Origin of the sequence: Streptomyces acidiscabies (assembly GCF_020010905.1) — a bacterium.
In the GTDB taxonomy this organism is placed as follows: Bacteria; Actinomycetota; Actinomycetes; order Streptomycetales; family Streptomycetaceae; genus Streptomyces; species Streptomyces acidiscabies.
On sequence record NZ_JAGJBY010000002.1, the window covers coordinates 1956879 to 2187564 of the forward strand.

A 230686-nucleotide genomic window follows, 5' to 3' on the forward strand; every position below is an offset into this window, starting at 1 on the left:
CCCATCAAGGGGAACCGGGCCTCCGTCGTCGTACGCGCGTGCGCGCTCCGGCAGGGTCGATCACTCTGGGTTTTCAGGACCCATCCCAGAGTAAGGATTCTGCATGCGTCTTCCCCTGGTCCGGGCGCTCGCCCGGCCCCTGGTCCTGGCGGCGGCGGCCGTCGCCATACCGCTGATGAACGCCGCTCCGGCGGCCTCCGACAGCATCGTCGTGGGCGGCTTCCCGGTCGACGTCTCCCAGAGCCCCTGGACGGTCGCGCTGTCCAGCCGTGACCGGTTCGGCGGTACCCGGTCGGGGCAGTTCTGCGGCGGTGTGGCGGTCGCACCGACCATGGTCCTCACGGCGGCCCACTGCGTCGGCGAGGACGTGCTCGGCGCGCCCCCGGACCGGGCGCGGGACTTCAAGGTCGTCACCGGCCGCACCGACCTGTACACGAACGCGGGCCGGGAGATCGCCGTACGGGACACCTGGGTGAACCCGGAGTACGACCGCTCCAGCAACTCCGGCGACTTCGCCGTGCTCACCCTCGCCGAGCCGCTGCCCGAGACGTCGCTCATCGGGGCGGCCCCGGCGGGGGACGCGGCGTACGCGGCGGGGACGGAGGCCACGGTCTACGGCTGGGGCGACGTCTCCGGGTACGGCAAGTACCCGCACAGCCTGCGGGCCGCGCGGGTGCACGTCATGGCCGACGCGAGCTGTGAGCGGGCGTACCCCGGCGGGCCCGAGGGCGCCTACATCGCGCGGACGATGCTGTGCGCCGGGGAGGCCAGGGGCGGCCGGGACGCCTGTCAGGGCGACAGCGGCGGGCCGCTGGTGGCGCAGGGCAGGCTGGTCGGCCTGGTGTCCTGGGGGAGCGGCTGTGGGCGCCCGGGGAGTCCGGGGGTCTATACGCGCGTCTCCGACGTCCTGAGGGTGCTGAATGCCCCGGGGGTGTCGGCGGAGCCTGCCGGGCCGTCAGGCGGGCGCTGAGCGGCTTCAGCGGGTACGCGTACGGGCGGCGGTCCCTGTCTCCAGGGGCCGCCGCCCGTACGCCGGCCTATGCCGGTTCTGGCTCGTCGTGAGCGCCGAAGGTCAGCGCTCGTCCTCGGAGGCGGTCACGGGAACGGCCGTCAGTCGTTCCGTCTCATCCTGTATCTCGGCGGCGATCTTCTTGAGCTCCGGCTCGAACTTCCGGCCGTGGTGGGCGCAGAAGAGCAGTTCTCCGCCGCTCGCCAGGACAACGCGAAGGTAGGCCTGGGCGCCGCAGCGGTCGCAGCGATCGCCGGCCGTCAGCGGGCTCGCGGGGGTCAGAACAGTAGTCACGTCGCCTCTTCTCTAGCTCGACGAGCTGTCGTACCAGGGTCAACATCCAACCAGCCTCAAACGTTCCCGCTTGCGGCTTTCCCTCGAAAAAATCTTTCGAGGCGGCTGTCTGCTGCCGGTTTGGCGGCGAATGTGCCGTAGTGCGCTTCTTGTGTGCTTACGGTTTCGCGCTGTCGATCATGTGGTCGGTCCTCCCGGCTGGGTTGCCGGTTCGTTCTTGAGGACGTGCCCGGAGCCTAAATGGTTCATGCCTCGAAGGGAACGTGATATGTACTTCACTCCATCGAGCGATCGAACACGCATACGACTCTGCACTAGTCTGACTCCAGACGAGGGTGGCGTGACAACGGCTCTACCTGGCCTCGGTACCCTCTTGACGGCGACCGAAGCCGTGCCCTTACCCATAAGGGCCCCATCTGAAATTCAGCGAGGAGCGAACCGCGTGACCGCCGATACGTCCGTGCCGTCCACTGCGCTGCTGGCAGGAGCAGACCGGGACGGCTCCAACTACACCGCGCGGCACCTGCTCGTCCTCGAAGGACTTGAGGCTGTACGCAAGCGCCCGGGCATGTACATCGGATCGACCGACAGCCGTGGCCTGATGCACTGCCTGTGGGAGATCATCGACAACTCCGTCGACGAGGCGCTGGGCGGGTACTGCGACCACATCGACGTGGTGCTGCACGACGACGGCTCCGTGGAGGTCCGCGACAACGGTCGCGGCATCCCGGTCGACGTCGAGCCCAAGACCGGCCTGTCCGGCGTCGAGGTCGTCATGACCAAGCTCCACGCGGGCGGCAAGTTCGGCGGTGGCTCCTACGCCGCCTCCGGCGGTCTGCACGGCGTGGGCGCCTCCGTCGTCAACGCCCTCTCCGCGAGGCTGGACGTCGAGGTCGACCGCAACGGCAGCACGCACGCGATCAGCTTCCGCCGAGGCGTCCCCGGCGCCTTCGCGGCGGCCGGACCCGACGCCGGGTTCGAGTCGCAGAGCGGACTGCGCAAGACCAAGCGGGTCGCCAAGGCCCGCACCGGTACGCGCGTGCGCTACTGGGCCGACCGCCAGATCTTCCTCAAGGACGCCAAGCTCTCCCTGGAGCACCTCCACCAGCGCGCGCGCCAGACCGCGTTCCTGGTGCCCGGCCTGACCATCGTCGTCCGCGACGAACTCGGTCTCGGCGAGGGCGGCAGCAAGGGCGAGGAGTCCTTCCGCTTCGACGGCGGGATCAGCGAGTTCTGCGAGTACCTGGCCGGCGACAAGCCGGTCTGCGACATCCTCCGCTTCACCGGCCAGGGCACCTTCCGCGAGACCGTCCCCGTCCTCGACGAGCACGGCCAGATGACCCCCACCCAGGTCACCCGCGAACTCGGTGTGGACGTCGCGATGCGCTGGGGGACCGGTTACGACACGACCCTCAAGTCGTTCGTGAACATCATCGCCACCCCCAAGGGCGGCACCCACGTCGCCGGGTTCGAGCAGGCCATCGCGACCACGATGAACGAGGTGCTGCGCGCCAAGAAGCTCCTGCGCGTCGCCGAGGACGGCGTCCTCAAGGACGACGCCCTGGAGGGCCTCACCGCCGTCGTCACCGTCCGGCTCGCCGAACCGCAGTTCGAGGGCCAGACCAAGGAGGTCCTCGGCACCTCGGCGGCCCGCCGGATCGTGACCCAGGTCATCTCCAAGGAGCTCAAGGCGTTCCTGACCTCCACCAAGCGGGACGCCGGCGCGCAGGCGCGGGTCGTCATGGAGAAGGTCGTCGCCGCCGCGCGCACGCGTGTGGCCGCCCGCCAGCACAAGGACGCCCAGCGCAGGAAGACCGCCCTGGAGTCGTCCTCCCTGCCGGCCAAGCTCGCCGACTGCCGCAGTGACGACGTCGACCGCAGCGAACTGTTCATCGTCGAGGGCGACTCCGCGCTCGGCACCGCCAAGCTCGCCCGCAACTCCGAGTTCCAGGCGCTGCTGCCGATCCGCGGCAAGATCCTCAACGTCCAGAAGTCGTCCGTCACGGACATGCTGAAGAACGCCGAGTGTGGCGCGATCATCCAGGTCATAGGAGCGGGGTCCGGCCGGACCTTCGACCTCGAGACCGCCCGCTACGGCAAGATCATCATGATGACCGACGCCGATGTGGACGGCTCCCACATCCGCTGCCTGCTGCTGACCCTGTTCCAGCGGTACATGCGGCCCATGGTCGAGGCCGGGCGCGTCTTCGCCGCGGTGCCGCCGCTGCACCGCATCGAACTCGTCCAGCCCAAGAAGGGGCAGGACAAGTACGTCTACACGTACTCGGACCGCGAACTGCGCGACAAGCTCATGGAGTTCCAGACCAAGGGCGTGCGGTACAAGGACTCCATCCAGCGGTACAAGGGCCTCGGCGAGATGGACGCGGACCAGCTGGCGGAGACGACGATGGATCCCCGGCACCGCACCCTGCGCCGGATCAACCTGTCCGACCTGGAGGCCGCGGAGCAGGTCTTCGACCTTCTGATGGGCAACGACGTGGCGCCGCGCAAGGAGTTCATCTCCAGCTCGGCGGCTACGTTGGACAGGTCGCGGATCGACGCGTAGCCGCTGCGCTCGGCTTGGGCCGGGGCGGGTTGTCGTGCCGGGTTCGGGTGTCGTCGGGGTGCGGGTTGTCGGGGGTTGCTCGCACAGTTCCCCGCGCCCCTCAAGTGCCCCTGCGGGGCCCTGAGGGGCGTCTTCTCCACCCCTGGGTGGAGAAGATCGGGGCGGGATATCCACCCTTGATCCACCCTGGCTCCGATCTCCTGGGGCGCCGGGTTCCGTAGCTTCGGTGGTGTCGGTGGCAGTCGTCGCCGGCATCCTCGTTCCGCTCACGGAGGCAGTGATGGCCGGGCTCGTCAACGCGTTGGTGATCGTGGTGGTGGTCGCCCTGGTGCTGGCGCGGCAGTTCCGCGCGGCGCCGGTCGACGGGGAGCGGCGGTGGTGGCTGGTGCCCGGGATCCTCGCCGTCATGGCGCTGCGCGACCCGGATCTGCTGGACCCCGGTCACCGTGTCTTCTCGGGCGTGCTGCTCGCCGTGGAGGTGCTGATCGGGCTCGTGTCAGGCGCCGGCTGGGCCTGGACGACCCGGATGTGGGTCGAGGAGGACGGCGTCGTCTGGAGCAGGAGCACCAGGGCGAGCCTGGGCGTGTGGGTCGGCGGTGTCGTCCTCAGGGTGGGTCTGTTCGGACTCGGCGCGGCCCTCGGCGTCCACCTGCACAGCGCGGCCCTGATGCTGTCCCTCGCGGCGATGCTGCTGGTGCGCGCCGGGTTCGTCACACACCGCGCGCGGACGCTCGCCCGCATCCACGCGCCCTCGCCGTCGTACGGTGACCTGGGGTCCTGGAAGACGAGGGAGCGGGTGTGACGGAGAACCCATGGATGCGCTGGCCGTCCCAGGACGCGCTCGCCCGCAAAGGGAACTCCCCGGCTCGGAACTCGCTGGGCCGGGCCATCCGGCTGCTGCTGATCGGCATCATGCTGTGGAGCGCCTTCGACGACAACTCCCGTGCCCACGGCTGGAACCTGGCCGCGGGCGCGGGCATGGCCCTCGTCGCCGCCGGGGCCGCGAAGGCGTTCTTCGCGACGACGCTGGCGCACCGTCTGTGGCCCTCGATGCTGCTCCTGGCGCTGCTGCTGGGCATCGCGGTCGCGGCCGAGGCGATGGGGTTCGGCTCCCCGGCCCTCGTCCTGTGGTGCGGCTGCGCCGTCATCGGGCTCCAGCGGCTCCCCCTGGGCGCCGCGCTCCCGTTCGCCTCGGTCTCCCTGAGCGCGTTCGCGGTGGTCAACGAGGACATGTGGCTGACCACGGCCGCCACGCTCGGCGCGCTGGCCCTGGTCGGCTACACCCTGCGGCTGGACGCCGAGGCGCGTGGCAACGCCGCGCGGCTGCTGGCCCAGGAGCGGGCCGCGCGGGCGGCCGAGGCGCAGGCGGCGGCGCTGACGGAGCGCGCCCGTATCGCCCGGGAGATCCACGACGTGCTGGCGCACAGCCTCTCGGCCCAGCTCGTGCACCTGGAGGCGGCCCGCCTGCTGATCGAGCGCGGCGCCGACCGGCAGCAGATCCTGGAGCGGGTGGTGGCGGCGCGGGGGATGGCCAGGGACGGCCTCGACGAGACCCGCCAGGCCCTGTCCGCGCTGCGCGGGGACCTGACCCCGCTGGAGGACTTCCTGACCGGCCTGGTGCGGGCGACGGACGGTGCGCGGGTCACCGTGGAGGGTGAACGCAGACCGCTGTCGGTCGAGGCGTCCCAGACCGTGCGCAGGGTCGCGCAGGAGGCCCTGACGAACGTACGCAAGCACGCCCCGGGCGCCAAGGTCAGCCTCCGGCTCGCGTACGGCCCCGGCGAAGTGGCCCTGGACGTGCGGGACTCGGGCGGCTCGCCGGGTGAACTCGCGGGCGCGGGGGGCGGATACGGTCTCCTGGGCATGCGGGAGCGTGCCGAACTGCTGGGCGGCTCGCTGGAGGCGGGGCCGGACGAGGAAGGGTTCGCGGTGAGGCTGAGGGTGCCGGTATGACGCCGGAGGAGCGGGTCGGGCCCGCGCGGGTGCTGGTGGCGGACGATCAGACGGTCGTCCGGGAGGGCATCGTGATGCTGCTCGGGCTGCTGCCCGAGGTGGAGGTGGTGGGCGCGGCGGTGGACGGCGAGGACGCGGTGCGGCTGGTCGCCGAACTCGCCCCGGACGTCGTGCTGATGGACCTGCGCATGCCCCGCTGCGACGGGGTCGAGGCGACCCGCCGGATCAGGGACAGGCACCCCGGGACGCAGGTCGTGGTGCTCACGACGTTCGCGGACGACGAGTCGCTGTTCCCCGCGCTCAAGGCGGGCGCCCGGGGCTACCTGACGAAGGACGCCGGCGGCGAGGAGATCGTCCGGGCCGTGCACAGCGTCCTGTCCGGGGACGCGGGACTGTCGCCGAGCATCCAACGGCGGCTGCTGGAGCGGCTGTCGGAGCCCGAACCGGAGCCGGTGGAGCCGGCCGGGCCGCCCGACGGGTTGACGCTCAGAGAGACCGAGGTCTTGATCCTCATCGCCGACGGCCTCAGCAACCAGGAGATCTCCCGCCGGCTGCACGTGTCGACGACGACGGTGAAGACCCACATCAACAACCTGTTCGCCAAGACGGGCCTCAAGGACCGCGCGCAGGCGGTGAGTTACGCATACAGAAAGGGGTTGGTAAAACCACCAAAATCGGAAATGGGATAAGTCGGCCCATTGTCGCTTGATGGGGTGAAGAATGCGGGAAAGAGAGTAGGGGATCTTCCCGTTCTGTCCATCATTGGGTATGCAGTTGAGCAACGACCGAGCCCGCAGTGGCGGGGGCGGTCCCGAGAGAGCACGCGAGCACCGAGAGGTGCGGTCCCCGGGCCCCGAAGAGCCGGCAGGCGTGCGGTACGACGATCCTTGGTACGACGCCCTGGCCCCCGACTGGCCGGGAGCGCAGCCGGCGAGCGACCCCGTGCCGGCGGTCCCGGCCCCCCGTGACGAGGAGGCCGGCCGCGACGCGATGGCGGAGGTCTACCTCGCCGTCCAGCGCAGCGCCGCCTTCCAGGAAGTACGCAGCCGCTACCGGCGGTTCGTGGTTCCGGCGGGCATCGGCTTCTTCCTCTGGTACGTGGCGTACGTCATCGCGGCGACGGCCGCGCCCGGGTTCATGGCCCGGCCCGTCGTGGGCGCCGTCAACGTGGCACTGGTCGCCGGTCTGGGCCAGTTCCTCACCACCTTCCTGCTGGCCTGGGCCTACGCCAGGCACGCCCGGCTGCGCAGGGACCGGGCGGCCCTCGACCTGCGCTGGGACACCCAGGAACTGACACGCGGTGTGAAGGGAGGCAAGCCGTGAGCGGTACTCATCAGACCCTGGCCCTCGTGCTGTTCAGCGTGTTCATCGCGGTCACGCTGGGCATCACGACCTTGGTCAGCCGCAACCGCCACGGTTCGGCCGAGGAGTTCTACGCCGGAGGACGGCTCTTCTCCCCGATGGAGAACGGCTTCGCCATCGCGGGCGACTACATGTCGGCCGCCTCCTTCCTCGGCATCTCCGGCCTGATCGCCCTGTTCGGCTACGACGGCCTGCTCTACTCGGTCGGCTTCCTCGTCGCCTGGCTGGTCGTCCTGCTCCTCATCGCCGAACTCGTGCGCAACTGCGGGCGGTTCACGCTCGCGGACGTCGTCGCGGCGCGGATGAGCGAACGGCCGGTACGGATCGCGGCGGGCGCCTCCTCGGTCATCGTGTCCATTTTTTACCTGGTGGCACAGATGGTCGGCGCGGGCAGCCTGGTCGCCCTCCTGCTGGGCCGCAGCGGCGCCGCGACCCAGGTGTGGACCGTCATCGGGGTCGGCGCGCTCATGGTCATCTACGTGTCGCTGGGAGGCATGCGGGCCACCACCTGGATCCAGATCGTCAAGGCGGTCCTGCTGCTGGGCGGCACGATCGTGCTGACCGTCCTCGTCCTCGTCCGCTTCCACGGCGACTTCGACCGGCTGCTGCTCACCGCGGCCGAACGCAGCGGGCACGGCATCGACTTCCTGGCGCCCGGCCTGAAGTACGGCGCGGACTGGACGTCGCGCTTCGACTTCATGAGCCTCGGCCTCGCCCTCGTCCTGGGCACGGCCGGCCTGCCGCACATCCTGTCCCGCTTCTACACCGTGCCGACCGCGCGCGCGGCACGCCGCTCGGTGGTCTGGTCGATCGGCCTGATCGGCAGCTTCTACCTGATGACGATCGTCCTGGGCTTCGGCGCGGCGGCGATCGTCGGACCGGACGCCGTACGCCAGTCCAACGCGGCCGGCAACACGGCCGTCCCGCTGCTCGCCCTCGACCTCGGGGGCGGGGATCAGTCCATGGGCGGCGCGGTCCTGTTCGCGATCGTCGGCGCGGTCGCCTTCGCCACCATCCTCGCGGTGGTCGCCGGCATCACGCTCGCCTCCTCGGCGTCCGTGGCCCACGACCTGTACGCCTCACTGCGCCGCAAGCACGCCAAGCAGCGCAGCGAGGTCGCGGTCGCCCGGGTCGCGGCGGTCGGCATCGGCATCGTGGCGATCGCGCTCGGCATCCTGGCCCGCGAGCTCAACGTCGCGTTCCTGGTCGGCCTCGCCTTCGCCGTCGCCGCGTCCGCGAACCTGCCGGTGCTGCTCTACTCGCTGTTCTGGCGCAACTTCACCACGCGCGGCGCGGTGTGGGCGGTCTACGGCGGGCTGATCCCGGCGCTCGTGCTCGTCGTGCTGTCGCCGGTCGTCTCGGGCAGCCCCGAGTCGCTCATCCCTGGTGTCGACTTCCAGTTCTTCCCGCTCCAGAACCCCGGCATCGTCTCGATCCCGTTGGGCTTCCTCGCGGGCTGGCTGGGCACGGTCACCTCCTCCGAGGAGCCCGACGAGGCGCGGCACGCGGAGACGGAGGTGCGTTCGCTGACCGGAGCGGGAGCCGTTTAGCCACGGCGCCTTCACCGTCGTACGGCGCGGGACCCGGTCGTACGGCGGGCCGCGGGGCTTGGGTCATGGCGCGGCCCAGGCACGCGGTCCTGGCGGGTGAGTCGTCTGCACAGGTGGACGACGTTGATGGCCCGTCGGGAAGTTGGTCCATGCATCCATCAAGGGTGTACGGAACTCATCACGACATGCGGTACTCGTCAAGACGCTCAACGAAACCGTGCTCTCAGGCGCGGGTCGCCCACACGTAACGGTGTTCCGGGCGGCCCGCGTCGCCGTATTTGAGGGTCAGGCGCGCGCGGCCGGTGCGCTCCAGGAGCTTCAGGTAGCGCTGGGCGGTCTGGCGGCTCACACCCGTGCGGTCGGCGATCTCCTGCGCGGACAGAGGGCCGTCGGCGTGCATCAGGGACTGGCGCACCAGTTCGGCGGTGGTGGGGGAGTGCCCTTTGGGCAGGCCGGGCTCCGAAGGCGCCGACAGTGCGCCGAACATGCGGTCCACGTCGGCCTGTTCGGCCTCGCCGCCGACGTCCAGAGTGCGGCGCAGCTCGCCGTACGCCTCCAGCTTCGCGCGCAGGCCCGCGAAGGCGAACGGCTTGACCAGGTACTGGAGCGCGCCGTGCCGCATCGCCGAGCGGACCGTCGAGACGTCCCGCGCGGCCGTCACCATGATGACGTCCGCCTGGTGGCCGCGGCGGCGCATCTCCTGGACGGTGCCGATGCCGGTCCCGTCGGGCAGGTAGTGGTCCATCAGGACGAGGTCCACGCGGGGCAGCAGCTCCAGCAGGTGCAGCGCCTCGGCCGCGCTGTGCGCCTGCCCGGCGACCCGGAAGCCCGGCACCTTCTCGACGTAGGCGGCGTTGACCCGGGCGACCCGGGTGTCGTCGTCCACGACCAGGACCTCGATCACCGCGAACCCTCCTCGGCCTCGGCGCGACGCGTGGCGGCGGCCGGCACGGCCCTCGGGGCGCCCTCGGAGAGCGCGTCGGGCAGGACCACGGTGAACTCCGCGCCACCGCCCTCCGCCTCGCCCACGGAGGCCCTGCCGCCCTGCCGCTCGGCGAGCCTGCGCACCAGCGAGAGCCCGATGCCTCGGCGCCCGTGCGCGGGAGGCCTCTTGGTGGACCAGCCCTCCGTGAACACCACCTCGCGCTTGTCCGCCGGGATCCCCGGGCCGGTGTCCCGCACCCGCAGCACGGCCGTACGTCCCTCCGCGCGCAACTCGACCTCCACGCGCGCGTGCGTGGTGCCCGCGACGGCGTCCAGCGCGTTGTCGACCAGGTTGCCCACGATCGTCACCAGCCCCCTGGGGTCGACCAGCAGGTCCGGGAGCCGGGTCGCGTCGGACACCTTCAGGGCGACGCCGCGCTCCGCCGCCACCGTCGCCTTGCCGACCAGCAGCGCCGCCAGCAAGGGGTCGTGGATCCGCTCGGCGACCTCCTCGGCGGTGGCCCGGTGATCGCCGACCACTTCGCCCACGAACTCCACCGCCTCCTCGTACATCTCCAGCTCCAGCAGTCCCAGCAGGGTGTGCATCCGGTTGGCGTGCTCGTGGTCCAGCGCGCGCAGGGCGTCGATCAGCCCGCGCGTGGAGTCGAGCTCCCGGCCCAGCTGCTCCAGCTCGGTGCGGTCGCGCAGGGTGGCGACGGCGCCGCCGTCGTCCGTCGGCATCCGGTTGGTGACCAGCACGCGCGGGCCGCGCACGGTGAGCAGGTCCGTACCGGTCACCCGGCCGGCCAGGACGTCCGCCGTACGGCCCGCGCCGAGCGCGTCGTCGGGGGAGCGGCCCACCGCCTCGTCGCCGATGCCCAGCAGGCGCTGCGCCTCGTCGTTGAGGAGCCGTACGCGGCCCGCGCGGTCCAGCGCCACGACGCCCTCCCGGATGCCGTGCAGCATCGCCTCACGCTCCGCCAGCAGCGCCGAGATGTCCGAGAAGGCCAGATCACGCGTCTGCCGATGGACCCGGCGCGAGATCAGCCAGGCCGCCAGCGCGCCCACCGCGAGGGCGCCACCCGCGTACGCGAACAGCCCCGGGATCGCGTGGATCAGGCGGGCGCGGACGCTGTCGTACTCGATGCCGACCGACACCGCCCCGACGATGTGCCCCTCGGCGTCCCTCAAGGGCACCTTCCCGCGTGCGGAGCGGCCCAGTGTGCCCTCGTCGATCTCCATCACTGCCCGGCCCGCCAGCGCCTTGTGCGGGTCCGTGGAGACCACGCCACCGATCTGGTCCGGGTCCCGGTGCGACCAGCGGACGCCGGCCCTGTTCATCACGACGACGTACTCGGCTCCGCTCGCCCTGCGGATCCGCTCCGCCTCCCGCTGCACCGGGCCGTCCACCGACGGCGTGCTGGTCTTCAGGTCCTCCGCGAGCTGCGGCATCGCCGCTGTGGTCTGCGCGATCGCCAGCGCGCGGCGCATCGCCTGGTCGTCGAGCTGGTCGCTGAGCGGCGCGAGGAACAGGCCCGTCGCGAGCACCACCACGCCTGCCGCGATCGACAGCTGCATCAGCAGGATCTGCGAGAAGGCGCGCCGGGGGAGGCCGAGGCGCAGGCGACGGGCGGGGGGAGCGGGGCTCATGCATTGACGGTACGTGGACGGGGTGGGGGCGCTGTAGGGGTGTGGCGGGGATCTCTTGACCGGGGGTGGATGGGGTTGAGCGAGGGATGAGGGGAGGGGGTTAGGTGGATCAGGTGCATCGGCGGGTCAACTGTTGACGGAAACATTGACCATCTTGATGACCTTGACCAAGTTGATCGATATCTTGCCGCCGTGTCAGCTCGCCAGCGCCGCCCCCGCCGTCGTCCGCTCCCGCACCTCCACGACGTCCATCCGCGCCGGAGTCCCCAGAACGGACGCCCCGCAGCTCTCCGGCCGGGCCGGCAGCGGATTGCTCTGGGTGACGACGACCTGCCAGCGCCGGCCGTCGGTGTGGGCGACGGTGACCTCCCAGTGCGGCGCTTCGCCCGCCGTGCGGACGACGCCCAGTGCCTCGGCGGCGTACTCGCCGACGGCCGTACGGACGGCGAGTTCGGCCGCCTGGCCGGGCCGCTCCCAGGCGGAGCACCCCCGGCACCCGTCGACCACGATCCGGCCCTCCCGGGCGGCGTGGAGGACGTTCTTGACGGTGTGGGCCTCCGCGCGCCCGTACGCGTAGCCGTAGGGCAGGACGAGCACCGTGGGGGAGAAGCGATGTCCACCCAGATGGGTGACCTCCCAGACGCCCGGTACGTCGGAGGCGGTCAGCTCGGCGGCGAGGGGACGGCCGAGGAGGGCGCAGCAGCGGTCGCGCTTGCCGTTCGTGCACACCAGGGCGAGCGGGTCGCCCGTGTGGGGGCGACCGCCGAGGACGGTGTCGAACGTGCGGTGGTCGCCCCGGCCCAGGGCGGCGAGGTCGAGGTCCAGGAGCTGCCGGGGGTCCTGGGTGGCGGCGGTGCGCAGCCACACCCCGCCGGGCACGGTGTGGGCGGCGAAGACCCGGCGCAGGGGCGGGGCGCCGAAGTCGGCGTGGCGTCCGGGGCGGCGGATGAGCGCGACACGGACGCCGGTGCCCTTGGCGGCCCTCTCCAGGGCGCGGCCGAGCTGCCGGTCCAGGTGGCTCTCGGTGAGCGCCTTGGCGCCCCAGGGGCCGGGCTGTTCCAGCAGGAGCCAGGTCGTCGCCGTGGCCGCGGTCCCGGAGAAGGGCTCGTCGAGATCCCGCGCGACAGTCGTGCACGTACTCACAGAGGTGAGCCTAACCTGACTTGGCGCAGGGTGACTTGTCGACGGCGGTGTGTCCTGATCCATGCGGGTTTTCGGGGGTGCCCGGATCCGCCGTTTTACACAGAGTGGCCGTGCGGTGCGTGTCCGTGGTCCACGGGGAGCGGCTGGGGCGGCTTCGGGCCCACGTAGAGGCCGCTCGGGCGCATCCTGAGGGGGCGTTCGCCGTACTCCTCCAGCGCGTGCGCGATCCAGCCCGCCGTACGGGCCACGGCGAAGATCGCCTCGCCGGCCGTCGCGGGCATGCCGAAGGAGTGGGTCATGGCAGCGAGGGCGAGGTCGACGTTGGCGTGCAAGGGGGCGTGGCGCGCGGTGGTGGCCACGACGTCCCGGGCCGCCGCGAGGGCGGGGTACGCGTCCGGGATGTCCGCCAGGAGCGCGAACAGCGCACCCGCGCGCGGGTCCTCGCCGACGTAGAGGCGGTGGCCCAGGCCCGGGATGCGCCGTCCCGCGCGCAGTTCCTCGGCGATCACCGGTCCCGCGTCGCCCTGTTCCAGGACCTCGTCCAGCAGCCGGTGGGCGAGACCGCTGGCCGCGCCGTGCAACGGGCCCTCGACGACGCCCAGGCCCGCCGAGACGGCCGCGTACGGATGCGCGCGGGCCGACGCCGCGACCCGGACGGCGAGCGTCGAGGCGGCCAGGTCGTGGTCGGCCAGGAGACCGAGTGCCGTGTCCAGGGCGTTCAGTGACGCCTCGTCGGGCGTGCGCATGGTCAGTCGCGCCCACAGGCGCCGCACCAGAGGGCCCTCGTCCCGGTGGCCCGGGTGACGTGGGGGCAGGGCCGCGACCAGGGTCGGGATCAGGGTCCGGCCGGTGCCGACGACCGCCTGCGCGGACAGGTCGAAGCGCAGGGGGTCCACGACGGCCGCCGCGACGGCCGCGGCCCGCAACCGGTCGGCGGGGCCGGTGTGTTCGGGCAGCGCGCGGGCCGCTCGACGGGCCGCCTTCAGGGACTCCTCCGGCGCGGTGAACGTCGCTCCCGCGCGCAGTTCACCGGTCCACAGCCACTCCGCGACCTCTTCGTAGGAGTGCACGCCGGCCAGTTCGACCGCGTCCACGCCCCGGAAGAAGTACCGGTCGCCGTCGATGTACGTGAGACGCGTGCGTACGGCCGGTTCGCTCCCGGTGCCCGGGCTTCCGGCGCTCTCGCGTCTGTTGCGGCGCGCCAGGGCCTCCACCTCGGAGGGGTCGAAGGTGCTGCTCCGGCTGCCGGGGACGCGTCGGCTGCTGAGCTGGCCGCGGCTGACGTACGCGTACACCGTCTCGGGCTTCACGCCCAGCAGTTCGGAGGCCTCCTTCGTGGTCAGACGGCGTTCGGGGTGGCCGGGGGCGGGTTCCTGGTCGCGCATGGGGGTCACCGTATCCGGATGAAAGACATGTTGATTAGATCAATATTGACAGTGATTTAGTCAATGATGGACAGTCTAATCAAGTTCATCAAGCTCAAGGAGGGAAATCATGTCGGTCAACAGGTCCACCACGTCCTTCGTCGACGTCCCGCGCGGACTCGCCGGTGTCGTGGTCACCGACACCCGGGTCGGCGACGTGCGCGGCGTCGAGGGCTTCTACCACTACCGCCAGTACTCCGCCGTCGACCTCGCGCAGACCCGCTCCTTCGAGGACGTCTGGCACCTCCTGGTCCACGGCGAACTCCCCGACCCCGTACGGGCATCCGCCTTCGCCGCCGGGACGGCCGCGCTGCGGGCGCTGCCGGCCGAGGTGAGCGCGGTCCTGCCCGCCGTCGCCGCGTCGGGCGCGGGTGGTGTCGGGCCGCTCGCCGGGATGCGGACGGCGCTGTCGCTGCTGGGTGCGGTCAAGGGGTTCCGGCCGGTGTACGACATCGACGCCGGGCAGCGGCGCAGGGACACGCTGGTGGCAGCCGCCGCCGTGCCCACGCTGCTCACCGCGCTGTACCGGCTGGGGAAGGGGCTCGAACCGGTCGAGCCGAGGCAGGACCTGTCGTACGCGGCGAACTACCTGTACATGTTGACCGGCGTCGAGCCCGATCAACATAAAGCGCGGGCCGTCGAGCAATACTTGATCTCCACCATTGACCACGGCTTCAACGCGTCAACATTCACGGCGCGCGTCATCGCATCAACAGGTGCGGACGTCGCCGCCTGTCTCGTCGGTGCCGTCGGCGCGCTCTCCGGCCCCCTGCACGGCGGGGCGCCCAGCCGGGCCCTCGACACCCTGGACGCGATCGGCACCCCCGATCGCATTGATCCCTGGATCCGGGAGCATGTACTGGCCGGCGACCGGATCATGGGATTCGGTCACGCCGTCTACCGCACCGAGGACCCCCGCTCCCGGATGCTCCGCGAGATCGCCCAGCGCTTCGGCGGCCCGCGCGTCGCCTTCGCGGTCGAGGTCGAACGCCAGGTCGAGGCGATCCTGGCCGAACTGAAGCCCGGCCGCGAACTCCACACCAACGTGGAGTTCTACGCGGGCGTCGTCATGGAACTCTGCGGCCTCCCCCGCGAGATGTTCACCCCGACCTTCGCCGCGGCCCGCGCCATCGGCTGGAGCGCGAACATCCTGGAACAGTCCCAGGACTCGAAGATCATCCGTCCGGCGGCACGGTATGTTGGCCCCGAGGCGCCGGTCGCGGTGCCTCTCGCGAGCTGAGGGGCGCTCAAGTCCCCTTCTTCGCAAGGGACTTCGAGTTTTCGGTGCCGGCCGGACGGATCCGGTGAATTTCCCGGGTCCTGCGGAGTAGCCTGCGCGGCGGGGGCGGGCGGAGTGGGTATCTTGTCCTGGCCCAACCCTTCGGCGCTCACGCCTGCGCTCGGAGGGGCCATTCCAACCGCTACCGCGGCCGTTTCGGAGGGCACAGTCACCCCTCCAATCAGGTCATGAGAAGGCGGTACGTTTTCGTGAAGATCGTGCGACGTGTCGGGGCGTCCCCCAGGGAACGCGGCAGCACCACAGGGCAGACCTGCCCCGACATCTTCGAGCTCAGCAACGGCGACTTCGCCGTGATCGGGCGCGAAGCGACCGAGGAACTCGACCGCGAGCTGCCCTCGGACGCCGCACGAGCCGACTACGAGCGGATCGTCGTCATCACGCGCGAGACGCTCGTCCGCGCCAAGCACGACATCCCCGACGCCTGACGGGCGCCCCCTCGCCCAGTCCGAGCGTCCGAGGCCCGGAGCCGATGCGGGGCCGGGCCTTGTGGCGCCCCTCCGGCGGCCTCACGCCGCATCCTCCGGAGGCGGATCACCGACGACCCACCACTCGTCCGTGTCGGCGTCGTCGAGATCGTGGATCAGGTCGTCCAGCATCCGCCCGAGGATGTACTCCTCGGAGGAGTCCGGGAGGCTCTTGCGGTGGTGGCGGGTGGCCTCCCAGTACTCGCGGAAGACCTTGTTGCGGCACATCACGCGCAGATGCCCGTACAGCTCCGCGCGGGAGAGAGCGCCGATCCGGTAGAAGTACAGGTTGTTGACGTACAGGGCGTTGGCGAAGAGGAACTGCCGCTGTTTGTCGAGCGGTACGTCGGATTCGTAGGTGTCCAGGACGGCCGCGAGGGCGGGGTCGTCCATGGCCTTGCAGAGCAGGTCGAAGGAGAGTCGATGCTGTTCGGTGAGGGCGGCTCGCCTGCGATGGCCGGCACCCGGCACACCGAGGGAGTCGAGGGTGACCGAGAACTTCTGCTTCGCGGCCGAAACGATCCTGTGTATCCCTGCACTCTGTGTGGCCATGTCAACCCCCGGTCCAGGCGGCCGTGCGCCGGTCGTCGGGGTGCGGGTGTGGTGACGGGGACCGGCGAGCGGTGGGCGGCGCTTGCCGTCTCCCAGAGTGCCGAGCGGCTCTGATCGGCGGGGAGGCGGAGAGGAGGCGCACGGAAGGAAGCGAGGGTCGCACACCCCGGCGCCTTGCCTCACGTCTGCCCCGGACAGGGAGCTAACAATCGTTCACTTCGCGGCGATTATCCCGGCTCGTATCCTGAGGTGGCAGTCATTCCTCGGCCGTGCTCCGGAGTGTGAACCGGCGCACGCACAGGCGCGAAAGAGGTCGTACGTGGCGCAGGGCGGCACCCCGCAGCAGATCCCGGTCGTCGTGCTCGCCGGATTCCTCGGCTCCGGCAAGACGACGTTGCTCAACCACCTGCTGCACCGCAGCAGGGGCAGCAGGATCGGCGCGATCGTCAACGACTTCGGGGCGATCGAGATCGACGCCATGGCCGTCGCGGGCGCCCTCGGCGACTCCACGGTCTCCCTCGGCAACGGCTGCCTGTGCTGCGCGGTCGACGCGAGCGAACTGGACTCCTACCTGGAGCGCCTGGCCGCGCCCGCCGTCGGTGTCGACGTCATCGTCATCGAGGCGAGCGGCCTCGCCGAACCGGGTGAACTCGTCCGGATGATCCTCGCGAGCGAGCACCCCGCGATCGAGTACGGCGGACTCGTCGAGGTCGTCGACGCCGCCGAGTTCGACGGCACGCGCGTGAAGCACCCCGAGATCGACCGGCACATCGGCCTCGCGGACCTCGTCGTCGTCAACAAGCTGGACCGCGCGGACGACGGGGAACGTGTGCTCGGGCTCGTTCGTTCACTGGCCGGGAGCGCGGCCGTCGTACCCGCCCGCTACGGCCGCGTCGACCCGGAGTTCCTCTTCGACTGCCGGCCGAGCGAGGAGCGGATCGGGCAGCTCTCCTTCGACGACCTGCACCGGCACGAGGACCACGAGGACCACGAGGACGGGGACGGCGCAGGCCACGCCGAGCACCTGCACGCGGCGTACGACAGCCTCTCCTTCACCGCGGACGCGCCGCTGGACCCGCGGCGCCTGATGGCGTTCCTGGACGGCCGCTCCGAGGGCCTGTACCGGATCAAGGGGTACGTCGACTTCGGGCCGAGCGACCCCCTCAACCGGTATGCCGTGCACGCGGTCGGACGGTTCCTCAGGTTCGTCCCGGAGCCCTGGGAAGAGCGCGAGGAGCGCCGTACGCGGCTTGTCCTGATCGGCGCGGGGATCGACCGGGAGGCGCTCGGGAAAGAGCTGCACGCGTGCGTGCAGGACGCCCCACAGGCCGACGAGCGCGGCATGTGGGGCGTCCTGAGGTACGTACGCGACCCGGAGGCCGAGCGGGAAGCCCCCGAGGACGTCACCGACGACATCCCCGAGGACCTGCCCGACGAGGGCTAGAACGGCCCCGCGACCACCGCCACCGTCTTCGGCAGCGACACGCCCGAACCGTCCCGGCGCGGATCGATCTCCGGCAGCTCCGCGGGCATGCCGTTCTTCTGCGCGGCCCGCGCGGGGACGGCGCCCGCCCAGGCGACCGAGAGGCAGTCCTCGCCCTTCAGGAACCGCTGGCAGCGCACGCCGCCGGTCGCGCGCCCCTTGCGCGGGTACTGGTCGAACGGGGTCAGCTTGGCCGTCGTCTGGACGGAGTCGTCCAGCGTGCCGCGCGAGCCCGCGACGGTGAACACCATGGCGTCCACGGCGGGGTCGACCGCGGAGAACGAGATGACCTTCGCGCCGTCCGTCAGCTTGATGCCCGTCATACCGCCCGCAGGACGGCCCTGGGGGCGCACTTGGGACGCCTGGTAGCGCAGCAACTGGGCGTCGTCCGTGATGAAGACGAGGTCCTCCTCGCCCGTGCGCAGCTCGACCGCGCCGACGATCCGGTCACCGTCCTTGAGGGTGATGACCTCCAGCTCCTCCTTGTTGGCCGGGTAGTCCGGCACCACGCGCTTGACGACGCCCTGTTCCGTGCCGAGCGCGAGGCCTGGCGACGACTCGTCCAGCGTCATCAGGCACACGAGCGTCTCGCCGTCCGTCAGCGGCACGAACTCCGACACCGGCGCGCCGCCCGACAGGTTGGGCGCGGCGGCCGTGTCCGGGAGCTGCGGCAGGTCGACGACGTTGATCCGCAGCAGCCGGCCCTCGGAGGTCACCGCGCCGATCTCGCCCCGGGCCGTCGCGGGCACCGCGGAGACGATCACGTCGTGCTTCACGCGCGCGGCGTCCTCCTCGGCCGCGAACGGCTCGCCGTTCGCCGTACGCGCGAGCAGCCCTGTCGACGACAGCAGCACCCGGCACGGGTCGTCGGCCACTTGGAGCGGCACGGCGGACGCGGTCGCGCCGGACGACTCCAGCAGGACCGTACGCCGCTCCGTGCCGAACTTCTTGGCGACCGCGGCCAGTTCGCCCGAGACCAGCTTGCGCAGCTCGCTGTCCGACTCCAGGATCCGGGTCAGCTCGGCGATCTCCGCGTTGAGCCGCTCCTTCTCGGACTCCAGCTCGATCCGGTCGAACCGGGTGAGCCGGCGCAGCGGCGTGTCGAGGATGTACTGCGTCTGGATCTCCGACAGGGAGAAGCGCTCGATGAGGCGCTCCTTCGCCTGCGCGCTGTTGTCGCTGGAGCGGATCAGCCGGATGACCTCGTCGATGTCGACGAGCGCCGTCAGCAGGCCCTCCACCAGGTGCAGGCGGTCGCGGCGCTTGCCGCGCCGGAACTCGCTGCGCCGCCGTACGACGGTGAAGCGGTGGTCCAGGTAGACCTCGAGGAGCTCCTTGAGGCCCAGCGTGAGCGGCTGGCCGTCCACCAGGGCGACGTTGTTGATGCCGAAGGACTCCTCCAGCGGCGCGAGCTTGTAGAGCTGCTCCAGGACGGCCTCCGGGACGAAGCCGTTCTTGATCTCGATGACCAGCCGCAGCCCGTGCGAGCGGTCGGTGAGGTCCTTGACGTCGGCGATGCCCTGGATCTTCTTCGAGCCGACCAGGTCCTTGATCTTGGCGATGACCTTCTCGGGGCCGACGGTGAAGGGCAGTTCGGTGATGACCAGGCCCTTGCGGCGCGCCGTCACGGTGTCCACCGCGACCGTCGCCCGGATCTTGAACGTGCCCCGGCCCGTTTCGTACGCGTCCCTGATGCCGGACAGGCCGACGATCCGCCCGCCCGTCGGCAGGTCGGGGCCCGGGACGAACTTCATCAGCGCGTCCAGGTCCGCGTTCGGGAAGCGGATCAGGTGGCGGGCGGCGGCCACGACCTCGCCCAGGTTGTGCGGCGGCATGTTCGTCGCCATGCCGACCGCGATCCCGGACGAGCCGTTGACCAGGAGGTTCGGGAAGGCGGCGGGCAGTGCCACCGGCTCCTGCTCCTGGCCGTCGTAGTTGGGCGTGAAGTCGACCGTGTCCTCGTCGATCGACTCGGTCATCAGGCTCGTCGCCTCGGCCTGCCGGCACTCCGTGTACCGCATCGCGGCCGGCGGGTCGTCGTTGCCCAGGGAGCCGAAGTTGCCGTGCCCGTCGACGAGGGGCACGCGCATGGAGAACGGCTGCGCCATGCGCACGAGCGCGTCGTAGATCGACGCGTCGCCGTGCGGGTGCAGCTTGCCCATCACCTCGCCGACCACGCGCGCGCACTTGACGTAGCCCCGGTCGGGGCGCAGGCCCATCTCGTTCATCTGGTAGACGATGCGGCGGTGGACCGGCTTCAGGCCGTCGCGGGCGTCGGGCAGGGCGCGGGAGTAGATGACCGAGTAGGCGTACTCGAGGAAGGAGCCCTGCATCTCGTCGACGACGTCGATGTCGAGGATCCGCTCCTCGAACGAGTCGTCGGGCGGTGGGGTCTTCGTGCTGCGGCGGGCCATCGCTGCCGGCTCCTCTTTTCTGGTCGATTGCCTGCGGGCACTCAAGTCGGTGCCGAGCGGGCCGGGTTGCTCCCGGTTCGAAGAACCCGGGTCCGGACTCGCTCGTACGGGACGTGCTCAAGGGTCTGACGTCGACCATTGTGGACCGTGGCACTGACAACCCGGGCCAGGACCCGGCTCGGCGGGCCCGGCCGGACGAGCACGGCCCGTTCCCCCACGGCAGCCCGCACGTTACGCGATCCGCTCTCGGCGTACGTCCGCCGGGAACTTCGCCGACCGTCCGCACGCTTGCATACAGTGACAGGACCGGCAGGAAAGTCCGCGGTCCACGACCGCGTCCGCCATCGAAGGGACGTACATGCCCATGGGTCACACGGCCACAGCCCAGGCAGGCTCCGGGGGCCTGACAGCGACCGAGCACCGCCTGGCCAACGGCCTGCGCGTGGTGCTCTCCGAGGACCATCTGACCCCCGTCGCGGCGGTGTGTCTCTGGTACGACGTCGGCTCGCGCCACGAGGTCAAGGGCCGTACCGGCCTCGCCCACCTCTTCGAGCACCTGATGTTCCAGGGCTCCGCCCAGGTGAAGGGCAACGGCCACTTCGAGCTGGTGCAGGGCGCCGGCGGCTCCCTCAACGGCACCACCAGCTTCGAGCGCACCAACTACTTCGAGACCATGCCCACGCACCAGCTGGAGCTCGCGCTCTGGCTGGAGGCCGACCGCATGGGCTCCCTGCTGGCCGCCCTGGACGACGAGTCGATGGAGAACCAGCGCGACGTCGTCAAGAACGAGCGCCGCCAGCGCTACGACAACGTCCCCTACGGGACGGCGTTCGAGAAGCTGACCGCCCTCGTCTACCCGGACGGCCACCCCTACCACCACACGCCCATCGGGTCGATGACCGACCTGGACGCGGCGACCCTGGAGGACGCGCGCGCGTTCTTCCGGACGTACTACGCGCCCAACAACGCGGTCCTGTCGGTGGTCGGCGACATCGACCCGGAGCAGACGCTCGCCTGGGTCGAGAAGTACTTCGGCTCCATCGCGTCCCACGACGGCAAGCCCGAGCCGCGCGACGGCTCCCTGCCGGACGTCATCGGCGAGCAGCTGCGCGAGGTCGTCGTCGAGGAGGTCCCGGCGCGCGCGCTGATGGCCGCCTACCGGCTCCCCGAGGACGGCACGCGCGCGGGGGACGCCGCCGACCTGGCGCTCACCGTCCTCGGCGGCGGCGAGTCCTCCCGCCTGTACAACCGGCTCGTACGGCGCGACCGGACCGCCGTCGCGGCCGGCTTCGGCCTGCTGCGGCTGGCCGGGGCGCCCTCCCTGGGCTGGCTGGACGTCAAGACGTCCGGGGACGTCGAGGTGCCCGTCATCGAGGCCGCCATCGACGAGGAGCTCGCCCGGTTCGCCGAGGAGGGCCCGACGGCCGAGGAGATGGAGCGCGCGCAGGCGCAGCTGGAGCGCGAGTGGCTGGACCGGCTCGGCACGGTCGCCGGGCGCGCGGACGAACTGTGCCGGTTCGCCGTCCTGTTCGGCGACGCGCAGCTCGCCCTCACGGCCGTACAGCGCGTGCTGGAGATCACTCCGCAGGAGGTCCAGGAGGTCGCCAAGGCGCGGCTGCGGCCCGACAACCGCGCGGTGCTCGTCTACGAGCCCAAGCACTCGGACAGCGCCGAGGACACGGACGTGCCCGAGGACCCCACGCGTGAAGCGACCGTAGAGGCCGACGACAACGAGGAGACGGCCAAGTGACCGAGCTCGCCACGATGGACTTCCACCCGCAGCCCCAGGCGGGCGAGGCCAGGCCCTGGGCGTTCCCCGCACCCGAGCGCGCGGCCCTCGGCAACGGCCTGACCGTCCTGCGCTGCCACCGGCCCGGCCAGCAGGTCGTCGCCGTCGAGGTCCTCCTCGACGCGCCCCTGGAGGCCGAGCCGACCGGCCTGGACGGCGTCGCCACGATCATGGCGCGCGCCTTCTCCGAGGGCACCGACCGGCACTCCGCCGAGGAGTTCGCCGCCGAGCTGGAGCGCGCGGGCGCCACGCTCGACGCGCACGCCGACCACCCCGGCGTCCGGCTCAGCCTGGAGGTCCCCGCCTCCCGGCTCGCCAAGGGGCTCGGGCTGCTCGCCGACGCCCTGCGGGCGCCCGCGTTCGACGAGGGCGAGATCGACCGGCTGGTGCGCAACCGGCTCGACGAGATCCCGCACGAGCTGGCCAACCCCTCCCGGCGGGCCGCCAAGGAGCTGTCCAAGGAGCTGTTCCCGGCGACCGCGCGCATGTCGCGCCCGCGCCAGGGCACCGAGGACACCGTCGAGAAGATCGATGCCGCCGCCGTCCGCGCCTTCTACGACCGGCACGTGCGCCCCGCGACGGCCACCGCGGTCGTCGTCGGCGACCTGAACGGCATCGACCTCGACGCGCTGCTCGGCGAGACCCTGGGCGCCTGGACGGGGTCCACCGCGCAGCCCCGGCCCGTCCCGCCGGTCACCGCCGACGACGCCGGGCGTGTCGTCATCGTCGACCGGCCCGGCGCCGTGCAGACGCAGCTGCTGATCGGGCGCGTGGGCGCCGACCGGCACGACCGCGTGTGGGCCGCGCAGGTGCTCGGCACGTACTGCCTCGGCGGCACCCTGACGTCCCGTCTGGACGCCGTCCTGCGCGAGGAGAAGGGCTACACCTACGGCGTGCGCGCCTTCGGGCAGGTCCTGCGCTCCGCCCCCGACGGCTCGGGCGCCTCGATGCTCGCCATCAGCGGCTCCGTCGACACGCCCAACACCGGGCCCGCCCTCGCGGACCTGTGGACCGTCCTGCGCACCCTCGCCGCCGAGGGCCTCACGGACGCCGAGCGCGACTTCGCCGTGCAGAACCTCGTCGGCGTGGCGCCGCTCAAGTACGAGACCGCCGCGGCCGTCGCCGGGACCCTCGCCGACCAGGTCGAGCAGCACCTCCCCGACGACTTCCAGGCGACGCTCTACCGGCGGCTGGCCGCCACCGGCACCGTCGAGGCCACCGCCGCGGTCGTCAACGCCTTCCCCGTCGACCGCCTCGTCACCGTCCTCGTCGGCGACGCGAAGGAGATCCGCGGGCCGGTCGAGGCCCTCGGGATCGGCCCGGTGCGGGTCGTGACGGCGGAGTAGACGGCGGAGCACGGGCACGCGCGCGTGGGGTGGCTGGCGAGCCGCACGCGCGCGTGCACGCTGTCGAGGACTCTCGCGCGAGTTCGCTGTTCGCGAAGTCACACCCCGCCCGGAACGCACCCCCTCAGGGGTGACCGTTTTCGCCCGGAGGGTGCACCTCTGCCCTGTGGTGTGCGCTACAAAAGCCGCTGTGCGTTTGGGAATCGACGGCACGCCCTCTAGCGTCGTCCGGGCTGTTCGTCGGGCAGTGCGCCGCACACCGCGGCACCGGACAGCGATCGCCGAGTCCCCGTACGGCGCGAGCCAGGGGAGCCGGGGACCCACAGTCCCTGGGGTGAATCGGGCGCGTGCGCCCGTAGGAGACCTTCCTGCTCCGAACCCGTCAGCTAACCCGGTAGGCGAGAGGGAAGGAAAGGACGAACTCGACTCCATGGCGTTCACCTGCGCCACCGGCAGGCGCCGCAAGGCGACCCGGATGCAGCGTACGACCGCCCGCGCGGCGGGCATAGCGGCGCTGACGACCTCGGCGCTGGCCGCCGGATCACCCCCCGAACCGACCGCCGCGAACGCGATGACCCTCGCGGACGACACGGCCACCATGCGCCTCGACGTCACCGAGCACGTCGACGACCGCGCACACGCGCAGGAGCAGGCCGTCCAGCAGGCGGCCGTACGCGCGCGTACGGAGGCCCTGCGCATCCAGGCCGCCGAGGAGGCGAAGGCCGCGCGCGCCGCTGAGGCCCGCGCCGCGCGGGAGGCCGAACGCGCCCGCCTGAACGCCTTCGTCGCGCCGATCACCGGCTCGTACGTGTCCACGGGCTACCGCAGCGGCGGCTCCCTGTGGTCCTCCGGCAGCCACACGGGCATCGACTTCCACGCCGCCACCGGCACCCCCGTGCACGCCGTCGGCCTCGGCACGGTCGTGGAGGCCGGCTGGGGCGGTGCCTACGGCAACCAGATCGTCGTCCGGATGAACGACGGCACGTACACCCAGTACGGCCACCTGTCGTCGATCTCCGTCGCGGTGGGCCAGACGGTCACCCCGGGGGAGCGGATCGGCTACTCGGGCGCGACGGGCAACGTGACCGGCCCGCATCTGCACTTCGAGGCCCGTACGACACCGGAGTACGGCTCCGACATCGACCCTGTTGCCTACCTGCGCGCGCACGGCGTCGACGTCTGACCCGCGAGACGTCGTCCGAGAGATCGTCCAGCCCCGGCCCCCTCGGCCGGGGCTTTCGGTGTTTCGGACGGCCCCTTGTCCAAAAAATATCCCTGGATTCCGGCCCGCCATCGGAAATTCCCGCTCATTGCAATAGAGTCACGGAACACACGTCAATCGTCGACGTTTCACGGGGATTAAGGCGGAGGTCCGTCATGCGTATTCCGGCGCACTCGGTGTGCACGGCCGTCCGGGACGACATCGTCGCGGGTGTCTACGAGCGCGGCAGCCGCCTCACCGAGGAACTCCTCGCGCGCCGGTACGGCGTCAGCCGCGTCCCGGTCCGCGAGGCGCTGCGGACGCTGGAGGCCGAGGGCTTCGTCGTGACCCGGCGCCACGCGGGTGCGTGCGTGGCCGAGCCGACCGAGCAGGAGGCCGCCGACCTGCTGGAGATGCGGCTGCTCCTGGAGCCGCTCGGCGCCGCCCGGGCCGCCCAGCGGCGCACCGAGGCCCACCTGAAGGTGCTGCGCGGACTCGTCAGGCTGGGCCAGGAGCGCGCCAGGAGGGGCAGCAGCGAGGATCTGCGCTCCCTGGGCGGCTGGTTCCACGAGACGCTCGCCCAGGCCTGCGGAAGCCACGCCCTGACCTCGACGCTGACCCAGCTGCGCCACAAGATCGCCTGGATGTACGCGGTGGAGCCGTCGGCCAGCCCCGTCGACTCCTGGACCGAGCACGGCGCGATCGTCGACGCCGTCGCGCGCGGGGACGCCGAGCGCGCGCGTGCGCTGACCGCCCTGCACACCGAGCGCTCCACCGCCGCCCACCGGCTGCGCTTCGCCGGCGCGGACCGCGTGAGGACTTCGCAACACGCCGTAAACATGACCGGCCTGCGTCATTAACACGGGCGCCGTATACAAAGAAGAGGTATTTGGCGGAGGTGTATTTCCGCTGCCCTTTTCACGAGTGCGCCGCGAATTTCTCGACGCGCACCTTCCGTATGCCCCCGCACATCCCGCAATGCTGTGCGGGGAAATGCATTCCGGTATGCCCGGACAATGACGGAGCCGCGCCGCCCGGGAGAGGGCGGCGCGGCTCCGTTACGCGCGCGTGGGTGGCGTCAGACGGTCTCGGGGAGCTCGTCGAGGCCCTCGGAGACCAGCTTCGCCAGCCGGTCGAGGGCCGCGTCCGCGCCCTCGGCGCCGGAGGCCAGGACGACCTCCTCGCCGCCCTGGGCGCCGAGGCCGAGGACGGCCAGCATGGAGGCCGCGTTGACGGGGTTGCCGTCCGCCTTGGCGATCGTGACCGGGACGCCGGTGGCCGTGGCGGCTCGGACGAAGAGGGAGGCGGGGCGGGCGTGGAGGCCCTCCGCCCAGCCGATGGTGACGCGGCGCTCAGCCATGTTGTTGCTGCCCTTCGGTGTTCAGGGTTGTCTAGACCAGTTTTCCACACGTGAAGCGTCCGGGGAGGAGGCGCGACGGCCCCTCCCGGACGGCTGTCCGGACCGCGGCCTCGGTCCGGTTCGTGCCGTCTTCCGTCCCCCAGACTGCCTCGCGCCGTTGTCGGACGCGAGCCGTACGCTGGGCCCCATGCAGAGCGCGCAGGAGCGGCACGAGTACCCCGCCCACTGGGAAGCCGACGTGGTGCTGCGCGACGGCGGTACCGCGCGCGTGCGGCCCATCACCGCCGACGACGCCGAGCGCCTGGTCAGCTTCTACGAGCAGGTGTCGGACGAGTCGAAGTACTACCGCTTCTTCGCGCCCTACCCGCGCCTGTCCGCGAAGGACGTCCACCGCTTCACGCACCACGACTTCGTGGACCGGGTGGGACTCGCCGCCACCGTCGGAGGCGAGTTCATCGCCACCGTACGCTATGACCGCATCGGCCCCGACGGCCTGCCCGCCAAGGGTCCCGCCGACGAGGCGGAGGTCGCCTTCCTCGTCCAGGACGCGCACCAGGGCCGCGGCGTCGCCTCCGCTCTCCTGGAGCACATCGGCGCCGTCGCGCGCGAGCGCGGGATCCGCCGCTTCGCCGCCGAGGTGCTCCCCGCCAACTCCAAGATGATCAAGGTCTTCACCGACGCCGGCTACACCCAGAAGCGCAGCTTCGAGGACGGCGTCGTCCGCCTGGAGTTCGGCCTCGAACCCACCGAACGCTCCCTCGCCGTCCAGCGCGCCCGCGAACAGCGCGCCGAGGCCCGCTCCGTACGGCGGCTGCTGGCGCCCGGCTCCGTCGCCGTCGTCGGCGCCGGGCGCGCGCCCGGAGGCGTCGGCCACGCGGTCCTCGCCAACCTCCGCGCGGCGGGCTTCACGGGCACCCTGCACGCCGTCAACAAGGCCCTCCCGGACGGCGTCGAGGAGCTCGACGGCGTCCCGGCCCACCGCTCCGTGCGCGACATCGAGGGCCCCGTCGACCTCGCGGTCGTCGCCGTCCCCGCCGACGCCGTCCCCGAGGTCGTCGCCGAGTGCGGGGAGCACGGCGTCCAGGGACTGGTCGTCGTCTCCGCCGGGTACGCCGAGAGCGGCCCCGACGGGCGCGAGCGCCAGCGCGAACTCGTACGCCTCGCGCGCGCGTACGGGATGCGCATCGTCGGCCCCAACGCGTTCGGCATCATCAACACCGCGCCCGACGTACGGCTCAACGCCTCCCTCGCGCCCGAGACGCCCCGGCCCGGCCGCATCGGGCTGTTCGCGCAGTCCGGCGCGATCGGCGTCGCCCTGCTGTCCCGGCTGCACCGCAGGGGAGGGGGCGTGACCGGCGTGACCGGTGTCTCCACGTTCGTCTCCTCCGGCAACCGCGCGGATGTCTCCGGCAACGACGTCCTCCAGTACTGGTACGACGACCCCGACACCGACGTCGTGCTCATGTACCTGGAGTCCATAGGCAACCCCCGCAAGTTCACGCGCCTCGCGCGGCGTACGGCGGCGGCGAAACCCCTCGTCGTCGTCCAGGGCGCCGGATCGGCACCCCAGGGACACGCGGTCCGCGCGACCCGGCTGCCCCACGCGACGGTCTCCGCGCTCCTGCGGCAGGCCGGCGTGATCCGCGTCGCCACCATCACCGAACTCGTCGACACGGGCCTGTTGCTCGCCCGCCAGCCCCTCCCCGCGGGCCCGCGCGTGGCGATCCTCGGCAACTCCGAGTCCCTCGGACTGCTCACCTACGACGCCTGCCTCTCCGAGGGACTGCGCCCCCTCCCGCCCCTCGACCTCACGACCGGCGCCTCCGCCGACGACTTCCGCCACGCCCTCACGCGCGCGCTGGCCGACGACACGTGCGACGCGGTCGTCGTCACCGCCATCCCCGCCATCGGCGAGGGCTCCGCCGACGACGCCGGCCTCGCGGAGGCCCTGCGCTCGGCCGCCGCCGAGGTCCCGGCCAAGCCGGTGCTCGTCGTCCACGTCGAACTCGGAGGGCTGGCCGAGGCGTTGTCGGCGGCGATGAGCACGGCGCCTCAGGCGGACGCGGGCCGGGCGGCCGGAGCCACCACTGCGCCGGGGAGCGGCACAACCGCGCGGGCGCGGACGGGAGAGGCACTCGGATCGTCCCCCGCGCCCACCTCCGTACCCGACGCGCCTCCGGCGCACCCGCGCGTCAGCGTCACCGTCCCCCCGCCCCCCGCCCCTCCCGGACAAGCCCCCGCTCCCCGCGCGGGCAACGCCTTCGCCGCCGCCCGGACCCCGCACCCCGCCCTCGCCGCACCCCCCGACAAAGCCGCACAAGACCCCCTCGCACCCTCGGGCGGCCCCCGCCTCATCCCCGCCTACCCGGCGGCCGAACGGGCCGTACGCGCCCTCGCGGAGGCCGTGAAGTACGCGCAGTGGCGGCGCGAGGCGGCCGACCCCGGCAAGGTGCCCGAGTACGAGGACATCGACGAGAAGGGCGCCGTGCGGATGATCGACGGCCTCCTCGCGCGCGGGCAGGGACTCACCCTCGGCACCGAGGAGACGTGCGAACTCCTCGGCCGGTACGGCATCGGCGTACGGCGGGCCATGCCCGCGCCGACCCCGGAGGACGCCGTCCGGGCCGCGCGCGCCCTGGGCTACCCCGTCGCCCTGAAGGCGACCGCCCCGCACCTGCGCCACCGCGCGGACCTCGGCGGCGTCCGCCTCGACCTCACGGACGAGGAGCAACTGAGGCGGTCGTACGGCGAGCTGACGGAGCTGTTCGGGACGCCCCAGGAACTGCGGCCCGTCGTCCAGGCGATGGCCCCGCGCGGGGTCGACACGGTCGTCCGCGCGGTGATCGACCCGGCCGCCGGCGCGGTGCTGTCGTTCGGGCTCGCGGGCGCCGCCTCGCAGTTGCTCGGCGACATGGCGCACCGCCTGGTGCCGGTCACCGACAGGGACGCGACCTCCCTGGTGCGCTCGATCCGCACGGCACCCCTCCTGTTCGGCTGGCGCGGCTCCACCCCCGTCGACACCCCGGCCCTGGAGGAGCTCCTCCAGCGCGTCTCGCGCCTGGTCGACGACCACCCCGAGGTCGTCGCCGTCACCCTGGAACCCGTCGTCGTCGCCCCGCACGGCGTGAGCGTCCTCGGCGCGTCCGTACGCCTCGCCCCGCCGCCCGCCCGCGACGACCTCGGCCCGCGCACCCTGCCCGCGTACTGAGCCCCCGACGCCCTGTGCGGGGTCCCTCGCAGTCAGTGGGTCCCCGTAGGATGGAGGGCATGGCCAAGACCAGTACGACGACCCAGGGGCTGCGCGCGGCGATCGAGCGCAGCGGCTACTACCCGGCCCTCGTGGCCGAGGCGGTGGAGGCCGCCGTGGGCGGCGAGCCGATCCGGTCGTACCTGGTGCACCAGGAGACCACGTTCGACCAGAACGAGGTCCGCAGGCATGTGACCGTGCTCGTCCTCACCGGCAACCGCTTCATCGTCAGCCACACCGACGAACAGTCCGCCGACACGACGTCGCCGACGCCGTACGCGACCACCTCCACGGAGTCCGTGAAGCTCAGCCGGATCTCCTCCGTCGTCGTCAGCCGCGTCGTCGCCAACCCCGAGTCGTACGCGCCGGGCACGCTCCCGCGCGAGGTGATGCTCACGATCGGCTGGGGCGCCGTCTCCCGCATCGACCTGGAGCCCGCCGCCTGCGGCGACCCCAACTGCGACGCGGACCACGGCTACACGGGCAACTCGACGGCTGACGACCTCAGCCTGCGCGTCAGCGAGGCGGGCGACGGCCCGGAGACGGTGCGCCAGGCGCTCGCCTTCGCGCAGGCGCTCTCCGAGGCGACCGCGGCCCTCTGATGCCCCAGCTCGCCCCCTGGGACCACCCCGAACCCCTCCGCGTCGACTCCGCGCCCGTCCCGCGCTACGGCACCGGCTCCCTCGCCGACCTGCTGCCCACCGTGGCCGCCGGACTCGGCGTCCCCGGCCTCACCGCCACGATCCCCGCGCTGGTGCCCGCCGACCGCGTGTGCGTCTTCCTCGTCGACGGTCTCGGCCTGGAGCAGATCACGGCCCACCCGGACGAGGCGCCGTACCTCAACAGCCTCCTGAAGCCCTCCGGAGGGCATCTCACGGCCGGCTTCCCGGCCACCACCGCGACCTCCCTCGCCTCCGTCGGCACCGGCCTCCCGCCGGGCGCGCACGGGCTGCCCGGCTACACCGTGCGCGACCCCGCGACCGGCGCGCTGATGAACCAGCTCCGCTGGCAGCCCTGGACCTCGCCGCAGGTCTGGCAGCCGTACCCCACGGTCTTCCAGCTCGCCGACGCCGCGGGCGTGCACACCGCGCAGGTCTCCTCGCCCGCCTTCCAGAACACCCCGCTGACCAAGATCGCGCTCAGTGGCGGAACGTTCCACGGGCGGCTCACCGGCGAGGAGCGCATGGACCTCGCCGCCGCTCAACTCGCCGCCGGGGACCGGGCCCTGGTCTACACGTACTACGCCGAACTCGACGGCGCCGGGCACCGCTACGGCATCGCCTCCGACACCTGGCGCGGCCAGCTCATGTACGTCGACCGGCTCGTCCAGCGGCTCGCCGAGCAGCTCCCCCCGCGCAGCGCGCTGTACGTCACCGCCGACCACGGCATGGTCGACATCCCCTTCGACGAGGAGCACCGCATCGACTTCGACGCGGACTGGGAACTGCGCGCGGGCGTCGCCCTCCTCGGCGGTGAGGGGCGCGCCCGGCACGTGTACGCCGTCCCCGGGGCCGCCGCCGACGTCCTGACCTGTTGGCGCGAGGTCCTCGGCGAACAGTTCTGGGTCGCCTCGCGCGAGGAGGCCATCGCCGCCGGGTGGTTCGGTCCGCACGTCGACGAGCGCGTGTACGACCGGCTCGGTGACGTGATCGCGGCTGCGCGGGACGACGTTCTGATCATCGCGTCCGAGCGGGAGCCGAAGGAGTCCGCGATGGTCGGCAACCACGGGTCGATGACCCCTGCGGAGCAGTTCGTCCCCCTGCTCGAAGTACGCTCCTGATCGATTCCGACCGTTTCTCCGGCCCTTCGGGGGCGGCCTTCCTGCCGAAAGGTGCTCACCTCGCCATGCCCGAGTTGGTGTTCTTCTCCGGAACCATGGACTGCGGGAAGTCGACCCTGGCGCTCCAGATAGAGCACAACCGATCGGCTCGCGGCCTCAAAGGGATGATCTTCAGCCGTGACGACCGCGCCGGGCGGGGCAAGCTCTCCTCCCGCCTAGGGCTCGTCACCGACGCCGTCGAGATCCACGACGGGCAGGATCTGTACGCCTACCTCGTCGACCACCTCTCCCACGGGGGCCGTGCGGACTACGTCATCGCCGACGAGGCGCAGTTCCTCGCGGAGGCACAGATCGACCAGCTCGCGCGCGTGGTCGACGATCTCGGGCTCGACGTCTACGCGTTCGGCATCACCACCGACTTCCGCTCCAAGCTCTTCCCCGGCTCCCAGCGCCTCGTCGAACTCGCCGACCGCGTCGAGGTCCTCCAGGTCGAGGCCCTCTGCTGGTGCGGCGCCCGCGCCACCCACAACGCCCGCACGGTCGGCGGCGTCATGGTCGTCGAGGGCGCCCAGGTCGTCGTCGGCGACGTCAACCGGGCGGACACGATCGGGTACGAGGTGCTGTGCCGGCGACACCATCGCCGCCGGATGACAGCGGCATCGTCCAAGGCGGCGACCCTGTCACCGGACGTGCTGCCGGTTCAGGCGGTGTAGCCGGACACCGTCCACTCGCCGACGTCGTCGGAGAAACCGCTGTCCATGGCGAACTGGACGGCGACCACTCGGGAGGCGTTCGGTACTTCGAAGCTGAGGTAGCCGAGGGCGGTCCTCCCGGGCAAGATGGTGACGCCTCCGGGGAACTCGGCGCCTGCCGTGGTGTCGGAGAGGAAGGCCGTGTCGAAACGCTGGCCGTCCTGGTCGATCACGTCCACGCCGTTCGACGGCGAGTCGTTGTAGACGGCTGTGCCGGTGTTCTTCAACCGGAACTGGACAGAGACGAGATGGTTTCCGGGGTCCGGCGAGGAGAAGGAGTCCTTCGCGCGCGCGGGGTCCACCACCTTGACCACCGTCACATCGAGCTTCTCCTCGCCCGACGTGCCCGTGAGACTCAGCGTGTCCCCGACCTTCCCGTCGGACGACAAAGGCGCCAGCGCCAGCGAGAACACCGCCGGCAGACAGATCAGCAAGGGCGCGGTACGACGTCGCATCGCTCCTCCCGGTGCAGTGGAGCGGCAGATGACACCATCGTGCGCCCGCGCCAGGAGGTCGGCGAGTCGGGGGTCAGGTGGGGCGTTGGAGCAGGGCGAAGCGGGCGCCCTCCGGGTCGGAGGCTGTGGCTGTGCGGCCCAGGGGGGTGTTCGCGGCCGGGGTGATGATGTGGCCACCCAGGGACACGGCACGGGTCAGGGTTTCGTCCGTGTTCGTGACCTCGAAGTACGTGAGCCAGTGAGGGCCTCGGTCGCGGGGGAGGGCGGAGCCCAGGGTGTGGAGGGCCGCTGCCGGGTGGTCGTCGAGGTGGAGGGTCACCGTGTCGGGGGTGCGGGTGGAGGCGTAGGCGAAGAGAGTCTCGTAGAACTTGGCGACGGTCTCCGTGTCGTACGTGAGGAGCTCGTTCCAGGCGGGGGTGCCGTGGACGCCCGTCACGCCCGTGCCGAGGTGCGCCGCCGCCTGCCAGAGGCCGAAGACCGCGCCGGCCGGGTCGGAGCAGATGGCGAGGCGGCCGGTGTCGCCCGCGTCGAGCGGGCCGACGCCGACGGTACCGCCGCACAGGCGCACACGCTCGGCGTCCCGGTCGATGTCGTCGGAGGCGAGGTAGGGCGTCCAGGCGACCGGCAGGTGGCGGTCCGCAGGGAGCTGCCCGATGCCGGCGACGTCACGGCCGTCGAGCAGTGCGCGCGCGTAGGCGCCCAGTTGACGCGGCCCGGGCTGGAACTCCCAGCCGAACAGCTCGCCGTAGAACTCCTGAGTCGCCGTCAGTCCGTGCACCATCAGGCTGACCCAGCAGGGCGTGCCGGGTGTGTACCGGCCGTGCGCCTCGCCGTGCCGGTCCGAATCCCGTGCCTCGGTCATCGTCACTCTCTCCTCGGCCCCTCGCGGCGGCCGTGTCGCTGCACCCTGGAACCCCCGTGCCGATGCTCGCACCACCCGCGCGGCCCCGCGTCCCGGAGCACGCCGCCACGTGGGGGGCGGTGATGACGCGCCCGTTTCGCATTGATTGCCGTCAAGTGTTGATCGGCTGTACACGGTGTGCCCGATCCCGTACACCTGGTGATCGAGGCTGTCCGGCGGGCAGAGTAACCGGACACGGGCGGCGGGGCCACCCCGTGCGCGAGGATGGGCGCCATGAACGCCATCATTTCCGCATCCGAGCTGGCGGCCGAACTGGCCGGAAACCACGCGCCCGTGGTCCTCGACGTCCGCTGGCAGCTCAGTGTCCCGACGGCGGGTCAGCCTCCCTTCGACGGCCACGCCGCGTACGCCACGGGACACGTCCCCGGCGCCGCCTTCGTCGACCTGGACCGCGAACTCGCGGGCACCGCGGGCGCCTCGGGCCGTCATCCGCTGCCCGACCTCGACGCCTTCGGCGCCGCGATGCGCCGCGCGGGTGTCTCGGCGTCGACCCCGGTGGTCGTGTACGACGGAGGGCAGGGCTGGGCCGCCGCGCGCGCGTGGTGGCTGCTGAGCTGGACGGGTCACCCGGACGTGCGGGTCCTCGACGGCGGGTTGCCGGCCTGGGAGGGGAAGATCTCGGCCGACCTGCCCGCGCCCGCAGAAGGCGACTTCACGCCGGTCCCCGGCGCGAAGGGGCTCCTGGACGCGGACGGCGCCGCCGCGCTGGCTCGCTCAGGGGTCCTCCTCGACGCGCGCGCGGGGGAACGGTACCGGGGCGAGGTGGAGCCCATCGACCGGGTCGGCGGCCACATCCCGGGCGCGGTCTCGGCGCCCACCACCGAGACGGTCGGACCCGACGGCCGCTTCCTGCCCGCGCAGGACCTGAAGGACCGCTTCCGGGGCCTGGGAGCCGCCGACGGCACCGAGGTCGGCGTGTACTGCGGCTCGGGCGTCTCGGGGGCGCACGAGGTCCTCGCCCTGGCGGTCGCGGGCATCCCGGCGGCCCTGTACGTCGGTTCCTGGTCCGAGTGGTCCTCCGACCCGTCCCGCCCGGTCGCGGTGGGACCGGACCCGCAGTAGGGCGACAGCAGGGGGCCGCGCGCGGGGGAGAGCGCGGCCCCGCAGGGCAGCGGTCGGTCGCGGGGAGCGGCCCAGCCCGCGGCACCTGACGAGGCGGCGGCTTCTGGGACCCCCGCGCGCTCGCGCGTCGCTCCGAAACCTGGTCTCCGGCGTACGCGCGCGAACGTCAGAGACCAGCATCCCGCGCCCGCGCGCTACTCCTGCTTCTTGCGCCGCGTCCCGAAGACGATCTCGTCCCAGCTCGGGACAGCCGCGCGGCGGCCCGGACGGACGCCGTCGGCCTCGGCCTGGCGGTCGGTGGCGCCGATGAGGCGGTCGCGGTGGCTGCCGACGGAGCGCGGCATGAGGACGTCCGCGTAGGCGGAACCGGCGGACGCGGCGGGTGCCGGGGGCTCCTCGACCTCGGCCTCCTGCTCGGTCTCCTCGGTGTCCTCCGAGGGGCGCTCGGGTACGACCATGTCGCCCCGGAAGCTCGGTACGGCCTCCAGGAGGCTGGTCAGCGAGTCCCGCTCGGCCACCGCCTCGTCGGCCGGTTCGGGCGCCGGCGCGGGCAGCGCGGGGCGCTCCCGGTCCAGCGGGCGGTCCCGGGGCAGCCGGGCGATACGCGGCACGAACGGAAAGCTGGGCTCCGGCGCGGCGAGGTCGTCGGACTCGCCGATCAGGGACCGTGCCTCGCTGTCGACGGCCTGGACGAGCCTGCGCGGCGGGTCGTACGTCCAGCTCGCGGAGTGGTGCTCACCGGCGACCCGGTAGACCAGCATGACCTCCCAGGTGCCGTCGTCGCGGCGCCAGGAGTCCCACTGGACGGTGTCCTTCTCGGCGCCGCGCAGCAGCAGCCGTTCCTGGACGGCCTCGCCGAGCTGGGGGCCGGCGTTCTCACCGGGGCGGCGTACGGGCGTCTTGCGGGCGCGTTCGGCCATGAAGGCGCGCTCGGCGAGGACGGGGCCCTCGAAGCGGCGGACACGGTCGACGGGGATGCCGGCGAGCTGTGCGACCTCTTCCGCGGTGGCACCCGCGCGTATGCGCGCCTGGATGTCACGGGGGCGGAGGTGGCTCTCCACCTCGATCTCGATCTGGCCGAGCCGGGGCCGGTCGCCGCGCACGGCCGCGCGCAGACGCTCGTCGATGGGGAGTGTGTACTCCGTCGCGTCGGCAGCTTTGAGCACCAGCCGTGTTCCGTCATTCGAGACGGCCACGACCCGCAGTTCGGGCATGGGGACCTCCCGGGTGGTGCCTGCCGACGTCACGTGCGTCGCTGCTTCCGCTAGTCGAGTGTGGCCTGCCCGGGTGCAGCCTGCCACAACCTTGCCGAGTTGCCCGGCGTGTCGGACGCGGGCCCTGGATCGCCGTTATGGCACGGTTACCCATTCGCCACGCTAAGTGACTGACCCCGTCACCCTGTGCAACTGGTTCCCCTCCTGGCGGTCCAGCAAGGCCCCGGACACCCTGTAGGGAGGCCGGGCCCAGGGCTCGCAACAGTACTCCATTTGGGCCACGTGCGTGGATTGCCGCGCCCCTCAACTTCTCGCAAGAGGTGCGACTTGGCCGTGGATTCCCCTGTTTTCGGGATCTTGAACGTGGCGTACTTCACGGATCATCCGGAATCGGAACTATCGGTTACGTCCTGACGTCACCTTCTTGCGTGGATAGTCGATCAACTGTTGATCAAGTAGGGGAAAGGAAGGTTCGGTCCCGGCATGCGTGAAAGGCCCGATCTCAGTGTTCCGCAGGTCGCCGGGGGCGCGTTGGCCGCGGTGCTCGCCGCGAAACTCGCCTCGTCCTTCGGCGTGTACGGCACGATCCTCGGGGCCGGTGTCGTCAGCGTGATCGCCACCTGCGGCGGCTCGCTCTTCCAGCACTTCTTCAAGCGCACCGGAGAGCAACTGCGCGAGGCGACCACGACGACCGGCTCCCCCGAACAGGCCCCCGCCCGGGGCGCGTACTCGGCGGGAACGGTGCACCGCGCGCGGGGGCGAGGCCTGCGGCGTCCCGTCCTCGCGGCCGTCCTCGTCTTCGGCGTCACCATGACCGGGATCACCGCCTACGAGCTGGCGTCCGGCAGCGCCTTCAGCGGCGGCGGGGGAACGACCGTCAGCGACGCGGTCTCGGGCCGCGGTGCGCCGTCCGGGAACGCCACGGACCCGGACTCCGGGGACTCCTCGCGGAACCCCGGGAGCACGCCGTCACCCGGCTCTCCGGCCCCCTCCGGCGACACGCAGGCCCCTTCACCGTCGCCCTCGGGGGAGCCCTCGGGCGCGCCCCAGAACACGACCCCGAGCGCGACTGGCTCGCCGACGGAGGGCGCCGGCGAGGCGACCCCCGCGCCGAGCCCGTCCGCTACTGCCCCAACACCCTCCGCAGATAGTCGTTCTGGAACAGCCGATCCGGGTCCAGCCGGTCCCGCAGCGCGGTGAACTCCCCGAACCGCGGGTACACGCGCGAGAAGTACTCCACGTCCCGCGTGTGCACCTTCCCCCAGTGCGGGCGCCCCTCGTGCGCCGTGAAGATGCGCTCGGCGATCGTGAAGTACGCCTGGTAGGCCGCCCCCCGGACCATGTGGACGGCGACGTACGCGCTGTCGCGGCCGGACGCCGTGGACAGCGTGATGTCGTCGGCCGGCGCGGTGCGCACCTCGACGGGGAAGCTGACCCGCAGCCCCGAGCGCTCCATGGCCGTCCGCAGCTCGCGCAGCACCTCGGTGACAGCCTCGCGTGGGACGGCGTACTCCATCTCCACGAACCGCACCCGGCGCGGCGAGGTGAACACCTTGAACGGGATGTCGGTGTATGTGCGCGCGGAGAGCGCCTTGCTGGAGACCTGGGCGATCGTGGGGATCGTCGCGGGCACCGCCCTGCCGACCCACTGGGCGACCTGGAAGACGCCGTTGGACAGCAGTTCGTCCTCGACCCAGCCCTTGACCTGGCTCACCGGCCGGCGCGGGCCCGCGCTGCGGTTGTTGCGCTTGGTGTTGGTGCTGCCGGTGTGCGGGAACCAGTAGAACTCGAAGTGCTCGTTCTCGGCCCACAGGTCGTCGAACTCGGCGAGGACCCGCTCGAACGGCATCGGCTCCTCGCGCGCGGTGAGCAGGAAGACCGGCTCCACGGCGAACGTGATCGCGGTGACGATCCCCAGCGCGCCCAGGCCTATCCGGGCCGCCGCGAAGACCTCCGGATTCTCCTTCTCGGAGCAGACGAGGACCGAGCCGTCCGCCGTCACCAGCTCAAGTCCCTTGATCTGCGCGGCGATCGACGCGGACTCGCGGCCCGTGCCGTGCGTGCCGGTGGAGGCGGCGCCGGAGACGGTCTGCTCCATGATGTCGCCCATGTTGGTGAGCGACAGGCCCTCGCGCGCGAGAGCCATGTTGAGTCTCTTGAGCGGAGTACCCGCCTCGACCGTGACGGTCATGTTGTCGCGATCAATGTTGCGGATACCGGTCAACAGTTGAGGGCGGATCAACACACCGTCGGTCGCGGCGATCGACGTGAAGGAGTGCCCCGTACCGACGGCCTTCACTTTCAGGCCGTCCTCGGCGGCCTGCCGTACGGCGGCGGCCAGCTCCTCCACGGAGGCGGGCTCGACCTCCCGCGCGGGACGCGCGACGACGTTCCCTCCCCAGTTACGCCACGTGCCGCTCTTCCCGCTCGCTGTGTTGCTCAACGGTGCCTCCCCGACCCGTAGCCGGCCTGCTGAGCCGGCGGTACCCCAGGAAACCGACCACGACCGCGACGGCCCCGGACACCGCCGGAACCCCGTACCCCGCGCGCGCACCGGCCGCGTCGATCACCCAGCCGGCCACCGAGGAACCGAGCGCGACTCCGACCGCGAGACCGGTGCTGATCCAGGTCATGCCCTCGGTGAGCTGCGCGCGTGGTACGTGCTCTTCGATGAGGGACATCGTCGTGATCATCGTGGGAGCGATGGACAGGCCCGCGACGAAGAGCGCCACGGCCAGAAACGGCAAGTTTCCGACCAGTAGGAGGGGGATCATACTCACGGCCATCGCCACCACGCCCAGCAGCCAGCGCCGTTGCGGGGCCCCCGGGAGGCGCAGCAGGCCGAAGACGATCCCCGCCAGACAGGATCCGGCCGCGTAGACCGCGAGGACCAGGCTCGCGGCGGCCTTGTGGCCCCGCTCGTCCGCGAACGCGACGGTCACCACGTCCACCGCCCCGAAGATCGCCCCCGTCGCCACGAACGTGACCACCAGCACCTGGAGACCCGCCGAGCGCAGCGCGGAACCGCCGCCCGTACGCGCGCGGGGGTGCGGCTTCGGCTCGGTGGCCCGCTGGGCGGTCAGCCAGAAGACGCCCACCGCGAGGAAGCACGCCGCCAGCAGCGGCCCCGCCTCCGGGAACCACGCGGTGGACAGGCCGATGGAGATGATCGGCCCGAAGATGAAGCACACCTCGTCGACCACCGACTCGAACGAGTACGCCGTGTGCAGCTGCGGCGTCCCCCGGTACAGGGCGGCCCACCGCGCGCGGACCATCGCCCCGAGGCTCGGCACCGCCCCGATGCCCGCCGAGAACACGAACAGCGACCAGTCCGGCCACGACCAGTGCGCCGCCACCAGCATCCCGGCCGCCGCGACCAGCGCGACCAGCGTCGCCGGGCGCAGCACCCGGCGCTGGCCGTGCTGGTCCACCAGCCGGGAGATCTGCGGCCCGACCAGCGCGGCGGACAGCGCGATCGTCGCCGACAGCGCGCCCGCGAGGCCGTAGCGGCCGGTGAGCTGGGAGATCATCGTGACCACGCCGATGCCCATCATCGACAGCGGCATCCGCCCGACGAACCCTGCGGCGGCGAAGCCCTTCGTGCCGGGTGCGGCGAACAGTGCGCGATAGGGGCTGGCCAAAGCGGTCTCCGGTCGTACGGGGTGGCCGCACCCGGCCGGCGGCTCGGCGTGGTGCGGGTGGTGGCGGCTCTGCGGCACGGAGCGTCGTAAGGTGCCAACGCGGCCCGTACAGCTTACGGCGCGGGTCCCCCGTACGCAGCACACTTACCGGCCGTGAAAGCTCCGGCAGGACACCCCGCCGTTTCCCGGTTGTCAGTGCCGGGTGGCAGGATCGACCCATGTCAGACGCGCTCGATGCCACCCCCTACGACGCCCTGCTCCTGCTGTCCTTCGGCGGCCCCGAAGGTCCGGACGACGTGGTCCCGTTCCTGGAGAACGTGACGCGTGGGCGAGGCATCCCCACCGAACGCCTCAAGGAAGTCGGGCAGCACTACTTCCTCTTCGGCGGGGTCAGCCCGATCAACGACCAGAACCGCGCCCTGCTGGACGCCCTGCGCAAGGACTTCGCCGAGCACGGCCTGGACCTGCCGGTCTACTGGGGCAACCGCAACTGGGCCCCGTACCTGACGGACACCCTGCGCGAGATGGTCGTCGACGGGCGCCGCCGCATCCTCGTCCTCGCCACCAGCGCGTACGCCTCGTACTCGGGCTGCCGCCAGTACCGCGAGAACCTCGCCGACTCGCTCGCCGTCCTCCAGGCCGAGGGCCTCGACCTGCCGAAGGTCGACAAGCTGCGCCACTATTTCAACCACCCGGGCTTCCTGGAGCCCATGGCCGACGGCATCGTGGAGTCCCTCGCCGGCCTCCCCGAGGACGTCCGCAGCGGCGCCCGCATCGCCTTCTCGACGCACTCCATCCCCACCGCCTCGGCGGACACCTCCGGCCCCGTCGAGTCCCACGGCGACGGCGGCGCGTACGTCGAACAGCACCTGGAGGCGGCCCGGCTGATCGCCGACGCCGTGCGCGAGCGCACCGGCGTCGACCATCCCTGGCAGCTTGTCTACCAGTCCCGCTCCGGCGCCCCGCACATCCCGTGGCTGGAGCCCGACATCTGCGACCACCTCGAAGAGCTGCACGAGGCGGGCGCCCCCTCGGTGGTCATCGCTCCCATCGGGTTCGTCTCCGACCACATGGAGGTCCTCTACGACCTCGACACCGAGGCCAGGGCCAAGGCGGAGGAGCTGGGCCTGCCCATGCGCCGCTCGGCCACGGTCGGCGCGGACCCGCGCTTCGCCGCCGCCGTCCGCGACCTCGTCCTGGAGCGCGCGGCCACGGAGTCCGGCCGCGAGGTCACCCCCTGCGTGCTGGGCGCCCTCGGCGCGACCGCAGACCTCTGCCCGGTCGGCTGCTGCCCCGCCCGTGCCCCCAAGCCCGCCGCCGCGGGCGCCGACAGCCCCTACGCGTGAGGAGCCCCATGCCCGACGAGACGCTGTACGACGAACTTCTCCGCCTCGCCCAGGAGGCGGCCGACCAGGCGGGTACCCTCCTGCGCGACGGCCGGCCCACCGACCTCGCGGTCGCGCACACCAAGTCGAGCCCCATCGACGTCGTCACCGAGATGGACATCGCGGCCGAGAAGCTCATCACCGGCCTGATAGGCGGGCACCGCCCCGACGACGGCTTCCTCGGCGAGGAGGGCGCCTCCGAGGAGGGCACCTCGGGCGTCCGCTGGATCATCGACCCGCTCGACGGCACGGTCAACTACCTCTACGGCCTGCCCAGTTGGGCCGTCTCCATCGCCGCCGAGCACAACGGCGAGACGGTCGTGGGCGTCGTCCACGCACCCCTGCGGGGCGAGACCTACCAGGCCGTACGCGGCAAGGGCGCCTGGGTCACCGGTGCCGCACAGGGCCCGCGCCCCCTGAAGGCCCGCGAGGCGGCGCCCCTGGAGCGGGCCCTGATCTCCACCGGCTTCGGCTACACCACCGAACGCCGCACCTCCCAGGCCGCGGTGGCCGCCGCGCTGATCCCCCAGGTCCGCGACATCCGCCGGGGCGGCTCGGCCGCCATCGACCTCTGCGACGTCGCTGCGGGCCGCCTGGACGGCTACTACGAACGCGGCCTGAACCCCTGGGACTACGCGGCGGGCGACCTCATCGCCCGGGAGGCCGGCGCACTGACCGGAGGACGCCCGGGAGACGCCCTCTCGACGGCTCTGACGATCGCGGCCCCGCCCGGGGTCTTCGAGCCCCTCCAGGCGCTCCTGGAGGACCTGGGAGCCTGGCGGGGCTGACCCCTCCGCGAACCCCGGCGGCACCCTCCGCAGCACCCCGCGAGAACGCGAAGAACCCCCGGCGCTGGATTCACCGGGGGTTCTTCACGTCAGGCCGACATCATCAGCCCCTGGAACCGCTCAGGCACCGACCTCGACGCCGTGCTCCGCGGCCAGCCGCCGCAGATCGTCGAGTTCCGCCTGTTCCACCTCGACGAGGAAATCGTCTCCCTCGTCGCGAGCACGGCTCAGGTCCGTTTCGGTCGCCCTTATGCGCTGGAGGAGTCCTGCGGTGAACGCGTCCATGCTGCGCCCCCTCGTCCTGGGTCGTGGGTCGATGGCACGGGGGTGTGCCAGTCGGAAGGGGCGATCACGTCTGCGGCAGATGCCCAGCACACCGGACGCGCTGGGCGGCGACGGTGCCGAGCACCCACGTCCGCTCTGCGAGACGAAACGAAAGCGGCCGTACCGCACGGGGGTGCGGCACAAGCAGAGTGTGATCGCGGGGTGTAACGCTTCCTCCCCCCGCTCCCTTCCACGGAAACCTCAACCCGGCGAGAAAATCTGGCATTCCCGGGCTCCACACCTTCATTTCATCCGGCGCTCACCGGACCTCCGCCTGCCGCCCGCTCCCGCCTTACAGCCGACTTATGGCCGAAAAGGGCAGGATGGGGTCCACACACCATGCAGATCCCTGCCCGCGCGCCCCAAGGCGACACCGGAGCGCTACGCGGGTGGACACAGGAAGGACAAGCGACGTGCGCGTACTCGTCGTCGAGGACGAGCAACTGCTCGCCGATGCGGTGGCCACCGGACTGCGCCGGGAGGCCATGGCCGTCGACGTCGTGTACGACGGGGCGGCTGCCCTGGAGCGTATCGGCGTCAACGACTACGACGTGGTCGTCCTCGACCGTGACCTCCCGCTCGTCCACGGCGACGACGTCTGCCGCAAGATCGTCGAACTCGGCATGCCCACGCGCGTGCTGATGCTTACGGCGTCCGGCGACGTCAGCGACCGCGTCGAGGGCCTGGAGATCGGCGCCGACGACTACCTGCCCAAGCCCTTCGCGTTCAGCGAGCTCATCGCCCGCGTACGCGCGCTGGGACGGCGTACGAGCGTGCCGCTGCCGCCGGTCCTGGAGCGCGCGGGCATCAAGCTCGACCCGAACCGCCGCGAGGTGTTCCGGGACGGCCGCGAGGTGCAGCTGGCGCCGAAGGAGTTCGCGGTGCTGGAGGTGCTGATGCGCTCCGAGGGAGCCGTCGTGTCGGCGGAGCAGCTCCTGGAGAAGGCCTGGGACGAGAACACGGACCCGTTCACCAACGTCGTACGCGTCACCGTGATGACGCTGCGCCGCAAGCTCGGTGAGCCGCCCGTCATCGTCACCGTGCCCGGTTCCGGCTACCGGATCTGATCCACCGTGGCCGCGACACCCGCGCCCCCCAAGGCGCCCCCGAAACCCACCTGGGACCCCCGCCGCCCCGAGATGCCGTTCCCGTGGCTGCGTCCGACGATCCGGATAAGACTCACGCTGCTGTACGGCGGCATGTTCCTGATCGCCGGCATCCTGCTGCTGTCGATCATCTATCTGCTGGCCGCGCAGGCGATCAACACGGGCAACGAGCTGCCGTTCAAGATCGTCACCGGTACCCAGGTGAAGGTGACGAGTTCGTCCTGCCCGGCCGTCAACGCCGCGACCAACGCGGACGGCGAGGTGTACCTGTCGACGTTCAACGCGGCGATCAACGCCTGCGTCGACCAGCGCCGCCAGGACTCCCTGGACAACCTCCTCAGCCGCTCCCTGCTGGCCCTCCTGGGGCTCGCGGTGATCGCGTTCGCCTTCGGGTACGCGATGGCGGGCCGGGTGCTCACCCCGCTGGGCCGCATCACGCGCACCGCGCGCGCGGTCGCCGGTTCGGACCTGTCCCGCCGTATCGAGCTGGACGGTCCGGACGACGAGCTGAAGGAGCTGGCGGACACGCTGGACGACATGCTGGCGCGCTTGCAGCGGGCGTTCACGGCGCAGCAGCGGTTCGTCGGGAACGCGTCGCACGAGCTGCGTACGCCGCTCGCGATCAACCGGACGCTCCTGGAGGTCCACCTCTCCGACCCGAACGCGCCGGTGGAGCTCCAGCAGCTCGGCAAGACGCTGCTGGCGACCAACGAGCGCAGCGAGCAGCTCGTGGAGGGCCTGCTCCTGCTCGCGCGCAGCGACAACCAGATCGTCGAGCGCAAGCCGGTGGACCTCGCGGAGGTGGCCGGGCAGGCGATCGACCAGGTGCACGGCGAGGCCGAGACCAAGGGCGTCGTGATCCGGGGCGAGCGGCAGAAGGCCGTCGTCCAGGGCAACGGCGTGCTGCTGGAGCGGATCGCGCTGAACCTGGTGCAGAACGCGGTGCGCTACAACGTGCCCGAGGACGGCTGGGTGGAGGTCACCACCGAGGTGCAGCACGGGCAGGCGGTGCTGGTGGTGTCGAACACCGGTCCGGTGGTCCCGGCGTACGAGATCGACAACCTCTTCGAGCCGTTCCGGCGGCTGCGTACGGAGCGTACGGGCAGCGACAAGGGGGTGGGGCTCGGGCTGTCGATCGTGAGGTCGGTGGCGCGGGCGCACGGCGGGCACATCACGGCCCAGCCGAGAGAGGGAGGGGGACTGGTGATGCGTGTCACCCTGCCTCTCTGAGATCATGGGCCCGACACACGCGAGGGTGTTCGCTTTGCGCGGAATTTTCGGGGCTTCTTCCCCGTGCTCATGTGTGTGATCGATCACAAGGGCGAATTTCCGGCCATCTACTCACTGTGATCATGGGGACCGTACTAAAGCCCGGAAAATCCGGGTTTTCAGGGGTCCTGATGACGGGAAGTACACGGTGGGGCGCCTTTGAAGTGCGACATTCGGACCGTGTACGGTCCCGATCGCCATCCAACCCGATCACCCGTGAGGAGCCCGGTTGGGTGTCGATTGAGTAACAGACCTTGATGTGAGGCAAAATCTCCCGCTCAAGGCGGGCACAAGTCCGGCCTCTCACGCGTTACGAGCGCTGAGGACACCGCATTCACCCAGAGGGGGAGAGCGACCATGGCAACCGATTACGACACCCCACGCAAGACCGACGACGACGTCGATTCCGACAGCCTGGAAGAGCTGAAGGCCCGGCGGAACGACAAGTCGGCATCCGCTGTAGACGTCGACGAGTTCGAGGCCGCCGAGGGCCTGGAACTGCCCGGCGCCGACCTCTCCAACGAGGAGTTGGCCGTCCGGGTGCTGCCCAAGCAGCAGGACGAGTTCACCTGCATGAGCTGCTTCCTGGTGCACCACCGCAGCCAGCTGGCCCGCGAGAAGAACGGTCAGCCGATCTGCCGCGACTGCGACTGAGGGAGGGTCGGCCGTGACTGGCTCGACCTCTCCTCGGAAGCGCCGCCTCCCCCTGAGGAGAGCGGACCAAGGGTCGAACGACCCTCTCGGTGTACGTGACGACGAGCGAGGTTCATCCGACGCAGGATCGACCTCGCTCGAACCGGCGGCAGGCGGGGTTGACCACCCGGCGCCGGACAACAGCACCGCGGCCGTCGCCAGGCGGTCGGCCGCGGTGATCAGGGACAGGGCCCGCACCCTGGCCCGGGACAGCGTCCACAAGGGCCGCGGCCGGGCCAAGGCGGGCCTGGCGTACCTCGCCGACCGGGTCATCGAGAACGCCCCCAGAATCCCCGTACGCGACCTCCAGACGCTCCGCGGCCAGTTCCCCGGCCTCGGGCCCGAGGAGCTCGCCGACAAGCTCGTGGCGGGCGCTGCGAACGCGTCCGCGACCGTCGGCGCGGGCGTCGGCGCCGCGGCCATGCTCTCCGTCCCGCCCGCGATGCCCGCGGAACTCGCGGCGGAGATCACCGGCGTCGCCGCGGTCGAACTGAAACTGATCGCCGAACTCCACGAGGTGTACGGCCTGCGCCCGCCCGGCAGCCTCAAGGACCGCAGCACCGCCTACCTGCGCTCCTGGTCCGGCGAACGCGGCATCGAGGTCCTCAAGCCGTCCTCCGTGAACTCCGCGCTCGGCAGCCAGATGAAGCGCGAACTGCGCCAGCAGATCATGAAGCGCATGGTGCGCAACCTGCCGAACCTGGTCCCCTTCATGGTCGGCGCGGCCGTCGGGGCCGTCATGAACCGCAGGGACACCAGAAAACTCGCCGCGAAACTCCGCGCGGACCTCAGACAGCACCAGATCCCGTGGGACGCCCTCCCCGCGCTCCCGCCGCTGGAGAAGCCGAACGACCCGCTCGTGATCGACGAACGGGCCGAACGCAGAAACCTCAGAGACCGCTGGGGCCGCGGAGAACTGGGGCGCTGACGCCCTAGACGGTGGCTTCCCGGGCCTCCTTGAGGGCCTGCGCCAGGCGCTCCGGCTCCCGGGTCGACAGGTACAGGTACGGCGTCGGGTCTTCGGGGTCCGTGACGAGGACGCGCAGCGCGCCCGGGATGTACGCCCGCAGCAGCAGGTACGCGCGCGTGTCCGCCTTGTACGTCCGCCAGGCGCGCGCCTCCTCCTGGTCCAGGACCTCCGCCTCACCGAGCGCCGTGACCGGGATCTTCGCGTCCCCGGCGATCAGGAGACCGCCCACCACGCGGATGCGCGGCGACCCGTACGCACTGGCCACGACGGCCGCCGCCGCCGTACCGCCGACCAGGCCCCCGAGCAGCGGCAGCGTGCCGAACGGCAGCAGGATCAGGGCCATCGAGACGCCCACGAGGAACGACAGGAACCACCACGAGCGGGGGGCGGTGAGGCGTTCTTCGTACGGGGGGGTGGAGAGCTGCATGGGCCAAGCTTGGCACGGGTGAGCGACCGTGCCGGGTCCGGGGCGGGGCGCGCGGAGGTGACCGGTGGGTAAGAGCGGTGAGCACAGGGTGGCCGAGGGTGAGGGACGGGCGGGTAAGGTCTGCGGCTGTGAGTGGTACTTCCGCAGCTCTTCAGCCTCCGGCCGGCGCCCTGGAACCGGTGCGGCACCCCGACGCCCCCGCGCCCGGCGGGCTTCTGGGCACCCACTACGAACAGTGTTTCGGGAGCGGCGAGAGCCGCTCCCGCGAACTGCCCAGCTCGCCGGACAGGCCGCTGCGCACCGTCGCCGTCCGCGCGTACGCGCCTTCGAGGTGAACCCGTGAGCCGTGAACCCCTGAACGTCCGGATCCGGCGCGTCGACCCCGACGTACCGCTCCCGGCGTACGAACAGCCCGGCGACGCGGGAGCCGACCTGCGGACCACCGAGGACTGCGAGCTGAAGCCCGGCGAGCGGGCCGTACTGCCCACCGGGGTCGCCATCGCCCTCCCCGAGGGGTACGCGGCCTTCGTGCACCCCCGGTCCGGGCTGGCCGCCCGGTGCGGAGTCGCCCTCGTGAATGCCCCGGGGACGGTTGATGCCGGGTACCGTGGGGAGATCAAGGTGATCGTGGTGAATCTCGATCCGCGCGAGGTGGTGCGGTTCGAGCGCTTCGACCGGATTGCCCAACTGGTCGTCCAGCAGGTCGAGAGGGTCCGCTTCCAGGAGGTCGCGGAACTTCCCGGTTCGGCTCGGGGCGAGGGGGGCTTCGGGTCCACCGGCGGCCACGCCGCGGTGGGGACGACGGACAGCACGAGCGGTGACGCCGCCACAGGCGGCACAACGGGTGGGAATCGATACGCTTCGGTCGTATCCGACCGGGAAGGACAGTGACGTGTTCGGACGTCGCAAGAAGAAGGATGCCGCCGAGGGCGCGGCCGGCGAGGCCGAGCAGGTCGTCGACAGCGTCGACACTGAGGCGGACGAGACGGGCGGCCCGCGCGAGCGCGTACGGCTTGAACCCGAGCCCCGGCCCGACGGGCCCTGGGACGACACCGAGGTGAGCGACCCCGCCGAGGGCCGCGTCGACCTCGGCGGGCTCTTCGTGCCCGGCGTCGACGGCATGGAGCTGCGGGTCGAGGTCGCGGGTGACGCGATCGTCGCGGCGACCGTCGTGCTGCGCGACAGCGCCGTTCAGCTCCAGGCCTTCGCCGCGCCCAAGCGCGAGGGCATCTGGGGCGAGGTGCGCGAGGAGATCGCCTCCGGGATCACCCAGCAGGGCGGCATCATCGACGAGGTCGAGGGTCCGCTGGGCTGGGAGCTGCGTGCGCAGGTGCCGGTGCAGCTGCCGGACGGGCAGAGCGGGTTCCACGTCGTGCGGTTCGTCGGCGTGGACGGGCCGCGGTGGTTCCTGCGCGGAGTGATCTCCGGGCAGGGGGCCGTGCAGCCGCAGGCCGCCGGGCTCCTGGAGCAGATCTTCCGGGACACGGTCGTCGTGCGCGGCGAGGGGCCGATGGCTCCCCGCGACCCGATCGTCCTCAAGCTGCCGAACGACGCCCAGATGGTTCCCGAAGGGGTCCAGCAGCAGGAGGAGGGCTCGCGGTTCTCCGGGGGCATGGGGCAGTTGCAGCGTGGGCCGGAGATCACCGAGGTGCGCTGAGAGTTTTTTGCGAGATCGTGGAAGGGCCGGGTTCCCCTCGGGGGTCCGGCCTTTTTGCATGCGGTTTTCGTGGGGTGCCTGAGGTTTTCGTGGGGCCGGTTTCGTGGGGCCGGAAAAATTTTCGCGGAACGTGAACCGATCGGCCCGGATCTTCCGATGAAGGGGCAGGAAGGGCTCGACCGGCTCGGCGGGGGAGTCGGTGGGGTGTCAGGGTTTTGTCAAAGGTGGGGTGGTGGCGAAGGGAGTGTCTGATTTGTCTGATGAAAGGGCCGTAGCGTCTTCGCTGCACACTTGGTGGTCGGCGGAAGACAATGAGGGTATGGCGCGCGGGAAGCTTCGGATCTATCTCGGTGCGGCACCGGGCGTCGGAAAGACGTACGCGATGCTGTCGGAGGCCCACCGCAGGGTCGAGCGGGGTACGGACTGTGTCGTGGCGTTCGTGGAGCACCACGGCCGGCCGCGCACCGAGGTGATGCTGCACGGCCTGGAGGAGATCGAGCGCCGGGAGATCGACTACCGGGGCGGCGTCTTCACCGAGATGGACGTGGACGCGGTGCTGCGCCGGGCCCCGGCGGTCGCCCTGGTGGACGAACTGGCGCACACGAACGTGCCGGGCTCGCGCAACGCCAAGCGGTGGCAGGACGTCGAGGAACTCCTGGCCGCCGGGATCGACGTCGTGTCGACGGTGAACATCCAGCACCTGGAGTCGCTCGGGGACGTCGTCGAGTCGATCACCGGGGTCAGGCAGCGCGAGACCGTGCCGGACGAGGTGGTGCGGCGGGCCGACCAGGTCGAACTGGTCGACATGTCGCCGCAGGCCCTGCGCCGCCGGATGGCGCACGGCAACATCTACAAACCGGACAAGGTCGACGCGGCGCTGTCCAACTACTTCCGGCCCGGGAACCTCACCGCGCTGCGGGAACTGGCGCTGCTGTGGGTGGCCGACCGGGTCGACGAGTACCTGAACCAGTACCGCAGCGAGCACCGGGTCTCGGCGATCTGGGGCTCCCGCGAGCGGATCGTCGTCGGGCTGACCGGCGGCCCCGAGGGGCGCACGCTGATCCGGCGGGCGGCGCGGCTCGCGGAGAAGGGTGCCGGCGGCGAGGTCCTCGCCGTGTACATCTCCCGCAGCGACGGGCTCACCTCGGCCTCGCCGAAGGAACTCGCCGTGCAGCGGACGCTGGTCGAAGATCTCGGCGGCACGTTCCACCACGTCGTCGGGGACGACATCCCGGCCGCCCTCCTCGACTTCGCGCGGGGCGCGAACGCGACGCAGATCGTGCTCGGGTCCTCGCGGCGCAAGGCGTGGCAGTACATGTTCGGGCCCGGCGTCGGGGCGACGGTCGCCCGCGAGTCGGGGCCCGACCTGGACGTCCACATCGTCACCCACGAGGAGGTCGCCAAGGGGCGCGGACTGCCCGTCGCCCGGGGCGCGCGGCTCGGGCGGGCCCGCATCCTGTGGGGCTGGCTGGTCGGCGTCGGCGGGCCGGTGGGGCTCGCGCTGCTGCTGAACGCGGTCCAGCTCGGGCTCGCCAACGACATGCTGCTGTTCCTGGCGCTGACCGTCGCCGCCGCGCTGCTCGGGGGGCTGCTGCCGTCGCTGGCCTCGGCGGCGCTGGGGTCGCTGCTGCTGAACTACTTCTACACACCCCCGCTGCACCGGTTCACGATCGCCGACCCGAAGAACATCGTCGCCATCGTGATCTTCGTCGGGGTGGCGATATCGGTCGCCTCCGTCGTCGACCTCGCCGCGCGGCGCACGCATCAGGCGGCCCGGCTGCGGGCCGAGTCGGAGATCCTGTCGTTCCTCGCGGGGAACGTGCTGCGCGGGGAGACCAGTCTGGAGGCGCTCCTTGAGCGGGTGCGGGAGACCTTCGGGATGGAGTCGGCGGCGCTGCTCGAACGGGAGGCCGACGTCGCGCCGTGGACCTGCGCCGGGCGCGTCGGGATCGGGCGGGCGGTGGAGCGGCCCGAGGACGCCGACGTGGACGTGCCCGTCGGGGACCACATGGCGCTCGCGCTGACCGGGCGGGTGCTGCCGGCCGAGGACCGGCGGGTGCTCGCCGCGTTCGGGGCGCAGGCCGCCGTCGTCCTCGACCGGCGCCGGCTCCAGGAGGAGGCCGACCAGTCGCGGGCCCTCGCCGAGGGGAACCGGATCCGGACGGCGCTGCTCGCCGCCGTCAGCCACGACCTGCGCACGCCGCTCGCCGGGATCAAGGCGGCGGTGTCGAGTCTGCGGTCGGACGACGTCGCCTGGTCCGAGGAGGATCAGGCGGAGCTGCTCGAAGGGATCGAGGAGGGGGCGGACCGGCTCGACCACCTCGTCGGGAACCTGCTGGACATGTCGCGGCTCCAGACCGGGACGGTCACGCCGATCGTGCGGGAGATCGACCTCGACGAGGTGGTGCCGATGGCGCTCGGCGGGGTGCCCGAGGACAGCGTCGAGCTGGACATCCCGGAGACGCTGCCCATGGTGTCCGTCGACGCCGGGCTGCTGGAGCGGGCCGTCGCCAACCTCGTGGAGAACGGGGTCAAGTACAGCCCGACGGGGCAGACCGTGCTGGTCGCCGCGAGCGCGTTGTCCGAGCGGGTCGAGGTGCGCGTCGTCGACCGAGGGCCCGGGGTGCCCGACGAGGCGAAGGAGCGGATCTTCGCACCGTTCCAGCGGTACGGAGACGCTCCGCGCGGCGCGGGGGTGGGGCTTGGGCTCGCGGTGGCGCGGGGGTTCGTGGAGGCGATGGGGGGGACGCTGGCGGCGGAGGATACGCCGGGGGGTGGGCTCACGATGGTGCTGACGCTGCGGGCGGCGGGTGGGGTGGCCGGGGTGTCGGGTGAGGCGTCGGCGTCCGGGGTGCTTGGTGCGGGTCAGGCGGCGGTGGCTGGTGCGGGTGAGACGGTTTCCGGTGTCGATAGGGGTGTACCGGCAGAATCGTCCCGTGTCGGTGGTGTCGTGGAGGCAGAGCCGTTGGGTACGTCCGAGAGGCAGGGGACATGATGAGCGCCGCCGGGGGGAACCCCCAGGGACCCACGAGGGTGCTCGTGGTCGATGACGAGCCGCAGATCGTGCGGGCGCTGGTGATCAACCTCAAGGCGCGCAAGTACGAGGTGGACGCGGCGCACGACGGGGCGAGCGCGTTGCAGTTGGCGGCGGCGCGGCATCCCGACGTCGTCGTGCTCGACCTGGGGCTGCCGGACATGGACGGCGTCGAGGTGATCAAGGGGCTGCGGGGGTGGACGCGGGTGCCGATCCTCGTGCTGTCCGCGCGGCACTCGTCCGACGAGAAGGTGCAGGCGCTGGACGCGGGCGCCGACGACTACGTCACCAAGCCGTTCGGGATGGACGAGTTGCTGGCGCGGCTGCGGGCTGCTGTGCGCAGGGCCGAGCCGGTGGGGCCGGGGGAGGGGGAGGTGCTGGTCGAGACCGAGGGGTTCACCGTGGACCTCGCGGCGAAGAAGGTCAACCGGGGCGGGAAGGACGTCCGGCTCACGCCCACCGAGTGGCATCTGCTGGAGGTGCTCGTGCGCAACACCGGGCGGCTGGTCAGCCAGCGGCAGTTGTTGCAGGAGGTGTGGGGGCCGTCGTACGGGACGGAGACGAACTATCTGCGGGTGTACATGGCGCAACTGCGCAGGAAGCTGGAGGGGGATCCGGCACATCCTCGGCACTTCATTACCGAGCCCGGGATGGGGTACCGGTTCGAGAAGTGAGGGGTGGGGTGGGGGCTTCGGTGGGGCCGGTACGCTTCACGTATGAGTGCTGTGCCGCATTCCGAGAAGCCGGTGGGCCGGTTCCGGCGTATGCTCGACCGGCTTTCCTCGTCCCAGGAGGACCTGGAGTCCGAGGAGCTGCGGGAGGACGCCGAGACCGCCGGGTGTACGCGGATCGAGGACTGCCGGGATCGGCAGATAGTGACCGTTACTGGTACGTTGCGCACGGTCACTCTGCGACCGCGGGCCGGGGTTCCGGCGCTGGAGGCGGAACTGTTCGACGGGTCCGCCGCGTTGGACGTGGTGTGGCTGGGGCGGCGCTCCATCGTCGGCATAGAGCCGGGGCGGCGGCTGATCGCCTCGGGCCGGATCTCGATGAGCAGAGGTCGGCGTGTGCTGTTCAATCCTAAGTACGAACTGAGACCTCTCGGTAGGGAGTAGCCGGTGACGTCGCTCGACAAGCCGACCGGAGAAGAGCAGGCGCGGGATGCTCGGGCGGTGACCGAGGCCGCGTTGTTCGAGGCGTTCGGTGGTGTGCGGGGCATGGTCGAGACGGTCGTGCCCGGGCTGCTGTTCGTCACGATCTACACGGTCAATCAGGACCTGCACATGTCGGCTATCGCCGCGCTTGCCGTGTCCATCGCGTTGGTCGTGGTGCGGCTCGTTCGGCGGGGGACCGTCAAGCACGCGTTCAGCGGTGTGTTCGGGGTTGCCTTCGGGGTCGTCTTCGCGATGATGACCGGCAATGCGAAAGATTTCTATCTGCCGGGGATGTTGTACACGCTGGGGTTGTCCCTCGCGTACATCGTCACCACTCTGTGCGGGGTTCCTCTCATCGGGCTCATGCTCGGGCCCGTCTTCAAGGAGAACCTGTCCTGGCGGACCCGGAATCCTGGGCGTAAGAAGGCTTACTCCAAGGCGAGTTGGGCCTGGGGGCTCATTCTGCTTGCCAAGTGCGCGATTCTGTTTCCGTTGTACTGGTGGGCCGATACCACTCAGCTCGGGTGGGTGCTCATCGCGTTGAAGATTCCGCCGTTCCTGTTGGCTGTGTGGCTGACGTGGGTGTTTCTTGCCAAGGCTCCTGCTCCTATTGATGTGTTTGCTGAGATGGAGGCGGAGGAGAAGGCTGAGGAGGAGCGGAAGGCTGCGGCTCGGGGTGCCGAGTAGGTTTTCGCCCCCGCCGCCCCTTCCCGTCCCGACCCCGGGGGAGTGCCCCCGGACCCCCCTCGCCTAATCAGAGGGGGGTTTGGTCATTTTGGGGCGGGTGCGGGTCTGATGTGGCTGGGCGCGCAGTTCCCCGCGCCCCTAAAAGACAAAAGCGGGGGTCTCGCCGCAGCCCGCAGCCCGCAGTTGCGGTGAGACCCCCGCCCTTCATTCCCCTACGCTTCCGTCTCTTCCCTCCGCACCGACAGCAAGTCCTCCAGCTGTTCCTCCCTCGCCTGGGCCGCTACGAACAGGAGTTCGTCGCCCGGTTCCAGGGAGTCTTCCGGGGTGGGGGTGAGGACTCGGGTGCCTCGGATGATCGTGACCAAGGATGTGTCCTCGGGCCATTCCACGTCGCCCACCTGTGTGCCGGCCAGCGCTGATTCCTCGGGGAGGGTCAGCTCGACCAGGTTCGCGTCGCCGTGGCTGAAGCGCAGGAGGCGGACCAGGTCGCCCACCGAGACCGCCTCCTCCACCAGCGCCGACATCAGGCGGGGGGTGGAGACCGCCACGTCCACGCCCCAGGACTCGTTGAAGAGCCACTCGTTCTTGGGGTTGTTGACGCGGGCGACGACCCGGGGGACGCCGTACTCCGTCTTCGCCAGCAGGGAGACGACCAGGTTGACCTTGTCGTCGCCCGTCGCGGCGATGACGACGTTGCAGCGCTGGAGCGCCGCCTCGTCCAGGGACGTGATCTCGCAGGCGTCGGCCAGCAGCCACTCCGCCTGGGGGACCCGCTCGACGGAGATGGCCGTGGGGGCCTTGTCGACGAGGAGGACCTCGTGGCCGTTCTCCAGCAGCTCGCCCGCGATCGAGCGGCCGACGGCGCCGGCTCCGGCGATGGCGACCCTCATCGGTGACCGCCTTCCTGGGGGCCCTCGGCGAAGACCGCCTCGACCTTCTCGACCTCGTCGGTCCGCATCATGACGTGCACGAGGTCGCCTTCCTGGAGGACCGTCTGCGAGGTCGGCAGGATCGCCTCGCCCAGCCGGGTGAGGAACGCCACACGGACCCCGGTCTCCTCCTGGAGCGTGCTGATCTTGTGGCCGATCCACGACGCCGACGCGTGCACCTCGGCGAGTTGCACGCCCCCGGTGGGATCGCGCCACAGCGGCTCGGCGCCGGACGGCAGGAGCCGGCGCAGCATCTGGTCGGCGGTCCAGCGGACCGTGGCGACCGTCGGGATGCCCAGGCGCTGGTAGACCTCGGCGCGGCGCGGATCGTAGATCCTGGCCGCGACGTTCTCCACGCCGAACATCTCACGCGCCACCCGGGCCGCGATGATGTTGGAGTTGTCGCCGCTGGAGACGGCCGCGAAGGCGCCCGCCTCCTCGATGCCGGCCTCGCGCAGGGTGTCCTGGTCGAAGCCGATCCCGGTGACCCGGCGACCGCCGAAGGAGGACCCCAGGCGCCGGAAGGCGGTCGGGTCCTGGTCGATCACCGCGACCGTGTGCCCCTGCCGCTCCAGGGTCTGCGCGAGGGCTGAGCCCACTCGGCCGCAGCCCATGATGACGATGTGCATGGCCTTACACCACGCTCCCCACAGGTCCACTGACCTGCTTCGCTGTCGTTCTCATGTTCCTCTCTCGGCTCTTCGGGCAAATCTCGGCTCTTCGGGCAAGGTGTCGCGGCCGGATGGCGACCGCCAGGCAGACATCATGCCCGGGATTCCGCCGGTCCAGGGCCCCGGGGACCGCCGTCGAGTGCCCACCTCCAACGTAGCGGTTCTCCCCGGCGGCCTCGCGGGCGGATGACGGAGCGGCCGGTTCCGGGTGGCCGCGCCGTGAAGGTCGTCTCCGGGTGTGGGCGGCCGGTTGTTCGAAGGCTTACGATTCCCTGTTGTGTCCAAACTGACCGACGTGCCCAAACGGATCCTGATCGGGCGCGCTCTGCGCAGTGATCGGCTTGGGGAAACGCTCCTGCCGAAGCGCATCGCCCTCCCTGTCTTCGCCTCCGACCCGCTGTCCTCCGTGGCCTACGCGCCCGGGGAGGTGCTGCTGGTCCTGTCCATCGCGGGCGTGTCGGCGTACCACTTCTCGCCCTGGATCGCCCTCGCGGTGGTCGTCCTGATGTTCACCGTGGTCGCCTCCTACCGGCAGAACGTCCACGCGTACCCGAGCGGCGGCGGCGACTACGAGGTGGCGACCACCAACCTCGGCCCCAAGGCGGGACTGACCGTCGCGAGCGCGCTGCTCGTCGACTACGTCCTGACCGTCGCCGTGTCCATCGCCTCCGGCATCGAGAACCTCGGCTCCGCGATCCCCTTCGTCGTCGAGCACAAGACGGCGTGCGCGGTCGCGGTGATCGTCCTGCTGACGCTGATGAACCTGCGCGGCGTGAAGGAGTCCGGGAAGCTCTTCGCGATCCCGACGTACGTGTTCGTCGCGGGCGTCTTCATCATGATCGCGTGGGGTGCGTACCGCGGCCTCGTCCTGGACGACTCCATGCGCGCGCCGACCGCGCACTTCGAGATCAAGGCCGAGCACCAGGGGCTCGCCGGGTTCGCGCTGGTCTTCCTGCTGCTGCGGGCCTTCTCCTCCGGCTGCGCCGCGCTCACCGGCGTCGAGGCGATCTCCAACGGCGTACCCGCCTTCCGCAAGCCCAAGTCGAAGAACGCGGCCTCCACGCTCGCCGCGATGGGGCTGCTGGCGGTGACGATGTTCTGCGGGATCATCGTCCTCGCGCTCGTCACGGACGTACGGATGGCGGAGAACCCGGCGACGGACCTGCTGAAGAACGGTGTCGAGGTCGGGTCCGGGTACGTGCAGAACCCGGTGATCACGCAGGTCGCCGAGGCCGTGTTCGGCAAGGGGAGCTTCCTGTTCATCGTGCTCGCCGCGGCGACCGCGCTCGTGCTGTTCCTCGCCGCGAACACCGCCTACAACGGGTTCCCGGTGCTCGGGTCGATCCTCGCGCAGGACCGGTACCTGCCGCGCCAGCTGCACACCCGCGGCGACCGGCTCGCCTTCTCCAACGGCATCGTGCTGCTCGCCGGCGCCGCGATCCTCCTCGTGTGGATCTACGGCGCCGACTCGACGCGGCTCATCCAGCTGTACATCGTCGGTGTGTTCGTCTCCTTCACGCTGAGCCAGACCGGGATGGTCCGGCACTGGAACCGGCACCTCGCCGGCGAGACCGACCCCGCCAAGCGCCGGCACATGGTCCGCTCGCGGGCCATCAACGCGTTCGGCGCGTTCTTCACCGGGCTCGTCCTCGTCGTCGTCCTCGTCACGAAGTTCACGCACGGCGCGTGGGTCGCGCTGCTCGGGATGGTCATCTTCTTCGCGACGATGACCGCGATCCGCAAGCACTACGACGGGGTCGCGGCGGAGCTCGTGGCGACCGAGGGGCCCAGCGACGACAGCGTCCGGCCCTCCCGCGTCCACTCCGTGCTGCTCGTCTCCAAGATCCACCGGCCGACGCTGCGCGCGCTCGCCTTCGCCAAGCTCATGCGGTCCGACTCGCTGGAGGCGCTCACCGTCAACGTCGACCCCGTCGAGACGAAGGCGCTGCGCGAGGAGTGGGAACGGCGCGGGATCGACGTACCGCTCAAGGTCCTCGACTCGCCCTACCGGGAGGTCACGCGGCCGGTCATCGAGTACGTCAAGAGCCTGCGGCGGGAGTCGCCGCGCGACGCGGTGTCGGTGATCATCCCCGAGTACGTCGTGGGGCACTGGTACGAGCATCTGCTGCACAACCAGAGCGCCCTGCGCCTCAAGGGCCGCCTCCTCTTCACGCCGGGGATCATGGTGACGTCCGTCCCCTACCAGCTCCAGTCCTCGGAGGCGGCGAAGCAGCGCGCCCGGCGCCGGCAGGAGTGGAACGCGCCGGGGTCCGTGCGGCGGGGTCCGGCGGGGTCGCCCGAGCGGGAGCGGGAGCGGGAGCGGGCTCGGGAGAGCGGGGGGCGGGGGGAGTAGGGGCGTACGAGGGGGGTGAGTGCGGGGCTTCTGCTGCGGTCGTCGGGGCTGTGTGCAGGGCCTAGACTGGACGGCTGTCGTCGTACGGCGGTCCTGAGGGCGCCGTCTCCGCCGCACACCCCCGTCGCCTTTCCGATCTGGAGTCACCCCGCCATGCAGGCAGAACCGAAGAAACAGCAGGCGGGGGAGGCTCTCGAGGAGCGGGAGTCTCTTGTCGGTCGCGAGTACGAGGTCGAGGTCGGGGCCGTCGCCCACGGCGGGCACTGCATCGCGCGCACCGACGAGGGGCAGGTGCTGTTCGTGCGCCATGCCCTGCCCGGGGAGCGGGTCGTCGCGCGGGTCACCGAGGGCGAGGTGGGCGCGCGGTTCCTGCGGGCCGACGCCGTCGAGGTGCTCACCGCGTCCAAGGACCGGGTCGAGGCGCCGTGCCCCTTCGCCGGGCCCGGCCGCTGCGGCGGCTGCGACTGGCAGCACGCCAAGCCCGGGGCCCAGCGCCGTATGAAGGGCGAGGTCCTCGCCGAACAGCTCCTGCGGCTCGCCGGGCTCACCCCCGAGGAGGCCGGCTGGGACGGCACCGTCATGCCCGCCGAGGGCGACAAGCTGCCCTCCGGCGAGGTGCCGCAGTGGCGTACGAGGGTGCAGTACGCCGTCGACCTGGACGGCAACGCGGGTCTGCGCCGGCACCGTTCGCACGAGGTCGAGGTCATCGACCACTGCATGATCGCGGCGCCGGGCGTCTCCGAACTCGGCGTCGAGAAGCGCGACTGGATCGGCATGGAGTCCGTCGAGGCGATCGCCGCGACCGGGTCCCAGGACCGGCAGGTCATCCTCACGCCCCGGCCGGGCGCCCGCCTTCCCCTCGTCGAGCTCGACAAACCCGTATCCGTCATGCGCGTCGAGGAGAAGGACGGCGGGGTCCACCGGGTCCACGGCCGGCCCTTCGTCCGCGAGCGCGCCGACGGGCGTACGCACCGGGTCGGCAGCGGCGGGTTCTGGCAGGTCCACCCCAAGGCGGCGGACACGCTCGTCCTCGCGGTCATGCAGGGGCTCCTGCCGCGCAAGGGCGAGATGGCCCTCGACCTCTACTGCGGCGTGGGGTTGTTCGCCGGCGCCCTCGCGGACCGGCTCGGCGAGAAGGGCGCGGTGCTCGGCATCGAGTCCGGCAAGCGGGCGGTCGAGGACGCGCGGCACAACCTCGCCGAGTTCCCGCGCGTGCGGATCGAGCAGGGCAAGGTGGACTCGGTCCTTCCCCGCACCGGGATCACGGAGGTCGACCTGATCGTCCTCGATCCGCCTCGGGCGGGGGCCGGTCGGTCGACCGTCAAGCACCTCGCGTCCCTCGGCGCTCGGCGGATCGCGTACGTGGCGTGTGATCCGGCTGCGCTGGCCCGGGACCTGGGGTACTTCCGGGACGGGGGGTACAAGGTGCGGACGCTTCGGGCGTTCGACCTGTTCCCGATGACGAGCCACCTGGAGTGCGTGGCGATCCTGGAGCCGGTGGCCAAGAAGTCCTGATCCGCGACGGCTACCTCTCCGCCGCGCCCAGCCGCTGGGCCGCCGTGTCGCCGCGGCGGCCGACCGGTACGACGCCGGTCGCGGCGGCGAGGCCGTACGCGGGCATGTCGACGTACACCGACTCGTAGGAGCCCGCCGGGACGATGAACGTCTCGTGCCCGATGCCGACGTTTCCCCTTTCCGGCGCGTGCGCGGCGGTTGAACTCGGTCCAGGCGGGCCGGTGTTCGAGGTCGCGCTGGTGGGCGTAGGCCAGGAGCCGGTCCTTGTCGGTCCAGTACTGGACGACGTAGAAGTCCCGGAAGCCGCCGTAGAGCACCTGGTAGCCGAGCAGCCCTCGGCTCTTCTCCTGTGACAGCTCGCGCAGCATGCGCGGCATCGACCTGAAGGCCGGCAGCCAACTGGAGAGTGCCCGCAGTCGGTTGATCCGCAGCCCGATGTGGAAGACGACGACGTCGCCCTCGGCTGCGGCGGTGTTACGGCCGGGAACCACTTTCTCGGACATGAGCCTCCTCTGATCCTGCTTCCGCACGGCCGACAGCAAGCTACGCCGCCGCACTGGACGGGAAGGGAACGCGCCCGGGGGCCGGACTCCACTGATCGTTCAGTGCGGCGCCCCGGCTTTCTGCCGGGCGGAACCCGCCTCAATCGCTTTCCCTGCCACGGGACTTGGGCCACCATGGACGGTGGATGGCGGCGACGGCCGACCCGAGGCCGGGACGGGAGAGGGGATGGCTTCCTCCGCTGCGTCCGCGCGGCTGCGGATCCTCGGGCCGCTGCGGATCTGGCGCGACGGCGTCGAACTCGACCCCGGACCTCGGCAGCAGTCGTACCTGCTCGCGATCCTGGTCGCCCGCGCGGGTGAGCCGGTCAGTACGAGCGAACTGGTCGACCTGATCTGGGCCGAGGACGTCCCGGCGTCGGCCGTGAACATTCTCCAGAAGTACGTCGGCGCGCTGCGACGGCTGCTCGAACCTCCGCTGCCCGCCCGTGAAGCCGGCTCGTTCCTCCACCGGCGCGGCAGTTCCTACCTCTTCACCGCCGGCGCCACCACGCTGGACCTCGTCGCTTTCCGGGACCGCGTCGACGCCGCCACAGCCGCGCTGACCCGGCACGATCACGAGGCGGCCCTCGACCACTACGCCGGAGCGCTCGGGCTCTGGCACGGCCCGGCGGGCGACGGGATCGCCGACGGGACACCGGCCGTGACGGTCTTCGCCGCCCTCGACAACGAGTTCTACGCCGCGTGCACGGCGGCGGCCGAGCTCGCCGTGTCCCTGGGCCGGCCGGAGCGGGTGCTCGCGGCGCTGCGGCTGGCCGCGTCGATGGCACCGTTCGACGAACCCGTGCTGGCCGCTCTCGTCGGCGTGCTCGGCGCCGCCGGCCGCCAGGCGGAGGCGCTGTCGGTGTTCCGCCAGGCCCGCGACCGGCTCGCCGAGGAACTCGGCATCGACCCGGGGCCCGCGCTGGCGGAGGCACAGCGGCGGATCCTCACGCAGACCCCGGCGCCGAGGCCCGCACGGGAGGAGGCCGGGCGGCCCACGGCAGCCACCTTGATCGGCCGGACCGGGGAACTCGCCACGCTGCGGCGCACGGTGGAGCGCGCCCTCGCCGGTGACACCGCGATCGGCGTCGTCGAAGGCGAACCGGGCGCGGGCAAGACCCGGCTGCTGGAGGAGGCCGCCGCCGTGGCGGGCCGGCTGGGCGCGCTCACCGTCTGGGGCACCTGTCTGGAGGGCGACGGGACACCGGCGATGTGGCTGTGGGAGCAGGCGCTCGGCCGGCTCGTGCGCGATCTGCCGGCTCCGGCGGGCGAACAGTGGTTCACCGGCGGCCTCGGGGGCCTCCTCGCCGCAGGGGACGGCGCGAACCGGGAGGTTCCCGACGGCAACGCCCGGTTCCGGCTGTTCGAACAGGTCGTCGCCCTCGTCGGGCAGGCCTCGGCGCGGCGGCCGACCCTCCTCGTACTCGACGACCTCCAGTGGGCCGACGCCACCTCCCTGCTGTTGCTGCGGCACCTGGCGGAGCGGCTGCCCCCAAGGACCGCGATCATCGGCGCGTTGCGCGACCGCGCACCCGCGGTCGGCCCGGAGCTCTCCCGGGCGCTGGCCGCCGTCGGCCGCCTGCCCGGTCACCGCAGGCTGCGGCTCGGGCCGCTCGGCCGGGCCGACGTCGCCGAACTCGTCCGCCACGAGGTCGGCCAGGACCCGGGCGACGCCGTCACCCGCGCCATCCACGCCCGGACCTCCGGCAACCCGTTCTTCGTCCGCGAACTGTCCCGGCTCCTCAGCCGGGACGGCGCGATCGGCGACCTGCCCGCGGCGGCCGGGGTCCCTTCCACCGTCCACGACGTCGTCCGCGACCGGATGGCCGGGCTCGACGACGACGCCCGCGACCTGCTGCACGTGGCCGCGCTGATCGGCCGCGACGTCGACCTCAGGCTGCTGTCCCGCGCCACCGGCGTGGCCGCCGCGGACTGCCTGCGTCACCTGGAACCGCTGCGCACGCTGGGGCTGCTCGAACCCGGGCCGCACGACCCGTTCTCGCTCCGCTTCGCCCACGACCTGGTGCGCGAGTCGGTCTCCGACACCGCGCCGAAACAGCGGGCCACCCTCATGCATCTGCGCATCGCGGACGCGCTCGAACAGATCCACGCCGACGACGAGTGCGCCGCCGAACGCCTCGCCCACCACCTGTGGGCCGCCGGCCCCCTCGTCGAGCCCGACCGCACCGCGCGGGCGGTCATCCACGCCGGGCGCCGCGCGGCGGCCAAACTCGCCTTCGAGTCCGCCGGCCGGCTGCTGGGCGCCGCCGTACAGGCCACCCGGGCCTCGGGCCTCATGGAGCTGGAGTTCTCCGCCCTCACGCTCCTCGCCATCGTCGTCAGACGCGAGGCGGGGTACGACACCTCGACCTTCGACCTGCTGGAGCGCGCCGAGTACCTGGCCCGCGCCCTCGGCCGGGAGTCGGAGGCCGCCGACTTCCTGTTCATCCGCCTGGTCGGTGCCCACACCTCCCTGGAGAACGGCCGCGGGCAGCTGGCCCGCCGTATGCACGAGCTCGGCCAGGTGTCCGGCGACCCGGTCGTCGTCCGCTACGGCCGGCTGGCCTGGGGGCTGCACCAGTGGGACATCGGCAACATCGGCGAGGCGCACCGGGCCTTCACCGAGGCGGACGTCGCCGCTCCGGGCGCAGAGACACCGCTCAGGCGGGACGGCCTCACCATCAGGGAAGGGCCCTTCATGCGGGCGGCCATGACCGGGCTGCTCGGTGACGTCCACGCGGCGCTGGCCCTCGTCGACACGTGGGACCCCTCGGAGGACCCGTACGCGGCCTCGGTCCGGGTCTACTACACGACCATGATCGCCTCCATGGCCGGGGACGCCGAGGCGGCACGGCGAGCCGGTGAGCGGTGGGCCGCCGCCGGGCTCGACCGGCTCCGCACCCAGCGGGACCACTACATCCGGCAGGGCTGGTGCTGGGGGCGTGCCCTCACCGGCGAGGACCCGGAGGGCGCCGCGGCCGAGGCCGGGGAACTCCTGGCCGCGCACCTGCTCGATCCGCCGCAGTGGGGCATCACCTACCACTACGCGCTGATCGCCGAGATGTGGCTGGCAGCCGGGTCGCCCGAGCGGGCCGACGCCGCTCTCGACCGGGCCGAACAGACCATGCGGGACTACGGCCAGCGGTACGCCGAGGGGCTGCTCCTGCTGCTGAAGGCACGCCTGCTCCAGGCTCGCGGTGCGTCCCTCACCGCTGTCCGCGCCGCCGCCGAACGGGCCCGTACGCGATCCACCGCAGGCGAGGCGCACCTGTTCGCGCGCCGCGCCGAACGCTTCCTCTCCGGCCTCGGGGAAAAGAACGGGCAGAACGATCAGCCGTACCGGCGTCCTTGACGACGACGGAACGGATGGTGGAGCGGCCCCGGAGCGTGCCCGGATCTCCGTTCAGCGCCCGTCAAGCGGCCGTTTCTACGCTGAGCCGCGATCACCACCGAGCGCACCGAAGGGCATACATGATGACGACAAGTCGCCGTGGGCTGCTGGCCGGATCCGCCGCCGTCGCGGTGGGCGCCGCACTCGACGCGCCCGCCGCACAGGCACACACCGGCAGCGGCCAGAAGCCCACCGTGGTCCTCGTGCACGGCGCGTTCGCCGACGCCTCCGGCTGGAACGCGGTCGCCTCCCGGCTCATCCGCGCCGGTCATCCGGTCGTCGCACCGCCCAACCCGCTGCGCGGCGTGGCCTCCGACTCCGCGTATCTGGCCGCCGTCCTCGCGACCCTCGGCGGCCCGCTCGTCCTCGTCGCGCACTCCTACGGCGGGATGGTCGTCACGAACGCCGCGACCGGCAATCCGAACGTGAAGGCGCTGGTCTATGTCAACGCCTTCGTGCCCGAGCGGGGGGAGACGCTGCTGGGCCTTCAGACGGCGTACCCGGGAAGCAGGCTCACCGAGGCGGCGCTGGACTTCCGCCCCTACGGAGAGGGCCTCGTCGACGGTTACATCAAGAAGGAACTCTTCCACGACGTGTTCGCCGGGGACCTGCCGAGGGCGACCACCGAGCTGATGTGGGCAGGCCAGCGCCCCGCCGACACGCGCGCCCTCGGGGAGCCGTCCGGCGCCCCGGCCTGGAGGACCGTCCCGTCCTGGTACCTCGTGGGCCGCGACGACCAGGTGCTCCCTCCGGCGGCCCAGCGGTTCATGGCACGCCGGGCGGGGGCGCACACCTTCGAGGTGGGCGCTTCGCATGTCGCGATGATCGCGCGGCCCGCCGAGACCGCGGCCCTTGTCGTGCGCGCCGCGCGCTGACACACGGCGACGACGTGCCTTGAACGGCACCAGTGCTGAGCGCCGGTTCGCTCGTCAGGCACACGTCGATTCCCCTTGACATTCAAGTATCTCGACCTTCAAGGTAAGTGGGTGTCTTGAGGGTCAAGAAGGTTGATCCTCAAGGGGAATCGACGTGTGCCCAGGTTCCAGGAGGAACACTGTGACGAACACAAGGCGTGCGGCCCTCATCGGCTGCGGTATCGCCGGACCGGTCCTGGCCCTGTTCCTGCGCAAGGCGGGGATCGAGGCGGTCATCTACGAGGGGGCCGAGGAGCCCCACGACGACGCGGGCGCCTTTCTCAGTCTTGCTCCCAACGGGCTCGCCGTCCTCGACGCCCTGGGCATCCGCGAGGACGTCGAGCGGTACGGCAGCCCCACCGCCAGCACCGTCTTCCTCAATCACCACGGCAAGCAGCTCGGCGAGAACCCCGCCGGGACGCTTCTTCTCAAGCGCGGGCTGCTCAACAAGGGGCTGCGCGAGGCGGCCGTACGGCGGGGTGTTCGGATCGAGTACGGGAAGTTCTTCGAGAGCGTCGACGAGACCGACGACGGTGTGCTGATCCGCTTCGCCGACGGGTCCACCGCCGAGGCGGACATCCTCGTCGGCTGCGACGGCATCCACTCCGGGACCCGCCGCGCCGTCATGCCCGACGCGCCCCGCCCCGAGTACACCGGGGTGATCGGCACGGCCGGATACACCCGCTCCCGGGACGCCGCGCCCGCCGACGGCGTCATGCGGATGTCCTTCGGTCATCAGGGGTTCTTCGGGTATCAGACCGTCCCCGGCGGCGAGGTCTACTGGTTCGAGAACTACCACGAGCCGGTGGAGCCGGGGCGCGGCGAGATCGAGCGGATCCCGCACGACGTGTGGAAGAAGCGGCTCCTGGAACGTCACCGCAAGGACCACCACCCCGTCTCGGAGATCATCGGCTCCACGCCGGACGGCATCATCGGCTACCCCATCTACGACATGCCGACGCTGCCCGTGTGGCACCGAGGCAGGGTCTGCCTCGTCGGTGACGCCGCGCACGCCACCTCGCCGCACGTCGGGCAGGGCGCGTCGCTGGCGATGGAGGACGCGATCGTGCTCGCCAAGTGCCTGCGCGATCTGCCCACTCCGCAGCGGGCGTTCGCCGCGTTCCAGGCGATCCGGCAGGGCCGCGTGGAGAAGATCGTCAAGGAGGGGCGGCGGACCGGCAATCAGAAGGCGGCGCCCAATGGGCTCGCGCGTGCGGTCCGTGACCTGGTCCTGCCGTTCTTCCTGAAGCTCGGCGTCAAGGCGACCGTCCCCGTGTACTCCTACCGGGTCTCGTGGGAGGAGAGGGTGGCTGTCGCCCGCTGACACCGGGCCTCGCCCGGTTCGACGCTGGCCGGTCGGGTCAACTACCTTGGCTGTCAAGGCGTACCTCTCTCTTGAAGGTCGAAGTACTTGAATGTCGGGTGAAGCTGTGACCGGCCTGGACAGAGAGGCGCTGTCCTGGGAACTCGCGGGCGAGGTCCGCGCCCTCCAGAGCGCCGTGGAAGCCGTCGACGCCGCCGCCGCCACGCGGCTCGGCATCAACCAGACCGACCTGCGCTGTCTCGACGTACTCCTCCAGCGCGAGAGTGCCGCACCGGGCGAACTGGGTACGGCGCTCGGGCTCACCACCGGCAGCGTCACGGCCATGCTGGACCGGCTCGACAAGCTCGGGTACCTCACGCGCGAACCGGACCCGGGGGACCGGCGGCGGTCGGTCGTCCGGGCCAGCGAGCGGACCCGGAAGGCGGCCGAGGAGATCTACCGGCCGCTCGCGGAGGATGCGCACGCCGGGCTCCAGCGGTACTCGGTCGAGGAGCTGGGGCTGCTGCTGGACTTCGTCCGGGGCAGCCGCGAGGTCCAGGAGAGGCACGTCTCCCGGATCCGGGGCTGAGCGGGGTGCTTCTGTACGACGACATGGGAACCCCCGTCCACCTGCCCCGCCCGCCCCGCCGCGTCGTCTCCCTCGTCCCCTCCCTCACCGAAGCCCTCGCCGGGACCGGCACGCTGGTCGGTGCGACCGAGTGGTGTACGCATCCGGTGGACCTTGATGTCGCTCGCGTACGGGGTACGAAGAATCCGGACCGGGCGGCGATCACCGCGCTCGCACCGGATCTGGTGATCGCGAACAAGGAGGAGAACCGTGAGCTGGACGTCACGCGGCTGCGGGCGGCGGGGGTCGCGCTGTGGGTGACCGTCGTGGAGACGGTGCCGCAGGCGGTCGGGTCGCTGGGGCGGCTGTTCACGGAGGTGCTGCGGGTCGGGGAGCCGGGGTGGCTGGGGGAGGCGCGGGAGCTGTGGACGGGGGAGGTGCCGCCGGTCGCGGCGAGTGTCGCCGTACCGGTCTGGCGTGATCCGTGGATGGTCGTCGGGGGGACCACGTTCACCGGGGATCTGCTGCGCCGGGCCGGGTACGCGAACGTGTTCGACGGGGATGAGAGGGGCCGGTATCCGGGGGTGGAGGTGGGGGAGATCCGCGCGGACGTCGTCCTGCTGCCGGACGAGCCGTACGCGTTCTCCGCGGCGGACGGGCCGGAGATGTTCCCCGGCGTGGACGTGCGGCTGGTGAGCGGACGGTTGTTGACCTGGTACGGGCCGTCGTTGGTCGAGGCGCATCGGATGTTCGCCGGGATGTGAGGGCGTCGGGTCTCCGCGAATTCACTTGGACGTCCTACTATCTATTTAGTAGGACGTCCAAGTATCTGTTGGTTGGCATTATCGGCGCGCTGTTGGAAGGTCCCCATGAGCGAACTGCACCGCCCCACGCACCCCGTCCGCCTCGTCACCGCCTCCGCGCTGTTCGACGGGCACGACGCGTCGATCAACATCATGCGGCGGATCTTCCAGGCGCAGGGCGCGGAGGTGATCCACCTCGGGCACAACCGCTCCGTGCGCGAGGTCGTGGACGCGGCGCTGGAGGAGGACGCGCACGGCGTGGCCGTCTCCTCCTATCAGGGCGGGCATGTCGAGTACTTCGAGTACCTGGTGGAGTCGCTGCGCGAGCAGGGCGCGGACCACGTCCGGGTGGTCGGCGGCGGGGGCGGGGTCATCGTCCCGGAGGAGATCACCCGGCTGCGCGCGTCCGGCGTGACGATCTTCTCGCCGGAGGACGGCCAGCGGATGGGCCTCGCGGGGATGGTCAACTCGGTCGTACGGGACTGCGACTTCGACCTCTGGGACGGCCGCCCGGCCGATGTGGACGCCGTGCTGGCCGGTGACCGCTTCGCCGTGGCCCGCGCCGTCACGGGAGCCGAACTCGGCAAGCTGCCACGGGAGTTCATGGAGACGCTGCGCGGTACGACGCGTACGGTCCCCGTCCTCGGCATCACCGGCACCGGCGGCTCCGGCAAGTCCTCGCTCACCGACGAACTGGTCCGGCGCTTCCGGGTCGACCAGCAGGACAAGCTGAGGATCGCGGTGATCGCCGTCGACCCGACCCGGCGGCGCGGCGGAGGGGCCCTGCTGGGCGACCGGATCCGCATGAACTCCCTTGACGGCAACCGGGTGTTCTTCCGCAGCCTCGCCACGCGCGGGAGCCGTGAGCTGCCCGAGCACCTCGCCGACGTGATCGACGTCGTGAAGGCCGCCGGGTTCGACCTGGTGATCGTCGAGACGCCGGGCATCGGGCAGGGGGACGCGGCGATCGTGCCGTTCGTCGACACCTCGCTGTACGTGATGACACCGGAGTTCGGTGCCGCCTCGCAGCTGGAGAAGATCGACATGCTCGACTTCGCCGACACGGTCGCGATCAACAAGTTCGAACGCCGGGGCGCGAAGGACGCGTTGCGGGACGTGGGGCGGCAACTGGTCCGCAACCGCGAGGAGTTCGGGAAGAAGCCCGAGGACATGCCGGTGTACGGCACCAGCGCGGCGACCTTCAACGACGACGGGGTCACCGCGCTGTACCAGCACCTGAGGGGCGAACTCGCGGACAAGGGGCTGCCGTTGGGCGAGGGGGCGCTCGCGCACGTCGATGTGCGGTACTCCTCCGGCATCCGGCAGGTGGTCCCGGCGGAACGGGTGCGGTATCTCGCGGAGATCACCGACACGGTGCGGGCGTATCACGCGCAGACGCTCCAACTCGCGGACGCGGCACGGCGGTTGCAGCGACTCATCGAGGTCGAGGGCGAGTTGGCGCGGGCGGGGTCCGATGCGGCGAACCTGGTCCCGCTGATCAAGAACGCCCGTCGTGACCTGCCGGGTGACATCGCCGACCAGATCGCCAACTGGCCCGCCGTCGTGGCCAGTTACTCCGGCGACGAGCAGGTCGTCACCGTACGCGGCAAGGAACTCCGCACCAGGCTGACCCGCGAGTCCCTCTCCGGCAACAAGATCCCGCGCGTCGCGCTGCCCCGGTTCGTCGACCACGGGGAACTCGTCAGCTTCTGGCGCCGCGAGAACCTGCCGGGCCAATTCCCGTTCACCGCAGGCGTGTTCCCCTTCAAGCGGGACGGCGAGGACCCGGCGCGGATGTTCGCGGGCGAGGGCGACCCGTTCCGCACGAACCGGCGCTTCAAGCTCCTCTCCGAAGGGCAGCCCGCGACCCGGCTGTCCACGGCGTTCGACTCGGTCACGCTCTACGGCCGCGACCCCGACGAACGCCCCGACATCTACGGCAAGGTGGGCACGTCCGGCGTCTCCGTCGCGACCCTCGACGACATGAAGGCCCTCTACGACGGCTTCGATCTGGTCGCGCCCACGACCTCCGTGTCGATGACGATCAACGGCCCCGCGCCGACGGTTCTGGCGTTCTTCCTCAACACGGTGATGGACCAACGCACCGACGCGTTCCGCCAGTTGGAGGGCCGCGAGCCGTCGCCGGAGGAGGCGGAGGGCCTGCGCGCCGAGGCACTCGCGAGTGTGCGCGGCACGGTCCAGGCGGACATTCTGAAGGAGGACCAGGGCCAGAACACCTGCCTGTTCTCAACGGAGTTCAGCCTGCGGATGATGGCCGACATCCAGGAGTGGTTCATCCGGCAGAAGGTCCGCAACTTCTACTCCGTCTCCATCTCCGGCTACCACATCGCCGAGGCCGGAGCGAACCCGATCAGCCAGCTCGCCTTCACCCTCGCCAACGGATTCACCTACGTCGAGGCGTACTTGGCGCGCGGCATGGACATCGACGACTTCGCCCCCAACCTCTCCTTCTTCTTCTCCAACGGCATGGACCCGGAGTACGCGGTCCTCGGCCGCGTCGCCCGCCGGATCTGGGCGGTCGCGATGAAGGAGAAGTACGGCGCGAACGAGCGCAGCCAGAAGCTGAAGTACCACGTCCAGACCTCCGGACGCTCCCTGCACGCCCAGGAGATGGACTTCAACGACATCCGCACGACCCTCCAGGCGCTCATCGCGCTCTACGACAACTGCAACAGCCTGCACACCAACGCCTACGACGAGGCCGTCACCACCCCCACCGAGGACTCGGTACGCCGGGCGCTCGCGATCCAGCTCATCATCAACCGCGAGTGGGGGCTCGCGATGAACGAGAACCCGCTCCAAGGGTCGTACGTCATCGACGAGTTGACCGACCTCGTCGAGGAGGCGGTGCTGACCGAGTTCGAGCGGATCAGCGAACGCGGCGGCGTCCTCGGCGCGATGGAGACCGGCTACCAGCGCGGCCGGATCCAGGACGAGTCGATGCTGTACGAGCAGCGCAAGCACGACGGCACGCTGCCGATCGTCGGCGTCAACACGTTCCGCAACCCGCACGCCGACACGGCCGCGCCAGGACCGGTGGAGCTGGCGCGGGCGACCGAGAAGGAGAAGCGGTCGCAGCTGGAGCGGGTCGTGGAGTTCCGTACGCACCACCGGAGCGAGGCGCACGAGGCGCTGGCCGCGCTGAAGGAGGCGGCGATCGGGGACGGGAACGTGTTCGCGGTGCTGATGGAGGCGGCCCGGGTGTGCACGCTCCAGCAGATCACCGAGGCGTTCTTCGAGGTGGGGGGCCAGTACCGGCGGAACGTCTGACGGCACCGGCGCGACACGCGAGTACCGGCGCGACGTACAGGAAAGCTTTCCATATAGCTTTCCAGTTACCTTTAAGGGTAGCTTTCTCGGTGTGGAAGCTATCCGTACCCTCATCCGCAACGGCCACGTCGTCGACACCGAGCCCGAGCCGTCCGCGCGCCCCGCCACCGACGTACTGATCGAGGACGGCCGGATCCTCGCCGTCGGCCGGGGCCTGCCCTCCGCCGGTGCCGCCGTCATCGACGCCACCGACCGCCTCGTCCTGCCCGGCTTCGTCGACGCGCACCGGCACCTGTGGCAGTCCGCCCTGCGCGCCGCCGCCGTCGACACCGACCTCGGCACCTACCTGGGCCTCCTCGCCCGCACCGGCCCGAAGTTCCGCCCCGGCGACGTCTACACCGCGACCCTCGCCGGGGCCCTGGAGTGCCTGGACTCCGGCATCACCACCCAGCTCGACTACTCGCACATCACCTACTCGCCGGAGCACGCGGACGCCGCGATCGACGCGCTCGGCGCCGCCGGGCTGCGCGCGGTGTACGGCTACGGCACCCCCGTCACTGGCGCCCCTGTCACAGGCGGTGGCGACCTCGCCGACCTGTACCGCGTCCGCACCGAGCGCCTCGCCGCCGACGACGCCCTCGTCACGCTGGCCCACGCCCCGCTGGGCCCCTCGTTCGCGCCGCTCGAACAGGTCGCCGAGGAGCTGCGCGCGGCGCGTGAACTGGGCCTGCGCAGCACGTACCACGTCGCCGCGACGCCCCTCGCGCCCCGCCCGATCAGCGCCCTGCGCGACGCCGGGCTCCTCGGTGCCGACCTCCTCTTCGTCCACGGCAACACGCTCGACGACGGCGAACTCAAGCTGATCGCCGACTCCGGCGCCGCCGCCTGCGCGGCCCCCGGCGCCGAGGCGATGCTGGGCGACCGGGCGCCGGTCGCGGGCCGCCTGCGACGCCTCGGCGTCACCACGGGCCTCGGTGTCGACGCGGTGACCTCCGGGCCGGGGGACATGTTCTCCGTGATGCGCGCGACCCTGCTGGCCAGCCAGATCGCCGACGAACCCCGGCTGACCTGCGCGGACGTCCTGCGCATGGCGACCCTCGACGGCGCCACCGCGCTGGGCCTCGCCGACCGGGCCGGTTCGCTGCGGCCGGGGAAGCGGGCCGACGTCGTCCTCCTGCGGCTCGACGGCATCAACTGCCTGACCGCGGAACGGGACCCGATCGCCGCGATCGTGACCGCCGCGCAGCCGTACAACGTGGAAACGGTCCTGGTCGGGGGCCGGCTCGTGAAGTCGGCGGGCCGGCTGATCCACGGGGACGCCGGCCAACTCGCCGACGACTTGCGGGAGGTCGCCGCCGCGGTCGCCTGAACCGGCGACTTCGCCGACTACCGCGCGGTCCTCGGCGGCCCCCTGCGGGACTCCGGCCTCACCCCCGGCCCAACCCCCACTCCCCGGCCCGCACCCCCGCCTGGAACCGCGACTCCGACCCCAGCGCCACCAGCAGCTCGGCCACCCGCCGCCGGTAGGTCCGCAGCGAGATCCCGAGCTGCCGGGCAGCCGTCTCGTCCGTCATCCCCGACCCCAGCGCCCGCAGCACGGCCCGCGCCTGTCCGTCGATGCGCGGCCGGTCGGTGTCGAGGAACACGCCGAGGTCGGTCGCGGCCTCCCACGCGGCCTCGAACAGCGCGTACGCGCCGCCGACCAGCGCCGGTTCCGTACTCATCGTGTACGTCCCGCGCCCGCCCGGGTCCGTGAGGATCATCGTCCGGCGCCCCACGAACACGGTCCCCTGCGGCAGCGGCGCCGCCGCGATCCGTACGGCGATGCCCCGCTCCACGACCTCCCGCAGCAGCAGCCGGTCGCTCTCCCCGGCGAGTACGGCGGGGCTGAACAGCTTGCGGGAGCTGTCCGCACCCCCCGTCCGCGCCCGGCGCAGTGCCCCTTCCCGTGCGCCCGGCCACGTGTCGAGATCGCGCGAGACGTTGACGAACTCGGCGCCGTCCACCACGAGCGGTGTCAGCCGGGCCCGCAGTTCGAGGTGGTCCCGGAACGTGACGGTCGCTGCCATTCCTCCATTGTGCCTGGCAGCAACGTGCCAGTGGCTGGCTGTGGACAAGTCCCCCGGACAGGCTGGCGGCATGAGTGAAACCTTCCGTATCGGCGGCGACCTGCCCGTGAACCGGCTCGGCTTCGGCGCGATGCGCCTGCCCTCCAAGGGCGGCATCCGGGGCCCCGCCCGCGACCCCGAGGCGGGCCGCGCCGTCCTGCGCCGGGCGGTCGAGCTGGGCGTCGACCACATCGACACCGCCGACTTCTACGCCGACGCCGAGGGCGCCGTACGCGCCAACACCCTGATCCGCGAGGCCCTGCACCCGTACCCGGCGGGGCTGGTCCTCGCCACGAAGGTCGGCCCGGTCTTCGGCGCCGGCTTCCGCGAGGCCGCGCCCGAGGAGCTGCGCGGTCTGGTCGAGGGGAACCTCGAAGCGCTGGGCGTGGACCGGCTCGACCTGGTCTATCTGCGGGTCGGCGGGATGACGCCCGCGCACGGCGAGTCCGTCGCGGCCCGCTTCGAGGCGCTGGCCGCGCTGCGGGAGGAGGGCCTGATCCGCCACCTGGGCCTCAGCAACGTCGATACGGCCCACCTCGTCGAGGCCCGCGCGATCGCCCCCGTCGCGGCCGTCCAGAACAGGTACAACGCGGGCCTGCGCGACGACGCGGAGCTCCTCGCGCTGTGCGAGGACGCGGACGTCGCCTTCGTCGCGTTCCACCCGGTCGGCGGCGGGAGCGAACTGGACGACGCACGCCTCGCGAAGGCCGCCGCCCGGCACGGCGTGAGCACCTCCCGGCTGGCCCTCGCCTGGCTCCTCGCCTCGTCCCCGGCGCTGCTCGCGATCCCCGGCACGGGCACGGTGGCCCACCTGGAGGACAACATGGCGGCGGCGGACCTGGTCCTGTCGGAGGAGGACCTGCTGGAGCTGGCCTGAAGGGGTGGCCGTTGAGTATTCAACTGCCTTGACCGGCCGGTGAGTTGATATCCGGGGCGTTCGTCAAGCGGGCGTGAAAGGTTCGTGCAGGAGGGATACAACTTTAAGTCTCAAGATTCCCTTGGGCGGGTCCGGCTGTGAGGCTGGGGACACGGGGTGATGTCTCAGTCGGATCTAGCGACCAGGAACTGAAGTGACTCACGACCGCAGGCCTCGCGGGGCCGGACCCGCGCTGCTGACCCTCGTACTTTTCGGGCTGCTGGGCCTCGGGTGGGCGGTGTCGGGGCTCCGGCCGGTCTCCGTCGAGGCCCCGCGTCTCCAGCCTCGTCCGGTCTCCGGCGACGGCGTGTTCGTGGTGCGGATCGACGTGGTGGCGGGGGTGGTGGTGCGGCCCGTGGTTCCGGGCGTGCCCGAGGGGCGTTTCCCGTCGCCCTCGCCGCTGTCGCCGCCCGTTCCGCCGGAGTGAGGGGACGCGTCACCCGGGGGAGCGGCTCGGGCTGCGGGGGTCCGAGGGTGTTGCTGTAATGGCGGGGACGGTCGGGGCGGTGGCAGTTGTCACAGTCTCAAGTAGATATCTGTATAGTCAGATACTGTGCCGTCAGGCGGTAAGTTCGCCATCCCCGCGCCTCCTCAAGGAGCTCCCATGAGCACCCTCGATTTCACCGTTCTCGACCTGGACTTCCCGGCCGGCAGCAAGAACAAGACGGCGACGCTCGTCACCGGCGAGAGCGAGGCGTTGCTCGTCGACGCCGCCTTCACCCGCGCGGACGGCCACCGCCTCGCCGCCGCCGTCCTCGACTCCGGCAAGACCCTGACGACCGTCTTCGTCAGCCACGCCGACCCCGACTTCTACTTCGGCGCCGAGGTCATCGCGGACGCCTTCCCCGAGGCGACGTTCGTCGCCACCCCGCTCGTCATCGAGCACATCAAGGAGTCGTACGAGGGCAAGCTCAAGGCCTGGGCCGCCCTCGGCCCGAACCTCCCCACCCGGCTCGTCGCCCTCGAACCCCTCACCGGCGACCTCACGCTGGAGGGCCACCGCTTCGAGCTGAAGGGCGGCTCGGCGGAACTTCCCGACCGCCACTACCTCTGGCAGGCCGAGCACAAGGCGATCGTCGGCGGCGTCCTCCTCTTCCAGGGCGAGCACGTCTGGGTCGCCGACACCCCGACCCCCGACGACCGCGCCGCCTGGATCAAGGCGCTCGACGAAATGGCCGCGCTGGAGCCGGAGTTCGTCGTCCCCGGCCACCGCCTCCCCGGCACCGCCGCCGACGCGTCCGCGATCACCGCGACCCGCGACTACCTGGTCGCCTTCGAGGAGGAGCTGTCCAAGGCCGCCGACGGCGCCGCCCTCACCGAGGCGCTCGTCGCCCGCTACCCCGACAACGGCATGCTGATCGCCGCGCAGATCGGGGCCAAGGTCGCCAAGGGCGAGATGAAGTGGGGCTGACCGCGATGACGTACGACGCTCCCGCCGACGTGGTACGCCGCCAGTACCTGGCCTCGGCGGCCGGTGACCTCGCGGCCCTGCGCGCGACGCTCGCGCCCGACGTCGAGTGGACCGAGATGGCGGGCTTCCCGCTCGCGGGCACCTACCGCACGCCGGACGGCGTCACGGCGGCCGTCATGGAGAAGCTCGGCCAGGACTGGGACGGCTGGACGGCCCACGACGACACGTACGTGGTGGACGGCGAGAACGTGGTGGTGCTGGCGCGGTACACGGCCGCGAACAAGGCGACGGGCAAGCCGATCGACGTACGGGTCGCGCACCACTTCGTCGTACGGGGCGGCCTGATCGTGCGGTTCGAACAGTTCGTGGACACGGCGCTGGTACGGGACGCCATGACTGTCTGAGCAAGGGGGGGTGGAGGTTCTCCAGGAACTCACCACCCCCCACAGGGCGTTACGCCGCAGTCCCGCCCGCGTAGTCGCTCGCGAACGTCGTCTCCACCGTCGCCGCGACCGACTGCGCGACCCCGGTCCCGGTCAGGATGACCCCCAACTCCCGGTTGCTGCCCAGTGAGTTGGAGCTGATGTTCATCGACCCGGCTTCCACCGCCTGCGTGGACAGCCCGTAGTCGGCCACCATCGCCTTCGCGTGGATGTAGAACCCGTCGGGGTCGGAGTACCCGACGACGGTCCCGCCCGCCGACTCGATCTGGGAGACCTCGGACGCGTAGGACGACGGGGTCTCCAGAACGACCCGCACCTTCACCCCAGCCGCCGCCCGCGCAGCGATCGCGTTGACGACCGCGCTGTCACTGAACTCCAACTCCTCTACGTCCAGCGTGGTGGTGGCCCCGTTGATGACCGACAGGAGCCGGTTGCGGGAGTCGGTGGGGGACCAGAGCAGATGGTCGCCGTCGGTGGGGGTGACCGCCGCGCCGGTGTAGTCCGCGTCGAAGACCTTCTCGATGGCGGCGACGTCCCGGCTGTCGTCGTCGAACACCCCGTAGTCCCGCCCGGTGGCGTAGTACTGGGAGGTCAGATTCCCGGTGAGGACAAGGGAGTTGGCGCCGTCGACGGTGATGGTCTTCTGGTGCGTGTAGACGTACGAGGCGGAGGACCAGGCGACCCCGACACCGGCGCCGGTGAGCGCCGTGTACGCCGAGCTGTTCGCGGACTTGTGCGCCTGGTCGAGGACGACCCGCACGGTCACCCCCTTGTTCTCCAGGGCGATGAGGTCGTCGACGGCGGTGGTGTCCTCCAGCTCGTACATCGTCATGTCGAGCGAGCTGGTCGCGGAGTTGATGAAGTCGTAGATCTGCGGCTGACCGCCGCTCTGCGAGAAGGCGAACGCGGAGTAGCTCGCGGCGCTCGCGGGGACGGCGGTGGCGACGACGGCCGCGCCGGCCGCGAGCGCGACGCCCGTACGGCCGATGATCTTCCACAGCATGGGTGACTCCTGGGCGAGTTCAGGGGGGAGCCCGCCCGGGGAGCGGCGGGTGCGAGCAGAACACCACGCGCGTAGAACGCCGGAGAAGAACCGCCCGGTGAACTCGGTGTTACCGGGCGGGTGTTGGGGTGGGTCAAACCGGACTTCGCGCAGGTGGGAGCCGGGTCAACCCTGTCCCGCAAGATCGCAAAAAGTGCGTGTTGCCCCCTCCCGGGGCGTCAATCGCCCTTCAGTACAGGCGTGTTCGCGGCGAACTCGTCCGCCGTCGCCAGGTCGAAGTCCCCGTGGTCGCTCCCCAGTCCCTGCGCCACGAGAGCCGCCGCCGCGCACCCCAGCACCGCGGACTCCACGGCCGTACGCCCGAGCCCGAGCCCCCGCAGGAACCCGGCGGAGAAGGCGTCGCCGCAGCCGGTCGTGTCGACGACGTCGACCGCGAACGCCGGTACGGTCACGGCCTCTTGGGGCGTCACCACCAGCGCCCCGCGCGCCCCCATCGTCACGGCGACACACCCCACCCCGCGCTCCAGGAAGACCCGCGCCCCCGCCTCCACGCTCTGAGCGCCGGTGAACCCCACGACCTGGTCCTCGTTGGGGAGCAGATAGTCGACGTACGGCAGCGCGTCCGCGATCCAGTCGAACAGCCCGCTCTCACCGCCCGCGAGGATGTCCACCGAGGTGACGGTCCCCGCCTCCTGCGCGGGCCGCAGGATCTTCGCCGCCGCCTCCCCGCCCATCAACTCCGGTGCGCCCAGGTGGAGATGGGTGGACGCGGCGATCTCGGCGTGCGGGGCGTCGTCGGGGCCGTACGTGATGTTCGCGCCCAGCACGTGGAACGCGGGCCGGCTCCCGTCGGCGCGGATCGGCAGCACCGACGCGGAGGTCTGGGCGTCGTCCCGCCGTACGACGAGGGACGTGTCGACGCCGAACCTGCCGAGCAGGCTCAGCATCAGGTCTCCGATCGGGTCCGTCCCGATCGCGCCGGCGGTCCGGACTGCCGCGCCCAGCTTGGCCAGGGTCACCGCGGTCCCGGCCGCCGTGCCCGCCGGGCCGAACCGGATCTGGTCGACCAGTGTCGCCCCCTGTCCGTCCGGGATGGACTCGACGGGGCGGACCTGGACGTCGAAGACGTGTGCGCCGAGCGCTATGACCGACTGACTCACGGGGCTCTCCCTCTTCCTGGGCCGGACTCGTTACGGCTTCGCCGCGCGCGTACTGCCGTACCCGCTGTTCGACGCGGCGGTGATGACGGCTACTTGCTGCTCCTCGTCCAGTGCGCGCGGGGTGCCCAGCGCGGCGGCGCGCGCGTAGACGTCGCAGGCCCACTCCAGCAGGAGCGCGTTCTCCACGGCCTTCTCCAGCGTCGAACCGTGCACCACCGCACCGTGGTTGGCCATCAGCGCCGCCGACTTGCCCTCCAGCGCGGCGAGTACGTGACCGGCCAGCTCCGGGCTCCCGAACACCGCGAACGGCGCGACCCGTACGGCGCCGCCGAGCAGCAGCATCTGGTAGTGCACGCAGGGGAGTTCGTCGAGGACGAGGGAGAGGGCGGTGGCCCGGGGGGAGTGGGTGTGGACGACCGCGCCCGCGCCGAAGCGCTCGTAGATCCCGAGGTGCAGCTCCAGTTCGGAGGTGGGTGCCAACTCCCCTTCCAGCACCCGGCCTTCGAGGTCCACGACGGTCACCTCGGCGGGCGTGGCCCGGCCGAGCACCGCGCCTGTCGCGGTGACCGCGACGCCGTCGTCGGTCCGTACGCTCACGTTCCCCGCGGTGCCGATCAGCAGGCCCGCGTCCGCGAGCCGTCGACTGGCCTCCGCGACCGCGTGCCGCGCCTGTGCGGCCGGGTTCGCCTCCGTCATGACGCGAAAGGTAACCTGAACCTGAAACAAAGTCACGTTTGGTTTCAGGATTGGAGTGGGCACGCGTGGAACCTCCGGCAGGGCAGGGTGAGTTGAGCGGCGTACGGCTCAGGCGTACGCCCCGGCAGGCCCGTTCGGTGGAGAAGGTCGCGCGTGTGCTGGCGGCGGCGGAGCGGCTGCTCGCCGAGGAGGGTGTCGACGTCCTGACCACGACCCGGGTCGCGGCCGAGGCCGGGGTGTCGGTGGGGGCGCTGTACCAGTACCTGCCCGACCGGGACGCGATCGTCGAGGCGCTGGCCGGGCTGTATCTGGGGCGGCTGGAAACGGCGATGGAAACGCTTGTGCAACGCGCCGGGGAGGAGACCTGGGCCGACCCGGTCACCGTCCTCGTCGACGCCTTCGCCGGGCTCTACCGCTCCCAGCCCGGCTTCCGCGCGCTCTGGTTCGGCCGCCACCTCACGGAGGGCACGCGTGAGGCGGACCGTCGGCACAAGTCCGCGATGGCGGAGGGGCTGCATCGGGTTCTGGTCGCCCAGCACCTCCTCCCGGCCACGGAGGAGGCGGCGACGGCGTGCCGTACGGCGTTCCTGGCGGCGGACGCGGTGACGCAGGAGGCGTTCCGGGTGGACCCGGAGGGGGATGCGGCGCTCTTGGGGCAGCTCAAGGTGTTGCTGCGGGGGTATCTGGGGCTGCTCGGGGAGTAGGGGGCGGGGGAGGCGCGCGGCGGCGACGGGCGGGGTGCGGCGCCCGGCAAGCGGTTGCCGGGCCGTTTCTGTGGGGCGGGCCGCCGAGGGGGCGGTCGCCGGGCGTTCTCGCGGGGTGGTACGGCTCGCGGCGGCGGCTTCCGTGCGGCCGTACGGCTCCGCCGTCGTACGCGGCGGGGTGGCACGTGGTGGGGGCTGTGCGGGAGTCGAGTTGGTATTCCGCCGTCGTACGCGGCCGGGTGGCCCCTTCGCGCGGCAACGTCCAGGAAGCGGTTACTGCACCGTTTCCGGGGCCCGCTCCTCGCTGCCCGCCTCCTGCGCCGACCCCGCCTCGGTGCCCCCCGCCTCGCCCCCCGCCAGGTCCGGCAGCAGGCCGCACAACGCGTTCACCTCCGTCGGGCCCATCACCTCGCTCAGCGCTTCGCGGACCGTTGCCGCCAGCGTGCACGACGTTTCGCGCAGGAGGTCGCGGGCCTTGTCCGTGAGGATCACCGTGATGCCCCGCTTGTCGCCGCAGACCGAGCCGCGGGTGACCAGGCCGGCGTGCTGGAGGCAGGCGATCTGGTAGGTGAGGCGGGTCTTCGGGCGGCCCAGGAGTTCCGCGATCCGCGTCATGCGCAGGCCCTCGGGGTGGTCCGCGAGCAGGCACAGGACCAGGAACTCGTCGTGCGAGATGTCCAGCCGCTCCTTGACCAGCGTGTGCAGCCGTTGTTCCACCGCGCCGGTCGCGGCCAGCAGCAGCATCCACCCCCGCAGTTCGCGCGGCAGTTCGCCGCCCTCTGCTCTCCCAGGGCATTCAGGCAGGTCGGTGGGGTGTTCCTCGCTGGCGGCCATGACTTCGAGTGTATCGGCGGTCCGTTTTTCCCCACAGGGTTGTTCAGATTTGGATAACTGGGTACGCTTCCCTCGTCCAAATTTGGATGACCTTCTCGACCTGGAGTTGTGAGCCATGACCGTCGCCGTCGCAACAGGCATCTGGCAGCTGGACCCGACCGCCACCACCGTCGCGCTGAAGCACAAGACGATGTGGGGTCTGGTCACGGTGAAGGGCGTCTTCTCGGGCGTCACCGGCAGCGGTGAGGTCGGCGAGGGTTCCACCGCCACCGGCGTGTTCTCCGTGGACGCCGCGTCCATCGACACGAAGAACACGAAACGGGACGTCCACCTGCGCTCGGCGGACTTCCTCGACACCGACAACCACCCGGAGATCACCTACGCGGTGCGTACGGCGGAACTGCGCGGCTCGGACCAGGTGCACGTCACCGGCCAGCTCACCGTGCGCGGCATCAGCCGCCCGCACTCCTTCACCGCCGGTCTCGCGGACGCCGGCGCCGACGCGGTCACGCTCAACGCCGAATTCGTCATCGACCGCAAGGACTTCGGGCTCGACTGGAACCAGATGGGCATGATGAAGGACCAGACGACGATCACGGCCGCCCTGCGCTTCACCCGCACGGGCTGACGTCACCTCCGGCGCGGCAGCGGCAACGCCGCCTGGATGTCCTGGCTGGACAACGTCTGCGGGTCCCCCGTGAAGACCCGCAGCCGGATCCGGGGCCTCGAACTCCTCGCGGGAAGCGTGAACGTCCCACGGGGAGGCCGGAGTTCGTAACGCGCCGAGCTGTGCCCGGCCAGGCGTGCCGGTCCCGACACGACCGTCCAGTACGGGGGCATGCCCTGGCCCGTCGAGACCGTGAAGTGCGGTACGAGAGCGGTGCCTTCGACGTTCCGGACGTCAACTGTCAGACGGCTCAGGGCCCTTGGGGAGGCCAGCCGGACCGACGCGACCGACATCCTCAGCGGCGGCGACCCCGTCACCGCCAGCGCCGTACTCAACAGGGCGGGGACCAGGGCGAGTACGGCCGCCGGACGCGGTGACAGGAAGCGCGGTCTCGGTTGCCAGGCGTCCGCGAACTCCGACAGGGGTGCGGTCAGCGCCGAGAGCAGCCACAGGGGCGTCATCATCAGGTAGTACCCGTCCTGCGAGCGGGTCGCCACGAAGAACGCCAGCCACGGCAGGACGGTCGCGGCGGGGCCCAGGCGGCGTACGAACAGGACGTACAGGGCGAGCAGGCCCGCCGCGAGGAGCATGCTCGCGTGGGAGTACCAGTCGAGGCGGTCGCTGCCGTCCGTCAGGTACAGGGAGATGCCCACCAGGCCCTGGCCGTGGACGACCGCGCCCTGTGTGAGGGGGAGCGCGATGCCCTCCAGCCATGTGCCGGGTTCGTGGACGGCGAAGTACGCGTTGATCGCCAGCCATGTCGCCGCGGTGATGCCGAGCAGGCGCAGGACGATGCGGGCCGCCTCGCGCGGGCCCAACTCGCCCCGGCGTACCGCGTAGATACCGGCCAGCAGGAACGGCGTGACGAACCACGGGAGTTGCTGGGCCGCGCAGGCCGCGCCCAGCAGGATCGCGCGGGTGATGCCGGAGGAGCCGAGACGGCCGCCCCGGCCCGCGCGGGGCCAGCCGATCACCGTCGGCATCAGGAGCGCCAGCGCCAGGATCGCCGGGTAGCCCTGGCGGCCGTACATCGGCAGGAAGCCGAAGCCGAGGCAGAGCATCGTCACCGCCGGGCGCCACGGGCGGGGGAGCAGGCGCCAGACGGTGACCGTCGAGACCAGCAGGGCCGTCGTCGCCATCGCCGTCGCGGGGGTGCCGCCGTGGTGGAGCCACAGGAACGGGGCCGTCAGGAGCGGGGCGAGCGGGGGGTAGCCGTACGTGTAGTCGTAGCCGCCGTAGATCGTCTGCGTCAGCGCGATGTTCGGCTTGAAGAGTTGCGGCCAGGGTTGGCCGTAGATCGCGTGGCCTCTGATCAGCTCCTGCGCGGCCTTCGTCGTGAGGGCGGACTCGTCGCCGCCCTGGTGGGAGACCAGCCAGGCCGCCGTGACAAGGATCACCGCTGTGACCAGGACGGTCAGGTCGATCCTGGCGAGGAGGCGGGCCGTGCGGGTTGTCAGGGCCGCGACTCCGGAGAGCAGGATCGCCGCGTAACAGACCGAGATCGCGGCGGCCAGTGGGGGGTGGTGCGAGGCTGCCTGCGCCCAGACGTCGCGGGTGCCGATGAACAGGCTCGCCGCCGACAGGAGCGTCAGGATGCGGTGCCACTGTGGGGGTGCGGGGTCTTCGGTGCGGTTTTCGGTACGGGTTTTGGTGCGGTTTTCGGTACGGGGGGACGCCGCCGGCCTGGTCTCTGCCATGTGCACGGCAGGGACGCTATGCGGAGGCGTTGAAGGGGGATGCGGAGTCGGGTGTGAACGGGGTGAGAACGGCCGTGTTGCTGTCGCGGTCCGTGTCGCTGTTGGGCCGAACGGGTGACATGGCGTAAGAATTGGCTGGTGCAGGATGGAACGCGAGTCAGTTCGGGGGGTGCCGGTGAACCGCTACGACGTCACCGATGAGCAGTGGGAAGGGCTCGCCCAGGTCGTGCCGTTGCGAGGCCGCGACGCGTGGCCTTCGGCGGTCGACCACCGCTCCCTTCCGGAGCCGGACACCGAGGCGCGCCGCCGCTTCGTGGTCCTCAGGATCAACATCTTCGCGGACGCGAGAGAGGTGGCGGAGACGCTGATGGCCGGTATCCCGGTCCTCCTCGACCTCACCGGCGCGGAGACGGAGGTAGCCAAGCGCGTCCTCGACTTCTCCACGGGCGTGGTGTTCGGCCTGGCGAGCGGGATGCACCGGGTGGACCGCAACGTGTTCCTGCTGACGCCGCCGGGGACCGAGGTGAGCGGGATCATGGAGGGGGTTTAGGCGGGGTGACAGGGGGCGCCGAGCGAGCGCTGGGCGCTCCGGTGATGCCGGGAGCAGGCCGGGGCGATATCGGGTGCGGGGGAGCTGAACCGGCGGGACAGGGGTGCTGAGGCAGGTGTTTCGGCGGGGTCGGATTCGCCTTGCCGGATCGGCGGTCGGGGGGGAGGGCTTTTCGGCGGTTGCTTCTCGCTGAGTGGCCGCTCAGGTCTCGCCCTTCGGCCGTGCCGGAGTTCGTACCGGCGTCAGGCTCGATGGTGCGTCCGCTCTCTTTTCAGCAGCCTGGCCGGCACCACCTGGCAGACAAACCCGACAGTCGCACCATCGCCGGTTTCGGTCAGCGGCGTTGACCGGATTCCGGTGTGCCGGTCGCTCGTTCGGGGGAACGTGCGGTGGGCGGAACGGTTCGCCGCCTCGGGGAACTTCTACGGTCCGGGCATGACCGGATCCCGTTCGTCCCGTGCGTCGCTGTCGCAGCAAGCGGTGGTGCGGAGCCCGCGCGCGCCGCGTGTGCCGCCGCCCCGTAGCCGCGCCGCGGACGGGGCGAGGGCCGTCTCCGGGATCGCCTCCGTGGTCGCGGCCCTTCCTCCCGTCCCCTTCGGGACGCTGGACAGCCGGGTGCGGCGGCCTTGCGTCACCGAGCTGCGGCTGTCCGCGTACGCCAACCACCGGCGCGGGGTGTACCCGCTGGGGCCGGTGACGCTGTTCAGCGGGCGCAGCGGGAGCGGGAAGAGCGGCGCCCTGCGGGCGTACGGGGCGCTGTCGCGGCTGGGCGGCGGGAGCGCGGTGCGGGAGGTGTTCGTCGACGTCGGGGAGTGCGTGCCCGTGTGGGCGCGGGCCGACCGGCAGGGGCGGCGGGGGTTCCGGATCGGGTGTACGGCGGACGGTCCCGAGGGGCCGGTCGCGCTCGACCTCGCCGTACAGGCCGAACCGCGCGTGCGGATCGTGGGGGAGCGGCTCAGCGCGGGCGGCACCGTGCTGCTGGAGACGGCGTTGCGCGATCCGACCCGGCCGTACGTCGACGCCGCTTGGTACACCGGCGGCTCCTCCCCGAGGATCCGTGCGCCCTTCCCGGACGACCGGCTCGTCACCGCGATGCTGCCGCTGCGGATTGCGGGCAGCACCGGCGGCCAGCGCCAAGTGCTCGCCGCCGCCGAGCAGATGGTCGTCGCCCTGCGGTCGGCGTTCTTCTGCGACCCCCGCCCCGACCTGATGCGCGTCCCGGTCCTGCCCGGCTCCGGGCGGCTGATGGCCGGCTGCGACAACTTCGCGGACGTGGTCTTCCGCACCCGCGCCGAGTGCGCCGCCCGTCACGCGGCGCTGGTCGTCGCCATGGACGCCGGATGCGCGGGCCCGGTCCTGGACGTGCGCGCCGAGGCGACGAGGGACGGCCGCCTGCACGCCGTACTCGACCGGGACGGAGGGACCACCGCGCTGCCCCGGCTCGGTGACGGCGAACTGCGCCATCTCGCCCTCGCGCTGATCCTGTTGACCGGCTCCGGCGTCCTGACGGTCGACGCCCCGGGTGAACTCCCCACCGCCCTCAACACGTTGACCGTCCTGGCCGACAACTTCGACTCCTGCCTCGACCTGCGCCAGCGCCACGCGCTGCTCGAACTCGCCGTCCTGATGGCCGATCGCGGGCACGTCCGGCTGATCGGTACGTCGCCCGACGCCTCGTGGGCGGACGGGGCGGGCGGGGTCACGGTGGTACACCTTGACGGGTGACAGGAGAGACGACCCCCCTCGACGTGCCGGAACTTCAGCGCAGGCTGGCGGAGTTCGCCGCCGCCCGCGACTGGCAGCCGTTCCACACCCCGAAGAACCTCGTCGCCGCGCTCAGCGTGGAGGCGTCCGAACTCGTGGAGATCTTCCAGTGGCTGACCCCTGAGGAATCGGCCCGGGTGATGTCCGATCCGGACACCGCCCACCGGGTACGGGACGAGGTCGCCGACGTGCTCGCGTACCTGCTCCAGCTCTGCGAGGTGCTCGGCGTCGACCCGCTCGCCGCGCTCGCGGCGAAGATCGAACGCAACGAGAAGCGGTTCCCGGCGGGGGGCGCTGCCGAAGCGGAATGAGGACGGTGGCGGAATGCTCACGTCCGGTATCGCTGTGCGTAATCGTTCCGGCGTCCGAAACCGATTTGTTGTCCACAGATTTCCGCCTTCCTCTGGCTTTTCGCCTCACGGTCCCTCACTCTGGGTAGTGGACTGGTGTGTTGAGGCGGACGCGTGAGGAACGGGTCCTGGACGGACGGGGGTGGCCCATGGATGCGGTGCGGCTCATCCTGGCGAGCCGGTGGGCGCTGGCGAGGGGTGGTGACAGTGCCGAACTCCTCGTGGAGGTGTGGCAGGCGCAGGCTCTCGCGCAGGCGATCGGCAGCCGTCTCGCGGTCTCGGGGCCGCCTGAGCTGCGCGGCGAGGCCCTGGGGCTGACGGAGCTGGCGGGCCGGGGCTGCGGGGTTCTCGACGCGCCGGACCTCGCGCCCGAGGATCTGCGCGCCGCCCAGCTCACGGACCTCGACGACGCCCGCCAGGCCCTGCTGTGCCTCGGCGGCCTCCTGGGCGAGGTCGGCATCGCCCTGGTCGGCCTCGCCTCCACGGCTCCCGACCAGGCGACGTACTGGCAGTGCATGGAGGCCATCGACGCGGCGGACGAGTCGAGGGACCGGGTGCTGGAGATGCTGCGGAAGCTGGCGGCGAAGGAGGCGGCGTTACCGGAGAGATCGGGGGATGCGGTGTGAGGTGAGGGGCGTGGGTGAGGTGGGGGTCGGGTGGCGCGGCGAGGTGGATGGTGCGGTGTGTCTGAGGGAGCGGGGGAACTCAGGGGCGCGGCGTGCATCGGGGATGCGGTGGGCATCAGGGGCGCGGCCTGCGTCGGGGGATGCGGTGGGAGGGGGTGGCGTCGAGAGGACGCGGGGTGCGTCGGGAACATGGCGTGCGTCGGGGACGCGGCTTGCATCGGGGGACGCGGTGCGAGAGGGGGGCGGCGTCGAGAGGGGATGCGATGCGAGGCGGCGTGGCGTACATCGGGAACACGGCGTATATCGGGGGGCGCAGCCTGCACCGGGGGACGCGGTGTGAGAGGGGCGGCGTCGAGAGGATGCGGCGGGCGTTGGGGGTGCGGCGGACATCGGGGACGCGGCCTGCATCGGGGACACGGTGCGAGAGAGGGCGGCGTCGAGAGAGGGTGCGGCGTTCCTCGCGTGATGCCGTGTTGAAGGGACGCCGGCCCTTGTTCAGGGCCGGTCGAGAGGCCGGGGGCCTGGTGTGGGCCGGTTCCCTGTGGGAGTCAGGCGGGCTCGCCCTCCTCGGACGCCGCCCGCGGCGAACTCCCGGTCGACTGAAGGTCCGCGTCCAGTGCGGACAGGTCCGCGTTCAACGACGCCATCAGCTCCTCCATCTGCTGAAGCAACCCCTTCGGCTGCCCGGCAGAGCCCAATTCCTCGGACATGACGGCCTCCTCGGCCCGCGACCCCTCCAAGGGGCCGACGCGGGTGACATCCCGGCGTTGACCTGCCGGGCACGGGTGCCGGGCGGTCCGGCTCCGACGTCCCAACGATCATCGCGGGGGCCGGTCACTGCCCGACGCGCCCGGCGCCCGCGAGATTCACCCGGGAGGGGAGCCCGTGGGGTGCGCGTGACCGGCGGGGTTGACGATCGCAAGGATGTACGAGGTGCGAGCATGGCCCCATGGATCTCCGTATCTTCACCGAGCCCCAGCAGGGCGCGAGCTACGACACCCTCCTCTCCGTCGCGAAGGCGACCGAGGACCTCGGCTTCGACGCGTTCTTCCGCTCCGACCACTACCTCACCATGGGCGGCGACGGCCTTCCCGGACCCACCGACGCCTGGCTCACCCTCGCCGGACTCGCCCGCGAGACCAAGCGCATCCGCCTCGGCACCCTGATGACCGCCGCGACCTTCCGCCTCCCCGGCGTCCTCGCGATCCAGGTCGCCCAGGTCGACCAGATGTCCGGCGGCCGGGTCGAACTCGGCCTCGGCGCGGGCTGGTTCGAGGCGGAGCACGCCGCGTACGGCATCCCCTTCCCGGCGGAGAAGTTCGGCCGCCTCGAAGAGCAGCTGGAGATCGTCACCGGGCTGTGGAGCACGCCGGTCGGGGAGACGTACGACTTCCAGGGCACCCACTACACGCTGACCGACTCGCCCGCGCTGCCCAAGCCCACGCAGCCGAAGATCCCGGTGCTGATCGGCGGCGGCGGCCCCAAGCGCACCCCGCGCCTGACGGCCCGCTACGCCGACGAGTTCAACATGCCATTCGCCTCCGTCGCGGACACCGAGAAGCAGTTCGGCCGGGTCCGCGCGGCCGTCGAGGAGGCGGGCCGTCCGGCGGACGCGCTCACCTACTCCACCGCGCTGGTCGTCTGCGTCGGCAAGGACGACGCGGAGGTCGCCCGCCGCGCCGCCGCGATCGGCCGCGAGGTCGACGAGCTGAAGGAGAACGGCCTCGCGGGTACGCCCGCCGAGGTGGTCGAGAAGATCGGCACGTACGCGGAGATCGGCTCGACGCGGTTCTACCTCCAGATCCTGGACCTGGCGGACCTGGACCACCTGGAGCTGATCTCGTCGCAGGTGCAGACGCAACTGGGCTGAGCCGAGGGGCGGGTGAGGTCTGTGACACGGCTGTGACCGGAGGTGTGGCTTCCGCCACAGCCCCGTGATCGTGTCGCCTGGTGAGGTGGCCCGATGCGCAGACTCCCGCTTCTCGTTCCGGCCCTCGCCGTCCTGTTCGCCGTCACCGCTTGTGGCGCGGAGCGGGCGGGGGACGCCGGGGCGAGCGGCAGCGCGGGGCGCTCGGGGGCGTCCGCCGTTCCGGTCACCGACCCCGGCATCGACGGTGTCCGCATCACCTCCGTGAGCCTGCCGTCCTCGCCGTCCCCCCGGCCCAGCGGTGACTACGTCGTCCGGCCGGACAGCCTCGCGAGGCTCACGGCCGCGTACGAGGTGGTCAACAAGGGGGCCGCGACGATGACGTACACCGTCACCGTGTCCTTCCGGTCCGCGTCCGGCGGGGCGATGGACAACCGGACGGTGACCGTGAACGCGGTCGCGCCCGGGAAGACCGTCACCGGGACGACGGAGGCCATCGGGGTCGCCGGGGCTGTCACGGCCAAGGTCATCAAGGTGGCCAAGGTCCCCACCGCCGAGGCGCCTTCGACGGGCGGCGCCTGTCCGGCCTCGGGGGTCCGGGTGTACGCGGACCAGGGGGACGCGGCGATGGGGCTCAGGGTCGTCGGCATCCACCTGGAGAACTGCGGCACGGCCCCGTACTCCCTGGACGGCTACCCGGAGCTGACCCTCCTCGACGACCAGTACCGGACCGTCGACGGCGTCAAGATCCTCAAGGGCACCGGCGACATCCCCATGGCACCCGACAGCGCCCCGCCCACCCGGATCACCCTGAAACCCGGCGAGCGGGCCCGGTCCGGACTGGCCTGGCGCAACACCACCGGCTTCGGAGACGCGGAGAACGTCCCCTACGTCCGCGTACGCGCCAGGTCCGGCGCCGACCCGGTCGTCATCTCCCCGTCCCTGGACCTCGGCACCACCGGCCAACTCGGCGTCGGGGCGTGGGAGCTGGAGAAGCGCTGAGCCTCCTCCCCCCCCGGCCGGCATAAAGCAAAGGCGCCGGTCAGGCGGGGCGTGAGAAAGTCTGTGCGACCGCTTTCACCCACCTTCCACCCGGCCGGAGAGGCCCATGTTCCTGACCATCACCACCACCGGCACCCCAGAACGCCCGGCGACGGACCTCGGCTACCTGCTGCACAAGCATCCCGACAACGCGCAGACGTTCTCCACCTCCTACGGCACGGCACACGTCCTCTACCCCGAGGCGGACGCCGATCGCTGCACAGCGGCGTTGCTGCTGGAGGTGGACGCGGTGGCGCTGGTCCGGCGGGGCAAGGGCAAGGGCCGGGGCGGCGCCCCGGACGCGGCGCTCGCGCAGTACGTCAACGACCGCCCGTACGCGGCGAGTTCACTGCTCGCGGTGGCGGTCGGCGCCGTGTTCTCCAGCGCGATGAAGGGCGCGTGCCACGCTCGCCCCGAACTCCCGTCCCAGCAGCGCCCGTTGCGCATCGAGGTCCCCGCCCTGCCCGCCCGCGGCGGCGCCGCCCTCGTACGGAACCTCTTCGAGCCGCTCGGCTGGAGAGTCACCGCCGAACCGGTCGCGCTGGACGCCGAGTTCCCGGAGTGGGGCGACTCGCGGTACGTCCGACTCGTCCTGGAGTCCGAGGAGTTGACGCTCTCGGAGGCGCTGCGGCACCTGTACGTCCTGCTCCCGGTCCTCGACGACGCCAAGCACTACTGGGTCACCTCCGAGGAGGTCGACAAGCTGCTGCGGGCCGGCGAGGGCTGGCTCGCCGAGCACCCGGAGCAGAAGCTCATTACCAGCCGCTACCTGTCCCGCCGTTGGTCCCTGACCCGGCAGGCCCTGGAGCGCCTCGAACTGGTCCGCCTCGCGGAGACCGACGACAGCGAGGTCGAGGAGATCGACAACGCGGTCGAGTCGGAGACGGAGGCGGAGGAGAAGCCGACCCCGCTGGCCGTCCAGCGCCGCGAGGCGATCCTCGCCGCACTGCGCGCCGCGCAGGCGTCCCGCGTCCTCGACCTGGGCTGCGGCCAGGGCGAGTTGGTGAAGGAGCTGCTCAAGGACGTCCGGTTCACGGAGATCGTCGGCCTCGACGTGTCCGTGCGCGCCCTCACCATCGCCGCCCGCCGCCTCAAGCTGGACCGCATGGGCGAACGCCAGGCGTCCCGGGTCACCCTGCGCCAGGGCTCGCTGGCGTACACCGACAAGGGGCTCAAGGGGTACGACGCGGCTGTACTGAGCGAGGTCGTCGAGCACCTCGACCTGCCGCGCCTGCCCGCCCTGGAGTACGCCGTGTTCGGCGCCGCGCGCCCGCGCACGGTCCTCGTGACCACGCCGAACGTCGAGTACAACGTCCGCTGGGAGACGCTCCCCGCCGGGCACGTCCGGCACGGCGACCACCGCTTCGAGTGGACCCGCGAGGAGTTCCGCACCTGGGCCGGTCAGGTCGCCGAACGACACGGCTACGACGTCGAGTTCACGCCGATCGGGCCCGACGACCCCGAGGTCGGACCGCCGACCCAGATGGCGACTTTCACACAGCAGACCGAGAGCCAGAAGACCGAGCCCCAGAAGGAGGCGAACGCGGCATGACCGAGCAGCACACCAGGGGACGCGAACTCCCCGTCACCGACCTGTCCCTCGTCGTCCTCGTCGGCGCCTCCGGCTCCGGCAAGTCCACCTTCGCCGCCCGGCACTTCAAGCGCACCGAGATCATCTCCTCCGACTTCTGCCGGGGCCTGGTCTCGGACGACGAGAACGACCAGAGCGCCACGAAGGACGCCTTCGACGTCCTGCACTACATCGCCGGCAAACGCCTCGCCGCAGGCCGCCGCACGGTCGTCGACGCGACCAGCGTCCAGCCCGACGCCCGCCGCCAACTCATCGACCTGGCACGGAAGTTCGACGTCCTCCCGATCGCGATCGTCCTCGACGTCCCCGAGGAGGTGTGCGCCGAGCGCAACGCGTCCCGCAGCGACCGCGCCGACATGCCGCGCCGGGTCATCAAACGGCACATCGGTGAACTCCGGCGCTCCCTCAGGCACTTGGAGCGCGAGGGCTTCCGCAAGGTGCACGTCCTGCGCGGCGTGGCGGAGATCGACGCCGCGACCGTACGCACCGAGAAGCGCTTCAACGACCTCACGCACCTCACCGGACCGTTCGACATCGTCGGTGACATCCACGGCTGCGGGAGCGAACTGGAGTCGCTGCTCGGCAAGTTGGGGTACGTCGACGGGGTGCACCCGCAGGGCCGTACCGCCGTGTTCGTCGGCGACCTCGTCGACCGGGGCCCGGACAGCCCGGGGGTGCTGCGGCGCGTCATGTCGATGGTCAAGTCCGGGAACGCGCTGTGCGTGCCGGGCAACCACGAGAACAAGTACGGCCGTCACCTCAAGGGCCGCAAGGTCCAGCACACCCACGGACTCGCCGAGACCATCGAGCAGATGGCGGGCGAGAGCGAGGAATTCGTCACCGAGGTACGGCAGTTCATCGACGGGCTGGTCAGCCACTACGTCCTGGACGGCGGGAAGCTCGTCGTCTGCCACGCCGGGCTGCCCGAGCACTACCACGGCCGTACGTCGGGGCGGGTGCGCTCGCACGCGCTGTACGGCGAAACGACCGGGGAGACCGACGAGTTCGGGCTGCCGGTGCGGTACCCGTGGGCCGAGGACTACCGGGGGAGCGCGGCCGTCGTCTACGGGCACACGCCGGTTCCCGAGGCGACCTGGCTCAACAACACCATCTGCCTGGACACCGGCGCCGTGTTCGGCGGCAAGCTGACCGCGCTGCGCTGGCCGGAGCGCGAACTCGTCGACGTACCCGCCGAGAAGGTCTGGTACGAGCCGGTGAAACCGCTGCGCTCGGAGGCGCCGGGCGGCCAGGACGGCCGTCCGCTGGACCTCGCCGACGTGCACGGGCGGCGGATCGTGACGACCCGGTACGAGGGGTCCACGCGGGTGTCCGTCCGCGAGGAGAACGCGGCGGCGGCGCTGGAGGTCATGAGCCGGTTCGCGATCGACCCGAGGCTGCTGCCGTACCTGCCGCCGACCATGGCGCCGACGCCGACCTCCCACGCCGAGGGGTACCTGGAGCACCCGGAGGAGGCGTTCGCGCAGTACGCCGGGGGCGGGGTCCAGCGGGTCGTGTGCGAGGAGAAGCACATGGGGTCGCGGGCGGTCGTCCTGGTGTGCCGGGACGCGGAGGCGGCACGGAAGAGGTTCGGGGTGGACGGGCCCACGGGGTCGCTGTACACCCGTACCGGCCGTCCGTTCTTCGACGACGCCGCAGTCACCGAGGAGATCCTCGGCCGGGTCCGGGCTGCGGCTGACGCGGCCGGGCTCTGGGAGTCCCTGGAGACCGACTGGCTGTTGCTGGACGCCGAGTTGATGCCGTGGTCGTTGAAGGCGACCGGGCTGCTGCGGTCCCAGTACGCCGCTGTCGGCGCGGCCTCCGGGGCGGTGTTCCCGGGTGTGCTGGACGCGTTGTCGCAAGCGGCCGAACGCGGCGTCGACGTGGGCGAGTTGCTCACCCGGCAGCGTGAACGCGCCGCCGACGCCTCGGCGTTCACCGACGCGTACCGGCGGTACTGCTGGCCCACCGAGGGCCTGGACGGCGTCCGCCTGGCGCCGTTCCAGTTCCTCGCGGTCCAGGGCCGCAGCCTCACCGCGCTCCCGCACGACGAGCAACTCGCCCTGCTGGACCGGCTGGTGGAGCACGACACCACCGGCCTGCTCCAGACCACGCGTCGCCTGTACGTCGACACGACCGACCCCGAGTCGGTCAAGGCCGGCGTCGACTGGTGGCTGGAGCTGACCGGCGCGGGCGGCGAGGGCATGGTGGTCAAGCCCCTCGGCGCGGTGGTCCGCGACGGGGAGGGCCGCCTGGTCCAGCCCGGCGTCAAGGTCCGTGGCCGGGAGTACCTCCGCATCATCTACGGCCCGGAGTACACCCGCCCCGACCAGCTGTCGCGCCTGCGGGGCCGCTTCCTGAACCACAAGCGTTCCCTCGCGATCCGCGAGTACGTCCTCGGCCTGGAAGCCCTGGACCGCCTCGCGGAGGGCGAGCCGCTGTGGCGCGTCCACGAGCCGGTGTTCGGGGTCCTGGCCCTGGAGTCGGAGCCGGTGGACCCGAGGCTGTGAGGTGAGGGGGCCCGGCCCGGGGGAGTCCCTTCCGGGCCGGGCTGTGGGGCGGGGCGTCTGCGGGGTGGCCGGCAGCGCAGGGCATCGGGGGGCCCGGGGCCCTTCTGGCGAGCCTCCCGGCTCCGGCCGTCCGCCGGCCGCGTGCGGAGTTCCCGGCCGCGCTGCCGAAAGGCCCGCGTGTCCGCCTTCGGCGGGAGGGGGCCACGCCCTGGGGCGGCGGCTGTACTTCCCGTACCCGGACACCTCGACTCCTGGGCCGAGCCGGCACCGCCGGAAAGCGCCATCCGGCAGAAAGTCCCTCCTCGAAACCGGGTGAACCCGCCCCCCGATGGTCAGGATGGAGACATGGCATTCCACGTCGACTCCGAAGCCGGGCGGTTGCGCCGCGTCATCCTGCACCGGCCTGATCTGGAGCTCAAGAGGCTCACGCCCACCAACAAGGACGCCCTTCTCTTCGACGATCTGCTCTGGGTCCGGCGCGCGAGGGCCGAGCACGACGGGTTCGCGGACGTGCTGCGGGACCGGGGTGTCGCCGTCCACCTGTTCGGCGACCTCCTCACCGAGACGCTCGCGCTCCCGGCCGCGCGGACCCTCGTACTCGACCGCGTCTTCGACGAGAAGGAGTACGGCCCGCTCGCCACCGACCATCTGAGATCCGCCTTCGAGACGCTGCCCTCCGCCGAACTCGCCGAGCTGCTCGTCGGGGGCATGACCAAGCGGGAGTTCCTGGAGGGGCATCCCGAGCCGACCTCCGTCCGGTTCCATGTCATGGAGCTGGACGACTTCCTGCTCGGCCCGCTGCCCAACCACCTCTTCACGCGGGACACGTCCGCCTGGATCTACGACGGTGTCTCCATCAACGCGATGCGGTGGCCGGCGCGGCAGCGGGAGACCGTGCACTTCGAGGCGATCTACCGGCACCATCCGCTGTTCCGGGACGAGAGGTTCCACGTCTGGTCGGAGGGGCAGGCGGACTATCCGTCGACCATCGAGGGCGGGGACGTCCTCGTCATCGGCAACGGCGCCGTGCTGATCGGGATGAGTGAGCGGACCACCCCGCAGGCCGTCGAGATGCTCGCGCACAAGCTGTTCGCGGCGGGCTCGGCGGAGACGATCGTGGCGCTGGACATGCCGAAGGGGCGCGCGTTCATGCACCTCGACACGGTGATGACGATGGTCGACGGCGACACGTTCACGCAGTACGCGGGGCTCGGCATGCTGCGGTCGTACACGATCGAACCCGGCGTCGGGGACAAGGAACTCAAGGTCACCGACCATCCGCCGGAGCACATGCACCGGGCGATCGCGGCGGCGCTCGGCCTGGACCAGATCCGGGTGCTGACGGCGACGCAGGACGTGCACGCGGCGGAGCGCGAGCAGTGGGACGACGGCTGCAACGTGCTGTGCGTGGAGCCGGGGGTCGTCGTCGCGTACGAGAGGAACGCGACCACAAACACCCACCTGCGCAAACAGGGCATCGAGGTGATCGAGATCCCGGGGAGCGAGCTGGGGCGGGGGCGGGGCGGGCCGCGCTGCATGAGCTGTCCGGTGGAGCGGGACGCCGTATGAGAGCCGTACGAGGGAAGCGTGCGCATATCGTCGTACCGCTATCTGTATAGAAATGCTGAGCGTCGTATAGACTTCCACAGGTCAGTCAGTTCACGTACCTCTGGAGCGCCCCCATGGCGACAGTCCCGACCGCCCTCGCCGGCCGCCACTTCCTCAAGGAGCTGGACTTCACCGCCGAGGAGCTGCGCGGTCTGCTCGCGCTGGCCGCCGAGCTGAAGGCCGCGAAGAAGGCCGGGACCGAGACGCGCCGGCTGACCGGCAAGAACATCGCGCTGATCTTCGAGAAGTCCTCGACGCGTACGCGCTGCGCGTTCGAGGTCGCCGCCGCCGATCAGGGTGCCTCGACGACGTACATCGACCCCTCGGGCTCGCACATCGGCAAGAAGGAGTCCACGAAGGACACCGCGCGGGTGCTCGGCCGCTTCTTCGACGCGATCCAGTTCCGCGGCGACGCGCAGGGGACCGTCGAGGAGCTGGCCGAGTACGCGGGCGTCCCCGTCTACAACGGGCTCACGGACGACTGGCACCCGACGCAGATGCTCGCGGACGTCCTGACGATGACCGAGCACAGCGCCAAGGAGCTGACCGGCATCTCCTTCGCCTACCTCGGCGACGCCCGCTTCAACATGGGCAACTCGTACCTGATCACCGGCGCCCTGCTCGGCATGGACGTCCGGATCGTCGCGCCGAAGCAGTACTGGCCCGCGCAGGAGATCGTGGACCGCGCGCAGGCGCTCGCCGCGAGCAGCGGTGCGCGGATCACGCTGACGGAGACCGTCGCGGAGGGCGTCAGCGGCGCCGACTTCGTCGCGACGGACGTATGGGTCTCGATGGGCGAGCCCCAGGAGGTGTGGGCGGAGCGGATCACCGCGCTCGCGCCGTACGCCGTGACCATGGACGTCCTGCGCGCCACCGGCAACCCGGACGTCAAGTTCCTGCACTGCCTGCCGGCCTTCCACGACCTGGGCACGAAGGTCGGCCGCGAGATCCACGAGACGTACGGCCTGGAATCGCTTGAGGTCACCGACGAGGTCTTCGAGTCGGCGCACTCGGTGGTCTTCGACGAGGCGGAGAACCGGATGCACACGATCAAGGCGATCCTGGTGGCGACGCTGGCCTAGGGCCGCATCGGGATCACGGAGAGCCGGAACCACACCGCCTTGCCCTTCTCCGTAGGCCGGTGGCCGCAGGAGGAGGACAGGGAGCGGATCAGCAGCAGGCCGCGGCCGTGCTCCTGCCACGGGTCGGGGTCGCCGCCGGACGGCCGGGTCAGTTCGCCCGGCGCGGCCGGGTCCTGGTCGTGGACCTCGACCTGGCAGCCGCTCGGCAGCAGATGGACGACCAGCTCTATCGGCTCGCTGCCCGTCGTGTGCTCGACCGCGTTCGCCACCAGCTCGGCCGTCAGCAGCTCCGCCGTGTCGCTGTCCGCGCCGTGCTCGACCTCGGCCAGCGCCGTACGGACCAGGGCGCGCGCGACGGGTACGGCGGCGGCGGTGTGCGGCAGCGCGATGCGCCAGGAGGCTGAGGGCGGTCGTTCAGGCAAGGCGAGTCCGTTCATGGCGCAGGTTCCCGAGATCCACATCAGGCCGTCCTGCTTTCAACTTTGTGGAATGGTACGGCGGCCCCCGGCCCTGGCGCACCAGGAGAGGCCACCGGCACTTACCCGTCCCAACGGCCCCACCCGTCACGCCGATCCCGCTGTTACCGCCTTGTCGACGACCGGTGACACTGCTATATCGACCTCGTGACGACAGTCACGTACGAGTGATAACTTCTAGGGCGTGAGTCCCTTCACCGGATCCGCCCCGCGCACGCCCCGTTGGGAACACCTCCACTACGACGTCACCGACACCGTCGCCTCCGTCACGCTCGCGCGCCCCGCCAAGCTGAACGCCCTGACCTTCGGCGCCTACGCCGACCTGCGCGATCTCCTCGCCGAGCTGTCCCGGGAGCGGTCCGTGCGGGCGCTCGTGCTGCGCGGGGAGGGGCGCGGGTTCTGCTCCGGCGGCGACGTCGACGAGATCATCGGCGCGACGCTGGCCATGGACACCGCCCAGCTCCTCGACTTCAACCGGATGACCGGGCAGGTCGTACGGGCCGTGCGCGAGGCGCCGTTCCCGGTGATCGCCGCCGTGCACGGGGTCGCGGCCGGTGCCGGGGCCGTCCTCGCGCTCGCCGCCGACTTCCGGGTCGCCGATCCGACCGCCCGGTTCGCTTTCCTGTTCACGAAGGTCGGGCTGTCCGGCGGGGACATGGGTGCGGCCTACCTCCTGCCGCGCGTCGTCGGCCTCGGGCACGCCACGCGGCTGCTGATGCTGGGCGACCCGGTGCGGGCGCCCGAAGCCGAACGCATCGGTCTCATCAGCCAGTTGACCGAGGAGGGCGGCGCCGACGAGGCCGCCCTCGCGCTCGCCCGCCGCCTCGCCGACGGGCCCGCCCTCGCCCACGCCCAGACCAAGGCGCTGCTGACGGCCGAGCTGGACATGCCGCTCGCGGCGGCCGTCGAACTCGACGCGAACACGCAGGCGTTGCTCATGAACGGCGCCGACTACCGGGAGTTCCACGCCGCGTTCACCGCGAAGCGCCCGCCGAAGTGGCAGGGGCGATGACCGGCCGGATAGCGGTCATAGGCGGCGGACCCGGCGGGCTCTATACGGCGGCCCTCCTCAAACGCCTCGACCCGGCACGGGAGATCACCGTCTGGGAGCGCAACTCACCCGACGACACCTTCGGGTTCGGCGTCGTCCTCTCCGACGAGACGCTCGGCGGCATCGAGCACGCCGACCCGGCCGTGTACGCCGCGCTGGAGCGGGAGTTCGTCCGCTGGGACTCCATCGGGGTCACCCACCGGGGACGGCACCACGTCTCCGGGGGACACGGGTTCGCGGCTCTCGGCAGGAGACGGCTGCTGTCCGTCCTGCACGACCGCTGCCGCGAACTCGGCGTCGACCTGCGCTTTCGCACCGAGGCGCCGTACCCGGCGTGGCTCTCCGAGACGTACGACCTCGTCGTCGCCGCCGACGGCGTGCACAGCGCGACGCGGGAGACCTTCGCCACCGCGTTCCGGCCCCGGATCACCCCCCACCGGTGCCGGTACATCTGGCTCGGCGTCGACATCGCCCTCGACGCGTTCCGCTTCGACATCGCGGAGACCGACGCGGGGATCGTCCAGCTCCACGGGTACCCGTACGCGCCGGACGCCTCGACCGTCATCGTCGAGATGCGTGAAGAGGTGTGGAAAACAGGGGAGTTCAGCATCGAGAGGTGCGCCGACCTCTTCCGGGAGGCCCTGCGCGGGCGGCCCCTGCGGTCCAACAACTCCGCCTGGACGGTGTTTCGTACGGTCGTCAACGACCGCTGGTCCAGCGGGAACGTCGTCCTTCTCGGGGACGCCGCGCACACCGCGCACTTCTCCATCGGCTCCGGCACGAAACTGGCCGTCGAGGACGCGCTCGCGCTTGCCGCGTGCCTGGACGAACAGCCGGATGTGGCAAGCGCGTTGGCCGCGTACGAGGCCGAGCGGCGGCCCGTCGTCGCGTCCACGCAGCGCGCCGCGCGGGCCAGCCTGGAGTGGTTCGAGAACCTTCCGCTGTACGTCGGACAGCCGCCGCGCCGGTTCGCCTTCAACCTGCTCACGCGCAGTCGCCGGGTCACCCACGACAACCTGCGGCTGCGTGACGCCGGGTTCACGGCGTCCGTGGAACGGGAGTTCGGGTGTCCGCCGGGTACGCCGCCGATGTTCACGCCGTTGCGGCTGCGGGAGTTGACCCTGCGCAACCGGGTCGTCGTCTCTCCGATGGACATGTACTCCGCGATCGACGGTGTCCCCGGTGACTTTCACCTCGTCCACCTCGGCGCTCGCGCGCTGGGCGGGGCGGGGTTGGTGATGACCGAGATGGTGTGTGTCAGCGCGGAGGGGCGGATCACGCCGGGGTGTACGGGGCTGTACGACGATCGGCAGGGGGCTGCTTGGCGCCGGATCACCGACTTCGTGCACACGCAGGCGCCCGGGGCGGCGATCGGGGTGCAGCTCGGGCACTCGGGGCGCAAGGGGTCGACGAAGCTGATGTGGGAGGGCATCGACGAACCCCTTCCGGACGGCAACTGGCCTGTGGTCGCCGCCTCGCCGCTGCCCTACCGTGCGGACAGTCAGGTTCCGCGCGAGCTGACTCGCTCCCAACTTGCCGCGATCCGAGGCGAGTTCGTGAAGGCCACGACGCGTGCCGCCCGCGCAGGGTTCGATCTCCTCGAACTCCACTGCGCGCACGGCTACTTGCTTTCCGGCTTCCTCTCGCCGCTGACCAACCACCGCACGGACGTGTACGGGGGCTCCCTCGCGGGGCGGCTCCGCTTTCCGCTGGAGGTCTTCGATGCGGTACGGGAGGCGTGGCCGTCCGAACTCCCCCTGACCGTACGGATATCCGCCGCCGACTGGTCTCCCGGCGGCACGACTCCCGAGGAGGCCGTCGGGATCGCTCGCGCCTTCGCCTCCCACGGCGCCGATGCGATCGACGTTTCCACAGGGCAGGTCGTCGCCGATGAACACCCTGACTTCGGCCGCTCCTACCAGACCCCGTACGCGGACCGTATCCGGGGCGAGGTGGGTGTTCCGGTCATCGCCGTGGGCGCGATCTCGTCGTGGGACGACGTCAACTCCCTGATATTGGCGGGCCGTACGGATCTCTGTGCCCTTGGCAGGCCGCATCTGTACGACCCGCACTGGACGTTGCATGCGGCTGCCGAGCAAGGGTATGAGGGGCCGGGGGTGGTGTGGCCGTTGCCGTATCGGGCGGGGAGTAGGCGGCCGATGACGGGCCGGACGGATGGGCCTAAACCTCGGTTGCGGCTGGGGGGTTGAGGCGTCTCACTCGGTGCTGCTCGGCCCGGATGGCCGGCCGATCGGGCGGGCCCAGACCCAGCCGGGCGGCCCCATGCCTGGCTGCGGCTGGGGGGGTGCTGAGGCGCCTCATTCGGTACCGGCCGGGCGGGCCCGAACTCCGGTTGCGGCTAGGGAGTCGCGCCTCACTCGGTGCCGTGCGTCGCCCCCGGCCCGGCCAGTACGAACCCCTCGCCCGCGTCCCGCAGCCGTGCGTGCAGTGCGTGGAAGACGTCCGCCGATCGCACCCCCGGCCAGTTCGCCGGCAGCAGCCGTGCGGGGAGCCCCGGGTCGGCGTACGGCAGGCGCCGCCAGGTGTCCAGCGCTAGCAGGTAGTCCCGGTACGCCTCCTGCGGCGGCGTGTCGGAGCGCTCCCGCCAGGCCCGGATGACCGGCCGGGCCCAGACCTCGGTTGAGGGCGGGGAGCTGAGGCATATCACTCGGTGCCGTGCGCTGCCCCCGGACCGGCCAGTACGAAGCCCTCGCCCGCGTCCCGCAGCCGTGCGTGCAGTGCGTGGAAGACGTCCGCCGATCGCGCCCCCGGCCAGTTCGCCGGCAGCAGTCGTGCGGGGAGCCCCGGGTCGGCGTACGGCAGGCGCCGCCAGGTGTCCAGCGCTAGCAGGTAGTCCCGGTACGCCTCCTGCGGTGGCGTGTCGGAGCGCTCCCGCCAGGCCCTCAGTACCGGCTCGTGCGCGTCGAGGAACGCCTCGTGTTCCTTCGCGATCGCCGCGAGGTCCCACCACCGCGACACCGCCTCGACCGTCGCCGTGAACCCCAGGTGCTCGCCCCGGAACAGGTCGACGTACGGCCCGAGTCCGAGCCGCTCCAGGGTGCGCCGCGCCTCGTCGTGCAGGCGCGCGGGCGCGATCCACACGCCGGGTGCCGCTGTCCCGAACCCGAGCCCGGCCAGCCGGGACCGCAGGACGTGCCGCTTCTGCCGCTCGGACTCCGGCACGGAGAACACCGCGAGGACCCAGCCCTCGTCGCCGGGCGGCCCTTCGGAATAGATTCTGCGGTCGCCGTCGTCCATCAACTGCCGGGCCTCCGCCGACAGTTCGTACCCCGCCGCGCCGCGCTCGGTGCGCGCGGGCAGGAGCAGTCCGCGGCGTTTCAGCCGGGAGACGGAGGAGCGCACGGAGGGGGCGTCGACCCCCACCGCGGCGAGCAGCCGGATCAGCTCCGCGACGGGCACGGGGCCCGGCACGAAGCGGCCGTACGCGCCGTAGAGCGTGACGATCAGAGACCGTGGTGCATGCTGGTCGGACACGTTGATCATCTTAGGTCTTCGGCATCAGTGCTGGTCACCTCGGGTGTGCGCAGCCGGAACCGCTGGAGCTTCCCGGTCGCCGTGCGCGGCAGCCCGGCCGGGAAGCGGATCTCGCGCGGGCACTTGTACGGCGCCAACTCCGCCTTCACAAAAGCCCGCAGAGCCTCCACGTCCCGCCGCGCGCCCTCACGCAGTACGGCGTACGCGACGACGATCTGACCGCGTTCCTCGTCGGGCCGGCCCACAACTGCCGCCTCCAGCACGTCCGGATGCCTCAGCAACGCCTCCTCGACCTCCGGGCCCGCGATGTTGTACCCGGCGGACACGATCATGTCGTCGGCGCGGGCGACGTACCTGAAGTACCCGTCCGCTTCCCGGACATAGGTGTCCCCGGTGATGTTCCAGCCGCCCCGCACGTACTCCCGCTGCCGGGGGTCGGCGAGGTACCGGCAGCCGACCGGACCGCGTACGGCGAGCAGACCCGGTGTGCCGTCGGCGACCGGTCTTCCCTCGCCGTCCTGCACGCGCGCTTCCCAGCCCGGCACGGCAACTCCCGTCGTGCCGGGGCGGATCGCCTCGTCCGCCGCCGAGATGAAGATGTGCAGCAGCTCGGTGGCGCCGATGCCGTTGATGATCCGCAGGCCGGTCCGTTCGTGCCACGCCCGCCAGGTCGCCTCGGGCAGGTTCTCGCCGGCCGACACGCATCGCCGTAGCGACGACACGTCGTATGCGCCGAGGTCCGTGAGCATCGCGCGGTACGCGGTCGGCGCGGTGAACAGGACGGACACCTTGTGCTTCGGGATCGCCTCCAACAGGGCCTTCGGGCCTGCCTGTTCGAGGAGCAGGGCGCTTGCGCCGACGCGCAGGGGGAAGATGACCAGGCCGCCCAGTCCGAACGTGAATCCGAGTGGCGGGCTGCCTGTGAACACGTCGTCCGGGGTCGGGCGCAGGACGTGCTTCGCGAACGTGTCCGCGATCGCCAGGACGTCTCGGTGGAAGTGGGCGCAGCCCTTGGGGCGGCCGGTGGTTCCTGAGGTGAACGCGATCAGTGCGACGTCGTCTGCCGCTGTGTCGACTGCCTGGTACGGGAGTTGGGGGGCGGGTCTGGTGAGGAGGTCGTCCGGGGTGTCTCCGCCGTACGCGGTGATCCGCAGGCCCGGGACCTCGGCTTTGATCAGGTCGTCCAGCGAGCGTGCGTCGCACAGGGCGTGGCTGACCTGGGCGATCTCGCACATCGTTGCCAGTTCGTGGGCTCGTTGCTGGGCCAGGACGGTGACTGCGATGGCGCCCGCTTTCAGGACGGCGAGCCAACATGCCGCCAGCCAGGGGGTGGTGGGGCCGCGTAACAGGACGCGGTTGCCGGGGACGATGTCGAGGTCGGTGGTGAGGGTGTGGGCTATGCGGTCCACGTGGGTGCGTAGGTCGCCGTAGGACCAGGTTGTGGTGGGGGTGTGGAAGGCGGGGGCGTTGTCCGGGGGGCCGGTGAGCAGGTCTGTGGCGCAGTTCAGGCGGGGCGGGTAGGCGAGGAGGGGCGGGTGGGCCGAGTCCTCTGTGTCGAACTCCTTTGTTTCGAGGCGGAGTTCGGGCCAGGTGTCGGGTGGTGGGAGGTGGTCGCGCGCGAAGGTGTCGACGTGGGCCGAGAGCTGCACAGTGGCTCGCCCCCTTGTCGGTTCGGGGTCGTGCGTCGAGCGTAACGTGTTGGTGACGGCGGTCAACAGTGCGCGATATGGTCGAGGCTGAGGGGGTGTACGCCATGGGGCGTTCCGACTTGCGCACACTGGCCGCGGAAGTCCTCCGTCCGCTCGCGGAGAAGGGGGAGCCCGGCAGGGTCAACCGTCCCCTTGTCGCCGAGCTCGGTCAACGGGGCCTGCTGGAACGGCTGTTCACGTACGGCGCCGTCGAACTCTGCGAGGTGCGGGAGGCGTTGGCGTACGGCTGCACCGAGGCGGAGACCGCGTTCGCGCTTCAGGGGCTGGGGGCGTATCCCGTGCATGGGTACGGGAGTTCGGGTCAGCGGGAGCGGTGGTTGCCGGGGGTGCGGGCGGGGAGGGTGGTTGCGGCGTTCGCGTTGAGCGAGGCGGGGGCGGGGTCGGATGCGGCGGCGTTGGGGTTGCGGGCGGTACCGGATGGGGGCGGTGGTGGGGGTGCGGGTGTCGGTGGTCGTGGTGGAGGTGGTGCGGGTGTCGGTGGTGCTGCGGGCGCGGATGCGGGTGCTGGGGTCGGTGGTGGCGGTGGGCGTGGCTGGCGGCTCGTGGGGGAGAAGTGTTGGATCTCCAATGCTCCCGAGGCCGACTTCTACACGGTGTTCGCTCGTACCGGGGAGGCGGGGGCGCGTGGCATCACCGCGTTTCTCGTGCCCGCCGATCGGCCCGGGCTCAGTGGTGAGCCCCTCGACATGCTGTCGCCGCATCCCATTGGGGCGCTCACCTTCGACGGTGTGCCCGTCGGGCCCGAGGACGTCATCGGGGAGACCGGCCGGGGGTTCCGTGTCGCGATGGGGACGCTCAATCGGTTCCGGCCGAGTGTCGGTGCCTTTGCCGTCGGGATGGCGCAGGCCGCACTGGACGCGACCCTCGACTGGACGTCCCAACGGGACGCGTTCGGCGGCAAGTTGAGGGACCTCCAGGCTGTGTCCCACCAAGTCGCCGAGATGGCGGTGCGGGTCGAGGCGGCTCGGTTGATGGTCCGTGCGGCGGCCTCCGCGTACGACGCCGGTGGCGCGGACGTGCCCCGGCGGGTGGCGATGGGGAAGCTGTTCGCGACCGAGGCCGCGCAGTATGTCGTCGACAGGGCGGTGCAGTTGCACGGGGCGCGGGCGTTGCAGCGGGGGCATCTGCTGGAGCACCTGTACCGGGAGGTGCGGGCGCCTCGGATCTACGAGGGGGCGAGCGAGGTGCAACGGGGGATTGTGGCGCGGGAGTTGTATGCGGAGCGGGACGGGTTGAGGGGTGGGGCGGGGGAGGGGGGCGTGTGAGCGGGGTCGGTGGCGGGGGTGCCGTGGGCGGGGGCGTCGGTCGGGAGGGGCGTACTCCATGCGAGGCCGGTGGCTGGGAAGGGCGTACCCCACGCGGGGTCGGTGGCGGGGATAGGCGTGCCGCAGGCGGGGGCGGTGGCTGGGGTGGGCGTACTCCATGCGAGGTTGGCGGCCGGGATGGACGTACTCCACGCGGGGTCGGTGGCGGAGATGGGCGTGCCGCAGGCGGGGGCGGTGGCTGGGGTGGGCGTACTCCATGCGAGGTTGGCGGCCGGGATGGACGTACCCCGCGCGAAGTCGGCGGCCAAGAAGGGCATACCGCATGAGCATCGAGCGACTGAACCCCGCCGAACTGTCACCCCCCTCCGGCTTCTCCCACGCCGTCGTCGCCACCGGCACCCGCCTCGTCTTCCTCGCCGGTCAGACCGCACTCGACGGTGGCGGGAAGGTCGTCGGGGAGACGCTGGCCGAGCAGTTCGAGACGGCGTTGCGGAATCTGCTGGCCGCGCTCACGGCGGCGGGGGGCTGCGCGGCCGACCTCGCGAGGGTGACGGTGTACGTCACGGATGTCGCCGCGTATCGCACCGCCGCGCCTCAACTGGGCCGGATATGGCGGGAGTTGGCGGGCCGGGACTATCCGGCGATGGCGGTCGTCGGCATCGTACGGCTGTGGGACGAGGAGGCGCTGATCGAACTGGACGGGTTCGCGGTGCTGGAGTGAAGGGGGCTGGGGCGAATGGAGTTGGAGCGAGCGGGGCTTGACTGAACCCTGCCGGGGTGAAGGGCGCTGAGGTGAGCCGGGTCGGGGTGAAGGGCGCTGAGGTGAGCCGGGTCGGGGTGAAGGGCGCTGAGGTGAGCCGGGTCGGGGTGAAGGGCGCTGAGGTGAGCCGGGTCGGGGTGAACGGTGCTGAGGTGAGCCGGGTCGGGATGAACGGTGCTGAGGTGAGCCGGGTCGGGGTGAACGGTGCTGAGGCCAACCGCGCTGGAGTGAACGAGGCTGGGCTGAACCGTGCGGGAGCGAGCCGGGCTGGGTTGAACCGTGCGGGAGCGAGCCGGGCTGTAGCGAGCCACCCTCGGCATCCTCCGCCCGCCGGTCCCCGGCGTCTTCCGCCCGCCGGTTCCCGGCCCCCTGCTCGCTGGTCCTCGGCGTCCTCCGTCTGCCGGTTTCCGGCATCCCCTCCGTCCCCCGGTCCCCAGCATCCTCCGCCCACCAACCCCCGCCCCCACCTCATGCCGCAACCAACTGCCCGCCGGTGCCACGACCCTGCCGTCCGGCAGCAGTTCGCCGGAGTCGGCACCCCCGCCCACCGCTCCCCGGCATCCACACCCGCCCTCATCGCTCAAGCCGCCACCAACCGCCCCGCCGACGCCACGACCCTGCCGTCCGGCAGCAGTTCGCCGGAGTCGGCACCCCCGCCCACCGCTCCCCGGCATCCACACCCCCCACCGCTCAAGCCGCCACCAACCGCCCCGCCGGCGCCACCACCCTGCCGTCCGGCAACAGTTCGCCGCAGTCGTCGAAGACGATCGTGCCGTCGCACAGCAGGTTCCAGCCCTGCTCCGGGTGGGCGGCGACGACGTGTGCGGAACCCTCGGCGGTCCCGGAGACGGTGTGGGAACACATGGCGCACCTCCATACGTGGGGAGCGGCCCGAGCGGACCGTCCCGCATGGATAGACCATGCTCCCGCCGCGAACTCATCGGAACGGCTCCACCGCAAGCGTGACAACACCAGGACAACTCCGGGACGGATCCCCGACGCCGGTCACCGACCGGTGGACGCGGGGGGTCGCGGAGACACCGCCGTACGACCGACCCGCCGCTGCACACCCCGTGCCGCCGTACGGTCGTATCCGCATCGACCAATGGCATGGACTCGCCCCCCAACCCCCACCACCCACCCCGAACCGGGTCACACACCCCGGTATCGCTGGTCGGAAACATCCCGAACCAGGAGGTACCCCATGTCCCTGCGTTCCGCCCTCGGCACGGCCGCCGGTGCCGCGCTGCTCCTGCTGGCCGCTCCCGACGCGCTGGCCTCCCCGCCGGCGCAAGCCGCCCCGTACGAGACCGTGACCGTCGACCCGGTGGGCCGTATCGCCGCCGACGGCACCGTCACCCTCTCCGGCACGTACCGCTGCCTCGGCAGCGAGGGCCCCGTCTTCGTGAGCAGCTCCGTGAACCAGGACTCCGGCGATGTCAGCCACGGCATCGGCGGCACGGCCGCGCAGTGCGACGGCGTCGAGCACACCTGGGAGAACACCGGCAGACCGTCCCCGTCCGCCCTCACCCCCGGCGCCGCGAGAGTCGAGGCGACCCTGATGGAACTCGCCCCCGAGGGCGGCCTCCCCGTCCCGCGCTACCACGCCCGCGAGACCGGGCCGGTGACGCTCACGCAGGCGTGACTTTCGGCCACGCCCGCTCGCGGGAGAGGGCGTGGCTCCCAGTGGCTCCTGGTGGCTCACCCATGACGCTCAGCGGAACGCGTCCACGTTCTCCCGCGCCCACTGCCCGTACGTCCGCCCCGGCGCACCGACGATCTCCGGGACCGTCGAACGGACCCTGAGGAGCGCCTCGTTGACGTCCCCGCCGGTCAGATCGAGGATCGCGCTCGCCGTCTCCGGGGCCAGGTACGCCGTCATGTCGTCGTGGGCCTCGGCACGGGTGAGCTCGGTGAGGGTGATCGTGCGGCCCAGGGCGCCTGCGAGGGCCGCGACCTGCTCGCGGACGGTCACCCGGGCCGGGCCCGTGAGCGCGTACGTCCGGTTGCGGTGGGCCGGGGTCGTCAGGGCTCGGTGCGCGACCGCCGCGATGTCCGCCGGGTGGATCGCGGGGAGGCCCGTGTCGACGTAGGGCGCGCGGACCTCGCCGCGTTCGCGGATCGCCGGCGCCCACCAGAGGGTGTTCGACGCGAACTGGGTGGGCCGCAGGATCGTCCACTCCATGCCGCTGTCCCGGACGGCCTTCTCCACCGCGCGGTTGCGTTTCGCGGCGGGGAGGTGGGGGTGGGTCTCGACGGTGATCGAGGAGACGAGGACGACGTGCTCGGCGCCGGCGCGGCGGGCGTGTACGAGGATGTCCTCCTCGGCGCCGGTACCCTGGAGGAGGAACAGTGAACGGGCCCCTTCCAGCGCGGAGTCGAGGGTCTCGGGGCGGGTGAGGTCGCCCTCCACGGCTTCGGGGAAGCCGGCGCGGGCCGCGTCACGGGTGAGGCCCCTGACCTGCGTGCCGCGCAACTCCTTGAGCAGCACCCGCCCGATGTTCCCGGTCGCGCCGGTCACGAGGATCATCGCCGTACATCTCCCTGGTCGTCGGTGGAGTGCACGCTAGGAACTCAACTCCGGTTGAGGTCAAGGAGGTTCGCGAGGCCCCCGCATATCCGCGAGCGCCCACCCCCAACTCCCCCTACGATCACCCCTCATGCCCCTCCACATCACCGAATTCCCCGTCCCTGACCCCGAGTCGGGCCCCTACGGCATCACCCTCGGCCCGGACGGCGCCCTCTGGTTCACGATGGTCCACAGCGGACACATCGGCCGGCTCACCCCCGACGGCGACGTCACCACGTACCCCCTCGACACCCCCGGCACCGGCCCGACCGTCATTACGCCGGGCCCGGACGGCGCGCTGTGGTTCACGGAGTTCCGGGGACACCGGGTGGGCCGGATCACCACGGCCGGCGAGGTGACATCGTTCCCGCTCCCGACGCCGGACGCGGGCCCCTTCGGCATCGTCACCGGCGCGGACGGGGCGGTGTGGTGCACGGAGGCCAACGCGGGCCGCATCGCCCGCATCACCCCCGACGGAACCGTGACCGAGTTCCCGCTCCCCGACGCCGGCGCCTTCCCGTCGGGGATCGCCGCAGGCGGGGACGGCCGCCTCTGGTTCACGCTGAACCAGGCGAACGCGATCGGGGCCATGACGTACGAGGGTGAGGTGACCGTCCACCCGCTGCCCACGCCGAACGCCGGGCCGGTCGGCATCACGGCCGGACTGGACGACGCGATGTGGTTCGTGGAGATCGGCGCGGGCCAGATCGGCCGCATCGAACTCACCGGCGACATCAGGGAGTTCCCCCTCCCCGACCCCACCGCACGCCCTCACGCGATCACGGCAGGCCCGGACGACGCGTACTGGTTCACGGAATGGTCGTCCAACGGAATCGGCCGCATCACCCCGAAGGGCGAGATCACTTCGTCCCCCCTCCCCACCGCATCCTCAGAACCCCACGGAATCACTCTCGGCCCCGACGGCGCCCTATGGACGGCCCTGGAAACAGGCACGATCGCCCGCCTCACCCCGACCACGAAAGGATCGTGAACCCCGGCAACTCCATGCCCCGTTGCCGCCGCGACAGCACCTCACACCACCGACTCCCGATGAGGGTCCGTCGGCAACAACGCGTGGTCGTCGAAGAGTTGCTCCAGCGCTTCCGTGCCGTGTGCGCGGCGGTACGCGATCTCCTCGGGGGTGACGGGGAGGGCCCAGAGGATGCGGGTGAGGGCGGGGGCGTGTTCGAGGGCGGGGCCGTGGGAGTAGGGGACGCTGATGAGGAGGTGGTCGCAGCGGGAGCCGGGGAGCCAGGGCTCGCCGATGGGGAGGGAGTGGCCGACGTCCAGGGGGTGGCCGGTCCGGTGGTAGGTCGCGAGCATCGTCATCAGGTCCACGAAACGTTCGTCGCGGACGTGCCCCGTCATGACGAACTCCCGCCGCAGACCGGTGTGTTCCTCGTCGGAACAGCCGACGGTCACGTAGGACCAGCTGTCCACGCGGGGACCGGGGGACACGGTGAGGACACGCACGTCCGCGTCCGTCGCTTCCACAGCATGCCCGGCGAAGAAGGCCCGGACATGTGCCTCCACCTCGCTCACCTCGCCCCCCGCCAAAGCCTCGCCGTTCATACCCGCACCACCCACCCCGGGCTCACCGCGCAGCACCTCGTGCCCAGCCTCCAGCGCCTCCGGCACCGCCCGCCCGATCGTCCCCGTCGCCCCGATCACCAGTACCCGCATGCCGCCGAGAATGTCAGAGCCCGGCAGAACGGGGTACCCGAGCCCGGAGACGGCCGTAACGGCATTTCAGGCATAAGCACATAAAGGCAGATCAGGGCACCCCGTTCACCCGAACGGACCACCCGGCAGGCGCCATCTCATATCTGAGATAACCTCAGCCTCATGTCAGACGATTACCTCGTACGCATCGGCAAGCTCATCCGCGACGCCCGCCAGCACCGTGGCTGGACACAGAGCCAACTGGCGGAAGCGCTGGGGACGAGCCAGAGCGCCGTCAACCGGATCGAGCGGGGCAACCAGAACATCAGCCTTGAGATGATCGCCCGCATCGGTGAGGCCCTCGACAGCGAGATCGTGTCGCTGGGGTACGCGGGCCCGATGCACCTGAGGGTCGTCGGCGGACGCCGCCTCTCGGGCGCGATCGACGTGAAGACGAGCAAGAACGCGTGCGTCGCCCTGCTGTGCGCCTCGCTGCTGAACCGGGGCCGTACGGTCCTGCGCAGGGTCGCCCGGATCGAGGAGGTGTACCGCCTCCTGGAGGTCCTCCAGTCGATCGGCGTCCGCACCCGCTGGATCAACGACGGCGTGGACCTCGAACTGGTCCCCCCGGCCGAACTGGACCTCGCGGCGATCGACGCGGAAGCGGCCGTCCGCACCCGCTCGATCATCATGTTCCTCGGCCCGCTGCTGCACGAGGTGCACCGCTTCAAGCTCCCGTACGCCGGCGGCTGCGACCTCGGCACGCGCACGATCGAACCGCACATGATCGCCCTGCGCCGCTTCGGCCTGGACATCGCGGCGACGGAGGGCCAGTACCACGCGGTCGTCGACCCGACGGTCCGCCCGGACCGCCCGATCGTGCTGACCGAACGCGGCGACACGGTCACCGAGAACGCGCTCCTCGCCGCCGCGCGCCACGGCGGGGTCACCGTCATCCGCAACGCCTCGTCCAACTACATGGTCCAGGACCTGTGCTTCTTCCTGGAGGCGCTCGGCGTCAAGGTCGAGGGGATCGGTACGACGACCCTGACCGTGCACGGCGTACGGGACATCGATGTCGACGTCGACTACTCGCCCTCCGAGGACCCGGTAGAGGCGATGAGCCTGCTCGCCGCAGCCGTCGTCACCGAGTCCGAACTCACCGTGCGCCGCGTGCCGATCGAGTTCCTGGAGATCGAGCTGGCGGTCCTGGAGGAGATGGGCCTCGACCACGACCGCACGCCCGAGTACGTCGCCGACAACGGCCGTACCCGCCTGGTCGACCTGACCGTACGCCCCTCCAAACTGGAGGCGCCGATCGACAAGATCCACCCGATGCCGTTCCCCGGCCTCAACATCGACAACGTCCCCTTCTTCGCGGCGATCGCGGCCGTCGCGCAGGGCAAGACCCTCATCCACGACTGGGTCTACGACAACCGAGCGATCTACCTGACGGACCTCAACCGCCTCGGCGGCCGTCTCCAACTCCTCGACCCGCACCGGGTGTTGGTGGAGGGCCCGACCCGCTGGCGCGCCGCCGAGATGATGTGCCCGCCCGCGCTGCGGCCCGCCGTCGTCGTCCTCCTCGCGATGATGGCGGCCGACGGGACGTCCGTCCTGCGGAACGTGTACGTCATCAACCGGGGGTACGAGGACCTCGCGGAGCGCCTCAACTCGATCGGGGCGCAGATCGAGATCTTCCGGGACATTTGATACGACGATGCCGCCGCACCCCGTCTGACCTGCGGTGAAGCGGGTCAGGAAGGGGTGCGGCGGCATCTGTGGGACTTCTCTGGGACTTTGCGCCTGGGGCGGGCTCCTACGGGCCGCGTTCCAGTCGGGCTGCCGTCCGGCTGCGGCTACGCGAAGATCGCGTCGATGGCCGCGGTGCCCCGTGCACCAGCGCGGGGCAGGAAGTGGGAGTACTTCCGCAGCGTGAACCCGGGGTCGGAGTGCCCCAGCCAGCGTGCCAGGGAGACGACCGATTCGCCAGCCTCCAGTTCCTCGGAGGCGTAGAAGTGGCGCAGGGCGTGGAAGCCGTGCTCCCGGGACGGCTCCCACACGCGAGTACCGTCGGTGCTGCCCTCGTCCAGCGGTGCGATCACGCCCGCCGTGGCCAGAGCGGGCTTCCACACGTAGGAGTTGAGGTAGTTCCGGTTGATGGCCTTCCGCTCGCGTCCCGTCACCAGGAGGTTGTAGGTCCTCGGCCGCCGGTGTTTGGCTTCCACCGGCGTCTTGGCCGGAGTCGGGTCGTCCCATGGCAGCGTGACCGGTACCGGCGCGAACTGCACCACGTGCTGCCGGATGGCCCGGGCGACGCTGGCCGGCAGCGGCACGTCGCGGACCTTGCGGCCCTTGGGAAGCGCGAAGCACAGTTTCGCCCGCACCATCTTGACCTGCCGCCGGACGTGCACGACTTCCTTCTCGAAGTCGATGTCGTCCGTCGAGAGACCGAGCGCCTCCCCTTGGCGGAGCCCGAGACCTGCTCCGATCACGAGGAGGAGTCGGTAGCGATCCGGCAGGGCCTCCCGTACCGCCAGGACCCGTTCGGGCGGCCATGCTTCGACCCTGCCGGGTGCGGCGGCCGGAGGGCCGACCGTGCTGGACCGGCATGGGTTACGTCCGAGGCGGCGATCCTCGACGGCAGCCTGGAGGATGCTGGAGAGCGTCGCCCAGACCAGACGGATGGAGGTCGGACCGAGGTCTTTCTCCATCCGCTTCTTCCAGTGACGCAGGACTTCCGCGCCGATGGCGTTGAGCGGCTGAGCCCCCAGGTGGGGAACGATGTGCCGGCGTACCCTCTGCTCGATCCGTTCGATCGTGGACGGGTCACCGCTCTGGGTGGGCCACCAGTGGGTGGCGATGTAGTCCTTGAGGGAGATGGCTCCATCGCGTGGATCGACGAACTCGCCTCGGCGTGCGTCGGTCTGGGCCTGAGCGAGCCAGGTCTTGGCGTCCTGGAGGGCGTCGAAGGAACGGTCCTTGACGCCGGGGATGCCCTTGACTCGGTAGCGGGTGCACTTGCCGTACATCGCGGTGCGGTCGCGCTTGCCGGTTTTCGGATTCGGGCGCTTCTTCAACCATCGGTCTTCTATGTAGCCGGCCAGGTGGAACTCCTTGTTGGTGGGGCACGGGGCCGCGTTCTACGACTGGTGGCGCTTCAGGTGCTGAGGAAGCGACTGGAGCGCTCCTGCGGAGGCGGGTTGAGCGGGTTGAGGGCAGGGTTGGAGCGGGAGTCGGCCTGCTCCTGTTCGCGGACCCAGGCGTCGAGTACTTCGAGCCGGTACATGACGCGGCCACGGGGCCCCATGCGGAAGCTCGGCGGCCCCTGCCGCCGGTGGCGCCAGACGTAGAGGGTGTGGGGAGAAAGGCCGAGATACTCGGCGGCGTCCTTCACGGTCAGGAACGCCGTATGTGCGGTGACCGGGGAGGCAGGCTTCGAGGATGCGGCAAGCAACGGGTGCGCGGGCATAGGAGGTTTCTGTGAGGCGCGGGAAGGGGGTGTGTCTGCGCAGGCGGAGAGACGGTCCTCCAGGGGCAGCATGCTCTCTCAGGATGGGCACCTCTCCTCGCACTGGAACTACGCAGAGACAGCTCGCCGTGTGACGGCATCGTCGCGATACTCGGTGCAGGAGAGGGAGAAAGCCCGTAGCTGGCCACGCTCCGCGGATCGGCCAGAGCGCGGGTCGGCTCTATTGCTTGATCTCCGGAAGGGCCGTGGCCTCGGCCAGGCGGTCCCAGTCGACCTCGACGCCATCCCCACGGAAGCAGTACGGGTAGCGAAGCGCCAACCAATACGGGGTCACGCCAGCCATCTCGGCAACCTCGAAGGACGAGAGGCCCATCCTCAGCCACTCGGCCATGCGGGACTCGCGGAGGATGGATATCGGCTCCCCCAGGCGCCACGAGTACAGCTCGTCCCGGGGCAGGACAGCTGCTTGGGCCTGCTCCCACAGCCGCTGCCAGGCGGAAGCCGAAAGCCGCCCACCACGCCTCCCGGGAAACAGCAAGTCATTCTCCCCCAGACCAGCCCCTTCGATCCACGCACGCAGAAACTCGACGTAATGGGGCTGGAGGGGAATTTCCCTCACGACCCCGCGGTGACGAGCCGTCAACTTACCCCCTCCACCCTCCGGGAACGCCACGTCTCGGACTCGCAGAGCACGAGCCTCGCCCGGACGCAGCGCCTGTTCAGCCACGGTGGCCATGAAGGGGTACACCGAGTGATCGGCACCCACGTGCTCTTGCATCCACTCAAGCAGCGATCGGACCTGCTCCGCGGACAGCAGCCATTCTTCGTCCATGACTTCATCGGACATATCTCTGAACTCCTTGGAAGAAACGACTCAATGCGCCATGCGGGGTTCGCGCGGCAGATTCAATGGTCTTCGGATTCGCCGGTTTGGCCAACCGGCGATCGTCGGCTATGTTTCGCCTTGCAGGCGGCGCCTGAGAACCGGAAACACGCCACCGTGCCTCCCCTGGACTGTCCTAGGTTTACTTGCTTCGCCCTGCTATTCCAGTCCGTTGGGGCCCCAAGCTGTCTGCCGTTGGCGAATCAGCGCAGCACCCCGAAGCCGGAGGCGCACCCAACAGCTCGGCTCTCGCTGGGTGGTCGACTGATACAACAGAGCAGGCGCCTTCTAAGCACCTGACCTATTCGCGTCCGCCCAACCCATGCACGACAGCAGCCCGAACTATTGCGTTGTGTGCCGCAAGGAAAACGAGCGCAACGATCGACCTGTGCCGGTTCGAAAGACTAGCTCGCGGAGACAGCACCCATTACGAGACACCCGACAACTTCCAGCGCGCTCCTACTGGAATCCGGACGGCTCGAGACCATCAAGAGCTTTACCTCCTCCCTTGACCGACCTCGGCAAATTCCCTGATCCTGCACGCGTTCTTCTCCTCGACAGGCTCGAATTCGCCGACGACATTTGGTAGTCGGCATTCAGCGCGACGCACGCTCAACGGCTACGGGCGCCAACATCACCGACCACCGGAGCTGACGCCAACCTCAGCGCCACCGCCCTCGGAACCGTAGACGCCCTATTCCCCCTGCCCTCCAGCTCCCCTTATCCTCACGTCCACGCCAGGGAGGGGGGCCAGTGGCTACGGAGGCGACGAGTTGGCAGAAGGAGCAAGTGAGTCGGGCCTACGTCCACGTACTTGCTACACAGGGGGGCTACACCATCTGCGACTGGAACGTCGACAAGGACGGCGTAGACATGACCCTCCGTATGCGCGGGTTGATGGTCGACGTCCAGCTCAAGTGCACGCAGAGCCCTCGCGTCGTCCGAGGCGGCTACAGTTTCGACCTCGACATCGAGACATACGACAAGCTCCGTGACCCAGACCGCTCTGCACCCGGCCACCTCGCCTTACTGATCGTGCCACCGGACGTAGGCCGATGGGTCACGCACCACCCCGAATCGATAGTCCTGGCCTGCCACGGTTACTGGACGTCCCTGCACGGCGCAGGCAGGGCACGCAGCAAGGGCACCACCGCGATCAGCCTCCCCGAGCACCAGCCCCTGACCGCAAAATCGATAGGGGCCATGTTCGACACGGCGCGTCAGCTGCTCAACCCCCTTGGCCCGGAGGTGAACTGACATGGTGCACCCAGAGCCGGACTTCGGTCCCGAGGAGATCCGCAGCTACCTCAAAGTCACCGGGTGGGCCCCGGTCTCCGGTGGTGCCGTTGCCGAACTGTGGCGCCTGCCGGGTCCCGCGGACGAGGTCGTCCTGGTCCCCATGAAGCCGGGTGCCCCGGACTTCACCAAGCGCGCCCATATCCTGCTCGGAGACCTGGCCCGCGTCGAGTCACGCGACGTCCGCACGGTCCAAGACGCGGTCGCCACCGTGTTCAACGACGTCACCGACCTCCAAGCCTCCCACCCCACCCTCAGCGACGGATCCATCCCCCTAGAGTCCGGCTACGAACTCTTCATCTCCGCGAAGCGCCTGCGTGTGGCCTCCGCCGCCGCGACGATTCGCCGACAAGGCCACTTCCGCAACTTCCCGACGCGGGCGAGGGAACAGGCCCGGGAGGTCCGCCTCGGGCAGACCCGGCGTGGCTCGTACATCGTGCCCATCATCAGCCAGGCCCGCGCTCCTGAGGACGTGTACTCCCCCGGCCAGGACCGGATCGACGTAGGTGTGGAGGAGACCCTCTTCGACCGACGCGTCACCGCCACCATGTCCCGCGCCTTGGGCGTTCTTGAGGAAATGGCCGGCGCCGAGCGGGAACCCACCCCCAGCGAGATCACCGACTCGGTAGGTGAAGGCGTCTCGTACGAACTCTGCCAGGCTCTCAGCAAGGTGGTGAGCGCGGACGCGATCGGAACCCTCGCCGTCACCTTCAACTGGTCCCGCGTGGCCGCCCCACCCCCGGGAACACCACCACTCGTCGAGTTCAACCAGGCAGCGATCGACGTCGTAGACCGCGTATCCGCGCAACTCAAGACACGGATCTACACGAGTCGGCACCTGATCTACGGCATCGTCACCGACCTCAGCCGCCACCCCGACGACGAAACCGGGCGGGTAGGCGTCCAGACCCTGATCAACCGCCGCGTCAGAACCGTGTGGATGGACCTGCGCGACACCGACTACCACGCAGCGGTCCACTGCCACGACACCGGCGTCCCCGTCCGCGTCCAGGGCTCCCTCACCAGCCCGCCGGGCGGTCAGGCCACCATGGAAGTGGACGACTTCGGCCCCGACCCCTCACTGATGGCCACCTCCTTGGACACAGCGACGGACACCGAAACGCCACAGCGACGGGACGGGTGAGGGCACCGATCTGATCGAGGGCGGGAACCGGCAGGACGGCGGCTCTCGGATGTCACCGGCCACCACGGCGTTCGGGTGCATGAGGACTCCAGCCCTTCAGATACGGCTGGAGCTCATCCAACGTCGGATCACGCGGAGTCGGCATACCCGGAGGATGCAGCAGGGGGTTGATGCACCGCACATACTCGCGTGCCCACACCAGCCAACCTCGGGCCAATTCCAGGGCCTGCTCATCCACGTCCTCGTCCGGCTCGGCAAGACGACGTTCCAACGCATCGCAGTACTCACCGAGTACGACAGCCTCCCGCCAGCGCCCGGCTTCCTCACGCAGCACCTCGGCGAACTGCTCTCGGACGGCCTGCTCCTTCGCTTCCTCCATGGCAGCACGCCAGCGAACCTCACGCTCCTCTCTCGCACGTTCCTCCCGCTCTCTGCGCTGGGCGTCCTCCACCGCTCGCGCCTCGATCTCGCCGAGAACCAGCCCCAGAGATTGTTCAAGGGTCCGGCTTTTGCGGTCCCGCCAGCGGCCGGGTCTGTCGGCCAACCCGTGGGCGACCTCCACGACGAGACGCGCGGACCGCTCCGGATCCGCGCTCTCGGGAAACTCCTGCCTGATGGTGACCGGATACGCGAAGCCGCCGACCACGACGCCCATCCCGCCCTCGCGCGAGCGGTAAGACAACTCGATCTTCCGTACCTCGTACCCTCGCCGCGCCGCCTCGGCGGCCAACCCTTGCAGCATCAGAAGCGACCTGCGGCGTAGCACAGACGGCATCACCAGCCGCCCCTCATCGTCCTTAAGGCCAGCTACAACCGGATGAAGGGACCCCAGCCGCGTGGGGACCCGAACGGCCGGCGCGTCCGCCTCTGGCCTCTGGCTCCGGGCATTGGGATGCGGGCCCTCCGCGAGGAAGAACTCCAGCCCAGCCAGGCCGTACGGCACCTTCTCGATGCGCTTCCCCTCCGGCTCCATGCCATGCCGCTTCGCATAGTTGACCGCCCGTCGCCATTCCGCGATCTCCTCATCATCGGCATGGGCGAAGCGGACGTGTCCTTCAGCGAGGAGTCGTTCGACCAACTCGCGAGCTTTCGCCCGCCGTGCGCGGGCGACGGGACGCTCACCGTACGACGCCGAAGACTCGACGGGCACCGACGACCCACCATGTTCGGCAGGCACCGCGTCGTCGGGATAGCGGCCATGACGAAGGTAGAACCGGCCTGCCTCCGTGATCTCCGCACGGGCAGCACCGCCGCCCTTGTCCACTGTCAGAAGCCCACGGTCACGCAGGGCATACGCCGAGCGCCAATCGCCCGGCGCCCATGCTCCGGGTTCCTCACCGGCCGCGAGCCGCTCAAGAAGCGCACGCTGCCGTTCATTCGGAGTAGGCCGTCGTTCCACGGCCGCCAGCCCACACCGCGCAAGCACGCCCTGTATAGACCCGAAAGAGCGGCTCCCTGCCGTGGGAGTCCCCCTCGGACTGCTCTGGGACTTCCGGCTGCATCGCCGAGAGCGTCACCAGCCCTCAACACCCCATCAGCAGTCACCCCATCGACAGGGCCTGACGTGCCCAAAAGCCGCCTGACGCCCCATCAGGACGAGCGTCACGAGCGTCATTTCAGCGTCAAGATATCGCCCGTAACGCCCACACCGCACATAACGCGCACCCGGAAAACCGCAGGTCAGGAACCCTTCGCGGCCGGTTCAAGGATCGCGACGCACTCCACATGATGCGCCATTGGGAACATGTCCGGATGCCACCGATAAAGAAATGTTCGGGTCAGAGGCCCTTTCCCGGCTGCCGGGAGGGCTTACCCAGGGTCGGAACGTCACGACCTCACCCTCATCTGCACCATCTTTCGACCGGGTTCCCGCCGCCTCAGCCGTCGTCTGGCGTTCGACGCCCTGGGGTGGAGTAGCGACGGTGGGCAAGGGAACGTCCAGGCTCTCCCCGGCTTCCAGGACAGCCGCTACTACGCGGGCACGGGACTCTGCCGGGGACGCTCGTGTTCGAACGGAAGTTATGGCCAGGGTTTACAGCTGTCCGTTGCCCAAAGGGCCAGGGCCTCTCCGGTCAGCGGGGAGTGACACCGGAGAGGCCCTGGCGAATCGGGAGGGGGCATTACCCCCCGGAGGGAGCTGTCAGATTTGGAGCCAGATCGCGTGATCCGGTTGCAGCAGTCGATCCGTCATCGGGACGCCGGCCAGCAGGGTCGGGGTATGTTCGGGCAGCCGGTACGGCTCGTCCTAGAGGTTGACCACGCACAGGAAACCGGGGTCGCGGCGGAAGGGGAGGACACCGACGGGGGCGTCGACCGCGCGAGGGACAGCGCTATAGGCGACAACCACCAGGTCCGGCTCCAGCTCGAACTGATGGTCCGGGGCCTCCAGTTTGGTCCGCCGCTGACACCCCACCGCTTACATATGGGTGCCGCCGTCTATGCGGATCTCCGTGCCGGTGATGAACGCGCCGTCCACCGAGCCGAGCATGGCGACGACGCCCGCGACCGTCTCCGGACCGGCGAAGCCCTCGCCGATGGCCGGAAGCAGCTTCATCATGACTTCGTAGTTCGCGTCGTCGGGCAGGCCCGGGCCGACGTTCTCCTTGCTGGTGCCGCTCGCGTCGGTCATCCCGGAGGAGATCGAGCCCGGCGCGACGGCGGTGAAGCGGATGCCCTGCTTGCTGTACTCGGCGGCGAGCGCGTGGGTCATGGCCTGGATGCCGCCCTTGCTGGCGGCGTAGGCAGCCATGTAGGGGTGCGCGAAGCTCGCCGAGGTGGAGCTGAAGTTGACCACGGCCGGGCTCTCGCCCTGGAGCAGCGCCGGGATCGTCTCGCGGATCATCAGGAAGGTGCCGGTCAGGTTGACCGCGATGACCTGGTTGAACTGTTCCAGGCTGGTCTCGTGGGTGTGCGAGGAGCGCAGAATGCCGGCCGCGTTGACCAGCACGTCCAGGCTGCCGCCGAGGGCGGCGAGGGCCGCCGCGACGGCCTCGCGGACGGAAGTCTCGTCGGCGATGTTCACCTGGACGGTGTGCAGACGTGCCTGGGTACCGGTGTCGGCAGCGAGCTTACGGGTGGCGGTCAGGCCGGCCGTGTCGACGTCGGCGGCGACGACGTGGCCGCCCTCGGCGAGCATGCGCAGGACGGTGGCCTGGCCGATGCCGGAGCCTGCTCCGGTGATCAGGACACGGCGGTCGTCGTAGCGGTTCATAGGAGTGCTCCAGTTTGTGGCGAGTGAGTCTGGTGGTCGGTCGGCTGGTGGAGGTATGGCGTGGCCTTGCGTCGGCTGCCTGCGCGAACGCGTTTGGCGTGCTGCCGGGTGGGCCGCGCGTGGTGGAACGTCAGGAGCCGACGATGTCGTGGGCAGGTTCGGTCACGAAGGTGACGGCACCGCCGATGAGCCGGGTGCTCTCAGGCTGGGCGGAGTCGAAGGCGGGCCGGCCAGGCTCGCCCGACTTCGGGAACTGACCCCCGGCGGTGGCGAGTTCCTCGCAGGTCGCCTGCTCGCGAGTCACGTCTGTTTCTCTTGCGACGGAGACGGAGCCCACGCGGGCGAAGCCGAGATCGTTCAGCGTGCTTCGAGGGTGAGGTGCGAGACGCCGTGCAGGCGCGACGTCGCGGTGAAGTGGACGCTCCCGGTTTGACCCGTGGATCGCAGGACGGCGAGAGCACGACCGCGGTACGCGCGCTGAGTGGGATCGGCGAACGGACGGGTGGGGTCAGGTCTGGCGCTGCCGTACCCGACGAGTTCGGCCGGGCCCTCGACCTTGAGCTCGATGTCGTCGTCCGCGAGCATCTCCACCGTGCCGGCGCTGTCGACGATCTCGACCTCGATGAACGCGAGGTCGTCGCCGTCGGCCCGCAGGCGAGCCCGGTCCGTGGTCAGACGGACCTGGAGGTCCTCCCCCGCCGAGCGGAGAACCGTCCGGGACACCTCGCGCCCTCCTCGGTGGCCGACCGCGACGAGCTCGCCGGCGGCGTACGTGGTGGTGAACCGAGCGGTGTAGCGACGTCGCCTCCCGGCCCTGCGGCGGCCGGCGGAACGCCCGTTGACGAACAGCTCCACCTCGTCGTCCGCGGAGTAGACCTCGATCTCGGCCTTGCGGCCCGCGCACCCGCGCCAGGCCCAGCTCTCGACAGCGTCGGTGCTGCGCCACGCGACCCGTGCGACCGGCTGTCCCGCCTGGTCGAGGGGCCGCACACCGATCGCCGGCCCGGGGTGCGTTCCCCATGCCACCTGCCCGAGGCGCAGCGAGAAGTCCGGTTGCCCGGTCAGGTCGATGACGCCGGGCCCGGCGATGAGGTAGGGATACGGCTTGACCAGTCCGGTCCTGCGTCCGGGCGCCCACACTCCGACCCCCGACTCCCCGAGGTACTCCCAGCCGACCCAGATGAAGTCGCCGATGACGGACGGGTATTGCGTGACGAGGTCCCACGCACGGGCGATGTCTCCCGGCAGGGTCTCGCTGCCGACGATCACGCGGTCGGGGTACGCCTTCACGTCGTGCTTGTACCGCGCCAGCCCGTAGTTGTAGCCGGCGATGTCCACCTCGGCGAACGCGTCGCGTGTCGCACGGTCGGCGATGGGGAGCCGCGAGACGACGTCCATCATGCGCCCGATCTGGTTGACCATGCGATTGGCTTCCGTGCTGCCGGGCCCCTGTTTGTTGTGCTGAGCCCCCTCCGGCGTGTCGGAAGCACCCGAGTACGGGGACCTGTTCATCGACGACAGGACGTTGAGGAAGATGTTGAGGGCCACCGTGACCGGCCGGTCCGGGTCTGCCGCCTTGACGTACGCGGTGATCTCACGGGTGAGCGCGACGCCGTCGGGGTGCGCGGTCTCGGGGATCTCGTTGCCGATCGAGTAGATGACGACGGAGGGCCGGTTTCGATCCTTCTCGATCATGCGGTCGGCATCCTCGCGCCAGGTGTCCAGGAACCGGTGCGAGAAGTCGTGCGTGGATTTGGACTGGATCCAGTAGTCGGCGAGTTCGTCCATCACGTACATGCCCAGCTCGTCACACGCGTCGAGCAGGTGACGTGACATCGGATGGTGAGCCGACCGGACGGCGTTGAAGCCGTTCTCCTTGAGGATCCGGATGCGCCGGAACTCGGCGGCCCGGTGGGTGGCGGCTCCCAGGACGCCGTTGTCGTGGTGGATGCACGCGCCGCGCAGGTTGACCTGCTGCTTGTTGATCCGCAGGCCGTGGCGGGCGTCGACGTGCACCGTGCGCAGCCCCACGAGCTCGCGACGGGTGTCGACGACGGCACCGTCGTGCTCGACCGTCGTGACGAGCCGGTAGCGGAACGGGTCCTCGGCGGACCACAGGCGAACCGCGGGCACGTGCAGGTGCGCGATCCCGTCGTCGCCCGCCACGGCCTGCGCCACGGCCCCCGCGTCGGAGTGCAGTACGGTGCGGACGTGCACGGGCCTGTCGCTGTCGTTCACGACTGCGGTCCGGACCTCGACGACCGCGTCAGCGCCGAGGAGCGTCGTACGCACGCCGACACCGTCGTCCTCCAGACGCACCCGACTGCGAATCCGCAGGGACACCGACCGGTACAGGCCCGAGCCGGGGTACCAGCGGCCTGCGGGCTGTGCGCTGTTGTCGACGTCGACGGCGATCTCGTTCTCGTCGTCCCAGTTCAGGACGTCGTCGATACGGAAGCCGAACTCGGTGTACCCGCTGCGCACCGTTCCGACCCGGTGGCCGTTCACGGTCACGACCGACTCGCCCTGGATGCCGTCGAAGCGGAGCTGGACCTCTCGACCGCGGTACGCGGGGTCGGCGTACCAGTGCGTGCGATAGGTGTACCGGCCACCCGGGAACCATCCGGTGTCGGACCTGCCGGAGGCGTCGGACGAGCGGGGCTCGGTGATCATCGCGTCGTGCGGGAGGCGTACGGCGGCCTCTTCGGCACTGCCCGGGCGACTCATGGTCCAGTCACGAAGATCGACGCGGTCTGCGTCGAGCTGCACGTCGGTCCCGGTCATCGGGTCACCTCCAGGGTGGTGGTGAGCTGGGCGGTGGAGCTGCCGCCGACCCAGAGGTCGAGGACGGTGGCGTCGAGCTGGTACGTGCGGGTCGCGGCGCTCCAGTAGCGGAGCTGGTCGGGGCCGAGCTCGAAGCTCACGGTGGTGGTGGTGCCTGCGGGGACCGGGACTCGCTCGAAGCCCTTGAGCTCCCGCACGGGCCGCGACGACGACCCGTAGCGCTGGTGGACGTACAGCTGCACGACCTCGTCGGCGTCGCGCTCGGAAGTGTTGGTGACGTCGACCGACACGGTTGCGGTGCCGCGGCCGCCGGTCATGGACGTCCGGTCGGTCCGGAGGTTCGTGTACGCGAACGTGGCGTAGGACAGGCCGTGGCCGAACGGGTACAGGGGCGCCCCGTCCTCCTGGAAGTACCGGGCGTCCTGGTCCTGCGGGGCGAAGGTCCGGTAGTGGGAATACACGAGCGGCACCTGACCGACGTGACGGGGCCATGTGAAGGGCAGGCGGCCGGCGGGCGATACGTCACCCACCAGCACGGAGGCGACCGCTTCTCCGCCACGTGTCCCCGGGTACCACGCCTGCACGATGGCGGGGACGTGCTCGTCCGCCCACCGCAGGTCCAGTGGACGGCCCGACAGCACGACCAGGACCACGGGCGTGCCGGTCGCGGCGACGCGCTGCAGTTGCTCGAGCTGACGGCCGGGGAGGTCGAGCGTGGAGGTCGACGCCTTCTCGCCGATCTGGTTCTGCGGCTGGCCGACGACCACGATCGCGACGTCGGCGTCCCGGGCGGCGGCGACGGCGCGCTCGATCTCGGCGTCCTCGTTCAGGTCGGGCGGGGTCGGGACGACCGTCGGGTCCAGGACGTCGAACGGTGACGGGTGCAGCCGCTCGGGGGCACCGACCCCGGCCGCATACTCGACTCGGATGCCGTCCCCGAGCCGGGCACGCAGCCCGTCGAGGATCGTGACCGCCTCGGAGGTGTCGTGGTCGAGCACCCAAGGTCCGAGCGTGTCGCGCCGGGAGTCGGCGAGCCGGCCGATGACGGCGACGCCGGTGAGCTGCTCGGGCCGCAGAGGCAGCGTGGCCGCGTCGTTCTTGAGGAGGACGAGGGTGCGCTCGGCCGCATCCCGGGCGGCATCACGATGCGCCGAGGCGTTCAGGACCGCGGGTGCCGCGTCCTCGTCGGTGTAGGGGTTCTCGAACAGGCCGAGGCGGAACTTCACCGCGAGCACCCGCGACACGGCGGTGTCCAGCGTTTCCTCGGCGACCAGCCCGTCGCGTACCGCTTGCGGGAGGTGGTCGAACGCCGGGGTGAAGGTGCACATCTCCATGTCGAGGCCCGCGTTCAGCGCCCGCACGGCGGCGTCCTGTTGGTCCTTCGCGAAGTGCTGTGTCTGAAGCGACTGCACGGCGTTGGCGTCCGAGACGATCCAGCCGTCGAAGTGCAGTTCGTCGCGCAGCAGGTCGCTCAGCAGCCACCGGTTCGCGGAGGCCGGCACGCCGTTGAGGTCCATGTAGGCGCTCATGACGTTGGCGGCGCCCGCTTCGATCGCGGCTCGGAAGGGCGGCAGGTAGACGTTGCGCAGCTCGGCGTCGGAGATGTCGGCGTCGTCGTAGTCGCGCCCGCCGCGAGCGGCGCCGTACCCCAGGAAGTGCTTCGCGCCGGCGAGGACGCTCTCGGCTCCGAGGTCGCCCTGGAACCCGCGGACCTGCGCCGCGGCCATGGCCGCGGCGAGCACCGGGTCCTCCCCGGCCCCCTCGATCATGCGGCCCCAGCGAGGGTCGCGGGCTATGTCGATCATGGGTGCGAACGTCCAGCGGATCCCCGCCGCGCGCGCCTCGCGGGCCGCGACGACCTGCGCCGCCTCGGCGGCGTCCGGGTCCCAGCTCGCGGCCATCGCGATCGGCACGGGAAAGACCGTACGCAGCCCGTGGATCACGTCGTTGCCGAACAGCAGCGGGATGCCCAGCCGGGTGTCCTCGACGGCGCGGCGCTGTAGCCGGTTGCCCAGGGCGGGGTCCTTGACGAACAACAGCGACCCGGCGCCGCCGCGGGAGACGGTGTCCTCGACGTCGTGGGGCTGCTGGACGAAGGCACGGTGTTCGGGCGGCAGGGACTCGATGTCGAAGTCGTCGGGGATCGGCTCGCCGGTGCCCATGTAGAAGAACTGGGTGAGTTGTCCGGCCTTCTCCTCCAGGGTCATTTGGGCCAGCAGATCTGCCACTCGATCCTCGACGGGCAGACCGGCGTCGCGGTAGCGCGCCTCGCCCTGCGTTCTCCGGGTGCCGGCGTCGTTCGGGATCGTGTCGGGGGTGGTTGTCATGGGGGGTCTCCTTCGTTGTTCTAAGCGCGGCGTCCGCAAGGAGCGACCGCAGGGTCTGGGGCCCATGTGCGGTAGCCGGGCCCGTTCAGGTGAAGGTCGTCGTGGGTGTACTGGCTGCGCAGGCCACCGCGGTGGGCGGCGAGGACCGGCCACAGGTCGACGTATCGGGCGTCGTCCTGGTCGGTGATCCGGTGCGCTGCGGCGTTGAGCTCGCGCCCCCTTCGCAGCTCTGCGCGGGCGCCGGGCAAGCGGCGTGGTGGGACGTCAGGTGTCATGGATCCAGTAGCCGGCGATGTCGTGGGCAGGTTCGGTCACGAAGGTGACGGCACCGCCGATGAGCCGGGTGCTCTCGGGCTGGGCGGAGTCGAAGGCGGGCCAGCCGGGCTCGCCCGTTGCCAGGAACTGGCTCCAGGCGGTGGTGAGTTCCTCGCTGATCGCTTGATTGCCCGGGGTGTCGATGTCCAGCGCTGTCAGTTTGTCGCCCAGGTAGATCAGCTCCGCCCCGTGGAAGGCGCTGCTGCCCGGACCGAACGGCTCGGCGGAGATCAGGTATGTGTGGACGCGACCGCCCGCCGCGGTCTGGGCCCGTGCCAGACGGGCCGACGGCACGCGGTAGATCGCGTCGCTGAGGAAGCGGGTGCGCAGCTCCAGGAGTTCGTCCGTGGGCCCGCCGAGGTGGTCGGTGGCCGGTAGACCGCGCGCACGGTAGGCGTCCAACAGTCCGTGGGGGTCGTCGAGTTCTGCCCGGCGCATCTCGGCGATGAGGGCTGCCTCGTCGGTGGGGCGGAACGAGTCGGCGCCGAAGGAGGCGTACATGCGTGCCTCGTCGTCGTTGGCGCCGATGAGCAGCGGAATGTTCTTCGCCGCCCCTGCCAGGACCGCCTGGTGTGGGTGGTCCGGAAGTACCCGGCCGTCGTGGACGATGCCCCAACCGTGTCCGTCCGGAAGGTGGCGCAGGCCGATGTCCGAGGGGATGACGGCGCTCTGCGCGTCGAGGATCCGATCGAGTGGGACGTCGGTCAGACCTTCGAAGTCCCTGACGCCGACGGCGGCGAGCAGATCCCGGGTCACCGCAGATGCGGCCTCGCGGCGGTAGACGCGACCAGTGCTGCCACTGTGCAAAATCGCCTTGTGGAAGCTGCCCGCAGCGGCGGGAAGGCTGAGCAGGGCGCCGATGCTGAATGCCCCGGCCGAGTTCCCGGCGACCGTGACGTTGTCGGGATCACCGCCGAAGGCGGCGATATTGTCCCGGACCCAGCGGAGTCCGGCCGCCTGGTCCTGGAGCCCGAGGTTGGCGCTGTCGGCGAACCGCTCACTGCCCGGCCCTGTGGGAAACAGCCATCCCAGCGCCCCTACCCGGTAGTTGACGGCTACGACCACGGCGCCGGTCAGCCGGGACAGCGCAGCGCCGTCGAAGGCCGGGGGTGACGCGGAGCCGGTCTCGAAGCCGCCGCCGTAGATCCAGACGAGTACGGGGCGTCGGCTGACCAGCTCGGGAGTCCACAGGTTCAGGTAGAGGCAGTCCTCGGCTGACGGGCCGGTGTGCGCGCCGAGCGCCATGGCGATGGCGAGCGCACGCGGATCGAGCGCGGCGAGGCTTCCTTGAGTGGAGGGATCCATCAGGGGACTTCGCTGTGCCGGGGCCGCGGGGAAGGCGATGCTGTCGCGGACGCCAGTCCAGGCGGCGACGGGCGCGGGCGGACGCAGTCGCCGTGGGCCGATGGGCGCAGCGGCGAAGGGGATACCGGCGAAGATTCCGCCTGTATCGCCCCATCGAGTTCCTCGCACTGACCCGTGGCTCGTGCGGACCATCGGGAACAGAGCGGACTCACTCATGTGTCACACCTCCGCCTGTTCCTGGGAGGTCTCCATAAGGGCGAGGATCGCCGGGTCGTCCGTCAGGGCTGAACCGTCCACGCAGCGGCCCGCGTCCACGCGGCGGATGAACTCTGCGGTGCGGTCGAGGGCTTCGATCGCTTCGGGCAGCAGGGAGCCGAAGACGGGCCAGGCGTGGTGCATGTGCGGCCAGAGTTCCAGCACTGTCTCCACGCCGCAGACGGCGGCACGTGCGGCCAGGGCGATCGAGTCGTCACGCAGCAGCTCGGAGCCTGAGGCCAGGATCATCAGCGGGGGCAGACCGGTGAGGTCGGCGAGTGCGGGGCAGGCTTGCGGATCCTCGGGGCTGTGTCCGGCGAGGTAGTCGGCGGCCATCTGCGGGCCGAGCCAGGGGGTGATCATGGCATCGGTGGCGGCGTTCGCGGCCCAACTCCCTGATGCCAGGTTTTCCACGCGCAGGTCGAACACGCCGGACCAGAGCACTCCGGCCATGGGTGCACCGTCGCCTGCGTCGCGGCGGCGCAGCGAAAGCGAGGCGGCAAGACCAGCTCCCGCCGACTCGCCGACCACGACGATCCGGGCCGCCGGATAGGTGGCCCGGACGGCTTCGTAGGCGTGTTCGCAGTCGTCGAGCCCGGCCGGGAACGGGTGTTCAGGTGCGAGTCGGTACTCGGGCACGACGGTTCGGGTGTTCAGCCGCAACGCCAGGAGCCCGGCAGCGGCCCGCGCCTGCGCAGCGGTGCCCGTGCGGAAGCCGCCGCCGTGGATGTGGAGGATGACCAGGTCCTCGCGCGGCTCTGGCGGGCTGAAAAGCAGCGCGCCCGTCAGGCCGGGGAACGCGTCCTCGACCACACCGTCCGGTACCGGGATCGTCGCCGCGAAGCGGACGGCGTTCTCGCGCTCCTGGGCGAGCGTGGGTCGCGTGGCGGCCCGACCGGCTGTGACCAGTCCGGAAAGCCACTCGTGGGTCTTGCTGGGCATGGGGCCCCCAAGTCATCGGAGAGAGGGGAGTGCAGGGGAGCGGAAAGCGACCCCTGCCTGCAAGCGATCTGCCCGCTGATTCATCAGTTCTCGCTCGCTCCAGCGGCGTTGAAAGCGGCGTACTGCTCCTCAAGATCGAGGAGGAACTCGGGGCCGCCCGGCACCATGGCGGCCGCGTCGCGGATCGTCGTCTCGCCGGACTCGGTGTCGGACTGATCGATGTACGCCGCAGCCTCGGGGAAAAAGCGGATCAGGGTGTCCGTGAAGATCTTCATGGCCCCCGGACGGTCCATCAGCTCGCCGAGCGTGGTGTCCAGGGTGATGGGGCCGCTGGGCCGATCTGGTGCCGGCAGGTGGACGGTCCAGGTGTGATGACCAGCGGTGACGTCGAACGGCGCGCCTGCCGGGCCCGGCAGGTCCACCTGTGCGGTGGCGTTGGGCGGGACGAGCGCGGTGACGTGGAGCTCCTCGCCGTCCAGACGCCAGGCGATCTCCGCGCGGCCGTACGGGGTGAGCAGCGCCGCCTGCGCGCGGTCCAGCCCGCCGCCGGGGCGCGGGGCCAGGCGCAGTTTCCGGTAGCCGGGCTCGGCGGGGGCCAGGCCGGCGACGGTGCGGTGCAGCCAGTCGGCGACGGCGCCGAGCGCGTAGTGGTTGAACGAGGTCATGCCGCTGGGGTTGACCTTGCCGTCGGGCAGCAGACTGTCCCACCGCTCCCAGATGGTGGTCGCACCCTGAGTGACGGGATGGAGCCAGGACGGCTGCTCGGTCTGCAGCAGCAGCCGGTAGGCCGCGTCCAGGTGACCGGTCTCGGCGAGGGCGTCGCAGATCAGCGGCGTGCCGACGAAACCGGTGCCGATCTTGTAGCCGCCGGCGCGGACCAGGCCGGCCAGCCGCTTGCCGGCGTGCGCGCGCTGCGCCTGGTCGGGCAGCAGCGCGAACTCGAGCGCCAGCGCATAGGCGGTCGGAGCGTCCGACATCATCCGACCCGCGCCGGTGACGTACTCGGAGGCGAACGCCTGCCGGACCTCGGCGGCGAGAGCGCCGTAGCGGACGGCGTCCGCCTCGCGGCCGAGCAATCGCGCCGCCTGGGCGACGATCTCGGCGGAGCGGGCGAAGTAGGCGGTGGCGACGATCTCGCCGGGAGTACGCGCCTGATCCGGGCGCCCCGGCGGGGCGTTCGGGTCCAGCCAGTCGCCGAACTGGAAGCCGCTGTCCCACAGGCGCGACTCCCCGGCCAGCGAGGCGACGTGGTCGACCCAGCCGCGCATGCTCTCGAACTGGGCCGCGAGCACGCCGAGGTCGCCGTAGGCATGGTGGAGGACCCAGGGCACGATGGTGGCGGCGTCGCCCCATGCGGCGGTCGGGGTGTCGGCGCCGTCGACACACTTCGGCACCACGAACGGGACCCCGCCGTTCTCACCCTGGTCGGCGGCGAGGTCGGCGAGCCAGGAGGTGAGGAAGCCGGCGCTGTCGTACAGGTAGGTGGCGGTGGGGGCGAAGACCTGGATGTCGCCGGTCCAGCCGAGGCGCTCGTCGCGCTGCGGGCAGTCGGTCGGGACGTCGAGGAAGTTGCCGCGCATGCCCCAGACCACGTTCTGGTGCAGCTGGTTGAGCAGCTCGTCGGAGCTTTCGAAGGTGCCGGTGCGTTCCAGATCGGAGTGGATCACCACGGCACGCAGGTCTTCGGGGTTCAGTTCGCCCGGCCAGCCGGTGATCTCGGCGTAGCGGAAGCCGTGGAAGGTGAACCGCGGTTCGAAGGTCTCCGGACCGCCGCCGCGCAGGATGTAGCGGTCGGTGGCCTGCGCGGTGCGCAGCGGTGCGGTGGCGAGCTCGCCGTCCTCCAGTACCTCGGCGTGGCGCAGGACGATCTCCTGCCCGGCCTCACCGGTCACCGTGAGCCGCAGGCGGCCGACGAGGTTCTGGCCGAAGTCGACGATCGTCATGCCCGAAGGTGAGGTCGTGACGGCGGTCGGTGCCAGCTCCTCGATCCGGCGGACCGGCGGGCCGACGGGGGCGACGAGCGTCGCCGGGTCGCGTTCCTCGACGCGCACGCCCCGCCAGCCGGTGGGCTCGACGCGGGCGTCGTGGGTCTCGCCGTCGTAGAGGCTGCTGCGGCGGATCGGGCCCTGGGCGGCCTGCCAGCGGCCGTCCGCGTCGGTGGTCACGGTGTCGGTGCTGCCGTCGGTGTAGCGGATCTCCAGCTGGGCCAGCCAGGCCAGCCGGTCGCCGTAGACGGCGCGCTTGTCGCCGGTGAAGCCGAGGCGGCCGCGGTACCAGCCGTCCGCGAGAAGAGCGGTCAGGTTGTTCTCGCCGACCTGCAGGAGGGCTGTCACGTCATAGGTCTGGTAGCGCAGGCGCTTGCCGTACGTGGTCCAGCCGGGGGCGAGGACGTGGTCGCCGACCGGGGAGCCGTTCAGTTCCGCCTCGTAGACGCCGTGTGCGGTCGTATAGAGGCGGGCGGCTGCGACGCCGGGGCGGATCGTGAAGCCGCGGCGCAGGTGGGTGGCCGGCTGGTCCTGCTGCGCGTCCTCGTCCCAGTCGGCGCTCACGAAGCGGGCCTGCCAGTCGTCGGGGTGCAGCAGCCCGGTCTCGGCGAACGCAGGTTCGCTCCAGCCCGACCAGGCCCCGTCCGTGCCCCGGACACGCACCCGCACGCCCACGCGCTCTCGCGAACCGAGGGCGTCGAAAGGCCAGACGACCAGGACCGACGCGTCGCTATCGGCCTCGGCCGTGGCGACGACGTCGCCCTCTGCGGCCAGGCGCTGGATCTCGTAGGCCGCCTGCCGCCATCCGGGCAGTTCGGTCCGGGTGGTCCACGACAGGCGGGGGCGAGCTTCGCCGATGCCGAGCGGCTCGCGGTGGTGCTCGAACCGGATGCGCGCGACCGCAGGGGTGGGGAATAGGGCTTCAGGCACGGCGTCTGTTCCTTGCTGTCGGGGCTGTGCGCGGGCGTCGTACGCCTGTTGCGGCGATCACGATGACGACTGGGGAATGGAACGTTTCAATCCCCGGTGGTGGCTCTCGGCACACCGGTGAGATTCCTTGGCGGCAACCCTAGCGCCGAATCCCAAACAGAGCTAGGTTTCTGCTCCGTTAACCCAGCGCAACGCGCCATGACCGTCCCAGATTCCCGCCCCCTCCGGGATTCAGGGGTGGGGCGTCGGCCGACTGAATGGGTTCAACGCCCTACTGTTGCTCCGTCGACCGGAGCCCATCCATCGAGAGGGCACACCGCCGTGACATCCTCACTCACCCCCGCCGCGCCTGCGGCCGAAGCCGAAGCCAGCAACCCCGTCCGCGGCGCGCGCTTCGCGCTCATCGCGCTCGCACTGCTGTGGCCCACCCAGCTGCTCACCCTCGTCGGCATGCTGACGGGCAACGCGCAGGCGTCCGTGGCCATCCACTTCCAGACCACCCACATCGCCTGGTTCATCCTGTCCACGGCGCTTGTCTCCACCCTGCTGACACCGTTCGTGATCAAGGCCGCCGACCTCTATGGCAAGCGCCAGGTGATGATCGCCATCACCCTGATCGGCTTGGTCGGCGACATCATCGCCGCCTCCGCGGGCAACTACTCCATGATGCTGATCGGCCGCAGCATCGCCGGCTTCTACGGGCCGATCGGCGCCCTCACCTACGCCACCATCCGCGAGGTCCTCCCGCCGAAGCAGGCCGCCACGGCCAGCAGCATCGTCGGCAGTGGTGTCGCCTTCGTCGCCATCGGCGGCCCGTTCCTGACCGGCTGGGTCCTGGACGACTACGGCTTCCGCGGGGTCCTGTGGTCCATCGTCGCGGCCACCGCCATCGGCCTGCTGCTGATCCTTTTCGCCGTGCCGAAGACCCACTACCGCGACCCCTCCGCCCGGATGGACTGGATCGGCGGCCTGCTGCTCGGCGGCGGACTGACCGCGCTCACCTACGGCATCGGCCAGGGGACGGACTGGGGCTGGACCTCCGCCGGCACGCTCGGCTGCGTCATCGGCGGCCTGGTTGCCGTCGCCCTGTTCGTGGTCTCCCAGAAGCGCATTGCCCAGCCCCTTGTCCACCTGGCCATGCTGGGCCGTCGCAAAGTGTGGACCGTCATACTGGCCTCCGCTCTCACCGGCGGCGCACTCTTCGGCACCGGCATCATCGCCTCGCTGCTGGTGCTCTACCCGAAGATCCCGACCATCTCGGACGGCCTCGGCATGACCGCCACCCACGCGGCGGTGATCGGCCTGCCGGCGAGCTTCCTGATCCTCGCGCTCGGCTTCGGCACGGGGACGCTGCTGCGGAAGGTCGACGCGCGCCTCCCGCTGATCCTCGGCGGCCTGATCTCCACCGTGGGCTACCTGGCTCAGGCGGCCTACCACTACACCAACGCCGAGCTCATCTGGTGGGGCAACCTCTTCGCGATCGGCTTCGGCATGATCGTCGCGGTGATCCCGATCCTGATCATGCGGGCGGTCTCACCGGAGGAGCAGGCCATCGCCAGCGGCATTCAATGGATGTCGATCGGCGTCGTCACCACCCTGGTCACCACGCTCACGTACGTGATCCTGGCCCAGGACGGCAAGGTGCTCCAGGGCACCCAGTTCTACCTGGACCAGGGCTACAAGAACGCCTTCTACTTCGCCGCAGGCGTGGTGTTCCTCGGCACGCTCGCGGGCCTGCTGATCCCGAGCCTCAAGCCCGAAGCGGACACGGCCTGACCGCCAACGGGGGCGTGATGTCCCACGCCCGACATCACGCCCCCGGCGGCCGGCAGAGGCGGTTGAAGGCGTCGATCGCGGCCACCATGTCGATGCCCTGGTCCAGCAGCCACTGCTGCTGCAGACCGTCGGACACGGCGACCAGAAGCTGCGCCAGCCGGTCTGCAGGGATATCGGTGCGCACGCTCCCGTCGGCCTGACCCTGGCGCAGCCCGTCCTCGACGGTCTCGCGCAGGCGGGTGTAACGGTCGGCGAAGAAACCGTGCGCAGGATGCTCCGGATCGGTCGCATCGGCCGACAGGTTCACGAACAGGCTGACCAGGCCCGGCGTGCGGGTGTTGTGCTCCGCAGTTCGGGCCATCGCATCACCCGAGCTGACTGCCGTGCTGGTGTGCTCCGCCGCGTCCGCGGTGTCGCGCTCGGCGAGGACTGCCGTCAGCAGCTCCTCCCGGGATCCGAAGTAGTGCAGCACCCCGGCCTGCGACATGCCGACCCGGTCGGCGATCTCCCGCAGCGACGACCCCCGGTCCCCGTGCTCGGCGAACACCTCCAGCGCGGCGCGCATGATCTGCGCCCGGCGCTCAAGTCCCTTGCGGTACGGCCCTCTCGGCCTGCGTGCGGTGGTCACGGTCGGACCGTACCGCGCCTGGGGCTTTCCATGAAAACCGAATGGCGTTAGCCGTTTGCTGTCCGCCCTCAACTCCGAGAGCTCGCACTCGACGTTTCACGCCTGAGACGTTCTGCGACTATGCGGGTTCGCGCACTTCGGCGGCGTCCCAGGTTCTCCCAGCGCCCGACCCCAAGGTCGTGATCTGTTCCTGTTGCCACAACTCCTACTGGCGCTGTGGGCACAGGACCCTGAGAAGGTGCAGGTCAGGACACCGGTGTCGTGATCTCACGTTTGAGGATCTTGCCGCTCGGTCCCATCGGCAGGGCATCCGCCAGCCAAACGCGGCGCGGGTACTTGTAGGCGGCCACCCGCTCGCGGACGAACTCCTGGAGTTCCTCGACCGTCGCGTCAGCTCCCGGGCGCAGGACGACCGCTGCCGCCACCTCCTCGCCGAGGTGCTCGTCGGGCAGGCCGACGACGGCGGCGAGGGCGACGGCGGGGTGCTCATGCAGGACTTCCTCGATCTCTCGCGGGTAGACGTTGTAGCCGCCGCGGATGATGAGGTCCTTCTTGCGGTCGACGATGTACAGGTAGCCGTCCTCGTCCTGCCTGGCCAGGTCCCCCGTGCGCAGCCAGCCGTCAGGGACGGCAGCGGCGGTCTCCTCCGGGCGGTTCCAGTAGCCCTTCATCAGGTTCGGTCCGCGCACCGCCAGTTCCCCGACCTCGCCCGGCGCCACGTCCAAACCGGTGTCGTCGAGCAGGCGCACCTCGACGTCTCGGACGGGGGTGCCGATGGATCCGGCCTTGCGCGGGCGGTCGGGGTGGTTGAAGGAGACGACCGGGCTGGTCTCGGACATGCCGAAGCCCTCCAGCACCATGCAGCCGAAGCGCCGTTCGAAGCTGTGCAGGATCTCCACCGGCAGGGACGCGCCGCCCGAGATGCACATGCGCAGCGTGGACACGTCGGCCTCATCGGCGCCCGGGTGCTGAAGCAGCGCCGCGTACATGGTGGGCACGCCCTCGAAGATGGTGGCCCGGTCGCGGGCGACGGCGTCGAACACTGTCTGCGGATCGAAGCGGGGAACGAGGATGAGCGAGGCGCCGCTGAACACGGCGGTGTTCATCGCGCAGGTCTGCCCGAAGATGTGGAACAGCGGCAGGCAGCCGACAATGACGTCCTCGGCGGTGAGCTGCTCCACGTCTACGGCGCTGACCTCGGTGTTGTGGCGCAGCCCGCCGTGGGTGAGCGCGGCGCCCTTGGGTCGTCCGGTGGTGCCGGAGGTGTAGAGCAGCACAGCGATGTCGTCGCCGGCCGCGGCGGCGACCTCGTACCGCGGCTCCTGCCGTGCGAGCAGTCCGGCGAAGGCCGTGGGCTCGACGGAACTGTGCCGCACACCGGCGGTGGCCGCTCCCTCGGCGCCCTGGCCGGGTGCCGCGTGCCACTCGAAGAGCAGCACGGCACCGGAGTCTCGCAGGTGGTAGTCGATCTCGCGGGACTTGAGCAGCGGGTTCATCGGCACCACGATCCCGCCGGCGCGCAGGATGCCGTAGTACAGGACGACGAACTCGGGAACGTTCGGCAGCATCAGTGCGACGCGGTCGCCGAAGCGCAGGCCCTCAGCACGCAGCAGCGCGGCGGCCTGTGCGCTGAGGCGGTCCAGTTCGGCATAGGTGGTGGTCGCCGTGCCCAGCCGCAGCGCCGGGTTCTCGGGCTGCCGACGTGCCGTCTCCGCCAGGAATTCCGCCAGATTGGCCATGATGCCTCCTTGCACGCATGCTCCGTGGCGCCGGCGAAGTTCGCCTCCGACGCTCACGGAATGGTGACGTTCGCGATGACGGCCGTCCATGGCGGCGCGGACATCCGGCCCCCGCCGGGATTGTTCCGGAGCACAAACAGGGCGTCGTACGCTGCGAGGATGGATCTGTCAGGTGTGGGTGCCGCCCTGCGCGGGCGTTCTCCCGAACTGGGTGAGCGGATGGCTCAGCGCATTCGCGCGGAGGTCGAGTCCTACGCGGACGACTCGCTCACCCCCTTTGCCTCGCTGCGGGATTCCTGCGAGAGCAACGCCGACCTGGTGCTCCGGCATTTCGCCTCCGGTGCGGAGCCGGACGTGCGGCCGGCGCAGGAGACCGGGCGTCTGCGCGCCGAGCAGGGCGTGCCCCTGGCCGACACGCTGCACGCCTACCGGGTCGGCTTCGAGTACCTCTGGGCGCAGATGGTCGAGGAGGCCCGCAGGCATCCGGAGGTCACGGACGCGGATCTGGTGGCCGGGTCGTCGCGGATCTGGGCGCTGTTCGGCCGCTACGCCGAGGCGGTCGCGGCCGCCTACCGGGAGGCCAGCGCGGAGTTGGCGCTGCGTCGCGAGGCGCGCCGTTCGGCGCTGGTCGAGGCCCTGTTCACGGGCGCGCTCGCGGACCGTACGACGCTGCGGGAGGCGGCCCGGCAACTCAGCCTGCCCGAGCGGGGCCCGTACGCGGTCGTCGCCGCGTCCGTGCCGGACCCGGGCCAGGAGCCGCTGCCCGGCATCGAGGCGGCGCTGCGCCAGGCCCATGTGCCCTCCGCCTGGCGGCTGCTGCCCGACCAGCAGATCGGGCTGGTCTCCCTCCTGCACAGGGACGCGGAGACAGTGAGCCTGTCGGCGCTGCGCCGAAGCCGCGCCCGGGTAGGGGTCAGTCCACGCTTCGACTCGCTGCGGGACACTCCGCAGGCTCTGCGGTTCGCCCGGCTGGCGCTGGCCGGGCTGCCGGGCGGGGGGCCCGGGGTGGCGCGATTCGACGACAGCCCGCTCTCCATGCTGGTCGCCGCGGCGCCCGCGGAGGCGACCCGCCTGGTGGAGGTCGTCCTCAGGCCGGTCCTGGACCTGCCGGCAGCTGAGCGGGCGAGGCTGCTGGAGACCCTTGGGCACTGGTTCGCCGCGGGGGGCGTCGCCGCCGAGGCGGCCGACCTGCTCTTCGTCCACCCCAACACCGTGCGCTACCGGCTGCGCCGCGTCGAGAAGCTGACGGGCCGCTCGCTCTCCGAACCCAGGACCCTCGCCGACCTGGGCGCCGCTCTGCACGCGCTGCGGCTCCTGCCAAGGTGAGCGGGCAGCCGAGCGCGCCGTCGGATTTCCGCACCACCCCGTACGGGCGGGGCGACCTGAACCACAAGCACTCCCCGGGCCGTCAGCCGGCTACGTCGTTTCGCGCTCTACGACGGTGAGGATGTCGCCCGCGCCAGGCCCACTCGGCGCTGCCGGGGCCGCAACGCCGGCCATCGAGAGAATACGTGCGGTGAGATTGCCGGCTGCCACGGTGAGGTCCATCCCGATGGTGGTCAGAGCCGGTACGGCGAGCGAACTCACCGGGAGGTCGTCGACGCCGATGAGCGCCAGGTCGTCCGGTACGGCGATGTGCTGTGTACGGCAACTGGCCAGGACGGCGAGGGCGATCAGATCGTTGAATGCGGCGACCGCGGTGACGGGGGTGGCGCCTTGCGTCCACTCCGCGACGGCGTCCCGGGCACTGGCACGCGAATAGCGCATGCTGACAACTCGCGGCGATGGCAGGCCCAGGTCGCTGCAGGCCCGGGTGGCTCCCTGCAGGCGGGGCAGGCAGAAAGGGCGCTCACGGGGGTCGTCCAGCGCGGCGTAGCCGATGTGCCGGTGCCCGCGTGCCGCGAGGTGCTCGATCTGCAGGCGTCCGACATCTTCCTGGCTCAGCCCGGTCAGGCCGGCACCGTCCGGTGTGAACACACCGTCGAGCAGAGGGATTTCAGCTCGAAGCAGTGACCGCGCATCAGCGGGCGGCAGGCCACCGAACGCGACGACCACCGCCGGCTGGACGTGCTGCCACAGCTCGGCGAGCGGCGTGGCCGTGCCGGCGTGGTGCAGATACACGCAGGTGTACCCGGCCTCGCCCAGTGATCGGCCGAGGGCCAGTTTGAACTGCTCCATGGCCTCGGCGACCGGGAGATCCGGAACCACGCAGAGCACGACGTTGCTCCGGCCCTTGCGCAGCGCACGGCCCGCTCCCGACGGTACGTAGCCGAGACGCTCAGCCGTCTCCAGCACGCGACGGCGGGTCTCCGCGGAGAGACCGTGCTCGTCCCTCCCGTTGAGCACGAAGCTCACGGTGGTTTGTGAGACCCCGGCCTCTCGCGCCACGTCCTTGCTGGTGACCCTCGGCAATGCCCCTCCCGAACTCTTGCCACGCCTTCCGGCACAGGCTACGGTACGGCGATCAGCGATCTAATACGTATTAGATCGCTTCGGTAGCCGCAATGGCCTGTAGGGGACGCCCCGCACCCGCTTTGCCCGAGCCGCCCACCCCGGTCGAACACCGTCCCCATGCGCGCCGACGGGGTGGAATCACATGAAGAGAGATCTGTCATGGACGACACGATCCCCGTCAGCACCGACACGACGCCCGCCCGCGTCACCTCCGCAGCCGATCCGGTCCGCCTGCCCCGCCTGCTCGCATTCGTGTTCCCGGGCACCACCGCGATGTACGCCCTGTTCAACGCCATCGGGGTGATCCTCCTCCCCGCACAGGTAGCGCGACTCGCGCCCGACTCCAAGGTCGGCGTCCTGGCGCTGCTGACAACGCTGGCCGCCGTGGCCTCGATGATCGCCCTTCCCACTGGAGGAGCGCTGTCGGACCGCACGCGGTCCCGGTTCGGGCGACGCGCCCCCTGGCTGATGGTGATGGCCTGCGCCTCCGCGCCACTGACGATCGCCATGGGCCTGAGTAACTCGCTGGTCGTCATCGCGATCCTGCTCACGGTCCTGTGGTTCACCATGAACTTCTACGGAGGGGCGATCTCAGCGATCCTGCCCGACCGCGTGCCCGTGGCCCGCCGTGGCGTCGCCTCCGCGGTCATCGGTCTGGGCACGCCGGTGGGCATCCTCTTCGGCGTCAACCTGGCCAGCCGAGTTAGCCAGGTCTGGGCGTACACGGCTCTCGCGCTGGTGCTGCTCGTCACGACGCTCGCACTCGTGGCCGGTGCGCGCGAACCGTCCTCGCTCGACCTGGTCACGGAAAGACCCAAGGACCGAGGCAACGCGACCGCGGCTGTCCGGGCGTTCTTCCGCGCATTCACCCACCGTGACTTCGCCCTGGCCTTCGCCAGTCGGTTCGGCCTGTTCCTGTCCTACTTCACGGTCTCCGGGTACCTCTTCTTCACCGTGCAGGACTATGTCGGGGCGAACAACGTCCCTGGCGGCAACGTCGCCGTCGCGGTGAGCACCCTCTCGACGGTGTCGTTCGGCACCTGGATCGCCGTCGCCACGCTCTGCGGCTGGCTCGCCGACAAGCTCGACCGGCGCAAGCTGTTCATCGCGATCAGCGCCCTCGGCCTGGGCCTGTCCCAGGTCATCCCGATCGTCAGCCACAGCTGGGCCGCGATGCTCGCCTACTCCGCGGTCTCGGGCGCTTCGCTGGGCACGTACTTCGCGGTCGACCTCGCCGTCATGTCGCTGGTCCTGCCGGACAAGGAGAACGAAGGGCGCGACTTCGCCATCCTCAACGTCGCCACCGGCCTGCCCCAACTCGCGGCCCCCGCCATCGCCGGCTCGCTCATCGGACTCGGCGGCTACGGCTCCCTGTTCCTCGTCAGCGGCGCGTGCGCCTTGGTCGCCGGTGCGCTGGCCATGTGCATCCGCTCGATCCGATAGCCCGTACGGAGCCCTCCATGACCCTGGTCACCACACCCACCGGGGTGTCGCTCAACTACGACACCTTCGGCGATCCCGACGCCCCTCCACTGCTGCTGATCCAGGGCCTCGGGGCCCACATGCTCGGCTGGCACGCCGACTTCTGCCGGTTGATCGCCGATGCGGGTTTCCACGTCGTGCGCTTCGACAACCGGGACGTCGGCCTCTCGCAGAAGTTCCCGCAGGGCGGCTACACCCTGGCCGACATGGCGAACGACGCCGCGAGTCTCCTCACCGCGCTCGAAATCCCCGCGGCGCACATCGTGGGCCAGTCGATGGGCGGCATGATCGCCCAGCAGCTCACCCTCGACCACCCCACGCAGGTGCTGAGCCTCGCTCTGATCTACACGGCGCCCAACGCGGGCTTCCTCGTCGGACGCGACCTGGTCGACGAGCGCACCCAGCGCCCCCGGGCCCGCGACCAAGACGAGGCGATCGCTCTGTACCTCGACAACGAAGCTGCGTGCGCCTCACCGGGATATCCCCAGGACATCGACTGGCTGCGCGAACTCGGCGGCCAGACGTACCGCCGGGACTACGACCCGGACGGCATCGTGCGGCAGATGGAGGCACTCGACAACTCCCCCGACCGTGCGCCCCACCTGCACCGCATCACGGTCCCCACCACGATCGTGCACGGCGACGGCGACCAGTTGATCGATTCCGGCGCGTCCCAGGCCATGCACGAGCTGATCCCGGATTCGACGCTGACCATCCACCACGGGATGGGCCACGAACTTCCCCGCCCACTGTGGCCGCAGATCGTCACCCAGATCCGGGACAACACCGCACGAGGGAGGGCGTGACATGGCCCAGGGAACAGGCATGTCACGGACACGGCCCGCAGCAGAGCGGGTAGTGCTGATGCTCGCTGCAGTACTCGCCCTGCTCGTCGGCGTAGCAGCGCCAAGCCCGGCCTCGGCGGCTGACAGTCCGTTCTGCGTGCCCCGGACCACACCGCCCGAGGTGGGACTGACCCTGGTTTCGGTCGAGCGCATCGACGCCCGCACTCGGATGTACGCGTTCCGCTCGAAGGCGGTCGGCGACGCCATGCCCGACGGGCTCGTCCGGGTGCGCGTCATCCTGCCCCCCGACTACGCCCGGTCGCCAGGCAAGCGCTACCCGGTCATGCTGCACCTGCACGGCACCAACAACTCACCCAGCACCTTCCCCGCCAACGAGGTGGAGCAGGTACTGGGCGACAACGACGTGATCTTCGTCGAGCCCGACGGAGGCCCTGCCGGCTTCTACGCCGACTGGTACGGCACCCCCGTCACCGGCCGCGATCTCTTCAACGGACCCGTGCCGTTCCCGCCCCCGGCATGGGAGACCTTCCACATCCGCGAGTTGCTCCCATGGCTGGACAAGACCTTCCGCACCACAGGCCGACGCGCCATCACCGGTACCTCGATGGGCGGCTTCGGTGCGATGGCGTACCCCGCCCGCAACCCGGGGGCCTTCGTCGCCGCCGCCTCCTTCTCCGGCGCCGTGGACCTCGACACGCTGTACCCCATCGCTCCCGTCTTGATCTCCGTGGCCTGGGACCCGTGCATCTTCGGCGACCGAACCCTGCAGGCCGACAACTGGAAAGCTCACAACCCGGTCGACCGGGCTGCCGAACTGCGCGGAGTGTCCCTGTTCGTCGCCAGCGGCAACGGGCTGCCCGGCCGCTACGACGACCCCGTAAGCGCCATCACGGGAGCTCCCCTGGAGATCCTCGTGCACCAGAGCGCCGAGAACTTCGTCGCCGCACTCGACCGGGCCCAAGTCCCCGTCACCACCTGGTTCTACGGCAACGGCACTCATGGGCCGCGGTCCTACGTCTACGACGATCTGCGCCGCTTTCTGCCCCAGGCGATGAGCGCCCTCAACCGCAAGTAGACGGTGCGAGAAGGCGGACCCACCTGGAGCGAGTACTGCTGACCGGTGGGCCGAGGCCGTGCACGAACTGATCGCGGATTCGAAGCGGGACAACACCACACGAGGAAGTGCGTGAAATGACAGCAGTACAGGTGGAAGGCCGCGTGGACAGCGGATTCGAACCGGTCGCGGATGCCTTCGCCGACAATTTCCGTCGGCGCGGCGACACAGCGGCCTCCTGCGTGGTGTACGCCCAGGGAGCCCCGGTCGTGGACATCTGGCCTGGTCAGACCGCCCGGGGCGCCTGGACGCCCGACACCCGCACCGTCATGTTCTCGGTGAGCAAGGGAGTCACCACCCACTGTCTGCTGATGGCCGCCGAGCGCGGACTGATCGAACTCGACGCCCCGGTGGCGAAGTACTGGCCGGAGTTCGCCGAGAAAGGCAAGGAGACGACGACAGTACGGCAACTCCTCACGCACCAGGCCAGGCTCGGTCGCGCCCGAGGCGGATGTGACGCTGGAGAACCTGCGCGCCTGGAAGTCCGTGGCGGACGCGCTGGCCCAGTACGCCCGTAACGAGGGCACTTGCGCGGTGCCTGGCACCGGGCACGGGTTGCGACCGTGCACACACACCATCCACCACCAGACCGGCGCGGTCTCCCGCGTGCTCCTGCCAACCCCCCTCACTGGGCATGTCCGGACCGGCCTCGCCGATTCGATGGAGTCGTGAACGCGAAACAGCACATCTGCGCGCCGAGGCGCGGGTATTCCCAAGCACACCATCGGCCGCATGCCGAGCAATGCACTTCAAGCGAAGCCTGGCCAACCTGGCAGCCTGCGCACTCAGCGACTGGAGACCCTGCTCCGCGGGCGGCTCAAGGCACTGCAGTGCCCGCACAGCATTCTCAGCGGATTCCTCGCCGGGACGGCCTCGCTCCCAACAGACCGAACTGACCCCAACTCGCAGTCAATGTCCGTTGATTGCCTTCTCACTCCTGGACACTGGGCGCATCACATGACTGTCCTGACAGCGGCGCGATCGGCACTGTTCACCAACCTCCTGCACGACATGCGGCGCATCACCGGCGTGGACGCGGTCATGGGCTCGCTGGTGGCGTCCGATGCGGACCACTTCGTCATAGACCAGCTGGTCGGCGTCACCACCGGAGGTCTGCACAACCTGCGCGTCGCCATCGGTACGGGACTGGGCGGTAAAGCGATGGCCCTGCACAGACCGATGCAGGTGCCGGACTACTGCCGCGCGGGCGGCATCAGCCACGAGTACGACCCGGCCGTTCGCCGGGAGCAGATCCGTGCCGCGTTCGCCGTCCCGATCCGGGTTCCGGTCCCCGGCGGTCTCCGAGGCGTGGTCTACGGAGGACGACGCCACGAGTACGTCTTCGGCGACCGCATCTTCGGTGACGTCGCGGTACTGGTACGCGCCCTGGAGCGGGAGCTTGCCGAAGATCTGGAGCTCGACCGCCGATTGGAACGCCTACGGGTGGCGGCCGGGGGCAGCGTTTCGGCCGCGAGCACGGAGATGAGCGTGGCCGAGCGCCGTAGGCTCGTCGACGTCTGTTCCGAACTCGTGCACATAGCGTCAGGGATGCCCGACAGCCCTGAGCGCCGGCAGATCAAGGCTCTCGTACGCCGCCTGGCCGGTCGGACGGCGGAACCGTTCACGGCAGAGAAGACGGCCCGTGCAGCGCTCACGGAGCGTGAACGGGAGATCCTGACCAAGGTCGCCACCGGTGCGACGAACCGCGAGGTCGCCGCCGCACTCAGTATCAGCGCCGAGACCGTGAAGTCGAGCCTCACCTCCAGCATGCGCAAGTTCGGCGTGCGCAACCGTGTCGCTCTCGTGGCAGCGGCACATGCGCAAGGCTGCCTGCGCTGAGGAGACGGCAGCGCAGAACACCCGCACCCCCCGAACGGGGGGCTTACGCCTCGCCAGGACGAGGTCGCACCGCACCTCACCCATACTGACAATCCGATGGTGCGCGCCATTTCCCCCCTTTCCTCACATCTGACAGGACCGCCGGTCATGCGCAACGACCTCGAAGAACCAGGCTCCGAAATGCCCCCGGCATCACCCGGCATACCCGCTCCGCCGCCCGACCCGTCGGACGGTGGCGCGGGCACCGGCTCACGTCCCGTGCGCATCATCCTGCTGGCGGTGGCCGTTCTCCTCGGCCTGCTGGTCCTGGTGAACCAACTGCTGGCCGTACTGCCCGTCGGGTGGCTCTCCCCGGTGCTGCATGTCAGGCTGCTGCAGGCGGTCGTGCTTGTCACAGGCGGCGTGCGCGACACAGTCGGCATCTGGAACATCGTCCTCGCGGCTCTCGCTCTGGCCGCGGCCGTGTACGCCCTGCGCAAGAGCGGTGCCCGCAGGCGTACGGCCCGCACCTTCGTGGCCGTGGCCGGTGTGGGCCTGGCGCTGGCCCTGTTCACCACCACGGTCCAGGTCTTTGCCGTACACGGAGCCACCGGCAAGTGGATCCCCTTCGCGCCGACCACCTTCACCGCGGAGCTCGGGCGGGGACCCGACAGGACCGTCACCTACGCCACGCTCGACGGCGAGAGGATGGAGGCGGACCTGTACCTGCCCGACAACGCTTCCGCCGCTTCGGCCACCCCTCTCGTCGTCAGCATCCACGGCGGCGGCTTCGTACAGGGCAGCCGAGGCCGCACCCCCTATACGAGCTGGCTGGCCGACCACGGGTACGCGGTACTGGACGTCGACTACCGTCTGTCCACCGCGAGCGAACACCGCTGGAACACCGAGGACGCCGACGCCGCCTGCGCCATGACCTGGGCCACGGCTCACGCCGACGAATACCACTGGGACCTGAACCGGGTCGCCACCCTCGGTGGCTCAGCGGGCGGCAACCTGGCCATCAACGTCGCCTACAAGATCAACGCGGGCACCATGAAACCCTCCTGCGGCACCGCCGCCGAACTGCCCCGCGTGAAAGCCACCATCGCCTCGTTCCCCGCCGTCGACCTCACGGCCGGAGAGTCCGACAGCGCGCTGGGGCACCAGGTCGGCCAGTGGCACATAGGCGGCACCCCCGCCCAGCATCCGGACCGCTACCAGGCCGTTGACTCCGCGACCCACATCACCGAGAACGCCCCGCCCACGCTGATCGTCCAGGGCGGCGCCGACCACCTCGTCTTCGCGGAGCACACGAAGGCGTTCGCGGACAAGCTCACCGCCGCCGGCATCACCCACCGGTACGTCCAGTTGCCCTTCATGGAACACGGCTACGACGGCAGCGTCGCCAACATCGGCATGCAGACCACCCGTGCCCTGGCGCTGCCCTGGCTGCGGGACCACCTCGGCGACTGACGGCGGGAGGTTGCGGCTCCGAGGCCGGACACAACCCTCCTGGTCCGGGGCCGACGTCGTACGCCTGATGCGCCGCGAGCAGCCGAGGGAAGTCCAACCCCTCTGCTACTCACACACCCGTACGTGACGATCTGAAGAAAGCCAGGCGCGGTTCGGCGACGAAGTCCGGGCCACGATGAGCTGTTCCTGGAGGTCTTCGAGACCCTCAGCACGGTGGCGGTCCGCTGAGTCGCCTTGTCATCTCCCGAGGAGCGGCGCCAAGTCTTCGGCCGTTGCAAGCAAGCTCCAGTCCGAGCTCTGTCACGAGCGATGGGAGATCGAGTCGGCGTTCTACTCGCTCCGGCAAACCTTGCAATGTGGTCTGGTGCTGCGCTCCCAGGACGCAACCGGGATCCAGCAGGAGCTCTGGGCTCACCTGACCGTCTACCAGGCGCTGCGCCGGGCGATGGTCGAGGCCGTCGAGACGCTCCCTGGCACCGATCCAGACCGCACGTCTTTCACCATCGCCCTGGAGACCGCCAAGGACCAACTCATCGCCGCGGCCGATGCGCTGCCCGAGGCCGGGCCGGGGCACATCGCATCGGCCCTGCTGCACGATCTGCTCCCGCCCCGCCGGGCCCGCGTCAACCCACGTCGCGTCAAGGTCCGATCTCCCGCTATGCCGCGCCGCCTGACCAGGCACAAGTTCTGGGTACCTCCAGGATCACCAGCATCAAAGTCACCGTGCACTCGTCCGCCAACCCGGGCGCCGACGGGCGAAGCGACCGCACGCTGCAACTTTTGCGCACCGCCCCTCTCAGCACCTGGCGCGCATGTGAAATCGCTAGCCTCGAACCCGACTGGATCGCACCCGACCTTCAACACCCCGTCGGCCCCACCCAGTTGACAACCGCGGAGCCGCTCCAACTCCGTGGTCTTGGAGTGCTTCCTCGGGGCGGCCATGGTCGATTTTCCTCTCATGAGAACCATCTGACCCTCTGTCACCATCCTCCGCATCCCGAGGGAACCTCACGGTGGGAACCGAAGAAGCTCCGCCTGGGCCTGTTCTCCGCGGCCACTGGCTCCGCTTCACCGCCCGATGGCGCTGGACCGGCGTCATCACCCACGCGACCCGCAGAGCCAGATCCGGCTCTCAACTGCTCCGCCGCTCAATGTCGAGGGAGCGGAGCAGTGCACGTCGATCGCTGAAATGATGCTCGCCACGCAGGAGGCACAGAAGGCCGCATGCGCTTTCGCCGACGCGGAGATGGTGGCCCGGCTGGGTCTCTGACATTCCGCGAGTAGGCCGGCGGAGGTGCGATGACCCTGCCGAGCAGGCGGTTTGCTCGCGGACGGGGTACGGGCATCCTGTTCCTGACCTGCGGTGGCTGCTCAGCGCCGACCCAGCCCACCGCGGTGCTCGACGCCGGCCTGTGCGGCGAGGGCGATGGTCGGTTCCGAGACGGGGACGTCGCCGAGTGCCTCGTCGATCGCCGGTCAGCATCTTCACCAGGCGCGGGCCGTTCAACAAGCGCGCGATGCCGTTCGTGCAGGGCGGATCGCCAATGCACCAACAGCAGCCCACACCGCGCCGACTCCCCCTGCATAGAGCCGAAAGATTGACTGAGGGCAGCGGGAGTTCCCTGGGACTTTTCTGGGACTTCCGGCTACATCAACGAGTACGAGCGTGAAACATCCGAAAGCCCATTCGTGCAGGTCAGCGACCTACGACCGCACAACGTCGCAGGTCACCGCGCTCACTGGTCTCTTCCGGGACATCTGAGGGACCCAAGGTGACTGCCGCCGTCGCGGGGTTCGCGGCGGCGGCAGTCGTGCTGTGCCGTACGGTCACGCGAGCGCGGCGACCAGCGAAGCGAACGCCGCGACGATGACGCCGACCCGTACGTAGTGCCACCGCCCCCAGCGATCGAGCTGCTGCTTCCAGTCGGCGGGCCGGTTCTCAGGCGTCCACGTCCTGTTCCGGTTGTTGATCGGGACGAGCAGCAGGACCGACATGACGACGCTGAGCAGCAGCAGCGCACCGGCGGCGACGACGAGGCCCGCGCCGGCGTCGCCCCACCCGACGCCCGCCCAGACGGCGACGAGGACCAGCGAGCCGACGTACCAGAACGGCATCACGGCGCCGAGCATCCGGCCCCCGTGCGCGTGGCCGAGCTGGGCGCTGTCCTCGGGCAGCGCGTCGAGGATCCGGTTCATGACGAAGGCGACGGCGAACTCCACGCCGACCATGACGCCGACGACCACGGTGGTGACGATCTCAAGTGCGTCGAGCATGACGCCCCTCCTGGAATCTAGTGCCGCTAGCTGATGGGTCAACGCTAGACCTTCTGCCGCTCGGTTGTCTAGCGGTGCTAGGATCGAGGTATGTCGGTACAGGAACGCAAACAGCGGGAGCGGGCGGACCGCGAACGCCTCATCGTGGCGACGGCCCGCGAACTCGCCGAGCGGCAGGGCTGGGACGCGGTGACCACCCGCCGCCTCGCCGAGAGCATCGAGTACAGCCAGCCCGTCCTCTACAGCCACTTCCGCGGCAAACGCGAGATCATCGGCGCCGTAGCACTCCAGGGCGCCACGGAGCTGGCGGCGGCGATCCGCGCCGCGACGGCCACGGCGGACGGCCCGCGTGCCCGCGTACGAGCCCTGGCCCGTGCCTACCTCGACTTCGCGGAACAGAACCCGGCGGTGTACGACGCGATCTTCCAGCTGGACGGCGGCCTGCCGTACGCGCGCGACGACACCCCGGAACCCCTCAAGGACGCCTTCGCCGCGCTCCTGGAGAGCCTGGGCGAGGTGGCGGGGAACGGCGTCGCCGAGGGCCTGTTCACAGAGACGTTCTGGGCGGCCCTGCACGGAGTGGCGACCCTGACCCGCTCGGGCCGGCTGCCACCGGAGCACACCGAGGCGCGGCTGGACCTCCTGGTGGACCGGCTCGCCCTGGCGTGACTGCGCTCTGCGCGGATCGTCCTGCCATCCAGTTTCATCCGTTTGTGTGGCGCCGCTCCGAACGGGATGCCCGTCGCGGCTTGCGTAGGCAACTGTTGCTCGGATGAACGGTGTTGTCCCTGGAGCGCAGGTGCGGCGTGCCGGGATCGTGTACCTGACCCTGTTGGCCGTGAGCACCGCAGGAGCGCTTCTGGTCGCCCCGCACCTGGAGGACCCGGCGTCCGTGCTCGCGGCGCTCCTGCCGACCTGGGCCGGCGCCTATCTGGCCTGGAGCGCCTACCGGGCCGACCGGGTCGAAGCGGCTGTGGCACTGAGCCCCGCCGAGGCGGCCGACAGGCTGGCCGACGCTGTACGGCGACAGTGGGAGGCCGAGGCCGCGATACGGCGCCTGGCCGACCCGTATCCGCTGCCCGTCGCCTGGCAGGGCACCGACCGCGACCTGGCCGAGGCCTCGGACCCGCAGCGGCTCGCCGGCCGGGACGATGAGATCGCCGGCGTCTTCACACGGCGCATCACGGCCCGGCGGCTGCTGGTTCTGGGCGAGCCGGGGGCGGGCAAGACCCTCCTGCTGGTGAGGCTCGTGCTGGCGCTGATCGAAAGACGACAGGCCGACGATCCGGTGCCGGTCCTGTTCTCGCTGGCCTCCTGGGACCCCGCCGCGCTGGATCTGCGGACCTGGATGGAGCGTCGGCTCGTGCAGGACCATCCGGAGCTCGGAACCCCCGCGTCCCATGTCCATGGGGGGCGGGTCACCCTGGCCGGCCTGCTGCTGGAGCGGCGGCTGGTCCTGCCGGTGCTCGACGGGTTCGACGAACTCCCGGCCGCGATGGGGGCGTTGGCCCTGCACCGCGTCAACGAGGCCCTGCCGTACGGCTGTGGCATGGTTCTGTCGAGTCGTCCGGACGAGTACCGTGCGGCACTGCGGCCACGTGGTGCGGTTCCCGCCCGGCTCGCGGACCTGGCCGGCATCCACCTGCTGCCTCTCGGCGCCAGGGAGGTCGCGGATTACCTGCAACGGGACGCGGGCGGCCCCGGCGCCCGTACAGCCGGGCGCTGGAGCGCGGTGACCCAGGTGCTGGGGACGGCCGAGCCGGTGGGGCAGGCCCTGACCAGCCCGCTGATGGTGTCCTTGGCGCGGTCCATCTACAACCCGCGCCCGCAGGAGGGGCACGAGCGGCTGCCGGATCCCGGAGAACTGCTGCGGCTGCGCACCCGTACGGCCGTGGAGCACCACCTCCTCGACGCCTTCCTCGACGCCGCGTACCGGCCGCACGCGGGCCGCCTCTCCCGGTGGAGCGCCACCCGGGCTCGCCCTGCCCTTCGCTTCCTCGCCCGATACGCGGAGCGCGGACGCGACGGCGCTGCCGAACTCGCCTGGTGGAAGCTCCGGTACGCCGTTCCTGCCGTGCTGCCCCAGGCGCTGGCCGGAGTGCTGCTGGGCGGCACGGCTTGGCTGTTCGAGGGGGTGATCATGGAATTGACCCACCATCTCACCCCGGACGGGGTACCGGTGCGCTGGGACGAGCGGGGCGGCCTCGGCGTCGTGGCGGCCGGGATCTGCGGCGGTCTGACCTGCGGGCTCGCCGCGGGCTTCACCGCCATGGTGCTGTGCGTCCTCGCTGTCATGCCCGACGTCACGCCCGAGCTCGTGTTCAACCGCGTGGCCGACGGGATCTCCCTGGCCCTGGTCGGGGCGATCATCTCCGGCTTCGCTTTCGGTAGCCGGCCAGGCCTGCGGCGGCTCGCCGACTGGGATCGACGGGCCCTGGCGGCCGGAGCCGTGGCCGCCGTCTGCTACGCGGCGGCATTCGGCAACGGCTGCGGCACGGTCAGTGCCCTCCTCTACGGTGTGGCCGCAGCCGCGGTGGGCGCGGACGGCGTGCTCGCCGACCCCGCCTGTCCGGCCGCCCGGATGCGCTGGCACTGGAGTGTGCGGGGTCTCGGCCGCGGACTCCTGGTCGGCATGCTGCTCGGCGGCAGCATCCTGCTGGAAGGACTGCTCGCGGACACCCTGTCCGGCGGCGACGGCGTCGAGTACATCGCGCCGCCCGATCCGCTCGCGGCGTTCTGGTCGGCCGAGCAGACGGGCGCGGTTTTCGCCGTGTCCTGCGTGCTCGTGCACGGCCTGCGCGTCGTCCCGGTCGATCTGGGCACCTCGGTCGACGGCCGGGCCCTGCTCGCCAACGACCGGCGTACATTCGTCAGTTGCGTATCAGTCGCGGCCGTCGTCGGCGCCATGACCATCGGGTTCCAGGGCTGGTGTGCCGTGTTGACGGGCTCGACGCGGGTGTGGGGTGCCGAGGCGGCCGGCAGGCCTTTGTGGGCGTTCGTGGTCGGACTCATCCCGGCCGTCCTGACCGGATTGGCCATCGGGATCCGGCAGTCCGCCTGGGGACACTACGCGGTTGCCCGCTGCTATCTGGCCCTGCGCCAGGGACTGCCGTACGACCTCACGGCCTTCCTCGCGGACGCCTACGACCGGGGTGTGCTCCGGCGGGTCGGTGCCGTCCACCAGTTCCGGCACCTCGCATTGCAGCACCGGCTCGCTGCCGCACGTGGGCCTGGTAGCGGCGGAGGGTGACCGAGTGGCTGTCGTGCATCTCGGCTGTGATCATGAGGTGGGTCTCGATTGGATGAGAGCGGTCAACTGCCCCCGGGCATGACCATCCAGCCCCCATGTACTAGAGTTATCTCGACATCGAGATATCTGCCGAGGCGTACCGTAGCCGCCCCCTCTAGTAAGGGTTACCTAACTTAGCCCTACCTTAGCGGATCGGCCAAGTAGGCGTGGCGGCAGGATGCGGTGGTACGCGCACATCAATGAAGGAGACTGTCGTGTCGGCGAACAGCTTCGACGCCCGCGCCACGCTCAGCGTGGGCGACGAGTCGTACGAGATCTTCCGGCTGGACAAGGTGGAAGGCTCGGCTCGCCTTCCGTACAGCCTGAAGGTCCTGCTCGAGAACCTGCTCCGCACGGAGGACGGCGCGAACATCACCGCCGACCACATCCGCGCGCTCGGCGGATGGGACTCGCAGGCCCAGCCCAGCCAGGAGATCCAGTTCACCCCGGCCCGGGTGATCATGCAGGACTTCACCGGCGTCCCCTGCGTCGTCGACCTCGCCACCATGCGTGAGGCCGTCGAGGCGCTCGGCGGCGACCCGGCGAAGATCAACCCGCTCTCCCCGGCCGAGATGGTCATCGACCACTCCGTCATCGCCGACAAGTTCGGCACCAGCGACGCGTTCAAGCAGAACGTGGACCTGGAGTACGGCCGCAACAAGGAGCGCTACCAGTTCCTGCGCTGGGGCCAGACCGCGTTCGACGACTTCAAGGTCGTCCCGCCGGGCACCGGCATCGTCCACCAGGTCAACATCGAGCACCTGGCCCGTACGGTCATGGTCCGCAACGGCCAGGCGTACCCCGACACCCTCGTCGGCACCGACTCGCACACCACGATGGTCAACGGCCTCGGCGTGCTCGGTTGGGGCGTCGGCGGCATCGAGGCCGAGGCCGCGATGCTGGGCCAGCCGGTCTCGATGCTCATCCCGCGCGTCGTCGGCTTCAAGCTGACCGGCGAGCTGCCGGCCGGTACGACCGCCACGGACCTGGTCCTCACGATCACCGAGATGCTGCGCAAGCACGGCGTCGTCGGCAAGTTCGTCGAGTTCTACGGTGAGGGCGTCGCCGCCACCTCGCTCGCGAACCGCGCCACCATCGGCAACATGTCGCCGGAGTTCGGCTCGACCGCGGCGATCTTCCCGATCGACGCCGAGACGATCAACTACCTGCGCCTGACCGGCCGTTCGGCCCAGCAGCTCGCGCTCGTCGAGGCGTACGCCAAGGAGCAGGGCCTCTGGCTGGACCCGCAGGCCGAGCCCGACTTCTCCGAGAAGCTGGAGCTGGACCTCTCGACGGTCGTCCCGTCGATCGCCGGCCCGAAGCGCCCGCAGGACCGCATCGTTCTCGCCAACGCCGCGCAGCAGTTCGCGCTGGACGTCCGCAACTACGTCGACAGCGCCGACGAGGCGGGCAAGGAGTCCTTCCCGGCCTCCGACTCCCCGGCCGCGACCAACGGCGTCCCGTCGAACCCGGTCACCGTGACCGCCGCCGACGGCTCGACGTACGAGCTGGACCACGGCGCCGTCACCGTCGCCGCGATCACCTCCTGCACCAACACCTCCAACCCGTACGTCATGGTCGCCGCCGCGCTCGTCGCGAAGAAGGCCGTGGAGAAGGGCCTGACCCGCAAGCCGTGGGTCAAGACCACCCTCGCGCCGGGTTCGAAGGTCGTCACCGACTACTTCGACAAGGCGGGTCTGACCCCGTACCTCGACAAGGTCGGCTTCAACCTGGTCGGTTACGGCTGCACCACCTGCATCGGCAACTCCGGCCCGCTGCCGGAGGAGGTCTCCAAGGCCGTCAACGACCATGACCTCGCGGTGACTTCGGTCCTCTCCGGCAACCGGAACTTCGAGGGCCGTATCAACCCCGACGTCAAGATGAACTACCTCGCCTCCCCGCCGCTGGTCGTCGCGTACGCCATCGCCGGTTCGATGAAGGTGGACATCACCAAGGACGTCCTCGGCACCGACCAGGACGGCAAGCCGGTCTACCTGGCCGACATCTGGCCGTCCGAGGCCGAGGTCAACGACGTCGTCGCGAACGCGATCGGCGAGGACATGTTCAACAAGTCCTACGCCGACGTCTTCGCGGGCGACGCCCAGTGGCAGGCGCTGTCGATCCCGACCGGCAACACCTTCGAGTGGGACGCGGAGTCGACGTACGTCCGCAAGCCCCCGTACTTCGAGGGCATGACGATGGAGACCACGCCGGTCGCCGACATCACCGGCGCGCGTGTCCTCGCCAAGCTGGGCGACTCGGTGACGACGGACCACATCTCGCCCGCCGGTGCCATCAAGGCCGACACCCCGGCCGGCAAGTACCTCACCGAGCACAACGTCGAGCGCCGTGACTTCAACTCCTACGGCTCCCGCCGAGGCAACCACGAGGTCATGATCCGCGGCACGTTCGCCAACATCCGCCTGCGCAACCAGATCGCGCCGGGCACCGAGGGCGGCTATACCCGCGACTTCACCCAGGCCGACGGCCCGGTGTCGTTCATCTACGACGCCTCGCAGAACTACCAGGCCGCCGGCACCCCGCTGGTCATCCTGGGCGGCAAGGAGTACGGCTCCGGCTCGTCCCGCGACTGGGCCGCCAAGGGCACCGCGCTCCTCGGCGTCAAGGCCGTCATCACCGAGTCGTACGAGCGCATCCACCGCTCGAACCTCATCGGCATGGGCGTCCTCCCGCTCCAGTTCCCGGCCGGCCAGAACGCCGAGTCCCTCGGCCTCACCGGCGAGGAGACCTTCTCCATCACCGGCGTCACCGAGCTGAACAACGGCACGACCCCGAGCACGGTCAAGGTCACGACCGACACCGGCGTGGAGTTCGACGCGGTCGTCCGCATCGACACCCCCGGCGAGGCGGACTACTACCGCAACGGCGGCATCATGCAGTACGTGCTGCGCAGCCTGATCCGCAAGTAGGGCTCGCCGCAAGGCAGTTGAGGGCCGTATCCCCGTATGTCGGGGGTGCGGCCCTTCTGCCGTATCCGCCCCGTTACATCGCCCCGCCTCAGGCTGGACACAGGGTTCACCCAGCCGACCGGGACAGGATCAGGACATGATCCGTACCCGCCTGCTCCTCTTCGTCGGCGCGCTGCTGGCGGTCGTCTGTACGGCGATGGCGTCGGCGACCGTTCTCACTCAACGCGCGCATCTGCTCGGGGAGTTGGACGACCGCGTCACCGCCGCCGCCGAACAGGGGGCGCCCGGCGGTCCGGTGGGACTGCTCGCCGCCCGCACGGACGCCACCGGCCGCGTCCTCACCGCGCACGTCACCGGACACGGCGACCTCACCCCCGTACAACGCGAAGCGCTCACCGGCATCGCCCCCGACGGCGACAAGCACACGCGTACGGTCCCCGGCCTCGGCGACTACCGCCTCACGGCGCCCGGCGGAAACGTCCTCACCGGCCTTCCCATGGCCGACGTCCAGAACACGATCCGCAGCCTTCTCCTCACCGAGACGACGATCGCGGCGGTCGGTCTGACGGCGGCGGTGTGCGGCTGCGCGATGGCGATACGGCGTCAACTCCGGCCTCTCGAAAGGCTCGTGACGACAGCTACGGCCGTGTCCCGCACGCCGCTCACCGAACTGCCCCGACTCTCCGCCGACTTGAGCACCGAGACGGGCCAACTCGCCACGGCCCTCAACCGGATGATCGACCACGTCGAAACGTCCCTCACGGCAACCCGCCACACCGAGGAACGCATGCGGCGCTTCCTCGCGGACGCGAGCCATGAACTCCGCACGCCGCTCGCCTCGATCTCCGGATACGCGGAACTGATGAACCGCGACGCCGGTGTCATGCCGGCGGAGCTGGCGTGGAGCAGGGTGAGCGCGGAGTCGGCGCGGATGACGGGGCTGGTGGAGAACCTGCTCCTGCTGGCGCGGCTGGACGAGGGGGGTCCGCTGGAGAGGGGGGAGGTCGATGTGGCGGGGGTGGTCGCGGAGGCGGTGTGGAGGGCGCGGAGGGAGGGGTGCGAGTGTGAGCTTGAACTCGGGGTGGGGGAGGGGGTGTTGGTGGTGGGGGACGAGGGGAGGTTGCATCAGGTGGTGACTCAGCTGCTGACGAATGCGCGGGTGCATACGCCGGTGGGGACGAGGGTGAGGGTGAGTGTGGAGGGGACGGGGGGTGTGTGCGTGATCCGGGTCCGCGACACGGGCCCGGGAATCCCGCAGCACCTGCTACCGACGGTCTTCGACCGCTTCACGCGGGCGGACGAGTCGAGGGTACGTACGCATGGGGCGTTGGCGGGGTCGGGTCTGGGTCTGGCGGTGGCAGAGGCGATAGTCAGAGCGCATGGCGGCACGCTCACGGCCCAAAGCCAGCCGGGCGAAACGGAGTTCAGGATCGAACTACCGTTGGTGAGAGGAACTATGGGAGCTGTAAAAGTGGCAGCGCAGCAACGTACCTAAGGGGCGCGGGGCTGTATCGATTTGCGGCTACCGCCGCGTGGGCGCGACCAGCCACAACGCACCCGCAGCCGCCAAACTACCTTCACCCCCGTTTACATCGGCGCCCCGCAGCGATACCTTCCGCACAGATGGGGTGGGAGCGCTCCCACCCGTGGACCGGAACCCACCAGGACCGCCCCCACCCCATACCCGCACAGCCGTAGAGAAAGGACGGCTCCCCCTCATGTCCCCCACCTCGACACATGGCATGATCACGACAAATTTATCGAGGTACCTCCGCACCCGCCCCCTCCTCCTCGTCCTCTTCTCGCTCCTCGCCGTCATCCCCGCCCTCGGCCTGATCGTCTCGACCGGCGGCAAGGCGGAAGCGCACGGCACCCCGATGAAACCCGGCAGCCGGACGTTCCTGTGCTGGCAGGACGGTCTGACGGACACGGGCGAGATCAAGCCCGTCAACCCGGCGTGCAAGAACGCCCAACAGGTCAGCGGCACAACGCCGTTCTACAACTGGTTCTCGGTCCTGCGCTCGGACGGCGCCGGCAGAACCCGCGGCTTCGTGCCGGACGGCCAACTCTGTAGCGGCGGCAACACGAACTTCACCGGCTTCAACGCGCCCCGCAACGACTGGCCGCTCACCCACCTGACGTCCGGCGCGACCATGGACTTCTCGTACAACGCCTGGGCCGCGCACCCGGGTTGGTTCTACGTGTACGTCACGAAGGACGGCTTCGACCCCACGAAGACCCTCACGTGGGACGACATGGAGTCGACGCCGTTCCTGAGCGCCGACCACCCGCCGCTGCACGGCTCGCCGGGGACCGTCGAGGCCAACTACTCGTGGACCGGGCAGCTTCCGGCGAACAAGTCCGGCCGCCACATCATCTACGTGGTCTGGCAGCGCTCGGACAGCTCGGAGACCTTCTACTCCTGCTCCGACGTCGTCTTCGACGGCGGCCACGGCGAGGTGACCGGCATCCACGAGCCGGGCAACCCGAACGAGCCCGTGCCCGGCACCTGCACCGCCACCCGCCGTACGACGGGCAGTTGGAGCGGTGGCTACCAGTCCGAGGTCACCGTCACCAACTCCGGCGACGTCCCGATGCTCGGCTGGATGGTCAACTGGACGCTCGCCGCAGGGCAGAAGGTGGACAGCCTCTGGAACGGCGCGGCCACTTACAGCGGGCAGGACGTGATGGTCCACAACGCCGGCTGGAACGGGTCGCTCAGTCCAGGGCAGAGTTCGACCTTCGGGTACGTCGTCACCGGGGGCAGTGGGGACAGTACGGCCAGCCTGCCCTGTCGGGTCGGCTGATCAACCGCAAGGAAGACGGGCTGCTCTGAGCGGACCCGGTGGCATCGAGCCGTGTGCCACCGGGTCCGCGAGCCGGACGGCCCCAGGGGGGGGAGGGGCCGTCCGGGGTGGTCCCCCGGCGTCCGGACGACGACACGGAGCTGGGGGAGCACGGGCGACAACGCCGTCGGCGGATAACGTTGTCGGAAGGTCTGTACTTGTACTGTACAGCCTCAACTGCCGGTCCAGTCAAATGAGTTGACGTGCGAGAGGGGCCGGGCGGTGGTGTGCCGGCCGGCCCCGGACAGCGCTATTCGGCCGTCTGTGTCCGACGCCGTACGACGAAGTATGTGATGGCCAGTACACCGGCGATGCCGATGCCGATGATCGCCCAAGTCGTCCCGGATGTGCCGCTGTTGTCGTCCTTCTCGGCGGCTACCGGGGACGCGGAGGGGGACGGTGTGGATGCCGGGGTGGTCGCGGGGGTGCTCGGTGTGGGCGTGCTCTGGACCAGTGCCGCCGGCTTCAACTTCAGTACCGGTGCCGGGTTTCCGCTGTGGGAGTGGTCCTCCTCTTCCTTCTTGCCGGGTTCCTCCAGCTCGATCCAGCGGTCGGTCTTGCCGTCGCTGTACGTCTGGAGCGTCTTGAACACGAGCTCCTCCGCGTCCGGCAACTGCTTGACGGTGACCGACACTTCGACGTCCTCGCCGGTCGGCATCGGGGCGCCCTTCACGGTGAAGCCGTCCGAAGTCGGTGCGAGGGTCCAGTTCTTGGGGCCGCTCGCGTAGGTCACGTCGGCGGGGGCGATGCCCTTCGGGAGGACGACCCGGACTTCCTTGATTCCGGCCGTCGCCGACTCGGACTCGGCGGACCAGGTCAACTCCACGTTCTGGGCGAGGGCTTGGGGGTTGTCGGCCTTGACTTCTACGTGGGCGGCGGCGGATTGGGCGGTGAGGAGGACGAGGGCGGTGGCGGCGAGGGCGGTGAGGGTCTTCTTGAGCATGGTTGGTCGTCTCCAGGCAGGGGTGTAGCGCGGATCGGCTCAAGGGCCGTCCGTGGAAGGTCAGTTGGTGTGGTTCGACCTGGCTGCTGGAGGGCCTCTGCGCACCACGACATGCGCGAGTGCTACGCCACCGGCGCATCGGGGGAGGGTGATGGTGTGAGGTGGGAAGACTTGTGCATCGGGGGAGGCGGGGGTGAATCCCGTCAATGCCCGGAGGGCGGCGGTGCGGTGCCGTATGCCTTGGGCGAGCCGCCAGAAGACCTGGTCCGCGCGTTGGAGCAGGGCGGCGACGAGGAGGGCGGCGAGGGCGTGGGCGGCGGTCATGGTCCAGGAGGCGTGGGTGGCCGTTGCCTCAGAGGCGTGATGGACGTGTGCGGAGCCGGTGTGCCCCGCCGCCAGCCACTGATGGAGCCCGCCCTGGGCGAGGGCGCAGGCGAGTGCCACCACGGGTAGTGACCGGGGTCGTCGAACGCCCAGCAGGCCGAGCACGAACAGCACACTCGCCCCGACCAACACGCGCTGCCAGTGGGGAGGTTCCTCGGCGACGAGGTGGTGAGCAGTCGCCCCCAGGGCGGCGCCAACAGTAGCAAACACACCGGCACGAGCCACAGGTACCGGCGCGTCAGCGCCGTCCTTCAGGGGCGCGGGGAACTGCGCGAGCAACCACGACGAAGCCGCACTCGCCCCGCAACCCCAGCGCACTTCACTCATGTTCCGCCCATCATGGAGCACCCGCTCCCCAGACGGATACGAATCACCTCACCAAACTACTCAATCCACCCCCTCGAACACCCCCGCCAACCACTCCAACTGCAACGCGACATGAACCGCGTCCCCACCCTCATGCCCGTTGTACGCGTACGTATGAATCTCCCGCCGAGGCTGCGAACCCCCCACCTCCCCATACCGATTGAACGCCGCGAACGCCCCACTCGGCGGACACACCCGATCCCTCAACCCCGTCCCGAAATGCGCATGGGCCCGAGCCCGCCGAGCGAACGACACCCCCTCCACATAGGCCAACGTCCGATACGCGACCTCCTCAACTCCCCGATGCACAGAGAGATACGCGGCGATCTCCCCGTACGGCCCCGCATCCGTGAGCTCCAACGCCCGCCGAACCCCGCACAACAACGGCGCAGTAACCAACGCGGCGACAAGGTCAGGCACCAGCCCGGCAACGGCCAACGCCAGCCCCCCACCCTGACTGTTCCCGACGACGGCAACCCGGGACGCGTCGACACCCGGCAACGTACGCACGGCCTCGACGGCCCGCACGGCATCGGTGATGAGCCGCCGGTAGTGGTACTGGTACGGATCGAGCAGCCCCCGTACGACAACTCCCGGCCCCCCGGCGGTAGGTGGCCCAGGGTCGAGGGTCCCGCCCCCACCGCTCCCGTAACTGTCCCCCTGAGCCCGGTTGTCCATCAGCAAGTGCGCGTACCCGGCGTTGACCCAGGTGAGCCGCTCATGGGACAGCCCCCGCCCCCGCCCGTACCCGGCGTACTCGACGACGGTCGGCAACGCGTCCGGCGTGTTCGCGGGCCGGCTGTACCAGGCCCGCACGGGATGCCCCCCGAACCCGGGAAACGTGACGTCCCAAGTCTCCGTCAGCTTCAGCCCGTTGCTGACCGGCTCGGTCCGCACGCGCAACGGCACCTCGGCGGCGGCCTTGAGCGTCTCGTGCCAGAACGAGTCGAAGTCGGCGGGCTCGTCCAGCGGTGGCCGGAACGACTCCAGCTCAATCAGCGGCAGATCGAACGCGCCCACGGCGACACCTCGCAGGATTCGGTAACGGAATGGAAACTTGCGGAGCTGAGAAGGGTCGGACCACCCTGTTCTACCCCCTCGGTGACGCTTCCAACGCACCATGGCCTCCTGAGGAATCTCCTGCATGACCCATTGACAGCGGTTTCTACGTGCCCATAAGTTGCCGCGAAGTTACCGGTAAGAGCTCGAAAGTTTCGGTTCCGCGCCCCGCTCCGGGAGGCCCGAGCATGAGCACCCCCACCACATCGGCGCCCCCGCCGGGCACCCAGGACCCGCCACCCCCGAAGTCCCCGGGTGGCACGAAGTACCCGTCCGCGCGCCGCAGTTGGCGTCGGGCGCTGCGGCGCGACTGGCAGTTGTACTCGCTGGTGGTCCTGCCGCTGCTGTTCTTCCTCGTCTTCCGCTATCTGCCGATGATCGGCAACGTCATCGCCTTCCGCCGGTTCGAGCCGGGCGGTTCGATCCTGGGTGAGCAGTGGGTGGGGCTGCGCTATGTGCGCATGTTCCTCAGCGACCCCACCTTCTGGCAGGTCTTCCGCAACACCCTGTGGCTGGGCCTGCTGACCCTCGTCTTCTGTTTCCCGATCCCGATCGTGCTGGCGCTGCTCCTCAACGAGGTGCGCCGCACCGCGCTGAAACGCTTTGTGCAATCGGTTTCCTACCTGCCGCACTTCCTGTCGGTCGTGATCGTCGCCGGTATCACCATGCAGATGCTCGCGACGGACGGGCCGGTCAACCACGTCCTCGGCTGGCTCGGCCACGATCCGATCCGCTTCATCCAGGAACCCGAGTGGTTCCGGACGGTGTACGTCGGCTCCGAGGTCTGGCAGACCGCCGGGTGGGGCACGATCCTCTACCTCGCCGCGCTGACCACGATCGACGACGACCTGTACGAGGCCGCGCGCATCGACGGCGCCAACCGCTGGCGGCAGATCTGGCACGTCACGCTGCCCGGGATCCGGCCCACCATGATCACGCTGCTGATCCTCAACATCGGCACGTTCATGGCCGTCGGCTTCGAGAAGATCCTGCTGCTCTACAACCCGCTGACCTATCCGACCGCCGACGTCGTCTCGACCTACCTCTACCGGGCCGGTGTCGAGTCCAACAGCTTCAGCTACGCGGCGGCGATCGGCCTGTTCGAGGCGGTCATCGGGCTCGTCCTCATCACCTCCGCGAACCAGCTCTCGCGCCGTACAGTGGGGACCAGCCTGTGGTGAGCACCCTCAAGACCCGGCCGGCCGCGAAACCCCGGACGTCCGTGAACCAGCCGACGCGCGGCTACCGCGTCTTCCAGGGCGTCAACGGCATCGTCCTCACCGGCGTCGTCGTCCTGACGCTCTACCCGTTCCTCAACATCGTCGCCCGCTCCTTCAGCGGCGAGCGCGCCATCCGCTCGGGTGAAGTCACCCTGTGGCCCAAGGGGTTCGACCTCACGACGTACCGCATCGTCATCAACGACTCGACGTTCTGGCGCAGTTACGGCAACACCGTGCTCTACACCGTCACCGCCACCGTCGTAGCCATGGTTCTGACGACCTGTTACGCCTACGTCCTGTCCAAGAAGAACCTCAAGGGGCGCGGACTCCTCGTCGGCATCGCCGTGTTCACGATGTTCTTCTCCGGCGGCCTCATCCCGAACTACGTCCTCATCACCAGCCTCGGCCTCAAGAACTCGGTGTGGGCCATCGCCCTGCCCAACGCCATCAGCGTCTTCAACCTGCTGGTGATGAAGGCGTTCTTCGAGTCCCTGCCGAGCGAGCTGGAGGAGGCCGCCCAGATCGACGGGCTCAGTACGTACGGCATCCTGCTGCGCGTCGTGCTGCCGCTGTCCAAGGCCGTCGTCGCGACGATGATCCTGTTCTACTCGGTGTCCTTCTGGAACTCCTGGTTCCAGGCGTTCCTGTACATGGACCGGACCGACCTCATGCCGGTCACCGTCTATCTGCGCAACATCATCGCGGGCGCCACCGGAGCCTCCAACGCCGGTGCCACCACGGAGCAGGGCACGCAGGTCGCGGCCTCCATCCAGGCCGTGACGATCGTGCTCACCTCGCTGCCGATCCTGTGCGTGTACCCGTTCGTCCAGCGTTACTTCGTCTCGGGCGTGATGCTCGGCGCGGTCAAGGGCTGACCGTCCTCACCTCCCAAGGAGTGTCCGGTGCAGAAGAACTCCCGCTCCAACGCAGGCCAGTTGTCGCGCCGTCAGATCCTGGCCGCGGCCGGGTTCGTCGGCCTCGCCACCCTCACCGGCTGCGGCAGCGGTGACGACGGCGGCGACTCCAAGGACCTCTCGAAGAAGCAGAACGGCGCGATGGAGGACTTCCGCGTCGGCCAGCAGTTCAAGGCGACGAAACCGCTTTCTTTCGACGTCCTGCACAACGACAACCCGGCCTACCCGATGAAGTCGAGCTGGATGTTCTGGAAGGAGGTGACCCGGCGCACGGGCGTCACCCTCAAGCCGATCTCGGTGCCGCTCAGCGACTACGAGAAGAAGCGCAGCCTCCTCATCGGCGCGGGCGACGCGCCCTTTCTCATCCCCAAGACCTACCACCCGTCCGAGGCCGCCTTCGTCTCCTCCGGTGCGATCCTCCCCGTCAGTGAGTACGTCCATCTCATGCCCAACTTCCAGGACAAGGTGAAGAGATGGAAGCTGGAGCCGGAGATCGACGCGATCCGCCAGTCCGACGGCAACTACTACCTGCTGCCCGGCCTCCACGAGAAGCTCAAGTCCGGCTACTCGATGGCGTTTCGCACGGACGTCCTCCAGAAGCACGGCCTCGCCCTCCCCACCACCTGGGACGAGGTCTACAACGTCTTCAAGGCCCTCAAGACCGAATACCCCGACCGCTACCCCTTCTCCGACCGCTGGAACGTCAACACCCCTTTCCCGCCAGGGGCGTTCTTCGGCTACCTCGGCCAGGCGTACGGCATCCCGGCCGGCTGGTCCTACGACAACCTCAGCTGGGACGCCGGCAAGAAGGAGTTCGTCTTCACCGGCGCCCGTGACGAGTTCCGCCAGATGGTCGAGTTCGTCGCGAAGCTGGTCTCCGAGAAGCTCATGGACCCCGAGAGCTTCACCCAGACCGACGACAACGCGCAGCAGAAACTTCTCGCCGAGAAGTCTTTCGCGATCAGCGCCAACCCGCAGGTCCTGGTCCAGGAGTACCGCTACAACCTGACCAAGCAGGTCAAGGGCGCCACCATCGAGATGGTCCCGGTGCCGCTGGGCCCCGCCGGACCCGTCGTGCTCGGCGGCGGCCGTCTGGAGAACGGCCTCATGATCTCCAGCAAGGCCCTCAAGAGCGCCGACTTCGTCGCCATGATGCAGTTCGTCGACTGGCTCTGGTACTCCGACGAGGGCCAGCGCTTCTCCAAGTGGGGCATCCAGGGAACGACGTACACGTACAGCGGCGGCCAGTACAAGCTGGAGCCCGGCATCTCCCTCATGGGCTCGATCCCCGACGCCCCGAAGGACCTCCAGAAGGACTTCGGCTTCTTCAACGGCGTGTTCACGTACGGCGGCAGCTGGGCGCTGGTCTCCTCCAACTTCAGCCCCGACGAGAAGAAGTTCCAGGACGCGATGGCCCAGCGCAAGGAACTCCCCGTCGCCCCCGCCCACCCCCTCGAATCCTTCGAGCAGGAACAGGCCACCCTCTGGGACACCCCCCTCAAGGACCACGTCGGCCAGAACGCCCTCCAGTTCGCCCTCGGCAAGCGGCCCCTGTCCGAATGGGACTCCTACGTCTCGGAGTTGAAGTCCAAGAACATGGACCAGCTCGTCGCCCTCCACAACAAGGCCTACCAGCGCTACCAGAAGGAGCACGGGTGATCCGCGTCCCCGCCGAGACCGTCGGTTCCCTCCCCACCGCCTGGCGCCACTGCGTCGGCACCGGCCGGACCGAACTCGCCCTGCGCCGCGACTACTTCGACTCCCTGAAGCTGGTCCAGCGCGAGATCGGCTTCCAGCACATCCGGGGCCACGGCCTGTTCGGCGACAGCATGGGCGTCGTCCGCCCCTACGAACACCAGGGCACCCGGGGCCTGCGCCACAGCTTCACGTACGTCGACCAGGTCATCGACGCCTACCTGGAACTCGGCATCCGACCCTTCCTCGAACTCGGCTTCATGCCCGAGGAGTTGGCCTCCGGATCCCAGACGGTCTTCTGGTGGAAGGGCAACGTCACCCCGCCCCGCTCCCACACCGAGTGGGCCGACCTGGTCCGCGCCACCCTCACCCACCTCATCGACCGCTACGGCCCGGACGAGGTCCGCACCTGGCCCATCGAGGTGTGGAACGAACCCAACCTCGACCTCTTCTGGGAGAACGCCGACGAAAAGGCGTACCACCACCTGTACGAGGTGACCGCGCACACGGTGAAGGAAGTCGACGCCTCCCTCCAGGTGGGCGGCCCCGCGATCTCCCCCGGCGCCGACGAATGGATGCCCCGCTTCACGGACTTCACCGACCGGAACGACGTCCCCCTCGACTTCGTCTCCCGCCACGCCTACACCTCGGGCCCCGCCCAGCGCGTCCCGTTCGCCAGCTACCAGACCCTCGCCCCGGCGCGCGACCTCCTCGACCAGTTCGCCATCCCGCGCCGCCAGCTCAAAGGCACGCGGTACGCCGAACTCCCCGTCCACATCACCGAGTTCAACTCCTCCTACTGCCCGGACAACCCGATCCACGACACCGCGTTCAACGCGGCCTACCTGGCCCCGGTGCTGGCGGAGGGCGGCGAGCTGGCCGACTCCTTCTCGTACTGGACGTTCAGCGACATGTTCGAGGAAGCGGGCGTCCCGACGGCCCTGTTCCACGGCGGCTTCGGCCTGTTGACACACCGTCAGGTCAAGAAGCCCACCTTCCACCTGTACGCGTTCATGTCCCGCATGGGCGAGGACCTCCTGTCGAGGGGCGACCACCACTTGGTCACGCGGCACCCCGACGGCCGGGTAACTGTCCTGGCCTGGGCGCCGGTCGACCCGACGGGGGAGACCCCGGGCCCGGACCGCCACGAGGTCCACCTCTCGATCCCCCTGGCAGGGACGGGGACTTCAGGGCCGGAGGCGTTCGTACGCCGCTCGACCGTGGACGAGGACCACGGCAACGCGTACACCGCATGGCGCGAGATGGGCAGCCCACGCTCCCCGAAACAGGGCCAGTTGGACATGCTCCACGAGGCATCGGAACCGGCCCGCACCCACTTCCGCCTCCCCCTGGAGGAGGGCCGGGCGGACCTGCGCCTCACCCTGGCCCGCAACGAGATCACCCTCGTCGAACTGGCCCCCCTGGTGGACGAGACCTCCGAATGGTGGGACGAGAGGCGGCTGTTGGGAAGGGAGACGCCATGAGCGCCAACAGCGCGATCACCTCGTTCGGCACCGGCCCCCTCTCCCGCGCCGCCGTCCTCATCCACACCCTCCTCACCACCGAAGCCCTCCTCCTCGTCACCGCGGCCCCCGGCCTGATCCCCCTCTTCCTGATCGGCCCCACCCCCCTGACGGCCCTCTTCCTCCTCCCCCTGGGCCCCGCCGCCTCCGCCGCCCTCTACGCCCTGCACCACCGAGGCGCCGACCTCACCGACCTCCACCCCACCCGCCTCTACCTCCAGGGCCTGCGCCTCAACACCCTCCCCGCCCTGAAACTCTGGACCCCGCTCCTGGCCTGGCTGACGGTGACCGCCTTCACCCTCACCCACTTCGCGAGCACCGGCCTCCCCACCTGGTGGGCCCTGATCATCGCGGCCACCGCCCTCACCACCCTCCTCTGGGGCGCCCACGCCCTGATCCTCACCTCCCTGTTCACCTTCCGCGCCAGGGACACGGCCCGCCTCTCCGCGTACTTCCTCCTGCGCCACGGCAAGGTCACCCTGGGCGCCCTCTCGCTCCTGATCGTGACCGGCGCGATGACAGCCCTGCTCACGGAAGCACTCCCGGCCCTCCTGTCGGCCCTCCTGCTCCTCTCCCTGCTCCACACCGCCCGCCCGGTGATCGCCGAGACGAAGGAGAACTTCACCGCATGACCGACAAGATCCGGTACGGCGGCGATTACAACCCCGAGCAGTGGCCGCAGGAGGTCTGGACCGAGGACCACCGCCTGTTCGACGAGGCCGGGATCGACACGCTGACGGTGGGCGTGTTCATCTGGTCGCTGACCCAACCGGCCGAGGACACCTACGACTTCACGGTCCTGGACGACATCCTGGACCGGGCGGCGGCGGAGGGCAGAAGCGTCTGCCTGGCGACGGGAACAGCCGCCCTCCCGCCGTGGCTCGCGAAGCAGTACCCGGAGGTCAACCGCACCGACTTCGAGGGCCGCCGCCACCGCTACGGCCAGCGCCACAACTTCTGCCCCAACTCCCCGGCGTACCGCCGCCTCTCGACGCAGCTGGCGGCCCGCCTGGCCCAACGCTACGGAAACCACCCGGCGTTGCTGGCCTGGCACATCAACAACGAGTACGGCGGCGCCTGTTACTGCGACCTGTGCGCGGAGGCGTTCCGGGACTGGCTGAAGGCGCACCACGGCACCCTGGACGCCCTCAACGACGCCTGGTGGACGACCTTCTGGTCCCACCGCTACACCGACTGGGCGCAGATCGAACCCCCGAGCGCGCTCACGGAACACTGGCGGGGCCCCGACCACACCGCGTTCCAGGGCATCACCCTGGACTACCAGCGGTTCATGACGGACGCCCTCCTCGGCTGCTTCACGGCGGAGAAGCGGGCGATCCGCGAGCACGACCCGGAGACCCCGGTGACGACGAACATGATGGGCGCCTACCGCCCCCTCGACTACCACCGCTGGGCCCCGCACCTCGACTTCGCGTCCTGGGACAACTATCCGCCGCCGGACGCCCCGCCGACCCGCCCCGCCCTCGCGCACGACCTGATGCGCGGCCTCAAGGACGGCGCCCCCTTCTGGCTGATGGAGCAGACCCCGTCCACGACGGCGTGCCGCGACGTCAACCCCCTGCACCGCCCCGGCGAACTCCGCCTCGCCACCTGGCAGGCCGTCGCCCACGGCGCCGACGCGGCCCTGTACTTCCAGATGCGCGCCTCCCGCGGCGCCTGCGAGAAGTACCACGGCGCGGTCATTGGCCACGCGGGCCGCGACGACACCCGCACCTTCCGCGAAGTCGCCGCCCTGGGCCGGGAGTTGGCCGACCTCGGCGACCTCACGCTCGGCGCCCGCACCCCCTCCCGCACCGCGCTCCTCTTCGACTGGGACAGCTGGTGGGCCCTGGAGCTCTCCGACGGCCCCTCCCGCCTCGTCCGCTACCTGGACGTCGTCCACGCCTACTACCGCGCGGCCCGCGAAGCCGGCGCCGACGTGGACGTCGTCCCCGTCACCGCCGACCTCACCCCGTACGACGTCGTCCTCGCCCCCGCCCTCCACCTCATCAAGGGCGACCTGGCGAGCCGCCTCGAAGCGGTCGCGGAAAGTGGCGGAACCGTTCTCGCGACGTTTCTGTCCGCCCGCTCCGACGAACACGACCGCGCCTTCCTCACCGACCTCCCGGGACCCCTCGCATCCCTCCTGGGTATCAGGATCGACGAGTGGGACTCACGTCCCCCGGAGGTCGTACAACCCGTAGTACTTCCGGACGGCCCCGAGTCCCAGGCCCGGCTGGTCTTCGAGATCGTCCAGCTCAGGGGCGCCGAACCCATCGCCCCCTACGGCGCGGACTTCTACGCCGGTACGCCCGCCGTCACCCGCAACCGCTTCGGCGGACACGGCGGCGAGGGCTGGTACGTCGCCACGGCCCTCGACCAGCCCGGCGTCGACCACGTCGTCCGCCTCGTCCTCGCCCGTCACCACCTCATCGGCCCCTACGCCGACCACCCCACGGTCGAGACCGCCACCCGCGTCACCGAGGACGGCACCCCTCTCCTCTTCCTCCTCAACCACGCCCGCGAAACAGCCGAGTTGACCGCCCACACCACGACGACCGACCTCCTCACCGGCAAACGGGCCGAGGCAGGCTCCCCCTTGCTCCTCGACCCGCTCGGCATCGCGGTCCTCAAACCGGATCAGTAGATGTGCCGTCCCCGCTCGTCGGCGACCCCCGACTTGCGGAAGAAGTACGTGTTCACCTGATCCCGCCACTCCCGGGCGCTCCGCACCTGCTCCTCGAACCGCTCCGCGCCCCGCGCGAACCGCTCCGGATCCACCACCCCCTTGAGGCCCGCCCACACCCGGCGGGCCTCCTCCGCCTCCTCGGCCCCCTCGAAGTGCGTGTCGTAGATGTGCTGGATCACGGTCTTTCCGCTCTTCAACACATGCCCGTACGGCACATGGTGGAAGAACAGCAGCAGTTCGTCGGGGCAGCTCTCCACCGACTCGTACACCGAGGCCCACGGCTCCCCGTACTGCCCCGCGTACCCGGTCCCCGTCGCCACGCTCCGGTCCACCCCCACCCCGTCCCGGTCGGCGAAGTGGTAGGTCCCCCACGGGCTGTACTCGTACCCGTCGACACTCGGCCCGTAGTGATGCCCCGGCTGCACCATGAACCCCACCCCGAGCGGCGCCGTGTACTTCTCGTACGTCGCCCAGGACCCGGCGAGAAGCTGCCGCAGCTCGCCGAACGGCCCGTCACCGAACGTCAGTCGGAGCCACTCGTCCAGGATGTCCAGTGGCTCCGCATCCGGCTGCCACGCCAACCGGCCGAACGTGTACAGGTTCGCCTGCGCGAGCGGATGCCCCGTCCAGAACGGATCGTCCCCCACGTTCGACACCGCGACCAGCTCTCTCGCCAACTCCCCGACGGACGGCCCCTGTTCACCCCCCGGCCGGAACCGCAGCACCTCGCTCCACATCGGCCCCAGCCAACAGGCGTGCCGCTGCTGCCCGGTGTACTCCTGCGTCGCCTGCACCTCCACCGCGAACCGCGTCCGGGGCAGCGCCCCCAGCACCGGCGACACCGGCTCCCGCGTCTGGAAGTCCATCGGCCCGTGCTTCACCTGGAGCACCGCGCCCTCGGCGAACTCCCCGTCCAGCGGCGCGAAATGGTCGTACGCCGCCCGCGCCCGGTCCGTCGACCGGTCCCGCCAGTCCTGCCGGTGGTCGTAGACGAACGCCCGCCAGTGCACCGTCCCCCCGAACGGCGCGAGCGCGGCGGCCAGCATGTTCGCCCCGTCCGCGTGCGAGCGCCCATAGGCGAACGGCCCCGGCTGCCCCTCCGAGTCGGCCTTCACCACGAACCCCCCGAAGTCCGGGATCGCGTCGTACACCCCCCGAACAGCCCCGGCCCACCACTCCCGCACCCCCGCGTCCAGCGGATCGGCCGTCCCCAGCCCACCCAGCACGATCGGCGCCGCGAACGTCACCGACAGATGCGTACGAATCCCGTAGGCCCTCAACACCTCGGCTATCGCGGCGACTTCACCGATCCGCTCGGTCAGCAACCGCGCCTCCGCCGCGTGCACATTGACGTTGTTCACGGCGACGGCGTTCACCCCGCAGGCCGCGAGCAGCCGCGCGTACGCCCGCACCCGCGCCACGTCCCCCCGGGCCCGACCGTCCACCCAGAACACCGACCCGCCCGCGTACCCCCGCTCGACCTGACCCATGACCGGATGCACGGCCACGTTGTCCCAGTGGTCCACCATCCGCAACGGCAGGGCGGGGGAGTGGAGTTCACTCCGCGCCGGTCCACTGAACGCGCTGTCGCCGAGGCGTACGACGTGGAAGAGGCCGTAGAGCAGCCCGGCTCCACCGGACGCGGTGACCGAGGCGCGGGTGCCGTCGAAGGCGAAGGCGAACTCCTCGCTGGAGCCTGCGAGTTCGCCGGAGCCTGCGGGTTCCGCCACCTCCAGCAGCAAGTCGTACGCCCCCTCCCCGACCACCTCCCCACCGAACCGCCCACAGGCTTCCCGCACTTCACCCCGTACGGTCTCCACCAACTCCCCGGCCCCCCGCACACACACCCGCCGGCCCCCCACCGCCCGGAACGCCTCCGCAGGCAACCACGCGGGATCGAGACTCTCAAGCGACGGCATACGTCCCCCAACTCGGCGGCTCAGGCGAGCAGTTCGACTTCCGACAGCACCGCCTCGCCGTCGAGCAGCAGACGGTACTTCCCGTACGTACCCGCAGACCCCACACCGAACGCCCGTGTCTGCCTGCCCCACGAGAACGACTCCCCGTCCCGCCGGTCCAGCGTCGCCCACGCGACCCCGTCGTTCGAACCCTGGAGCGTCCACGCGCGAGGCGCCCGCGCCGGATCAGGCCCCGAAGTCAGCGTGTACTGAACCCCGTTGACCCTGCCGGACACCGGAAGGTCGACCGACGTGACGGCCGCTGAGGAAGCGGACGTGTCGTCGAACAACGCCCCACCCCGCCGCAGCACATCCTCACGAGGCCGAGGCGCCGCATCCCCCTGAGTGATCGACACCGGCCCCGACCCCGCACCCCACGAAGAAGGACGCGGCCCCATGGCGAACTCCAGCACCCCGCCCCGGGAGATGGCCGAGTGCGGCAGCGAAGTCGACGTCAGCGCACGCCCGTTGAACCGCACCCCCTGCACATACACGTTCCGCGCACTGTTCCCCGGCGCCTTCACCACCAGCGTCCTCCCGCTGTCCATCCGCACGGTCACCTTCGTGAACAGCGGTGACCCGATGGCGTATTCACCGCTCCCCATCACCAGCGGATAGAACCCGAGCGCCGAGAACAGGTACCACGCCGACTGCTCCCCGTTGTCCTCGTCCCCGTGATACCCCTGCCCGATCGAGCTGCCGGTGTAGAGCCGCGCGAGCACCTCCCGCACGGCAGCCTGCGTCTTCCACGGCTGCCCGGCCGCCAGATACATGTACAGCGCGTGGTGCGCGACCTGGTTGGAGTGCCCGTACATCCCCATCCGGACGTCCCGCGCCTCGGTCATCTCGTGGATGACCCCCTCGTACGACCCGGCGAAGTCGACGGACGCGGTCTCGGGAGTCGACAGGTAGGCGTCGAGCTTCCTGCCCAACTCCCCACGCCCGCCGTACAGGTTGGCGAGCCCCCGGCTGTCCTGCGGCGCGGTGAACGCGTACCCCCAGCCGTTGGTCTCCGTGTAGTCGTACCCCCAGACACGCGGGTCGTACTCGGCGGACGGCACCCGCCAGTCGCCCTTCGCGTCCCGGCCCTGGAAGAAACCGGCCCGGGAGTCGAAGAGGCGGACGTATCCGCGCGCCCGGTCGAGGAAGTACGCGGACTCCTCGCGGTACCGCTGCTCCCCGGTCCGCCGGTACAGCTCCTGGCCCATCCGCGCGAGGCCGTAGTCGTTGACGTACCCCTCCAGCGCCCAGGACAGCCCCTCGTGCGTGTCCGTCGCCGTGTAGCCGAGGAACGGCGAGGTCGCCATGCCCTTGCGGCCCACACCCGGACTCGGCGGCACCACCGTCGCGTTCTTCAGCGCCGCCTCGTACGCCGCCCGCGCGTCGAAGTCGACACCCTTCACGTACGCGTCCGCGAAAGCGACGTCCGACGACGTGCCGGTCATCAGGTCGGCGTACCCGGGGGAGGACCAGCGGGAGATCCAGCCGCCGTCCCGGTACTGCTGCACGAACCCGTCGACCAGCTCGCCCGCTTGACGGGGCGTCAGGAACGAGTAGGCGGGCCACGCCGTCCGATACGTGTCCCAGAAACCGTTGTTGACGTACACCTTGCCGTCCACGACCTTCGCGCCCGTGTGGGTCGGGGTGTCGGGGCCGGTCGGCGGCGAGAACGGCGAGGCGTACTGGTAGGTCGAACCCACCTTCTCGAAGCCGGAGTTGGGGTACAGGTACAGCCGGTAGAGGCTGGAGTACAGCGTCGTCAACTGGTCCGGCGTCGCCCCTTCGACCCGGACCCGCCCCAGTAGTTCGTCCCACTGTGCCCGTGCACTGTCTCGCACCTGCTCGAAGGACCGGCCCGACGGGATCTCCTGACGCAGGTTGTCCCGCGCCTGGTCGAGGCTGATCAGCGAGGTCGCGATCCGCAAGGTGACGGTCGAGGTGTCGAAGCGGGCGTACCCCTTCACGCCGTCGACAGCCCCGTCCTTCATGGGCTCGGCGAACTCCCCGTACACGAAGAGCCGCGAAGCCCCCGTCGACAGACCGGACTTGACGTCGCTGTACCCGGTGACGACGCCCTTCCCGACGTCCAGCGAGAGCCCCGCGTCCTCCTTCACATTGTCGAAAACGACACTCCCACCGGAACTCGCGCTCCCGCCAGAACTCGCGCCCCCACCGGAAGCCCCCGGAAACGTGAACCGCATGACCGCCGCATGATCCGTCGGCGCCACCTCCGCCCCCATCCCGCCCTCGAACCCCACCCGGTACCCGTACGGCCGAGCCACCTCGTCCTCGTGCCGGAACGCCGCCGCCCGCTCCCCCCGCCCCGTCGGCGGCACCCCGCTCCCCGCCACCGGCATCACCTGGAACGTCTGCCGGTCCCCCATCCACGGACTCGGCTCATGACTCACCCCGAACGCCTGGATCTCCGGCAGATTCCGGGAGTTGTTGCCCCGCGCGTACTGGTACAGCCAGCCCAGCGAGGACGCGTCGGTCACCGGAGTCCAGAAGTTGAACCCATGCGGTACGGCCGTGGCCGGAAAGGTATTACCCCGGGAGAAGGCACCACTGGAGTTGGTCCCCCGAGTGCTAACCGCGTAGTCCGAAAGATGGACCCGAGGAGCCGAAGCCACCACCCCGATCCGCACATCGTCCACCCACCCCCGGAACCGGGCCGCCCCCCTACCTGAGTCGTACCCGACCAGTACCCGGTCGACCGTCTTCCCCGCCGCCACCGCCCCGAGCGCCACCTCCACGTCGTTCCACTGGTTCACGTACAGCACCTTCGCCGCCCCCTGACCTCGCGGCGAAGCCTCGAACCCGTACTGATCCACCGCCCCGAGCGAACTCAGCAACGTCCCGTCCGTGAACGCCAGATCCACCGCGACGTTCGTGGCCGCGTAGTCCAGATCCCCGTCACCCATCGCGGGAAAGATCCGGTACCCCAGCCGGGTCCCCCGCCCGACCGGCACCTCCACGTCGAGCACCTTGTTGTACGACCACCCCGCACCGGCCGAGGTCTGCCGCCCGGCGTACCGCAGCGCCCGCACCCCCGTGAACCCGGCCCGAGCCTTCGCCGTGGGAGACCCCGAGGGCCCCCGGTCGACCCCGGTCAGCATGTGCGGCGGCACCGGCCCCGCACTCCCGCCCGTCCCGAACCGCACATCGGCGAGCTGGAGCAGACCCGCGCCCCGGTTCGCTGTGACCTCCAGCCGGAAGTGGCTGAAAGCAGCCGCTGCGGGAAGCGCGTACGTACGACTCTCGAACCGTTTCTGGAACACCACCCCCGCCTGGGCGTCCAGTTCCGTCCATGACGAACCGTCGGTGGAGCCGAGCAACTTCCAGTCGGCAGGGTCCCGTTCGGGCGCGTCGTTCGCCGAGGTCAGCGCGTACGAGACGAGGGAGACGGGCCGCGCCAGGTCGAACTCCGCCCACCCCGTCGGCTCGAACACCAGCCACTTCGTGCCGGGTTCGCCGTCCACGAGGTTCTCCTTGACCTCCCCGCCGCCGGTGTTCTCACCACTCGCGCGCACCCCGGTGACCTGGTCGGTGACATCGCCGGGAAGCCCGCCGGCGTCGTACCCGCCGTCCACGCCGGACGCCCCGCGCACCTCGTCGACGGTGTCGGTCCAGTCGGGCGCGGGCTCGCCGTCCTCGAAGGAGGTCGCGAAACCCTCGTAACCGTCGTAGGAAACTTTTTCCGTACCTGCCGAAACCCCCGCCACAGCCCCCGCCGAAACCCCCACCACCCCCGGCGACGACAACACCACAACCGTCGCACACGCCACCACGATCGAGTGAAACCGCTTCCCCCGCCACCCCCGCCCCCACCGCTCCCGCATACCCGATGCACCTCCCGAACCCCTCGGACGACCCGGACCCGACAACGTTTTCCCCGTGCCGGTGCGGGAATCAGTAGGTGGTCAAGTGACCTGTGATGTCAAGGACGTTCACTGGGGAAAGCGCTTGTGGTGTCGCGAATTCGGCAGCGGGGTGCCGTGGCGGCCGTCCGGATTTCCACGAGGTCTCAACTTGGAAAACAGGCTTGGCCAACCTTGCATTCGATCTTGCTCCCCTGCCGGGAAATGGACTATACCTGTCGGCGTTTCCTGCACGACCCTGCTTGACCCGACGCGGCCCCGGAACTGATCCGGTGCCGCCCTGAGTCCTGGAGAAGGCGAGGACTTGAGCATGGGATCCACCTCCGCAGAAAGCCGGGAACCGGCAGGCGTGGGCCGCCGGTCGATGATCAGGACGACCGCGGCGCTCGGACTGGTCTCCGCGCCCGCGCTGTCGTTCCTCACCTCGTGCGCCAGCAGTGGCGGCGACAGCGAGGAGAAGGCGAAGACCGGGACGAAGACGGCGAAGAACCCGCTCGGCGTCGACGAGTCGGCGAACCTGGAGTTCGTCCTGTTCGACGGCGGCTTCGGCACCCAGTACGCCAAGGACGCGGTCGCGTCGTACGAGAAGGCGTTCCCCAAGGCCGAGGTGAAGTTCTCGGCCACCCAGAAGATCCAGTCCGTCCTCCAGCCCCGTTTCAACCAGGGCACCCCGCCCGACCTGATCGACAACTCGGGCGCCGAGCAGATGGACATGGGCATCCTGTCCAGCAAGAAACAGCTCACCGACCTCACCCCGTTGCTCGACGCCCCGTCGTACGACGACCCGAGCAAGAAGGTCCGCGACACCCTGCGCCCCGGCATCGTCGAGATGGGCCGGCTCGACGGCGCCCCGGTGTGGATCCTGTACTACGCCTACACGGTGTACGGCGTCTGGTACTCGCAGAAGGCGCTGGACTCGCTGGACTCGGCGTATCCGGAGACCTGGGACCAGATGCTCGCGGTCTGCGAGAAGGCCAAGAAGAAGGGCATCGCGGGCTGGACGTACGCGGGCAAGTACCCGTACTACCTGCCGTTCTCGCTGTACCCGATGATCGGCAAGGTCGGCGGCCGTGAGGTCCTGGACGCGATCGACAACCTGGAGCCGAACGCCTGGAAGAACCCGGCGGTCAAGACCTGTTTCGAGGCGTACTACGAGCTGTACAAGAAGGGGTACGTCCTGAAGGGCACCCCCGGTCTGGACCACATCCAGTCGCAGACCGCGTGGGCGCAGGGCAGGGCGCTGTTCATCCCCAACGGCTCCTGGGTCGAGAACGAGTCGGCGAACGTCATCCCCGCCGACTTCAACCTCGCCGTCTCGGCGCCGACCGGCATCGACGCCTCGGACAAGATGCCGTTCGGCACGATCTGGGCCTCGGGCGGCGAGCCGTTCATCGTCCCCGCGAAGGCGGCCAACGGGCTCGGCGGCATGGAGCAGCTGCGGATCATGCTCAGCGAGGCGTCGTCGCGGAACTTCACCTCCAAGGTCAAGTCGCTGAGTGCGTACAACGGCGGCACCGACGGCATCACCCTCACGCCGGGGCTCAAGTCGGGGGTCGCCGCGCTGGAGAAGGCCGGGGCCAACGTCCTGAACCCGAGACTCCAGGACTGGTACGTGAAGCTCCAGAAGGAGCAGATCGGGGTCTCCGGGCTCGGCGAGATGATGGCCGGACGGCTCACCCCGGCCGAGGCGATCAAGAAGATCCAGGGATACGCCGACGCCGCCGCCAAGGACACGTCCATCAAGCACTACAAGCACCAGTAAAGGCAGCGGTGGAGCGATGCGGCACGGCCAGTACCGGTTCATCGCGGGGTTCCTCGCCCTGCCACTGGGGCTGTACGCCCTGTTCGTCCTGTGGCCGTTCGTCCAGTCGATCTACTACTCGTTCACCGACTGGACCGGTCTGAGCCCCGAATTCAAGATGGTCGGATTCGCCAATTACCGGCGGATGTTCCACGACGACGTCTTCTGGAAATCGTTGCAGCACAGCTTGCTCTTCGCACTCGTGCTGCCGCTGGTGACCATCGGACTCGCCCTCTTCCTGTCCTACATGATCAATGTGGGCGGACGGCGGAGAAAGGGCGGACCCGCGATCAGCGGGGTGCGGGGATCGTCGTTCTACAAGATCGTCTATTTCTTTCCGCAGGTCCTGTCGATCGCCATCGTCGCGCTGCTGTTCGCTTTCGCGTACAACCCGGACAGCGGCGCGATCAACTCGATCCTGCGGGGGGTGGGCCTCGGCGACGTGCAGCCGCTGTGGCTGGGCGATCCGGACCTCGCGCTGTGGTGCGTGATGGCGGTGCTGGTCTGGTCGACGGTCGGGTTCTTCGTCGTGCTGTTCTCCGCGGGCATGGCGTCGATCCCGGCCGACCTGTACGAGGCGGCGCTGCTCGACGGGGCCGGCCGGGCCGCGACGTTCTTCCGCATCACCCTGCCGCTGCTGTGGGACACCGTGCAGTCCGGCTGGGTCTACATGGGCATCCTCGCGCTCGGCGCCGAGTCCTTCGCGGTCGTCCAGATCATGACGGTCGGCCCCGGCGGACCCGACTACTCGACGACGGTCATGACGCTGTACGTCTACCAGACGGCGTTCCGGGACGGCCAGGCCGCCTACGCCACCACCATCGGGGTCGCCCTGCTCGTCGTCACGCTCGCGTTCGCGGCGGTCGTGATGCGGCTGGGGCGGCGGGAGCGGCTGGAGTACTCATGAAGACGACCGAGGCTCCACCCGAGGTGAGAAAAACCGGACCGGCCGTTTCTGAAACGAAGGAGAAGCACGACCGGGGCGTGCTCAACGTCTTCTCCCACGGCGTGCTCATCATCTGGGCGATCCTCGTCGTCCTGCCGCTGGTCTGGGCGGTGATGACGTCCTTCAAGACCGACTCGGCGATCTTCAACTCGCCCTGGGCGCTGCCCGACGGGCTGCACCTCGACAACTGGGGGCGGGCCTGGACCGAGGCCCACATGAGCGACTACTTCCTCAACACCCTGGTGGTGGTGGGGGGTTCGCTCGTCGGGACGCTGGTCCTCGGCTCCATGGCGGCCTATGTGCTGGCCCGCTTCGAGTTCCCGGGAAACCGTTTCATTTATTACCTGTTCATCGGCGGCATGAGCTTCCCGGTGATCCTCGCCCTGGTCCCGTTGTTCTACGTCGTGAACAACCTGGGCCTCCTCAACACCATCCACGGCCTGATCCTCGTCTACATCGCCTACTCGCTGCCGTTCACCGTGTTCTTCCTGACGGCGTTCTTCCGCACCCTGCCCACCTCGGTCGCGGAGGCCGCGTTCGTCGACGGCGCCTCGCACAGCCGGACGTTCTTCCAGATCATGCTGCCGATGGCCCGCCCCGCCCTGGTCAGCGTCGGCATCTTCAACTTCCTCGGCCAGTGGAACCAGTACCTGCTGCCCACGGTCCTCAACACCGACCCCGACAAACGCGTCCTCACCCAGGGCCTGGTCCAGCTCGCCGTCAGCCAGGGCTACAAGGGCGACTGGTCGGGCCTGTTCGCGGGCCTGGTCATGGCGATGCTGCCGGTCCTCGCGGCGTACATCGTCTTCCAGCGCCAGGTGGTCGCCGGCCTCACGGCGGGGGCCCTGAAATGAGCCACGCGGGGCGTCACCGCGTCCCGCGCCCTCACCGGCGTACACCTGATGAAAGCGGCAGAAAACGCTTGCACAACGGGTGGTCCTGTCCTGTACCGCCCATCTCCCCGGAAATTGTTCAACCTCTTGACGGGAGGCGACCGGAACGGCTCAGCTTAGAGTTCACTAGTTGGACATAGTCGGGGCCTCGTCGAGGCGGCCCCGCGCGCGGGAGGTCGTCGTGGAGACTCCGGGGTCGCAGTCGTCACTGCACAGAGCCAACCTGGAGCGGGTCGTACGGGCCGTGCGGATGGCCGGATCGCTCACCCAGGCGGAGATCGCCCGTACGACCGGACTGTCCGCCGCGACCGTCTCCAACATCGTCCGGGAGCTGAAGGAGGGCGGGACCGTCGAGGTCACGCCCACCTCGGCCGGTGGCCGCAGGGCGCGCAGCGTCAGCCTCAGCGGGGACGCCGGCATCGTCATAGGCGTCGACTTCGGCCATACGCACCTGCGCGTCGCCGTCGGCAACCTCGCCCACCAGGTCCTCGCCGAGGAGGCCGAGCCCCTCGATGTCGACGCCTCCGCCGCGCAGGGCTTCGACCGCGCGGAACAGCTGGTCAGCCGCCTGATCGAGGCGACCGGCGTGGACCGCTCCAAGATCGCCGGGGTCGGCCTCGGCGTACCGGGCCCGATCGACCTGGAGTCCGGGACGCTCGGCTCCTCCGCGATCCTCCCGGGCTGGATCGGCACCCGCCCCGCCGAGGAACTGCGCGGCAGACTCGGCGTCCCGGTGCACGTCGACAACGACGCCAACCTCGGTGCGCTCGGCGAGATGGTCTGGGGGAGCGGCCGGGGCGTCCGTGATCTTGCTTACATCAAGGTCGCGAGCGGGGTCGGCGCGGGCCTGGTCATCAACGGGCGGATCTACCGGGGTCCGGGCGGCACGGCGGGCGAGATCGGGCACATCACGCTCGACGAGTCGGGCCCCGTCTGCCGGTGCGGGAACCGCGGCTGCCTGGAGACGTTCACCGCCGCGCGGTACGTCCTGCCACTCCTTCAGCCCAGTCACGGCCCGGATCTCACGATCGAGGGCGTCGTACGGCTCGCCAGGGACGGAGATCCCGGCTGCCGCCGCGTGATTGCTGATGTGGGGCGGCACATCGGCAGTGGTGTCGCCAACCTCTGCAACCTCCTGAACCCCAGCAGAGTGGTGCTCGGCGGGGATCTCGCGGAGGCCGGAGAGCTGGTACTGGGGCCGATCCGGGAGTCCGTCGGGCGGTACGCGATCCCCAGCGCGGCACGTCAACTCACCGTGCTGCCGGGGGCCTTGGGGGGCCGCGCCGAGGTGCTCGGGGCGCTCGCCCTGGCCCTGAGCGAGATGGGCGATTCGACCCTTTTGGACGGCACGCTGGCCTCTGCCGCACCCGCGTTCACTTAGAGAACGCATAGCGCCGTTGCCATCTCGTTAAGTATTTACTTCTTGACGCCGAACGTACGGCCGAGTTGACTTCCAGCCACCTCGGCCGCAGCGTTGCGGCCCTGTCAGGGAGGCAACCCCAATGAACGCAACGATGCGTAGAGCCGCCATCGGCGCCACCGCCGTCTCCATGGCGATCGTGCTGGCCGCGTGCGGCAAGGCCGGAGACGACAAGGACAGCGGCGGCAGCGACGCGTCCTCCGCCGGCACCAACTCCGGCGGCGGTGGCAAGTCCATCGGTCTGCTCCTTCCCGACACCGTGACCGCGCGGTACGAGAAGTTCGACAAGCCGTACTTCGAGGAGAAGGTCAAGGCGCTCTGCGCCGACTGCAAGGTCGAGTACGCGAACGCGGCGGCCAGCGCCGCCACGCAGGCGCAGCAGGTCAGCACCATGATCACCAAGGGCGTCAAGGTGATCGTGGTCTCCGCCCAGGACTCCGCCGCGATCAAGTCCTCCATCCAGGCCGCGGTCGCCAAGGGCGTCAAGGTCGTCGCGTACGACCGCCTCGCCCAGGGGCCGGTCTCCGGCTACGTCTCCTTCGACAACGTCAAGGTCGGCGAGCTTCAGGGCCAGGCGCTGCTCTCCGCGCTCGGCGCGAAGGCCACCAAGGCGTCCAAGATCGTCATGATCAACGGTGACGACGCCGACCCGAACGCTGCCGAGTTCAAGAAGGGCGCGCACCAGGCCCTCGACGGCAAGGTCGACATCGCCTACGAGCAGTCGGGTCTGTGGAAGGACACCGTCGCCGCGGAGAAGGTGTCCGCCGCGATCACGCAGCTCGGCGCGAAGAACATCGCCGGCGTCTACGCCGCCAACGACGGCATGGCCGGCGGTATCGCCAACACCCTCAAGGGCGCGGGCATCAGCGGTATCCCGCTGACCGGCCAGGACGCCGAGCTCGCGGGCATCCAGCGCATCGTCGCCGGTACGCAGTCCTCCACCGTCTACAAGGCGTTCCGGCCCGAGGCCGACGCCGCCGCGACGATGGCGGTCGACCTGCTCAACGGCAAGGACATCTCCTCCCTCGCCACCACCACGCTCACCAGCAAGTCCGGCGACAAGGTGCCCTCCCAGCTGCTGACCCCGGTCTCCGTGACCAAGGCCAACATCAAGGACACCGTCATCAAGGACGGCCTCTACACCGCCGCCGAGATCTGCACCGGCGAGTTCGCGGCCCCCTGCAAGGCCGCCGGGCTCCAGTAGGCGCCAGGGGTGAGGGGAAGGGCGCGAGGGTGCCGCAGAGGGCACCCTCGGCCCCGTACCCCTTGTGAGGCCCCTCACCCGGCCCCTGCTCCCCAAGGCTCGTCCGGCGTCCGTCCCACCTCTACGTCCCGCTACCGGGACGGACGCCGGACGGATCAGGGGTGCGCGCCGCCGTTGCCAAGTGCGGCGGCCACGCGCATGTTCATCTTGTAAACCTTGTGCGCCCACCCGCGCACACACCTCCGCGTCCGTTCAGTGCCGGCGCGGCATCCCGCCGGTCAGGCGGCGAAGGAGATGGTTCACGTGTCCGCTACGCCCGTGCTGGCGTTGCGCGGAGTCTCCAAGCGATTCGGTGCGGTCCAGGCCCTCACCGACGTCGATCTGGAGGTCCACGCCGGAGAAGTGGTCGCCCTGGTCGGCGACAACGGCGCAGGAAAATCCACGCTGGTCAAGACGATCGCCGGGGTCCACCCGATCGACGAGGGCGTCATCGAGTGGGAGGGCAGCGCGGTCAGCATCAACAAGCCGCAGGACGCCCAAGGCCTCGGTGTCGCGACCGTCTACCAGGACCTCGCGCTGTGCGACAACCTCGACGTCGTCGGCAACCTCTACCTCGGCCGCGAGCTGCTGCGCCGCGGCACCATCGACGAGGTCTCGATGGAGAAGAACGCGCGCGAGCTGCTCTCGACGCTCTCCATCCGCATCCCGAGCGTCCGCATCCCGATCGCGAGCCTCTCCGGCGGCCAGCGCCAGGTCGTCGCGATCGCCCGCGCCCTCATCGGCGACCCCAAGGTCGTCATCCTGGACGAGCCGACCGCGGCTCTCGGCGTCGAGCAGACCGCGCAGGTCCTCGACCTCGTCGAGCGGCTGCGCGAGCGCGGCCTCGGCGTCATCCTCATCAGCCACAACATGGCGGACGTCAAGGCGGTCGCCGACACCGTCCACGTGCTGCGCCTGGGCAAGAACAACGGCTCCTTCCCGGTGAAGGACACCAGCCACGAAGAGATCATCGCCGCGATCACGGGTGCCACGGACAACGCCGTGACCCGCCGTGCCGGGCGTCGCACCACGGAGGCGGCGAAGTGAGCGACACGCCGAAGGACACGCAGGTCGAGAAGACCGCGAAGGCCGCCGAAGCCGAGCAGGCCGAGGCCGAGAAGACCGCGAAGGCCGAGGTGACCAAGGCCGCCACGGCCCAGGACACCGTCGCCCCCGCCGACGACCCGACCGCGGCGCCGGTCACCGTCGTCGACCCCCGCCTCCTCGTCCGCGAGGAAGGCTTCAAGGGCTACTGGACGGAGTTCCAGCGCAAGGTCAAGGGCGGTGAGCTGGGGTCGATCCCGGTCGTCCTCGGCCTGATCGTCATCTGGACGATCTTCCAGGTGAAGAACGACCGCTTCCTGAGCGCCGACAACCTCTCCGACATCAGCTACTTCCTCTCGGCCACCGGCATGCTCGCCATTGGCCTGGTGTTCGTGCTGCTGCTCGGCGAGATCGACCTGTCCGTCGGCTCGGTCAGCGGACTCGCCTCGACGGTGTTCGCGGTGTTCGTGGTGAACCACTCCATGAACCCGTGGTTCTCGCTGTTCCTGACGATCCTCACCGGCGCCGCGATCGGCGCGCTGCACGGCTGGTTCTTCGCGAAGATCGGCGTCCCCGCGTTCGTCGTCACCCTGGCCGGCTTCCTCGGCTGGAACGGCCTGATGCTGTGGCTGCTGGGCTCCAGCGGCACGATCAACCTCCCGTCGGACTCCGGCCCCGTGCACATCCTGGGCAAGAGCTCCTTCTTCATGGACCAGCAGATCATCGGCGCCTACCTGCTGGCCGGGCTCGCCGTCGTGCTCTCCCTGATCGGCAACTTCGGTGAGCAGCGCCGCCGCAAGGAGGCGGGCGTCCCGTTCCGTCCGACCATCGAGATCCTGATCCGCGTCGGCCTGCTGGCCATCGCCGCGTTCGTCGCGGCGGCCGTCCTGAACAGCGCGAACGGCGTCTCCAACGCGCTGGTGATCTTCCTCGCGTCCCTGGTGGTCGTGGACTTCGTGCTGCGTCGTACGACGTACGGCCGCAAGGTCTTCGCGGTCGGCGGCGGCATCGAGGCGGCTCGCCGCGCCGGTATCAGCGTGCCCATGATCCGCATCAGCGTCTTCGCCATCTCCGGCGGGTTCGCGGCGGTCGGCGGCATGTTCTTCGCGGGCCAGACGGCGTCCGCGACGCTGAACGCGGGTGGCGGCAACACGCTGATGCTGGCGATCGCCGCCGCGGTCATCGGTGGTACGTCGCTCTTCGGCGGCCGGGGCACGGTGTGGTCCGCGCTGCTGGGCATGCTGGTCATCCAGTCGATCCAGACGGGGCTGTACCTGCTCAACATGGACACGTCGATCCAGTACATGATCACCGGTGGCGTGCTGCTGGGCGCCGTGGTCATCGACTCGGTGTCCCGCAGGAGCCAGAAGGCCGCCGGCCGAGGCTGAGCATTTTTTGAGGACAAGGTGCCCGGCACTCGAAAATGAGTGCCGGGCACAGCCATGTCATAGGTTCACCGGATGATGGGTACGGCCGAACGAGTGACGTACGACGCACGGCCCGAAGTCCGGCCACCGGGACGGAACATTAGACTCGTCAAGCCCGGTAACAGCTCGAACAGCTCTACTGCAAGGAGGCACGGGTGCCGCTGCTGACCCGCATCACGGGACCGCGCGATCTGGACCGGCTCAGCCCGGAGGAGCTGGACCAGCTTGCCGGGGAGATCCGGACCTTCCTCGTCGAAGCCGTCTCCAAGACCGGCGGCCACCTCGGCCCGAACCTCGGCGTGGTCGAGCTGACCATCGCCCTGCACCGCGTGTTCGAGTCCCCCAGGGACAAGGTGCTGTGGGACACCGGTCACCAGTCCTACGTGCACAAGCTCCTCACCGGCCGCCAGGACTTCTCGAAGCTCAAACAGAAGGGCGGCCTCTCCGGCTACCCCGCGCAGGGCGAGTCCGAGCACGACGTCATCGAGAACAGTCACGCCTCCACGGTCCTCGGCTGGGCCGACGGCATCGCCAAGGGCAACGAGATCCTCGGCCGGGACGACAGAGTCGTCGCCGTCATCGGGGACGGCGCCCTGACCGGCGGCATGGCCTGGGAGGCGCTCAACAACATCGCCGACGCGAAGGACCGCCCGCTGGTCATCGTCGTCAACGACAACGAGCGCTCCTACGCGCCCACCATCGGCGGCCTCGCCAACCACCTCGCGACCCTGCGCACCACGGACGGCTACGAGCGCTTCCTGGCGCGCGGCAAGGACCTCCTGGAGCGCACCCCGGTCGTCGGCAAGCCCCTCTTCGACACCCTGCACGGCGCGAAGAAGGGCCTCAAGGACTTCATCGCCCCCCAGGGCATGTTCGAGGACCTCGGCCTGAAGTACCTCGGCCCGATCGACGGCCACGACATCGAGGCCCTGGAGTCGGCCCTGTCGCGCGCCAAGGGCTTCGGCGGACCGGTCATCGTCCACTGCATCACCGAGAAGGGCCGCGGCTACCGGCCCGCCCTCCAGGACGAGGCGGACCGCTTCCACGGCATCGGCCCCATCCACCCCGACACCGGCCTGCCGGTCAAGGCGTCCGGCGCCGACTGGACGTCCGTGTTCGGCGACGAGATGGTGGCGCTCGGCAAGGAGCGCGAGGACATCGTCGCGATCACCGCCGCGATGCTCCAGCCGGTCGGCCTGAAGCGGTTCGCGGAGGAGTTCCCCGACCGCATCTACGACGTCGGCATCGCCGAGCAGCACGGCGCCGTCTCCGCCGCGGGCCTCGCGTACGCGGGCGTGCACCCCGTCTTCGCCGTGTACGCGACGTTCCTGAACCGCGCCTTCGACCAGGTCCTCATGGACGTCGCCCTGCACAAGTGCGGCGTGACGTTCGTCCTGGACCGCGCGGGGGTCACCGGCACCGACGGCGCCTCCCACAACGGCATGTGGGACATGTCGATCCTCCAGGTCGTCCCCGGCCTGCGCCTCGCCGCCCCGCGCGACGCCGACCAGGTCCGCGCGCAGCTGCGCGAGGCCGTCGCCGTCGACGACGCGCCGACCGTCGTGCGCTTCTCCAAGGGCGCCGTCGGCCCCGCCGTACCCGCCGTCGGGCGTGTCGGTGGCATGGACGTGCTGCGCGAGCCCGGGACGGACCGGCCGGACGTCCTGCTGGTGTCCGTGGGCGCGCTCGCGCCGATGTGCCTGGAGATCGCCTCGCTGCTCGACAAGCAGGGGATCACGACGACGGTCGTCGACCCGCGCTGGGTCAAGCCGGTCGACGAGGCGATGGCACCGCTCGCCGAGCGGCACCGGGTCGTCGTCACCGTCGAGGACAACTCGCGCGTCGGCGGCGTCGGTTCGGCGGTCGCGCAGGCGCTGCGGGACGCGGGCGTCGACGTACCTCTGCGTGACTTCGGCATCCCGCCGCGCTTCCTCGACCACGCCTCCCGCGCGGAGGTCATGGCGGAGATCGGCCTGACCGCGCCGGACATCGCGCGCCAGGTCACCGGCCTCGTCTCGAAGCTCGACGGCAGGTACGGCACCGCCGCCGAGGTGGGTTCCGTGGAGCCCGCGCGCGACTGACACGCCTGGATGGGCCGGATTCTTCACTACTTAGGGTGATGGATTCGGCCCATTCGCGTTAACGGAGTGAAAGCCGGGCATACGACCTACGCCCCTCTCGATGATCAGGCGTGGGAGGTCAGACCCGTGACCAGCAGCATCTTCCGGACGAAACAGGTCGAGCAGTCGATCGAGGACACCGAGGAGCCCGAGCACGCCCTCAAGAAGTCCCTGTCGGCCCTCGATCTGACGGTCTTCGGCGTCGGTGTCATCATCGGCACCGGCATCTTCGTCCTGACCGGCACGGTCGCCAAGAACAACGCGGGCCCGGCCACCGCCCTCGCCTTCGTCGTCGCCGGAGTCGTCTGCGCGCTCGCCGCGCTGTGCTACGCCGAGTTCGCGTCCACGGTCCCGGTGGCGGGTTCCGCGTACACGTTCAGCTACGCCTCGCTGGGCGAGCTGCCCGCCTGGATCATCGGCTGGGACCTGGTCCTGGAGTTCGCGCTCGGCACGGCGGTGGTGGCCGTCGGCTGGTCCGGGTACATCGCCTCGCTGCTCGACAACGCGGGCTGGCACCTGCCCGCCGCGCTGAGCGGCCGGGACGGCGCGGACGGCTTCGGCTTCGACATCCTCGCGGCGGCCCTCGTCCTCGTCCTCACGGGCATCCTCGTCCTCGGTACGAAGCTCTCCGCGCGCGTGACGTCGGTCGTCGTCGCCATCAAGGTGACCGTCGTCCTCGTCGTCATCATCGCGGGCGCCTTCTTCATCAAGGGCGACAACTACCACCCCTTCATCCCGAAGTCCCAGCCGGTCGACGCGGGCGGCGACCTCCAGTCCCCCCTGATCCAGCTCATGTTCGGCTGGGCCCCTTCCAACTTCGGCGTGATGGGCATCTTCACGGCCGCCTCGGTCGTCTTCTTCGCCTTCATCGGCTTCGACGTGGTCGCGACAGCCGCCGAGGAGACCAAGAACCCCCAGCGGGACATGCCCCGGGGCATCCTCGGCTCACTGCTGATCTGTACGACGCTGTACGTGGCCGTCTCCGTCGTCGTCACCGGCATGCAGCACTACACGGACCTCTCGGTCACCGCCCCGCTCGCGGACGCCTTCAAGGCCACCGGACACCCCTGGTTCGCGGGGTTCATCAGCTTCGGCGCGGCGGTCGGCCTCACCACGGTCTGCATGATCCTGCTCCTCGGCCAGACCCGCGTCTTCTTCGCGATGAGCCGCGACGGCCTCCTGCCGACGTTCTTCTCCCACGTCCACCCCCGCTACCGCACCCCCCACCGCCCCACGATCCTCCTCGGCGTGATCATCGCGATCGTCGCCGGCTTCACGCCCCTCAGTGAACTCGCCGAACTGGTCAACATCGGCACCCTGTTCGCGTTCGTGGTCGTAGCCATCGGCGTGGTCCTCCTGCGCCGCTCCCGCCCCGACCTGCCGCGCGCCTTCCACACCCCGTGGGTCCCGGTGATCCCGATCCTCTCGGTCGCGGCATCCATGTGGCTGATGCTGAACCTCCCGGCCGAGACGTGGCTGCGGTTCGGGATCTGGATGGCGATCGGGTTCGCGGTGTACTTCCTGTACGGGAGGAAGAACAGCAAGCTGGAGCAGCGGGGTGGGGGAGTGCCGGTCGGCAAGTAGGCGCGCGCGGATGGAGCGTGATCGTTCTCGCGGTTCGCTCTCAGTCGCGTGACGCGCCGTCCGTGGCGCGGGCCCGGTGCGCGCGGATCTCGTCGTGGTGGTCGGCGGCCCAGCCGATCAGGGATGTCACGATCTCGTGGAGGCCGCGCCCCAGCGGGGTGAGGGCGTACTCGACGCGCGGTGGGACCTCCGCGTATGCGGTGCGGGTGATCAGACCGTCCTCCCGGAGCTGGCGGAGCGTGAGGGTGAGCATCCGCTGGGAGATTCCGGGGACCTGGCGCTGTAGGTCGGTGTAGCGCAGCGGGCCGGTCTCCACGACCGCGATGAGGAGCAGGCTCCATTTGTCGCCGACACGGTCGAGGACCTGCCGGATGAACTCCATGTGCTCGGCGGGGATGCGGGCACAGGGCCCCACCGCCGCCGCGCCGACCGAACTGCCGGTGACCTCCATGACGCACATTCCTCTCCGGCACGAACACCGATGTGCCTTTTGTATCGGCTTCCATACTGGCCCATCATGACGCTACGAACAAAACGTAGGAATCAAGCGCAGGCAAGAGAGGCGCGTCATGAAGATCGAGATCTGGGCCGAGGTCACCTGCCCCTGGTGCGGACTGGGCAGCCACCGTCTGGACCGGGCCGTGGAGCGGTTCGAGCACGGCGACGAGGTGGAGGTCGTCCACCACTCGTTCCCGCTGAGCAGCAGCTTCCCCGAGGGGGACACCTTCTCCGTCCGCGAGGCACTGCTCCGCCGGTACGGTATGGGCGGCAGCCAGGCCGAGGCCTCGACCCGGCGGATCGAGCAGCTCGCCGCCGGCGAGGGCCTCAGCCCGTACCAGGTGCTGGACAACAAGGTCGGCAACACCGACCTGGCGCACGAGTTCCTGGCCCACGCCAGCGCCCAGGGCAAGAACCGCGAGGCCTGGGACGCGATCTTCCGGACCTACTTCGGCAAGGCCGAACCGGTGTTCTCCCTGGATGACCTCCTGGGGCTCTCCGACGAACTCGGCCTGGACCGTGAGCAGACCCGCCAGGCCCTCACCGAGCGCCGCTACCGCCGCCACGTCCGCGACGACGCGGCCCGCGCCCAGCGTCTCGGCGCGAGCGGCGCGCCGTTCATCGTCGTCGACGACCGCTACGGGATCCCCGGCGCCCAGGACAGCGACAGCCTCCTTGAGGTGCTGCGCACGGCCTGGGACGACAGCCACCCCCTCACCCTCGCCGACGACGCGGGCGACGCCCCGGTCTGCGGCCCCGACGGCTGCGCCGTACCGGCCCGCGGCTGACCTCCACCGGTCACCCCCGAACCACCCTTGATCGTTTCGAAAGGCTTCGCCATGTCCTACCTGCTGCACATCGACGCGTCCTCGCTGGGTGATGCCTCCGTCTCCCGTCAGGTCGCCCGGTCCTTCCGTGACGCGTGGCAGGGCCCGGTCGTCCACCGCGACCTGGCCGTCTCCCCCGCCCCGCACCTGACCGCGGCGGGCATCACCGCCCGCACCACCGACCCCGCCGAGCACACCCCCGAGCAGGCGAAGGCCGCCGCGGTCCAGGACGAGCTGATCGAGGAGTTCCTCGGCGCCGGCGCCTACCTGTTCACCGTGCCGCTGTACAACCTCACGATGCCGTCCGTGTTCAAGGCATGGCTGGACCAGATCATGGTCGCCGGGCGCACCCTGAGCTTCGACGCAGCCCCTGCCACCCTCGGCCGCCCCGCCACGGTGATCTCCGCACGCGGCGGCGGCTACGGCCCCGGCGCCCCGAAGGAGGGCATGGACCACCTGGTGCCCACGCTGGAAACCGTCCTGGGCCACCCGACCAACCTCGGCCTCGACGTCACCATCGTTCTGCCGGAGCTGACCATGGCCCCGCACGTGCCGATGATGGCTCCGCTGCTGCCGGTGCACGAGGCGTCCATGACCAAGGCGCACGACGAGGCCCGCCGCCTGGGCTCGACCCTGACCGGCCGGTCGGCCGCCTGATCCACCCCTGAACCGCCCGAAAGGCGTTTGATCACCATGAGCAACCTCCTTGTCCTCGGCGGCAGTGGCCGCACCGGCGTCCACGTCCTGGAGCACGCCGTCCGGCGCGGCCACCACGTCCGCGCCCTCGTCCGCAACCCCGACACAGTGCAGGCGCCGGCCGGCGTCGAACTGATCCAGGGCACCCCCGCCGACATCGACGACCTCCGCAAGGCCGCCGAAGGCACCGAGGGGGTGATCGGCGCGCTGAACAACGCCCGCGCCTCCGACAATCCGTGGGCCAAGCCGGTCAGTCCGCCGATGTTCATGACCGACGTCACCCGCAACACGCTCACCGTCATGGGCGAGCAGGGCATCCGCCGCATCGTGCTGACGTCCACGCAGGGCGCGGGCGACGACTGGGCCCGGCTCAATCCGCTGGTCAAGGCGTTCATCAACCGGTCGAACCTCAAGGGGGGCTTCGCGGACCACACCGGCGTCGACCAACTCGTCCGCGCCTCGTCCGGCATCGACTGGACCCTGGCCCGCGCCGTCACCCTCACCGGCAAGCCCCTCAATGGTCCCGTACGGGCCGCCGAGGCCGGCACCGAAAAGCCCGGAGCACGGATCAACCGCGCCGACCTCGCCCAGTTCCTCGTCCAGACGGTCGAGGACGGCACCTGGATCCGCAGAGCCCCCCTCGTCTGGAACGCACGAGGATGACCCACCCCATGATCCACACCCACCCCATGCACAACAGCTGTCCGACCTTAGGCGCGCCGTCCCCCGACGGTGACGCCGGACCGGAGTGACATGACAACGACCGACACCCCCCACACCGACATCGCGTTCGACCAGCGCCTGCGCGTCGTGTTCGACGATCTCCAGAAGACGTTCGGGGACGTGGCGCTCAGGCACGGCATCACGTTCGAGGAGCTGGGCCAGGCCATCACCTACGTGACGAAGCTGGTCGCGTCGGGGGAGTTCCCGCTGGCGGCGATCTCGCTCCTCGGCAACCACCCGATGGAGGTCAGTTACGGCATGGCCTACGCCCACCCGGAGAAGGACGGCGCCTCCACCTGGATCCCGACCGGGCCCGCCTACGTGCCCGGGGCACCGGAGATCGACAACCCCGGCGTGCTGCCGATGGCGCCCGACGAGCCCGGCGAGACCCTGCTCGTCTCCGGCACCGTACGCTCCACCTCGGGCAAGCCGCTGCCCGGCGCGGTCGTCGATCTCTGGCAGACCACCGCCGGCGGCCGGTACGCGGGGCTGACACCCGAGCAGGCAGGACCCCTGGAGGGCCTCGACGTCGTCGACTTCGACCTGCCGAAATACCACCTCCGCGGCAAGATCGTCGCGGATGCCGAGGGCCGCTACGAGTACCGGACCGTCCTGCCGGGCGTGGAGACCGCAGCGGTGCCGGGCAGCCTGTTCGACGGCCTCCTGCTCATGCTGGGACGGGCCAACTCGCGCGCGAGGCACATCCACGCGCACATCACCCACGACGACCACCACATGCTCACCCACCAGATCCACTTCGACGGCGATCCGCTCGTCGACACGGTCAGCGAGGGCGCGATCGCCCGGGAGCTGATCCACAAGACCGAGCTCCACGACGACGCCGAGTGGGAAGCACGCGGTCTGACCGGCCCGTACCGCACCCTCACCTGCGACTACACACTCCGCCCCATCGGCTTCGACGAGGTCAAGGACCCGTACGTCCTCGAAGGCTTCTGGAAACAGTGACCCGGAGCGGCCACACCGAAAGAGGGCCCCCGCGTTCTGCGGAGGCCCTCTCTCGCGTCAAGCGCCGAACGTTACGCCGGGACCGACGCCACCCCGGCGGACAGGAACTTCTTCCCGTTCACCTTCTCGGAGACGCCCTCGCGGTCCAGGTACGGCGTGATGCCGCCCAGGTGGAAGGGCCAGCCGGCGCCGGTGATCAGGCAGAGGTCGATGTCCTGCGCCTCGGCGACGACACCCTCGTCCAGCATGAGGCCGATCTCCTGCGCGACGGCCTCCAGGACACGGGCGCGGACCTGGTCCTCGGAGAGCACGTCGGAGCCCTGCTTGAGGAGCGCGGCGACCTCCGGGTCCAGCTCCGGCTTGAAGCCGTTCTCGGCGGAGTACACGTAGAACCCGCGCTTGCCCGCCTCGACGACCGCCTTGAGGTTGGGCGAGACGGTGAAGCGGTCCGGGAAGGCCCGGTTCAGGGTCTCGGAGACGTGCAGACCGATCGCGGGACCGACCAGCTCCAGCAGCACCAGCGGCGACATCGGCAGACCGAGCGGCTCGACGGCCTTCTCGGCGACCTCGACGGACGTGCCCTCGTCGATGACGTTCTGCACCTCGCCCATGAACCGGGTCAGGATGCGGTTGACGACGAACGCCGGGGCGTCCTTCACCAGTACGGCCGTCTTCTTCAGCTTCTTGGCCACCGCGAACGCCGTCGCGAGCGAGGCGTCGTCCGTCTGCTCGCCGCGCACGATCTCCAGCAGCGGCAGGATCGCGACCGGGTTGAAGAAGTGGAAGCCGACGACCCGCTCGGGGTGCTTCAGCTTCGACGCCATCTCGGACACCGACAGCGAGGAGGTGTTGGTCGCGAGGATCGCGTGCGCCGGGGCGACCGCCTCGACCTCGGCGAACACCTGCTGCTTGACGCCGATCTCCTCGAACACGGCCTCAATGATGAAGTCGGCGTCGGAGAAGCCCTCGGCCTTGTCGAGCACGCCACTGACCAGGGCCTTGAGACGGTTCGCCTTGTCCTGGTTGATCCGGCCCTTGCCGAGCAGCTTGTCGATCTCGGCGTGGACGTAGCCCACCCCCTTGTCGACCCGCTCCTGGTCGATGTCGGTCAGCACGACCGGCACCTCAAGGCGGCGCAGGAACAGCAGCGCGAGCTGCGAGGCCATCAGACCGGCGCCGACGACACCGACCTTGGTGACCGGACGCGCCAGCGACTTGTCCGGAGCGCCGGCGGGCCGCTTGCCGCGCTTCTGCACCAGGTTGAACGCGTAGATCCCGGCGCGCAGCTCGCCGCCCATGATCAGGTCGGCGAGCGCCTTGTCCTCGGCGTCGTACCCGGCCTGGAGGTCGCCGTCCTTCGCGGCGGCGACGATGTCCAGCGCGCGGTAGGCGGCCGGGGCCGCGCCGTGCACCTTGGAGTCGGCGACGAGCCGGCCCTTGGCGACGGCCTGGTCCCACGCCTCGCCGCGGTCGACGACGGGACGCTCGACCTTGACGTCACCCTTGAGCACCCGAGCGGTCCAGATCAGCGACTGCTCCAGGAAGTCCGCGCCCTCGAAGAGCGCGTCCGCGATCCCGAGGTCGAAGACCTGCTGGCCCTTGAGCTGCTTGTTCTGGTTGAGGCTGTTCTCGATGATCACCGAGACGGCCTTCTCGGCGCCGATCAGGTTCGGCAGCAGCGTGCAGCCGCCCCAGCCGGGCACCAGGCCGAGGAAGACCTCGGGCAGCGAGAACGCCGGGATCGCCTTGGAGACCGTGCGGTACTCGCAGTGCAGACCGACCTCGACGCCACCGCCCATCGCGGCGCCGTTGTAGTACGCGAACGTCGGTACGGCGAGACCCGCGATCCGCTTGAAGACGTCGTGGCCGCCCTTGCCGATGGCGTGGGCGTGGTCCCACTCCTTCAGCAGCTCGACGCCCTTGAGGTCGGCGCCGACCGCGAAGATGAACGGCTTGCCGGTGATGCCGACGCCGACGATCTCACCGGCCGCGGCCTCCGCCTCGACCTGGTCCAGCGCCGCGTCCAGCTTCGCCAGCGAGGCCGGGCCGAAGGTGGTCGGCTTGGTGTGGTCCAGGCCGTTGTCCAGCGTGATCAGCGCGAAGCGGCCCGCGCCGAAGGGGAGGTCGAGGTGGCGTACGTGCGCCGACGTCACGACCTCGTCGGGGAACAGCTCGGCCGCGCCCTTCAACAGCTCGGTGGTGGTGCTCACTTGTCCCCCTCGAAGTGCGGGTTCTCCCAGATGACCGTCGCGCCCATGCCGAAGCCGACGCACATCGTCGTCAGGCCGTAGCGGACGTGCGGCTGGTCCTCGAACTGCCGGGCGAGCTGCGTCATCAGACGCACGCCGGAGGAGGCCAGCGGGTGACCGAAGGCGATCGCGCCGCCGTACTGGTTGACGCGCTCGTCGTCGTCCGCGATGCCGTAGTGGTCGAGGAAGGCGAGCACCTGGACGGCGAACGCCTCGTTGATCTCGAACAGGCCGATGTCCTCGATGGACAGACCCGCCTGCGCGAGCGCCTTCTCCGTGGCCGGGATCGGGCCGTAGCCCATGACCTCCGGCTCCACACCCACGAACGAGTAGGAGACGAGGCGCATCTTGACCGGGAGGTTGTTCTCGCGGGCGAAGTCCTCGGACGCGATCAGGGAGGCCGTCGCGCCGTCGTTCAGGCCCGCCGCGTTACCGGCGGTGACCCGGCCGTGGACGCGGAAGGGGGTCTTCAGGCCGGAGAGGTTCTCCAGCGTCGTCCCCGGGCGCATCGGCTCGTCGGCGGTGACCAGGCCCCAGCCCGTCTCGCCCGCCTCAGGGCTCGTACGGCGTACGGAGATCGGGACCAGGTCGGCCTGGATCTTGCCGTCCGCGTACGCCTTGGCGGCCTTCTCCTGGGAGCGCACCGCGTACTCGTCCGCGCGCAGCTTGGTGATCTGCGGGTAGCGGTCGTGCAGGTTCTCGGCGGTCATGCCCATGAACAGCGCGGACTCGTCGACCAGCTTCTCGCTGACGAACCGCGGGTTCGGGTCGACGCCCTCGCCCATGGGGTGGCGGCCCATGTGCTCGACGCCACCGGCTACGGCGATGTCGTACGCGCCGAACGCGACCGAGCCGGCGACCGTCGTGACGGCCGTCAGGGCGCCCGCGCACATGCGGTCGATCGAGTAGCCGGGGACCGACTGCGGCAGGCCGGCGAGGATGCCCGCCGTACGGCCGATGGTCAGGCCCTGGTCGCCGATCTGCGTGGTCGCCGCGATCGCGACCTCGTCGATCTTCGCGGGGTCCAGACCGGGGTTGCGGCGCAGCAGCTCCCGGATCGCCTTCACGACCAGGTCGTCGGCCCGGGTCTCGTGATAGATGCCCTTCGGGCCCGCCTTGCCGAACGGGGTACGGACGCCGTCGACGAAGACGACATCCCTGACGGTACGAGGCACGATGGCTCCTCCAGGTGCGGGGATGGCACTGCTGCGACGCGCCACCCTCCGCTGATCGCTGAGCGGGCGCTCAGCCCCCATGCTACTTATCAGTAACGTGACTGCCCAGTCCCGGGGGTAGGAGCGGCGAAGGTCACACCGGGAACTTTTTCTGCCGGGCGAGGATGACGCCGTTAAGGGGCGCGGGGCTGTGCTTATATGCGGCTCCGCCGCGCGGGCGCGACCAGCCACGACGGCGCAGCAGCCCGATACGGCGAATCACCGAGGCGGCGCTGTCGATCCCCGAGGCGTCAGCACTGGAGTAGCAACCGGATGCGACCCCGTCTCTTCCCCCAGAATCACCCCGAACAACGTCCGAGCCACGTCTGCCCCGAACCCATGCACGTCATGACTCATCGCCGACAACCTGGGATGCGTCAACCGACACAACTGCGAGTCGTCCCACGCCAGCAACGACACATCGTCCGGCACCCGCACCCCCATCTCCTGAGCCACCGACAATCCGGCCACAGCCATGATGTCGTTGTCGTAGACGATGGCCGTAGGCCGGTCGGCAGAGGTCAGCATCGCCCGAGTAGCCCGCGCCCCCGCCTCCCCGGAGTAATCCGTCACCACCTGCCAAGCCCCGCCCAGCGCCAACTCCCGCGCCGCAGAGTCGAACGCCTCCCCCCGAGTCGCCGTATGCCCCAACTCCGCCGCACCCCCCACCCGAGCGATCCGCCGATGCCCGAGCGCCGCGAGATACCGCACAGCCTCCCGCATCGCAGCCGCATCGTCGGTCCATACGGCCGTGAGCGAACCGGCCAACGAGGGATGCCCCACGGCCACCACCGGCATCCCCAGCCGCTCGGCGACGGCGACCCGCGGATCGTCCGCACGGAAGTCGACGAGAATCGCCCCTCCGATCTGCCGCCCCCGCCACCACGACTCCAGGAGCCCGGCCTCCTCCTCGGGCGACTTCACGAGCCGCAGCAGCAGCGAGCAGGAGTGCTCGATCAGCACGCTCTCCACCCCGGACACGAACTCCATGTAGAACGGCTCAAGTCCCAGCATCCGCGCGGGCCGGCAGATCGAGAGCCCCACGACGTCCACCCGCGCCCCCGCGAGCGACCGGGCCGTCGGACTCGGCGCCCACCCCAACTCCCGCGCGGCGGCGAAGATCCGGTCCCGCGTCGCCTCGGACAACCCCGGCTTGTGGTTGAACGCGAGCGACACGGCCCCCTTCGAGACGCCCGCACGCGCGGCGACGTCCTTGATGGTGACGCGGGGACTGGTACTCGTCATCGAGCGGGCTCCTGGCAGTACAGCGCGGATCGTGCGGCGGCGGCGTCGGGACTCTCCCACCCGCTCACCCCCATCGTCACCCGCTCACCCGGCAGCAAGGTCACCAGCCCCCGGTCGGCGCGCACTTGGGGCCCCAGCCGGTCCGCCTGGAACAGCAGATCCCGTACGAGGGTGAGCGCGGTCACGGTCACCGAACCCGGCGCGACCTCGACCTCGAACTCGGGCCGGGGATACGGGATTTCACGGTCGGTGGCGGGAAACCAGAGTGCGCGCAACGGAGTTGAGGTGGTACTCGTGACGTCCGCCACGATGAACTCCTTCACCCCGTCCGGCACCAACTCCCGCTCCACCGCCACCTCCCCAACCATCCTTCTCCCCACGGCGATCGGCACCTCGGCCTGCGCGACCACCACCCCGTCCACCGTCATCCGCCGCAGCGACAGCACCCCGCCCCACTCCCCGCCCCCCTGATTCACGCACGCCAACACCAGCCGCCCGCCCCGGAGTTGAAACGTCGGCAACCGGTCCGCGTACAGTCGCCGCAGCTCGTGGTAGAGCGGCTTCTCCCGCCCGTCCCCGTCGACCGCCGCCCAACTCGTCACCGGCCAGCAGTCGTTGAGCTGCCACACGACCGTCCCCGCACACACCGGCCAGTGCGACCGCCAGTGCTCGACCCCGGCGGCGACCGCCCGCGCCTGGTTGACCTGCGTCAGATAGTGCCACCGGTCGAAGTCCCCGCCGGGCAGGGCGAAATGGTGCGCGAGCCCCCGCTCCAGCTTCCCGTTCCCGTCGTCGGCCTTCTGGTGGTGCAGCACCCCGGGCGAGTCCGGCGCCAGCTCCTCACCCGGCAGGGCGCGCCGCAGCGTCGCGTACGCGGGCGGCGCCTGCCACCCGAACTCGGCGACGAAGCGCGGGACTTGGTCGAGGTACGCGGAGTAGTCCAGCCGGTTCCACACGTCCCACGAGTGGTGCGTGCCGTGCGCCGGGTCGTTCGGGTGACGGTCCCAGGACCCGGACCAGGGGCTGCCCGCCGTATAGGGCCGCGTCGGGTCCAACTCCGCGACCACACGCGGCAGTACGCCCAGGTAGTACCCCTCGCCCCAGGAGTCCGAGCCCAGCGGCTCCTCCCACCCCCAGTCCCGGAACCCCCACAGGTTTTCGTTGTTGCCGTTCCACAGCACGAGCGAGGGGTGCGGCATGAGCCGGACGACGTTCTCCCGCGCCTCCGCCTCGACCTCGCCCCGCAGCGGCTGTTCCTCGGGGTAGGCGGCGCACGCGAAGGGGAAGTCCTGCCAGACCAGGAGCCCCAACTCGTCGCAGGCGTCGTAGAATTCGTGGCTCTCGTAGATCCCGCCGCCCCAGATCCTGACGAGGTCCACGCCCGCGTCGGCGGCCTGCCGGAGCCGCTTCCGGTAGCGCTCGCGGGTGACGCGGGACGGGAACACGTCGTCCGGGATCCAGTTCACGCCCCGCGCGAAGAGCCGCTCACCGTTGACGGCCAGCGTGAAGCCGGTGCCGTGGTCGTCGGGGGACGTGTCCAGCTCGACGGTGCGGAAACCGACCCGGCGCCGCCACCCGTCCAGCGCCTCGGCGCCGTGCAGCAACGTCAACTCCACGTCGTACAGCGGCTGTTCACCGTACCCGCGCGGCCACCACAGCGCGATGTCCGGCACGGTGAGGCGGACGGTGCCGCTCGTGCCGTCGATCGCGCCGCGCACCCGGACGCCGCCCACCTCGGCCTCGACCGACAGGGCCGCCTCGACGCGGGCGCGCTCGACCTCGACGTACAACTCCACGACGCCCACGCCCTGTTCGACGGTCACCAGGGGCCGCACCCGGGAGATGCGGGCGGTCGCCCAGCGCTCCAGGCGGGCCGGGCGCCAGATGCCCGCCGTCACCAGCGTCGGGCCCCAGTCCCAGCCGAAGGAGCAGGCCATCTTGCGGATGTACTGGTACGGCTCGGCGTACGCGGCGGGCCGCTCGCCCAACTGCCCCCGCACGGCCTCCGCTTCGGCGTACGCGGAGGCGAAACGGACCGTCAGCCGGCCGCTCAGGCCGGTCACGTCGAAGCGGTACGAGCGGTGCATGTTCCGTACCCGGCCCAGGAGTTGATCGTCGATCAGGATCTCGGCGGCCGTGTCGAGGCCCTCGAAGACGAGGTCGGTCTGCTCGTGCCCGTTCGGCTCCGCGACGAGATCGCGCTCGTAGGTCCACTCCCGCCGCCCGACCCACGCGACCTCGGTCTCGTTGCGCCCCAGGAACGGATCCGGGATCACCCCGGCGGCCAGCAGATCCGTGTGCACGCAGCCCGGCACCACCGCCGGGAGCGCCTCGCCGTCGTGCCGCAGGGTCCAGCCGTCGTGCAGCGGTGCGACCTGAAGCATGCGCTCTCCCTAAACCGGTCCACCTCAAGGGAGGACGACGAGGTTCACATCCTTGGCGGGAATGGGACTTTACCGGTTGAGAAAGCGCTGTCAGAGTGCCGAATCAGCCAACCCGCACGTGCTCTTCCGTCCCACTGAACGGAGTCGATGCACATGAACCGCCGTACCGTCCTGGCCGTGGCCGTGGGAGCCGCTCTCCTCGCCGCGGGCTGCACCTCCACCGGGGGCACCTCGAAGGGCGCCGACGCCGAGGCCCCCGCCGACCCCGCCAAGGTCTCCGGCACCATCACCGTCCTCACCCAGCGAACCGACCTGGTGCAGAACGGGAGAATGAAGGAGTACGCGGCAGAGTTCAACAAGACGTACCCGAAGGTGAAGGTCGAGTTCCAGGCGCTCACCAACTACGAGTCCGAAGTCAAGATCCGCATGAACACGGAGAACTACGGCGACGTCCTGATGATCCCCGGCGTCATCAAGAAGTCCGACTACCCGAAGTTCTTCGCCTCCCTCGGCACCGCCGAGGACCGCGCCAAGAAGTTCCGCTTCACCGGCTTCACCGCCGTCGACGGCAAGGTCTACGGCCAGACCCCCATCGGCGTGATGCCCGGCTTCGTCTACAACAAGCGGATCTGGCGCGAGGCCGGCGTCACCGACTGGCCCACCACACCCGCCGCGTTCCTCACCGCCCTCAAGGCGATCAAGGACAAGACCGACGCGACGCCGTACTACACGAACTTCGCCGCCCAGTGGACGCTCACCTCCTGGACGTACGTCAACGGCGCCGTCCACTGCGACCCCGGCGCCACCGCGAAGCTCGCCTCGGGCGATCCCTGGGCCGAGGGCTCCGACCTGCGCGTCGGCGACACCCTGCTCTACGACATCGTCAAGCAGGGCCTCGCCGAGAAGGACCCGGCGACCAGCAACTGGGAGCTGTCCAAACCCCAGTTGGCCAAGGGCCAGATCGCCACGCAGTGGCTCGGCACCTGGGCCATCGTCCAGTTCCAGGACGCCGCGAAACAGGCCGGCGTGAACCCCGACGACATCGGCTTCATGCCGTTCCCCGCGCAGACCGGCGGGAAGTTCTGCTCCACCGTCAGCCCCGACTACAACCAGGCCGTCAACGTCCACTCGAAGCACAAGGAGGCCGCGCGCGCCTGGATCGACTGGTTCACCGAGAAGTCCGGCTACGACAAGGACAACCTCGCGATCTCCCCGCTCCAGAACGCGCCCCTGCCCGCCGTCCTCAAGCCGTACGAGGACGCCGGCGTCAAGCTCATCGAACTCGACGACACCCAGGGCGCCAAGGTCAAGCTGATCGACAACGAGTCCGAGGTCGGCATCTACGCGCCCGACTACCGCCTCGACCTCGTCGACCTCGCACGCGGCGCCCGCAAGGGGAACCTCGACGACTTCCTCGGCGACCTCGGCAAGAAGTGGACGGCGGCCGAGAAGAACGTGGGGTCCTGATGGCCGGCACCACACAGCAGGCGGCGGCGCCTCGGCGGGGGGTGAAGGACACCGTGCCGGTACCGGCGCCGCCTCCGCGCCGCGCGCGCCTCCTGCGCGGGCTCACGCCCTGGCTGTTCCTGCTCGCGCCGCTCGCCCTGCTGATCACCTTCACGTACGTCCCGATCGTCAACATGATCGGCTACAGCTTCACCGACTGGGACGGCGTCAGCCCCGGCCTGCACTACACCGGCACCGAGAACTACCGCGAACTCGCCACCCGGCCCGACCTGTTCGAGGTGTTCTTCGTCAGCGGCTACTACCTCGCCGCGTCCGTCGTCCAGATCGTCGCCGCGCTCTATTTCGCGACGGTCCTCAGCTTCAACATCCGGTTCCGGAATTTCTTCAAGGGAATCCTCTTCTTCCCCTACCTCATCAATGGCGTCGCCATCGGATTCGTCTTCCTGTACTTCTTCCAGGACGGCGGCACCCTCGACTCCGTCCTCGCCCTCGCCGGAATCCACACGGACCACGCGTGGCTCGGCACGCCGGTCTCCGCGAACGTCTCCCTATCGGGCGTCTCCGTCTGGCGCTACCTGGGCCTGAATTTCGTCCTGTTCCTGGGCGCGATCCAGTCCATTCCCGGCGAGCTGTACGAGGCTTCGGAACTCGACGGCGCCAACCGCTGGCACCAGTTCCGCTACATCATCGCCCCCGGCATCAAACCGGTGCTGACGCTGACGGTCATCCTCTCCATCTCCGGTTCCCTCGCCGTGTTCGAGGTCCCGTACATCATGACCGGCGGCGCGACCGGCACGGAGACATTCGTGATCCAGACCGTGAAACTGGCCTTCCAGTTCAACAAGACGGGCCTCGCCTCGGCCTGCGCACTGGTTCTCTTGCTGATTGTCCTGGCGGTCACCTGGATTCAGCGCAGACTCGTCCCCGACGACAGGGTGGACCTCACATGACGCGCCGCTCGGTCTCCCGCGCACTGGTCTATCTCTCCCTGATCCTGGCGGCGCTGATCGTCCTGCTCCCCCTCACGGTCGTCTTCCTGACGTCCCTGAAGACGGACGACGAACTGGCGCGCGGCGACCAGGCGTTGACCCTCCCCGACAACTTCCTCAACTTCCACAACTACGTCACGGCGTTCCAGGACGGCCACATGCTGTCGGCCTTCGGTAACACGGCGATCATCCTGCTCTTCTCGATCGCCGGTACGGTCCTGATCGGCTCGATGACGGCATATGCGATAGACCGCTTCACGTTCCGCCTGAGGAAACTGGTCGTAACGCTCTTCCTCCTGGCGGCGCTGGTCCCCGGAGTCACCACCCAGGTGGCCACATTCCAAATAGTCAACGGCTTCGGAATGTTCGACACACTCTGGGCCCCCATCACCCTCTACATGGGCACAGACATAGTCTCGATCTACATCTTCCTGCAATTCGTCCGCTCGATCCCCATCTCCCTGGACGAATCGGCCCGCCTGGACGGAGCGAACGCTTTCACGATCTACCGCCGCATCATCTTCCCACTCCTGAAACCGGCGATAGCGACGGTGGTGATCGTGAAGGGCATCACGGTCTACAACGACTTCTACATCCCGTTCCTGTACATGCCGTCCCAGGACCTGGGAGTAATCTCAACATCCCTGTTCCGCTTCAAGGGCCCATTCAGCGCCCACTGGGAAACGATCTCGGCGGGAGCGATCCTGGTGATCCTCCCGACCTTGATCATTTTTCTGGCGTTGCAGAAGTTCATCTATAACGGCTTCATGCGAGGCGCCACAAGATAAAAGCGCCCCGAAGGGGCGCTTTTACTCAGGGGCGCGGGGCTGTATCGATTTGCGGCTACCGCCGCGCGGGCGCGATCAGCCACGACGAACCCGCAGCCGCCGTGATTCAGGACCCCCCACGGCGGCTAGGCAACATCAACTCCCAGCGCCTCCACCAAGACCGGCGTCACCAACTCGACCTGCCAAGCCCGAGCCCCAAGGGAACCCAGCACCTCCGCCACCCCCTCTGCCTCGGCGGCAGCCGGCGGCTCCCAGCAAACCCGCCGCACCGTATCCGGCGTGATCAGATTCTCCTGAGGCATGTTCAACTCCTCGGCCAGCGCAGAGATCCGCGAACGGGCCGCACTCAACCGAGCCGCAGCGGCAGGATCCTTGTCGGCCCAAGCGCGGGGCGGAGGCGGCCCGGTAACGGGCTGCCCCGGCATAGGCAGCTGAGACTCACTCAGCGCACGCGCCCGATCGACAGCGGCCTGCCACTGATCGAGCTGACGACGCCCCATCCGATGCCCGAACCCGGCCAGAGCCGAGAGGGCATGCACATTGACCGGCACGGCCAAGGCCGCTTCCACGATCGCCGCATCCGCCAGCACCTTCCCGGGCGACACATCCCGCCGCTGGGCGATCCGGTCCCGCGTCTGCCACAGCTCCCGCACGACAGCGAGCTGCCGACGCCGCCGCACCTTGTGCATCCCGGACGTCCGGCGCCAGGGATCCTTGCGCGGCTCAGCAGGCGGCGCAGCCGCGATCGCGGCGAACTCCTCCCGGGCCCACTCCAGCTTCCCCTGCCGGTCGAGCTCCTTCTCCAGCGCGTCCCGCAGGTCGACGAGGAGTTCGACGTCGAGCGCGGCGTACCGCAGCCAGGGTTCGGGCAGCGGACGGGTGGACCAGTCGACGGCGGAGTGCCCCTTCTCCAGCACGTACCCGAGGACGCTCTCGACCATGGCGCCGAGCCCGACCCGGGGGAACCCGGCGAGCCGCCCGGCGAGTTCGGTGTCGAAGAGCCGCGTGGGGATCATGCCTATCTCGCGCAGGCAGGGCAGGTCCTGGGTCGCGGCGTGCAGGACCCACTCCGTGTCGGCGAGGACGTCCCCGAGCGCGGAGAGGTCGGGGCAGGCGACGGGGTCGATGAGCGCGGTCCCGGCTCCGGCGCGGCGCAGCTGGACGAGGTAGGCCCGCTGCCCGTAGCGGTAACCGGAGGCTCGCTCGGCGTCGACGGCGACGGGCCCGCTGCCGCCGGCGAACGCGGCGATCACCTCTGCGAGGGCTTCCTCGTCGGCGACCACGGGCGGAATCCCCTCGCGGGGTTCCAGCAAGGGAGTCGGCGCCCCCGGAGCAGTAGATCCGCCGTCGTCCGGAGGGGCGCCTCCGGTGGTTCGCAGTGAACTGGCTGCTGCGGTTTCTTGGGCGTCGGTCACCTGTCAAGGGTATCCATGCAAGAAGGCCGCCCGCCGACGGAACGTTCCGTCGACGGGCGGGGGAGGGGCGTAAACCGGTCAGCTGTGCGACCCGTGGAGGGTGCGGTGGAGACGACCGGCAGAAACGGTTCCTGCTGCGGTGCGGACGGCCGTACGCACGGCTCCGGCCCGGTCGGGACGGGTCGTGGACGGACGGTTGCGGAGGGGTGTCCGGAGGGTTTGCTTCCGCCTGAATTCTTTGTGTGAAACCAGCCGGAGTCCCTTGTTCCGCATGGATCGCGGGGGGTCAGGGACGATGGACGGGGGTCAGTGGATGATTCCGGTCCGCAGCGCGACCGCGACCATTCCGGCGCGGTCGCCCGTGCCGAGCTTGCGGGCGATGCGGGCGAGGTGGCTCTTGACGGTCAGGGCCGACAGGCCCATCGAGACGCCGATCGCCTTGTTCGACTGGCCCTCGGCGACCAGCCGGAGCACCTCCACCTCGCGGCCGGAGAGCTCGCGGTAGCCGCCCGGGTGGCTCGGGGCACCCGGAGGGCGGCGGTGCATGCGCGCGGCCGAGGCGCCGATGGGAGCGGAGCCGGGCCGGCCGGGCAGGCCGACGCCGGCCCGGGTGCCGGTGACGACGTACCCCTTGACGCCGCCGGCGAGTGCGTTGCGGACGGCGCCGATGTCGTCGGCGGCGGACAGGGCGAGCCCGTTGGGCCAGCCCGCGGCGCGGGTCTCGGAGAGCAGGGTGAGACCGGAGCCGTCGGGGAGGTGGACGTCGGCGACGCAGATGTCGCGGGGGTTGCCGATGCGAGGACGAGCCTCCGCGATGGACGAGGCTTCGATCACGTCGCGGACACCGAGCGCCCAGAGGTGACGGGTGACGGTGGAGCGGACGCGCGGGTCGGCCACGACCACCATCGCGGTGGGCTTGTTCGGGCGGTAGGCGACCAGGCTTGCGGGTTGCTCAAGGAGAACGGACACCGGGCCTCCTGGGTGTGGGGCGGAGCCGGTTCGTGGGGGGCTCGTGAGGACGATGCCGGGACGAACCGTGCTTTTCAAGGTCACAGTCGTCTTCGGCAGCGAACCCGGGGTCCTTTAGAAAATGATCACGATCTAGTGAGCAAGAATCCGTGCAATTCGGACATGCGATCGATCATCCGAAGATCGAGTCGGTTCGCTCGGGTGCGCATGGGTGATGGAAAGTGGCCGTATCGACAAAAGGATGACCAAGATGCGCCCGAACGGGGGAGGCGCGGCTGGATCAGCGTGACTGCGGCCCGCGACGCTGGGGCAGCGTGACCACGGAGGCGTCCCCGGGACCGGCCGGCGGAAGCCCCGCCACCTGCGCCAGGAGGTCGCACCAGGACGCCAGGTGCGCCGCCGCGTCCGGCACTCCGCCCAGGCCCGTACGGGGCGTCCAGGAGGCCCGGATCTCGATCTGCGAGGTCGCCGGACGCTCGGACAGGCCGCCGAAGTAGTGCGACCCCGCGCGCGTGACGGTGCCGCTCGCCTCGCCGTACGTCAGCCCGCGCGCCTGGAGCGCGCCCGTCAGCCACGACCAGCACACGTCCGGCAGCAGCGGGTCCACTGCCATCTCCGGCTCCAGCTCCGCCCGCACCAGCGTCACCAGCCGGAACGCCCCGCGCCACGCGTCGTGGCCCTCGGGGTCGTGCAGCAGGACCAGGCGCCCGTCCGCGAGATCCTGGTCGCCGTCCACGACGGTCGCCTCCAGCGCGTACGCGTACGGCGCGAGCCGTTGCGGCGCCGGTGTCGGCTCCATCTCGATCTGGGGGCGTACGCGCGCCGCCCGCAGTGCCTCCACGGCAGCCAGGAAGGCCGCCGGAGCCTCCCGCTCACCCCCGTTCGCGTCGTCCATCCCCGCGCCGTCCGACAGTCGTCCCTGAGCCGCAGCCATGCGGGGAAGAGTAAGGGGAACGGGACCTTCGCGCAGGGCAAGACACCCGAGCGCACGCTCACGCGCTCGGCGAACAAGGCGGGGGAGGGAGTGTCACAGGGGCGTGCGAGACTTGCCGTCGTGAGTGCGAACGAGAGCCCCGCGGGCCGCCCGCCGACAGCGACGTACGACAGCCCCTTCCTGAAGGCGTGCAGGCGCGAGCCCGTGCCGCACACCCCGGTGTGGTTCATGCGGCAGGCCGGCCGTTCGCTCCCCGAGTACCACAAGGTGCGTGCGGGCATCCCGATGCTGGAGTCCTGCACCCGCCCCGAACTGGTCGCGGAGATCACTCTCCAGCCGGTGCGCCGGCACAACGTGGACGCGGCGATCTACTACAGCGACATCGTCGTCCCCCTCAAGGCCATCGGCGTCGACCTCGACATCAAGCCGGGCGTCGGCCCCGTCGTCGACCGCCCGATCCGCACCCGCGAGGACCTCGCGCAGCTGCGCGACCTCACCCCCGACGACGTCTCGTACGTCACCGAGGCGATCGGCCTGCTCACCGCCGAACTCGGCGCGACCCCCCTGATCGGCTTCGCCGGCGCCCCCTTCACGCTCGCCAGCTACCTCGTCGAGGGCGGCCCCTCGCGCACGTACGAGAACGCCAAGGCGATGATGTACGGCGACCCCGAGCTGTGGGCCGACCTCCTCGACCGCCTCGCCGACATCACGGCCGCGTTCCTGAAGGTGCAGATCGAGGCGGGCGCCTCCGCCGTGCAGCTCTTCGACTCCTGGGCCGGCGCGCTCTCCCCGGCCGACTACCGGCGCTCGGTCATGCCGGCCTCGGCGAAGGTCTTCGACGCGGTCGCCGGGTACGGCGTCCCGCGCATCCACTTCGGCGTCGGCACCGGCGAACTCCTCGGCCTCATGGGCGAGGCCGGCGCGGACGTGGTGGGCGTCGACTGGCGCGTCCCGCTCGACGAGGCCGTCCGCCGGATCGGCCCCGGCAAGGCGCTCCAGGGCAACTTCGACCCGACGGTCCTGTTCGCCGGCCCCAAGGTCGTCGAGACCAAGGCGCGCGAGGTCCTCGACGCCGCCGAAGGCCTGGAGGGCCACGTCTTCAACCTCGGTCACGGCGTCATGCCGAAGACCGACCCGGACGCGCTCACGCGGCTCGCGGAGTACGTCCACACGCAGACGGCGCGCTAGAGCGTCACCAGGAGTGCCGGGGTCGCGCGCGCCTGCCGAACAGCAGGCCGCGCGGTTCCGGCGGCGGGATCGTGTTGCGCTTGAGCGGCCAGGCCAGCAGCATGCCGGCCACGAACCCGACGACGTGCGCCGCGTAGGCCACCGTCCCCGCCGAGGAGACGCCCTCGCCGGCCGAGTAGAACGCCTGGAGCCCGAACCAGAAGCCCAGCACCAGCCACGCGGGCAGGCGCAGCGGCAGGAACACCAGGAACGGCACCAGCACCCACACGCGCGCCTTCGGATACAGCACCAGATAGGCGCCCAGGACACCCGCGATGGCCCCCGAGGCGCCGATCAGAGGGTCCGTGGAGTCGGCGTTGAGCAGGGCGAAGCCGTAGGACGCCGCGTAGCCGCAGATCACGTAGAACAGCGCGAACCGCACGTGCCCCATACGGTCCTCGATGTTGTTGCCGAAGATCAGCAGGAACAGCATGTTGCCCAGCAGGTGCAGCCACCCGCCGTGCAGGAACATCGCCGTGAACACGCTCAGCACGGGCATCTTGTCGTAGTCCGGCGGACCGAGCAGGCACCCGCCCGCGCGGACGTCGCCGGTCGCCACCAGCGTCGGCATCTGCTGGTGGATCAGCTCGCGCGGGACGGCCGCCCACTGTTCGAGGAAGGCGTGCAGATGGCACGTCTGCACCAGGGTGCTGTCGCCCTTCACCGAGCCGGCCAGGCCCGGCATCCACAGGAAGACGAGCACGTTCGCGGCGATCAGCGCGTACGTCACCACGGGCGTACGGCGCACAGGGTTCACGTCATGGACGGGGATGACCACGAGGAAGTACTTCCCGCGATGAGCCGCGCGAACCGGTGAACGCCGCCCGGCGCGCGTGCGTATGAACCGGCAACCGCCCGCGGCGTGGGGAAGGCGCTTCGCGGGGACGACGTGAGGAACAGCGATGAACGACCGAGTGACCCCCTCCATGCAGGCGCTGCCCGACGGCGAGGCCGAACTCTCTCTCGTGATCCGGATCCCCTGGGAGGACGTGGCCCGGCTCGGCCAGGAGGCCGGGCGCCTCGCCGCCCAGACCGGCCGGACCGTGACCCTCGACGAGGCGGTGAGCCACCGCCTGCGCACCCGTCAGGCCCCCGCCACCCACGCGAAGCCCGTCGAGCAGTCGGCGGCCGTCTCCGCCCTGCCGCGCCTGACCGGCACCGCCTAACCGGCCACTTTCTGGGCCGCTTTGCGCGCCGCCACCAGCACCGGATCCCACACCGGGCTGAACGGCGGCGCGTAGCCCAGGTCCAGGGTCGTCATCCGACGCACCGTCATGGCCGCTGTGAGCGCCACAGCGGCGATGTCGACCCGCTTGGCGGCGCCCTCCCCACCGACGATCTGAACGCCCAGCAGACGGCCGCTCAGGCGTTCCGCGAGCATCTTGACCGTGAGGGGCGCCGCGCCCGGGTAGTAGCCCGCACGGGACGTCGACTCGATCGTGACGGTCTCGTACGACAGCCCCGCGCGCGTGGCGTCCTTCTCGCGCAGCCCGGTCCGGGCGATCTCCAGGTCGCACACCTTGCTGACGGCCGTCCCGACGACCCCCGGGAACACCGCGTCGCCACCGGTCACGTTGGTTCCGATGATCTGCCCGTGCTTGTTGGCGTGCGTGCCCAGCGGGACGTACCGCTCCCGCCCCGAGACCAGGTCCAGGACCTCCACGCAGTCGCCGCCCGCCCACACGTCCTCGTGCCCGCGCACGCGCATGTGGTCGTCCGTCAGCAGCCCGCCGTGCTCGCCCAGCGGCAGCCCCGCCGCCCGCGCGAGGGACGTCTCCGGGCGGACCCCGATGCCCAGGACGACGACGTCCGCCGGGAACTCGGCGTCGCCCGTGACCACCGCGCTCACCCGGCCCTCCGCGTCCGCGCGCAGAGCGGTCACCTCGGCGTCGTTGACCATCCTGATGCCGAGCCCCTCCATCGCCCGGTGCACCAGGCGGCCCATGTCCGGATCGAGCGTCGACATCGGCTCCCGGCCCCGGTTGACGACCGTCACCTCGAACCCCCGGTTGACCAGCGCCTCCGCCATCTCGACGCCGATGTACCCGGCGCCGACGACCACCGCACGGCGCCCCCGCGCGCGGGCGAGCGTGTCGATCAGGGCCTGGCCGTCGTCCAGGGTCTGCACCCCGTGCACACCCCGCGCGCCGATGCCGGGGATGTCCGGCCGCACCGGGCGCGCACCGGTCGCGATCACGAGACGGTCGTACGGCGTCCAGGACTCGGCGCCGGAATCGACGTCCCGCGCGCGCACGCGCCGGCCGGGGACGTCGATCTCGGTGACCTCCGTGCGCAGGCGCAGATCGATGTCCCGCGCGCGGTGCTCCTGCGGCGTGCGCGCGATGAGGTCGTCGCGGTCCGGGACGTCGCCGCCGACCCAGTACGGGATGCCGCACGCCGAGTACGAGGTGAAGTGGCCGCGCTCGAAGGCGACGATCTCCAGTTCGCCGGGGGACTTCGCCCGCCGGGCCTGGGACGCCGCGGACATGCCCGCGGCGTCCCCGCCGATCACGACCAGCCGGTGCGGTGCGCTGTTGCTCATGCGCCCACGCTACGGGTGACGGCTGCTCAAGGCCGCTCGCCCTCCTCGCCGTCCTTGCCGTCCCCGCTCGCCTCGGGCTGCTCCGGTGTGGGAGCAGCGCCGGGGCCCGCCTGCGGGAAGGCGGAGACGAACGCCGGAGCCGCGACCGCCGGGCGGGGAGTGCGCCGGGGCCGGACCACCCGCCACCACACGACCACCAGGAAGGCCGCCGCCAGCAGGAACGGCAGCATCGCCGCGAGGACGACCACGATCCAGCGCAGCGCCGTCACAAAGGCGTCCCAGCCGCCGGAGAGGGCGTCCACGACACCCGGGTCGTCGTCGGCCTTCGCGGGCTCCTTCGCGGGCGTCTGGGACAGCGTCAGGGTGATCGTCGCCAGGCTCGTGCGGTCCTTCAGGGACGCCTGCTGGGCCAGCAGCGACTCCAGGTCGGCCTGACGGCGGCTCAGCTCGCCCTCCAGGCTGACGACGTCGCTGAGGGACGTCGCCCGGTCCATCAGCTCGCGCACGCGTGCGACGCTCGCCCGCTGCGACTGGACGCGGCTCGCGACGTCCACGACCTGGTCGGTGACGTCCTGGGCCTTCGACGTCCGGTCCAGGAGCTTCCCGGCGCCCTGGAGGTCCGCGAGGACGGCGTCGTAACGCTCCACGGGGACGCGCAGGACGACCTCCGTGTGCTCGGCGTCCTCCTCGTCGCGGGTGGTGGTCTCGTCGCCGACGTAGCCGCCCGCGTTCACGGCGGCCGTGCGGGCGGCGTCCAGGGCCTTGGCGACGTCCTTGACCTGGACGCTGACGGAAGCGGTGCGGATGACGTGGGTGACGGCGGCCTTGGGCGGCGTGGACGCCTTGGCGCCGGACGGGCCCGAACCGGAGGCCCCGGGCGCGGTGTCGGCGTCCTCCTTGGTGGTGCCTGCCTTGGCGGCGGACTTGTCCTGGGCCGCCGAACCTGAGTCGTTGCCGCCGCTGCACCCGGCGAGCGTGAGGGCGACGGCCGCGAGGAACGCGGCCAGGGCGTGTGCGGATCTGCGTGCGGGCATGTGGAGATCCCCCCGAGTGGTGTGAAGACGCGTCGCGTCGACGGACGTTCCTTCGACGCGCGGACCTGCTTCGACGTTGGCGTATCCGGGTTCCGAAGAGGTCACGTTCGGGACGCGCCCCGGCCACACCGCGGGGGAAGCGTTGTCAGTCGGGTCTGAGAGGCTGGATCCATGAGCGCAGCAGGTACGGGCGGTACAGGGCAGGTCGTCGTCATCGGAGCCGGGATCGCGGGTCTGGCCGCGGCCCACCGGCTGCTGGAGCGCGGGGCGCGGGTGACCGTGCTCGACGCGGCGGACCGGGTCGGCGGCAAGCTCCTGCCGGGCGAGATCGCGGGCGTGCGCACCGACTTCGGCGCCGAGTCCATGCTCGCCCGCCGCCCCGAAGGCATCGCCCTCGCCCGCGAGGTCGGCCTCGAAGACCGCCTCCAGCCGCCCGCCACGGCCACCGCCTCGATCTGGACCCGGGGCACCCTGCGCCCGATGCCCAAGGGCCACGTCATGGGCGTCCCCGGCACCGCCGAGGCCCTCGCGGGCGTGCTCTCCGAGGAGGGCCTCGCGCGCATCGGGCGGGACAGCGACCTGCCGCGCACGGAGGTCGGCGAGGACGTCGCGGTCGGCGAGTACGTCGCCGCACGGCTCGGGCGCGAGGTCGTCGACCGGCTCGTCGAACCCATGCTGGGCGGGGTGTACGCGGGCGACGCGTACCGGATCTCGATGCGCGCGGCCGTCCCGCAGCTCTTCCAGATCGCCAAGGCCCACACCTCGCTCACCGAGGGCGTGCGCGAACTCCAGGCGAAGATGGCCGCCAGCCAGCAGACGGGCCCGGTGTTCACCGGCATCGAGGGCGGCATCGGGACCCTGCCGCTCGCGGTCGCCGACGCCGTCCGCGCGCGCGGGGGCGAGATCCTCACCGGCACGCCCGCGCGGGAGCTGCGCCGGGACGCGGACGGGGGGTGGCGGGTCGTCGCCGGGGACCGCGAGCTGCGCGCGGACGCCGTCGTCGTCGCCGTACCCGCACCCGTCGCCGCCGGACTGCTCGCCGACGAGTCACCGGGCGCCGCCGCCGAGCTGCGGGCGATCGAGTACGCGTCCATGGCCCTGGTCACCCTCGCCTACCGGCGCGCGGACGCCGACCTGCCGGCGGGCAGCGGGTTTCTCGTCCCGCCGGTCGACGGGCACAGCATCAAGGCGTCGACGTTCTCCTCGCAGAAATGGGCCTGGGTCGCCGACGAGGACCCGGACGTCCTGGTCCTGCGCACCTCGCTGGGCCGCTACGGCGAGACGGAGATCCTCCAGCGCGACGACGCCGCCCTGACCGACGTCTCCCGCCACGACCTGCGCGAGGCGACCGGCCTCGACGCGACCCCGCTGGAGACCCGCGTGATCCGCTGGACCGACGGCCTCCCGCAGTACCCCGTCGGCCACCACGCGCGCGTGGCCCGCATCCGCGAACACGTCGCCAAGCTCCCCGGCCTCGCGGTCTGCGGCGCGCAGTACGACGGCGTCGGCATCCCCGCCTGCATCGCCAGCGCCAACGCGGCGGTGGACCAGATCGGCGGCGACCTCAGCGCGCTACAGGAGCTGGCGGCGAACCCGGTGCAGAGTCTGCACGGGGGAGCGGGAGAATGACGGACATGAGCGAGAACGCCCCCACCACCGAGTCCGGCAGGATCCCCAACAAGGGCAAGCTGGCCAAGGACCTCAACGAGGTCATCCGCTACACCCTGTGGTCCGTCTTCCAGCTGAAGGACGTCCTCCCCGAGGACCGCGCGGGCTACGCCGACGAGGTCCAGGAGCTGTTCGACCAGCTCGCCGCCAAGGACGTCACCGTGCGCGGCACCTACGACGTGTCCGGCCTGCGCGCCGACGCCGACCTGATGATCTGGTGGCACGCGGAGACCAGCGACCAGCTCCAGGAGGCGTACAACCTCTTCCGCCGCACCAAGCTCGGCCGCGCGCTCACGCCGGTGTGGTCGAACATGGCGCTGCACCGCCCCGCCGAGTTCAACCGCGCGCACATTCCCGCGTTCCTCGCCGACGAGACCCCCCGCGACTACGTCAGCGTGTACCCCTTCGTGCGCTCCTACGACTGGTACCTGCTGCCCGACGAGGACCGCCGCCGCATGCTCGCCGACCACGGCAAGATGGCCCGCGGCTACCCGGACGTGCGCGCCAACACGGTCGCCTCGTTCTCGCTCGGCGACTACGAGTGGCTCCTCGCCTTCGAGGCCGACGAGCTGTACCGCATCGTCGACCTCATGCGCCACCTGCGCGCCTCCGAGGCGCGGATGCACGTCCGCGAGGAGGTCCCGTTCTACACGGGCCGCCGCAAGTCCGTGAGCGAACTGGTCGCGGGCCTGGCGTAAGGCTTCACCGCGTAAAGATTCAACGCAGCCGGCGGGCCGCCTCGCGTACGCGGTCCGTCGGCCTCGGCTCGGCGTGCGGCGCGCACGCCACCCGGCGGCCCGGGAGGCGGCCCGCCAGCAGGTACGCCTCCAGGTGCCGGTTGACGCACGCGTTCGACGCCCCGCCGATGCCGTGGCTGCCCGCGTCCCGCTCGGTCACCAGCACCGACCCCGCGAGCCTGCGCCGCAGCTCCAGCGCCCCCTCGTACGGCGTCGCCGCGTCCCGCTCGGCGGCCAGGATGAGCGTCGGCGGCAGCTCGCCGGGGGCCGTACGGACGTCCAGCGGGCGCTGGCGGGGGGCCGTCCAGAACGCGCACGGCAGGTTCGACCACGCGTTGTCCCACGTCTCGAACGGCGCGACCCGCGCGATCCGCGTGTTGTCCCGGTCCCAGGTCCGCCAACTCGTCGGCCAGGGCGCGTCGTTGCACTCCACGGCCGTGTAGACGGCGTTCGCGTTCTCCGCCTCCGCCGCGAACTCCCGCACCGGGCCCGCCTGCCCGATCAGCTGCTGCGGTCTGCCCTTCAGGTACTCCGACAGCGCCCGCGCGCGGTGCGGCCAGTAGTCGTCGAAGTACGCGGCCTGGAGGAACGCCCGCTGCAACTGCCCGGGGCCGACGACCCCGCCCGCCGGCTGCGCCGCGAGCTGCGCGCGGGCGCGCTCGTAGCTGCGCAGGACCGCGTCCGGGGTGTCGCCGAGGCCGTACACGTCGTCGTGTTTCGCGATCCACTCGCGGACGTCCGTCCAGCGGCTCTCGAACGCCAGGGACTGGCCGAGGTTGTCGCGGTACCAGATCTGCGCCGGGTCGGGGTTCACGACCGAGTCGAACACCATGCGGCGGACGTGGCCCGGGAACATCGACGCGTACAGGGCGCCGAAGTACGTGCCGTACGACGCGCCCATGAACGTCAGGCCCTCCTCGCCGAGCGCCGCGCGGACGACCTCCAGGTCACGGGCGTTGTTCAGCGAGTGGTAGTGGCGCAGGGCCTCGCCGGAGCGGTCGGCGCACCCGCGTGCGTACGCGCGTGCCTGGGCGACGCGTTCGCGTTTGTACGACTCCGAAGGGTGCGTCGGCGACATCGACGGGGCCTTGACGAAGTTCTTCGGGTCCTGGCAGGACAGCGGCGCCGAACGGCCCACCCCGCGCGGGTCGTAGCCGACCAGGTCGTACGCGGCGGCGATCCGCTTCCACTCCGGGACCAGGCCGATCAGCGGGAAATACAGGCCCGAGCCGCCGGGGCCGCCCGGGTTGTAGACCAGGGCACCCTGACGGGGTACGCGGCGCTTGCTGTTGCCGGGGTCGCGGTGGGTCGCCTCGACGCGGCTGACGGTCAGGGGGATACGGGGGCCGTCGGGGCGGGCGTAGTCCAGGGGTACTTCTACGGTCGCGCACTTCATGGCGCCGGGGAGGTCCTCCGCGCCGGGGCAGGCGCCGAAGGAGAGGCCCTTCGCGGCGGCGCGGGCTGCGGCGAGGGTGGTGCCTCGTAGCTCTGGAGAGCCAGGGGCAGCAGGCGAACCGGGGGCCGTGAGGGAGCCCGGGACGGTTCCGGGGGCGCCTCCCGCCGGGGCTGCGACGAGGGCGGTCAGGAGCAGGGCTCCTGCGGCCGAGTGGAGGGCGGCGGCTCGCATCGGGGTCCCTTCGGTGCACGGCGGCGACAAAAGGGATGTTTGAGGCCGGGTACGGCGGAAGGCAAGCACCGGCGCGGGTGTCGGCGCCAATGCCCCTGTGCGCCCCCCACCGGGGTTACTCGTGCCAGGGGTGCGGCCCGCGCGTGAACGCCGCCCGCAGGTTCGGCTCGTCCAGTGCGCGGATGCCGTGCACGGCGACCGAGGTGAGGTACGTACGGTCCTGGGCCAGCGTGTCCAGCAGGCGCAGGCCCGCCGGGGAGGCCCAGCGGGTGTACGGCGGGATCTCCACGCGGGCCATCGCCAGACAGCTCAGCGTCAGCGCCAGCGGGAGCGCGAACCAGAGCGCCACCAGGGCGTGAGGGACGTCCGGCGCGGGCAGCAGCAGCGCCAGCGCGCCCAGGACGAGGACGGCCGTCGCGGCGGCGCGGACCCCGCGCAGGCCCGCCGCCACCGTCGTCCGCGCCCCGTCCGGCATCGCGAGGCCCGCGCTCACCAGACGGTCCGCGAGGCCCCGTACGGCGTCGCCGGTCGCCGTGCGGGCGCGGACCGCCGCCATCGGGGACTGGCCCTCCGGGCCGATCGCGCCCAGCACCGAGCGCTCCATCTCGTCCCGGGCGCGCGGGTCGACGACGGTCGCCCAGCCGGTGTGCGCGAGCAGCAGGCGGTGGTCGCTGGCCATCGACACCAGCGTCAGGTCGGCGACCCGGGCGGGGCCGCCCGACAGGAACGCCGCCTCGTACAGCGTCAGGCCGTGCGCCGGGGGCGTGTACTCGGCGGCGCGCGCCGCGCTCGTCCCGACGGTCGCCGCGCGTACGGCGGCCAGGCACAGGCGTGTGCACGCAGCGACCGCGATCGCCCAGGCCAGGACCAGCAGAAGCACCCAGAACATGCCGTGTTTCTATGCCAGATTCCCGTGGTGCCGCCATGCTTTGTTCACGATGCGGACGGAGCGTTGTGGGTATGTAACGTTCCGCCTACCGGGAGTTGGGGGTGCTGGTGCCCAAGAGGCCCCTGAGGGCTACGGGTTGGCCGGAACTGTCAGTGGGGGCGGCGAGTTCGTCGTCAGGTCGCGGGCCAGTGCGTCGAAGTCGACGTACCCCGTCGCCTCCAGGATCTTGATGTGGTCCAGGACCGTCGCGTTCGCGTCGTCCGCGAGGTCACGGACCAGGGAATTGCGGGTACTTGCGCGGACCTGTGCGACGACCGAGAAGATCCTGCCGTGCGCGAGCCGCAGGACGTTCGCGAACTTCCAGTCGTAGCCCGTGCCTTGGGCCTCGTCCAACTCCCGTAGCCAGCCCTGCTGTTGGTCCGTGGGGCGGTCCGGGAGGGCGAGGTTCAGGCGGGCCGCCACCGTGCGGACCCGCTCGTCCAGGAACGTGTGGCCCTCCACGAGGTGCTCGCCCGCCGTCCGTACGGCCGTCGTCGTGCCCTTCTGCTGCGCCTGCCTGCCCGCCGGGATCTCCCACAGGCCCGCGAGCCGCACCTTCTCGATGAAGTCCCGGTCCAGCGCGGACAGCGGGCCGTACTGCGTCGCCACGGTCTGGGCGTTGAGGAGGCTCGGGCTGCTGTCCGTGTCCGCGCGGTCCGCGTACGACCAGAGCGGGAACGCCAGCGCCGCGATCGTCAGGGTGAGGCCGACGATGATGACGCCGGTTCCGCTGAGGAGGTTCCTCCCCCAGCTCTCCTGGTGACGCGCTCGCATGGTGCCTCCCGGGTGTGGCACCGCACTTCGGTGGTTCGTGTGTGTCGGGTGCGGGATCCGTAGTTTACCGGGGGAGGTGTGTGAACGGCCGGACAGGGGTGAATGAGAGGTGGGTCACCGGCCGGTCAGCGCGCGCACGGTTTTCGCCAGCCGCGACTGGTTCCTCGGCGCCGGGCCCGACCTGTCCAGCCACCAGCTCCGCAGGGCCCGGCGGGGGCGGGGCGGGAGCGACTCGGGCTCCTGGAGGAGGTGTTCGGCGAACTCCAGCGCGTCCTGGCGGTAACCGCCGCGCAGGGGGCGGGCGCTCGCGTAGGCGAGGAACGCGGGGCGGTACTTGGCGCCGAGGATCTCGGGCAGCTCGGGGGCGACCTTCGCGACGACGTCGGCTCGCTTGGCGGCCAACGCTCGCGCCTGGACGGCGAGTCGGGCGCGGTCGAAGCCTTCGGGGGCGGGGGTGCCGGCGACGAGGGCGGAGAGGAGGGAGGCTTGGGCTAGGGCCAGGCGTTGGCGGGTGGGGGTGGCCGGGAGGTGGGTGGGCTCGGCGGATGTCGCGGGGCGGTCGGTGAGGGCGTGTGCGGGAGTGGGCGGGGTGGTGGGCTCGGGCGTGGGGTGGGTGGTCGGCGGCGCCTCTTCCGGGGGCGTCGGGCGTGCTTCCGGGAGGGGCGTCGCTGCGGAGGTTGCCGGGGGCGGCGTCGGCAGGGTTGCCGGGCCGGCTATCGCCGAGGGCGCCGGGAGCGTCTCCGCCGAGGATGCCGGGCGCGCCCCCGCCGTCGTCCCCGCCATGGCCGTCGGCCGTACCGCCGCCAACGTCTCCGTCCTCGTCCTCGCCAGCGCCCCCCTCGACACCGCCTCCCTGATCGCCTCCAGCTCCCCCGTCAGCTCCGCCGGGTCCGGGAAGTTGTCGTCTCGTTCCAGGAGGACTCCGGCCGGGGCCGTGCGGGAGGTGAGGTCGGTGAGGAGGGACAGGACCACGGGCGGGACCGGGTGTGCGTGCGTGTCGTGCCAGACGCCGTCCTTTTCGAGGCCGCCCGCGACGTGGACGTACGCGATGGCCTCCACGGGGAGTTCGGCGAGCGCGTGGGACGGGTCCTCGCCCCTGTTGACGTGGTTCGTGTGGAGGTTCGCGACGTCGATCAGGAGCCGTACGCCGGTCCGGTCGACCAGGTCGTACAGGAACTGGCCCTCGGTCATCTCCTCGCCGGGCCAGGCGAGCAGCGCGGCGATGTTCTCGACGGCGAGGGGGACGGGGAGGGCGTCCTGGGCGATGCGGATGTTCTCGCACAGCACGTCGAGGGCGTCCCGTGTCTTCGGCACGGGCAGCAGGTGCCCGGCCTCCAGCGCGGCCGTGGCGGTCAGCGCCCCGCCCGCCCGTACGAAGGCGATGTGCTCGGTGACCAGCGGCGAGCCGAGCGCCTCGACCCGCTCGGCCAACGCGGCCAGCCGCCCGGCGTCCGGCCGTTCCGCACCGCCGAGCCCGAGGGAGACACCGTGCGGGACGACGGTGACGCCGCGTGCGCGCAGCCGCTGGAGCGACTCGGGGAGATGCCCGGGGCACAGGTTCTCGGCGACGGCCTCCACCCAGTCGACGCCGGGCATCCGCTCTATCGCGTCCGCGATCTCGGGCCGCCAGCCGATGCCCGTACCGAGCCGGAACGGGGCGGTGGGGACGGCCGGGGTGGGCCGGGAGGCATTGGCGAGGGCTGGGGTGCCGGGGTGGGCCGGGGCGTCGGGTCGGGCGGCGAGGCGGGTTCCCGTGCCGTGAGCGGCTGCCCCGTCGAGGTGGGTTCCCGTGCCGTGCGTGGCCACCCCGTCGAGGTGGGTTTTCGGGCCCTGCGTGGCTGCCCCGGCGAGGTCGGTTTCCATGCCATGCGGGGCTACCCCGTCGAGCTGCCCGTTCCCGTGCCCGTCCGTCGTCCCCGGCCGTGCCGCTGTCTCCAGCCCCGTGCTCGTTCCCTGTCGCGTCATGTCCCCTCCTCCGACGTTCCGGTCCCCGTGCGGGTGACGGAGATATGACCCCCGTCACCCCGGGGCGAACCCTCGGAGGGCGCGTTCAGAGGAACATTTGAGGTTGGGGTCAGCGCTTCAGCGCCACGCCCCCGAAGCTGTCGACGTCCCTGCGGTCGCCGTCGTCCGCCGGGGCGCGCCACTCCGCCACCGGCACCAGGCCCGGCTCCAGGAGGTCGAAGCCCTCGAAGAAGCGCGAGAGCTGGTCCGGGGTGCGGTTGACGCGGGGATTGTCGCCCGCCTCGTTCCAGCGCTCCACCATCGCCCGCATCTCCGCCGCGTGGAACACCTCTGTGCTGTCGCAGAACACCAGGTGACTGCCGGACGGGAGCGCCGACTTGAGCTCGCCGACCAGGTCGTACGCGGAGTCGTCCGGGATGTGCGCGGCGATGCCGAGGAGCATGAGGGCGATCGGGCGGTCGAAGTCGAGGGTGTCGCGGGCGGCGCGCAGGATGGCCGCCGGATCGCGGAGGTCGGCCTCGATGTAGTCGGTCGCCCCCTCGGAGGTCCCGGAGAGGAGCGTGTGCGCGTGCTGGAGGACGACCGGGTCGTGGTCGACGTACACGATCCGCGAGTCGGGCGCGACGGACTGGGCGACCTCGTGCGTGTTGTCGTGGGACGGCAGCCCGGTGCCGACGTCGAGGAACTGCCGGATGCCCGCCTCACCCGCGAGATAGGTCACCGCCCGCTTGAGGAACGCCCGCTGGGCGCGCGCGATGTCGACGATCTCGGGGTTCAACGACCGGATCTGGTCGCCCACTTGACGGTCGATCTGGTAACAGTCCTTGCCGCCGAGCCAGTAGTTCCAGATGCGCGCCGAGTGCGGCACCTCGCTGTTGATCGGCGGACGGTCGAGCGGCATGACGACTCCCGGTACGAGCTCTGAGTTGTGGATCTCACGGTAACTCTCAGAGCAGCGCCGGGTGTTCGGCGACGACCGTACAACTACCTGCCGCGATCTCGGTGAAGCCCGCGTCGCGGACCAACGGCAGCCCGCTCGTGGTGAGTTGGCGCCAGCGCTCGGGGTCGGCCGTCCGTACCGCGAGCGCGAACCCCGTGTCCCGCCACGCCGCCCGGTGCTCCTCGGACAGGGCCCACCAGGCGAGTTGGGCGCCGTGCCCGGTCTGGGCCATGGTCTTGCCGGCGGACATGTCGAGGTCCGGGTTGAGCCACAGGACCGGTACGCCCGCCTCCGCCTCGGACGGCGGCTCGGGGTCGTCGAGGTCCGTGCCGGAGACCTGGAGGCGGGCGAGGTCCTTGGGCCAGCCGTCCAGCGGGACCGGCGGGAAGACGCGCACCTCCGCCGACTTGCCGGCCACCGTGATCCCGTCCAGCGCCTCCGCGCGCCGCCACTCCGCACCCCGCGCACGCCGGACCACCTTGCGGATGCGGGCGTCCTGCCAGTCCGTCATCGCCCGCGCCCATTCCCCGTCGCCGGTCGAGCGGGCGTCGTCCAGGATGCACAGGACCGCGCGGGCCGAGGTCTCCAGGGCGTCGGTACGGGCCGGGGGCGCGTCGCGTTCGATACGGACGACCAGCGGCAGGACGAACTGCGGGGCCTCGTCGCGCGGGCTCACTTCGGACTGAAACGGACTGTCGCTCACTCCAAGCAGGCTACTTGACCTCGCGGGTGAGGGAGGATGCGGCCATGGATCATGCTCTGCGGATGGATCATGTGGGACGGCGGTACGGCGCGCGGGGGCCCTGGATCTTCCGGGGGGTCGGGCTCGACCTCGCGCCCGGGACGCTCACGCGTGTCGAAGGGGCCAACGGGACGGGGAAATCAACCCTGTTGAGGCTGCTGGCCCGGCTCGATGCGCCCAGTGAGGGGCGGATCAGCGGGAAGCCTCGTACCGCGTACGTTCCCGAGCGGTTCCCGGCGGAGCTTCCCTTCACACCGGTCTCCTATCTGACTCACCTCGGGGCCATTCATGGGCTCGGGCGGGGGCGGGCCGGGGAGGTCGCCGGGGAGTGGCTGGAGCGGTTCGGGGCCGCCGGGTTCGGGCGGACGCCCATGGGGCGGCTGTCCAAGGGGAGCAGTCAGAAGGTGGCTGTGGCGCAGGCGTTCGTGGGGGAGCCGGAGTTGCTGGTGCTGGACGAGGCGTGGACCGGGCTCGACGCGGCGGCGCGGGGGGAGTTGGAGCGGGCGGTGGCGGAGCGTACGGCCGGGGGCGGGGCCGTGGTCTTCGTCGATCACGATCCCCGGCGGCTGTCGGGGGTGGTCGACGCGGTGTACGAGGTGCGGGACGGGGGGCTTCGGCGGCGTACGGAAAGTACGGAAAGTGTGGTCGACGGGCCCTGTGCCGTGGTCGAGGTGCGGGGTGCCGAAGGGGCCGCGCTGCCCGGTGAGGTGTTGCTGAGAGCGGTTTCCGTCGTCGAGGAGGGCGGGGTGCGGCGGGTGCGCGTGCCGGTGGCGTACTCCGATGTCGTCCTGCGGGAACTGCTGGCGGCCCGGCCGCCGTGGCATGTCGAGAGCGTGCGGAAGGATGACGTCTGATGGGGGCCGTCGTGCGGTACCAGGCCGCCCTGCTCGTACGGTCCCAGCGGTGGTTGCCGCCGGTGCTGCTGTACGCCGTCTTCCTGGGCGTCGGCGTGCAGGGCGGGCAGCCGCTGCTGGACTCCCTCGGGTACGCCGCCGCCGCGCTGTTGCCGGTCGCGGCGTGGCTCGTACGGATCTGCGTCGGCAACGAGCCCGCCGCCGCGCGGAGCGTCGTCGCGGCGGCGGTGGGGCCCGGGCGGGCGCACCTCGGGGCCGTCCTCGTGGGCGGGGGAGCCGCCGCCGGGATCGGGCTGCTGGGGACGCTCGTCGTGACGTGGATCAGCGCTCCCGTCAGCTCGGACCATCAGCGCCGGGTGCCGGTGCTCGACGCGGCCGGAGCGGGGGCGCTGGCCGCGCTGACCTGCGCGGTGCTGGGTACGGCGGTGGGGGTGATCAGCGCGTGGCCGGTGCTGCGGTCGCCGGGGAGGGCGGTGCCCGCGCTGATGCTGGGCGCGCTGCTGGCGCTGGTGGTGAGCGGGTCGCCCGCGCAGGCGGCGGTCAGCGGGTTGGTCACGGGGTCGCGGGAGGCGGTGGTGCCGGTGCCGGTGGTGCCGTTGATCGCTGCGGGAGTGGTGTCGGCGGGGGTGGTGTGGGGGGCGTGTTGGCTGGTGTCGCGGAGGGCGGGGGAGTGAAGGGGTGGGTGGAGGCGGTGAGTTGAAGCGGGGCGGGGGCTGAGGCGGAGGCCTGAGACTGACGGCCGTCCCAGCCGGAGGCGCGACCCCGGGCGTCAGCCTCGGGTCCTCGCGCCGCCCCGGGCCCTCACCCCGAGCACGCCGACCGCTGCGCCTCCTGCCACTCGCACACCGGGCACAGCGTGATCCCCTTCTGCGTCGCCGGGTACTCCGTCGGCTCCCGGCACAGCACGCACTCCGCGTTCGGCGTCTCGCTCATGTTCTTCAGCCTACGGCCGCCCTGATCTGGTCGGAGACCTTCACGAAGCGGTACCCCTTGCGGCGGAGTTCCGGGACGATCGTGCGCAGGGCGCGTTCCGTTGTGGGGGCGGCGCTGCGGGTGCAGTGCATGACGACGACGGAGCCAGGCTTGACCCCGTCCAGGACCTGGCGGGCCACCGCGTCCGCGTCCGTCGCGAAGGCGTCGCCGCTGATGACGTCCCACTGGACGGCCGTGACGCCGGTCGCGTTCAGGGCGCGCAGGGCCGTCTTGTCGTAGCAGCCGCCGGGGAAGCGGAAGTAGGGCATCGCGTGCGGGACGCCCGCCTTGCGGAAGGCGGCGTACGCCTTCTCCACGTCGCCGCGCATGTCCGCTTCCGGGACCGTCGGCAGGCCGTAGCAGTCGGCGGTGAACGCGTGGTGGCTGTACGAGTGGTTGGCGACCTCGAAGAGGGGGTCGCGGCCGATCGAGCGGGCCTGGTCGGGGTACTCCTCGGCCCAGCGGCCCGTCATGAAGACCGTCGCGGGGATCTTCAGCGAGCGGAGGGTGGCGATCAGCGCCGGGTTGTCGAAGTGTTCGCCCCGTGCCGCGCGGGGGCCCTGGTCGGAGGTCATGTCCGCGTCGAAGGTGAGGGCGACGGTGCGGGCCTTGCGGGGGGCGTGTTCGAAGACCGGGGTCAGGCCCGAGGGGGCGGCGGCGAGGGTGGGGGGTGGGGAGAGCGAGGGCGCGGCTGCGGGGGACGGTGGCGCGGAGGAGGGGGCGCGTTCCGGGGCCGAGGACGGGGGTGTCGTCTTCGTGGTGCCGCATGCCGTGAGGGCGGCGGCGAGGACGCAGGCGGTGGCGAGAGCGCGTACGGGAGTGATCACCGTAGGAAGGTATGACAATCACACCGAGCGTCGGGGGTGCCGCTCCGAGGGGGTCACTCAGGTGGGCCGGGCCCGTCGCGAAAAAGGGGGGCCGAGGATTCCCCGGCCCCCGTCGCACCTACCGCCAGGGGCCCGTCACGGCGAACGTCGTCCCGGGCGTGTAGCAGTTGACGTACATCGTCCGCCGGTCCGGCGAGAACGTGACCCCCGCGAATTCGCCCCACTCGGGCTTGTCCGGCGTACCGATGTTCTGTCGGCCGCGTGCCATCGCGTACACCTCGCCCTTCCGCGTCACCCCGTACACGTGCTGCGCCCCGTCGCCGTCCTCGCACACCATCAGGCCGCCGCTCGGTGCGAGGCAGATGTTGTCGGGGGACTCGCCGGGGAGCTGGATGTCCGTGTCCGGGCCGAAGACGAGTACGAGGGTGAGGCGGCGGTCGGCCGGGTCGTACCGCCAGATCTGGCCGAAGTGGTCGGCGGCGGAGCCCTGTGCGGAGTGGGCGAACGAGGAGACGAAGTAGACGCTTCGGCCTCCCCAGTAGCAGCCCTCCAGCTTCTGGGCGTGGGTGATGCCCTTGCGGCCGTAGTCCTGGAGGCGGGTCGGCGTCGAGACCGCTTGGGGGTCGGGGACGTCCACCCACTCGATGCGGTCGAAGGTCGTGCCGGGGGTCTGGATCGAGGAGAGGTCCGGTACGTCGGGGACGCGCATCGCCTGGAGGCGGCCTCCTGCGTGCAGTGAGCCCCGGCCGGACAGGGGTTTTGCCGGGAGGAAGCGGTAGAAGAGGCCGAAGGGGTGGTCGAACGCGTCCTCTGTTTCGTACACGGCTCCTGTGTACGGGTCGATCGCCACGGCCTCGTGCTGGAAGCGGCCCATTGCTGTGAGGGGGGTTGCGCCGGTGCGGTGGGGGTCCGCCGGGTCCACCTCGAAGATGTAGCCGTGGTCCTTCGTGTAGCCGTTCGTGCCTGCCCTGTCCTCCGTTTCCTCGCAGGTCAGCCATGTGTTCCACGGGGTGGGGCCGCCTGCGCAGTTCACTGCCGTGCCAGCGATCGCCACGCGTTCCGTGAGGACGTCTCCGTGCGGGGAGAGGGTCAGAGCTGTGCAGCCTCCCTTGCCCTCGGGGTCGTACGTCAGGCCGTCCACCGTCGGGACCGGGTGTTTTGCCGTGACCCTGTTCTCGTGGTTGCGGACCAGGTGTACGCGGCCTGCTCTGCCCTGGAGGGCTGTCATGCCGTCGTGGTTCGAGGGGACGATGCCTTCGCCCGAGCGGAGTTGGTCGCCCTCCCTGGAGAGGACGCGGTAACGGAAGCCTCGGGGGAGGTCTAGGAGGCCGTTCGGGTCGGGGATCAGAGGGCCGTAGCCGTGGTGGCCGATGGGGTCCGCTGCGGCTGTGCCGGCGAACAGATCGGTGAGGGTGCCGGTGAAGAGGACGCCTGCGGCGCTGGTGCGCAGCAGTTGGCGGCGGGTTGTGGACATGCGGGGGCCTTCCTGTTGGCGGACAGGGGCGGTACGACGCATGTGTCTATCAGGATGATCGCCGCGCGGGAATAAGGCGTGTCCGGCCCGGGGGGTGTGCTGTGGTCCCGGGCCGGACGGTTGGGGGCTCCCAAGGGGGTGCGGGGAGTTCGCCGTGGGAGGGTGCGGGTGGGTGTGTGGCTGGTCGCGCAGTTCCCCGCGCCCCTGAGGGCGTTGAGGTGAGCCGTGTCTTCAAGTGCTCGGTGTCTCCCGTGCCCTAAAGATTGCGCAGTTCCCCGCGCCCCTGAAGGGCATGGAGTACCCGCGTTCCCCAGTGCGCGGCGTTCCCCGCGCCCTAAAGACTGCGCAGTTCCCCGCGCCCCTAAAAGACACGGCCCCCGTGCTCGGCCTGGAACCCCGCGCCCCTAAAAGACACGGGGTTCCCTGCGTTCTCAAGTGCGCTGTGTCTTCCGTGTCCTGCGAAGACACCCCCGCACCCGCGCCGCCACGTTCACCGCGCTTCCCTCAGCCCGGCAAGGTGCCCCCCCCGCACCCCTTGAATGCTCTAACTCACCGTCGACATCTTCACCGGCTCCGTCCCAACCGCGCTGTGCCTCTCCGCCCAACTCTCCAGAGCTGTGCGGCACGCGTGGTCCAAGTGGTGCAACCCCGAAAGGTCCAGCTCCACCGGACGGTCCTGCGGCAACGACTCCAAGCTGTCCAGGATCTTCGGCAGGCGGAGGAATGTTGCGTTGCCCGACAGATACGCCTGCACCGGCCCCGCCCCCTTGTCCACCACCTCCAGCTTGATGTGCGACGCCTCCCAGGCGGTCTTCGCGACCGCCAGGGCCAGGCCGATGAGGACGCCCTCGAACATGCTCACCGCGACGATGGAGACGGCGGTGACGACGAGGATCAGGGCCTCGCCCCGGTGCTCGCGCCAGAGGGACACGATCGCCCGGACCGGGACCAGCTTCGCGCCCGCGTGGACGAGGATGCCGGCCAGGGCGGGGATGGGGATGTACGCGAGGAGGTCGGGGAACAGGGCGGCGAACAGCAGGAGCCAGACCCCGTGCAGGACGCGGGACGCCTTCGTGCGGGCGCCCGCTTGGACGTTCGCCGCGCTGCGGACGATGACCGCGGTCATGGGAAGAGCCCCGAGGGCGCCGCAGATCGTGTTGCCGACCCCCTGCGCCATGAGCTCCTTGTCGTACTCGGTACGCGGACCGTCATGGAGCCGGTCCACGGCGGCGGCGCTGAACAACGACTCCGCGGACGCGATCAACGTGAACGCGACGACCGTACCGAGGAGCCCGATGCCGGCGAGTTCGCCGAACGCGCTGAGCGAGGGCGGCTGGATGGAGTCCAGCAGACCCTTGACCTCGACGGTGGCGACCGGCAGATCGAGGACGAGCGCGGCGGCCGTCGCGAGCCCGACGGCGGCCAGCGGACCGGGCACCGTACGGACCTTGGCCGGCATCCGCTTCCACAGGACGAGGACGGCGATGGTTCCCGCGCCGAGCGCCAGTGAGGACAGCGCGGTGGTGGAGCCCGCCGCGTCCACGAACGCCTCGGGCAGCCCGGCGATCTTGCCGAGCCCCGACTCGGGAGCCTTCGTACCGATGAGCGAGTACAGCTGGCCGGCGATCAGGACGAGACCGATTCCGGCCAGCATCCCCTCGACGACGGAGACGGAGATGGCCCGGAAGTACCGGCCCAGCTTGAGCGCGCCCATGGTGATCTGGAGCGCGCCCGAGGCGAGGACGATGACGCCGAGCGCCGGGAGGCCGAACTCCTGGACCGCCTCGAAGACGAGGACGGTGAGCCCGGCGGCGGGACCGGAGACCTGGAGGCTTGAGCCCCGCATGAGTCCGGTGACGATCCCGCCGACGATGCCGGTGATCAGGCCGAGTTCGGCCGGCACCCCGGAGGCCACGGCCACGCCCACGCAGAGCGGGAGCGCGACCAGGAAGACCACCAGGGAGGCCGCGAAGTCCTCCTTGAGGTGCGGGAAACGGGATATGCGGGTGTTCTGAGGAGTGGTCATCGGGCCGCTCACAGAGCCTGGAAGCGGTCGGCGGCGACGTCGTGCTCCTGCACGGCGCCGGTGTGGACCTCGTAGTACCAGCCGCGCACGGTCAGCCGTCCGTCGGCCACCCGCTTCTCGACGCAGGGGTAGGACCGCAGCCGCAGGAGCTGCGCGAGGACGTGGTTCTGGACCGCGCGGGCGACGGTCGGATCGGACGGTTCGGTCGCGTCCGGCTCGTCGGCGGCGTGCGCCAGCCAGTCGCGGACGGCCGGGACGCCGTTCAGGTCGTCACCCCGTACGAGCGCGCCGACCGCGCCGCAGTGCGAGTGACCGCAGACGACGATGTCGCGGACGCCGAGGACCTCCACGGCGTACTCGATGGTCGCGGCCTCGCCCGAGGGGGCGCCGGTGCCGTACGGGGGGACGATGTTGCCCGCGGTGCGCAGCTCGAAGAGCTCGCCGGGACGGGCGCCCGTGATCAGGGCGGGGACGACCCGCGAGTCGGAGCAGGTGATGAACAGGACCTGAGGGGACTGGCCTTCTGCGAGCTTGGCGAACTCCTCAGGGCGCTGTCCGAACGTACGGGCGTTGTCGATGAGGGGCTGCATGTTCTGGTGACTCCTCCTGGCGCGCGTGGGGGCGCGTCGGACGTGCAGGACAGGGTGGGGAACTGCTCTGTTCTGCCCGCTCTCTCAGCAGCGGAAGACCTGGAGGGCCGCTGGAGAGTGGCTCGCCGAGGATCTCGACGGGCGATGGCGGTCCGCACCGGGCAGACCTGCCGGGTGCGCGCCCGCGGGATCCTGCGCCTTCTGCACGCGCTCGGGCTCGGAGGGAGCCGAGTCGGCGGTCAGAGTGGCGCGGCTTCGGTCGCGGGTGTGCAGCGGGCTCGCAGGCCCCCCGGACCGGTCACAGTCGCGGGACGTGACTTTGATGTCGCGCAGCGCGAGGCCCAGGGGATGCATTCCGGGCTGAGCTTTGGCCTGTGCGTGACGGGCTGTGTGCGCGTGTGCGAAGGGGGAGGCGCCGGTGAGGAAAGGGATCGCGAGCAGGAACGCCGCGATGAGCGCCATGCCCGTCCAGGCCCTCCCACCTCGGAACATGCGCCCCCCTCGAAGTATCCGCACCTCTAGTCAGTGCCAACTGTTGGTCAATGACTGGTCAAGAAACACGGTAACCCTGCAAAGAGCTTTGCAGGGTTAACTCCGCGTTTCGAGCGGGAGACCGCCTCAAAAAAGCGGTGCGGATGACGGGAACTGGCCCTTGACAGGCCGAGGGTGACTGTGGATCAGAGCTCGGCGAGCCGCTTCGCGTCACGCGCGAGGGCGGTGAGGCGGGAGATGGCACGGAAGTACTTCTTGCGGTACCCGCCGTTCAGCATCTCCTCGCTGAACAGCTGGTCGAACGGCAGCCCCGAGGCCAGGACGGGCACCTCACGGTCGTACAGCCGGTCCGCGAGAACCACGAGACGCAGCGCCGTCGACTGGTCCGGGACCGGGCCGACGTCCGTCAGGCACACCGCCTTCAGGCCGTCCGTCAGCGCGCCGTAGCGGCTCGGGTGGACCTTCGCGAGGTGGTCCAGGAGAGCAGGGAACGCGTCGAGGGAGGCGCCCTCGGTGGCGTACGCGGCCTTCGTGACGACCTCGTCCCCGTACGGCGCCGGCGCGTCCGGCAGGCCGCGGTGGCGGTAGTCCTCGCCGTCGATGCGCAGCGCGCGGAAGTGCGCGGACAGGCCCTGGATCTCGCGCAGGAAGTCGGCCGACGCGAACCGGCCCTCGCCGAGCTTGCCGGGGAGCGTGTTGGAGGTGGCGGCGAGCGCGACGCCCGCCTCGACCAGCTTGCCGAGCAGGGTCGACACGAGAACGGTGTCGCCCGGGTCGTCCAGCTCGAACTCGTCTATGCACAGCAGGCGGTGGCCCGACAGGGTCTTCACGGTCTGCTGGAAGCCGAGCGCGCCGACCAGGTTCGTCAGCTCGACGAACGTCCCGAACGCCTTCAGGGACGGCTCGGCCGGGGTCGCGTGCCACAGGGAGGCGAGGAGGTGGGTCTTCCCGACGCCGTAGCCGCCGTCCAGGTAGACGCCCCGGGGACCGGCGGGCGCCTTGGGCCTGGCCTTCCCGAAGCCGAAGAACCCTCGTCTGGCGGTACCCGTCGCGTGCGCTCCGCCGAGGCCCTCCGCGAACGACTCCAGGACGGCGACGGCCTCCGGCTGGCTCGGCTGGTTCGGGTCCGGGAGGTACGTCCCGAAGCGCACCGAGTCGAACCGGGGTGGCGGGACCATCTCGGCGACCAGGCGGTCCGCGGGGACGTGCGGCTCGCGCGTGCACAGGGAGACGGGCGCGACGTGGGCCATCGGTTCGATGCCGGAGCTGGTGGAGGACACGGTTACCCATGCTAAAGGGCGTGTAAGACTGCCAGGCATGCGACGCCTGTTCCCTGTGACCGATCAGACAGCCACCGCTGAGGAGTGGAGCCTCGACGAACTGGCGGACGCGTACGCGTATCCGTCTTTTTCTGATCTTTCTGAAAAAAGCGGCGTGTGGCTGCGCGCCAACATGGTCTCCACCCTCGACGGCGCCGGCCAGCACGACGGCCGCTCCCGGCTCATCTCCGGACCCGCCGACATGCGGATCTTCGGTACGTTGCGGGGTCTCGCCGATGTCGTCGTGGTCGGCGCGCAGACCGTACGGCAGGAGGGGTACCGGCCCGCCGTCGCGCGGGAGGCGTTCGCCGCACGCCGGGCCGCCGCCGGGCAGGCGCCCGCGCCCGCCGTCGCCGTCGTCTCCGCCAGCCTCGATCTCGACTTCACGCTGCCGCTGTTCACCTCGCCGCTCGTGCCGACGCTGGTGCTGACCGGCGCCGGGGCGGATCCCGTGCGGGTCGCGGCGGCGCGCAAGGCGGGTGCCGAGGTGCTCGTCGCCGGGGACGGGGTGGGGGTGGACCCGGCGCGGGTGCCCGCGGTGCTCGGGGAGCAGGGCTTCGTACGGCTCCTCACCGAGGGCGGGCCCCGGCTGCTCGGGCAGTTCGTCGCCGCCGGGGTGCTTGACGAGCTGTGCCTCGCGCTCTCGCCGATGCTCGCCGCGGGGGGCGCCCAGCGCATCACCGACGGGCCCGCGGTCGAGGTTCCGCGCCGCTTCGCACTGACGTCCCTTTTGGAGGAGGACGGGTTCCTCTTCGGGCGGTATCAAAGGGGAGAGAGGGGTTCCGGAACGTGAGTCCGACACCCCGGAGCTGTCAAAAAGGCGGAATGTGTCGTTCCGTTTAGCTTCGGGTGGGCAGACTAGGACTCGGCAGAACCCGTGCGAGCACGGGGAAGGATGGTTTCCGCAGGGCCACGGACGGCCTTCGGAGGAGTGAGGGCCACGGGGGTCCTCGAAGGAGAAGCGGGGTACTGGTGTTCACAAGCGTTCTGATGATCGAGAAAGCTCTGACGTCCGCCGACGTGGAGTTCGTCACGACCCTGCACGGCGACGAGACGGTCACCTTCCACGTGCTGCTCCAGCCTCGCGGGGACCAGGCGGACCGGCTGCTGCGCGCCATCGACGACATCGCCCTCGGCGAGATCGAGGAGGCGGTGCGGGAACGGGAGACGCCCGAGGGGGAGGCCGCGCGCACGGTGGGGGAGCGGGCGCTGGAGGTGTCGCTCACCGCGCTGCGCTCCGCGGGGAGCACGGCGGTGGGAACCCTGGTCGAGGACCATCCGTTGGACGCGCTGAGGGGGGTGGTCGAGGAGGTGGGTGCCGACGAGGTGATCGTGCTGACGGATCCGCACTATGTGGAGGAGTTCTTCCACCGTGACTGGGCCTCGCGGGCGCGGCACAAAGTGGGGGTGCCGGTGCTGAAACTGTTCTCCCACAGCGACGCGTAGGGGCTGACGGGCTTCGCTAGGGTTGGGGTCGATTGACCTGTTCCGGTTCGACCTCTGGAGTACCCCTCATGGCACCCGGCCTCCCCGCCTCCCTCGAACGTCCGCACTTCATCGGGATCGGTGGGGCCGGGATGTCCGGGATCGCCAAGATCCTCGCCCAGCGCGGGGCGAAGGTCGCCGGGAGCGATGCCAGGGACTCCGAGACGGCGCAGGCGCTGCGGGCCCTCGGCGCGACCGTCCACATCGGGCACGCGGCGGCCCACCTCGCGGACGACGCGAGCAGCGTCGTCGTCTCCTCGGCGATCCGCGCGGACAACCCCGAACTGGTCCGCGCCGCCGAGCTGGGCATCCCGGTCGTCCACCGCTCCGACGCGCTGGCCTCCCTCATGGACGGCCTGCGCCCCATCGCCGTCGCCGGCACCCACGGCAAGACCACGACCACCTCCATGCTGGCCGTCTCCCTCTCCTCCCTCGGCCGCGAACCCTCCTACGCCATCGGCGGCGACCTCGACGCGCCCGGCTCCAACGCCCTCCACGGCACCGGCGAGATCTTCGTCGCCGAGGCCGACGAATCCGACCGCAGCTTCCACAAGTACGCGCCGGAGGTGGCGATCGTGCTGAACGTGGAGCTGGACCACCATGCCAACTACGTGTCCATGGAAGAGATCTACGACTCCTTCGTGACGTTCGCGGGGCGGATCGTGCCGGGCGGGACACTGGTGATCTCGGCGGACCAGGAGGGGGCGCGGGAGCTGGCGCGGCGGGTTTCGGGCGCGGGGGTTGAAGGGGCGCGGGTGTCGGGCGCCGGGGTCGACGGTCTGCGTGTCGTGACGTACGGCGAGGCCGAGGACGCCGACGTCCGGGTCCTGTCCGTCGTACCGCAGGGGCTGAAGAGCGAGGTCACCGTCGTGCTGGACGGGCAGGAGCTGACCTTCGCCGTGTCCGTGCCCGGCCGGCACTACGCGCTCAACGCGGTCGCCGCGCTCACGGCCGGTACGGCGCTGGGGGTGCCCGCCGCCGAGCTGGCGCCCGCGCTCGCCTCGTACACCGGGGTCAAGCGGCGGCTCCAGCTCAAGGGCGAGGTCGACGGGGTCCAGGTCATCGACTCGTACGCGCACCACCCGACCGAGATGACCGCGGATCTGGAGGCGATGCGGGCTGCCGCCGGGGACGCGCGGATCCTCGTCCTCTTCCAGCCGCACCTCTTCTCCCGTACGCAGGAGCTGGGCCGGGAGATGGGGGACGCGCTCGCCCTCGCCGACGCGTCCGTCGTCCTCGACATCTACCCTGCCCGTGAGGACCCGGTTCCCGGTGTCACCAGCGCGCTGATCATCGACGCGGGCCGGGCCGCCGGTGCCGATGTCACGGCCGTCCACGACAAGTCGGCCGCGCCTGCCGTCCTCGCGGGAATGGCCCGGCCCGGTGATCTCGTTCTCACCATGGGCGCGGGCGATGTCACCGACCTGGGCCCGCTGATCCTGGACCACCTGCGGACGAGGGGCTGACATGGCGTACGACGTCGAGAAGACCGACGAGGAATGGCGCGCTGAGCTGAACCCGGAGGAGTACGCGGTGCTGCGGCAGGCCGGTACGGAGCGGGCGTTCACCGGGGAGTACACGGACACGAAGACGGTGGGCGTGTATGCGTGCCGCGCGTGCGGCGCGGAACTGTTCACGTCGGGCGAGAAGTTCGAGTCCCACTGCGGCTGGCCGTCCTTCTTCGACCCGAAGGACACGGAGGCGGTGGAACTGATCCAGGACCGGTCCCTTGGGATGGTCCGCACGGAGGTGCGGTGTGCTCGGTGCGGGTCGCATTTGGGGCATGTGTTTGAAGGTGAGGGATATGCGACACCGACGGATCAGAGGTACTGCATCAATTCCATCTCGCTGCGGCTGACGGCTGCGGAGGACTGAGGCTTTTCCTGGGTGGGGAAGGGTGCGATGGTGGGGCACCGCACCCTTTCGCATCAGATTTGGAAGACCCGCTCGAAGCAGGGCATGCAAATCGTGATGAGGTAAAGCAGGGTGTTCAATTCCCCTCCTGCGTGGTTCTACTCTGGCCCTGCCGAACGGCAGTATGAAAGTAGTAGCAGGAGATGATCACGAACGGCAAACCGGAACCTCTGTCAGGTTTTTGATATTTCAGTTCCGGGTCGCCTCAGGTTCCGCCGGGACTGTCTGTCTTCTGTGCCCCGCGCAGCTTCGCCAGGCTTTCCCGTGCCTTCGCGGCTTCGCTTGCCGCTCCCGTCCGCTCGGTCAGGGTGATCGCCTCGACGAGGTGGGCCTCGGCCGCTTCCATCTGCCCCAACTGCTGTTCGGCCAGGGCGAGTCCGTGCAGGGCCTGGGCGGCTTCGCTGGTGGCCCCCACGCTGTGGGCCATCTCCAGAGCGTGGCGGTGCCGGTCGGCTGCCTCGGTGAAACGGCCTGCCGAATGCAAGGCTTCTCCCATTGCGCGCAGGGTGTCAGCGGCATTTCGGCGATCTCCGAGCCGGCGGAAGGTGCTGAATGAATCCTGGTACAGGTCGAGTATTTCGGTGAGGTCCTGCGGGGATTCCATGGTGGCGGCGAGATTCGCTTGGGTGGCGGCTTTTTCCCAAGGGATCTTCATGTCGCCGAAGATGCGGAGGGATTCCTGGAGAAGATCTCGGGCGACGCTTTTCTTTCCGATGTGAAGGTTCAAGTCTGAAAGATTGTTCAATGTGCGCGCGTATCGACGCATGTCCATCGACCTTCGGAACCCGGCCAGTGCAGCGTCGAAACTCTCCTTGGAGTCCTCGAAGTTCCCCATGTAGAGATGGGTGATGCCCAGATTGCTATGGCATCGGGCAATTTGCCACTCATCTCCCGTTGACTCGTGCAGTGTCAGTGTCCGGCACTGGTGGGAGAGGGCCTGCGGCAGTTCGCCCAGGTGCCAGTACAGGATGCCCAGCTGGTGGAGTGCCTCCGCGCTCGCCTCGGTGTCGGTGCGGGTGTCTGCGTTGTTCAGGGCGCGGGTGTAGGCGGTGCGTGCTTCCTGGTAGCGGTTGCAGGCCGTCAGGGCGTTGCCCAGGTCGATCAGGGCGTGTGTCTCTCTGTGCGCGTCCTGCGCCGCACCCCAGTGCTCGGCGGCAGCCGCGTGCATGCGCCATGCCTCGGTGGAGTGGCCCTCGTCGTCGAGGAAGGCGGCGAGGGCGCTCGCGAGGAGGGCCGCCTCGCGGGGGTGGCCGGTGGTGCGGCAGTGGCGTTCGGCGGCCATGAGGCCGATGCGTTCGGCGGCGAGCCAGTCGCGGGCGGCGGCGGAGTCGGCCCAGGACGGGAGCCGGCGGCCGGCGAGGCGGGCGCGGTCGGTGCGCAGACGGCGGGGGTAGGCGATGCGGTCGGCGGAGTCGGCGGCCTGGAGGCAGAAGTCGAGGAGTCGGGAGACCGCCTCCGCACGGTCGGTGTCCGACTCCTCGGACATGACCAACGCGCGCGCGTATTCACCGAGAAGATCATGAAGTGTGAAGCGTTCGGTGGCGGGTTCCTGAATGAGGTGAGAGTCGAGGAGTGATTCCAGAATGTCCTCGGCGTCGTCCAGCGGAAGATCGGCGAGGGCGGCCACCGCATATGCGTCGATCGTCGGCCCGAAACGGAGTCCGAGAAACCGGAACACTTTCTGATGCCCGGATTCGAGCGCACGGAACGAAATTTCGAACGCGGCGGCGATCTCTCCACCTGTTCCGTCCCGGATCTCCCGTAATCGGCCCGGGCTCTGGGTGAGCCTGCGCAGCAGGTGCGCGGTCGTCCAGGTGGGGCGGGAGGCGAGGCGTCCCGCGACGAGTTCGATGCCCAAGGGGAGATAGCCCGTGAGCCTGACGACATCGGCCACCTCGTTGGTCTGCCCGGTGCGTTCCCCGCCCGCCACCGAGCGGAAGAGGGCCACGGCGTCGCCCGCCGGGAGGACGTCCAGTTCTATGGAGTGCAGGCCCGGCAGGCCCGTGAGGCGTCTGCGGCTGGTGACGAGGACCAGGGAGGGGGAGGGGCCGGGGAGGAGGGAGCGGAGTTGGGCCGCGTCGCGGACGTCGTCGAGGATCACGATCGCGCGGCGGTCGCTGAGGAGGCCGCGCCACAGGGTCGCCAGGCCGTCGAGGTCGCCGGGGAGGGAGGAGGCGGGGACGCCGAAGGCGCGGATCAGGGTGGTCAGGGCCGAGGTCTCGGTCAGGGGGTGCTGGCCGGGGGCGTGGGTGCGCAGGTCGAGGTGGACGAGGCCGTCCGGGTAGCGCGGGGTGAGGTGTTCGGCGGCGTGCAGGGCGAGCGTCGTCTTGCCTACGCCCGCCATGCCGGACACCGTCTGGAGGGCGATGACATGCCGGGGCGCGGCCGTGGCGGCGTACCGGACGATGGCCGCCAACTCCCGCTCCCGGCCCACCAGTTCGGCGTGGCTCGGCAGGGTGTGGGGTGCGGAGACGGCCGGCTCGGGGCGGGCCGGCAGGCTCTCGACGGGGGCGCCGCCGAGGATCAGGCGGTGCAGGCGGGTGAGCGCCTCGCCCGGATCGGAGCCGAGATCCTCGGCGAGCCGGCGCCGTACGGAGTCGTACACGCGCAGCGCGTCGGCGAGGCGTCCGCAGCCGTAGGCCGCTGTCATCAGGCGGGCGGCGAGGGCCTCGTCGGTGGGGTGGTCGTCGGACAGGGCGGTCAGGTCGGGGACCAGGTCGGCGTAGTGGCCCGCCCGGAGTTCGACGTCGGCGCGGGTGAGGCGGGCGGCGAGGCGGCGCTCGGCGAGGATGCCGCGGACGTGTTCGGGCCACAGCCCCGGCAGCCCGGCGAGCGGCTCGCCGTGCCAGAGGGCGTCGGCCTCGTCCAGGAGGCGCAGGGCCTGCCGGTCGGCGCCCCGGTCGGCGAGCGCGCGGGCCTGCGCGGCGAGGTTCTGGAACCGGTGGCAGTCCACCCGCTCGGGGTCGAGGTCCAGGGTGTAGGAGTGGGTCCGCGGCACCAGGTACTCGTCGGAGCCCAGGTCACGGAGCCTGCGGCGGATCCGGGCGACGTAGGTGTGCAGGTTCGCGCGCGGCCGTGCGGGTGCGCTGCCGTCGCCCCACAGCCGGTCGACCAGGGTGTCGGCGGGGACGGGCCGTCCCGCGTCGAAGGCCAGCGCGGCCAGGAGGATGCGTTCTTTCGCGGAGCCGAGTGCGTCGATCTGTCGGTCTGCGTGCAGTTCCACCGGCCCCAGCACGCGAATCCGTAAGTCCACCAGCGTCCCCGTCCGACGGTCGGTCTGCGCTTCGGAGTGGACAAGAATCGCACGTGACAGATAAGTAGCGAAATATGAAAGATAGTTGATCTGAAAATGGCCAATTGTTGTGCGCTTTCTTTTGGAATCTGGGTAGCTTCGGCATATGCCGAACTGCGAGACCGTGCGAGAACTGCGGGCGGCCCTGGAGGCGGCGGCCGTACGACCCGGCGTGCTACGCGCGTTGCTGGCGGAGTTCGCCGGGGAGCTGCCCGACTCCGTGCTCGACGACCTCGGTCAGCTGGCCGAGACGCTCGCCCGCAGCACGGCCGGGTCACCGGAACGGGCCCGCGAACTGCGCGACCTGCTCGGCACCGTCCGCGCGCCCCAGGTCCAGAACACCATCGGCACCTCCGCCCGGCTCACCGGCCCCGTCGTCCAGGCTCGCGACGTCTCCGGCGGAATCCACTTCCACGCCCCGGCCGCCCTTGCCGTACCCCGCCAACTCCTCCCGGTCCCCGGGCACTTCGTCAACCGGGACGGTGAACTCGCCGAACTGGAGGGGCTGGTGGCGGACGGCGGACCCGTCACCGTCGTCGTGAGCGGCCCCGCCGGGATGGGGAAGACGACCCTCGCCCGGCGCTGGCTGCTCGGCCGGGCCGAGGAGTTCCCCGACGGGCAGGTGTACGCCGACCTGCGCGGCCACTCCCCGGAAGGCCCCGCGAGCCCCGGCGAGTTGCTCCTCGGACTGCTGCGCTCCTTCGGTCACGACCAGGTACCGGCCGACCTCAACGGCCGTATGACGCTGTGGCGTTCGGCGACGGCGGGGCGGCGGATGGCGCTGCTGCTCGACAGCGCGCTCAGTGCGGCGCAGGTACGGCCGCTGCTGCCGGGGTCGGCCGTCGCCGTCACCGTGGTGACGAGCCGCAACCGCCTGACCGGACTCGGCCCCGAGGGCGCCTCCTTCCTCGAACTGCCCGCGCTGGCCACCCGGGAGACGATGGAACTGCTCAGCCGCCGGGTCGGCGCCGACCGCGTCCGGCGGGAACCCGAGGCCGCGCTGACGATGGCGAAAGCCTGTGCCGGCCTCCCGCTGGCGGCCTGCGTCGCGGGCGCCCGGGTCGCCGCCCGGCCGCGCCAGCCGCTTGCCGTGATGGCGCGGGCGCTCGGCGGCGACGATGAGCGCGCGCTGGACGCGCTCAGCATCGAGGGCGAGAGCGCCGTACGGGCCGCGCTACAGGAGTCGTACCGGCTGCTCGCACCCGAACTCGCCGCCGGATACCGCAGGTTGGGGCTGCTGCCGGTGCCGTTCTTCTCCTCGGCCGTCGCCGCGGCCGTCCTCGGCGTCGGGATCGGCGACGCGGAGCGGATGCTCGACGCGCTGGTCGAGGCGAACCTGCTGGAGGACCTCGGACCCGACCGGCATCGCTTCCACGACCTGCTGCGGCTGCACGCCCGCGAGCGCGCGGCGGCCGAGGAGGGTGCCGAGGGCGTCGACCGCGCGCGGCGGCGGGCCGTCGACCACTATCTGTCCCTCGCCACGGCCGCGGAGGCGCTGCTCAGTCCCAGCCATCGCACGCTGCGCCGCGACTACGCCGGACCGCCCTCACCGGCTCCGTTCACCGATGCGGCCGGGGCGCTGCGGTGGCTCGGCGAGGAGAGCGCGCCGCTGATGGCCGTCCTGCGTGACTGCGCCCGGCGGGGGCAGGACGCGGCAGCTTGGCAGCTCACGGACGCGATGTGGCCGTATTTCTTACGGATCAGGCCCTATGACCTGTGGATCGAGGCGCATGAGATCGGGCTCGGGGCGGCTCGGCGGGTGGGGGACCGGGATGGGGTGGGGCGCATGCTGACCTCCGGAGGGATCGCCCTCAACAACGCCGGCCGGTACGACGACGCCATCGCCTGGGCCCAGGAAGCGCTCGACCTCGCGCGGGAGGAGACGGCGGCCGGCCGGGGCGCCGCCCGGCGGGCCGAGGCACAGGCGCTCTACGGGCTCGGCCAGACCCACCGGCTCGCCGGGCGCCTGACCGAGGCCCGCCGCCACTTTGCCGAGGCACTCGCCCTGCGGGAGGAGATCGGCTACCGGCGCGGTGCCGCCCTGACCCGTATCTGCCTCGGAGACATCGCCCTCGCCGACGACCGGCCGGACGAGGCACTGCCCCACCTGCGCGAGGCACGTGCCGAACTCCTCCAGGAGGACGACCTGTACGACGCGGCCAGAGCGCTGGCGTACCTGGGCCGGGCCCATGCCCTCGCCGGTCTGCACGACACGGCGGAGAGCCAACTCCTGCGAGCCCTCGCCGAGTTCGAGGAGACCGGCTCCGTCCACTGGCAGGCGCGGACCCTGGAGATGCTCGGGCAGGGCGCGCGGGAACGCGGCGACGTGGCACGGGCCAGGGACCTGTACACCGAGTCCCTGACCCGCTATCGACCGGTCAGCGCACCGGACGTACGACGCCTGACGGACCGGCTGGAGGAGTTACCACGGTGAGGCCGGAGCGGGTGCCGAGAATCCAGCCGCCGTCCTCGCCGGGCACGCAGACCAGTCCGCAGCCCGGATAGCGCTCCAGCGTCAAACCGGTCAGGAGCCGGGCCTCGGGGAGCGCCAGTGGGCGGGCCGCGTACAGCATGTCGGCGCACTCCCGCCAGTTCTCCCCGCCGGCCGTGTCCAGCCGGACGATCAGCAGACCGCTCATGCCGACACCTCGCCTTGTGCCGCCCGCCACAGCGGGGCGGGCAGGGGGAGGGGCGGCAGGGACGGTGGGTGTGCGGGTTCTCCCAGATCGAGCAGTCGGTACATCACCTTCCGCAGGTTGTGGCCGAACCGGCCCGGCTCGGAGGACAGTTGGCGGGCGATCCGCGCGTAGTCGTCCGCCGGGTAGGTGGAGCGCGCGTAGGCGAGTTGGTCGGGCAGCCGGTGGGCGGCCGACAACGCCGGTGCGACGCGGGCCAGTTCGGCGGAGGGCGAGTCGGGGTCGACGTCGGCGGAGGGGAAGCGGGTCAGCAGGATGGGGACGCGGGCGGCAGTGGCGTACAGAGTCACCGAACCGTGATCCCCGAGAAGCCAATCGGCGGCGATCACCGGCGCACGCCAGTCCGCCTGCGGCGCGACGACCGCGATG

General features: G+C 70.6%; 191 protein-coding genes, 5 pseudogenes and 1 riboswitch (1 of these 197 running past the window's edge). Of the genes and pseudogenes, 116 read left to right on the forward strand and 80 right to left on the reverse strand.

The features are described from left to right. The first annotated feature begins 103 nt into the window (after positions 1-103). A complete protein-coding gene (locus tag J8M50_RS35635; protein WP_010352997.1) occupies positions 104-970 on the forward strand; it encodes a S1 family serine peptidase in 867 nt (288 codons plus the stop codon). A gap of 102 nt (positions 971-1072) precedes the next feature. Here the strand turns inward: J8M50_RS35635 and J8M50_RS35640 are convergent, their stop codons facing one another. Further along, positions 1073-1303, reverse strand: a complete 231-nt coding sequence (locus J8M50_RS35640; RefSeq protein WP_010352998.1) for a DUF7455 domain-containing protein — start codon at positions 1301-1303, stop codon at positions 1073-1075. 442 nt (positions 1304-1745) lie between these two features. Between J8M50_RS35640 and J8M50_RS35645 the strand changes: the two genes are divergently transcribed. From J8M50_RS35645 to J8M50_RS35670, 6 genes are all read left to right on the forward strand, one after another. Continuing rightward, positions 1746-3869: a DNA gyrase/topoisomerase IV subunit B gene (locus J8M50_RS35645; protein ID WP_010352999.1), complete on the forward strand. Its 2124-nt coding sequence runs from the start codon at positions 1746-1748 to the stop codon at positions 3867-3869. Between the two features lie 280 nt (positions 3870-4149). Then, positions 4150-4671, forward strand: a complete 522-nt coding sequence (locus J8M50_RS35650) for a DUF1453 family protein (RefSeq protein WP_029183751.1) — start codon at positions 4150-4152, stop codon at positions 4669-4671. Continuing rightward, positions 4668-5822: a sensor histidine kinase gene (locus J8M50_RS35655; RefSeq protein WP_029183752.1), complete on the forward strand. Its 1155-nt coding sequence runs from the start codon at positions 4668-4670 to the stop codon at positions 5820-5822. The genes J8M50_RS35650 and J8M50_RS35655 overlap by 4 nt, the downstream gene beginning before the upstream one ends. Continuing rightward, positions 5819-6511 carry a response regulator transcription factor gene (locus J8M50_RS35660; RefSeq protein WP_010353002.1) on the forward strand — a complete coding sequence of 231 codons (693 nt, stop codon included), beginning with the start codon at positions 5819-5821 and terminating at the stop codon, positions 6509-6511. Before J8M50_RS35655 ends, J8M50_RS35660 begins: the two co-directional genes overlap by 4 nt. A 79-nt stretch (positions 6512-6590) precedes the next feature. Further along, complete coding sequence (locus J8M50_RS35665; RefSeq protein ID WP_029183753.1) at positions 6591-7145, forward strand: DUF485 domain-containing protein; 555 nt, start codon at positions 6591-6593, stop codon at positions 7143-7145. Beyond that, positions 7142-8734, forward strand: a complete 1593-nt coding sequence (locus J8M50_RS35670) for a monocarboxylic acid transporter (protein WP_010353004.1) — start codon at positions 7142-7144, stop codon at positions 8732-8734. Before J8M50_RS35665 ends, J8M50_RS35670 begins: the two co-directional genes overlap by 4 nt. Positions 8735-8957: 223 nt before the next feature. Here J8M50_RS35670 and J8M50_RS35675 read toward each other — a convergent pair whose 3' ends face one another. The 4 genes from J8M50_RS35675 to J8M50_RS35690 all read right to left on the reverse strand — a co-directional run bounded on the left by J8M50_RS35675 (position 8958) and on the right by J8M50_RS35690 (position 13836). Continuing rightward, entirely contained in the window at positions 8958-9638 is a 681-nt protein-coding gene (locus J8M50_RS35675) for a response regulator (protein ID WP_010353005.1), read from the reverse strand. Beyond that, a complete protein-coding gene (locus J8M50_RS35680; RefSeq protein WP_010353006.1) occupies positions 9635-11308 on the reverse strand; it encodes a sensor histidine kinase in 1674 nt (557 codons plus the stop codon). Before J8M50_RS35680 ends, J8M50_RS35675 begins: the two co-directional genes overlap by 4 nt. Before the next feature lie 195 nt (positions 11309-11503). Continuing rightward, the gene (locus J8M50_RS35685) at positions 11504-12451 is read right to left on the reverse strand and encodes a ferredoxin family protein (protein WP_010353007.1); all 948 of its coding nucleotides are present in this window, start codon (positions 12449-12451) and stop codon (positions 11504-11506) included. A gap of 95 nt (positions 12452-12546) precedes the next feature. Then, positions 12547-13836 carry a citrate synthase family protein gene (locus J8M50_RS35690; protein ID WP_010353008.1) on the reverse strand — a complete coding sequence of 430 codons (1290 nt, stop codon included), beginning with the start codon at positions 13834-13836 and terminating at the stop codon, positions 12547-12549. Positions 13837-13945: 109 nt separating this feature from the next. Here J8M50_RS35690 and J8M50_RS35695 point away from each other — a divergent pair, with 109 nt between their 5' ends. After that, on the forward strand, positions 13946-15115 hold the full coding sequence (locus tag J8M50_RS35695; protein WP_010353009.1) for a citrate synthase/methylcitrate synthase: 1170 nt from the start codon (positions 13946-13948) through the stop codon (positions 15113-15115). Positions 15116-15363: 248 nt separating this feature from the next. Further along, positions 15364-15600, forward strand: coding sequence for a hypothetical protein (locus J8M50_RS35700; RefSeq protein ID WP_010353010.1), 237 nt, complete (start codon positions 15364-15366; stop codon positions 15598-15600). 81 nt (positions 15601-15681) lie between these two features. Here the strand turns inward: J8M50_RS35700 and J8M50_RS35705 are convergent, their stop codons facing one another. Further along, a complete protein-coding gene (locus J8M50_RS35705) occupies positions 15682-16191 on the reverse strand; it encodes a DUF6082 family protein (RefSeq protein ID WP_010353011.1) in 510 nt (169 codons plus the stop codon). 319 nt (positions 16192-16510) lie between these two features. On the opposite strand from J8M50_RS35705, the gene J8M50_RS35710 reads away from it, so the two are divergent. Continuing rightward, entirely contained in the window at positions 16511-17635 is a 1125-nt protein-coding gene (locus J8M50_RS35710; RefSeq protein WP_010353012.1) for a CobW family GTP-binding protein, read from the forward strand. Here the strand turns inward: J8M50_RS35710 and J8M50_RS35715 are convergent. After that, positions 17632-20088 (reverse strand): DNA gyrase/topoisomerase IV subunit A, encoded by a 2457-nt coding sequence (locus tag J8M50_RS35715; protein ID WP_010353013.1) that lies wholly within the window; start codon positions 20086-20088, stop codon positions 17632-17634. The two genes, J8M50_RS35710 and J8M50_RS35715, sit on opposite strands and share 4 nt — an antisense overlap. A gap of 358 nt (positions 20089-20446) precedes the next feature. Here J8M50_RS35715 and J8M50_RS35720 point away from each other — a divergent pair, with 358 nt between their 5' ends. From J8M50_RS35720 to J8M50_RS35735, 4 genes are all read left to right on the forward strand, one after another. Beyond that, positions 20447-21838 (forward strand): M16 family metallopeptidase, encoded by a 1392-nt coding sequence (locus J8M50_RS35720; protein WP_029183754.1) that lies wholly within the window; start codon positions 20447-20449, stop codon positions 21836-21838. Further along, positions 21835-23223 carry a M16 family metallopeptidase gene (locus J8M50_RS35725; protein ID WP_010353015.1) on the forward strand — a complete coding sequence of 463 codons (1389 nt, stop codon included), beginning with the start codon at positions 21835-21837 and terminating at the stop codon, positions 23221-23223. Before J8M50_RS35720 ends, J8M50_RS35725 begins: the two co-directional genes overlap by 4 nt. Before the next feature lie 269 nt (positions 23224-23492). Then, positions 23493-23639, forward strand: a riboswitch (cyclic di-AMP (ydaO/yuaA leader). Between the two features lie 14 nt (positions 23640-23653). After that, a complete protein-coding gene (locus J8M50_RS35730) occupies positions 23654-24406 on the forward strand; it encodes a M23 family metallopeptidase (RefSeq protein ID WP_010353016.1) in 753 nt (250 codons plus the stop codon). Positions 24407-24600: 194 nt separating this feature from the next. Further along, the gene (locus J8M50_RS35735; protein WP_010353018.1) at positions 24601-25284 is read left to right on the forward strand and encodes a GntR family transcriptional regulator; all 684 of its coding nucleotides are present in this window, start codon (positions 24601-24603) and stop codon (positions 25282-25284) included. Between the two features lie 218 nt (positions 25285-25502). Here J8M50_RS35735 and J8M50_RS35740 read toward each other — a convergent pair whose 3' ends face one another. Next, a complete protein-coding gene (locus J8M50_RS35740) occupies positions 25503-25784 on the reverse strand; it encodes an HPr family phosphocarrier protein (protein ID WP_010353019.1) in 282 nt (93 codons plus the stop codon). A 187-nt stretch (positions 25785-25971) separates the two neighbouring features. On the opposite strand from J8M50_RS35740, the gene J8M50_RS35745 reads away from it, so the two are divergent. From J8M50_RS35745 to J8M50_RS35760, 4 genes are all read left to right on the forward strand, one after another. Further along, positions 25972-28992, forward strand: coding sequence for a bifunctional acetate--CoA ligase family protein/GNAT family N-acetyltransferase (locus J8M50_RS35745; RefSeq protein ID WP_010353020.1), 3021 nt, complete (start codon positions 25972-25974; stop codon positions 28990-28992). 50 nt (positions 28993-29042) lie between these two features. Beyond that, complete coding sequence (locus J8M50_RS35750; RefSeq protein ID WP_063133256.1) at positions 29043-29633, forward strand: DUF5998 family protein; 591 nt, start codon at positions 29043-29045, stop codon at positions 29631-29633. Beyond that, positions 29633-30811, forward strand: a complete 1179-nt coding sequence (locus tag J8M50_RS35755; protein ID WP_010353022.1) for an alkaline phosphatase family protein — start codon at positions 29633-29635, stop codon at positions 30809-30811. The genes J8M50_RS35750 and J8M50_RS35755 overlap by 1 nt, the downstream gene beginning before the upstream one ends. 65 nt (positions 30812-30876) lie before the next feature. After that, positions 30877-31524, forward strand: coding sequence for a thymidine kinase (locus J8M50_RS35760; RefSeq protein WP_010353023.1), 648 nt, complete (start codon positions 30877-30879; stop codon positions 31522-31524). Here the strand turns inward: J8M50_RS35760 and J8M50_RS35765 are convergent. Together J8M50_RS35765 and J8M50_RS35770 are read right to left on the reverse strand one after the other, a co-directional pair. Further along, a complete protein-coding gene (locus J8M50_RS35765) occupies positions 31512-32018 on the reverse strand; it encodes a DUF4352 domain-containing protein (protein ID WP_010353024.1) in 507 nt (168 codons plus the stop codon). The genes J8M50_RS35760 and J8M50_RS35765 overlap by 13 nt on opposite strands. A 73-nt stretch (positions 32019-32091) precedes the next feature. Then, entirely contained in the window at positions 32092-32880 is a 789-nt protein-coding gene (locus J8M50_RS35770; RefSeq protein WP_010353025.1) for a VOC family protein, read from the reverse strand. A gap of 273 nt (positions 32881-33153) precedes the next feature. Here J8M50_RS35770 and J8M50_RS35775 point away from each other — a divergent pair, with 273 nt between their 5' ends. Then, on the forward strand, positions 33154-34002 hold the full coding sequence (locus J8M50_RS35775) for a sulfurtransferase (RefSeq protein WP_059044377.1): 849 nt from the start codon (positions 33154-33156) through the stop codon (positions 34000-34002). 194 nt (positions 34003-34196) lie between these two features. On the opposite strand, the gene sepH is transcribed toward J8M50_RS35775, so the two are convergent. Continuing rightward, on the reverse strand, positions 34197-35216 hold the full coding sequence (sepH, locus tag J8M50_RS35780; RefSeq protein WP_010353027.1) for a septation protein SepH: 1020 nt from the start codon (positions 35214-35216) through the stop codon (positions 34197-34199). 483 nt (positions 35217-35699) lie between these two features. Here sepH and J8M50_RS35785 point away from each other — a divergent pair, with 483 nt between their 5' ends. Further along, positions 35700-36416, forward strand: a complete 717-nt coding sequence (locus tag J8M50_RS35785) for a RodZ family helix-turn-helix domain-containing protein (RefSeq protein ID WP_029183755.1) — start codon at positions 35700-35702, stop codon at positions 36414-36416. Here J8M50_RS35785 and J8M50_RS35790 read toward each other — a convergent pair. Both J8M50_RS35790 and J8M50_RS35795 read right to left on the reverse strand, forming a co-directional pair. Further along, entirely contained in the window at positions 36340-37659 is a 1320-nt protein-coding gene (locus J8M50_RS35790) for a D-arabinono-1,4-lactone oxidase (RefSeq protein ID WP_029183756.1), read from the reverse strand. The genes J8M50_RS35785 and J8M50_RS35790 overlap by 77 nt on opposite strands. After that, entirely contained in the window at positions 37619-38857 is a 1239-nt protein-coding gene (locus J8M50_RS35795; protein ID WP_010353030.1) for an MFS transporter, read from the reverse strand. The genes J8M50_RS35790 and J8M50_RS35795 overlap by 41 nt, the downstream gene beginning before the upstream one ends. 218 nt (positions 38858-39075) lie before the next feature. On the opposite strand from J8M50_RS35795, the gene J8M50_RS35800 reads away from it, so the two are divergent. Together J8M50_RS35800 and J8M50_RS35805 are read left to right on the forward strand one after the other, a co-directional pair. Beyond that, positions 39076-40203 carry a ferrochelatase gene (locus J8M50_RS35800; protein ID WP_010353031.1) on the forward strand — a complete coding sequence of 376 codons (1128 nt, stop codon included), beginning with the start codon at positions 39076-39078 and terminating at the stop codon, positions 40201-40203. An 8-nt stretch (positions 40204-40211) separates the two neighbouring features. Further along, complete coding sequence (locus J8M50_RS35805) at positions 40212-41030, forward strand: inositol monophosphatase family protein (protein ID WP_010353032.1); 819 nt, start codon at positions 40212-40214, stop codon at positions 41028-41030. A gap of 120 nt (positions 41031-41150) precedes the next feature. Here J8M50_RS35805 and J8M50_RS35810 read toward each other — a convergent pair whose 3' ends face one another. Next, entirely contained in the window at positions 41151-41315 is a 165-nt protein-coding gene (locus J8M50_RS35810; protein ID WP_010353033.1) for a hypothetical protein, read from the reverse strand. A gap of 452 nt (positions 41316-41767) precedes the next feature. Between J8M50_RS35810 and J8M50_RS35815 the strand changes: the two genes are divergently transcribed. The 4 genes from J8M50_RS35815 to J8M50_RS35830 all read left to right on the forward strand — a co-directional run bounded on the left by J8M50_RS35815 (position 41768) and on the right by J8M50_RS35830 (position 45350). Continuing rightward, a complete protein-coding gene (locus J8M50_RS35815) occupies positions 41768-42421 on the forward strand; it encodes a response regulator transcription factor (RefSeq protein ID WP_010353034.1) in 654 nt (217 codons plus the stop codon). 6 nt (positions 42422-42427) lie between these two features. Then, positions 42428-43690, forward strand: a complete 1263-nt coding sequence (locus J8M50_RS35820) for a sensor histidine kinase (protein WP_029183757.1) — start codon at positions 42428-42430, stop codon at positions 43688-43690. Between the two features lie 396 nt (positions 43691-44086). After that, positions 44087-44383 carry a DUF4193 domain-containing protein gene (locus J8M50_RS35825; protein ID WP_003993510.1) on the forward strand — a complete coding sequence of 99 codons (297 nt, stop codon included), beginning with the start codon at positions 44087-44089 and terminating at the stop codon, positions 44381-44383. A 13-nt stretch (positions 44384-44396) separates the two neighbouring features. Beyond that, complete coding sequence (locus J8M50_RS35830) at positions 44397-45350, forward strand: hypothetical protein (protein ID WP_075692730.1); 954 nt, start codon at positions 44397-44399, stop codon at positions 45348-45350. Positions 45351-45354: 4 nt separating this feature from the next. On the opposite strand, the gene J8M50_RS35835 is transcribed toward J8M50_RS35830, so the two are convergent. Further along, positions 45355-45819: a DUF3093 domain-containing protein gene (locus J8M50_RS35835; RefSeq protein WP_010353038.1), complete on the reverse strand. Its 465-nt coding sequence runs from the start codon at positions 45817-45819 to the stop codon at positions 45355-45357. Between the two features lie 128 nt (positions 45820-45947). On the opposite strand from J8M50_RS35835, the pseudogene J8M50_RS35840 reads away from it, so the two are divergent. The 7 genes and pseudogenes from J8M50_RS35840 to J8M50_RS35870 all read left to right on the forward strand — a co-directional run. Then, positions 45948-46070 (forward strand): annotated as a pseudogene (locus J8M50_RS35840) (PaaI family thioesterase); the annotation flags it as partial. An 88-nt stretch (positions 46071-46158) separates the two neighbouring features. After that, positions 46159-46710, forward strand: a complete 552-nt coding sequence (gene dut / locus J8M50_RS35845; protein ID WP_010353040.1) for a dUTP diphosphatase — start codon at positions 46159-46161, stop codon at positions 46708-46710. Between the two features lies 1 nt (position 46711). Beyond that, positions 46712-47476 carry a DUF3710 domain-containing protein gene (locus tag J8M50_RS35850; protein ID WP_010353041.1) on the forward strand — a complete coding sequence of 255 codons (765 nt, stop codon included), beginning with the start codon at positions 46712-46714 and terminating at the stop codon, positions 47474-47476. 319 nt (positions 47477-47795) lie between these two features. Continuing rightward, the gene (locus J8M50_RS35855; protein WP_010353042.1) at positions 47796-50471 is read left to right on the forward strand and encodes a DUF4118 domain-containing protein; all 2676 of its coding nucleotides are present in this window, start codon (positions 47796-47798) and stop codon (positions 50469-50471) included. Beyond that, positions 50468-51184: a response regulator gene (locus J8M50_RS35860; protein ID WP_050372188.1), complete on the forward strand. Its 717-nt coding sequence runs from the start codon at positions 50468-50470 to the stop codon at positions 51182-51184. Before J8M50_RS35855 ends, J8M50_RS35860 begins: the two co-directional genes overlap by 4 nt. Positions 51185-51226: 42 nt before the next feature. Continuing rightward, positions 51227-51625 carry an OB-fold nucleic acid binding domain-containing protein gene (locus J8M50_RS35865; RefSeq protein WP_029183759.1) on the forward strand — a complete coding sequence of 133 codons (399 nt, stop codon included), beginning with the start codon at positions 51227-51229 and terminating at the stop codon, positions 51623-51625. A gap of 3 nt (positions 51626-51628) precedes the next feature. Beyond that, positions 51629-52351, forward strand: a complete 723-nt coding sequence (locus J8M50_RS35870) for a DUF3159 domain-containing protein (RefSeq protein WP_010353045.1) — start codon at positions 51629-51631, stop codon at positions 52349-52351. Between the two features lie 212 nt (positions 52352-52563). On the opposite strand, the gene J8M50_RS35875 is transcribed toward J8M50_RS35870, so the two are convergent. Both J8M50_RS35875 and J8M50_RS35880 read right to left on the reverse strand, forming a co-directional pair. Continuing rightward, positions 52564-53241 carry a potassium channel family protein gene (locus tag J8M50_RS35875; protein WP_010353046.1) on the reverse strand — a complete coding sequence of 226 codons (678 nt, stop codon included), beginning with the start codon at positions 53239-53241 and terminating at the stop codon, positions 52564-52566. Continuing rightward, positions 53238-53909 (reverse strand): potassium channel family protein, encoded by a 672-nt coding sequence (locus tag J8M50_RS35880; RefSeq protein WP_010353047.1) that lies wholly within the window; start codon positions 53907-53909, stop codon positions 53238-53240. Before J8M50_RS35880 ends, J8M50_RS35875 begins: the two co-directional genes overlap by 4 nt. 319 nt (positions 53910-54228) lie before the next feature. Here J8M50_RS35880 and J8M50_RS35885 point away from each other — a divergent pair, with 319 nt between their 5' ends. Both J8M50_RS35885 and J8M50_RS35890 read left to right on the forward strand, forming a co-directional pair. Then, on the forward strand, positions 54229-56304 hold the full coding sequence (locus J8M50_RS35885; protein ID WP_010353048.1) for an APC family permease: 2076 nt from the start codon (positions 54229-54231) through the stop codon (positions 56302-56304). A 153-nt stretch (positions 56305-56457) separates the two neighbouring features. Beyond that, complete coding sequence (locus J8M50_RS35890) at positions 56458-57819, forward strand: class I SAM-dependent RNA methyltransferase (RefSeq protein WP_010353049.1); 1362 nt, start codon at positions 56458-56460, stop codon at positions 57817-57819. 10 nt (positions 57820-57829) lie between these two features. Here the strand turns inward: J8M50_RS35890 and J8M50_RS35895 are convergent. Then, positions 57830-58256 (reverse strand): annotated as a pseudogene (locus J8M50_RS35895) (DUF4188 domain-containing protein). Between J8M50_RS35895 and J8M50_RS35900 the strand changes: the two are divergent. The 8 genes from J8M50_RS35900 to J8M50_RS35935 all read left to right on the forward strand — a co-directional run bounded on the left by J8M50_RS35900 (position 58186) and on the right by J8M50_RS35935 (position 70000). Next, entirely contained in the window at positions 58186-58335 is a 150-nt protein-coding gene (locus J8M50_RS35900; RefSeq protein WP_223786506.1) for a hypothetical protein, read from the forward strand. The pseudogene J8M50_RS35895 and the gene J8M50_RS35900 overlap by 71 nt on opposite strands. 213 nt (positions 58336-58548) lie before the next feature. Further along, positions 58549-61713: a BTAD domain-containing putative transcriptional regulator gene (locus J8M50_RS35905; RefSeq protein ID WP_010353052.1), complete on the forward strand. Its 3165-nt coding sequence runs from the start codon at positions 58549-58551 to the stop codon at positions 61711-61713. 119 nt (positions 61714-61832) lie between these two features. Next, positions 61833-62627, forward strand: coding sequence for an alpha/beta fold hydrolase (locus J8M50_RS35910; protein WP_010353053.1), 795 nt, complete (start codon positions 61833-61835; stop codon positions 62625-62627). A 181-nt stretch (positions 62628-62808) separates the two neighbouring features. Further along, entirely contained in the window at positions 62809-63990 is a 1182-nt protein-coding gene (locus J8M50_RS35915; RefSeq protein ID WP_010353054.1) for an FAD-dependent monooxygenase, read from the forward strand. A gap of 91 nt (positions 63991-64081) precedes the next feature. After that, entirely contained in the window at positions 64082-64558 is a 477-nt protein-coding gene (locus J8M50_RS35920) for a MarR family transcriptional regulator (RefSeq protein ID WP_029183763.1), read from the forward strand. A gap of 23 nt (positions 64559-64581) precedes the next feature. Continuing rightward, on the forward strand, positions 64582-65301 hold the full coding sequence (locus J8M50_RS35925; protein ID WP_040836197.1) for a helical backbone metal receptor: 720 nt from the start codon (positions 64582-64584) through the stop codon (positions 65299-65301). Positions 65302-65406: 105 nt separating this feature from the next. Continuing rightward, entirely contained in the window at positions 65407-68631 is a 3225-nt protein-coding gene (icmF, locus tag J8M50_RS35930; RefSeq protein ID WP_010353057.1) for a fused isobutyryl-CoA mutase/GTPase IcmF, read from the forward strand. Positions 68632-68722: 91 nt separating this feature from the next. Beyond that, positions 68723-70000, forward strand: a complete 1278-nt coding sequence (locus tag J8M50_RS35935; protein ID WP_010353058.1) for an amidohydrolase family protein — start codon at positions 68723-68725, stop codon at positions 69998-70000. Between the two features lie 58 nt (positions 70001-70058). On the opposite strand, the gene J8M50_RS35940 is transcribed toward J8M50_RS35935, so the two are convergent. Beyond that, positions 70059-70700, reverse strand: a complete 642-nt coding sequence (locus J8M50_RS35940; RefSeq protein WP_010353059.1) for a helix-turn-helix domain-containing protein — start codon at positions 70698-70700, stop codon at positions 70059-70061. A gap of 70 nt (positions 70701-70770) precedes the next feature. Here J8M50_RS35940 and J8M50_RS35945 point away from each other — a divergent pair, with 70 nt between their 5' ends. The 4 genes from J8M50_RS35945 to J8M50_RS35960 all read left to right on the forward strand — a co-directional run bounded on the left by J8M50_RS35945 (position 70771) and on the right by J8M50_RS35960 (position 73470). Then, positions 70771-71616, forward strand: coding sequence for an aldo/keto reductase (locus J8M50_RS35945; protein WP_010353060.1), 846 nt, complete (start codon positions 70771-70773; stop codon positions 71614-71616). A 193-nt stretch (positions 71617-71809) separates the two neighbouring features. Then, a complete protein-coding gene (locus J8M50_RS35950; protein WP_010353061.1) occupies positions 71810-72082 on the forward strand; it encodes a hypothetical protein in 273 nt (90 codons plus the stop codon). 177 nt (positions 72083-72259) lie between these two features. Beyond that, the gene (locus J8M50_RS35955; RefSeq protein ID WP_010353062.1) at positions 72260-73066 is read left to right on the forward strand and encodes an MBL fold metallo-hydrolase; all 807 of its coding nucleotides are present in this window, start codon (positions 72260-72262) and stop codon (positions 73064-73066) included. Between the two features lie 5 nt (positions 73067-73071). Next, the gene (locus tag J8M50_RS35960; RefSeq protein WP_086013991.1) at positions 73072-73470 is read left to right on the forward strand and encodes a nuclear transport factor 2 family protein; all 399 of its coding nucleotides are present in this window, start codon (positions 73072-73074) and stop codon (positions 73468-73470) included. A gap of 49 nt (positions 73471-73519) precedes the next feature. Here J8M50_RS35960 and J8M50_RS35965 read toward each other — a convergent pair whose 3' ends face one another. The 3 genes from J8M50_RS35965 to J8M50_RS35975 form a co-directional block, all read right to left on the reverse strand. Then, entirely contained in the window at positions 73520-74512 is a 993-nt protein-coding gene (locus J8M50_RS35965) for a phospholipase D-like domain-containing protein (RefSeq protein WP_010353064.1), read from the reverse strand. 218 nt (positions 74513-74730) lie between these two features. Beyond that, positions 74731-75672, reverse strand: a complete 942-nt coding sequence (locus tag J8M50_RS35970) for a carbohydrate kinase family protein (protein WP_010353065.1) — start codon at positions 75670-75672, stop codon at positions 74731-74733. A 30-nt stretch (positions 75673-75702) separates the two neighbouring features. Then, positions 75703-76368 carry a class II aldolase/adducin family protein gene (locus J8M50_RS35975; RefSeq protein ID WP_010353066.1) on the reverse strand — a complete coding sequence of 222 codons (666 nt, stop codon included), beginning with the start codon at positions 76366-76368 and terminating at the stop codon, positions 75703-75705. Positions 76369-76433: 65 nt separating this feature from the next. Between J8M50_RS35975 and J8M50_RS35980 the strand changes: the two genes are divergently transcribed. Then, positions 76434-77072 carry a TetR/AcrR family transcriptional regulator gene (locus tag J8M50_RS35980; protein ID WP_202950040.1) on the forward strand — a complete coding sequence of 213 codons (639 nt, stop codon included), beginning with the start codon at positions 76434-76436 and terminating at the stop codon, positions 77070-77072. 273 nt (positions 77073-77345) lie between these two features. Here the strand turns inward: J8M50_RS35980 and J8M50_RS35985 are convergent, their stop codons facing one another. Further along, positions 77346-77906, reverse strand: coding sequence for a MarR family winged helix-turn-helix transcriptional regulator (locus J8M50_RS35985; RefSeq protein ID WP_050372165.1), 561 nt, complete (start codon positions 77904-77906; stop codon positions 77346-77348). A 115-nt stretch (positions 77907-78021) separates the two neighbouring features. Here J8M50_RS35985 and J8M50_RS35990 point away from each other — a divergent pair, with 115 nt between their 5' ends. Then, positions 78022-78534, forward strand: a complete 513-nt coding sequence (locus tag J8M50_RS35990; protein ID WP_010353069.1) for a YceI family protein — start codon at positions 78022-78024, stop codon at positions 78532-78534. Between the two features lie 2 nt (positions 78535-78536). Here the strand turns inward: J8M50_RS35990 and J8M50_RS35995 are convergent, their stop codons facing one another. Continuing rightward, entirely contained in the window at positions 78537-80270 is a 1734-nt protein-coding gene (locus tag J8M50_RS35995) for a hypothetical protein (RefSeq protein ID WP_010353070.1), read from the reverse strand. Between the two features lie 145 nt (positions 80271-80415). Between J8M50_RS35995 and J8M50_RS36000 the strand changes: the two genes are divergently transcribed. From J8M50_RS36000 to J8M50_RS36015, 4 genes are all read left to right on the forward strand, one after another. Beyond that, positions 80416-80820 (forward strand): cell division protein SepF, encoded by a 405-nt coding sequence (locus tag J8M50_RS36000; protein WP_178854924.1) that lies wholly within the window; start codon positions 80416-80418, stop codon positions 80818-80820. Positions 80821-81255: 435 nt separating this feature from the next. After that, a complete protein-coding gene (locus J8M50_RS36005; protein ID WP_223786377.1) occupies positions 81256-82545 on the forward strand; it encodes an AAA family ATPase in 1290 nt (429 codons plus the stop codon). Next, the gene (locus tag J8M50_RS36010; RefSeq protein ID WP_040836167.1) at positions 82542-82895 is read left to right on the forward strand and encodes a nucleotide pyrophosphohydrolase; all 354 of its coding nucleotides are present in this window, start codon (positions 82542-82544) and stop codon (positions 82893-82895) included. Before J8M50_RS36005 ends, J8M50_RS36010 begins: the two co-directional genes overlap by 4 nt. Positions 82896-83083: 188 nt before the next feature. After that, entirely contained in the window at positions 83084-83560 is a 477-nt protein-coding gene (locus tag J8M50_RS36015; protein ID WP_010353074.1) for a DUF6099 family protein, read from the forward strand. A 548-nt stretch (positions 83561-84108) separates the two neighbouring features. On the opposite strand, the gene J8M50_RS36020 is transcribed toward J8M50_RS36015, so the two are convergent. After that, the gene (locus J8M50_RS36020; RefSeq protein WP_162947332.1) at positions 84109-84270 is read right to left on the reverse strand and encodes a hypothetical protein; all 162 of its coding nucleotides are present in this window, start codon (positions 84268-84270) and stop codon (positions 84109-84111) included. A gap of 239 nt (positions 84271-84509) precedes the next feature. Between J8M50_RS36020 and J8M50_RS36025 the strand changes: the two genes are divergently transcribed. The 6 genes from J8M50_RS36025 to argF all read left to right on the forward strand — a co-directional run bounded on the left by J8M50_RS36025 (position 84510) and on the right by argF (position 93256). After that, positions 84510-85430: an LLM class F420-dependent oxidoreductase gene (locus J8M50_RS36025; RefSeq protein ID WP_010353076.1), complete on the forward strand. Its 921-nt coding sequence runs from the start codon at positions 84510-84512 to the stop codon at positions 85428-85430. Between the two features lie 93 nt (positions 85431-85523). Then, complete coding sequence (locus J8M50_RS36030; protein WP_010353077.1) at positions 85524-86429, forward strand: DUF4232 domain-containing protein; 906 nt, start codon at positions 85524-85526, stop codon at positions 86427-86429. 106 nt (positions 86430-86535) lie between these two features. Beyond that, complete coding sequence (locus tag J8M50_RS36035) at positions 86536-88020, forward strand: 3' terminal RNA ribose 2'-O-methyltransferase Hen1 (protein ID WP_010353078.1); 1485 nt, start codon at positions 86536-86538, stop codon at positions 88018-88020. Next, positions 88017-90566 carry a polynucleotide kinase-phosphatase gene (locus J8M50_RS36040; protein WP_010353079.1) on the forward strand — a complete coding sequence of 850 codons (2550 nt, stop codon included), beginning with the start codon at positions 88017-88019 and terminating at the stop codon, positions 90564-90566. Before J8M50_RS36035 ends, J8M50_RS36040 begins: the two co-directional genes overlap by 4 nt. 345 nt (positions 90567-90911) lie before the next feature. Then, positions 90912-92135 (forward strand): arginine deiminase, encoded by a 1224-nt coding sequence (locus J8M50_RS36045; RefSeq protein WP_010353080.1) that lies wholly within the window; start codon positions 90912-90914, stop codon positions 92133-92135. Positions 92136-92248: 113 nt separating this feature from the next. Then, positions 92249-93256: an ornithine carbamoyltransferase gene (gene argF, locus J8M50_RS36050; protein WP_010353081.1), complete on the forward strand. Its 1008-nt coding sequence runs from the start codon at positions 92249-92251 to the stop codon at positions 93254-93256. On the opposite strand, the gene J8M50_RS36055 is transcribed toward argF, so the two are convergent. Next, on the reverse strand, positions 93253-93693 hold the full coding sequence (locus J8M50_RS36055; RefSeq protein WP_029183765.1) for an ATP-binding protein: 441 nt from the start codon (positions 93691-93693) through the stop codon (positions 93253-93255). The genes argF and J8M50_RS36055 overlap by 4 nt on opposite strands. Before the next feature lie 223 nt (positions 93694-93916). On the opposite strand from J8M50_RS36055, the gene J8M50_RS36060 reads away from it, so the two are divergent. Both J8M50_RS36060 and J8M50_RS36065 read left to right on the forward strand, forming a co-directional pair. Next, positions 93917-94744, forward strand: a complete 828-nt coding sequence (locus J8M50_RS36060; protein ID WP_010353083.1) for an enoyl-CoA hydratase family protein — start codon at positions 93917-93919, stop codon at positions 94742-94744. Then, positions 94741-96993, forward strand: a complete 2253-nt coding sequence (locus J8M50_RS36065; RefSeq protein WP_040836169.1) for a bifunctional salicylyl-CoA 5-hydroxylase/oxidoreductase — start codon at positions 94741-94743, stop codon at positions 96991-96993. The genes J8M50_RS36060 and J8M50_RS36065 overlap by 4 nt, the downstream gene beginning before the upstream one ends. Before the next feature lie 164 nt (positions 96994-97157). Here the strand turns inward: J8M50_RS36065 and J8M50_RS36070 are convergent. The 3 genes and pseudogenes from J8M50_RS36070 to J8M50_RS36080 form a co-directional block, all read right to left on the reverse strand. Beyond that, positions 97158-97406: pseudogene (locus J8M50_RS36070) on the reverse strand (PaaX family transcriptional regulator C-terminal domain-containing protein); the annotation flags it as partial. A 41-nt stretch (positions 97407-97447) separates the two neighbouring features. Next, positions 97448-98287, reverse strand: coding sequence for a PaaX family transcriptional regulator (locus tag J8M50_RS36075; RefSeq protein WP_010353086.1), 840 nt, complete (start codon positions 98285-98287; stop codon positions 97448-97450). Beyond that, the gene (locus J8M50_RS36080; protein ID WP_010353087.1) at positions 98284-99927 is read right to left on the reverse strand and encodes an AMP-binding protein; all 1644 of its coding nucleotides are present in this window, start codon (positions 99925-99927) and stop codon (positions 98284-98286) included. Before J8M50_RS36080 ends, J8M50_RS36075 begins: the two co-directional genes overlap by 4 nt. Before the next feature lie 77 nt (positions 99928-100004). On the opposite strand from J8M50_RS36080, the gene J8M50_RS36085 reads away from it, so the two are divergent. Both J8M50_RS36085 and J8M50_RS36090 read left to right on the forward strand, forming a co-directional pair. Continuing rightward, positions 100005-101252, forward strand: a complete 1248-nt coding sequence (locus J8M50_RS36085; protein ID WP_010353088.1) for an acyl-CoA dehydrogenase family protein — start codon at positions 100005-100007, stop codon at positions 101250-101252. A 322-nt stretch (positions 101253-101574) separates the two neighbouring features. Further along, positions 101575-101973: a RidA family protein gene (locus tag J8M50_RS36090; RefSeq protein ID WP_010353089.1), complete on the forward strand. Its 399-nt coding sequence runs from the start codon at positions 101575-101577 to the stop codon at positions 101971-101973. A gap of 729 nt (positions 101974-102702) precedes the next feature. On the opposite strand, the gene J8M50_RS36095 is transcribed toward J8M50_RS36090, so the two are convergent. Next, a complete protein-coding gene (locus J8M50_RS36095) occupies positions 102703-102876 on the reverse strand; it encodes a DUF5999 family protein (RefSeq protein WP_010353090.1) in 174 nt (57 codons plus the stop codon). Positions 102877-103216: 340 nt separating this feature from the next. Between J8M50_RS36095 and J8M50_RS36100 the strand changes: the two genes are divergently transcribed. Further along, the gene (locus tag J8M50_RS36100) at positions 103217-103657 is read left to right on the forward strand and encodes a DUF6299 family protein (protein WP_010353091.1); all 441 of its coding nucleotides are present in this window, start codon (positions 103217-103219) and stop codon (positions 103655-103657) included. 69 nt (positions 103658-103726) lie between these two features. Here the strand turns inward: J8M50_RS36100 and J8M50_RS36105 are convergent, their stop codons facing one another. Continuing rightward, positions 103727-104542, reverse strand: a complete 816-nt coding sequence (locus J8M50_RS36105; protein WP_010353092.1) for an SDR family oxidoreductase — start codon at positions 104540-104542, stop codon at positions 103727-103729. A gap of 130 nt (positions 104543-104672) precedes the next feature. Here J8M50_RS36105 and J8M50_RS36110 point away from each other — a divergent pair, with 130 nt between their 5' ends. Further along, complete coding sequence (locus J8M50_RS36110; protein ID WP_010353093.1) at positions 104673-105572, forward strand: Vgb family protein; 900 nt, start codon at positions 104673-104675, stop codon at positions 105570-105572. A gap of 41 nt (positions 105573-105613) precedes the next feature. Here the strand turns inward: J8M50_RS36110 and J8M50_RS36115 are convergent, their stop codons facing one another. Further along, positions 105614-106264 carry a suppressor of fused domain protein gene (locus tag J8M50_RS36115; protein WP_010353094.1) on the reverse strand — a complete coding sequence of 217 codons (651 nt, stop codon included), beginning with the start codon at positions 106262-106264 and terminating at the stop codon, positions 105614-105616. 162 nt (positions 106265-106426) lie between these two features. On the opposite strand from J8M50_RS36115, the gene J8M50_RS36120 reads away from it, so the two are divergent. Continuing rightward, positions 106427-107956, forward strand: coding sequence for a helix-turn-helix domain-containing protein (locus J8M50_RS36120; RefSeq protein WP_010353095.1), 1530 nt, complete (start codon positions 106427-106429; stop codon positions 107954-107956). A gap of 146 nt (positions 107957-108102) precedes the next feature. Here the strand turns inward: J8M50_RS36120 and J8M50_RS36125 are convergent, their stop codons facing one another. The 3 genes from J8M50_RS36125 to J8M50_RS36135 all read right to left on the reverse strand — a co-directional run bounded on the left by J8M50_RS36125 (position 108103) and on the right by J8M50_RS36135 (position 110562). Next, positions 108103-109323 carry a tyrosine-type recombinase/integrase gene (locus tag J8M50_RS36125; RefSeq protein ID WP_010353096.1) on the reverse strand — a complete coding sequence of 407 codons (1221 nt, stop codon included), beginning with the start codon at positions 109321-109323 and terminating at the stop codon, positions 108103-108105. Between the two features lie 80 nt (positions 109324-109403). Next, entirely contained in the window at positions 109404-109715 is a 312-nt protein-coding gene (locus J8M50_RS36130) for a helix-turn-helix transcriptional regulator (protein WP_010353097.1), read from the reverse strand. A gap of 220 nt (positions 109716-109935) precedes the next feature. Continuing rightward, positions 109936-110562, reverse strand: coding sequence for a tyrosine-type recombinase/integrase (locus tag J8M50_RS36135; protein ID WP_010353098.1), 627 nt, complete (start codon positions 110560-110562; stop codon positions 109936-109938). An 825-nt stretch (positions 110563-111387) separates the two neighbouring features. Between J8M50_RS36135 and J8M50_RS36140 the strand changes: the two genes are divergently transcribed. Together J8M50_RS36140 and J8M50_RS36145 are read left to right on the forward strand one after the other, a co-directional pair. Next, positions 111388-111855 (forward strand): DUF4365 domain-containing protein, encoded by a 468-nt coding sequence (locus J8M50_RS36140; RefSeq protein ID WP_223786378.1) that lies wholly within the window; start codon positions 111388-111390, stop codon positions 111853-111855. Position 111856: 1 nt separating this feature from the next. Beyond that, entirely contained in the window at positions 111857-113038 is a 1182-nt protein-coding gene (locus J8M50_RS36145; protein WP_010353100.1) for a hypothetical protein, read from the forward strand. Between the two features lie 52 nt (positions 113039-113090). On the opposite strand, the gene J8M50_RS36150 is transcribed toward J8M50_RS36145, so the two are convergent. The 9 genes from J8M50_RS36150 to J8M50_RS36190 form a co-directional block, all read right to left on the reverse strand. After that, the gene (locus J8M50_RS36150; RefSeq protein WP_223786379.1) at positions 113091-114437 is read right to left on the reverse strand and encodes a hypothetical protein; all 1347 of its coding nucleotides are present in this window, start codon (positions 114435-114437) and stop codon (positions 113091-113093) included. 1017 nt (positions 114438-115454) lie between these two features. Continuing rightward, positions 115455-116249, reverse strand: a complete 795-nt coding sequence (locus tag J8M50_RS36155) for an SDR family NAD(P)-dependent oxidoreductase (protein ID WP_010353103.1) — start codon at positions 116247-116249, stop codon at positions 115455-115457. A gap of 130 nt (positions 116250-116379) precedes the next feature. Beyond that, positions 116380-116553 (reverse strand): hypothetical protein, encoded by a 174-nt coding sequence (locus tag J8M50_RS36160; RefSeq protein ID WP_010353104.1) that lies wholly within the window; start codon positions 116551-116553, stop codon positions 116380-116382. 53 nt (positions 116554-116606) lie between these two features. Then, on the reverse strand, positions 116607-119033 hold the full coding sequence (locus J8M50_RS36165) for a glycoside hydrolase family 2 protein (protein WP_010353105.1): 2427 nt from the start codon (positions 119031-119033) through the stop codon (positions 116607-116609). Next, complete coding sequence (locus J8M50_RS36170) at positions 119030-121360, reverse strand: glycoside hydrolase family 3 N-terminal domain-containing protein (protein ID WP_010353106.1); 2331 nt, start codon at positions 121358-121360, stop codon at positions 119030-119032. Before J8M50_RS36170 ends, J8M50_RS36165 begins: the two co-directional genes overlap by 4 nt. A gap of 20 nt (positions 121361-121380) precedes the next feature. After that, positions 121381-121635, reverse strand: a complete 255-nt coding sequence (locus J8M50_RS36175) for a GDSL-type esterase/lipase family protein (RefSeq protein WP_010353107.1) — start codon at positions 121633-121635, stop codon at positions 121381-121383. After that, complete coding sequence (locus J8M50_RS36180; RefSeq protein ID WP_223786380.1) at positions 121625-123196, reverse strand: carboxylesterase/lipase family protein; 1572 nt, start codon at positions 123194-123196, stop codon at positions 121625-121627. Before J8M50_RS36180 ends, J8M50_RS36175 begins: the two co-directional genes overlap by 11 nt. Positions 123197-123199: 3 nt before the next feature. Next, on the reverse strand, positions 123200-124177 hold the full coding sequence (locus J8M50_RS36185) for an alpha/beta hydrolase (protein ID WP_010353109.1): 978 nt from the start codon (positions 124175-124177) through the stop codon (positions 123200-123202). Positions 124178-124260: 83 nt separating this feature from the next. Further along, a complete protein-coding gene (locus J8M50_RS36190) occupies positions 124261-127092 on the reverse strand; it encodes a family 78 glycoside hydrolase catalytic domain (protein ID WP_010353110.1) in 2832 nt (943 codons plus the stop codon). 321 nt (positions 127093-127413) lie between these two features. Here J8M50_RS36190 and J8M50_RS36195 point away from each other — a divergent pair, with 321 nt between their 5' ends. Then, positions 127414-128868 (forward strand): MFS transporter, encoded by a 1455-nt coding sequence (locus tag J8M50_RS36195; protein WP_010353111.1) that lies wholly within the window; start codon positions 127414-127416, stop codon positions 128866-128868. A 34-nt stretch (positions 128869-128902) separates the two neighbouring features. Here J8M50_RS36195 and J8M50_RS36200 read toward each other — a convergent pair whose 3' ends face one another. Continuing rightward, on the reverse strand, positions 128903-129496 hold the full coding sequence (locus J8M50_RS36200) for a TetR/AcrR family transcriptional regulator (RefSeq protein ID WP_013000099.1): 594 nt from the start codon (positions 129494-129496) through the stop codon (positions 128903-128905). A 245-nt stretch (positions 129497-129741) separates the two neighbouring features. Next, positions 129742-131235, reverse strand: a complete 1494-nt coding sequence (locus tag J8M50_RS36205) for a long-chain-fatty-acid--CoA ligase (protein WP_010353113.1) — start codon at positions 131233-131235, stop codon at positions 129742-129744. Between the two features lie 159 nt (positions 131236-131394). Here J8M50_RS36205 and J8M50_RS36210 point away from each other — a divergent pair, with 159 nt between their 5' ends. Continuing rightward, on the forward strand, positions 131395-132561 hold the full coding sequence (locus tag J8M50_RS36210; RefSeq protein WP_223786381.1) for a PucR family transcriptional regulator: 1167 nt from the start codon (positions 131395-131397) through the stop codon (positions 132559-132561). Positions 132562-132651: 90 nt separating this feature from the next. Here the strand turns inward: J8M50_RS36210 and J8M50_RS36215 are convergent, their stop codons facing one another. Further along, the gene (locus tag J8M50_RS36215) at positions 132652-133590 is read right to left on the reverse strand and encodes a LacI family DNA-binding transcriptional regulator (RefSeq protein WP_231884962.1); all 939 of its coding nucleotides are present in this window, start codon (positions 133588-133590) and stop codon (positions 132652-132654) included. A gap of 258 nt (positions 133591-133848) precedes the next feature. Between J8M50_RS36215 and J8M50_RS36220 the strand changes: the two genes are divergently transcribed. The 8 genes and pseudogenes from J8M50_RS36220 (at position 133849) to J8M50_RS36255 (ending at position 141652) form a co-directional block, all read left to right on the forward strand. Next, the gene (locus tag J8M50_RS36220) at positions 133849-135132 is read left to right on the forward strand and encodes an MFS transporter (RefSeq protein ID WP_010353116.1); all 1284 of its coding nucleotides are present in this window, start codon (positions 133849-133851) and stop codon (positions 135130-135132) included. A gap of 17 nt (positions 135133-135149) precedes the next feature. Next, positions 135150-135977 (forward strand): alpha/beta fold hydrolase, encoded by an 828-nt coding sequence (locus tag J8M50_RS36225; RefSeq protein WP_010353118.1) that lies wholly within the window; start codon positions 135150-135152, stop codon positions 135975-135977. A 58-nt stretch (positions 135978-136035) separates the two neighbouring features. Next, the gene (locus J8M50_RS36230) at positions 136036-137052 is read left to right on the forward strand and encodes an alpha/beta hydrolase (RefSeq protein ID WP_223786382.1); all 1017 of its coding nucleotides are present in this window, start codon (positions 136036-136038) and stop codon (positions 137050-137052) included. Positions 137053-137168: 116 nt separating this feature from the next. Beyond that, the gene (locus J8M50_RS36235; RefSeq protein WP_010353120.1) at positions 137169-137609 is read left to right on the forward strand and encodes a serine hydrolase domain-containing protein; all 441 of its coding nucleotides are present in this window, start codon (positions 137169-137171) and stop codon (positions 137607-137609) included. A 439-nt stretch (positions 137610-138048) separates the two neighbouring features. Beyond that, positions 138049-138930, forward strand: coding sequence for a LuxR C-terminal-related transcriptional regulator (locus tag J8M50_RS36240; protein ID WP_010353122.1), 882 nt, complete (start codon positions 138049-138051; stop codon positions 138928-138930). A 147-nt stretch (positions 138931-139077) separates the two neighbouring features. Then, complete coding sequence (locus J8M50_RS36245; RefSeq protein ID WP_010353123.1) at positions 139078-140382, forward strand: alpha/beta hydrolase; 1305 nt, start codon at positions 139078-139080, stop codon at positions 140380-140382. A 292-nt stretch (positions 140383-140674) separates the two neighbouring features. Next, positions 140675-141279, forward strand: a pseudogene (locus tag J8M50_RS36250) (IS4-like element ISSav1 family transposase); the annotation flags it as partial. A 181-nt stretch (positions 141280-141460) separates the two neighbouring features. Continuing rightward, positions 141461-141652 carry a hypothetical protein gene (locus tag J8M50_RS36255; protein WP_013000103.1) on the forward strand — a complete coding sequence of 64 codons (192 nt, stop codon included), beginning with the start codon at positions 141461-141463 and terminating at the stop codon, positions 141650-141652. A 557-nt stretch (positions 141653-142209) separates the two neighbouring features. Here the strand turns inward: J8M50_RS36255 and J8M50_RS36260 are convergent. Beyond that, a complete protein-coding gene (locus J8M50_RS36260; protein WP_010353126.1) occupies positions 142210-142656 on the reverse strand; it encodes an anthrone oxygenase family protein in 447 nt (148 codons plus the stop codon). Between the two features lie 90 nt (positions 142657-142746). Here J8M50_RS36260 and J8M50_RS36265 point away from each other — a divergent pair, with 90 nt between their 5' ends. From J8M50_RS36265 to J8M50_RS36285, 5 genes are all read left to right on the forward strand, one after another. Further along, on the forward strand, positions 142747-143325 hold the full coding sequence (locus J8M50_RS36265) for a TetR/AcrR family transcriptional regulator (RefSeq protein ID WP_010353128.1): 579 nt from the start codon (positions 142747-142749) through the stop codon (positions 143323-143325). A 169-nt stretch (positions 143326-143494) separates the two neighbouring features. Further along, positions 143495-145906, forward strand: a complete 2412-nt coding sequence (locus J8M50_RS36270; RefSeq protein WP_158002792.1) for an NACHT domain-containing protein — start codon at positions 143495-143497, stop codon at positions 145904-145906. Between the two features lie 254 nt (positions 145907-146160). Further along, positions 146161-148875: an aconitate hydratase AcnA gene (acnA, locus tag J8M50_RS36275; protein ID WP_010353130.1), complete on the forward strand. Its 2715-nt coding sequence runs from the start codon at positions 146161-146163 to the stop codon at positions 148873-148875. 136 nt (positions 148876-149011) lie between these two features. After that, a complete protein-coding gene (locus tag J8M50_RS36280) occupies positions 149012-150370 on the forward strand; it encodes a HAMP domain-containing sensor histidine kinase (protein ID WP_010353131.1) in 1359 nt (452 codons plus the stop codon). A 223-nt stretch (positions 150371-150593) separates the two neighbouring features. After that, positions 150594-151682, forward strand: coding sequence for a lytic polysaccharide monooxygenase auxiliary activity family 9 protein (locus J8M50_RS36285; RefSeq protein WP_010353132.1), 1089 nt, complete (start codon positions 150594-150596; stop codon positions 151680-151682). A gap of 289 nt (positions 151683-151971) precedes the next feature. Here the strand turns inward: J8M50_RS36285 and J8M50_RS36290 are convergent, their stop codons facing one another. Genes J8M50_RS36290 through J8M50_RS36300 form a run of 3 tightly spaced genes read right to left on the reverse strand, consistent with a single transcriptional unit; the run spans position 151972 to position 154434 of the window. Then, positions 151972-152664, reverse strand: coding sequence for a DUF1775 domain-containing protein (locus J8M50_RS36290; protein WP_010353133.1), 693 nt, complete (start codon positions 152662-152664; stop codon positions 151972-151974). Between the two features lie 60 nt (positions 152665-152724). After that, the gene (locus J8M50_RS36295; RefSeq protein ID WP_158002793.1) at positions 152725-153375 is read right to left on the reverse strand and encodes a hypothetical protein; all 651 of its coding nucleotides are present in this window, start codon (positions 153373-153375) and stop codon (positions 152725-152727) included. 60 nt (positions 153376-153435) lie between these two features. Continuing rightward, the gene (locus J8M50_RS36300) at positions 153436-154434 is read right to left on the reverse strand and encodes an acetylxylan esterase (protein WP_010353134.1); all 999 of its coding nucleotides are present in this window, start codon (positions 154432-154434) and stop codon (positions 153436-153438) included. A 227-nt stretch (positions 154435-154661) separates the two neighbouring features. Here J8M50_RS36300 and J8M50_RS36305 point away from each other — a divergent pair, with 227 nt between their 5' ends. From J8M50_RS36305 to J8M50_RS36330, 6 genes are read left to right on the forward strand one after another with little or no spacing between them, the layout of a single operon-like run. After that, positions 154662-155654 (forward strand): ABC transporter permease, encoded by a 993-nt coding sequence (locus J8M50_RS36305; protein ID WP_010353135.1) that lies wholly within the window; start codon positions 154662-154664, stop codon positions 155652-155654. Beyond that, positions 155648-156568 carry a carbohydrate ABC transporter permease gene (locus J8M50_RS36310; protein ID WP_010353136.1) on the forward strand — a complete coding sequence of 307 codons (921 nt, stop codon included), beginning with the start codon at positions 155648-155650 and terminating at the stop codon, positions 156566-156568. Before J8M50_RS36305 ends, J8M50_RS36310 begins: the two co-directional genes overlap by 7 nt. A gap of 27 nt (positions 156569-156595) precedes the next feature. Further along, positions 156596-158266 carry an ABC transporter substrate-binding protein gene (locus J8M50_RS36315; protein WP_010353137.1) on the forward strand — a complete coding sequence of 557 codons (1671 nt, stop codon included), beginning with the start codon at positions 156596-156598 and terminating at the stop codon, positions 158264-158266. Then, complete coding sequence (locus J8M50_RS36320) at positions 158263-159786, forward strand: GH39 family glycosyl hydrolase (RefSeq protein ID WP_010353138.1); 1524 nt, start codon at positions 158263-158265, stop codon at positions 159784-159786. The genes J8M50_RS36315 and J8M50_RS36320 overlap by 4 nt, the downstream gene beginning before the upstream one ends. Next, entirely contained in the window at positions 159783-160457 is a 675-nt protein-coding gene (locus J8M50_RS36325; RefSeq protein WP_010353139.1) for a hypothetical protein, read from the forward strand. Before J8M50_RS36320 ends, J8M50_RS36325 begins: the two co-directional genes overlap by 4 nt. After that, complete coding sequence (locus J8M50_RS36330; protein ID WP_010353140.1) at positions 160454-162472, forward strand: beta-galactosidase; 2019 nt, start codon at positions 160454-160456, stop codon at positions 162470-162472. The genes J8M50_RS36325 and J8M50_RS36330 overlap by 4 nt, the downstream gene beginning before the upstream one ends. On the opposite strand, the gene J8M50_RS36335 is transcribed toward J8M50_RS36330, so the two are convergent. Together J8M50_RS36335 and J8M50_RS36340 are read right to left on the reverse strand one after the other, a co-directional pair. Beyond that, a complete protein-coding gene (locus tag J8M50_RS36335) occupies positions 162466-164433 on the reverse strand; it encodes an alpha-glucuronidase (protein ID WP_029183771.1) in 1968 nt (655 codons plus the stop codon). The two genes, J8M50_RS36330 and J8M50_RS36335, sit on opposite strands and share 7 nt — an antisense overlap. 20 nt (positions 164434-164453) lie before the next feature. Continuing rightward, on the reverse strand, positions 164454-168311 hold the full coding sequence (locus J8M50_RS36340) for a GH92 family glycosyl hydrolase (protein ID WP_078480724.1): 3858 nt from the start codon (positions 168309-168311) through the stop codon (positions 164454-164456). Between the two features lie 349 nt (positions 168312-168660). Here J8M50_RS36340 and ngcE point away from each other — a divergent pair, with 349 nt between their 5' ends. From ngcE to J8M50_RS36385, 9 genes are all read left to right on the forward strand, one after another. Further along, positions 168661-170112, forward strand: coding sequence for an N-acetylglucosamine/diacetylchitobiose ABC transporter substrate-binding protein (ngcE, locus tag J8M50_RS36345; RefSeq protein WP_029183772.1), 1452 nt, complete (start codon positions 168661-168663; stop codon positions 170110-170112). 16 nt (positions 170113-170128) lie between these two features. Continuing rightward, positions 170129-171058 carry a carbohydrate ABC transporter permease gene (locus J8M50_RS36350; RefSeq protein WP_010353144.1) on the forward strand — a complete coding sequence of 310 codons (930 nt, stop codon included), beginning with the start codon at positions 170129-170131 and terminating at the stop codon, positions 171056-171058. Continuing rightward, a complete protein-coding gene (locus tag J8M50_RS36355; RefSeq protein ID WP_029183773.1) occupies positions 171055-171951 on the forward strand; it encodes a carbohydrate ABC transporter permease in 897 nt (298 codons plus the stop codon). Before J8M50_RS36350 ends, J8M50_RS36355 begins: the two co-directional genes overlap by 4 nt. 220 nt (positions 171952-172171) lie before the next feature. Beyond that, positions 172172-173371 (forward strand): ROK family transcriptional regulator, encoded by a 1200-nt coding sequence (locus J8M50_RS36360; protein WP_010353146.1) that lies wholly within the window; start codon positions 172172-172174, stop codon positions 173369-173371. Between the two features lie 121 nt (positions 173372-173492). Then, positions 173493-174614 carry a sugar ABC transporter substrate-binding protein gene (locus J8M50_RS36365; protein ID WP_010353147.1) on the forward strand — a complete coding sequence of 374 codons (1122 nt, stop codon included), beginning with the start codon at positions 173493-173495 and terminating at the stop codon, positions 174612-174614. A gap of 294 nt (positions 174615-174908) precedes the next feature. Continuing rightward, positions 174909-175700 carry an ATP-binding cassette domain-containing protein gene (locus J8M50_RS36370; protein WP_075661054.1) on the forward strand — a complete coding sequence of 264 codons (792 nt, stop codon included), beginning with the start codon at positions 174909-174911 and terminating at the stop codon, positions 175698-175700. 89 nt (positions 175701-175789) lie between these two features. After that, the gene (locus J8M50_RS36375; RefSeq protein ID WP_029183776.1) at positions 175790-177085 is read left to right on the forward strand and encodes a sugar ABC transporter permease; all 1296 of its coding nucleotides are present in this window, start codon (positions 175790-175792) and stop codon (positions 177083-177085) included. A gap of 194 nt (positions 177086-177279) precedes the next feature. After that, positions 177280-179205: a 1-deoxy-D-xylulose-5-phosphate synthase gene (dxs, locus tag J8M50_RS36380; RefSeq protein WP_010353150.1), complete on the forward strand. Its 1926-nt coding sequence runs from the start codon at positions 177280-177282 to the stop codon at positions 179203-179205. A gap of 126 nt (positions 179206-179331) precedes the next feature. Continuing rightward, positions 179332-180828 carry an amino acid permease gene (locus J8M50_RS36385; protein ID WP_010353152.1) on the forward strand — a complete coding sequence of 499 codons (1497 nt, stop codon included), beginning with the start codon at positions 179332-179334 and terminating at the stop codon, positions 180826-180828. Between the two features lie 40 nt (positions 180829-180868). Here J8M50_RS36385 and J8M50_RS36390 read toward each other — a convergent pair whose 3' ends face one another. Continuing rightward, positions 180869-181279: a winged helix-turn-helix transcriptional regulator gene (locus J8M50_RS36390; protein ID WP_010353153.1), complete on the reverse strand. Its 411-nt coding sequence runs from the start codon at positions 181277-181279 to the stop codon at positions 180869-180871. A gap of 118 nt (positions 181280-181397) precedes the next feature. Here J8M50_RS36390 and J8M50_RS36395 point away from each other — a divergent pair, with 118 nt between their 5' ends. From J8M50_RS36395 to J8M50_RS36410, 4 genes are all read left to right on the forward strand, one after another. After that, the gene (locus tag J8M50_RS36395; protein ID WP_010353154.1) at positions 181398-182114 is read left to right on the forward strand and encodes a DsbA family oxidoreductase; all 717 of its coding nucleotides are present in this window, start codon (positions 181398-181400) and stop codon (positions 182112-182114) included. Between the two features lie 51 nt (positions 182115-182165). Then, positions 182166-182810: an FMN-dependent NADH-azoreductase gene (locus tag J8M50_RS36400; RefSeq protein ID WP_010353155.1), complete on the forward strand. Its 645-nt coding sequence runs from the start codon at positions 182166-182168 to the stop codon at positions 182808-182810. Positions 182811-182846: 36 nt separating this feature from the next. Then, on the forward strand, positions 182847-183512 hold the full coding sequence (locus J8M50_RS36405) for an NAD(P)-dependent oxidoreductase (protein ID WP_029183778.1): 666 nt from the start codon (positions 182847-182849) through the stop codon (positions 183510-183512). 90 nt (positions 183513-183602) lie between these two features. Continuing rightward, positions 183603-184538, forward strand: a complete 936-nt coding sequence (locus tag J8M50_RS36410; RefSeq protein ID WP_010353157.1) for a dioxygenase family protein — start codon at positions 183603-183605, stop codon at positions 184536-184538. A gap of 71 nt (positions 184539-184609) precedes the next feature. Here the strand turns inward: J8M50_RS36410 and J8M50_RS36415 are convergent, their stop codons facing one another. From J8M50_RS36415 to J8M50_RS36430, 4 genes are all read right to left on the reverse strand, one after another. Next, positions 184610-186748, reverse strand: a complete 2139-nt coding sequence (locus J8M50_RS36415) for a 3-hydroxyacyl-CoA dehydrogenase NAD-binding domain-containing protein (RefSeq protein WP_010353158.1) — start codon at positions 186746-186748, stop codon at positions 184610-184612. After that, on the reverse strand, positions 186745-187962 hold the full coding sequence (locus J8M50_RS36420) for a thiolase family protein (RefSeq protein ID WP_010353159.1): 1218 nt from the start codon (positions 187960-187962) through the stop codon (positions 186745-186747). Before J8M50_RS36420 ends, J8M50_RS36415 begins: the two co-directional genes overlap by 4 nt. A gap of 258 nt (positions 187963-188220) precedes the next feature. Continuing rightward, positions 188221-189246: a LacI family DNA-binding transcriptional regulator gene (locus J8M50_RS36425; RefSeq protein ID WP_010353160.1), complete on the reverse strand. Its 1026-nt coding sequence runs from the start codon at positions 189244-189246 to the stop codon at positions 188221-188223. Beyond that, entirely contained in the window at positions 189243-191630 is a 2388-nt protein-coding gene (locus tag J8M50_RS36430) for a glycoside hydrolase family 2 protein (protein WP_010353161.1), read from the reverse strand. Before J8M50_RS36430 ends, J8M50_RS36425 begins: the two co-directional genes overlap by 4 nt. 153 nt (positions 191631-191783) lie before the next feature. On the opposite strand from J8M50_RS36430, the gene J8M50_RS36435 reads away from it, so the two are divergent. From J8M50_RS36435 to J8M50_RS36445, 3 genes are read left to right on the forward strand one after another with little or no spacing between them, the layout of a single operon-like run. After that, positions 191784-193097, forward strand: coding sequence for an ABC transporter substrate-binding protein (locus tag J8M50_RS36435; RefSeq protein WP_010353162.1), 1314 nt, complete (start codon positions 191784-191786; stop codon positions 193095-193097). Next, complete coding sequence (locus tag J8M50_RS36440) at positions 193097-194047, forward strand: carbohydrate ABC transporter permease (RefSeq protein ID WP_010353163.1); 951 nt, start codon at positions 193097-193099, stop codon at positions 194045-194047. The genes J8M50_RS36435 and J8M50_RS36440 overlap by 1 nt, the downstream gene beginning before the upstream one ends. Then, on the forward strand, positions 194044-194874 hold the full coding sequence (locus tag J8M50_RS36445; protein ID WP_010353164.1) for a carbohydrate ABC transporter permease: 831 nt from the start codon (positions 194044-194046) through the stop codon (positions 194872-194874). The genes J8M50_RS36440 and J8M50_RS36445 overlap by 4 nt, the downstream gene beginning before the upstream one ends. A gap of 125 nt (positions 194875-194999) precedes the next feature. Here the strand turns inward: J8M50_RS36445 and J8M50_RS36450 are convergent, their stop codons facing one another. From J8M50_RS36450 to J8M50_RS36460, 3 genes are all read right to left on the reverse strand, one after another. Beyond that, positions 195000-196289: an HRDC domain-containing protein gene (locus J8M50_RS36450; RefSeq protein WP_075661050.1), complete on the reverse strand. Its 1290-nt coding sequence runs from the start codon at positions 196287-196289 to the stop codon at positions 195000-195002. Positions 196290-196595: 306 nt separating this feature from the next. Continuing rightward, positions 196596-197258: a response regulator transcription factor gene (locus J8M50_RS36455; RefSeq protein ID WP_010353166.1), complete on the reverse strand. Its 663-nt coding sequence runs from the start codon at positions 197256-197258 to the stop codon at positions 196596-196598. 280 nt (positions 197259-197538) lie between these two features. Beyond that, positions 197539-198192: a DUF3000 domain-containing protein gene (locus J8M50_RS36460; RefSeq protein WP_075692712.1), complete on the reverse strand. Its 654-nt coding sequence runs from the start codon at positions 198190-198192 to the stop codon at positions 197539-197541. A 120-nt stretch (positions 198193-198312) separates the two neighbouring features. On the opposite strand from J8M50_RS36460, the gene hemE reads away from it, so the two are divergent. After that, positions 198313-199380, forward strand: a complete 1068-nt coding sequence (gene hemE, locus J8M50_RS36465) for a uroporphyrinogen decarboxylase (RefSeq protein ID WP_010353168.1) — start codon at positions 198313-198315, stop codon at positions 199378-199380. A gap of 4 nt (positions 199381-199384) precedes the next feature. Here the strand turns inward: hemE and J8M50_RS36470 are convergent, their stop codons facing one another. Next, the gene (locus J8M50_RS36470) at positions 199385-200197 is read right to left on the reverse strand and encodes a rhomboid family intramembrane serine protease (RefSeq protein WP_010353169.1); all 813 of its coding nucleotides are present in this window, start codon (positions 200195-200197) and stop codon (positions 199385-199387) included. Between the two features lie 124 nt (positions 200198-200321). On the opposite strand from J8M50_RS36470, the gene J8M50_RS36475 reads away from it, so the two are divergent. Beyond that, complete coding sequence (locus J8M50_RS36475) at positions 200322-200585, forward strand: SMP domain-containing protein (protein ID WP_010353170.1); 264 nt, start codon at positions 200322-200324, stop codon at positions 200583-200585. Here J8M50_RS36475 and J8M50_RS36480 read toward each other — a convergent pair. Together J8M50_RS36480 and J8M50_RS36485 are read right to left on the reverse strand one after the other, a co-directional pair. After that, positions 200582-201961, reverse strand: coding sequence for an FAD-dependent oxidoreductase (locus J8M50_RS36480; RefSeq protein ID WP_010353171.1), 1380 nt, complete (start codon positions 201959-201961; stop codon positions 200582-200584). The genes J8M50_RS36475 and J8M50_RS36480 overlap by 4 nt on opposite strands. A 26-nt stretch (positions 201962-201987) precedes the next feature. Further along, entirely contained in the window at positions 201988-202995 is a 1008-nt protein-coding gene (locus J8M50_RS36485) for a DUF4349 domain-containing protein (protein WP_010353172.1), read from the reverse strand. 171 nt (positions 202996-203166) lie between these two features. Between J8M50_RS36485 and hemG the strand changes: the two genes are divergently transcribed. Then, on the forward strand, positions 203167-204624 hold the full coding sequence (gene hemG, locus J8M50_RS36490; protein ID WP_010353173.1) for a protoporphyrinogen oxidase: 1458 nt from the start codon (positions 203167-203169) through the stop codon (positions 204622-204624). 5 nt (positions 204625-204629) lie between these two features. Continuing rightward, a complete protein-coding gene (gene hemQ / locus J8M50_RS36495; RefSeq protein ID WP_029183779.1) occupies positions 204630-205361 on the forward strand; it encodes a hydrogen peroxide-dependent heme synthase in 732 nt (243 codons plus the stop codon). A gap of 19 nt (positions 205362-205380) precedes the next feature. Here the strand turns inward: hemQ and J8M50_RS36500 are convergent, their stop codons facing one another. From J8M50_RS36500 to J8M50_RS36525, 6 genes are all read right to left on the reverse strand, one after another. Further along, complete coding sequence (locus J8M50_RS36500) at positions 205381-207027, reverse strand: alpha/beta hydrolase (RefSeq protein WP_029183780.1); 1647 nt, start codon at positions 207025-207027, stop codon at positions 205381-205383. A 115-nt stretch (positions 207028-207142) separates the two neighbouring features. Continuing rightward, positions 207143-207916 (reverse strand): TIGR04222 domain-containing membrane protein, encoded by a 774-nt coding sequence (locus tag J8M50_RS36505; RefSeq protein ID WP_010353177.1) that lies wholly within the window; start codon positions 207914-207916, stop codon positions 207143-207145. A gap of 129 nt (positions 207917-208045) precedes the next feature. Then, positions 208046-208729 carry a DUF4142 domain-containing protein gene (locus tag J8M50_RS36510; RefSeq protein WP_010353178.1) on the reverse strand — a complete coding sequence of 228 codons (684 nt, stop codon included), beginning with the start codon at positions 208727-208729 and terminating at the stop codon, positions 208046-208048. A 114-nt stretch (positions 208730-208843) separates the two neighbouring features. Continuing rightward, positions 208844-210325 (reverse strand): MbnB/TglH/ChrH family RiPP precursor modification enzyme, encoded by a 1482-nt coding sequence (locus tag J8M50_RS36515; RefSeq protein WP_238565837.1) that lies wholly within the window; start codon positions 210323-210325, stop codon positions 208844-208846. Positions 210326-210803: 478 nt separating this feature from the next. After that, positions 210804-211595 (reverse strand): SAM-dependent methyltransferase, encoded by a 792-nt coding sequence (locus tag J8M50_RS36520; protein ID WP_010353180.1) that lies wholly within the window; start codon positions 211593-211595, stop codon positions 210804-210806. Between the two features lie 46 nt (positions 211596-211641). Then, positions 211642-212337, reverse strand: a complete 696-nt coding sequence (locus J8M50_RS36525; RefSeq protein ID WP_370516618.1) for an aminoacyl-tRNA hydrolase — start codon at positions 212335-212337, stop codon at positions 211642-211644. Positions 212338-212381: 44 nt separating this feature from the next. Between J8M50_RS36525 and J8M50_RS36530 the strand changes: the two genes are divergently transcribed. Together J8M50_RS36530 and J8M50_RS36535 are read left to right on the forward strand one after the other, a co-directional pair. Continuing rightward, the gene (locus J8M50_RS36530) at positions 212382-213230 is read left to right on the forward strand and encodes an ABC transporter ATP-binding protein (RefSeq protein ID WP_010353182.1); all 849 of its coding nucleotides are present in this window, start codon (positions 212382-212384) and stop codon (positions 213228-213230) included. Beyond that, entirely contained in the window at positions 213230-213904 is a 675-nt protein-coding gene (locus J8M50_RS36535) for a hypothetical protein (RefSeq protein WP_029183783.1), read from the forward strand. Before J8M50_RS36530 ends, J8M50_RS36535 begins: the two co-directional genes overlap by 1 nt. Before the next feature lie 127 nt (positions 213905-214031). Here J8M50_RS36535 and J8M50_RS50260 read toward each other — a convergent pair whose 3' ends face one another. The 7 genes and pseudogenes from J8M50_RS50260 to zapE form a co-directional block, all read right to left on the reverse strand. Beyond that, positions 214032-214289: a hypothetical protein gene (locus tag J8M50_RS50260; RefSeq protein ID WP_370516619.1), complete on the reverse strand. Its 258-nt coding sequence runs from the start codon at positions 214287-214289 to the stop codon at positions 214032-214034. Positions 214290-214402: 113 nt separating this feature from the next. Next, positions 214403-215029, reverse strand: a pseudogene (locus J8M50_RS36540) (polysaccharide deacetylase family protein); the annotation flags it as partial. Between the two features lie 118 nt (positions 215030-215147). Next, the gene (locus tag J8M50_RS36545; RefSeq protein WP_010353187.1) at positions 215148-216503 is read right to left on the reverse strand and encodes an alkaline phosphatase PhoX; all 1356 of its coding nucleotides are present in this window, start codon (positions 216501-216503) and stop codon (positions 215148-215150) included. A gap of 544 nt (positions 216504-217047) precedes the next feature. Then, a complete protein-coding gene (locus J8M50_RS36550) occupies positions 217048-218529 on the reverse strand; it encodes a SulP family inorganic anion transporter (RefSeq protein ID WP_010353188.1) in 1482 nt (493 codons plus the stop codon). An 8-nt stretch (positions 218530-218537) separates the two neighbouring features. Next, entirely contained in the window at positions 218538-219119 is a 582-nt protein-coding gene (locus tag J8M50_RS36555; RefSeq protein ID WP_010353189.1) for a carbonic anhydrase, read from the reverse strand. A gap of 84 nt (positions 219120-219203) precedes the next feature. Further along, on the reverse strand, positions 219204-219611 hold the full coding sequence (locus J8M50_RS36560) for a hypothetical protein (RefSeq protein ID WP_029183784.1): 408 nt from the start codon (positions 219609-219611) through the stop codon (positions 219204-219206). Between the two features lie 185 nt (positions 219612-219796). Next, positions 219797-220861 carry a cell division protein ZapE gene (gene zapE, locus J8M50_RS36565; RefSeq protein WP_370516620.1) on the reverse strand — a complete coding sequence of 355 codons (1065 nt, stop codon included), beginning with the start codon at positions 220859-220861 and terminating at the stop codon, positions 219797-219799. A gap of 67 nt (positions 220862-220928) precedes the next feature. Here zapE and J8M50_RS36570 point away from each other — a divergent pair, with 67 nt between their 5' ends. The 4 genes from J8M50_RS36570 (at position 220929) to msrB (ending at position 224290) form a co-directional block, all read left to right on the forward strand. After that, positions 220929-221723 carry a pyrimidine reductase family protein gene (locus J8M50_RS36570; RefSeq protein WP_029183785.1) on the forward strand — a complete coding sequence of 265 codons (795 nt, stop codon included), beginning with the start codon at positions 220929-220931 and terminating at the stop codon, positions 221721-221723. Between the two features lie 179 nt (positions 221724-221902). After that, positions 221903-222376, forward strand: coding sequence for a hypothetical protein (locus tag J8M50_RS36575; RefSeq protein ID WP_010353193.1), 474 nt, complete (start codon positions 221903-221905; stop codon positions 222374-222376). Positions 222377-222444: 68 nt separating this feature from the next. Continuing rightward, positions 222445-223881 (forward strand): UDP-N-acetylmuramate--L-alanine ligase, encoded by a 1437-nt coding sequence (gene murC, locus J8M50_RS36580; RefSeq protein ID WP_010353194.1) that lies wholly within the window; start codon positions 222445-222447, stop codon positions 223879-223881. Position 223882: 1 nt separating this feature from the next. Further along, positions 223883-224290: a peptide-methionine (R)-S-oxide reductase MsrB gene (gene msrB / locus J8M50_RS36585; protein ID WP_010353195.1), complete on the forward strand. Its 408-nt coding sequence runs from the start codon at positions 223883-223885 to the stop codon at positions 224288-224290. A 244-nt stretch (positions 224291-224534) separates the two neighbouring features. Here msrB and J8M50_RS36590 read toward each other — a convergent pair whose 3' ends face one another. After that, entirely contained in the window at positions 224535-227582 is a 3048-nt protein-coding gene (locus J8M50_RS36590; RefSeq protein ID WP_029183786.1) for an AfsR/SARP family transcriptional regulator, read from the reverse strand. Positions 227583-227727: 145 nt separating this feature from the next. Here J8M50_RS36590 and J8M50_RS36595 point away from each other — a divergent pair, with 145 nt between their 5' ends. After that, positions 227728-230055, forward strand: a complete 2328-nt coding sequence (locus J8M50_RS36595; RefSeq protein ID WP_010353197.1) for a tetratricopeptide repeat protein — start codon at positions 227728-227730, stop codon at positions 230053-230055. Here the strand turns inward: J8M50_RS36595 and J8M50_RS36600 are convergent. Beyond that, the gene (locus J8M50_RS36600) at positions 230000-230260 is read right to left on the reverse strand and encodes a hypothetical protein (protein WP_010353198.1); all 261 of its coding nucleotides are present in this window, start codon (positions 230258-230260) and stop codon (positions 230000-230002) included. The genes J8M50_RS36595 and J8M50_RS36600 overlap by 56 nt on opposite strands. Then, positions 230257-230686 carry the 3' end of a hypothetical protein gene (locus J8M50_RS36605; protein WP_010353199.1) on the reverse strand. Its footprint extends 806 nt past the window's final position, so the window shows 430 of its 1236 coding nt (coding positions 807-1236); its start codon lies beyond the right edge, outside the window; its stop codon occupies positions 230257-230259. Before J8M50_RS36605 ends, J8M50_RS36600 begins: the two co-directional genes overlap by 4 nt.

Bases quoted from the DNA above. Each gene is read 5' to 3' on its own strand.
- J8M50_RS36400 (WP_010353155.1), top strand. From the start codon at position 182,166: ATGTCCTACCTGCTGCACATCGACGCGTCCTCGCTGGGTGATGCCTCC.
- J8M50_RS36405 (WP_029183778.1), top strand. From the start codon at position 182,847: ATGAGCAACCTCCTTGTCCTCGGCGGCAGTGGCCGCACCGGCGTCCAC.
- J8M50_RS36155 (WP_010353103.1), bottom strand. From the start codon at position 116,249: ATGAACCGCTACGACGACCGCCGTGTCCTGATCACCGGAGCAGGCTCC.
- msrB (WP_010353195.1), top strand. From the start codon at position 223,883: ATGGCGTACGACGTCGAGAAGACCGACGAGGAATGGCGCGCTGAGCTG.
- hemQ (WP_029183779.1), top strand. From the start codon at position 204,630: ATGAGCGAGAACGCCCCCACCACCGAGTCCGGCAGGATCCCCAACAAG.
- J8M50_RS35955 (WP_010353062.1), top strand. From the start codon at position 72,260: ATGAGCACCCTCGATTTCACCGTTCTCGACCTGGACTTCCCGGCCGGC.
- J8M50_RS35945 (WP_010353060.1), top strand. From the start codon at position 70,771: ATGAGTGAAACCTTCCGTATCGGCGGCGACCTGCCCGTGAACCGGCTC.
- J8M50_RS36170 (WP_010353106.1), bottom strand. From the start codon at position 121,360: ATGACAACCACCCCCGACACGATCCCGAACGACGCCGGCACCCGGAGA.
- J8M50_RS36335 (WP_029183771.1), bottom strand. From the start codon at position 164,433: ATGCCGTCGCTTGAGAGTCTCGATCCCGCGTGGTTGCCTGCGGAGGCG.
- hemG (WP_010353173.1), top strand. From the start codon at position 203,167: ATGAGCGCAGCAGGTACGGGCGGTACAGGGCAGGTCGTCGTCATCGGA.
- J8M50_RS36395 (WP_010353154.1), top strand. From the start codon at position 181,398: ATGAAGATCGAGATCTGGGCCGAGGTCACCTGCCCCTGGTGCGGACTG.
- J8M50_RS36235 (WP_010353120.1), top strand. From the start codon at position 137,169: ATGACAGCAGTACAGGTGGAAGGCCGCGTGGACAGCGGATTCGAACCG.
- J8M50_RS36445 (WP_010353164.1), top strand. From the start codon at position 194,044: ATGACGCGCCGCTCGGTCTCCCGCGCACTGGTCTATCTCTCCCTGATC.
- J8M50_RS36145 (WP_010353100.1), top strand. From the start codon at position 111,857: ATGGTGCACCCAGAGCCGGACTTCGGTCCCGAGGAGATCCGCAGCTAC.
- argF (WP_010353081.1), top strand. From the start codon at position 92,249: ATGGCGACAGTCCCGACCGCCCTCGCCGGCCGCCACTTCCTCAAGGAG.
- J8M50_RS36435 (WP_010353162.1), top strand. From the start codon at position 191,784: ATGAACCGCCGTACCGTCCTGGCCGTGGCCGTGGGAGCCGCTCTCCTC.
- J8M50_RS36005 (WP_223786377.1), top strand. From the start codon at position 81,256: ATGACCGGATCCCGTTCGTCCCGTGCGTCGCTGTCGCAGCAAGCGGTG.
- J8M50_RS36105 (WP_010353092.1), bottom strand. From the start codon at position 104,542: ATGATCCTCGTGACCGGCGCGACCGGGAACATCGGGCGGGTGCTGCTC.
- J8M50_RS35825 (WP_003993510.1), top strand. From the start codon at position 44,087: ATGGCAACCGATTACGACACCCCACGCAAGACCGACGACGACGTCGAT.
- J8M50_RS35730 (WP_010353016.1), top strand. From the start codon at position 23,654: ATGGCGTTCACCTGCGCCACCGGCAGGCGCCGCAAGGCGACCCGGATG.
- J8M50_RS35855 (WP_010353042.1), top strand. From the start codon at position 47,796: ATGGCGCGCGGGAAGCTTCGGATCTATCTCGGTGCGGCACCGGGCGTC.
- J8M50_RS36500 (WP_029183780.1), bottom strand. From the start codon at position 207,027: ATGCGAGCCGCCGCCCTCCACTCGGCCGCAGGAGCCCTGCTCCTGACC.
- J8M50_RS36325 (WP_010353139.1), top strand. From the start codon at position 159,783: ATGAGCGCCAACAGCGCGATCACCTCGTTCGGCACCGGCCCCCTCTCC.
- J8M50_RS36295 (WP_158002793.1), bottom strand. From the start codon at position 153,375: ATGAGTGAAGTGCGCTGGGGTTGCGGGGCGAGTGCGGCTTCGTCGTGG.
- J8M50_RS36545 (WP_010353187.1), bottom strand. From the start codon at position 216,503: ATGTCCACAACCCGCCGCCAACTGCTGCGCACCAGCGCCGCAGGCGTC.
- J8M50_RS36120 (WP_010353095.1), top strand. From the start codon at position 106,427: ATGTCAGACGATTACCTCGTACGCATCGGCAAGCTCATCCGCGACGCC.
- J8M50_RS35705 (WP_010353011.1), bottom strand. From the start codon at position 16,191: ATGGCCACACAGAGTGCAGGGATACACAGGATCGTTTCGGCCGCGAAG.
- J8M50_RS36535 (WP_029183783.1), top strand. From the start codon at position 213,230: ATGGGGGCCGTCGTGCGGTACCAGGCCGCCCTGCTCGTACGGTCCCAG.
- J8M50_RS36000 (WP_178854924.1), top strand. From the start codon at position 80,416: ATGGAACGCGAGTCAGTTCGGGGGGTGCCGGTGAACCGCTACGACGTC.
- J8M50_RS36185 (WP_010353109.1), bottom strand. From the start codon at position 124,177: ATGCCCAGCAAGACCCACGAGTGGCTTTCCGGACTGGTCACAGCCGGT.
- J8M50_RS36115 (WP_010353094.1), bottom strand. From the start codon at position 106,264: ATGCGGGTACTGGTGATCGGGGCGACGGGGACGATCGGGCGGGCGGTG.
- J8M50_RS36210 (WP_223786381.1), top strand. From the start codon at position 131,395: ATGGATCTGTCAGGTGTGGGTGCCGCCCTGCGCGGGCGTTCTCCCGAA.
- J8M50_RS35800 (WP_010353031.1), top strand. From the start codon at position 39,076: ATGTCAGACGCGCTCGATGCCACCCCCTACGACGCCCTGCTCCTGCTG.
- J8M50_RS35770 (WP_010353025.1), bottom strand. From the start codon at position 32,880: ATGACCGAGGCACGGGATTCGGACCGGCACGGCGAGGCGCACGGCCGG.
- J8M50_RS35925 (WP_040836197.1), top strand. From the start codon at position 64,582: ATGGGAACCCCCGTCCACCTGCCCCGCCCGCCCCGCCGCGTCGTCTCC.
- J8M50_RS36365 (WP_010353147.1), top strand. From the start codon at position 173,493: ATGAACGCAACGATGCGTAGAGCCGCCATCGGCGCCACCGCCGTCTCC.
- J8M50_RS36240 (WP_010353122.1), top strand. From the start codon at position 138,049: ATGACTGTCCTGACAGCGGCGCGATCGGCACTGTTCACCAACCTCCTG.
- J8M50_RS35650 (WP_029183751.1), top strand. From the start codon at position 4,150: ATGGCCGGGCTCGTCAACGCGTTGGTGATCGTGGTGGTGGTCGCCCTG.
- J8M50_RS35690 (WP_010353008.1), bottom strand. From the start codon at position 13,836: ATGCGCGACCAGGAACCCGCCCCCGGCCACCCCGAACGCCGTCTGACC.
- J8M50_RS35910 (WP_010353053.1), top strand. From the start codon at position 61,833: ATGATGACGACAAGTCGCCGTGGGCTGCTGGCCGGATCCGCCGCCGTC.
- J8M50_RS36550 (WP_010353188.1), bottom strand. From the start codon at position 218,529: ATGACCACTCCTCAGAACACCCGCATATCCCGTTTCCCGCACCTCAAG.
- J8M50_RS36035 (WP_010353078.1), top strand. From the start codon at position 86,536: ATGTTCCTGACCATCACCACCACCGGCACCCCAGAACGCCCGGCGACG.
- J8M50_RS36355 (WP_029183773.1), top strand. From the start codon at position 171,055: ATGAAGACGACCGAGGCTCCACCCGAGGTGAGAAAAACCGGACCGGCC.
- J8M50_RS36135 (WP_010353098.1), bottom strand. From the start codon at position 110,562: ATGTCCGATGAAGTCATGGACGAAGAATGGCTGCTGTCCGCGGAGCAG.
- J8M50_RS36175 (WP_010353107.1), bottom strand. From the start codon at position 121,635: ATGACACCTGACGTCCCACCACGCCGCTTGCCCGGCGCCCGCGCAGAG.
- J8M50_RS35740 (WP_010353019.1), bottom strand. From the start codon at position 25,784: ATGGCTGAGCGCCGCGTCACCATCGGCTGGGCGGAGGGCCTCCACGCC.
- J8M50_RS36015 (WP_010353074.1), top strand. From the start codon at position 83,084: ATGGATGCGGTGCGGCTCATCCTGGCGAGCCGGTGGGCGCTGGCGAGG.
- J8M50_RS36460 (WP_075692712.1), bottom strand. From the start codon at position 198,192: ATGGCTGCGGCTCAGGGACGACTGTCGGACGGCGCGGGGATGGACGAC.
- J8M50_RS35695 (WP_010353009.1), top strand. From the start codon at position 13,946: ATGTCGGTCAACAGGTCCACCACGTCCTTCGTCGACGTCCCGCGCGGA.
- J8M50_RS35860 (WP_050372188.1), top strand. From the start codon at position 50,468: ATGATGAGCGCCGCCGGGGGGAACCCCCAGGGACCCACGAGGGTGCTC.
- J8M50_RS36225 (WP_010353118.1), top strand. From the start codon at position 135,150: ATGACCCTGGTCACCACACCCACCGGGGTGTCGCTCAACTACGACACC.
- J8M50_RS35975 (WP_010353066.1), bottom strand. From the start codon at position 76,368: ATGACGGAGGCGAACCCGGCCGCACAGGCGCGGCACGCGGTCGCGGAG.
- J8M50_RS35660 (WP_010353002.1), top strand. From the start codon at position 5,819: ATGACGCCGGAGGAGCGGGTCGGGCCCGCGCGGGTGCTGGTGGCGGAC.
- J8M50_RS35745 (WP_010353020.1), top strand. From the start codon at position 25,972: ATGCAGAGCGCGCAGGAGCGGCACGAGTACCCCGCCCACTGGGAAGCC.
- J8M50_RS35865 (WP_029183759.1), top strand. From the start codon at position 51,227: ATGAGTGCTGTGCCGCATTCCGAGAAGCCGGTGGGCCGGTTCCGGCGT.
- J8M50_RS35960 (WP_086013991.1), top strand. From the start codon at position 73,072: ATGACGTACGACGCTCCCGCCGACGTGGTACGCCGCCAGTACCTGGCC.
- zapE (WP_370516620.1), bottom strand. From the start codon at position 220,861: ATGGCCCACGTCGCGCCCGTCTCCCTGTGCACGCGCGAGCCGCACGTC.
- J8M50_RS36165 (WP_010353105.1), bottom strand. From the start codon at position 119,033: ATGACCGGGACCGACGTGCAGCTCGACGCAGACCGCGTCGATCTTCGT.
- ngcE (WP_029183772.1), top strand. From the start codon at position 168,661: ATGGGATCCACCTCCGCAGAAAGCCGGGAACCGGCAGGCGTGGGCCGC.
- J8M50_RS35720 (WP_029183754.1), top strand. From the start codon at position 20,447: ATGCCCATGGGTCACACGGCCACAGCCCAGGCAGGCTCCGGGGGCCTG.
- J8M50_RS36020 (WP_162947332.1), bottom strand. From the start codon at position 84,270: ATGTCCGAGGAATTGGGCTCTGCCGGGCAGCCGAAGGGGTTGCTTCAG.
- J8M50_RS36305 (WP_010353135.1), top strand. From the start codon at position 154,662: ATGAGCACCCCCACCACATCGGCGCCCCCGCCGGGCACCCAGGACCCG.
- J8M50_RS36520 (WP_010353180.1), bottom strand. From the start codon at position 211,595: ATGCCGCTCGACCGTCCGCCGATCAACAGCGAGGTGCCGCACTCGGCG.
- J8M50_RS36515 (WP_238565837.1), bottom strand. From the start codon at position 210,325: ATGCCCGGCGTCGACTGGGTGGAGGCCGTCGCCGAGAACCTGTGCCCC.
- J8M50_RS35940 (WP_010353059.1), bottom strand. From the start codon at position 70,700: ATGGCAGCGACCGTCACGTTCCGGGACCACCTCGAACTGCGGGCCCGG.
- J8M50_RS36290 (WP_010353133.1), bottom strand. From the start codon at position 152,664: ATGCTCAAGAAGACCCTCACCGCCCTCGCCGCCACCGCCCTCGTCCTC.
- J8M50_RS36505 (WP_010353177.1), bottom strand. From the start codon at position 207,916: ATGTTCTGGGTGCTTCTGCTGGTCCTGGCCTGGGCGATCGCGGTCGCT.
- J8M50_RS36075 (WP_010353086.1), bottom strand. From the start codon at position 98,287: ATGATCAACGTGTCCGACCAGCATGCACCACGGTCTCTGATCGTCACG.
- J8M50_RS36055 (WP_029183765.1), bottom strand. From the start codon at position 93,693: ATGAACGGACTCGCCTTGCCTGAACGACCGCCCTCAGCCTCCTGGCGC.
- J8M50_RS36570 (WP_029183785.1), top strand. From the start codon at position 220,929: ATGCGACGCCTGTTCCCTGTGACCGATCAGACAGCCACCGCTGAGGAG.
- J8M50_RS35735 (WP_010353018.1), top strand. From the start codon at position 24,601: ATGCGTATTCCGGCGCACTCGGTGTGCACGGCCGTCCGGGACGACATC.
- J8M50_RS36030 (WP_010353077.1), top strand. From the start codon at position 85,524: ATGCGCAGACTCCCGCTTCTCGTTCCGGCCCTCGCCGTCCTGTTCGCC.
- murC (WP_010353194.1), top strand. From the start codon at position 222,445: ATGGCACCCGGCCTCCCCGCCTCCCTCGAACGTCCGCACTTCATCGGG.
- J8M50_RS36440 (WP_010353163.1), top strand. From the start codon at position 193,097: ATGGCCGGCACCACACAGCAGGCGGCGGCGCCTCGGCGGGGGGTGAAG.
- J8M50_RS36350 (WP_010353144.1), top strand. From the start codon at position 170,129: ATGCGGCACGGCCAGTACCGGTTCATCGCGGGGTTCCTCGCCCTGCCA.
- J8M50_RS36205 (WP_010353113.1), bottom strand. From the start codon at position 131,235: ATGGCCAATCTGGCGGAATTCCTGGCGGAGACGGCACGTCGGCAGCCC.
- J8M50_RS35635 (WP_010352997.1), top strand. From the start codon at position 104: ATGCGTCTTCCCCTGGTCCGGGCGCTCGCCCGGCCCCTGGTCCTGGCG.
- J8M50_RS36425 (WP_010353160.1), bottom strand. From the start codon at position 189,246: ATGACGAGTACCAGTCCCCGCGTCACCATCAAGGACGTCGCCGCGCGT.
- J8M50_RS36045 (WP_010353080.1), top strand. From the start codon at position 90,912: ATGGCATTCCACGTCGACTCCGAAGCCGGGCGGTTGCGCCGCGTCATC.
- J8M50_RS36410 (WP_010353157.1), top strand. From the start codon at position 183,603: ATGACAACGACCGACACCCCCCACACCGACATCGCGTTCGACCAGCGC.
- J8M50_RS36265 (WP_010353128.1), top strand. From the start codon at position 142,747: ATGTCGGTACAGGAACGCAAACAGCGGGAGCGGGCGGACCGCGAACGC.
- J8M50_RS36340 (WP_078480724.1), bottom strand. From the start codon at position 168,311: ATGCGGGAGCGGTGGGGGCGGGGGTGGCGGGGGAAGCGGTTTCACTCG.
- J8M50_RS36370 (WP_075661054.1), top strand. From the start codon at position 174,909: ATGGTTCACGTGTCCGCTACGCCCGTGCTGGCGTTGCGCGGAGTCTCC.
- J8M50_RS36065 (WP_040836169.1), top strand. From the start codon at position 94,741: ATGACCGGCCGGATAGCGGTCATAGGCGGCGGACCCGGCGGGCTCTAT.
- J8M50_RS35990 (WP_010353069.1), top strand. From the start codon at position 78,022: ATGACCGTCGCCGTCGCAACAGGCATCTGGCAGCTGGACCCGACCGCC.
- J8M50_RS36095 (WP_010353090.1), bottom strand. From the start codon at position 102,876: ATGTGTTCCCACACCGTCTCCGGGACCGCCGAGGGTTCCGCACACGTC.
- J8M50_RS36255 (WP_013000103.1), top strand. From the start codon at position 141,461: ATGGCGCTGGACCGGCGTCATCACCCACGCGACCCGCAGAGCCAGATC.
- J8M50_RS36245 (WP_010353123.1), top strand. From the start codon at position 139,078: ATGCGCAACGACCTCGAAGAACCAGGCTCCGAAATGCCCCCGGCATCA.
- J8M50_RS35985 (WP_050372165.1), bottom strand. From the start codon at position 77,906: ATGGCCGCCAGCGAGGAACACCCCACCGACCTGCCTGAATGCCCTGGG.
- J8M50_RS36330 (WP_010353140.1), top strand. From the start codon at position 160,454: ATGACCGACAAGATCCGGTACGGCGGCGATTACAACCCCGAGCAGTGG.
- J8M50_RS36510 (WP_010353178.1), bottom strand. From the start codon at position 208,729: ATGCGAGCGCGTCACCAGGAGAGCTGGGGGAGGAACCTCCTCAGCGGA.
- J8M50_RS35995 (WP_010353070.1), bottom strand. From the start codon at position 80,270: ATGGCAGAGACCAGGCCGGCGGCGTCCCCCCGTACCGAAAACCGCACC.
- J8M50_RS36530 (WP_010353182.1), top strand. From the start codon at position 212,382: ATGGATCATGCTCTGCGGATGGATCATGTGGGACGGCGGTACGGCGCG.
- J8M50_RS36430 (WP_010353161.1), bottom strand. From the start codon at position 191,630: ATGCTTCAGGTCGCACCGCTGCACGACGGCTGGACCCTGCGGCACGAC.
- J8M50_RS35920 (WP_029183763.1), top strand. From the start codon at position 64,082: ATGTCGGGTGAAGCTGTGACCGGCCTGGACAGAGAGGCGCTGTCCTGG.
- J8M50_RS36130 (WP_010353097.1), bottom strand. From the start codon at position 109,715: ATGCCCGCGCACCCGTTGCTTGCCGCATCCTCGAAGCCTGCCTCCCCG.
- J8M50_RS36085 (WP_010353088.1), top strand. From the start codon at position 100,005: ATGGTCGAGGCTGAGGGGGTGTACGCCATGGGGCGTTCCGACTTGCGC.
- J8M50_RS36110 (WP_010353093.1), top strand. From the start codon at position 104,673: ATGCCCCTCCACATCACCGAATTCCCCGTCCCTGACCCCGAGTCGGGC.
- J8M50_RS35875 (WP_010353046.1), bottom strand. From the start codon at position 53,241: ATGAGGGTCGCCATCGCCGGAGCCGGCGCCGTCGGCCGCTCGATCGCG.
- J8M50_RS36260 (WP_010353126.1), bottom strand. From the start codon at position 142,656: ATGCTCGACGCACTTGAGATCGTCACCACCGTGGTCGTCGGCGTCATG.
- J8M50_RS35965 (WP_010353064.1), bottom strand. From the start codon at position 74,512: ATGCTGTGGAAGATCATCGGCCGTACGGGCGTCGCGCTCGCGGCCGGC.
- J8M50_RS35785 (WP_029183755.1), top strand. From the start codon at position 35,700: ATGCGTGAAAGGCCCGATCTCAGTGTTCCGCAGGTCGCCGGGGGCGCG.
- J8M50_RS36560 (WP_029183784.1), bottom strand. From the start codon at position 219,611: ATGTTCCGAGGTGGGAGGGCCTGGACGGGCATGGCGCTCATCGCGGCG.
- J8M50_RS35810 (WP_010353033.1), bottom strand. From the start codon at position 41,315: ATGGACGCGTTCACCGCAGGACTCCTCCAGCGCATAAGGGCGACCGAA.
- J8M50_RS36480 (WP_010353171.1), bottom strand. From the start codon at position 201,961: ATGAGCAACAGCGCACCGCACCGGCTGGTCGTGATCGGCGGGGACGCC.
- J8M50_RS36285 (WP_010353132.1), top strand. From the start codon at position 150,594: ATGTCCCCCACCTCGACACATGGCATGATCACGACAAATTTATCGAGG.
- J8M50_RS35835 (WP_010353038.1), bottom strand. From the start codon at position 45,819: ATGCAGCTCTCCACCCCCCCGTACGAAGAACGCCTCACCGCCCCCCGC.
- J8M50_RS36100 (WP_010353091.1), top strand. From the start codon at position 103,217: ATGTCCCTGCGTTCCGCCCTCGGCACGGCCGCCGGTGCCGCGCTGCTC.
- J8M50_RS35755 (WP_010353022.1), top strand. From the start codon at position 29,633: ATGCCCCAGCTCGCCCCCTGGGACCACCCCGAACCCCTCCGCGTCGAC.
- J8M50_RS36090 (WP_010353089.1), top strand. From the start codon at position 101,575: ATGAGCATCGAGCGACTGAACCCCGCCGAACTGTCACCCCCCTCCGGC.
- J8M50_RS35805 (WP_010353032.1), top strand. From the start codon at position 40,212: ATGCCCGACGAGACGCTGTACGACGAACTTCTCCGCCTCGCCCAGGAG.
- J8M50_RS35715 (WP_010353013.1), bottom strand. From the start codon at position 20,088: ATGGCCCGCCGCAGCACGAAGACCCCACCGCCCGACGACTCGTTCGAG.
- J8M50_RS36390 (WP_010353153.1), bottom strand. From the start codon at position 181,279: ATGGAGGTCACCGGCAGTTCGGTCGGCGCGGCGGCGGTGGGGCCCTGT.
- J8M50_RS36220 (WP_010353116.1), top strand. From the start codon at position 133,849: ATGGACGACACGATCCCCGTCAGCACCGACACGACGCCCGCCCGCGTC.
- J8M50_RS35880 (WP_010353047.1), bottom strand. From the start codon at position 53,909: ATGCACATCGTCATCATGGGCTGCGGCCGAGTGGGCTCAGCCCTCGCG.
- sepH (WP_010353027.1), bottom strand. From the start codon at position 35,216: ATGCCCGAACTGCGGGTCGTGGCCGTCTCGAATGACGGAACACGGCTG.
- J8M50_RS35900 (WP_223786506.1), top strand. From the start codon at position 58,186: ATGCGCGGCATCGACCTGAAGGCCGGCAGCCAACTGGAGAGTGCCCGC.
- J8M50_RS36025 (WP_010353076.1), top strand. From the start codon at position 84,510: ATGGATCTCCGTATCTTCACCGAGCCCCAGCAGGGCGCGAGCTACGAC.
- J8M50_RS35890 (WP_010353049.1), top strand. From the start codon at position 56,458: ATGCAGGCAGAACCGAAGAAACAGCAGGCGGGGGAGGCTCTCGAGGAG.
- J8M50_RS36040 (WP_010353079.1), top strand. From the start codon at position 88,017: ATGACCGAGCAGCACACCAGGGGACGCGAACTCCCCGTCACCGACCTG.
- J8M50_RS35765 (WP_010353024.1), bottom strand. From the start codon at position 32,018: ATGCGACGTCGTACCGCGCCCTTGCTGATCTGTCTGCCGGCGGTGTTC.
- J8M50_RS35665 (WP_029183753.1), top strand. From the start codon at position 6,591: ATGCAGTTGAGCAACGACCGAGCCCGCAGTGGCGGGGGCGGTCCCGAG.
- J8M50_RS36595 (WP_010353197.1), top strand. From the start codon at position 227,728: ATGCCGAACTGCGAGACCGTGCGAGAACTGCGGGCGGCCCTGGAGGCG.
- J8M50_RS36475 (WP_010353170.1), top strand. From the start codon at position 200,322: ATGAACGACCGAGTGACCCCCTCCATGCAGGCGCTGCCCGACGGCGAG.
- J8M50_RS36230 (WP_223786382.1), top strand. From the start codon at position 136,036: ATGCTCGCTGCAGTACTCGCCCTGCTCGTCGGCGTAGCAGCGCCAAGC.
- J8M50_RS36280 (WP_010353131.1), top strand. From the start codon at position 149,012: ATGATCCGTACCCGCCTGCTCCTCTTCGTCGGCGCGCTGCTGGCGGTC.
- J8M50_RS35775 (WP_059044377.1), top strand. From the start codon at position 33,154: ATGAACGCCATCATTTCCGCATCCGAGCTGGCGGCCGAACTGGCCGGA.
- J8M50_RS36180 (WP_223786380.1), bottom strand. From the start codon at position 123,196: ATGAGTGAGTCCGCTCTGTTCCCGATGGTCCGCACGAGCCACGGGTCA.
- J8M50_RS36485 (WP_010353172.1), bottom strand. From the start codon at position 202,995: ATGCCCGCACGCAGATCCGCACACGCCCTGGCCGCGTTCCTCGCGGCC.
- J8M50_RS36555 (WP_010353189.1), bottom strand. From the start codon at position 219,119: ATGCAGCCCCTCATCGACAACGCCCGTACGTTCGGACAGCGCCCTGAG.
- J8M50_RS35750 (WP_063133256.1), top strand. From the start codon at position 29,043: ATGGAGGGCATGGCCAAGACCAGTACGACGACCCAGGGGCTGCGCGCG.
- J8M50_RS36600 (WP_010353198.1), bottom strand. From the start codon at position 230,260: ATGAGCGGTCTGCTGATCGTCCGGCTGGACACGGCCGGCGGGGAGAAC.
- J8M50_RS35760 (WP_010353023.1), top strand. From the start codon at position 30,877: ATGCCCGAGTTGGTGTTCTTCTCCGGAACCATGGACTGCGGGAAGTCG.
- J8M50_RS35905 (WP_010353052.1), top strand. From the start codon at position 58,549: ATGGCTTCCTCCGCTGCGTCCGCGCGGCTGCGGATCCTCGGGCCGCTG.
- J8M50_RS35680 (WP_010353006.1), bottom strand. From the start codon at position 11,308: ATGAGCCCCGCTCCCCCCGCCCGTCGCCTGCGCCTCGGCCTCCCCCGG.
- icmF (WP_010353057.1), top strand. From the start codon at position 65,407: ATGAGCGAACTGCACCGCCCCACGCACCCCGTCCGCCTCGTCACCGCC.